We start from the raw sequence: 161,665 nt of genomic DNA on the forward strand, positions 1-161,665 counted from the left end.
AACTCGGAAGTGAAACGTAGCTGCGCCGATGGTAGTGTGGCCTAAGCCATGCGAGAGTAGGTCATCGCCAGGGTTTACATCCAAAAACCCCGCTGCTCACGCAGCGGGGTTTTTCTTTGCGCGCGAGAAACCGAAGGTAGTGCCGGCCGCTGGCCGGCAACCTCATGAACGTCACGCGGCTGCACGTGCCAGCCGGCCAGCGGCCGGCGCTACCGGGTCCCAGCACTCACACACAAAAAAGCGGCGCCCAAGGGCGCCGCTTTCTTTGGAACTCAACGGCTGGGGGACTTACTTCGCCGCAGCGGCCGGTGCCTTGGCCTTCATCATCGTGTCGCGGGCAGCCTTGAACGGATTGCCTTCGTACCAGTTGGGCCAACGATCGCCGCCGGCCAGTTCCTTGCCGACGCCATACATCAGCTGCAGGTCCTCGACCGTGCCATCCAGCTTCCAGGTGGCCGGGTCATACTCGTCCTTCGGGCCGTGGTAACGGTTGGAACCGTAGTCGGCGGCCGCCTTGCGGCCAGCCTCGACACCGCCGTCGCGCAGGTCCTCACCGCCGTCGGCGTACAGCGCCGGCACACCCGCCTTGGCGAAGTTGAAGTGATCCGAACGGAAGTAGAAGCCGCTCTGCACCGAGGTCTCGCCGTGCAGGGTGCGATCCTGGGCTGCAGCCAGCGGCTTGAGGATGTCTTCCAGCTCCGAACTGCCGAAGCCGGTCACCGTCACGTCCTTGGCACGACCGGCCACCGACATCGCATCGATGTTGATGACACCAGCGATCTTGTCCAGCGGGAAGGTCGGGTGGGCGACGTAGTACTTCGACCCCAGCAGGCCGGATTCTTCCAGGGTCACCGCCAGGAACACCACCGAACGTTCCGGCTTCGGTTCCTGATGGGCCATCGCTTCGGCCACCTCAAGGATGCCGGCCACGCCGGTCGCGTTGTCGACGGCACCGTTGTAGATGTTGTCGCCCTGTTCGCCCTCGTGCTTGCCGAGGTGATCCCAGTGCGCCATGTACAGCACGGCCTCGTCGGCACGCTTGCTGCCAGGCAGCACGCCCACCACGTTGCGCGACTGCTTCTGCGCGACCTTGCTTTTCAGGTCCACCGAAGCGGTTGCCTTCAGCGGTACCGGCTTGAAGCCGGGCTTGCTGGCGTCCTTGTAGGCCTGGTCCAGATCCAGCCCGGCGCCGGCGAACAGGGCCTTGGCCGCGTCGGCGCTCAACCAGCCCTGTACCGGCAGGCGCGGCTCCGCATCGTCCTTGGCCGGCAGGTCGTACTGCGGGCCGGCCCAGGAGTTCTTCACCACGTCCCAGCCGTACGAAGCGCCTGCGGTGTCATGGACGATCAGCGCGGCAGCAGCTCCCTTGCGCGCAGCTTCCTCGAACTTGTAGGTCCAGCGGCCGTAGTAGGTCATGCGCTTGCCGTCGAACAGCTTTTCGTCATCGACATGGAAGCCTGGGTCGTTGACGAACATGACCACCGTCTTGCCCTTCCAGTCCTGGCCGGCGTAATCGTTCCACTTCTGCTCCGGTGCATCCACGCCGTAGCCGACGAAGACGAGGTCGCTGGCATCGACCTTCACTTCTGTCTGGCCGGTACGGGTGCCCACCACCATGTCGGTGCCGAACTTCAGTTCGCGGGTCTTGCCGCCCTGGGTGAGGGTGAGCACGGTCGATTCATCGGCCGTGGTCTCGGTCATCGGCACGTCCTGGAACCAGCTGTCGCCGTTGCCGGGCTGCAGGCCGATGCGCTGCATCTGGTCGCGGATGTAGTTGACCGTCAGTTCTTCGCCCTTGCTGCCGGGCGAGCGGCCTTCGAACTCGTCAGAGGCCAGGGTCTTCACCATCTCGGCGAAGTCGGCGGCGTTGATCGCCGCTGAGAAGGTGTGCGTGGCCGGCTTGGCGGCGCTGTCGACGCTGGGCGCCGGAGCCGGCGTGTCTTCGCCTTTGCAGGCGCTGAGCGCGGCCGCGGCGGCCAGGCACAGGAGGAGTTTGCGGGGCATCATCGGTTCCTGGAAACACAAGGGACGGCCACGCAGCACGCGCGACCGGTAGCGGGGAGTATCGCCCAAGCCGCAGGCTCAGTCGGCCGGGGCGGTATCGGTATCGAAGGGGATCGGATCGGCGCCGGTGACCGGGCCGATGCGCGCACTGCGGTGGACGTACAGCACCACCTCGCGCTCGAACAGCAGGCTGCCGTTGACCACGGCATTCGGCCCGATGATGACCCGCGGCTTGCGACTGGCCGTCAGCGAGACGCTGAAGTTCGGCTTGCGCACATGCACGCCACCGCCGACCTGTGAGCCGATGCCGACGGTGATGTCGCCGTTGACGGTCTCCACGTCCTTGCGCACGCGGCTGCCGACCAGGCCGATGCCACCGTTGACGGTTTCCACGCCGCCTTCGATCTGGCTGCCCTGGTCGCTGAAGATGCTGCCGTTGACCGTGCTGACATCGCCGTGGGCCGTCACTTCGCGACCCAGGCGGATGCCGCCGTTGACGGTCTCGATGCTGCCCGTGCGCGCACGATCGGCGACCTTGACGCCGCCGTTGACGGTGTCGATGCTGCCGGTTTCCACGCCTTCGCCGACACGGATGCCACCATTGACGGTGTCCAGCTTGCCGTAGCGCTGGCCCGGATCGGCGCTGATGCTGCCGTTGACCTTGCTCACGTCTGCCTGGGCCCAGGCCGGGCCACTGGCCAGCGCAATGCCCAACAGCAGCGGAATGGAGAGAGCTTTCATGGGAACCTCGTTGTTGTGCGGCTGGCAGGCCGCGTGCGGAGATGTCACCATTCCCTGCACGTCTCCGCATCTGCCTGAAGTCACTGGAAAGCCCTTGCGCAACAACGTCTTCCCCTCACGCCGGCATCACATCGCCACCCTGCGCGGTGGACGTTGCCTGTTGCTGGGAATGGCGCTGGCCCTGGCGCTGCCATTGCCGGGTGCGGCGCAGACCTCTTCGGCCCGCGAGGCCGAACGCAAGCTGCAGAAGCTGCGCACCGAACTGAAGGGCGTGGCGCAGGAGCGCCGGCAGATCGAGGGCCAGCGCGGACAGGCGTCGCAGCAGCTGCGCGAGGCCGATGAAAAGGTTGCACGCAGTGGTCGTGCGCTGGCCCAGACCGAATCGGCGCTGCGCGAGCAGACCCAAGCGCTGGCCCAGGCCGAACAGCGGCGCAATGCACTGCAGTCCAACCTGGAAAAGCAGAATCGCGAACTGGCCGGACTGCTGCGCGCGGCCTACCAGCTTGGCAACCACGCGCCGTTGAAGCTGCTGCTTTCGCAGGACACGGTGGCCGATGCCAACCGTGCGCTGGCCTATCACCGCTACCTGCAGCGCGAGCGCGCGCAGCGCATCACCACGCTGACGGCCGACCTCAAGGAACTGGAGACGCTGCAGGCACAGATCGCCCAGCGCCAACAGCAGTTGCAGGGCACTCACCGCGACCAGAAGCAGCAGGTCGCCACGCTCGCATCGGACCGTCGCGAGCGTGCGCAGACCGTGGCTTCGCTGGAAGAGCGCTTCAAGGACAAGCGCGAGAAGGAACAGGCACTGGGCCAGGACGCCAAGGCGCTGGAAACCCTGCTGGCCAACCTGCGCGCTGCCGCGGCCCGTGCCGAGGCCGAGCGCCGTGCCGCCGCCCGCAAGGCCGCTGCGGAGAAGGCCGCTGCCGAAAAGGCCGCACGCCAGGCCAAGGCCGAAGGCCGTCCGGCACCGGCAACCAAGATCCCGCCGGCCGTGGCCTCGGCACCAGCGCCCAAGGTGGGTGGCCTGGGCTGGCCGCTGTCGGGCAATCTGCTGGCCCGCTATGGCGGCAAGCTGCCGGATGGCCGTACCAGCAGTGGCGTGTTGATCGGCGCACCCGCCGGAAGCACCGTCACCGCCGTGGCCGACGGTACCGTGGTGTTCTCCGATTGGATGACCGGCTACGGCATGATCCTGATCGTCGACCATGGCAATGGCTACATGAGCCTGTACGCGCACAACGACACCCTGCTGAAAGATGCCGGTGCGCGGGTCAGCCGTGGCGATGCAGTGGCCAAGGTCGGCAACTCCGGTGGCCAGGGCGTGACGGCGCTGTACTTCGAACTGCGCCGCGGCGGGCAACCGGTCAATCCGGACAGCTGGCTGCAGCGGCGCTGAATTCCGCCTGGCCGCAGCAGGGCGGATTCAACGGGAATTTAGCCACGCTTCGCGCATAATCGGTGCATGTGCCTTGGGCACGATGCCATCGTCGACAGGAGTGATTCATGCGCGCAGCCCGTACCGCCACCCTCTTGCTGGCTCTGTTGCCGGCCCTGTCCTGGGCACAGCAGACCGCCCCCGTCCCGTTGAAGGAAACTCCCGGGAAGGCGGCGAGCAGCGAGGAGGCGGTGACCTCGAAGGTGCCGCTGGACGACATCCGGCGCTTCGTGGCCGTCTACAACGCGGTGCGCGCGGCCTACGTCGATCCGGTCGATGACAACAAGCTGATGCAGTCGGCTGTGCGTGGCCTGCTGCTCGACCTCGATCCGCACAGCACCTACTTCAACAAGGAAGATGCCGAGGCGTTCGACGAACAGGCCAATGGCGCCTATGAAGGCATCGGCGTGGAGCTGCAGCAGCAGCCGGACAACGCCAGCATGAAGGTGATCTCGCCGATCGACGACACGCCTGCGGCCAAGGCCGGCATCCTCGCCGGCGACCTGATCATCGCCATTGATGGCAAGCCGATCAGCGCGATCGATGCCAGCGAACCGCTGCGTGGCCCGGCCGGCAGCAAGGTGGTGCTGACCATCGTCCGCGACGGCAAGCCCAAGCCCTTCGACGTCAGCCTGACCCGGCAGACGATCCGCGTGACCAGCGTGCGCAGCCGCCTGCTGGAACCGGGCTATGGCTACATCCGCCTGAGCACGTTCCAGGCCGACACCGGCTCTGATTTCCAGAAGCACCTGCAGCAGCTGCAGAAGCAGTCCGGTGGCAACCTCAAGGGGCTGGTGCTGGATCTGCGCAGCAATCCGGGTGGTCTGCTGACCGCTGCGGTGCAGGTGGCCGATGATCTGCTCGACAAGGGCAACATCGTCAGCACCCGCGGCCGCATCAGCATCAGCGATGCACGCTTCGACGCAACCCCGGGCGACCTGCTGAAGGGCGCGCCAGTGGTGGTATTGGTCGATGCCGGTTCGGCCAGTGCATCGGAAGTGCTGGCCGGCGCACTGCGCGACAACAAGCGCGCGCGCGTGATCGGCAGCCGCACCTTCGGCAAGGGGTCGGTGCAGACCGTGCTGCCGCTGGACAACGGCGATTCGGTGAAGCTGACCACGGCGCGCTACTACACACCCAGCGGTAAATCGATCCAGGCCACCGGTATCGTGCCGGAAGTGGAACTGAAGGCAGCACCGCGTCCGGAAGACGAGGCATTGCCGGCCAGCCTGAGTGACTACAGTGAGGCGACGCTGCCGGGCCACCTGCGCGGTGACGAGGAAGGTACCGAGGGCTACCACGCTGGCGCCGTGTTGCCGGGCGATGGCCCGATCAACGATGCACTGGCCGAACTGAAGAACCCGGGTTCGGTTGCGGCGCGCTTGAAGGCAGAAGCTGCGAAGGCCGAAGCGGACAAGGCGGCGAAGGTCGCCGCCAAGCCGGCGCCCAAGGCGGAGCCCAAGGCTGAAGCAAAGCCGGAAGCGAAGCCCGAAGCCAAGCCCGAAGCAAAACCGGAAGCGAAGCCTGCAGAGATCCCGGCCAAGCCTTGATTCTGTAGAGTCGAGCCATGCTCGACTGAGGTGCGGACACCGCCCGAGCATGGCTCGGGCGTTTCGCAGAACGCAGCACGCGGACGCTAGAACCCGTGCCGCTTGCGCAGTCGCCGTGCGATCGCCGCGCGCACGTACATGCCGTACACCACGCCGAACACGAAGCCCCCGATGTGCGCCCACCAGGCGACCATGCCGAAGGTCGGGCCGATGTAGGCGAACACCACCTGCAGCGCCGCCCACACACCGATCAGCAGATAGGCCGGGGCGCGCACGAACTCCAGGAACAGCCCCAGCGGGATCACCACGCCCAGGCGCGCGCCGGGGAACAGTGCCAGATAGGCACCGATCAGCGCCGACACCGCACCGCTGGCGCCGATGATGATCTGGTCCGGGCTGCCCATGGTGTAGATCGCGACCAGGTTGGAGATCGCCCCGCCCACCAGGAACAGCAGCAGCAACCGCCACGGGCCCAGCACCCGCTCGGCGGGCAGACCGAAGATCAGCAGGAACACCAGGTTGCCCAGCAGGTGCGACCAGTCAGCGTGCAGGAACAGGGCGGTGAACAGGCGCAGCACGCTGCCGTCCTGCAGCGTTGCCCACCAGTCCAGCGGGTGGGTCAGGCCGGTGGACAGGGCGCCCCAGTCCAGCCACAGGCTTCCACGGGCATCGTCCGGGCGCGAGATCGACCACAGGAATGCCAGCCACAGTGCCGCAAACAGCACGGGTGTAGCCCAGCGCAGGGTCGCCTTCTTGCGCGAGGGGAGGGAGACAAACATGGCACTAGCCTAGCGTGCGGGCGCTTTTGGCGGGGAAGGAGCCTGTTCAGCTTTTGCGACGAAGAATGCGCCAGCGCTGTTATTGTTTCATTAACGGCTCTGGGTAATACTCGCATACGGCGTCGTATGTCGGGAGGGGAATCCGGCGCGCTTCGAAAGGCCATCCGGCCTGTCGGGCGCAGGCGCACTTAGAGCACCATCACCGCTTACCGGAGAGAGAACTACGATGCAAACTGCTTCTACCATTGCCCGCCTGACCCTGCTGGCCGTCGGCGTTGCCGGTGCGCTGGCCGCCGCCGACGCCAATGCCGCCGCCTTCCAGCTGAAGGAAAACAGCGCCAAGGGCCTGGGCCGCGCCTTCGCTGGTTCCACCTCTGCCGAAGGCGATGCCTCGGTGGTCGCCACCAACCCGGCCTCGATGCGCCTGCTGGAAGGCACCCAGATCCAGGGTGACGTCAGCGCCATCAGCTTCGGCGCCAAGTTCCGCGGCGAAGGCCGCTATGCCAACGGCGCTCCGATTTCCGGCGGCAACGGCGGCGACGCCGGCATGATCGCTCCGGTTCCGGCCGCGTACTTCCACGTGCCGTTCGGCGAGAAGGACAACATGCACTTCGGCGTGTCGCTGACCGTGCCGTTCGGCTTCAAGACCGAATACGACCGTGACTGGGTCGGCCGCTACAACGGCGTCAAGACCGAACTGCAGGCCATCGACCTGGGTGCGGCCTTCTCCTACGACGTCAACCCGTACCTGTCGTTCGGTGCGTCGGTGTTCGCCGAGCGCCTGAATGTCGACCTGACCAGCGCCGTCGACGGCGGTACCGCCATCAACGCCAGCGCCCAGCAGCGCGCTGCCGCCGCTGCACTGGCCGCTGGCCGCACCCCGGCACAGGCCCAGGCCGCTGCCCAGGCCGCTGGCCGCCAGGCCGCACAGCTCGGCTTCTCGCCGGGTACCGCTGATGGTTACCTGCGCATCAAGGGCGACGAAGTGTCCGTCGGCTACACCCTGGGCATGACCGTCAGCCCGGTGGAAGGCACCAACATCGCCTTCAGCTACCGCTCGGAAGTCGAACACAAGATCACCGACGGCAAGGCCGACTTCACCATGACCCCGGCTGCTGCAGCGTTCCTGGCGCAGGCTGCTCCGGGCACCTTCGTCGACAGCAACGGCCGCGCGACCATCACCCTGCCGGCCAGCGCCACCGTCAGCTTCACGCACCGCGTGAACGACCAGTGGAAGATCATGGCCGACGTGTCGCGCACCGCATGGAGCAAGTTCGACGAAGTGCGCGTCGACTACGACTCCAACCAGCCCGACAGCGTGCTGCCGTTCCACTACCGCGACACCACCTTCGCTTCGATCGGTACCGAGTACCGTCTGAACGAGCAGCTGACCCTGCGTGGCGGTCTGGCCTATGACCAGACCCCGACCACCGACGCCCACCGTGACGTCCGCGTGCCGGATACCACCCGCAAGTGGCTGTCGCTGGGCCTGACCTGGGCGCCGTCGGAGAAGATGGAATACAGCGTGGGCTACACCCACCTGTTCACCAAGGATCCGAACATCAACTCGACCTCCGCTACCGCCAACAACGTTGTCGGCAAGTACAAGGTCACCGGCGACGTGCTGGCTGCGTCGATGCAGTACAAGTTCTGATTCGGGCAATCGCCTGAAGCAGTACGAAGGAGGCCCCGCGCAAGCGGGGCTTTCTTTTTTTCCGGGGGGCGGCATCCACGCATGGCGTGGATCTACGCGACAATGGCCTGATGGCCGATCGCCGATACCTGAAGAAGATGACCCGCTACTGGGCCGCCGAAGAGGCGAGGGCCACCGTGGCGCTGCAGGATGCGCTCGCATCGGAATGGTTCGACTACTGGCATACCCACTTGGACTGGAAGGGGCGTGGCAATCGCCATGGCAGTGATCGCACCGCCGTTGCCGCCGCGTTGCTGCGGCTGCTCGAGCGCGCGGTGGCCTGCAGGCGGCAGGACACCCAGTGCTGGGTGGTGTTGGCGCCGGATAGCGGCCAGAGCGCGCTGTTCCTGCATTCGCCGAATCCGCAGGGAACGCCTTGGCCGCATCCGTTCGATGGCGTGACCTGGGATATCGAAGCACCGGATTGGCTCGCGCCTGTGATGGCGCCGCACCATCAACTGGGCCGCTGGGGTAGCGCAGAGCCCCGGCTGCTGGTGCGCGTGCGCGCTTGATTTCCATCCACGCATGGCGTGGATCTACTGGCTCAATCCCGCGGGGCGCGGATCTACGCGACAATAGCGCGATGAACCTGTCCGACCCGAACTTTCAGCTGGAGCTGGCTGCCAACATCGCCGTTGCCGGCTCGATCCTGCTGGCCGGCCGCAACAACGTGCATACGTGGTGGCTGGGCATCGTCGGCTGCGCGTTGTTCGCCGCGGTGTTCGAGCGCTCCCACCTGTACGCGGACATGGTCCTGCAGTTCTTCTTCGTGGTCATCAGCGTGTTCGGCTGGTGGCAGTGGCTGCGTGGTGACCATGGCGCGCCGTTGCCCATCACCCGCTTGCCAGCACGCGCGTGGAGCTGGCTGCTGCCGTTGGCGGTGCTGGCGACCTTCGGTTACGGCTGGATGCTGACCCGGCTGACCAACGCGTATGCGCCCTACATCGACTCGGCGGTGCTGGTGCTGAGCGTGATCGCACAGATCCTGATGATGCGGCGCAAGCTGGAATCGTGGTGGGTGTGGCTGCTGGTCAACACCATCGCGGTGCCGCTGTACTACAGCCGTGGGCTGCACCTGACCTCGATCCTATATGTCGGTTTCTGGATCAACGCGCTGGTGGCGCTGCGTCTATGGCGGCACCTGATGCGCGCCGAGGCGGATACGGGCAGGGCGGCCGATGGCATTGCCTGAGCGGGTACCGCGCGGGTTGGTGGTCGGCAAGTTCTGCCCGCTCCACCTCGGCCACGAGCGCCTGATCGAATTTGCTTCTGCACGCTGCACCCAGCTGCTGGTGATCGGCTGGTCTCAGCCGGGCTTTGCCGGCTACAGCGCAGAGCGCCGCGAGCGTTGGCTGCGCGCGCGCTTTCCGCAGGCGACGGTGGCGGTGCTGGATGATGCGCGGCTGGCGGCGTTGTGCAGGCAACAGGGTGTTCCCGTACGTGCGCTGCCGCAGGACAAGGACAGTGAGCAGGTGCAACGCGCGTTCACCGCATGGCTGTGCCTGGCGCTGTTTGGCGGACCGGTGCAGGCTGTTTTCACCGGTGAAGACTACGGCGATGGTTTCGCTGCAGCCCTGGCGCAGCATTTCAATGCGCCGGTGCAGCACCATCGGCTGGAGCGTTCGACCGACATCGGTCAGGCCAGTGGTACCGAACTGCGCGCCGATCCGCATGCGCATCGACAGGGCCTGAGCCGGTCGGTCTATGCCGACCATGTGCAGCGGGTGGCCTTCATCGGCGGTGAGTCCACGGGCAAGAGCACGCTGGCGCGGGTGCTGGCCGAACGCCAGGGTACGGCATGGGTGCCGGAGTTCGGGCGTACGTTGTGGGAGCAGCAGGGCGGCGAGCTGCAGGCGCAGGATCTGCTGCGTATCGCTGCAACCCAGCTGCAGCACGAGCACCAGGCCGCGCAGCATGCGCATCGCTGGTTGTTCTGCGATACCACGCCGTTGGTGACGCTGGGCTACAGCGGCTGGATGTTCGGCACTGCGCCCGAACCACTGCAGCGGGCTGCGGCGCGTGCGTACGACCTGCTGTTCCTGTGCGCCCCGGATATCCCGTTCGAGCAGGATGGGACGCGTGTGGGGGAGGAGTTCCGCATGCAGCAACACGCGTGGTATCTGCAGCAGTTGCAGGCGCGTGGGATCGCGTATGTGCTGCTGGAAGGCGACCTGGAGATGCGTATCGCGCGGGTGCTGGAGGAATTGGTGAGGCGTGCGGACAACCGGTTCAGTGTTCTTGCGTGATCGGCCAGCTGTTGCGATCTGGCATGGCTGTCCTCAGCATCCAGACCGGGAGGGCTCAAGTAGTGGCAAGTGCGACCAGCCATGACGGGTCTGCCTCCTGACGATGCGAAGGGGAGGCTTTAGCCTGATTTCCCTATGAATATCCCCTCACTTTCGCCGAGATCCGTGCGGCTTCGCTGTTCCCTCCTGCTCCTGCTTGTACCGGCTGCCAGCATCCCGGCCATGGCGGCAGCTGACTTTGCAGAGTGCTTCGTGCTCAAGCCGGGGGTTTCTTGGTCCAACGGTCAGTACAGCTTTTCCACGGCGACGGCCTCCTTCGGAGGTAAACCCAGCATGGTCGCGATTACCCACGGAGATGGAGTCAGGACCGCAGAGTACTTCGACCCTTCCGGTCGCGTACTTCTGGCGGAAATCCAGTACGGAATCGCAGGATTCGGCGGAGATCCTGCCAAGGCAGCGATAACCGACGAGTACGATGCCATGCCCACCTTCCCGCAGCGTGCCAAGCCCGGAGAACAGTTCCATCGTTCTGGAAAGGGCGTACGTTTCCTGGCCTCAGAGCCTGGTGAAGCGCCAGAGGCAATCGAGTATCGGGGGATGACCAACTTCACCTTCGTCGGTTTCGTTGATCTGGAGGCGACGGTCAACGGTGTGCCGCGAACGTTTGCCAACACCTGCCACCTGAAGGCGCAGGACGCCCAGCACACGATGGAGTACTGGTATGCACCGGGCTATGGTCCGGTCCGAAAGCGAGCCTTCTCCAACGGGACACGCTTGTTCGATGACACGATCAGGCGCATCACGGAAGAATGAGCACAAAAAACCCCGCTTTCGCGGGGTTTTTCGTTCACTGCATGACGCCTGGAATCAGTCGCCCAGGGTCAGCAGCGAGGCGTTGCCGCCGGCGGCGGTGGTGTTCACCGTCACCGTCTTTTCGGTGGCGAAGCGCAGCAGGTAGTGCGGGCCGCCGGCCTTGGGGCCGGTGCCGGACAGGCCCTGGCCGCCGAACGGCTGCACGCCGACCACCGCACCGATCTGGTTGCGGTTGACGTAGACGTTGCCGACGTGGACGCCGTTGCTGATGCGGTCGACGGTTTCGTCGATGCGCGAATGCACGCCCAGGGTCAGGCCGTAGCCGGTGGCGTTGATCTGGTCGATCACCGCGTCGAGCTGGTCGCCCTTCCAGCGGATAACGTGCAGCACCGGCCCGAAGATTTCCTTCTGCAGCTGGCCCAGGTCCTTCAGTTCGTACGCACGCGGTGCGAAGAAGGTGCCGTTGGCCGCTTCGGCGGACAGTTCCGCCGCAGCGATCAGGCGCGCTTCGCGATCCATGCGCACGGCGTGGTCCTGCAGGATCTTCAGTGCATCGGCGTCGATCACCGGGCCGACGTCGGTGGACAGCAGGCCGGGGTTGCCGACCTTCAGTTCCTTCATCGCGCCGGCCAGCATGGTCATTACCTTGTCGGCGATGTCGTCCTGCACGAACAGCACGCGTGCGGCCGAGCAGCGCTGGCCCGCAGAGGTGAAGGCCGAACCGATGGCGTCCTTGACCAGCTGTTCCGGCAGCGCAGAGGAGTCGGCGATGAAAGCATTCTGGCCGCCGGTCTCGGCGATCAGCACGCCGATGGCGGCATCGCGTGCAGCCATCGCGCGGTTGATCGCACGGGCGGTGTCGGTGGAGCCGGTGAAGGCCACACCGGCCACGCGTGGGTCGGCGGTCAGCGCGGCACCGACGGTGGCGCCATCGCCCGGCAGGTACTGCACCACGTCAGCCGGCACGCCGGCATCGTGCAGCAGCTTCACTGCGTAGTAGCCGATCAGGTTGGTCTGCTCGGCCGGCTTGGCGATCACGCTGTTGCCGGCGGCCAGTGCGGCAGCCACCTGGCCCAGGAAGATCGCCAGCGGGAAGTTCCACGGGCTGATGCAGACGAACACGCCGCGGCCATGCAGCTGCAGTTCGTTGGATTCGCCGGTCGGGCTGGGCAGCTTCTCGGCGTGACTGAACTGCTCGCGTGCCTGCTTGGCGTAGTAGCGCAGGAAGTCCACGGCTTCGCGTACTTCGGCGATGCCGTCGGGCAGGCTCTTGCCGGCTTCCTTCACACACAGCGCCATGAATTCGGGCATGCGCGCTTCCAGCTGGTCGGCGGCGTGCTCGAGGATGGCGGCGCGGCTGGCGGCCGGGGTGCGGTTCCAGGCCGGCTGTGCGGCCACGGCATTGGCCAGCGCCTTCTGCACGGTGGCGGCATCGGCCGCCTGCCACTGGCCGACCACTTCACGGGTGTCGGCCGGGTTGGTCACCGGCAGCGAGGCACCGGTCGGGTTCGCGCCCGGCACCAGCGGTGCGGCCTGCCAGGGCTTCACTGCAGCGTTGAGCTGCTCGGCCAGGGCGCGCAGTTCGTTGTCGTTGGCGAGGTTGGCGCCCATGGAATTCTTCCTGTCGTGGTTCTGGCTGCGCAGCAGGTCAACCGGCAGCGGGATCTTGGGATGCGGAATCGATTCGAACGAGGACACCATCTCGACCGGGTCGCGGACCAGGTCGGCGATCGGCACGCGCTCGTCGGTGATGCGGTTGACGAAGCTGGAGTTGGCGCCGTTTTCCAGCAGGCGACGCACCAGGTACGGCAGCAGGTCTTCATGCGAGCCGACCGGCGCGTACACGCGGCAGGGCAGGCCAAGGCGATCGGCCGGCACTACTTCGGCGTACAGGTCATCACCCATGCCGTGCAGCTTCTGGTGCTCGTAGACGCCACCGTTGGCGATGCTGCGCACTGCGGCGATGGTGTGCGCGTTGTGCGTGGCGAACATCGGGTAGATCGCGTCGGCATGGGTAAACAGACGCTTGGCACATGCCAGGTAGGACACGTCGGTGTTCTGCTTGCGGGTGAACACCGGGTAGCCGGCATAGCCTTCGATCTGCGCGCGCTTGATCTCGGCGTCCCAGTAGGCACCCTTGACCAGGCGCACCTGCAGGCGACGACCGGCGCGACGCGCCATGTCGGCCAGGTGGTCGATCGTGTACGGCGTACGCTTCTGGTAAGCCTGCACGACCACGCCGAAGCCATCCCAGCCGGCCAGCGAGGCATCGCCGAACACCTGCTCGATGATGTCCAGCGACAGTTCCAGGCGATCGGACTCTTCGGCGTCGACGGTGCAGCCGATGCCGTAGCTCTTGGCCAGCTGCGCCAGTTCCAGCACGCCGGGCACCAGGTCCTTCAGCACGCGCGCGCGCTTGGCGTGCTCGTAGCGCGGGTACAGCGCCGACAGCTTGATCGAGATGCCCGGTGCGTTGTTGACGTCGCCATCGGCACGGCCACCGCGCGACTTGTGGTCACCACCGATGGCGTGGATCGCACGACGGTAGTCTTCCAGGTAACGCAGGGCGTCCTTCATGGTCAGCGCGCCTTCGCCGAGCATGTCGAACGAGTAGCGGTAGCTGGCGCTGTCGCCCTTGTGCGAGCGTGCCAGCGCTTCGCCGATGGTGCGGCCCATGACGAACTGGTGGCCCATGATCTTCATTGCCTGGCGCACGGCCAGGCGTACCACCGGCTCACCGACGCGGCCGACCAGGCGCTTGAACGCGCTGGGCGCATCGGCGCGGGTGGCGTCGTTCATCTGCACCAGCTTGCCGGTCAGCATCAGGCCCCAGGTGGAGGCGTTGACCAGCACCGAGTCGCTGCCGCCCAGGTGTTTTTCCCAGTCGGCATCGGCCAGCTTGTCGCGGATCAGCTTGTCGGCGGTCTCCTGGTCCGGAATGCGCAGCAGCGCTTCGGCCACGCACATCAGCAGCACGCCTTCCTCGCTGCCCAGGTCGTACTGGCGCATGAAGGCTTCGATCGCGCCCTGGTCCTTGGCGCGCACGCGCACGCGGGCGACCAGGTCGGCGGCCAGCGCCTGCACCCTGGCCTGCTCGTCGGCCGGCAGGCGTGCCTGCGCCAGCAGTTCGCGCACATGGCTGGCCTCGTCCTTCAGCCAACCATCGGTGATGGCCTGGCGGAACGGGTTGGGGGACGCCGGCAGTTCCGGCGACAGCAGCGCCGAGTGACGCGGAGCGTCGCTGGCGGCAATGGGAGAGGAGGGTGCGTTCATGCCGGTCCGGCCAGTGGAAAACTTGGCGATTTTAATCATTTTTTCGACTTCAGGAAGGCCCGCGCAGCCACCTTCATGAATGCTGATAGCCCCTAGCGGTGGTGGATTCAGCGTGTTCAGCAAAGTCGGTACGTTTTGTGCCGAATTCGTCATTCGTGCCGCTGGACCCATGCTGTATTGCAGCATCGGAAAAAGTGTGAATGCACCCTTGCTACCGGCGAGAGGGCAGGGCTACCATCGAGACGTTTCCCGCGGCAGGAACGCGGTTGCGACATGATCGAGGTGCTTACAGCTCCGGATGGGTCAGGTACGCAGCTGCGACTGCGTCCCCCACGGGCGCTCGATGCCCGGCAGTTCGTCCTGTTGTTTGCTGTGTTGTCGGGAGTGATGTGGCTGGTGTCCGCCTTCGGGTGGGTGGCCGGCAATGCATTCGCCCCCCTGTTCGCGCTGCTGTACAGCCTGTTGCTGGCAGCTGCGTTGCGCGCGTTGTGGCGCAGTGGTGAACGGCAGGAGGAAATCCGGGTAGTGCCGGCGTGCGTGGAGGTCATCCCCGTGCCCGGTGGATCGCCGGTGTTCCGGGCTCATCCGCACTGGGTGCGCCTGCTCACCGACGACCAGAGGGTCCGGCTGGCATCCAGCGGCCGGCAGGTGGAGGTGGGGAGTTTCCTCGCGCCGGCCGAACGTCAAACGCTTGTTGAAACGCTTGAAGATTTGCTCGCCGCCAGCGATGGCGGCAACCGACGACGCTAAGGGTCTAGGCAATGAAGCAAAGCAGAGGGTGGGGCACGAAGTGCGTTGCAATGGCCGCCGCGATGGGGGCCCTGCTGTCGATGCCGGGGACGGCGCTGGCCCAGGCGGCCGATCCAAAGCCGTGGCAGTTGAACATGGGCAAGGGGGTGACCCAGACCTCGCGCCTGGCCTGGGAATCGAACAACCTCTCGCTGATCGTCTGTACGGTGATCGGCGTGATCGTGTTCGGCGCGATGGCCTACGCGATGTTCAAGTTCCGCAAGTCCAAGGGTGCGGTCGCTGCCACCTTCAGCCACAACACCAAGGCCGAAGTCATCTGGACGGTGATCCCGGTGATCATCCTGGTGGTGATGGCGTGGCCGGCCACGGCCAACCTGATCAAGATGTACGACACCCGCGATGCCGAGATGACGGTCAAGGTGACCGGCTACCAGTGGATGTGGAAGTACGAGTACCTGGGCGAGAACGTGACCTTCACCAGCCGCCTGGACCGCGAGTCCGACCGCATGCGGCAGAGTGGCAAGGTGCCGACCCGCGAGAGCCATCCGCACTACCTGCTGGATGTCGACAACCGGCTGGTACTGCCGGTGGACACCAAGGTGCGCTTCGTCATCACCTCCGACGATGTGATCCACGCCTGGTGGGTGCCGGCGCTGGGCTGGAAGCAGGACGCCATTCCCGGCTTCATCAACGAAGCCTGGACCAGCATCGAGCAGCCCGGTGTCTACCGCGGCCAGTGCGCGGAGCTGTGCGGCAAGGACCATGGCTTCATGCCGATCGTGGTCGAGGCGGTGTCCAAGGAAGAATTCAAGCAGTGGCTGGCGCAGCGCAAACCCGCGCCTGCACCGGCAGCGCCTGCCGCGCCCGCCGAACCCACCGCACCTGCCAGTGAAACGCCGGCGCAGCCGGCGGCACCGGCAGCCGCCGAGGCCGGCAACGCGCCTGCGGCGGCGGCCAGCGGAGCCTGATGTAACTGCCCGCGGCCGTATCGCGGCTGCGGCGACAACCGATCCTGAGAGGTGTTTTGCAATGGCGCACTCGGCAGTTGGGCACGACGATCACCATCACCCGCAGAGCTTCTTCGAGCGTTGGTTCTTCTCGACCAACCACAAGGACATCGGCACGCTGTACCTGGGTTTCAGCTTCATCATGTTCGTCATCGGCGCGTTCATGAGCGTGCTGATCCGGCTGGAACTGGCCCAGCCCGGCATCCAGTACATCCGTCCGGAAATCTTCAACCAGCTGACCACCGTACACGCGCTGGTGATGATCTTCGGCGGGGTGATGCCGGCCTTCGTCGGCCTGGCCAACTGGATGATCCCACTGCAGATCGGCGCGCCGGACATGGCGCTGCCGCGCATGAACAACTGGTCGTTCTGGCTGCTGCCGGTGGCCTTCAGCCTGCTGCTGCTGACCTTCCTGCTGCCCGGTGGCGCGCCGGCCGGTGGCTGGACGCTGTACCCGCCGCTGTCGCTGCAGGGCGGCTACAACGTGGCGTTCACTGTGTTCGCCATCCACGTGGCCGGCATCAGTTCGATCATGGGCGCGATCAACATCATCGCCACGGTGCTGAACATGCGTGCGCCCGGCATCGACCTGCTGAAGATGCCGATCTTCTGCTGGGCCTGGCTGATCACCGCGTTCCTGCTGATCGCGGTGATGCCGGTGCTGGCCGGTGCGGTGACGATGCTGCTGACCGACAAGTTCTTCGGCACCAGCTTCTTCAATGCGGCCGGTGGTGGTGACCCGGTGATGTTCCAGCACATCTTCTGGTTCTTCGGCCATCCCGAGGTCTACATCATGATCCTGCCCGCCTTCGGCGTGGTCAGCGAGATCATCCCGACCTTCAGCCGCAAGCCGCTGTTCGGCTACCAGGCGATGGTCTACGCCACTGCGGCGATCGCGTTCCTGTCGTTCATCGTCTGGGCCCACCACATGTTCACCGTGGGCATGCCGCTGGGCGGTGAGATCTACTTCATGTTCGCCACCATGCTGATCTCGATCCCGACCGGGGTGAAGGTGTTCAACTGGGTCAGCACGATGTGGCGCGGCTCGCTCACGTTCGAAGCCCCCATGCTGTGGTCGGTGGCGTTCGTCATCCTGTTCACCATCGGCGGGTTCTCCGGCCTGATGCTGGCGATCGTGGCCGCCGACTTCCAGTATCACGACACCTACTTCGTGGTCGCCCACTTCCACTACGTGCTGGTGACCGGCGCGGTGTTCGCGCTGATCGCGGCGGTGTACTACTGGTGGCCGAAGTGGACCGGGCGCATGTACAGCGAGAAGTGGGCCAAGGTGCACTTCTGGTGGTCGATCGTGTTCGTCAACCTGCTGTTCTTCCCGCAGCATTTCCTGGGCCTGGCCGGCATGCCGCGCCGCATCCCCGATTACTCGGTGGCGTTCGCCGACTGGAACCTGATCAGCTCGATCGGTGCGTTCGGCATGTTCGCCACGCCGTTCATGATGGCTGCGATCCTGCTGTCCTCGCTGCGCAATGGCGAGAAGGCCGAGGCCCGCTCCTGGGAAGGCGCGCGCGGCCTGGAGTGGACGCTGCCGTCGCCGGCACCGGCGCACACCTTCACCACGCCGCCGACCATCCGCCCGGGTGACCTGGCCCACGACGATATCGGTCATTGAGGTGATGCATGCATAACGAGAGCCCGATCACCCCGGCCAGAGCCGAGCCACGCTTGGCCGCAAGCGCATCGGCAGGCCAGCGGCCAGGCACCGCGCCGCTTTATGCGGAGCAGCGCCAGCGCGCCAGGCGCACCGCGTTGTGGGTGGGCGCGATCGCCGTGCTGGTGTACGTCGGCTTCATCCTCAGCGGTGTGATCGGTCGATGAGCGAAACACCGGCCACCGCTCCGTCACGCAGCGCCGGCCTGCCGCGCCTGATCGGCGTTGCGGTGGTGGTGTTCCTGCTGACGTTCTCGCTGGTACCGCTGTATCGCATCGCCTGCGAGAAGGTATTCGGCGTGCGCCTGGAACGTGGCCCGGGCAGCGAAGCCAGTACCGGTGCTGCCACCGGCAAGCGCACCGTGCGGGTGGAATTCGATGGTGGCGTCAATTCGCGGCTGCCGTGGTCGTTCCATCCCGAGCAGCTGACCATGGATGTGGTGCCTGGCGAACTCAACGAGGCGCTGTACTTCGCCCGCAACGACAGCCAGCAGGCCGTGGTCGGCAGCGCGGTGCCGTCGGTGGCGCCGGCACGCGCGTCCGGGTTCTTCAGCAAGACCGAGTGCTTCTGCTTCACCGCGCAGACCCTGCAGGCCGGCGAGAAGCGTGACATGCCGGTGCGCTTCATCGTCGATCCGGACCTGCCACCGGAAATCCGCACGATCACCTTGTCCTACACCTTCTACCGCAACGATGCGTTGTCCGATCGGTTGGCGCCCGCCGCCACGTCGGAAGGCGCCCACGCTGCTCCCTGACCCGGATACCGACCATGGCCCAGACACCTACCGACGCCAACGTGTACTTCGTCCCGGCCCAGAGCAAGTGGCCGTTCGTCGGTTCCATCGCGATGATGGTGACCATGGTCGGCGTGGCCAGTTGGCTCAATGACGCCAGCTGGGGCCGCTGGACCTTCTACATCGGCGTGGCGATGCTGGTGCTGACCCTGTTCTGGTGGTTCAGCGATGTGGTGCGCGAGTCGCAGGCCGGCAACTACAACCGGCAGGTGGATGGTTCGTTCCGGATGGGGATGGTCTGGTTCATCTTCTCCGAAGTGATGTTCTTCGGTGCCTTCTTCGGTGCCCTGTTCTACACCCGCCACCTCGGCCTGTCGTGGCTGAGCGGCGAAGGGCGCGGGGTGATGACCAACGAGCTGCTGTGGCAGGGCTACTCGGCCGGCTGGCCGACCAATGGCCCGGCAGCGATCGGTGGCGCGTTCCAGACTATCCCGGCCTGGGGCCTGCCGCTGATCAATACGCTGATCCTGCTGACCTCGGGCGTGACCCTGACCATCGCCCATCATGCGCTGAAGGCGGGCAACCGCCGCCAGCTGTTGATCTGGCTGGGCCTGACCGTGCTGCTCGGCCTGGGCTTCCTGACCCTGCAGGCCGAGGAGTACATCCACGCCTACAAGGAACTGAACCTGACGCTAGGCTCGGGCATCTACGGTTCGACCTTCTTCATGCTGACCGGCTTCCACGGCGCACACGTGCTGCTGGGTACGATCATGCTGATCGTGATGTGGCTGCGGTCGGCGAAGGGACACTTCACCCGCGACAACCATTTCGGCTTTGAAGCGGCCGCGTGGTACTGGCACTTCGTCGACGTGGTGTGGCTGATGCTGTTCCTGTTCGTCTACGTGCTTTGACCGCGCAGGCGTCGGCAGCGTCAGCCGCCGGCGCTGCCTGGCCTGATGTGGCGTCAGCCGCCGATGCCGTGCGGTTTGATCCAGCCCATGTAGATGCACACGATCACCAGTACGATCAACGCCACCGACACTCCGATGCGGCGGGTCAGTGCATTGACCGTGCGCTTGGTCTGGCCGCGGTCCACCAGCAGGTAATACAGGCCGGCGCCCAGATTCCAGACGATGACGATCAGAAACGCGATTACCAGCAGGGTCTTCAGCGAATCACTCATGCGCGGCTCGAGGGCAGGATGGATGTGCCTATCTGACCGCGTTTGCACGGACTTGTCATGATGCGCCAGCACACGCGCCTGATCGGCTGGCTGATGGCGTTGCTGGCGATGGCCGGATTCACCGCGCTGGGGCTGTGGCAGCTGCAGCGGATGCAGGCCAAGCAGGCGTTGCTGGATGCGCAGGGGCCTGCCGTGGCGCAGGCGCTGCCGTTGGCGCAGGCGCTGGCGGCGCAGGGCGCGCTGCATGGCGTGGCCGATCACGGTCGCTTCCTGCCGGGCGTGGTGTTGCTGGACAACCAGACCCGCCACGGCCGCGCCGGAGTGAAGATCTATCGTCCGTTCCGCAGCGATGCGGGCAGCGTGTTGCTGGTGGACCTGGGCTGGCGCGCGTTGCCGCCGGACCGCAGGTTGCCGGTGGTGCCGGCACCGCCGTCGCCGGTGGCCGTGCGAGGCCTGTTGGCGCCGCCCCCTTCGTCCGGGCTGGCGCTGGGGCCGGCGTTCACTACCACCGATGTTGCAGGGCGCTGGCTGGCCAGTCGCCTTCCCGCCGATGGCCTGGCTGCGGCACTGGGCCTGCCATCGTTGCCCGAGCGCGTGCTGCGGCTGGACCCGGCGCTGCCGTTCGGCGATGAGCGCGATCTCGACCTGCTGCCGAACACGCTGCCGCCGCAGCGCCACCTGGGTTACGCCGTGCAGTGGTTCGGGCTGGCGCTGACCGTGCTGGTGGTGGCGCTGGTACTGGAATGGCGCAGAAGACGGCCCGTTGCCCGGTAGTGCTGGCCGTTGGCCGGCATCCCTTTCCCAACCATGAGAAAATGCCCTGCATGAACACTGCTACCTCCCCGCAGGCGCGCGGCAATGGCCGCCGGACCCTGGTGCTGCTGTTCGCCGTTTTCTTCGGGGCGATGGCGCTGGCCGCCCTCCTGCGCTTCTCCGGCTGGCAGCCGACCGCACATCGCAACAACGGGCAATTGCTGAAGCCGCCGGTGGATCTGCGCCAGCAACCGCCGACGCTGGCCAATGGCGCGGCCTACCCCTGGAACCCCGAGGCGCGCACATGGCGCCTGCTGGTGGCCCCGGCCGGATCCTGCGACGCGCAGTGCGTCACTTTGTCGCAGGGACTGGGCAAGGTGTGGCAGCTGTTCGGCCATAACGCCGATAATGTCGAGATCCTGTGGCTGGGAACGCCACCGGCGTCGATCGCCTCGCTGCCCGCGCTGCGGCCGCTGGCCCCGTCGCCAGCCCTGCGCGCGGCGCTGCCTGGCGTCGATGATCCGGCGGGTCTGCCGGTCTACGTGATCGATCCGAACGGCTTCGTGATCATGCGTCATGCCCCCGGGAGCGATCTCGGCGGCCTGCGCAAGGACATGGCCACGTTGCTGAAACTGAAGTGAGTCCCGTTTGATGAGCCTTTCCGCGCGTCCGGCGCTGCACCGCAATTTCCACCGCCTGGCGTGGTTCGCCATGATCATGACCGCGAGCACGATCATGTTCGGTGCCTTCGTGCGCCTGTCCGATGCCGGCCTGAGCTGCCCGGACTGGCCGACCTGCTATGGGCAGGCGACCTGGCCGCAGCACGTGGAAGAGACCATTGGCCACCCGGCAGCGGAGATCCGTCCGCTGGAAACACACAAGGCCTGGCGTGAGCAGGTGCACCGCTTCCTGGCCGGCGCGCTCGGCATCGAGATCCTGACCCTGGCCCTGCTGGCCACGCGCAAGCGGCGTTTCGGAAGCACGGCGGTGGTCACCGCCTGCGTGCTGGTGGCCGCGGGCATACCGCTGTACATGATGGGCTGGCATGGAACCGCCAGCGCACTGGCTCTGGTCGGCGAGGCCATCCTGCTGATCGCGGCGCTGCGCTGGAGCAACATCGACCTGGCGCGCGCTGCGCTGCTGACATTGGCGGTGGTGATCTTCCAGGCACTGCTGGGCATGTGGACGGTGACCCTGCTGCTCAAGCCGATCGTGGTGATGGGTCATCTGCTGGGCGGCATGCTGATGTTCGGCCTGCTGGTGTGGATGGCCTGGCGTGCCACGCACATGCCGATCACCCTGGCCGAGGCGCCAAAGCTGAAGTGGCTGCTGCGCATTGGCGTGGCGGTGCTGGTCACCCAGATCGCGCTCGGTGGCTGGGTCAGCGCCAACTACGCGGCGCTGGCGTGCGGCGGCGGCAGCGCCTCGCTGGACAACTTCCCGCGCTGTGCCAACCAGTGGTGGCCGCAGCACAACTTCGCCGAGGGCTTCACCCTGTGGCGCGGTATCGGTGTGGACTACGAAGGCGGCGTACTCGACGGTGCCTCGCGCATCGCCATCCAGATGGCCCATCGCTTGTTCGCGATTGTCGTTGCCGTCTACATGCTGTGGCTGGGCCTGCGCCTGTTCCGGCTGCCGAGCATGCGCGGCTGGGCTTCGGCCCTGGTCGCGCTGCTGGTGCTGCAGGTCACCCTCGGCATCCTCAATGTAAAGCTGGCCCTGCCGCTGGAAGTAGCGGTGCTGCACAACGGCGTTGCCGTTGCCCTGTTGTTCGTATTGGTCAGCCTGCTGGCCCGCATGCGTGCCCCGGACTGATCCCATGTTTTCCAACTATCGCCAGTACTGGGACCTGACCAAGCCCAAGGTCGTCGCCCTCATCGTCTTCACCGCACTGGTCGGCATGGTCCTTGCCATTCCCGGCGTGCCCAGCTGGGAGCAGGTGCGTGCCGGCCTGCTCGGCTTCCTCGGCATCTGGCTTGCGGCGTCGGCCGCTGCGGCCATCAACCAGCTGCTGGATGCGCATATCGACGCGCAGATGGCGCGCACCTCGTGGCGTCCGCTGGTGGTGGGCAAGGTCAAGCCGTGGCAGGTGCTGGTGTTCGCCGGCGTGCTGATCGTGCTGTCGATGGCGATTCTGGTGCTGTGGGTGAACTGGATCACCGCGGTGCTGACCTTCGCCTCGCTGATCGGTTATGCGGTGATCTACACCGTCTACCTGAAACGTGCGACCTCGCAGAACATCGTCATCGGTGGTCTGGCCGGTGCGATGCCGCCGATGCTGGGGTGGGCGGCGGTAACCGGCATGCAGGGGCAGTCGGACTGGGCGTACTCGTCGCTGCTGGTGCTGATCATCTTCATCTGGACGCCGCCGCACTTCTGGGCGCTGGCGATCTTCCGTCGCGAGGATTACGCCAAGGCGGAAATCCCGATGCTGCCGGTCACCCATGGCGTGGTGCACACGCGCAAGCAGATCATGGCGTACTCGGTGGTGCTGGCGCTGGTCTGCCTGCTGCCGTACCTGGTTGGCATGAGCGGAGCGTTCTACCTGGGCGGAGCGATCGTGCTAAACGCCGTGTTCCTCTGGTACGCCTGGCGCATGCTCAACCCGCCGGACGAGCTGTTCTCGATGAAGATGTTCAGTTACTCCATCGTCTACCTGATGGCGCTGTTCGCCTTCCTGCTGGTGGACCACTGGATCCTGCCCTGGTTGTAGCGGGTGGATCCGCCGGGCATGGCCCGGCGCTACCTGTGGAACATCCACGCATGGCGTGGATCTACTTTTGTGGGCCTGGCCTACAGTAGATCCACGCCATGCGTGGATGGCTGTTCCACAGGTCAGGGCGCGCGCTTGGCGTAGCGCTGGGCGATCACCCCGCAGACGATCAGTTGGATCTGGTGGTAGATCATCACCGGCAGCACGATCGCGCCGAGGCTGCCGCCAGCGAACAGCACCTTGGCGATCGGCACGCCGGTGGCCAGGCTCTTCTTCGAGCCGCAGAACACGATGGCGATCTCGTCTTCGCGGTTGAAGCGCAGGCGGCGGGCGATGAAGGTGATCAGTGGCATCGCGATGCCGAGCAGTACCGCCGCCACCACCGCCACTGCGAACAGCGACAGCAGGGGCGTCTTGCTCCACAACCCCTCGGTAACCGCTTCGCCGAATGCCGAGTACACCACCAGCAGGATGGTGGCCTGGTCGGTGTAGCGCAGCAGCGCGCGCTGCTTCTCCACCCAGCCGGCGATCCAAGGGCGCAACAGATGGCCGGCCACGAACGGCACCAGCAGCTGCAGCATGATGCCGCCGATGGCATGCAGCGGGTCGTGCACGCCGCCGGAGGTGCCGGCCAGCGCGGTCAGCAGCAGGGGCGTGAGGAACACGCCGAGGATGCTCGACAGCGAAGCACTGCACACGGCCGCTGGCACGTTGCCGCGCGCCATCGAGGTGAACGCGATGGAGGACTGCACGGTGGAGGGCAGGGTGCACAGGAACAGCACGCCCAGGTACAGCTCAGGTGTCAGCAGCCAGCCTGACAAGGGCTTGAACAACAGCCCCAGCAGCGGGAACAGGATGAAGGTGCAGGCGAGGATCGTCAGGTGCAGGCGCCAGTGCAGCATGCCGCCGATGATCGATTCGCGCGGCAGGCGCGCGCCGTGCAGGAAGAACAGCGCGGCGATGGCGACGGTGGTGACATCGTCGAGCACCAGGGCGGCGGCGCCTTTCATCGGCAGCAGCGAGGCCAGGCCGACGGTGCACAGCAGGGCGAGGGTGAAGTTGTCCGGTCGCAGGCGCGACCACCAGCGGGTCATGGTGGATGGGCTCCTTGGTGCGGGGGGATTACCCCGGGAATCAGGGGGTGGGAGAAGGGATCGCCAGACGCTCGCGGGTGGCCGCTTCCAACGACTTCAGGCCGGCTCGCTGGCCCAGTTGCAGCGCCTGTTCCGGGCTGGCGTGTTCGTAGCGTGCGTTGACCAGGCCGAGCACGGCACCGGCGCGGTTGCCGGAAGCGCAGTGCAGCAGCACCGGCCCCTGGCTCTGTTGCAGCGCCTGGTGCACGGCGCGCACATTGGCGGCATCCAGGCCCTCGGCGCCGGCCACAGGGATGCGCACATAGCGCAGGCCGAGCGCTTCGGCCTCGCGTGTTTCATCGAAGCCGCGATCTTCATCGGGTTGGCGCAGGTCGATCACCGTGCGCACGCCTTGGGCAGCCAGTTCGTGCAGTTGCGCGGCCGTGGGCTGGCCACCGGCGTAGAGGCCGGGGCGGACTTCAGCAAGAACAGGCTCCGCAGCCCAGGCCGGCAGGATCGGGCAGAGCGGCAACAACAGCAGGCAGGTCAGGCGCAGCAGCATGCTCTCTCCGGGAATGTGTTCTGCCGCTACAGGCGCAGATTGGCGCGTGCCTTCAGCAGCTCGCGCATCTCGTACTTGTCAGTATCGTCCAGACCCTGTTGTCGCTGCTTGGCGTTGAGGTCGTCGATCCGCTGGAACAGCAGCTGCTTCTCCAGCTGGCCGACTGCGTCATGCAGTTCCACCGTCCACATCGCTTCATCGCCCGCCAGCGTCTGCGCGGCCAATGTGTGCAGCGAGGCCTGTTCTTCGCGGCCGTCGAAATGCTCCAGCAGGGCGCCGGTACTGATGTCCGGGCGCTGTTCGACCAGCCCCAGCAATTCCAGCAGCAGCTCCACGCCGGGCAGGCGCAGGCCCTGGAAATGGTGCTTGCCGCCCAGGGTCAGGGCCAGCGATGGCTGCTGCAGCAGGACGGCGATCGCGCCACGCACCAGGCTGCGCTTGGCCGCCGGCTGGATCGTGCGCGGAGCGGCGCGTTGCGGCATCTGCGGCCGGCCCGCCTGAGCGTTGCCCCCCAAGCCCGTCAGCTGCGCCAACTGCTGCTTCATCAGGTCGCCGAAGGCACCATCGGGAATCTGCGCCAGCATCGGCTTGGCGCGCTCGGCCAGCCGTGCCTTGCCGTCCAGGGTGCCCAGGTTGATCTCGCGGGTCAGCTCGTCGAAGAAGAACTGCGACAGCGGCGTGGCCTGCTTCAAGCGTTCGTCGAAGGCCTCGGCACCTTCCTTGCGCACGATGCTGTCCGGGTCTTCGCCGTCGGGCAGGAACAGGAAGAAGGCCTGGCGGCCGTCCTTCATGCGTGGCAGCACCGATTCCAGCGCCTTCCAGCCGGCGCGGCGGCCGGCGGCGTCGCCATCGAAGCAGAAGAACACGTCCGGCGCGTTGCGGAACAGCAGCTCGGCATGGTCCGGCGTGGTTGCCGTGCCCAGCGTCGCCACCGCCTGGGTGACGCCGAACTGGAACAGCGAGACCACGTCCATGTAGCCCTCGACCACGATCAAGCGCTCGATCTTCTGGTTGGCCTGGCGCACCTGCCACAGGCCGTACAGCTCGCGGCCCTTGTGGAACAGCGCGGTCTCGGGCGAGTTGAGGTACTTGGGGCCGTCGTCCTTCTCGAACACGCGCCCGCCGAAGGCGATCACCCGGCCACGGCGGTCGAAGATCGGAAACATCACCCGGTCGCGGAACTTGTCGTAGACGTGGCCGCGGTCGTTCTTGGAGAACAGGCCGGCGCGGTCGAGCAGCTTCATCCGCCGCTCGTCCTTGCCCAGTGCGTCGCGCAGGCCGCTGTAGCCATCAGGTGCATAGCCGATCTGGAAGCGTGCGCGGTTCTCTTCATCCACGCCGCGGCCGTCGAGGTAGCTGCGCGCCTTTTCGCTGCCTTCCAGGTTCTTCTGGAAGAACTTCGTGGCGGCGTCCAGCGCCGAGTACAGCTCGCGACTGTCATCCTGCTGCTGGGCGCTGCGCGGGTTCTCGCTGCGCGGCACTTCCATGCCGGCACGCTTGGCCAGTTCATCCACCGCGTCGAGGAATTCGAGGCGGTCGTAGTTCATCAGGAAGCTGATGGCCGTGCCGTGCGCGCCGCAGCCGAAGCAGTGATAGAACTGCTTGGTCGGCGAGACGGTGAAGGAGGCCGAGCGTTCGTCATGGAACGGGCAGCGCGCGGCGTACTCCTTGCCCTGGCGCTTCAACGGCACGCGGCTGCCCACCACCTCGACGATGTCGGAGCGGGCCAGCAGGTCGTCGATGAAAGCGTCGGGGATACGGGCCATGGGCAACGAGGCAGGGCGCGGCGGCAGCCACGCGGAAGGGGGAAGTCAGTCCCCCTAGTTTACCCCTTGCCGGCCACGTTCCCGGGCGCGTTCGCTGCAGTGCCAGGGTCGATGCCGGCAGCCAGCAGATGATGGCGTGCGCGCAGGCGTTCATCGATCACCGCGGTCATCAGCGCGCCGACGAAGAAGACCACGGTGGCGTAGTAGATCCAGACCAGCGAGATCACCAGCGCACCCATCGAGCCGTAAGCGCTGCCCGGTGCGACGGTGGCGATGTACACGCCGATGCCATAGCGTCCAAGCGCGAACAGCGCCGAGGTGATGAGGCCGCCGATGAAGGCCTGGCGCCACGCCACGCGCCGGTCCGGCAGGTAGTGATACATGAAGGCGAAGCCGACCGCGTACAGCAGCAGGCTGGTCAGGTAGCCGATGGCCGGCAGGATCGAGGGCAACTGTGCAAAGGCCACCTGCAGCACGGTGGTGGCGGTCATCGACAGGATCAGCAGGAAGCCCAGCGCCAGCACCACGCCGAAGGAGAACACGCGCTTGCGCAGCCAGGCCTTGATGCCCTCCAGGCGTTCGCCGCTGGTGCGGAAGATCAGGTTCAGTGCGTTCTGCAACTGGGCAAACACCGCAGTGGCGCCAACGAACAGCAACAGCGTGCTCCACAGCCCGGCCAGCGATCCGACGTCGGGCTGGTTGTCGGCATTCTTAAGCACGGTTTCGGCCACGGTCGCGGCACTGCTGCCGGCCACCGAGCTGATCTGGTCGACCAGGGCCTGCTGTGCCGGCGGATACAGCGAGGCGGTCAGCCACAGCAGCAGCACCAGCAGTGGCGCCATCGACAGCAGGGCATAGAAGGAAACCGAGGCGGCCTGGGTCAGCACGTCGATTTCGACGAAGCGCTTGACGACGGCCATCGGGAAACTGTCCTGCAGGCGCTTGATGTACTTGTGCAGGGACGCGGGGCCGCCGTGCGGCGCGCGGTCTTCGGGGGCGTGGGACGTTGGATCAACCATGCCGGAGTTGTAGCAGCACCACGTCGAAGACGCGGTGAAGCAGGTGCGCAGGAGCGCGTCCCGCAGTCCCTTCGCAGTGCGGAAGGGACCCGGGTCAGGCGTCGCTTACGACAGCGCCTGCTTGACCAGCTTGGACACCAGGCCCATGTCGGCCTGGCCGGCCAGCTTGGGCTTCAGCGCGCCCATCAGCTTGCCCATGTCGGCCGCGCTGCTGGCGCCGGTTTCGGCGATGGCCGCCTGGATGGCCGCGACGATCTCGGCTTCGCCCATCTTGGCCGGCAGGTAGGCTTCGATCACCACGATTTCGGCGCGCTCGATTGCCGCCAGGTCTTCGCGGTTGGCCGCTTCAAACTGGCTGACCGAGTCCTTGCGCTGCTTGACCATCTTGTCGAGCACCGCGATCACGGCGGTGTCGTCGAGCTCGATGCGCTCGTCGACTTCCTTCTGCTTGATGGCGGCGTTGATCAGGCGGATGACGCCCAGCTTGTGCTTCTCGCCGCCCTTCATGGCGGCCTTCATGTCTTCGGTGAGCTGCTGCTTCATGCTCATGACGAACCTCGTGGTGGTAGTGGGGCAGGACGGATGCCCGGGCCCGGAAACGCAAAAAGCCGGCGACGCTCGCGCGTGCCGGCTTCGACTCCATCGCGGCAGGGAATGCCCACCGCAATGAAGATGCGTCCGATCAGTACAGGCGCTGACGCTTGGTAACGTCGCGCGACGAGCGGCGCAGCTGACGCTTCACAGCAGCGGCGGCCTTGCGCTTGCGCTCCTGGGTCGGCTTTTCGTAGAACTCGCGCTTGCGGGTTTCGGCCAGCACACCGGCCTTTTCGCAAGTGCGCTTGAAGCGGCGAAGAGCAAACTCAAAGGGTTCGTTCTCGCGGACTTTGACGCTGGGCATGGAATCTCCGGGACACAGTAGAACCGGGTCACGCCCGGCGAGCCGCACATTATAGTGGCGAATAAACAAACTGCAAGCCACAAATCCTGAATAGGGGCAAGTTGTTGGATTGCAGTGAGGCCTGCCAGTTCCCCGAGGGGTTGGCAGGGGCGTCATAATAGCAGGCATGCGAGTCCTTGGCATCGAATCTTCCTGTGACGAGACCGGCGTGGCGGTGTATGACACCGACCTGGCCGGCAGCGCTGCCCTGCGCGCCCATGCGGTCTACAGCCAGATCGCCCTGCACGCCGAGTACGGCGGTGTGGTGCCTGAACTGGCCAGCCGTGACCACGTGCGCAAGCTGCTGCCGTTGATCCGGCAGACGCTGGCCGAGGCCGGGCTTGGCGTGAACGACATCGACGGGGTGGCCTACACCGCCGGCCCCGGCCTGGTCGGGGCGCTGCTGGTGGGTGCCGGCGTGGCCCGGTCGCTGGCCTGGGCGCTGGAGGTTCCCGCCGTGGGTGTGCACCACATGGAAGGTCACCTGTTGGCGCCGCTGATGGAAGACGATCCGCCGCAGGCCCCGTTCGTGGCGCTGCTGGTGTCCGGTGGCCATACCCAGCTGGTGGCCGTCGATGCCATCGGCCAGTACCGGTTGCTGGGCGAAACCCTGGACGACGCCGCAGGCGAAGCCTTCGACAAGACCGCCAAGATGATGGGCCTGCCGTACCCGGGCGGGCCGCAGCTGGCCGCGCTGGCCGAGCAGGGCACGCCGGGCGTCTACCGCTTCACGCGGCCGATGACCGACCGCCCGGGCCTGGATTTCAGCTTCTCCGGCCTGAAGACCCAGGTCCTGATGGCCTGGCGCGACAGCGACCAGAGCGAGCAGACCCGCGCCGACATCGCCCGTGGCTTTGAAGACGCCGTGGTCGAGACCCTGTGCATCAAGTGCGAACGCGCGCTGGAAGCGGCCGCCACCAATGTGATCGTGGTGGCCGGCGGCGTGGGTGCGAACAAGCGCCTGCGCGCCCGCCTGCAGCAGATGGCCGAGCGCCTCGGCGGCCGCGCCTGCTTCCCGCGGCCGGCGTTGTGCACCGACAACGGCGCGATGATCGCCTTCGCCGGCGCGCTGCGCCTGCTGGCGGGCCAGCACAGCCCACCGAAGGTGGACGTCACCCCGCGTTGGGACATGGCGACGCTGCCGGCGGTATGAGCCGGGCCGTCTCCCGGTAGTGCCGGCCGCTGGCCGGCAACATCATCAACGCGTGCCAACCAGTGGCGAGGTCGCCAGCACCGTGGTGGCCCGTTCATGGCGCTGCAGCCATGCCAGCGTGTGCGGGCACCGGGCGTGGATCAGCCGCCCGATCGCGGCCAGGTCGGCGCCGATGTCGCGCTCGAGGATCGGTTCGTGGTGGGCGATGCGGTTGCGTAGGTGGCGGATGCGGTCGAGGTCGGCATGGATGGTGGTGCGGATGGTGTCGACAGTCTTCTGTGGAGCGTTGGGCAGTGCGATCTTCAGGCTTCGCGTCCAGAGGGGCCCCTCAAAGCGCCGTGTAAAGAGTTGCTGCCAGAATGCGAATCGAAGGCTGGCGATGATCTCCGGCGTGTTCATCTGCTGATTCGATCGCTTGTGCAGGTCCTGCAGCGCCGACAGCGCGCCATCGGCGGGCATGCGCTGCAACAGTGCTGGATGCCATGGCCAGCGGGGACCATAGGCATGCGCCAGTGCTGCGGCGACTGCGTTGCGGATGACGATTTCACAGATGTGAAGCGGCGATAGCAAAGCGCCACACATCTGCATGTTCCAGACATACAGTGTGGTCGCATCCAGGGAATGACGGTCTGCGATGCGTTTGTAGGTCGCCCAGCGTGGTCGGGATAGTGCTGCTTGCAGGCCCCTCTGCTCTTTCATTGGCGGCGGAATCACGTTGTGGATCACCAGCGTGCGCCGGAAGCCGTACGGGTGATATCGGGAAATGCCATCCGGTTGCCTGGCAGAACTCCCAACGGCATTCGGACTTCCCCGGAATGTCGCGAATGCCTCTGGACGACAGGGAAAATGATCTTCATCCTTCGCAGCGTGTGCTTCGGGACTCGCGGCTGGATTCCAGCTCCCCCCGAGGACGTTGAGAGGTACCAAAGGGCCCCGCTAGCAGGGCCCTTTGTCTTTTCCAGACCTTGCGAATGCCCGGCGACCCGCCTCCGTTCCGGGCAGGCTCACTGCCGTCCCGTTACCATGGCCGCCTGTTTTCCGGCTGGTAACCGCAATGGACAAGGTTTTCATCGAAGGGCTGACGATCGACGCCCTGATCGGCATCTACGATTGGGAGCGGCGGATCCGCCAGGACCTGGTGTTCGATCTGGAGATGGGGTTCGACAACCGTCGCCCGGCCGCCAGCGATGACATTGCCCATACCCTGAATTACAAGGCAGTCAGCAAGCGCCTGGAGCAGTTCGTGCGCGAATCGGAGTTCGGCCTGGTGGAGACCCTGGCCGAGCGCTGCGCGCAGATCGTGCTGGACGAGTTCGACGTGAAGTGGCTGCGCCTGAAGCTGAGCAAGCCCGGGGCGGTGCGCGGTGCACGTGCGGTCGGCGTGATCATCGAACGCTCGCGGGACTGACACGCCGATAGTGCCGGCCGTCGGCTGGCAACCCCCGGTAGTGCCGGCCGCTGGCCGGCAACCTCAACAGCAATGAAGAAGGAGACAACCGATGGTGGACGCAGTGGTGGCGGTACAGTGGCTGGAAAAGCTGCAGAACACACTGGAACCCTATCCTGGCGCCTACCTGGCGTTGATGATCTCGGCGCTGCTGGTTGCCGCCGGCCTGGCCAACTGGGTGACCAAGCGCATCCTGCTGCGCGGCCTGCGTCGCCTGCTCAACCGCCTGCCCGGCGCCGATACCGGCCGCGGCAGCCATCTGATGCGGGTCATTTCGCGGCTGTCCAACGTGGTGCCCAGCCAGGTGATCGCCTCGGGCATCCGTATCGTGCCGGACCTGCCGCCGGGCCTGGTCGGCTTCATCATCGGTGCCTGCCAGGCGTGGGCGATCCTGACCGTGGTGCTGGCGCTGTCGCATGCGCTGGATGCGGCCAACGACCTGTACGAACGTCGCCCCGAGGCGCGCAACAAGCCGATCAAGGGGTACCTGCAGGTCGCCAAGATCATCATCTTCGTGATCGCCGGGCTGTCGATCGTTGCCACCCTCGCCGGTGTCGACCTGCGCTACCTGGTCACCGGCCTGGGCGCGGCCACCGCAGTACTGATGCTGATCTTCCAGGACACCATCCTGTCGCTGGTGGCCAGCGTGCAGATCAGTGGTGATGGGCGTATCCGTATCGGCGACTGGATCGAGATGCCCAGCCAGAATGCCGACGGCGATGTCATCGATATCGCCCTGCATACGGTGACGGTGCAGAACTTCGACAAGACCATCACCACCATCCCGACCAAGAAGCTGGTGACCGAGTCGTTCAAGAACTGGCGCGGCATGCAGGAGGCCGGTGGCCGCCGGATCAAGCGCGCGCTGTTCCTGGACCAGCACAGCGTGCGTTTCATGGAGGAGGACGACCTGGCCTTCCTCGGCCAGTTCGCCCTGCTCGGCGACTACCTGCGCGGCAAGCAGCAGGAGCTGGGTCAGTGGAACGGGCGCCTGCGCGAGCAGGGCGTGGCCGAGGTCAACAGCCGCCGGGTGACCAACCTGGGCACCTTCCGCGCCTACGTGGAGCGTTATCTGGCCAGCCACCCGGGCATCCATACCGATATGACCCTGCTGGTGCGCCAGCTGCAGCCGACCACCGAAGGCCTGCCGCTGGAGCTGTACTGCTTCACCCGCAGCACCGCCTGGGGCGAATACGAGGCGGTGCAGTCGGACATCTTCGACCACCTGCTGGCGATCCTGCCGGCCTTTGGCCTGCGGGTGTTCCAGGCGTCCAGCGACGCGATGTTGATGGCCGGGCAGCGCCAGTTGGCCGGCTCGGAGTAAGCTGCGATGCCCCCGGCCGGACCGTACGGATCCGGCTGGTGGCTGAAACTGAATGACGAAACCTCTCGCCAAATCGTCCGGGATCGCTAGAATGCCGGGCTTGTAAACGTTTTCATCAAGGACTGCCGGTGGCCTCCGATCGCATCGAATCCCTCATTGCCCAGATGACCGTCGAGGAAAAAGTCGGCCAGCTGGGTGTCTTCGCGGACATGGTCCGCCCGTTCGCCCCGGACGTGAACCCGGAAGCCAACGTGCGCAATGCCGACCAGGTGCTGCAGCAGGTGCGCGAGGGCAAGGTCGGCTCGCTGTTCAACGGTGTCGGCGCCGAGCTCGGCCGCCGCATCCAGCAGGTCGCCACCGAGGAGAGCCGCCTGGGCATCCCGGTGATCCTGGCGGCCGACGTCATCCACGGCATGCGCACGGTGTTCCCGATTCCGCTGGGCGAGGCCGCCAGCTTCGAGCCGGACCTGGCCGAGCGCACCGCGCGCGCCACTGCGGTTGAAGCCACCGCTGCCGGCCTGCACTGGACCTACGCACCGGCAGTGGACATCGCCCGTGACCAGCGCTGGGGCCGCGGTGCCGAAGGTGCCGGTGAGGACGTGGTACTGGGCTGTGCCTTCGCCGCTGCCCGCGTGCGTGGTTTCCAGGGCACCGACCTGCGCGCCGCCGACTCGCTGCTGGCAACGCCCAAGCACTTCGCCGCCTACGGCGCGGTGATGGCCGGCATGGAATACAACATGGTGGACATCTCGCCGCAGACCCTGCGCGATGTGCACCTGCCGCCGTTCAAGGCGGCCTTCGACGCTGGCGCGATCACCGTGATGTCCTCGTTCAACGACATCAACGGCGTGCCGGCCAGCGCCAACGCCGAGCTGCTGACCGACATCCTGCGCGGTGAATGGAAGTTCCCGGGCGTGGTGATCTCCGACTACACCGCCGACATGGAACTGGTCGCGCACGGTTATGCCGCCGACGACCGCGATGCCACCGCCAAGGCGTTCACCGCCGGCCTCGACCTGAGCATGCAGAGCGGCTTCTACGCCGAGCACCTGCCGGGCCTGGTGGAGAGCGGCGAGGTGCCGATGAGCGTGCTGGATGAAGGCGTGCGCCGCATCCTGTGGCTGAAGGATGCCATCGGCCTGTTCGACGACCCGTACCGCTCGCTGGACCCGGCGCGCGAAGCCGATACCTCCCATATCGACGCCCATGACGAACTGTCGCGCGATGCCGCGCGCCGTTCGATCGTGCTGCTGAACAACCGCGACAACGTGCTGCCGCTGCAGAAGAACGGGCAGAAGATCGCGCTGATCGGCCCGTTCGTGCAGGACCGCGACAACATCGAAGGCTGCTGGACGCTGTTCGGCGACAAGCAGCGTTACGTGGATCTGGAAACCGGCGTGCGCGCGGCCATCGGCGATGACGCGCTGCTGGAAGTGGTGCCGGGATGCGAACTGGAAGCCGCCATTGCCGGTGGCACCGAGGCGGCCGTGGCCGCTGCGCTGCGCGCCGACGTGGTGGTGCTGGCGCTGGGCGAGCCGCAGCGTTACAGCGGCGAGGCGCAGTCGCGCGTGGAGATCACCCTGCCGCCGGCACAGCAGGCGCTGGCCGAAGCGGTGGCGATGACCGGCAAGCCGCTGGTGGTGCTGCTGCGCAATGGTCGCGCGCTGGCCCTGCAGGGCGCGGTGCGCAATGCGCATGCTGTTGCGATCACCTGGTACCTGGGCACGCAGACCGGCCATGCCGTGGCCGATGTGCTGTTCGGCGATTACAGCCCCTCCGGCCGCCTGCCGGTCAGCTTCCCGCAGGTGTCCGGCCAGCAGCCGTACTTCTACAACCACCCGCGCACCGGCCGCCCGGAACTGCCGACGATGTCGGAATTCAAGGCACGCTGGCGCGAGATTCCGAACGAGCCGTTGTACCCGTTCGGCCATGGCATCGGCTACACCACCTTCGCCTACGGCGTGCCGCAGCTGAGCAGTGCGCGCGTCGGCTGGGACGACACCCTGACTCTGACCACCACGCTGACCAATACCGGCAGCGTGGCCGGCGAGGAAGTGGTGCAGCTGTACATCCACGACCGCGTGGCCAGCCGCGTGCGGCCGGTGCGCGAGCTGAAGGACTTCCGCAAGGTGGCCCTGCAGCCGGGCGAGTCGACCGAGGTGGTGTTCACCCTGACCCGTGAACAGCTGGCATTCACCGGCCGCGACGGCGTGCTGCGTGCCGAGCCGGGCCTGTTCGACGCGTGGGTATGCGCCTCGTCGATGGCCGGTGACGCGGTGCAGTTCGAACTGCTGAAGGCCTGATCGGTAGAGCATCCACGCATGGCGTAGATCTACTGGCAATGAGTAGCGCCGGGCCATGCCCGGCGTCCTCACCCATGGCGAACACGCCGGGCACGGCCCGGCGCTACCATCGGAGCCTGATCCGATGGAGACCGCGCATGCGCACGATGGCCTACCTTGTTCCTGTCCTGTTGCTGGCAGCGTGCTCGCAGCCGGCACCGCCGCCCGAATCTGCCGCCGATGCGCCTCCGCCGATGACGGGCGCGACGCCGGCCGAAGCGGCCGCCAGCACCACGCCCGATGCGGTCGCCGCGCCACAGGCTGCGGCGGAGCACGCCAAGGATGCGGCTGCGACGCCGGCCGATGCTGCCAACCCCGCAGCACCTGCGGCAGACGACGCCCGCGCGCGCATCGAGACGCTGCTCGGCGATGCGGCGCAGTATGAAAAAGTATTCACTGCCTTCAAGACCGCAGTGGTCGGTGGCGATCGCGCGGCGGTGGTTGAAGAAGTGCGTTTCCCGTTGAACATCAGCGGTGGCAGGAAGATCACCGGTCCCGGTGAATTCCAGCGCAACTACGAAAAGATCATCACCCCGGCGGTGGTCAAGGCGGTGTCCGCGCAGGACTTCGGCACGGTGTTCGTCAACCAGCAGGGCGTGATGATCGGCGATGGCCAGGTGTGGCTGACCGGCGAGTGCCTGGACAAGGCCTGCACGCGCACCGAGGTGAAGGTCGGCACCATCCAGTAACGAAAACGGCCCCGTATGCAGGGCCGTTCCAGATCGGTAGTGCCGGCCGCTGGCCGGCAACCAGGGCTCCTGCAGGTGCCGGTTAGCAGCCGGCACCACCCGGCCGTCAGGCCTTCGGGGTGAGCTTCAGCAGCCGTGCCTTGCTGCCGTCTTCCAGCAGCCACAGCGCGCCATCCGGGCCCTGTTCCACTTCGCGGATGCGCTCGCCCATGTTGAAGCGTTCGGCCTCGCGCGCGCTGTCGCCGTCGAAGGCAACCCGCACCAGCGAGGTGGACGACAGCCCGCCGATGAAGGCGCTGCCCTTCCACTGCGGGAACAGGCTGCCGCTGTAGAACATCAGGCCGGCCGGGGAAATCACCGGGTTCCAGGTCACCTTCGGTGCGGCGAACTCCGGGCGGGTGTCATGGTCGGGAATCGGACGGCCGTCGTAGTGGTCGCCGTTGGACACGATCGGGTAGCCGTAATTGGCACCGCGCACGATCAGGTTCAGCTCATCGCCGCCGGCCGGGCCCATCTCCTGCGCCCACAGCTTGCCGTTGGCATCGAAAGCGATGCCCAGCACGTTGCGGTGGCCCAGCGACCACACCTGCGCGGCCACACCGCCCTGCGAGGCGAACGGATTGTCGGCCGGCAGGCTGCCGTCGTCGTTGAGGCGGATGATCTTGCCCAGGTTGCCACTCATGTCCTGCGCAGGATCGAACTTCTGCCGTTCGCTGGAACTGATCCACAGCTTGCCGTCCGGGCCGAAGGCCAGGCGGTGGCCGTAGTGGCCTTCGCCACTGACCTTCGGCGTCTGCCGCCAGATCACTTTCAGGTCTTTCAACTGGCCGCCGCCGCTGGCATCGAGGGCGAGGGTGGCACGGGCCACGGCCGCGCCGCGCGTGTCCAGCGTGCCTTCCTCGGCGTAGCTGACGTACACCACACGGTTGCGGGCGAAATCCGGATGCAGGATGACGTCACCGAATCCACCCTGGCCGCCGTAGGCGACCTTCGGCACACCGGTGATTTCATGTTTCTGGCCGCTGGCCAGGTCCAGATGCTGCAGCTTGCCGCGCTTTTCGGTGACCAGCAGGCTGCCATCGGGCAGGAAGGTCATCGCCCACGGCTGGTCGAACCGGCTGACCTCGGTGGCGGTGAAGGGGCGTTGGTCTGCGTTTGTCGCGGCGGTTGCTGGAGCCTTCTGCTCAGACGCATCAGGGCCGGCTGCGTTGCAGGCGGTGGTGGCGAGGATCGGCAGCAGGCCGAGGGCGAGCAGCAGGGGCGTGCGGGTCATGGGTATCTCCAGCGGAAGGGGATGCGGATGGCCAGGCTCTCCCTTGTATACCACCGGGGCGGTGACGGTCGTGGCCCGAAGGTCCTGCTCCCCCCTGTGCGGCATGGCGCGGATCGTCTAGGGTGTTGTCGCCCGGGCAAAGCATTGCCCGCCTGTCTGCCAAGGACCTGCAATGAACGCACCCCTCATCCATCGACCCTCGCCCGCCTTCATCGCCGCCTCGTGGGTGGCCCTGCTGCTGGGCGCGGTGGCCTACCTGGTCGGCCTGTTCAATGCCGAGATGCTGCTGAACGAGAAGGGCTATTACCTGACCCTGCTGCTGTTCGGCCTGTTTGCAGCGGTATCGCTGCAGAAGAGCGTGCGCGACCGCGTCGAGGCCATTCCGGTGAGCGGCCTGTACTACGCGCTGTGCTGGTTCGCACTGCTGTCAGCCCTGTTGCTGCTGCTGGTCGGCTTGTGGAACGCCACCCTGGTGCTGAGCGAAAAGGGCTTCTATGGCATGGCATTCGCGCTGTCGCTGTTTGGCGCGGTGGCGGTGCAGAAGAACACCCGCGACCTGATTGCCGCCAACGCGGCCGAGCCCAAGCGCGCTTCGTCGATTCCGCCGTTGCCGGAACAGGAATGATCGGCTGAGGTAGCGCCGAGCGCCTGCCCGGCCCAGGCCTGCAACGCAGAAGGCGCCGAGCACGGGCTCGGCGCTACTGTGGCTGCATCAGTCAACAGCTGGAGGGGTCAACCGTGGCGCGTCAGCCGCGGATCGGCTACATGGGCTTCATCCCAACCGCGGCGGACAGCGGCGCGGGCCTGATCCCATTCCAGGCGGCTCTTGCCCCGCTCCGTCGCCCAGCGGGACTGCAACTCCGCTTCGACCTGTTCGTAGGCGCGGATCACCTGATCGGCGCGGGTCTCTTTGTAACGTGCTGCGTGGCCGATCTGATAGGCCGGCTCGTAGTCATCGAACAGCAGGCTGGCGTCGTAATACGGTTCGGCGCTGTAGCGGTCGCGCCAGTAGTCGGAAATGGCCTCGCGCGGGGTGCTGTCTTCCGGCACGCGACCGGGAATCTGGTAATCGGGGCTCATGGACAGAAGGCTCCGTAGTGGACGAAGCCTGATCGTGCCCATCGGCCGGTTAACGCGCCGGACCGGCAGCGTGATCGGCAGGTCAATCAGCAGCGGCATCCTTGCGCGGCAGCTTGTAGATCACCGCGCCAACGGCGAAGGCGACCAGTGCCGCGGCGATGTTCTGCCAGCTGGCACTGGCAAACAGGGCCACGCACAGCAGCAGGGCCAGCACCGGAATCAACGGGCCGCCGGGCAGCTTCAGCGCGCCGGGACGGTCGGCATAGCGCTTGGCCAGTACCAGCACTGCGGCGGCCGTGCCGATGTAGGCGAACAGGCGTGTGGTCATCGACAGCAGTGCCAGCTGCACGAACGACCCGGACAGCGCCAGGCCGAGGGCGATCAGGCCCTGGCAGAAGATCGCCGCGGCCGGGGTACGGAAGCGCGGGTGCACCTGCGCCAGCACCTTCGGGCCATAGCCATCGCGGGCCAGGGCGAACAGGAAGCGCGGGCCCATCATCATCGTGTTGCTGTTGGTGCCGAGGATGGAGATGGTCGCGCCCACGGTGAGGATCAGCGCCAGCGCCTCGCCGCCGAAGCTGGAGGCCGCATCGGCCAGTGGCGTGGCCGATGCGGCCAAGCCGGGCAGCGTGCCCTGCGCCACGATCTGCACCGCCGCGTAGATCACGGTGACGGTGACGATCATGGTGATCAGTGCGAACGGGATGTCGCGGCGTGGGTTGCGGTACTCACCGGCTGCGGCCGGAATGTTCTCGAACCCGGCATAGGCATACAGCAACAGCAGCGCCGCCTCGCCCATGCGCTGCAGGTCGTGCGGGTCCGGGCGCTGGCCGGAGAAGGCCAGCTGTGGGTCGATGTAGAACGCGCCGATGGCCACGAACAACAGCAGTGGCAGCATCTTGCCGATCACCAGCACGATGCCGGTGCGGGCGGCCGAACGCACGCCGATGATGTTCACTCCGGTGAGGAAACCGAGCGAGACAACGATGATCGCGATTCGGCCCATGCCTGCGCCTGCCCACGGCCAGAACCGCGCCACAGCGTCGGCCAGCGCATTGCTGAGCGCTGCGGCCGAGCTGATGCGGGTCAGCCAGATCATCCAGCCGATCTCGAAACCGGCGAAGCGGCCGAAGGCTTCGCGCGCGTACAGGTAGCTGCCACCGGGTTCATCGAAATAGCTGGCCGCCTGCGCGTAGCACAGCACCAGCAGGGCGACGACGATGCCGGCGGCGACCACGCCCCACAGGCTGAAGGGGCCGAGCAGCGCGACCGTGGCGGCCGGCAGCAGGTAGATGCCGCTGCCGACCACATCGTTGATCGACAGGCCGACGATCTGCCAGCGGCTGACCGCGCGTTGCAGTTGGGGTTCGTCGGCGGCGCTCAACGTACGGCTCCTTCAAGCGCGGGCAGTTTCCACTGTGCTTGCAGGCGCCGGTATTCGGCCCTTGGCAACAGGACGAAGCGTGGCGTGTCCTGCGGGCGCAGCCAGTCCAGCAACGCCTGCATGCGCACCTCTGGCATCGCAGTGCAGCCAGCGGTGGCCTCGCCGGGCTGGCGCCACAGATGGGCGAAGATGCAGCTGCCCTTGCCGGGTTGGTTGTCCGGATTGTGCGCGATCACGAAGCCTTCCCGGTAACGCACGTCGCCCTTGTTGTGCAGGTCCAGCCGCATCGGTTCGGTGGAACCGGCTATGGCGGCGCCGCCCACCTTCTTCGCATCGACGATGCGGTTGTAGAACGGCGATGCTGGCACGTCCATGCAGTAGCTGCTCTCGAGCATCGGCTGATAGGTCATCGCCGTGCCGGGCCGGGTGATGGCATAGCCGAACGCGCTGCCCAGCGCGAACACACCGGCCGGACTGCGGCCATCGCCTTCCTGTTTCTGCGGACCGTCGTTCTGGGCAGGATGCAGGCCCAGGCCCCAGGCACTGCCGGTGCGACCCAGCGCTACCGGGAAGGCCTGACCATGCCTGCGCCAGTGCTTGCCGTCGCGCACGAAGGCCTGCAGCTGCCCCTGCGTGCTGTCCCAGTTCTCGCTGGTGACCACGATCAGTTGGCGAGCGTTGTCCAGCGGGGCAGCGTGGAGAGCAGCTGCGGCAACGAGCAGCAGCGCGGCAGATGCAAGGCGGGCCAGCAGCAGGTTCATCGGGCGCTCCGGTCAGGAATCCAGCAGGTGGTCGATCCGTTCCAGGTTCACCGCCAGCTGCTGCTGGCGATCCGGATTGGCGTGGCAGAGCAGCACGAACAGGAAATCGAGCAGGGCATGCATGGCGCTACGGTACAGCAGCTGCGCCACCTGCGGCGCGCGGTCGTGCGCGCACACCACCAGTGCCGCATCGGCATGCGCACGCAGCGGGTTGGCGGTGTGGCGGGTGATCGACACCACCTTGCCGCCCATGTCCTGGAACTGGCGCGACAGCTGCGAAAGCTGTGGCAACTTGCCGAACTCGGAGAACATCAGCAGCACATCGCCCGGGCGCGCGGCGGACAGGTTGGCCAGCATCAGGATCGGATCGGTATGCGGCACCACCAGCAGGCCGAGCAGCGACAGCCGCATGGCGAACTCGCGCGCGTACAGGCCGTCGTCACCGAGGCCGTACACAAACAGCTTGGGCGCGCCGTCGAGCAGCTGCACGATGCGCTCGATCTCCTCACGCGGGTTGGCCTGGCGGGTTTCTTCCTCGGCCTGGGCCTTGCTGCGGCGCAGGGCGTCGCCCAGGCGCAGGTAGTCATCGCTGATGTCCGGTTCGGCGGGCACCTGCTGTGGGTCGGCACCGGCACGGGCGACGTCCTCGCCGATGGAATATTTCAGGTCCGGGTAGCCCTTGAAGCCGAGCTTCTGGCTGAACTTGACCACGCTGGACTGGCTGATGCCCAGCGCACTGGCCAGCTGCTGCGAGGAGTAGTCGCGCAGCAGGTGCGCGTTGTCGAGGATGAAGTCGGCGATGCGGCGTTCGATGGCCGACATCTGCCCGCGCTCGGTGCGGATTTTCAGCAGGGGCGGCATGCGGGGCGTCCGATGGTCGTGCGCTGGAGCATAGAGGAACGCGTTGCGGTTGGCGGCGTAGAGCAGAGTATGTGGTGGCTCGGGCGGGTGGGGTTCGCAGGGGACGCCGTGAATCCGTCCATGGAGGCTTGGCCGCGCTTGCTCGTTTGCGCTGTCCTGCGCAAACGGCAAGACCGGGGTTGGGCGTCCTGCCCAACCCGCCCGAGGCATGCCTCGGGCCCATGGCGCGGACACCCCTGCAAACCCCACCCGCCCGAGCCCAGACAGATCGCGCGCGTGCCAGCCGCGAAGGATGTACGGAGTGGGGCAAAAGCAGGAGCAAGGACATCCACGCATGGCGTGGATCTATCCGGAGCTGCAGTTGAGTCCGCCTTCAAGCGAGCCGAGCACCGCAGGTCCGGCGAGGGCGAAGAGGCGCGGGTGTCTGAGCGCAGCGAGTTCCGCGCCGTCCCTCGGCGGACCGAGGAGCGCAGGGCACCGGCGTGCGCAGCACGTCGGCTCGCGGCCGGCGGAGCGTTTCTTTTGGTTACTTTTCTTTTCGCGAAAAGAAAAGTAACGCCCGACCAAGCATCAGCCGTAGACACTGCTGGCAGCGGTGCTCCGATCAACCCAGCATCTCCAACCCCCGCACTTCGGTGATGCCCAACCCCGGCACATCGCTGATGCTGATCTCCGACTCGTTGAAGCGCACCCCGCCGCTGACCGGATCGAACTGTCCCAGCGAGGGACCATCCAGGTCGACCTTGGTGATCACATCGCTCTTGGCTACCGCCAGGTGCACCGCTGCAGCCACGCTGATGCTGGATTCGATCATGCAGCCGATCATGCACGGCACGCCGTAGATGCCGGCGATGTCGGCAATGCGGATTGCGTTGGACAGGCCACCAGTTTTCATCAGCTTGATGTTGATGATGTCGGCGGCGCGCTGCTGGATCAGGTCCATCACCTGGCTCGGGCTGAACACGCTCTCGTCGGCCATCACCGGGGTGTTGACCCGATCGGTCACGTACTTCAGGCCGCTGATGTCGGCGGCCTTGACCGGCTGCTCCAGCAGTTCCAGCACCACACCTGCATCTTCCAGCGTGCGCATCGCATGCACCGCCTGCTTGGCGGTCCAGCCCTGGTTGGCATCCAGGCGCAGCAGCGCGCGGCCTTCGACGGCGGCATGGATCGCCTTGACCCGCTCGATGTCCACGCCGATGTCCTTGCCGACCTTGATCTTCAGCGACTCGAAGCCGCGTTCGATCGCCGACAGCGAATCGGCCACCATCTTGTCGATGTAGTCCACGCTGATGGTGATGTCGGTGGTGATCACCGGGTCGCCACCACCGAGCATCTGGTACAGCGGCGCGCCATGCAGCTGCGCCCACAGGTCGTACAGGGCGATCTCCACCGCCGCCTTGGCGCTGGTGTTGCGCTCCATCGCGGTCTGCACCAGCGTGCACAGGCGGTTGAGGTTGACCACCTCCTGGCCGATCAGGCGCGGGGCAATGAAGTGCCGGATCGCTTCGATGATCGAGCCGTGGGTATCACCGGTGATCACCGCGGTGGCAGGCGCCTCGCCGTAGCCGGTGTGGCCGCTGTCGGTGCGGATCAGCACCACCACGTCCTCCACGGTTTCCACCGTGCGCAGCGCGGTCTTGAAAGGGGTCTTCAGCGGCACGCGCAGCATGCCCAGTTCGATGGCGGTGATCTTCATTCAGGGGTTCTTGGCACGCAGGCGTTGGATGTTGGTGATGCGATCGATGTAGCGGACGCTGTCGCTGGCCATCATCGGCTCCAGCGGGGTGACCGATACGCCATTGAGGTGGGCCTGCACACGCTTGCCGTCGGCGCCGAACCAGCTGCCGCCTGCGGTATCGTGGATCACCCAGGTGCGGCCATCGACGTGGCCGATGGCCATCATCACGTGGCCGGGGATGTAGACCAGGTCACCCACCTGCAGATCGCTGACGGCGCGGTCGCGCACGGCCTTGCCGTCCTTGGCGGTGAACGGCAAGCGGTCCAGCGCGGGACTGACCGCCTGTGCGCTGGTATTGCGTGGCAGCAGCACGCCGAAGCTGCGGTAGATCTCCGATACGAATCCACTGCAGTCGCGGGTGTCGTAGTCGTGGCCCCAGCCGTAGCGCTCGCCGAGGAACTTGAACGCTTGCTGCAGCAGCAGGCGCGGGGTCAGCGGCAGGTAGTCGGCGGCGGTGTCCTGCGAGCGCGGCAGCAGCGCCGGCACCAGCTTCAGGCGGCCATCGGCCTCGCGCACCGGCAGCTGCACCACCCACGAGGCGTGCGCCTGTTGCCCGTTCACCGGCTCGGCGGCGGGCCAGTCGGCCAACACCGGCAGGCGCACGCCCATGTCCAGCTGCAGGCGCGAGACACGCGGTTCCTCGGGTGTGTAGGCGGTGTGCGCTGTGGCAGCGGTGACGACGCGGTACGGCCCCTTCGCGCCGTAGCCGAGCACCGTGGCCTTGTCACCGCTGGCCACCGCGTCGGCTTCGATCCATGCGCTGTAGCGCTCGCTGTGCACGAACAGCCAGCGGCCGTCGGTGCTGCGGTGGACGACGGCTACCTTGTCACCGGGAAACAGCGCCGACTCCTGGAAGCGGTCGATGTCGGTGTCGCCGACGGTGCTGAAGACACGCTGGCGGGTGGGGAAGGTGCGCAGCGCGGCGCGCTTCACCACCAGGGCGTAGTCCGGCGACACCTGCGACGAAATTGCATCGAGACCGAGGTTGGCTTTGATCGCGCTGCGCACGTCCGGTGCGATGGCGCGGCCCTTGTCGTCATACAGCGCCCGCGTGGGCCAGCTCGACAGCGTGGTGATGCTGTCACGCACCTGTGCCGCGCTGAGCTGCGCAGGCAGGGTGGCGATGTCCTGGATGTGCTTGTCCTGCGCGCGCATCCGTGCGTTCTGCGCCTCGATCTGCGCGCGGTCCAGGATAGGTGCGTCGGCATTGTCCAGCCGTGCCGCCCAGTAGTCCGCGGTGAGGTAGGCCTCGTGCAGGCCGATCACGTAAGGCAGCGGGGCGCCGGGGTCTGGTACAGGCGTGGCCGCCTGGGTGAATGCGGGTGCGCCCAGCAGGCCCAGGGCCAGTGCCAAGGTCAACCGGTGCGACCAGTGCCGACGCGGTTCGCGGGAAGCCAGGATCATGCGCTGCACACCCTCCTCGAATGCCTGTTGGAATATTTATTCCTTTCGGCCCCGAAAGCAAGAATAAATTATTGACCGGTCTTCCGGCCCGTGTTACACAGCCGTTACCACCCGCGCTTGGGAAGTGTCGCTGTGGATCCTGCCGTTCGCAAACCGTCTCTGCCTGCCGCTGCCGGCCTGTGTGCCGCGCTGCTGCTGTGGGCGTCGGCGGCACCGGCCGCGGATCCGCGCAGCGCCACTGAACGCGAACGGGAAACCCAACTGATCGATCTGGTTGACAGCGGTCGTTTCAGCGATGCCGATGCGTTGCTGGCGACCGCAGGCGATGCTGCCGAAAGCGCGTTCCAGCGCGAGCGCATGCGCCGCATCAAACTGGATTTCTCCCTTGACCACGCCGCTGCCAAAGCAGCGGTACGCCGTTGGATTCCCGACCTGACCGACGAGGAATTCGCGCGCTGGGACCAGCTTGGCCTGATCGAGCATCTCGACATCGATGGCACGCGCTGGTACTTCAAGCGCGCACCATCGAACCTGTTCCTGCTCAGCGATGAAGCGCGTGCACGCCGCCGCGCGGATGCGCCGATGCCGGCGCCGGGCCCCAACGAGGTGCTCAACGCGCATCACGCGCGCGTGGTTGCTGCCGCCGAACAGAGCGGCATGGCATCCGTGCTGCCGCAGCGCATCGAATTCACCCAATCGTTGACGGTCAAGGCGGATGCCGTACCGACCGGCGAAACCGTACGTGCCTGGATTCCGTACCCGCGCGAGATTCCCGGCCAGCAGGAGCGGGTGCAGTGGATCGGCAGTGCACCAGGCAAGGCTCGAGTCGCCCCGGCCAGCACCCAGCAGCGCACCGCCTACCTGGAAGCCAAGGCGGTGGCCGGGCAGCCGACGTACTTTGAAATCCGCTATGCGGTGACGATCTTCGCGCGCCACACGGCAATCGATGCGACGAAGGTGCAGGCCACGCCGAATGATCCAGCATTGAAGCCCTATCTGGCCGAGCAGCTGCCGCACGTGCGCTTCACCCCGGCGCTGAAGCTGTTCTCCGACCAGGTGCTGCAGGGCGAGACACGCCCGTATGAAGTGGTACGCAAGCTGTTCGCCGCGGTCGACCGCATTCCATGGGCCGGTGCGCGCGAGTACTCGACCCTCAGCAACATCAGCGACTACGCGTTGCGCGCCGGTCATGCCGATTGCGGGCAGCAGACACTGCTGTTGATCGCCCTGCTGCGCATGAACGGCATTCCCGCGCGCTGGCAGTCGGGCATGGTGTTCTCCGATGATGGCAGCGGCTACAACAACCTGCACGACTGGGGCCAGGTCTACCTGGCGCCCTATGGCTGGCTGCCGATGGATGTGACCACCGGCGCGCTGGCCAGCGACACGCCCGCGCTGCGTGACTTCTACCTCGGTGGCCTCGATGGCTACCGCATCGCCTTCAACGACGATTCCGGCCAGGCGTTCGTGCCGGCCAAACAGCACTACCGCTCGGAAACGGTCGACTCGCAGCGCGGCGAGGCCGAGTGGTCAGGCGGCAACCTGTACTTCGACCAATGGAGCTACGACTTCCAGTGGCGGGTACTGCCAGCCGGGCAACGCTAGCGCGACACACCACCCCACCACCATTCAATTCTTGCAGGAGAGAGCAGGGGATGAAGGCTTACAACATCAAGCGGGCGGCCTTGTGCGTCGCCCTCGGGACGTGTCTGGGCATCATGCTGCCCACCACGGCCATGGCTCAGAACGTGTCGGGTGCCGTTGCCGGCCGCGCGACCGCGGGCGACCAGATCACCGTCGTCAATGCCGGCACCGGCCTGACCCGGACGGTCACCGTCGGTGCCGATGGCAGCTACCGCCTCGGCCAGCTGCCGGTGGGTGACTACCGGCTGCAGCTCAGCCGCGATGGCCAGACACTGGGCGAACAGGTGGCGGTCAGCGTCGCTGTCGGCGGCACCACGACCGTCAACCTGGCCAGTGGCGGCGGTGTCACCAACCTCGATGCGCTGCAGGTGGTCGGTACCCGGGTGATCAACCGGGTGGATGTCTATTCCACCGAGACCTCATTCAACATCAACCGGCAGGAGATTTCCCGGCTGCCGGTGGCACAGGACCTGTCCGCAGTGGCGCTGATGGCACCGGGCGTGGTCGGCGGCAACTCTTCGTTCGGCGGCCTGTCCTTCGCCGGTTCCTCGGTGGCCGAGAACGCCGTCTTCATCAACGGCCTCAACGTCACCGACATGTACACGCGTCGCGGCTTCAGCACGGCCCCGTTCGCGTTCTTCAATGAATTCCAGGTCAAGACCGGCGGCTACTCGGTCGAGTTTGGCCGTTCCACCGGCGGCGTGATCAACGCGGTCACCCGCTCGGGCAGCAACGAGTTCAAGGGCGGCGTGGAAGTCACTGCCGAGCCCAGCGCAGGGCGCTCAAGCGGCGGTGATCATTTCCATCGCGACGGTACGCCGCATTCCTATGGCAGCCGCGACAACAACTCGTTCCTGAAGACCAACGTCTGGGGCTCTGGGCCGATCATCAAGGACAAGCTGTTCCTGTTCGCCATGTACGAGGACCGCAACGATCGCGGCCACAACACCTCGTCCGATGGCAGCACCTGGTTCAAGAACAAGTCCGGCAATGGGTTCTGGGGCACCAAGCTGGACTGGAACATCAATGACAACCACAGCTTGGCGCTGCTGGCGTTTTCTGATGAGGGCGATGTCACCAACGCGTCCTATGCCTACGACTGGGATGACAACCGCCTCGGCGACTGGGGCGGTGATTCGATCACCGAGACTGGCGGCAAGAACTGGTCAGCCACCTACACCGGTCACTTCGGACAGAACTTCACCGCGCGCGCGATGGTCGGCCAGAACAACCAGCGCGCCTTCACCAACTCGTCGCTGGACCAGGCCTGCAGCCCGGTGTTCACCGACAGCACCTATGGCACCCGTCTGTCCAAGCTGCAGGGCCTGCGCGCCGGCTGCCATCCGACCGGGACCGCCGTGGCCGAACGTGATGACACACGCGACGTGGCGCGCCTGGACTTCGAATGGCAGCTGGGGGACCACCTGCTGCGCTTCGGCGTTGACCGCGAGCTGATGACCACCGACCAGACCACCCGCTATCCCGGGCCGACCGCCTTGAGCTACACCGCCTACGTGGCGCGTCCCGGGGATGAAGTGTGGGACGGCGCCAATGCGTACGTGCCGGCCGGTGTCACCGAGATGCTGCGTGCGCGCAACCGGCAATCCGGCGGCAAGTTCGAGACCGAAGCCAATGCCTTCTACCTCGAAGACATCTGGAACATCACTCCGAACCTGATGCTGAACCTTGGCGTGCGTTGGGACCGCTTCGAAAACCGCACCGCCGCCGGCAAGGCGTTCATCAAGATGGACGATCTGATCGCGCCGCGGGTGGGCTTCTCGTGGGACATGAAGGGCGATGGCAGCACCAAGCTGTTCGGCAACGCGGGTCGTTACTACCTGCCGGTGACAAACAACATCAACGTCAACTTCGCCGGCGGTCTGACCGACGAGTACAGCTACTACGTGCTTGAGGGCTGGGAACGGAAGACCTCGCCCACCGGTTCGGCGTACATGGCGCCGGTCATCGGACAGCAGATCGGGCCGACCGATACCCGCATGAACACCGGTGGTGCCGACCTGCGGCAGAGCGTGGACAAGGACCTGAAAGCGGTCTACCAGGACGAGTACATCCTTGGTTTCCAGAACATGATCAACCCGGCTTGGTCGTGGGGCGTCAACGCCACCTACCGGCGCATGACCCGCGCACTGGATGACATCCGCATCAACTACACCCCGTGCGGACCGACGCCGAGCACGTTGTGGCCGATCGCGAACCCGGGCGAGAGCCTGACCATCTGGGGCGACAAGAGCATCGGCTGCGCCAACGAAGGCTGGATCACCATCGATACCGCCAACAGCGGCTATCGCAAGGGGGGCAGCGGCGAGGTGATCGGTTATTCCAAGCCGAAGCGTACCTACAAGGCGCTGGAATTCCAGATCGACCGCGCATGGGACGAGAAGTGGATGCTCAACGCGTCTTACCTGTGGTCCAAGAGCGAGGGCAATTTCGAAGGGCCGGTGAACTCCGATACCAACTACGGCGACACCGGCATGGTCCAGTTCTGGGATCACCCGGCTACCAATGAACGTTATGGCGTGCTGTTCAACGATTTCCGTCACCAGTTCAAGCTGCGCGCGGCGTATGCGCTGAACAAGCAGTGGTCGTTCGGCACCACGTTGCAGGTGCAGTCCGGCGGCCCGATCACCGCCTATGGCGTGATGTGGCCGAACGATTCGATCGCAGGTGGCAGCACCTCCAGTGAGGGCAGTGGTGGTGGCACCGGCTGGCTGTGCGTGGCCAACTGCTCCGGCCCCTATGACAAACGCCAGTTCGAATACAGCCCGCGTGGTGCTTTCGGTCGCCTGCCATGGACTTGGACCATGGGCGCGAACGTGACCTGGCGCCTGCCGGTGGAGGGCATCGACCTGAGTGCCCGGCTGTCGGTGTACAACATCTTCAACAACCAGAAGACCATCAACGTGCACCAGCGTTACGAGGCCCAGCCTGGCCAGTATCGCGAGAACACCTTCGCTACCGGTACCCGCTGGCAGGCGCCGCGCTACACCCAGCTGGTGGTGACCTGGAACTTCTGATCGACGAGGATGCGCAGGGCCGGGCGTCGCCCGGCCCTGCCAATGGAGACCGGCCGTGTATCGCCTGCTGACCTTGGCCGCGTTGCTTGTCGCCACCGCCCCAGCAGGGGCGGTGGACACCGCACGCCTGGACGCCGACATCGCCTTCGTGAGCCAGCACGAGCACCTGCCGGGGCTGGCGATGGCGGTGGTCGAGGATGGCCAGGTGGTCTATCGCCACAGCGAAGGGGTGCGCGGTGACGGCGGCCGCATCGACGAAGACACGCTATTCAAGATCGCCTCCAACAGCAAGGCGATGACCGCCGCGCTGCTGGCCACGCTGGTGGAGCAGGGCAAGCTGCGTTGGGACGAGCCGGTACGCCGCCACCTCCCGGCGTTCCGCATGCATGACCCGTGGGTGGGCGAACACCTGCAGGTGCGCGATCTGCTGATTCACAACAGCGGTCTCGGCCTGGGCGCCGGTGACCTGATGCTGTGGCCTGAGCCCAATACCTTCACCCGCAGCGATGTCATCGCCGGGCTGGCACACCTGAAGCCGGTCACCAGTTTCCGCAGCGGCTACGCCTACGACAACCTGATGTACGTCGTTGCCGGTGAGGTGGCTGCGGCCGCCGGTGGCAAGCCCTATGACCAGCTGATGCGCGAGCGGGTGTTTGAACCGCTGGGGATGACCCGTTGCCAGGTGGGCGCATGGTCGGTGAAGCAGGTCGGCAATGTCGCCCAACCGCATGTGCGTCGCGATGGCCGCAATGTGGTGGCCGGTGCCGATGGAACGCTCAGCCCCGATCTGACGTCGATGGCGGCCGGTGGCATCCGCTGTTCGCTGCGCGACATGACGCGCTGGATGCAGGTGCTGCTGGACCCGGCGCTGGCACCGGCGTGGTTGAGCGCCGAGCAACGCCGCATGCTGTGGACGCTGCACATGCCGATGCCGTTGGGCGAACGCCAACGCAAGTGGGACAACGCCCGCTTCTATGGCTATGGGTTGGGCTGGCGGGTGTCGGACATGGACGGGCACTGGAAGGTCGCGCACACCGGTACGCTGTCGGGCATGTATTCCTCGCTGGCGCTGCTGCCGGATCGCAAGGTCGGCGTGGTGATGCTGATCAACGGCGAGGCCGAAGAAGCCCGCACCGCGTTGATGCAGTCGACACTGAAACAGTTCACCGCGCCGGATGACGCGCAACCTGTGGGGTACTACCTGGCCGAGCTGAAGGCCGATCAGGCCGCGCGTGCCGCCACGGGAAGTCGTGCACCCTCTACCCGGGCTGCCCGACCGGCTGCAGCCACTGATCTGGTGCAATGGCAGGGGCGTTACCGCGATCCCTGGCTTGGCCCCGCCTCGCTATGCCCCACCAGCAATGGCCTGCGCTTCAGCGTCGACAAATCGCCCACGCTGCAGGCAACGGTGCAGCAGCTGCAGGGTCGCTGGCTGTTGCAGTGGGACACGCTGGAACCCTCGGCGCAGGCGTGGCTGAATCCCGGCGCAGACACGCCGACGCTGGAACTGCGCGCCATCGATCCGGAGATCGACTTCAGCTATGACTTCCAGGACCTGCATTTCACTCGTACTGGCGATTGCCCTGGCAGCGGCGGCCCACGCCGCTGAGCCGCCGCGCATCTCGCCCGCCACCGACGTCACTGCGGCGGGACTGGTGGAGATCCGCACGCTGTCGCCGCGCATCGAGATGGACATCCGCTACGCCGGTGCCAACAATTTCACTGCTGCGCGCGTGCCCGGCTATGAAGCGCCCGCGTGTTATCTGCTGGCGCCGGTGGCAAAGGCGTTGGCCGCTGTGGAAGCTGACCTGCGCGCGCAGGGTTTTGGCTTGCGTCTCTACGATTGCTATCGCCCGGTGCGCGCGGTGCAGGCGTTCATGGCCTGGGTAAGTGATCCGCAGGAACAGTCGCGCAAGGCGCTGCAGTATCCGGATCTGGACAAGCCGCAACTGCTGAGCGACGGCTACATCGCCGAGCGCTCCGGCCACAGCCGTGGTGCCACCGTGGATCTGGGCCTGCTGGATTGCCGCAGCGGGCGCTGTACGCCGATGGACATGGGCACCGATTTCGATTTCTTCGGCCCGCGCGCGCATACGCAGACGCCCGGCCTGACTGAGGCGCAGAAGGCCAACCGCCAGCAGTTGGTACAGGCGATGGCACGGCGTGGTTTCGCCAACTATGCGCAGGAGTGGTGGCACTACACGCTGCAGCCCGAGCCGGACCCCGGTACCGCCTACGACATGCCAGTGCGGTAAGGGGGTGTCGGCAGGGCTGCGCCCTGCACCCGCCGAATCGACGGCAACAGCAACAGCAGAAGCTGGCGTTCCGCGGGATGGCGGGGTGGGTCCGGTTACGGGGGACGCCGTGAATCCGTCCTTGGAGGCTTGGGCGCGCCATCCTTGGCGCTTACACCCCCGCAACCGGACCCACCCCGCCTTCGACAAGTTTCCGCGATCTGTCGGAATGGCATGGCGTGCTCCTGGTGGGTGTCGCCCTTGGTCGACACAGTAGATCCACCCCATGCGTGGATGTTCTTCGTTCAATTGTCGAAATATTCGATTCGATGGAAATCCGTCCACGCATGGCGTGGATCTACCGGAACAAATCCAACCGTCATCGGGAACCTGTCGAAGGCGGGGCGGTGTCGGATTGCGGGGTGTCCGCGGCATGGATGCCGCGGCCAAGCCCCCAGGGATGGGTTTACGGCGTCCCCGCAATCCGACACCGCCCCGCCATCCCACGGAATGCCCGCTGTTGCTTTGGCGGTCGCTGTTGCTGTTGCCCTGGCCTCTGCAGGTACAGGGCGCAGCCCTGCCGATACGCCTTACACTGGCCGCCTTCTCCTGCGTCCCCGCCCGATGAACCTTCCCCTGCATTTCGGCCTGCTCGGTACGCTCGAGGCGGGCCTCATCGCCCTGCTGGTCGGCCTGCTGGTGTATTTCCTGTGGCACCACCTGTGCCGGCTGCTGCACTGGACCGTGGGCCATGCGATCGGCTGGTCGTGCGTGATCGCGGTGATCATCTCCGCCGGCATCGATGCCTGGAAGCTGTTCTACATGGGCATCGTGCGGCTGGAGTCGCCGCTGTATGCGCGCCTGTTCCTGTCCACCATCCACGATCCGAACGAACTGGGCAGCCGCGTGGTGCTGGAGATCGCCGGTGCGCTCTCCGGTGTTGCATTGGGATGGGTGTTGTTCAGTTCGCGGTCATCGGAAAAAACCGTCGACTGACGCAGGTTTTTCGTTCGCTGCCGGTTAAATCGTACAGCGCTGAATGCTCGTCTTACTGTCTGCTCACTTCGCACTAACCACCGCGCTAACGCATGCGTCTGCGCCAGTGGTTAACCATGCGTGTTCGAGGGAATCGCGGCGCAAAATCGATTCAGAAATGCGGTGGCAGGGTAGGTGCCGTGCGGAGACAACGACCGCGCACTACCACCCTTCAGGAGACACCCCAGATGACTATTCGCAACCGCAAGCCCCTGATCGCCCTGATCGTCGCCGCCGGCAGCGTGTTGGCCATCCCGGCGATGGCGCAGTCGGCCAAGCAGCAGGCCGCGCATGCACAGAACGAAGCGGCGCAGGCCCAGCAGGCGGCGGCACAGGCAGGCCAGGCGGCTGACCAGGCCACCGACGCGGCCGCAGCAGCCTCGGCGCAGGCCAACGGCGGCGGCCAGACGTGGGCCAGCATCGATACCGATGGCAACGGCACCATCAGCAAGAGCGAGTCGCAGGTGAATGCGGGCCTTGCGCAGGTGTTCGACCAGGCTGATGCCAACAAGGACGGCCAGTTGAGCGCCGACGAGTACAAGGCCTACGTGGCCGCCCAGCAGGCGGGTGCCGGCGCGGGTGGCACGGCCGCAGGCCAGGGTCGCTGATCCACGGTTGAATTCGGGACAACCGGTGCATGGGCAACCCGGGTGGCTTCGGCCACCCGGGTTTTTTTCGTCATCGCCGCGCCTGTATCCTAGGGCGATGAACACCTCCACGCCTGCGCCCTCGCGCGCCATCGGCCTGGTCGGTTTTGACGGTGACGACACGCTGTGGAAGAGCGAGGACTACTACCGCAAGGCCGAGCAGGATTACCTGGACCTGCTGTCGCGCTACATCGACGTCCACGACACCCAGACCGCCCGCCACCTGCTGGAAGTGCAGCAGCGCCACCTCGGCGTGTTCGGTTACGGGGTGAAGAGCATGACGCTGTCGATGATCGAAGCGGCCATCGAGATCACCTCGCAGCGGATCGAAGCCAAGGACATCCAGCGCATCCTCGACATCGGCCATGACACCCTGCGCCATCCGGTCGAACTGATCGACGGCGTACGCGAGTCGGTGGCGGCCATCGCCGCGCAGTACCCGGTGGTGCTGATCACCAAGGGCGACCTGTTCCACCAGGAAGCCAAGATCAAGGTGGCGGCGCTGGCGGACCTGTTCCCGCGCATCGAGATCGTGTCCGAGAAGGACCCGGAAACCTATGCCCGCGTGCTGGCCGAATTCGACCTGCCGATGCAGCAGTTCGTGATGGTCGGCAATTCGCTGCGCTCGGACATCGAACCGGTGATCACCCTCGGCGGCTGGGGTATCCACACCCCCTACGCAGTGACCTGGGCGCACGAGACCCAGCACGGCGTGGCCGAAGACGAACCGCGCATGGTCAACGCCGATACCGCCTGGGACTGGCCGGCGGCGCTGGCGACGATCGAGGCCAAGGCCGCTGCTGCGGCCTGACACGGCGCGGCGGCTGCGGCAGAATCGATGCATGAAACTGCCACTGCGCGCCCTGCTGTTGTCCCTGCTGCTGGCGCCGGCCATCGTGCTGGCGCAGCAGACCGCCGAACGTTCGGCGACCTATGAGGTGGATACCGGCGATGCCTGGGTCGACACCCAGCTGGCCGACATCAACCACTACGCCGAGCGTTACCCCGATGCCTTCCTCGACGAGGTATCGCGCTATGCCGGTGTACCGCGGGGTTACATCGCCGCGCTGGCCACCACCCACCAGTGGCAGGCCGGCGACATCTATTTCGCCTGTTTCTGGGCCAAGGCCAGTGGCCAGACCTGCCGCGACAGCGTGCGTGCCTTCAGCCAGGACCCGGAGGGCGGCTGGGCCGAGGTGGTGAAGCGGATGCCGGCCAAGCCGCAGAACCTGCACTACCGCGCCGTACGCCACGCCATCGTGGCCAGCTACGAGCACTGGGATCGGCCGATCACCCTCGATGCCACGCTGAAGCGCCAGCTCAAACGGTAGTGCCGGCCGCTGGCCGGCAACTGCATGCCCCCGACGCAGAGGTTGCCGGCCAGCGGCCGGCACTACCCATCGCAGGTCATGTTGCTCTGCGTATCGCCGCCGCCGCGCGCTCCGGCGACAATACGGGTCCGAGCTGTTCCCCGTTCCCGTAATCGAGTGACTGATGAGCGCCTCTTTCGTTTCGCCCGATGTGATCCGCCGCCTGTTCGCCCAGGCCATGTCCCGCATGTACCGCACCGAAGTGCCGTTGTACGGCACGCTGGTGGAACTGGTGGAGCGGATCAACACGCAGGTCCTGGCGCAGGACCCGGCGCTGGCCGCGCAGCTGCTGCGCAACGACGAGCGTGCCCGCCTGGATGAAGAACGCCATGGCGCGATCCGCGTCGGTACCCCGCAGGAACTGGCAACCCTGCGCCGCCTGTTCGCGGTGATGGGCATGTACCCGGTGGGCTACTACGATCTGTCGGTGGCCGGCGTGCCGGTACATTCCACCGCCTTCCGCCCGCTGACCGCCGCTGCGCTGGCACTGAACCCGTTCCGCGTGTTCACCTCGCTGCTGCGCCTTGAGCTGATCGAAGACGAGGCGCTGCGTGCACAGTCCGCCGAAATCCTCGCCCGTCGCCGCATCTTCACCGACGAGGCACTGGCGCTGATCGACCAGGCCGAGCGTGAGGGGGGCCTGACTCAGGCCGATGCCGAGCGCTTCGTCGAGCAGGCGCTGGAGACCTTCCGCTGGCATGGCGACGCCACCGTCGACCTACCGACCTACCATGCCCTGCACAAGGCGCACCGGCTGGTGGCCGACGTGGTCAGCTTCCGTGGCCCGCACATCAACCACCTGACCCCGCGCACGCTGGACATCGACGCTGCGCAGGCGGCGATGATCGAGCACGGCATGGCCGCCAAGGCGGTGATCGAGGGCCCGCCGCGTCGCGCCTGCCCGATCCTGCTGCGGCAGACCAGCTTCAAGGCGCTGGAAGAGGCCGTGCACTTCCCGGGCAACGAAGGCGGCGACGCCGGTACCCATACCGCGCGCTTCGGCGAGATCGAGCAGCGCGGCCTGGCGCTGACCGCCAAGGGCCGCGCACTATACGACCAGCTGCTGACGCAGGCGCGCGATGCCGGCGGCGCGGGCAGCACCGGTGGCGACTATGGGCAGCGCCTGCAGGCGGTGTTCGCCAGCTTCCCGGATGACCACGACACGCTGCGCCAGGAAGGCCTGGGGTATTACCGCTACCAGCTGACCGACGCTGGCCGCGCCGCGCCGGAGCGCGTGGCCGATCTGCCGGCCGAAGTGCTGGTTGCCGCGGGCCTGGCCACGGCCGATCCGATCGTCTACGAGGACTTCCTGCCGGTCAGCGCCGCAGGCATCTTCCAGTCGAACCTGGGCGGCGGTGAGCAGCGCGCGTACGCTGCCCATGCCAATCGCGAGGCCTTCGAACAGGCGCTGGGCGCGGCGGTGAACGATGAGTTCGAGATCTACGAGCGCATCCAGGCCGAATCGCTGGCGAGCCTGCGCACCGCCTGAAGGTGTGCCGGTGGGCACAGGGAGCCGGCGAGCGATGTCCGATTGCTGGTAGTGCCGGCCGCTGGCCGGCAGCTTTTAGGCCAGGCGAGCATCCGGCGTGCGGACGTTGCTGAGGGGAGCCGGCCAGCGGCCGGCACTGCCGGATGTGGGCAAGAAAGGCCGGGCATCCGCCTGGCCTTTTCGCGTCAGGCCTTCATGGTGCCCGTATCCAGCCACCGCTGGTGCCACGACAGCGCCTCCGGCAGCAGGTGCGGGGTGTGCTTGCCGTAGCTCTCGCGGCTGGCGCGGTCGAAGTAGTCCTGCAGCTGCGCGCGGAAATCCGGGTGCGCGCAGTTGTCGATCAGCACCTGCGCGCGCTTGCGCGGGGTCAGGCCACGCAGATCGGCCAGGCCCTGTTCGGTCACGATCACCGACACGTCGTGCTCGGTATGGTCCACATGACTGGCCATCGGCACGATCGCCGAAATGGTGCCGTTCTTCGCCGTCGACGGGCTCAGGAACGCAGACAGGAATCCATTGCGCGCGAAGTCGCCCGAACCGCCGATGCCGTTCATGATCCGCGTGCCCATCACGTGCGTCGAATTGACGTTGCCGTAGATGTCCACCTCGATCATGCCGTTCATGCCGATGCAGCCCAGGCGGCGCACCAGTTCCGGATGGTTGGAGATTTCCTGCGTGCGCATGATGATGCGCTCGCGGTAGAAATCGATGTTCTCCTTGAACGTCTCGTTGGCCTGCGGGCTCAGTGCGAAGCCGGTGCACGAGGCATAGCTCAGCACGCCGTCGCGCAGCAGGTCGAGCATGCCGTCCTGGATCACTTCGGTGAACGCGGCCAAGTCGCGGAAACCACTCTTGGCCAGGCCGGCCAGCACCGCATTGGGGATGTTGCCCACGCCCGACTGCAGCGGCAGCAGGTTGGCCGGCAGGCGGCCGCGTTTCACTTCGTGCTGCAGGAACTCGATCAGGTGCGCGGCAATCTGTTCGCTGGTCGCATCGATCGGGCTGAACGGGCTGTTGCGGTCCGGGCCATTGGTGCGCACCACGGCCACGATCTTGTCCGGGTCGCAGCGCAGCGCGGTCTCGCCGATGCGGTCGTTGGCATTGACCAGCGGAATCGGCTTGCGGTGCGGCGGCAGCGCGGTGCCGTAGTAGATGTCATGCATGCCGTCCACGCCGGCCGGCTGCCACTCGTTGACCTCGATGATCACCTTCTTGGCCAGGTCCAGCCAGGTCTTGTTGTTGCCCAGCGAGGTGGACGGCACCAGCGAGCCATCCTCGCGGATCGCCGAGACCTCGACCACGGCGGTATCGATCTCACCGTAGAAGCCGAACCAGACGTGCTGGGCGACGTGGCTGAGGTGGATGTCGATGTAATCCAGCTTGCCCTCGTTGATGCGGTTGCGCGCATCCGGGTCGCTCTGGAACGGCATGCGCATGGCGATGCCATCGGCCTTGGCCAGCGCGCCATCGAGTTCCGGCGCGGTGGAGGCGCCGGTCATCAGGCTGATCTGGAAGGGCAGGCCCTGGGCATGCACCGATTCGATGCGGCGGGCCAGCTCAACGGGAACGGCCTTGGGGTAACCGGAGCCGGTAAAGCCGCTCATGGCCACGGTTTCACCGGGCTGGATCAGCGCGGCTGCGGCCTCGGCGGAGACCACGCGGTCACGAAGACGCGCGTTGGCGATGCGATCAACAGTCATGACGACAGCGTTTCTGGGGGGAATCCCGATTATCGGCCATCCCCTGCCGTACGGGGGGTTCTACCTTCGTGGAATGGTGTTTCCGGCAAGGCCTCTCCCATACCCGTCAGTTTTGTTTTGCAGTGCAGCGTGCAAAGTACTTTCGTACACCGCACGATGGCCCTGCATCCCGACGTGGGGGAGGGAGCAGAGCCCGCTGGCAGTTCGCTGCAAGCGGGCTTTTTTATTGCCTGTCGCCCAAGATGAATGCGCGGCCTCCACTATCGGTAGTGCCGGCCGCTGGCCGGCAACCCCAGCAACCTTCGGCGATATCGCAGCAAGCGGTCGCAGCCCTTCGCCGTTGGCAAAGAGATGCGACCCCGCGAGAATCAGTGCATGACCCTCGTCCCCGCCGAATTGCCCGCCACCCTGCAGCCCCTCGTCCACCGCGCGCTGGCGCGCCTGGCCCAGGCAGTGCCCGATCCCATACCGGCCGAACTGCAGCCGATGCTGGTGCAGCTGGCCATCAGCAGCGACTTCGCCCTGGACACCCTGGTGCGCCAGCCCGGCCTGATGGCGCAGCTGGCCGCGCCGGGCTGCCCGCCGCTGCCGGCGCCGGTGCTCGACCCGCTGCAGCCCAGCGACTGGCCGGCACAGCTGCGACGCTGGCGCACAGCGATGTCCACCCGCTTGATCTGGCGCGACCTGGCCGGGCTGGATGACGTGCCGCAGACCTTGGCGGGCGCCACCGCGTTGGCCGAGGACTGCCTGCGCTTGGCGCTGGACGCCCTGCAGCAGGAATTCGCCCAGCGCCACGGGGTGATCGCCGATGACCACGGCCAACCGCAGCAGCTGGTGGTGTTCGGGCTGGGCAAGCTGGGTGGTGGCGAGCTCAACTTCAGTTCCGATGTCGATCTGGTCTACGCCTACTTGCAGGGCGGTGAATCCGACGGTCCGCGCGCGCTGGCGGCCGAGGAGTACTTCGCCCGCCTCGGCCAGCGCCTGGCCAAGCTGCTGGATGAAACCACCGTCGATGGCTTCAGCCATCGCGTCGACCTGCGCCTGCGCCCGTTCGGCAGCGCAGGCCGTGTCGCGCTGTCATTCGCTGCGATGGATCAGTACTTCCAGCGCGAAGGCCGCGACTGGGAGCGCTATGCCTGGTTGAAGGCGCGTGCGGTGGCGGGCGATATCGCCGCTGGCGAGGCCTGGCTGCAGACCCTGCGTCCGTTCGTGTACCGCCGCTACCTCGATTTCACCGCGCTCGACGGCCTGCGCGAGATGAAGGCGGCGATCACTGCGGAAGTCGCCCGCCGCGAGATGCACGACGACATCAAGCGCGGTGCCGGTGGCATCCGCGAGATCGAATTCCTGTGCCAAGCGTTGCAGCTCATTCGCGGTGGGCGCGAGCCGGTGCTGCGTGAGCGGCGGTTGCTGGTCGCGCTGGACGCGCTGGTCGCTGCCGGGCAGATCGCCCGCGATGATGGCGCCGCACTGCGCGAGGCCTATCTGTTCCTGCGCCGGCTGGAAAACCGCCTGCAGATGCTGCGCGATGCGCAGACCCATGTGCTGCCCAGCGATGCGCTGGATCGCGAGCGGATTGCCGTCGGCCTGGGCTATGCCGATTGGGATGCGCTGCGCGCCGCACTGCGTGTGCAGCAGCAGCGCGTCAGTACCGAGTTCGGTGCGCTGCTGGCACCACGCAAGGGCCAGGCAGCGCCGGATGCGCTGGCCAACTACTGGCGCAGCCTTCCCGAAGGCAGCAACGCGCCGCTGCTGGCTGAGGCCGGTTTCCTCGATGCCAATGGCGCCGATCAGTCACTGCGCGATTTCGCCCAGGGCACGGGCGTGAAGTCGCTGTCCGATGCGGCGCGCGCGCGCCTGGACCGCGTACTGCCGGCACTGCTGCACGCGGCCACCCGTTCACCGCAGCCCGATGCCGCACTCAAGCGCGTGCTCGGCCTGCTGCAGGCAGTGCTGCGCCGTACCAGCTACCTGGCGTTGCTGGACGAACAGCCCAGCGCGCTTGCGCGACTGGTCGACGTGCTGGCACGCAGCGCGCTGCTGGCCGAACGCCTGGCCGCGTATCCGCTGCTGCTGGATGAACTGCTGGACGTACGCGTGTCCGGGCCGATGCCCGATGCCGCCGGCATGCTGGCCGAATGCCGACAGGTGCTGCCGGTGGAAGATCCCGAATCGCAGCTGCGCTGGCTCAATGAAACACGCCTGGCGCTGAGCTTCCGCATGGCCATGGCCACGCTGGATGGCCGCCAGGGTGCGGTCGACAGCACCCGGCAACTGGCCGAACTGGCGCAGGCGGTGGTCATCACCGTGTTGGCGATGGCCGAGGCCGATATGCACGCCGCGCACGGCGCTATCGCCGGCGGCCGCTTCGCGATCATCGGTTACGGCAGCCTGGGCGGCCTGGAGCTGGGTTTCGGCTCGGATCTGGACCTGGTGTTCCTGCACGATCACCCGCCGGGTGTGGAAGCCAGTGACGGCGCGCGCCCGCTGGAACCGGGCCGCTGGTATGCGCGCCTGGCCCAGAAGGTGATGGCGCTGCTGGCTGCGGTCACCGCCGCCGGCCGCCTGTACGACATCGACGTGCGCCTGCGTCCGGATGGTGGCAAGGGCTCGCTGGTGTCTTCGCTGGCCAGCTACACCGAGTACCAGCGTGATCGCGCATGGACATGGGAGCACCAGGCGCTGGTGCGCGCACGCGGCGTGGCCGGCTATGCCAGCCTGCTGCAGGATTTCGAACAGGTACGTGCGCAGACCCTGGGCCGCGAACGTGATCGCGCAACACTGTATGCCGATGTGGTGAAGATGCGCGGGCGCATGCGCACCGAACTGGACCGCAGCGATGCCGCGCGGCTCGACCTGAAGCAGGGTGCAGGCGGCGTGGTCGATCTGGAGTTCCTGCTGCAGACCGGCGTGCTGGCATGCAGTGCGCAAGTCCCTGCATTGCTGCAGCCGCGCGCCACGCCGGCGTTGATCGACGCGCTGGCGGCGGCGGGGTTTCTGCCCGAAGCCACCGCACAGGCGCTGCATGGCGCGCATGCCACGCTGCTGGAGGTAGGGCTGGCCTGCACGCTGGATCGCCGGCCGCGCTTGGCACCGACGACGCCGGCCATCGAAGAGGCGTGTGCGGCGATCCGCGCCGCGTGCATCGCCGCGGAGCTGCCGTTCGCCTGACCGCCTGCAATGGCGGTAGCAGCTTTGGGTGGGCGCCGATCGTTGGCACCCACCGGGTCAATGGCTCGGCGATGGCTTTTCATTGGTACGTGTCGACCATTGGTCGGCACAATCCCTCAGCTGCGATGAACCCTGAAGAAGCGTGCCGACCAACGGTCGGCACCCACCGGGTTCAAGGAGTGTGCCAACCAGGGTTGGCAGCTACCGGACCAATGGTCTGGCGATGGCTTTTCATTGGTAGGTGCCGACCGTTGGTCGGCACAATCTCTCAGCTGCGATGAACCCTGAAGGAGCGCGCCGACCAACGGTCGGCACCCACCGGGTTCAAGGAGCGCGCCAACCAAGGTTGGCAGCTATCGGATCAAGGGCCCGGCGATGGCTTTTCATTGGTAGGTGCCGACCGTTGGTCGGCACAATCTCTCAGCTGCGATGAACCCTGAAGGAGCGTGCCGACCAACGGTCGGCACCCACCGGTGAGGCGGTCAGCCCGCTGTACGCAGCGGCGCCATCTTCCACAGCAGCGCACGGAACGGGGCCAGCAGGCACACGCCGATCGCCAGCTTCACCGCCAGGTCGCCCGCCGCCCAGCTCACCCACGGCAGGGTGGAACCGGCGAAGGCGATCGACCAGAAGATGGTGGTGTCCACCGTGGCGCTGCAGGTGGTGGCCACCATCGGTGCGCGCCACCAGCTGCCGCGGCGCAGGCGATCGAATACGGTGATGTCCAGCAACTGGGCCACGATGAAGGCCGAGCACGAGGCGATCGCAATGCGCGGTGTGGCCACCCACACCGACAGCAGCACCGCTACCGCAAACCCGATCCACGCCACGCGGCGGGCCGGGCCCGGGCCGAAGCGGCGGTTGATCAGGTTGCTGACCAGAAAGGCCACCGGGTAGCTGAAAGCACCCCAGGTCAGCCAGTCATTGATCGGGTACTGCACCAGCACGTTGGACAGCAGCACCACCGCGCCCATGGCCAGCACCGCCAGCACCAGGGCGCGGGCGGTCAACGGGGCAAAAACAGGCGCAGGACGCACGGACATGGCGAGCCAGGGGACAAAGGGGATCGCCCATTATCCGCCCGGCCCGCCGCAAAGCCAAAAACGGCCGTTCAGTTTTACAGCTGCTCGCTCAGCGCGTCGCCGGCGGCATAGGCGGTCGGCACATAGGCCAGGGCCTTGCCGTCACTGTTCTTCACTGTCCAGCCGGCACCGGCATCGGTCGGGTCGAAGCGCACCTGCTGGCCGACCACGAAACCGGCCACCGGGTCTTCGCCCTCGATCGCCGGCCACTGCAGGGTGGCGGTCTGGTCGGCCTTGTCCGGCACCTGCAGCTGCACCTGGCGCTCGCCAGCGGCGGTGGTCGCCACCTGCTTCACTTCCATCGGCGGCAGCGGCACTGCCGGAGTGCGCTCGGCCACCCGGCCATTGCGCTCGCTGGCCTTGAACGGCGCCTTGGACAGTGCGGCCAGGCCCATCGAGGTGGCCAGTGGAACCGACACCACGATCAACGAAGTGACCAGCACGCTGGCCTGGCCGCTGTTGATGTGCGGGGCGGCACCAGCGTGCACGGTCGGCACCGTCAGGGCCGAGAGCAGCAGGGCGGCGGCGGGGGCGCGCAGGGAACGAAGCATGGTGACCTCCTGGTCAGGATGAAGGCAGCGGCTCAGCGCTGCGTATCGAAAATGTCGCGTGGGCCGGTGGCCTCGGGCAGGTACTCCAGCGGGCGGCCCTGGTTGTCGCTCACCTGCCAGCCGTTGCCCGATCCGGTGGGTTGGAAGTTCACGGTCTGGCCTACGTTGAACTGCACGGCCGGGTCACCGGGGCGCTTGGGCCATTGCATGGACGCGGTGTTCTGCGGGTTGCTGGCGTCCTGCAGCAGCACCTCGCGGCGGCCATCAACGGTGGTGGAGATGGCGCTGACCTGCATCTGCGGCAGCTTCACCGCGCCCCGGCCTGCAGGCACGCCGGTATCTTCGGCTTCCTTGGCCGCCGCTGCTTGCGCAGCCGCCACCATCGGCGCGGACATCTCCAGGCTCGGCCCCTCGGGCACGCTGTTCTGGATGATCACGATGCGGCGCTCGGCATGTGCCGGCGCTGCAGACAACAGGCTGCCGCACAGAAGCACGGCCAACGCGGAAAACTGCAGGTTGCGCATCATCTTCTCCTTGCCAGGTCAGGGCGCAGCGGCGGCAGTGTCGGCCGTCGCATGCGCAATGGTCAGTTCCTGCTGCAGCTGGCTGCGCTGGTGCAGGAAGTCGAATACCGATTCCACCGTCACCACCGAGTAATTGCCGGAAATGCGTTCGCTGGCCGGATGGTCGGTGGTGGTGGCGTTGGCCACGAACAAGCCCGCACCCACGCGCTTGCCCAGGCCGATATGCAGCACGCTGGGCTGGTACTTCTGCGCGCGCAGCCATTGCTGTGCCTGTTCGCGCTTGACGATGACCGGGCCACCTTCGGCCTGCGCCATCGCTGCGGCCAGCACTTCCAGGATCCACTGGTTGGAATTCTGGAAGTCGGTGGCGAACGGATAGGCCACCACGTTGTAGTTCGATTCGTGCAGCGCCTTGGGCTGGATCGCCGGCGCAGCCAGCATCCGCTTCAGTGCAGCCTGCAACGCAGGGGGCGGCACGCCGATGCGCAGATCGGTATGGGTGCCGCTTTCACCGACGAAATTGCCCAGGCCCTCGCGGTACAGCTGCGAGCTGTCGGTCTTGCAGCGGTTGAGCAGGTGCATCGCGCGCCAGCGGCCGTCGTCCTCGCGCAGCAGGAAGGCCAGGTGGCTGTGGCGTAGGCCGTAGCGGCTCAGGTCCTGGCCGCCACGCGCGGCGATCACCACGTCCACGTCGGGCAGCGCATCCAGGCGCTCAGCCGTGGTCCACGCCACATCGAACATCGCCGCCTGCGCGGCCACGCTGGGGTAGCGCTCGTGGCAGGTACCGCTGTCGGCCCATGCCGGCACGGTGGCCAGCAGGCCCATCGACAGCAGCAGGGCGCAGCGCAGGCGATGCAGACGTTCCATGTATACCGCTCCAGACGCGGGCAGGCCCGCGCGCCGATCATACCCGCATCGCTGGAATCAGCGCTCCACAGGGGGTGAGGTAGTGCCGGCCGCTGGCCGGCATCCGCATATACGTCGCCGAAGATCATGAGTTGCCGGCCAGCGGCCGGCACTACCGTGATGCCAGGCGCGCTTTGACCTCGGCGGCAATCCGCGTGGTTTCGCGCAGCGGTTCGATGCGGTCGTACTGCCAGTCCAGCCAACGCGGCTGCAGGCGCCCGCGCTCGCGCAGCTGCTGCTGGAAGCGCGCCAACCGTCCCTGTGCGGTATCGGCCAGGGCCACCATCACCGGCATGCGGGTGGCGCTGGCCTCGGACAGCAGGTTCACCGAATCGGGTGACACCACCACCCGGTTGGCCCAGCCGAGCAGGCCGGCGTACGGGTTCACGCCATCGCCGCCATCGCCCCAGATCACATGCGGCAGATCGGCGAACTTCGCGCGCAGGATCTCGGCCAGTGCCGGCGGCGTGCGCCGCGACGTCGTCGCCAGCAGGCTGCCGCCCTCGCTGCGGATCTGCTCGGCCAGCGCCTGGAATACATGCACCATCGCGGTTTCGTCCCACGGCGCCAGCGGCGTCGGGCCGCCCACCAGCAGCGCGGTGCGCGGGCCGGGCAGGGTGCTGAAGCTGGCGAACGCAGCGCGGCCCCAGGCCAGCCAGTCATCGTCCACCGGGTTCAGGCTGCCGATCAGGGTCAGCACGTTGCTGCCGCGCAGGGCGTCATGTTCGGGCACCACCACCACATCCCAGTGACGCGAGCCGATGCGCGGGTCGAGGATCTGCACTACCTGGCTGCCGCGCGCGCGCAGCACGCGAAGCGCACCGGCGGCCTGGCGGCCACAGCCGATCGCCAACGCGGGCGCCTCTGCAGCGAGTGACGCGAACGCCTCGCCGTAGCCTTTCACATCACCGGGCAAGCGCCGCGGTGCCAGCCAGCGCCATGGCGCCCGGGGTTGCAGGATCAGGGGGCGGTGGGTGCCTTGGCGCAGCGCCGAGGCCAGCGCGACCGCCTGCCGGACATTGCCGGCACGGCCGTCGGTGACCGTCCAAGGCGCGCTCGATCGTTTCACCATTGGCATTAATTCGTTTCAGCCCTGCTGGGTGTTGCAACAGTCGCGACACTCTACACTGCGGATCGACGTTTCGCCCCGCGCCGCCCGCGGGCACAGACCTTAGCCGCCCTGGAGATCCACCGATGTCCCACGCGCTCGACGCTGCTGCACTGGACCAGTTGTTCCGCACTGCCCGTACCCAGAACGCCTTCCTCGACAAGCCGGTCGAAGACGCCCAGCTGCACGCCCTGTACGACCTGCTGAAGTGGGGCCCGACCGCCGCCAACGGCAGCCCGGCGCGCTTCGTGTTCGTGAAGTCGGCCGAAGCCAAGGCCAAGCTGGCCCCGGCCCTGTCCGAAGGCAACCACAACAAGACCTTGGCTGCCCCGGTCACCGTCATCGTGGCCTTCGACCAGGACTTCCACGAGAAGCTGCCGTACCTGTTCCCGCACACCGACGCCAAGGCCTGGTTCGACGGCCCGCGCGAAGGCCGCCATGAAGGCGCGTTCCGCAACGGCAGCCTGCAGGGCGCTTACCTGATCCTGGCCGCACGCGCGCTGGGCCTGGATGCCGGCCCGATGTCCGGCTTCGACAACGCCAAGGTCGACGAAGCCTTCTTCGCCGGCACCAGCATCAAGTCGAATTTCCTGGTCAACCTGGGGTACGGTGACGATTCGGGCCTGTTCCCCCGTCTGCCGCGCCTGTCCTTCGACGAAGCGGCGCGCATCGCGTAAGTCGCTGTATCGGTTTCGGGCCCGCCCGCCGTGGCGGGCCATTGCTGCACTGTGTTCCCACCCTACGATCCGGAGAGTTCCTGAGATGAGCGCCACCCGTAAACTGCTGCTGCCGCTGGCCCTGACCCTGGCCATCGCCGCCTGCTCCAAGCCGGCCGACACCGCCGCCCCGGCAGCCGATGCTGCTGCCCCGGCCGCCACCGAACAGGCTGCCACCACCCCGGCCGCCGATGCCGCTGCTGCCGCCCCGGCCGCTGCCGCCATCACCATCGCCTCGGGCACCTACAAGCTCGACCCGACCCACACCGACGTGCTGGCGCAGTGGAGCCACTTCGGCTTCTCCAACCCGAGCGCGCACTTCGGCAACGCCGAAGGCACCCTGGTGTACGACGCCACCGACGTCACCAAGTCCACCGTGGAAGTGAAGCTGCCGCTGAGCGGCCTGAACAGCTTCACCGCCAAGTTCGACGAGCACCTGAAGAGCGCCGATTTCTTCGACGCTGCCAAGTTCCCGGCTGCCAGCTTCAAGAGCACCAAGGTTGAATCGGCCGGCACCAACAAGCTGACCGTCACCGGCGACCTGACCATCAAGGACATCACCAAGCCGGTCACCCTGGACGTCACCGTCAACGGCGGCGGCGAGCACCCGATGGCCAAGGTTCCGGCCGCCGGCTTCGATGCCACCACCACGATCAAGCGCAGCGATTTCGGCGTCGGCGCCTACGCCCCGAACGTCAGCGATGAAGTGAAGATCCGCATCACCACCGAAGCCACCGGCGAGAAGCCGGCGGCTTGATCCCTCCCGCTCACTCGTCGTGAGAAGGCAGAAGGCCCGCTGAAAAGCGGGCCTTCTTTTTTGGCAGCGTTCTGGACGGGGCGCTCGATTGTCTGATTGGCCGATTGCCGAATCACCCGGTGGCCGAATCACTCAATCGCCCAATCGCCGAATTGCCGAATTGCCCGATCGCTGAATCGCCGAATCACTCGGTGGTCCGATCGTCTGGTAGTGCCGGCCGCTGGCCGGCAACTGCATGCATCCAACTACACCGAGGTTGCCGGCCAGCGGCCGGCACTACCCGGTAGGTGCCACCTCGGTCGGCGCACGAGCACTCCGCAGGCCAACCAAGGGTGGCCACTACCGGGTACGGGCGCTCAGCGCAGCGTACCCAGCCACGCCGCCGACGCTTCGCTCGGGCTCTGCTTGGCCTTCACCACCAACCCGCTCGCACGCACGAACGTCTGCGCGGCCTGCGCCACTACCTGACGGGCGATCAGCGCGGCCTGCTTCGTCGTTGCCTGCTGCTTGCGCAACTGCACGATATGCACCGACGGGCGACCTACCGGCGCGTACTTCTGGTCGCGGCGCAGGATGTCGGCCACCTGTGCCACTTCGTGTTCGGCCTGCAGGTAGCGGTGCTGTGCCTCGACCAGCTCACGCAGCGGTACGCGCGCCGCAGCCGGGTCGGCAAAGGCGGACAGCGCTGCATCGCAGGCGGCATCATCAGTGAAGCGGGTACGCAGCGTGTCCACGCTGGCCAGGGTCAGTTTGGCCATGTGGGCCTCGTTGCTGCAGGAAAGGAGTGCGATTGTCGCATTGCTTGCCGGGTCGTGCCGGCCGCTGGCGGGCGACTGCGTGGGAGCGTGCGGACCAACGGTCCGCACCCACCGGCTGTCCGAGGGTCCGCACCCACCGGCTGTCCGAGGGGCCGCACCCACCTGCTGGCCGACGGTCCGCACCCACCGGCTGTCCGACGGTCTAACACCCACCGGCTGGTCGACTGTGTGCACCCGCCAGCGGAAGAGAGCAGCCGAGCATCGGGTCGCGGTTACCATGGCGGCCGCACTGAACCACGGAAGGCAACACCATGCAGGAAGCGCAGTACTGGCTTGGCGAATTCTGGACCGGCCTGAGCGTGCTCGATCTGATCGGCGGCAGCGTGCTGGGCACGCTGTTGGGGCTGGTGCTGGGCATCTTCGCCTGGCGCGGGCTGCATCGACGCGGTTGGCTGCGGCGGCAGCGGCGTTGGCACCACGGGCTGCTGGCCTCGTATGTGGTGCTGCTGCCGTTGCTGGTCGCGTTCTTCGGCCTGCAATTGGGCTTCACCGCCGGCGCGCACCGCGCGCTGTTCAAGCAGCTGGACCACTTCCAGCCGCACCTGCAGACGATGGTGGAAGGGTGGAGCAGTGGCTTCACCGCCTCGTTGGAAGACGAGCGCATGCGTGCCGCCCTGCAGAGCCAGGGCACCGTGGGTGACGTTGCCGATTCGCTTGCCGCGATCTACCTGCGCGAGGATCCGCTGCCCGGCGTGGATCGTCTGGGTAACGGCCCGATGGCGCGCGGCGTGGGCTGGGTGATCGGCAAGGTGCGCGCCGGGTTGCTGCGCGCGATGGTGGAAGACACGCTGATCGACAAGGCCGGCGCTGTGGGCCTGGAGCCGAAGATGGTGCGTGAGGCGCTGACCATGCGCATGGATGAGCTGTTGCATACGCGTGGCGTGCTGCGCCTGGTGAAGGCGCAGATCAACGGCATGATGCCGGGTGTGTACCTGGGGTTGCTGCTGCCGCTGGCGATCATCGCGCTGCTGCTGGCGCTGGAGATATGGGCCGCGCATCGGTTCGGGTGGAAGGGTGGGGCTGCGCCCCGGTTGGTAGTGCCGGCCGCTGGCCGGCAGTTGCAGGATGCAGCCGAAGGGTCATGAGGTTGCCGGCCAGCGGCCGGCACTACCCGTAGAAGAGCGTGCGGACCAACGGTCCGCACCTACCGTTTTGCGGTCAATCGCCGTCCTGTTCGTCCGGGTGCGCCTTCCAGTAACCGGTCGAGCGGATCCAGTCGCGCGGCACGCCCAGGTGGCCTTCGATGAACTTGCGCATCATCCGCGCGCGGCGCGATTCGGTGGCGATCCAGTAGAACGTATCGCCCTCGGGCACCTCGAAGTCGGTCAGCATGTCTTCCAGCAGCGTGCTGCTGGCGGCCGGGAAGCCGTTGCGCTCCAGCCAGTGGATGCGCACGTTCTCGTACTGCGGCAGGTCCTGGCGCTCGTCCTCGTCGGCAACCTCGATGTAGGCCTGCACCTGCGCGCCTTCAGGCAGCACGTCCAGCCAGCGGGCGATGGCCGGCAGCGCGGTCTCATCGCCAATCAGCACGTAGGCGTCATAGCTGTCGGCCACCACGAACGAGCCGCGTGGGCCGCCGATCACCAGCATGTCGCCGGCCTGTGCGCGCTCGGCCCACGGCCCGGCAACGCCCTGGTCGTGCAGCACGAAGTCGATGGCCAGCTCACCGGTTTCGTGGTCCCACCAGCGCGGGGTGTAGTCGCGTGCCGGCGAAGGCTGCTTGCCCTCGGGGTAGCTGCGGCCCTCGGCGGTCAGCACCGGCAGCACCATCTCGCCGCTGGCGTTGGGGAAGAACAGCTTGATGTGGTCGTCGGCGCCGGGCGAATCGAAGCCGGCCAGGTCGTCGCCGCCCAGCACGATGCGGCGCATGTGCGGGGTGACAGTCTCGGTGCGCAGCACCGTCAGTTCACGGAAGCGCACATCCAGGCGCAGGCGCGAGTTGTGATGTTCGGTCATGGGGGTACCTGTTGGAAGGTCGCGCGGGGGCGCGCGGCATGGGGGAGACCTGGCTGGAATCAGTCTGGCTGGGTCATTGAAAAGTGAGCAGGCGCGTTGTCGCCCTGGCCGTTGATCAGCGCCGAGGCACGCGACAGCAGCGCCGCCACCTGCTCGGCTTCGCCGTCGGCCCAGCGCCCGTGGTGGTGCACCAGCGCCCGCTTGAACTCGCGCAGCGCGGCGGCCAGCGGCGCCGGCAGCGAGGCCTTGGTGATCTCGCGGGCGCGGTCGAACGCGCGCCGTTGCGCCAATCGCACCTGGCTGCGCTGCACCTTCAGTTCGAACTCGCCGGCGGTGGTGATGCGGAACACACGGCGGCCGTCCACCTCTTCCGACGCCACCCAGCCGGCCTGCTCGAAGCTGGCCAGCAGCGGGTACATGGTGCCGGCGCTGGGGGTATAGGCCTGCATGAACATGGTGCTGATGTGCTGCATCAGCTCGTAGCCGTGGCGCGGCTGCTCGCCGATCAGCGCCAGCACCAGCAGGCGCAGGTCGCCACGGCTGAGCACGCGCGGCTGGCCGTTGCGGCGGGGTACCGCGGCATCGTCGGTGCGGCTGCGAGAGGAGGGGGGGCGGCCCATTTCGATATATCGGTAACGTGTGCTGCAAACGATATATCGATAGGCCGGGCCCGGCAAGCAGGATTCCGGCCACAACGCTTGCCGGATCGGGCCACGCAGCCAGGTGGCGCAAGGGATGCAGGGGAAAAGATGCGCGCGGCGCAAGCCACCGTTGCGCGGCCTGACATCCGTATCGGGCCACGCAACGGCACTGCGGGTTTCCGCCCCGGGCAGGGGCGCAGCAGACGAGCGGCGAACCGCGGGAAGGGGCCTGCTCGCGGCCAACCGTGCGCAGCTGCCTCGTCCGCGTCGAGAGGCGCGCGCGACACGTTGTCGCGGGTTCAGCGGCACCCCGTCAGACAACGCCGACATGGCGCCCGCCTTGCCCCACAACGGTCATCCATGGCGGTAACACTGCGTCCTGCGCATGGGCGCAGCAGGCCGCAAGCGACAGCTGGCGCAGCCCTTGCAGGCAGCCACAGCGGCCTGCCGCAGCGCGTTGTCAGCGCTTTGTCCCGAGGGTGGACGTCCCGGGACAGGCCTTGCAGACATGGGTGGCCTGCATCCATACGCCAGCGTAGCCAAGTGACGAAAGCCCTTGGTGCGCTACACTTTGCGGTCTAGAAATCTATCAACAGTCGCGCGCGTGCGTGCGGTAATGGGAGCGCTAATGAACTGGTTGAACGAGGTGCTGAACAACGACCCGAATCCTGTGGAAACCCAGGAGTGGATCGAGTCGTTGAAGGCCGTTATTGATGTCGAGGGCCCCGAGCGCGCGCATCAGCTGCTGGAAGGCATGGTGGAACTGACCCGTCGTTCGGGTGCCTATCTGCCGTTCTCTCCCACTACCGAATACGTCAACACCATCGAGCCGCAGCTGGAGGCCAAGAGCCCGGGCAACGCCGAACTGGAATGGCGCATCCGTTCGATCATCCGCTGGAACGCGATGGCCACCGTGGTGCGCGCCAACCGCAAGCCGGGTGACCTGGGCGGCCACATCGCCTCGTTCGCCTCCGGCGCAACGCTGTACGACGTGGGCTTCAACCACTTCTGGCGCGCCCCGAGCGAAAGCCACCCGGGCGACCTGCTGTTCATCCAGGGCCACAGCGCCCCGGGCATCTACGCGCGTTCCTTCCTGGAAGGCCGCATCAGCGAAGAGCAGCTGGACAAGTTCCGCATGGAAGTGGACGGCGGCGGCCTGTCGTCGTACCCGCACCCGTGGCTGATGCCGGAGTACTGGCAGACCCCGACCGTGTCGATGGGCCTGGGCCCGCTGGCCGCCATCTACCAGGCGCAGTTCATGCGCTACCTGGAAAACCGTGGCCTGATCGAGAAGTCCGACCGCAAGGTGTGGTGCTTCATCGGCGACGGCGAGAGCGACGAGCCGGAAACCCTGGGCGCCATCGCGCTGGCCGGCCGTGAAGGCCTGGACAACCTGATCTTCGTGGTGAACTGCAACCTGCAGCGCCTGGACGGCCCGGTGCGCGGCAACGGCAAGATCATCCAGGAACTGGAAGGCGTGTTCCGTGGCGGCGGCTGGAATGTCATCAAGCTGCTGTGGGGCGGTTACTGGGATGCCCTGCTGGCCAAGGACACCAATGGCGTCCTGAAGAAGCTGATGATGGAAACCGTCGACGGCGAATACCAGAACTGCAAGGCCTTCGGCGGCGCGTACACCCGCGAGCATTTCTTCGGCAAGTACCCGGAAACCGCTGCGATGGTGGCCGGTCTTTCCGACGACGACATCTGGCGCCTGAACCGTGGTGGCCACGACCCGCACAAGGTGTACGCCGCCTACCACCAGGCCGTGAACACCAAGGGCATGCCGACCGTCATCCTGGCCAAGACCGTGAAGGGTTACGGCATGGGCAGCGCCGGTGAGGCACTGAACCCGACCCACCAGACCAAGAAGCTGGACGACGAAGCGGTGCGCCACTTCCGCGACCGCTTCAACATTCCGGTGACCGACGCGCAGCTGGCCGACGGCCAGGTGCCGTTCTACCACCCGGGCCCGGATTCGCCGGAAGTGCAGTACCTGCAGGAACGCCGTGCCGCGCTGGGTGGTTACCTGCCGCAGCGCCGCCGCAAGGCCGAAAAGAGCTTCAATGCACCGAAGCTGGAAAGCTACGAGCGCCTGCTCAAGAGCAGTGGCGAGCGCAGCTACTCCACCACCATGGCCTTCGTGCAGAGCCTGAACATCACCCTGCGCGACAAGGAACTGGGCCCGCACATCGTGCCGATCGTGGCCGACGAAGCCCGTACCTTCGGCATGGAAGGCCTGTTCCGCCAGATCGGCATCTACGCGCCGTTCGGCCAGAAGTACAAGCCGGTCGACGCCGACCAGCTGATGTTCTACCGCGAAGACCAGAGCGGCCAGGTGCTGCAGCAGGGCATCAGCGAGCCGGGTGCGATCAGCTCGTGGATGGCTGCCGGTACCAGCTACTCGGTCAGCAACGTGCCGATGCTGCCGTTCTACATCTACTACTCGATGTTCGGCTTCCAGCGCGTGGGCGACATCGCCTGGCAGGCAGCGGACATGCGTACCCGCGGCTTCCTGCTGGGTGGCACCGCCGGCCGCACCACGCTGAACGGTGAAGGCCTGCAGCACGAAGATGGCTTCAGCCATCTGGTGGCCGGTGGCATTCCGAATGTGCGCAGCTACGACCCGACCTTCGGCTTCGAAGTGACGGTGATCCTGCAGCACGGCACCAAGCGCATGATGGAAGACCAGGTGGACGAGTACTACTACGTCACCCTGATGAACGAGAACTACACCCACCCGGAAATGCCGGAAGGTGCGGCCGAAGGCATCGTCAAGGGCATGTACCTGCTGACCGACGCCGGCAAGCCGAAGAAGGGCGAGCTGCGCGTGCAGCTGCTGGGTTCGGGCACCATCCTGCGCGAAGCCATTGCCGCAGCCGAGCTGCTGGACAAGGACTTCGGCGTGACCGCCGACATCTGGAGCTGCCCGAGCTTCAACGAACTGCGTCGCGATGGTTTCGACGTGGAACGTGCCAACCGCCTGCATCCGGAAGGTGAGCAGCGCAAGGCCTACGTGACCGAGCTGCTGGAAGGCCGCCAGGGCCCGGCGATTGCCGCCACCGACTACGTGCGTGCGTATGCGGACCAGATCCGCGCGTTCGTGCCGATGAGCTATACGGTGCTGGGTACCGATGGTTTCGGCCGTTCGGATACGCGTGCGAACCTGCGTCGGTTCTTTGAAGTGGACCGGTACTACATCGCGCATGCCGCGATTGCGGCGCTGGCGAAGGACGGGAAGATGACGGCCAAGGATGTGGCCCGGGCGATCAAGCAGTACAAGATTGATCCGGAGAAGGCTAATCCTGTTGGGGTTTGACGGAAGCGTGTTGTAGAAAAGGGGGCGGCCGACCGCCCCTTTTTTTTGGTCCACGCGATCATCCGCCGTATTGCGGAGGCTCAGTGCAATGGTCGATATAGTCGATGCCAGTGTTCGCTCTAAGCTAATGTCAGGAATTAAGGGTAAGAACACAAAGCCCGAATGGGTGGTTCGAAGATACTTGCACAGACGAGGATTTCGATACGCGCTTCACAAACGCGATCTACCCGGACGGCCCGACCTGACATTGCCCAAGTACCGGGCGGTCATCTTCGTTCACGGCTGCTTTTGGCACATGCATCACGGATGCCGATACGCGACTCTGCCAGCCACTCGTCCTGAGTTTTGGCTGAGCAAGCTGGAAGGGAATCGTGAGAGGGACGAGCGACAAGTCCAAGAGCTCACGAGGGCTGGCTGGCGAATCGCCGTAGTGTGGGAGTGTAGCCTCAGGCTGCGGCCAGAGCAGACTCTGGCCGAGCTATCGAAATTCCTGAAGTCCGGCGCGACGCGTGCAGAGTTCTCTGCAGATCAATGCCCCAAGATCGAGTAGACCACGTCCGCGATCTGGTTGGCCATCCATGGTGGAACAGCGTTCCCTACCTGTCGAAACTGTGCTCCTCGCGCTCCCTCAAAGAAGTAATTGTCCGGGAAGGTTTGCAATCTCGCTGCCTCTCGGACAGAGATGCTTCTGAGTTGGGTTGGATCGGGATGAATGAAGTAATGCCCGTCCTTCTGGAGATGGCTGGTCACTGTAGAGCTGGGTGCATCCCACCTTTGAACCTTAAAGCGGTCTACAAATTTCCCCGTCGTCCAATTTGCGTGATCCGGATGAATGGACTCTGGGAACTCCGAAGCACCTCGCGGAGAACGCTTGTGGGCTAGGGTAAATGCTGATGCATAACCGTAGCGAACAAGATCCATCCACATGTGCTGCCGAACCTCGTGATTAAGCAAATGACCGAGCCTCGGATCAATAAGCCAAGCCTCTAAATGACTGGGAACCTGATTGCATCCAGCAGTTCTCGGCATCGATCTCCCGCCAGAGCCGAAGTCAGTCTGAGGAACACGTAGGGCTTGCTGACGAAGCTCATCTGACACGCGGTGGTCATCTGTAAGGCTGGAAGCGTGTAATAGGATTTCCCTGGCTTCAGATGACCAATCGTCAACATCGACGTTAGTTACACCGCTCCTTAATCTTGGTAGGCCTTTGATGACCGAATCAAGATGCACCTCGTCGCTGAATGAGCTCATCCATCTGGCGCGAGTAAGCTTGATGTCTTCAGCTACACCAAGAAGCACTACCCTGTGACGAGCCTGAGGTACCCCCAGCTCTTCCGCTCTCAAAATGTACTTACGCCCATCCTCATCATCGAAAAGGTCGGTCTCCCCGTCTCTCACTAGCGGAATGACGTTGTAGCGAGCTCCGCCTCTCCCGCCGGGTGCGCGGAGATCGTCGAGGATTTTCGGGAACATTAGCTCACCCCCTACCTTCGACGAAAGGATCCCCTTGACGTTCTCCATTACGAACGCCGCGGGTCGATGATCTCTGAGAATCTTGAGATAATGTTTGTAGAGGAAGTGTCGGTGGTCGTCCTCGGCCTTGTAGCCGGCAACCCCGCGATTGCGCGCCCGTCCCACCAGAGAATACGCTTGGCAAGGGGGGCCGCCAATTAGAATCCAGGGATCGGAACTGCTGGCGACCTTGCGGATGCGGTCATGCAGCACGAGATCATGTTCAGCAAGTCCGAGCTGAAGCTGCCTGGCCTCTGCGCCAGAAGCAAGCCATTCTTGCTCAGTCTTCTCGGTCCATGGTTGGGCTGCTCGGCCGGCGACATAGTCGTAGTAGCTGATGGGCGCCTTGCCCAGAGGAAATTGTCGATAGAAAGCTCGCAGGCGAAGAGTTCTCGCTGCGTTGGCCTCCATCTCAGCTGAGATCGCAATTTTGAACGGCTGGTGCTTGGGTCTGCCCTTGGCTACGTAGGCGGAAAAACCTTCGCCCAAGCCGCCGGGGCCTGCAAACACATCTACAACAGGGATCTGCATGCTGATTCACAATGTAATTGGCGGCGCATCTTGCGTCGCATCATTACTGCCAGGATCGCATGCGGTAGGGAGTTTTTCAAGCTCAGCCTCGCTCGGACTGGCGAACTGATCCCTAGCCGTCAACTAGACAAAGCCTCGCATTAGATGGAGCTGGCTAGAGTCAAATTCCCGGCACGGTGCTCGGCCTAGGAATGATGGGATTTGGTAACGAAGACTGCGGAAAGCGTCACGGTATCGGGTATAGTCGGATCGAAGTGGATGGCTGTGGCGGCGGGGCTTGGCTCTGGGTGTATGCAGGCAAGATTGCTAAGGATGGGTAATGAGAGATTTGCTTCCGGGGCACATCTGGGTCGAACCCAGTGCGGCTAGATTGTTGGAATCGATGCGGGATATCGGTTACTCCTTTGAGAGTGCCCTTGCGGATATTGTGGACAACAGCATTTCCGCTGGTGCAAAACTGATCGAAATATTTAATGATACTCATTCGGACGGCTCACCATTCTTGGCCATACTCGATGATGGTCGTGGAATGCGGTCCTCTGAGCTGACAGATGCCATGCAGCATGGCAGTAAAAGCCCTCGTGATTTCAGAGTCGAAACAGATTTGGGGCGCTTTGGCCTTGGGCTGAAAACCGCTTCCTTCAGTCAATGCAGACGTCTTACCGTTGCTTCACGCGTAGACGGCGAAATGTCTGCCCGCTGTTGGGATCTAGACTTGGTGCTTGAGAAGGATCAGTGGCTTCTTAAGGTGTTGGATTCTTCGGAGATCGACGAAATCCCAATGATCCACTTGCTCCCATCGACAGGGACATTGGTGGTGTGGCAGGGATTGGACCGCCTCGATCCATACGAAAACAGCCCTGATGATGCCCTCGTTGCGTTAAACGATCTTTTTGCAAATGCTAGATCGCACTTGGCACTTACGTTCCACAGGTTCCTCGCTCAGGAAAAGGGGGCGTCATTATTTGGCGGGGTAACACTGCGTCTCAATGGCTCTCCAGTGATGGCGGCCGACCCCTTCGCGCGGCATATGTCTCCATCTTCTGACCCGCATGAAATTGAGACAATAAGAATGGCCAGTTCTGCTGTGACCGTTCAAGCGTTCACACTCCCCCATCATCAGCGTCTCAGTCCTGAGCAGATGAGCGCGATTGAGTTGGGGTCGAGTCTGGCTGAGACCCAAGGCCTTTACGTTTACCGCGCTGGACGTCTAATTGCCGGCGGTACGTGGTTGGGTCTTGTTAGGAAGTCCGAGCTAACTAAGCTACTCCGGGTGCAAGTCGACGTGCCTACATCGCTTGATTCGGAATGGAGCATAGACGTTCGAAAATCACGAATGCGGCTACCTTCAGCGGTTCGGAGACGCTTAAGGCCGTTGATAGAGGGCATGACTGAGACTGCTCGCAGGCCCTACACGTATAGGGGGCGTCGCCAAGCCACAGGCGCAGGCATGCCGCTGTGGCAAAGGGTGGAAGAACGAGGTGCGATTCGATACGAGGTTCGTCGCGACCACCCCATTATCGAGGCGCTTCGGAAGGCCGCGGGTTCACGGGCAGATGTTGACACCGCACTGCTTGCGATTGAAGCAACGCTTCCACTGGAGTCGGTATTCTCAGACATCGCATCTTCACCCAAGACCGTAGCTCAGCAGTCGCTAGATGGTGCTGAGATCACGCAGATCTTAGCCACTTATGTAGAGGCGATCGCTCCAGGAAAGAACACCCTTCCGCGCTCAATCGCGGAAGTCATACTGGCGACACCGGTTTTCGCAGGTCAGTCGGGCGCTAGGCGTGCGCTAGAGCAGCTACGAGTTATCGAAGACTAAGGACAGGACATGAGTTACGACCAGGTTTTGACACTCTCCCGAGCGGCGATGGCGCAGCGTGCGGCCCACAGCCCACCGGAAATATTGGAGGTTGTGGGAGGGATTGCCGCGCTGCCGTTCATATTTCCAAGAATCTCCGACGCAGAGGTCGCTCAGATAGCCAAACAGATCGAGCGAGAGTTCGAAGTTGTGCTCGGGCCATCGCACACGGTTCAGGCCCCTGGCCACAAGCCTTGGTTGCTCGGCCGCGCGCATCAGATAGATTTCCGGTATTGGAAGCGCTATCGGGACTACCTCATTTCTGGGGGCATGTCTGAGACTGTCGTAAACGCAATATCAGGCGTAACTGATTCGATTGTTGACTTGGCTGGTGACCCGAAGATCGAAGGAACGTGGTCTCGTCGAGGCTTGGTGGTCGGTCATGTGCAAAGCGGTAAGACAGCCAACTATCTTGGCGTTATCAACAAGGCTGCTGATGCAGGGTACAAGGTGGTTGTTCTGATTGCCGGTGTGCACAACAACCTTAGGTCCCAGACGCAAGAGCGCGTGGACTTGGGCTTCGTGGGTCGCGACAGTGATCAGATCTTAAGTCGGCAGGTTAATGCCAAGCAGGTCGGCGTTGGAAACTTTAATCCGGCATTTACCGCGACTGCTTTTACCAGTCGCGCGCACGATTTTAATCGGGCGAGAGCAGATGGGTGGGGGAATCCGCTGCAGAATAGCAGTGAACCTGTAATTCTTGTGATCAAGAAGCATCCCTCAATTCTGAACAACCTCATCGACTGGATCCGTGGCACAAGTGCTTCTAAAGGTGGGCTCACACTTCCGATGCTTGTCATCGATGACGAAGCGGACAACGCATCTGTAGATACGTCGAAGGATCCTAATGCACCAAAAAAGATCAACAGTCTTATTCGTGATCTATTGGGGTTGTCCACTAGAAATGCATACATTGGGTACACCGCAACTCCGTTTGCGAACATTTTTATAGATCCTGATGCTGAGATCGCTTTACAAGGTAAGGATCTGTTTCCTAGAGAATTTGTCGTAGGGCTGGAGGCACCTACGAACTATGTTGGCCCCGACTCATTCTTTGGAGGGGATTCTGCTGGGCTGACTGTCGATCTGGAGGGGACCGATGACTGGTTGCCTCCATCCCATAAGATTAGCTGGCGAGTAGAGGGGCTACACCCTAGTCTAGTAGAGGCCATCGATTGCTTTGTTTTGTCAAAGGCGGTTCGTGTTCTTAGGGGGCAAGGTAGTAAGCATCACTCGATGCTAGTGAATGTATCTCGCTTCACCGGTGTCCAGAGTGAGGTGGCAAGAAATATTGCAAGTCATCTCATCGAAGTGCAGTCCGCTATTCAGAACCGATTTGCATTGCCAGAGGCGTCTGCACTTAAAGATCCATTCATGCGCTCGCTTCACGCCACTTGGAACAAGTTCTACGTCGGAGCTGATGAGGATTGGTCCAGCATTCAAGCTCAACTCCATAGGGCCGCTGCCGGGATGGTTGTGGTCGAGGTCAATGCCTCCAAGTCATCCGGAAAGCTCGACTACCGAGCGCATGCGGAAAGCGGACTCAATGTAATCGCTGTGGGTGGAAATTCGCTCTCTCGCGGATTTACGTTGGAGGGTCTAACCATCAGTTATTTCCTTCGAAATACTCAGATGTACGACACACTCCTTCAAATGGGGCGATGGTTCGGATATCGCGATGGGTACATGGATCTTTGTCGCTTGTTCCTTACGCCTGAGGCTTCCGATTGGTACGGTTTCATCGCAGGCGCGACTGAGGAGCTTAGGGACGAGATTAGGAGAATGGAGCTCAATGGTCTGACCCCCATGGACTTTGGTCTTGCTGTTCGTAGCCACCCTGGGACGCTCTTGGTCACCGCGCGAAACAAGATGCAAAACACCGAACAGATTGTTCGTGAGATATCACTTTCCGGGAAAATGGTTGAGACCTCGGCGATCATTGCCACAGGGCTTGCTAGAAAGGCGAATGTCGAGGCGGTCGAGGTTCTCGTTGGCAAACTTCTGGCTGATGGTCGCGTTCCATTGCCCTATGGAAGCGGGACGCGTCCTAGTCATCTCTTCAGTAAAGTAGCGTCTGAGCGCGTACTGGACTTCATTTCTAGCTTCGGTGTTCATCCGGGTCAGTTGGACATGCAGCGTGCTCCATTGATTGAGTACGTGCGGGAGCGAGGTTTCTCTGAGTGGGATGTGATTCTGGTCTCCAGCTCTAAGCCCGAGGCACTCAAGGAGGACGTTCACGGTCTGGCGCTGGGACTGCAAAGTCGTAGCGTTACTGTAGGGAATGCCCAACGATTCGAGAGAGCGTTACTTATCTCCGGCACGAAGCGGCGAGTTGCTTCGAGAGGTATTGAACGCGCGGGACTGAGTGACTCACAAGTGGCAGCTGCATTGGCCGCTCATAAAGGGAAGACCAGCAACATCCCAGACCACATCTATAGGGCCCAGCGATCACGGCCGCTTCTTATGCTCCATCTCTTCCAAGCGGTGGAGGATGGCGGGCAGAAGCACGCCGCGTACGGGCTTAGCTTCCCCAGACTCGCCGCGGGCGAAAAGGAGAAGTTGGTGCTCTACACCGCGAACTTGATTGCGTACAGGGAGCTGTTCGGGTCGCGGGAAGATGAGTATGAGGACGAAGAGGTCTTGGTCGATGAATGAGGATCCTTGGTCATCACTTGGCGGGATGCCTGACAAGATCGTTGGGAAGCGCATTGCCCAAGATCATCCCCTTGATTATTACTGGGCTCGCGCACAAGGAGGAGCTGTTGGCTTGGTTCTGCGAGACGTTGCGCCCGGATGGATTCCAAAGAGCCTTCCTGAGCTACGTGGCGTAGATCTTTCCACGCCATCTGATGACAGTGTCCCCGAAATTCGCATGTTTCTCAGGCAGCCGGGTGACCAAGGTGTCTTTCTGACCCTGTGCAGAGACGTCATTGCCTACTCGTCCTTCAGTGACTCTCGAGAGGGGGCCGCACGTCAATTCTTTCGCCGCTTAGAGCACTGGCATGTGCTCATGAGCCGGACCCGGACCGATGCGATGGAGCCTCATGAGGTCAGGGGAGTGATAGGAGAGTTGGTGATACTTGAGCGATTGATGCGAACCGTCGGTGCAGAGTCGGCAGTTGCTTCTTGGGTAGCGCCTGAAGACCATCCCCAAGATTTTGCGCGCGAAGGGATGCTTCTTGAGATCAAAACGAGACTTTCCGGAACGCGTCAGCGCGTGACGATATCATCGCTAGAGCAGCTCGAGGCCAGCCACTTGGCTCTGTACTTGGTCGCGGTCGAGCTCGTCGAGGTGGAAGGTGATCGTGGCCGTTGCCTGAATGAGTTGTGCGCTGACGTTCTGGCCACGGCCAGGGCGCACAGTTTGGCTCTGGAAGACCGTTTGGAAGTCGCACTACTCAAGCGAGGATACGTGCGACGTGATCAGTACGACGTCGCCAAGTACCAAGTTGCTGGAGTATCCAGTTATTTTGTTGGGGATGGGTTCCCCCGCATTCTGAGATCGGAAACTGATGCGCGAATAGTTGGAGCTAGTTACGTTCTGGACTTGTCGTCCTTGGCTTCATTCGCTCTATCTGTTGAGGAAATTGTCAGTTAGAGGCGATGAAGGAAATGGCCATGGATGAAGATGTGACCTCATTTCGCGCGGCCCTTCTCGGCGAGATCGGTGCTGAGCAGGCCGCTGGCATGGGATATTCCGCCACGAGATTCGTAGATCGCGCTTGCGCGATTTTAGAAGTCGGAGAGGAATTTACTGAGTACAACGTCTGCAGGGTCTCGGGAAAAATGTCCCGTGGTTCTGCCGTTCAATTGGATGCTTATAGTTTTTCCCCAGTTGACGGCGTTCTGAATCTCGTAGTGGCAATATTCTCCGGCGAAGATGTGCCGGAGCCAATTCTCACTGATGAGGCACGACGAGCGGTCACAGCTGCGTTTAAGTTTTTGGAGGGAAGCGCGCACGAAGCTCTCGCAAATTCTTGGGATGAAAGTCATGCAGCTCATGCCGTATGCAATGAGATTTTCTCTTTTACGACAAATGGAGAAATGACGAAAGCTTGCATCTACTTGATATCTGATAGGCCATTGGGTGCATCGATTGGGCGGATGCCTGATTTATCCTTGGGGCCCCAGAAGGTCGAGTTGCATCTCTGGGATGTCGCAAGGCTTGCTCGTATGGACGCCTCGACGAGTGGGCGAGAGGAAATCGTGATCGACTTCCCCTCTGAGTACGGCCAAGGCATTCCAGCTCTAAAGGCGGGTATGGACGACGAGGCACGGTACGAGTCGTACATGTGTATTCTGCCTGGCTCCATCCTTGCTAGCCTTTATGATCGCTTTGGTGGCAGGATCCTGGAGCAGAACGTTCGAGCCTTCCTTGGAGACACTCGAAAGGTCAATAAGGGCATTCGTGAGACCTTGAAGGTTGAGCCAGGAATGTTCTTCGCTTACAACAATGGTCTGACTGTAACGGTGTCGGCTTTGTCGAGTCGTTTGGTCGATGGGGCCTTAGAGGTCTCTTCTGTTCAAGGCCTTCAGATCGTTAACGGGGGCCAGACGACTGCGTCTCTGTACTGGGCAAGCAAGGCTGGAGTGGACCTTTCGAGAGTAAGAGTCCAGATGAAACTTTCTCAGCTTCCTGAGGATGGATTTGAGGATTCTGTTCATAATATTGCACGCTTTGCAAATGCTCAGAACGCAGTTTCAGCGTCTGATCTATTTGCTGGCCACGCGTACTTCAAGCGAATTGAGTCCATTTCTCGCCAGACTCTCGCGCCGCCGGGTGCTCCGAATGAGGGGAATACATACTGGTACTTCGAGCGCACCGCAGGCAGCTATAAGGTTGAGTTGAAGAGAAAGAAACCCCTTGAGGCGAAGTTCTGGCAAATTTTGAATCCAAAGAAGCAGGTCCTTACAAAGACGGACGTTGCTCGATTTGACTCTACCTTCGAGGGTAGCCCGCATTATGTAAGTCAAGGTGCCCAAAAGAACATCGGGCATTTTGGAAAATCCGTTATGCAGGCATGGGCTAAGGATCCGGCACTGTTTGATGAAAGATACTTTCAGCGCTTGGTCGGTCGCGCGATTCTAACGCGTGCAATCGACGCAGCCATTCCTGGGCAGGACTGGTATCCAGGGTCTATCGTAAGACCGTTGACCTCCTACACACTCGCATTGATCAGTGCAAGAATGTGTGATGTCGGCTTGCAGCCAAATTATAATGAGGTCTGGAAGAGTCAGCGAGCTCCAAAGACCTTCGTTGAAGAGGCGATGCGCGTTGCGCGCAAGTTGCTCCCGTTACTAATGGAAATCCCGGAAGAACAGGTGCGCAACCGGCTTGTAACCGAGTGGGTGAAGCGGGAGGCGTGCTGGGTTCGTGTAAAGGAGAGTACTATCAATCTCTCTCCGGCACTGCTTGCGTGGGCCGTTCCCGCGGCCATTGATCGGCGTGCACGGCGCCCTTGGAAGGATCAGGCGAGAGAGCTTTGGAAGGACGGAACTTGGAAGCGTCTCCAAGTTTGGAATGAAGTTGAGGGTGCGCTCAGTGAAGGCGAGGCCAGTATTGTTGAGTGGGCGGCAATAGCGTCTGATTTTGCGCCTCGTGGATTTCGACTTGAGAAACTTCAAGAAGCATTCAGGTGCGCCGTTTCGAGGGGATTCGCTTAATGCGGGCCTCGTGTTGTTGATGGCTGAAAACCGACGTGCGCTACGCACACTCTCGCTCCGCCAAAATCCGCCCACTCCAATGCAACATCAGCGGCACAGCGCACGGAACGTCAATCCACCTATCCGCAAACAGCACAATCACAAGCCGCTCCATCGAGTTGTCCACCGGCATTACAGGCTTCGCATGGCAACTGATCTCGAAGTGCCTATCCCCCGAGTACCGCGCGCCCCGCACCACGCCCCCGCGTACCAGCCGCACGGCATCCTCGCGCATGACGGCGAACTCGGCATCAGACACCTTTCGCAGCGTCCACAGGTTCAGCCCAGCCTGGGCACAAACCAGTTGGCGATCACCGCACGCAGTATCGTCAGCAGGACAACGCCATAGATCACAAGCCTCATTGGAAGCTCTGCAAATAGGTGATGGACAGCAAGGCGAGCGGGCCGCGACTACGCATCAGCAGCCCGGAGCCTGGCGGCAGATGGCCGAGCCCATCCGGGTTACTCCCGCACCCGCAACCGCTCAATCACCTGCGCAGTCAGCCCCACGCACGCCATCATCAGCCCCTCCATCACCCGGTCCCCCAGGTACTCCTCGGGCGCACCGTTCTGCCGCGTGCGCTCCGCCGCCAGCATCACCTCCTGCACCACACGCAGCCCGGCCAACGCGCAATCCGCGTCCGCCAGTTCAAGACACCGTCCAGGCAGCTGATGCCGCTCCGGCCAAGGCTGGCCGTCCGCCGCCGCACCGGTACCGATGCGATGCAGCGTGGCGACAAAAGCGTTGGGATCGACGGACGATTCGCGCTCGGCGTCGGTGTTGTCCGGATCGTACTGCGCGTGCAGGGAACGGAAATCCGATGTGTTCATGGCAATGCTCCGTACAGGACAGACAGCAGCGCCACCGATAGAGGTGGCGGACGATGCGTGGCTCGAAAACCGGTCTGTAGCGAAGCCGGTGGGTCCGAAGACCCCCACGCACCGCCCGCCATGGAACGCGAACGGATTGCCAGCCGGCGCCACGCAAAGGTGACGCCGGCTGGCAAGCGTAAACACATCGCTACAGAACGGGTTTTCGACACCCGCGCCACCCTTTTCCGGTGGCACGCCAAGGTGTACCCGCGCGGATGCCAAATGCCAAGAAGTCGCAGGCCGCTGAGGCCGCAAGTGCTGACGCTTACGGCATTGTCGCATGGTCACCACGCGGCGAATCGATTGCGGGGCGGCGGTTTCGGCGGAAGTTAAGGTGTCGCGTGCATTCGCGTCACAACGCACGGTTCGGTGCGTGACACCGTTCCAATCGCGACAAATCGTTCAGAGATGCGGGGCAGGGAGTGGGGCGAAAGCGTCACCACTCAGATGTGCCGCTCGTAAGCTTGTCGCGGCCACAACGCATCATCGCGCTCCAGATCGTAGTCATTGCCGAACGCCAGCGCCGCCTCGCGCGGCGGCAGGTCGGCGTAGCAGCCCAGCAGGTACGCATCCATGCCGGCATCGCGGTGGTCTATGGCAAACAGGTAGCGCAGTTCCCTGTCGAAGGCTTCCAGCCATTCGGGGTCGATACTTGTCATGGTCATCCTCTCAAGATCAGGAGAGGATGAGCCTAGGGCATCTCATGCGTTGGGAATCAACGCGAACGCACCTCAAATATTACGTGGACCCGCGCACGCACTGCGACAGCCAGTCCGTCGTGCTCGACAGGCTCGAAGCGCCACTGTCGAAGCGCATCCAGCGCCACACGATCAAGCTCGCGCGTATGCGATGACCGCGCAACCATCACGTTGCGCACTTCCCCTTGGGTGCCGATGTCCACCACCAAGATCGTCTCTGCCGGCTCCCGTACAGGCGCTGCATCTGGTGGAACGTGCGGGGCCGGGGAGTTGAGCGCCTTTGGCAGAGTGAGCGCCGGAAGATCGGGGTTGTCGCCAGGCTCGATGTAGAGCGTGGTAGATGCAGTCGGTCGTCCTGACGACGAGGGGGCTGGAGCGGGCTCGCGCGGCGTCGAAGCGCAACCGGCCAAGGCAAGGACGGCGGCTGCCATGACGACGCGAGCGGCCATGATCTTGAAAGTGTGAGAGCTGGGCATCTGCCTAGCATAGTGCCTCCACCGCCCGTGCCTTATGCCTTCAGGACTCGCCCGCGTATGGCTACGCCACAGGACATTCCCACTCCACCGCTGGGTTGTGTGAAGCCAGTTCATGTCCCGCCGCCCGGGGCGGTGTATAAACTTGCGACGAGTAAGTGCCCGAATGTGAGGAACGGATGCGACACCTGCTGAGGCCATGGATGGTACTGCTGCCCCTGCTTATGGGTGGCTGTGGCACCCACGCACCCCAGATGTATGGCGATGGTTTCCCCGTCGCCAAGCCGATGGACCTGGTCCACGCAGGTGCAACGGTAGAGGCGCGCTTTGAATTGCCGCCGCCCTGGGAGAAAGACCCCGAACCTCGCACGTTCCTGATCGGCTTCCGTACCGGTGGGCCAGCCAATCGCCCGGACATGAAACCGGGAGATGTCGACTTCCTTGAGGATGCCCGGATTCCCCTGAAGGTGCAGCTGTGGAAGCTGGATGGGGACACCGAGACCCCCCTAGTGCTGCATGTATTGAATCACGATCTGCCTGCCGTTGGGTCAGGCAGCCGATATCAACCGGCCAAGGACGATGTATTCGAATACAGGAATACCGTCGGCGCGGATTCGAATAGCTTGGTCAACGCAGGAAAGTACGATATGTCACTGGCCTACCGGGAATACGAGGTGGCCCGTGCCGATTCGGGGGATCTGACGCCTGGGAAGTACCGGTTGGAAGTGACCAATCTTCAGGGCAACCCGGAAGTTGAACATCTCAACATCGAGCTTCTCGTCGCCAACTACAACGTGAAATAGGACTATGGACAGTCAATCAAATAGTGCAGCCGCATCTCAGGACAGCAAGAAGGGGCCTTACACCGTTACGGTCTACCTCGCGGCACCGGGAACACCTGTCGCAGGCAAGGATGGCACGACCCACTCATCTTCAGCAGGCCATGCCTACTTCATGGTTGCCGATGGAGACAAGAAAGACGGGTATGGGTTCTCACCGATAAAGACGGGGATTACCGGGCCGGGGCATGTGGTCAAAGGCGAGTTCGAGACCTACGAGAACCCTCGATTTTCATACACGCTCGAGATCACCAAGGACCAGTACGAGAAGTTGAAGGCGTATGGCGAGGCTGGCGTCAACCGCAATCAGGACAACTTCAAACTCAACTACAACGGCTTCTCGAACAGCTGCGTTGACTACGTATGGACCGGGCTGGGTCAAGCCGGTTTGCGTCCCAAGCTCGAAAAGCCCGATCCCGGCTTCGAAGGGACGATGAAGGTGCTTCCGAACATCGACGCGCTGAAGAGCATTCCCAAGCCATTCCCCGACAGCAAGCTCAACTCGACCCATGAGAACCCGCTTCCAAAGAAGCAGAGCACGTTGCAGAAGCTGTTGACCGAGGTGGAGGGAGAACAACCGCCGCGCGAGCGATTGGCTGCACTGTCGCCGGAATCGCAGCAACTGTTTGACCGCATGCGATCTGACTTGCCTGAGAAGGTGAGCGATGCGCAGGTGATGTCAGCGATGGTTGCTGCGCGGGAGAACGGCATTCACCAGCCGCAACAACTGCGCGATGTGGTGCTGCAGGAAGAGAAAATCTTCGTGATGGGCACGACGCCTGGCTTCAGGGCCATGGTGGATCTGAACCAGTCTCAACAAAGCCTTGAGGAGGGGCTGGCCCGTAGTCAGCAGATCGACACGCGAGTGTCCGAGCAGGCCCGGCAAGAAACGCTGCAGCGTGAGGCGGCGGCGCAGACCGCTGGCGGCATGCAGATGGGCTAGTGCTGGAGCTGGTCGGGAACCTTAGTGATCGTCTGGCCGTAGCACGATGATTGAGGGATCATCATGATGGAAACCCTGCTTAACCGATCTGCATTGCTTCTGCAGGCGATGCTCTCCGTTGTAGATCACCCTGTGGCCGATGGCTCGGTAAAGGTCTCGGTATCACGCGATGCCGCTTTGCTGAGCCTTGAACACGCAGCGGCAATGCGGTTGCTGATGGAAGCTGGCTTGGCGCCTTCTGCCGCTGCCATGCTTCGTTGCCAGTACGAGGCGTTCACGCGAAGCGTCTGGATCCTCCATTGTGCTTCCGACGAGCAGCTGGCTTTGCTGTCCCAGCCGCCAGTAGCTGGTGCTTCAGAGCGACACCTGCCGATGCTCTCCAAAATGATCGAGGCACTGGCTTCCGTGCCCGCAGTGAGCAACCTGATTCCGCATCTGCTTCAAATGAAGGAGTATGGTTGGGGAGCATTGAACTCATTCGTTCATGCAGGAACGCATGCGCTGGACCGAAGTCGTGAAGGGTTTCCGGAGATTCTGGCGCTGAACGTCATCCGGATCAGCAATAATCTGGCGATGGAGTGTGGACAACAACTTGCCATTCTGACCGGCCAGCCGCCGGTGCGTAAGGCCGTGCTGAAACTGGTTGGTCCATACGCAGACTGCCTTCTCCTCGACCACGAGAAGCTCCGAACCGCGGAAACGGAAGCCTCGACAGGGTAGAGCGACTTCGGCGCAGGCGCGAACTACATGGAAAGCGGCGAGACCCGCTGCTCCTGCGCACGCTGCATCTCTGTCGCCTGCTCATGCGCCTGGCGCTGACCAATCGCCTCAACCTGGTTCAAGCTCTCCTGCACGGGCCGCTGCGCGGCTTCCGCCGTCGCTATATGCGTGCGCAGTGCCGCCGGATCGGACATCTCACCCTGCACGACAAAGATGTTCTGCGCTGCCGGCGAGTTCGCCGTCTGTCTGCTCAACACCACATGATCGGCCCGGGTGATGCCTGCACCCTTGGCGCTTGCCAGCAGACTGGCGGACATGCGCTCGCTGGTCTCGTCAAAGGCGCGGCCGTTTGCTTTGTCCAGGGCCTCTACCTTGCCGCGGATCTGTTCCAGCAGAGCTTGGTCGGCAGAATTGAGCGTGTGGGCCGGCGACGACTGCGTACCTGCAACGCCCTGCGTCGGTGGGGGCGTGGTAAGTGCACTACCCGTGTTCTTCAGTTCAACCCAGCCCAGCCCGTCCTTTCCAAAGTCGCCAATCGGAAGGACTTTGGCGCTGCCAAGGTTGAGGCCATTGCGCTCAAGCTGTTGGGGTTTCAAGCCCAACTCGTGAAGATCGATGCGGATGGAGGGTGGTTGGCGGCCCTCTGCAAGGAAGGCGTGACTCGCCCCGATCACAGATAACGGGTAGGTGCCGTAGTAGTTCCGATAGTCCGAATCGCCATGCCTTCCCAGCGTGCCGCTGCCATCGTAGAAGCACTGCTCGACGGCCTTCGTCAGTTGCACACCATCCTTGTTGGGGCGATGGGCGAGTGCTTCATACGAGATCCCTTCTGCAAGTCTCCCGTCGTCGGCGGCGCAGCGTGACCCAGAGCGATCCGCAAGCAGTGCCTCAAGCGCAGCCTCATCCAACGTCGGGTTCAAGTTTCTCAGACGACTGTCCAGCGCGCGCAGGCCGGAAACCTCTGCCAGCGCCTCGTCCTGGCGGCCCTTGTCGAGATACTTCTTCACTGGATCGGTCAGGTTGACGGTGCCTGATCGAGAGGCGTGGGCAGCATCAAGCTCTGTAGCATAGGAGCCCTTGAATTCCTCGAGGGCTGCTCCGCGTTCCTTTGCGAGGATGCCATGCATGGCCTCGTGCCCGAGTACTTCGGTCAGACGTTCTTCAAGTTCGACACCTAACGAATTCTTGAAATTCGACGCGCTGATGAAGATGGTCGGAGGACTTCCCGGGGTTGCGTCTTGGAAGTGACCTCCGTTGTGGTGGCCATAGGACACGGAGATCCGGCCGACCTGACCATCCTTGGCCGCGTTTGCCAAAAGATGGTTGAGATAGGGCGAATCGGCGATGGTGCGGCGAATTGCTTCCTCTGCGCCTTCTGGCAGCCGCTTGTCAGCTTTCAAATCGCTCAGCAGCGGTTCGATACTTGCTTCGATTCCTTTCACATGTCACCTCCTGAAAACCTGATCTCATACACACACGTTCGGAGTCCGGCACTGTCATTGATGCGGTATGTCAGAAGGCTGGTACTCATGCCTTTCTTGCCCGCGCCGATAGGACGCCAAAAATGCCTGATTCCGCCTCTCTTGAACGGCGATTCCCCTCGGCCCTTGTAGCCCAATCGTTCCAAGGCCTGCCCCGCGCTATCCGCATCCCAATAGCAAACGTCGCCAGGAGCTTCAGTTACTGAAGGTTTCCCAAGCTGGTAGAAGACGACGGAATGCCGGGGGTAATCACGCGGAGATTCAACAGAGAAGTATGAGGCTGCGTAATTGAAGCCTTCTGTTATCACCAGGTCTTTGGCGACGCTCCTGATGCTGACCTTCTCGTCCGGCACCAGGGATACACCGATTGCTGCGCCGAACTTCTCAGGGCTGATGTCAGCTCGCGACTTGAGCGAATCGGCGTAGGCGAGGAGTCTCCTCTGAAGCTCCGACATTGAGATATCGGCGGGGCGGCTCGCCGAAGCAGAGGGGCGGGTCTCGCCAGCAGGCGTGTCTGATACGGGCGCGCATGCCGAGGATAGAGTGATCAACGCCAATGGCCCGACGGCTACCCCGGCTCGGGCCAGATACGACATTAAACGCAGTCGGAGCGACCGATCCAGTGAGATAGGGGCCGGGCGCAATCGAGCCGAAGCGCCAGAGGTTGGGGTACCCATCAGCAAGTCCATTGCAGCGTTCCAGCCACTATACGGCGGCATCCCAAGCCACTCCACCCGCGAGCTTCCGGGGCGCTGGTACTGCACGCTGGTTCACACATTCAGCAAGCCACCGCCACTCCGGCCCAAGCTCTCCACCTGCCCGCGAACCCACCTATGCGATCATCCGGCCAGGACCGCAGTACCCAACAAGGCTGAGCAGGCATGGAGCAAGCAACACGCTACACGGTGACCCTCTTTCTGGCCGCACCGGGCACCCCGCTGAACAGTGGTGGCAGCTCGCCGCGCGGCCACATGTATTTCCAGACCGTCACAGGTGAGGAGGCGCACAGCTACGGCTTCGCGCCGCCGCGCCTGACGCCCGGTGAGAACCCCGCTGGTGCGCAGTACGCCGAAGTCGTGCACGACGATGCCGACGAGCACCGCGACCCGTACTACAGCCGCACCCTGGAAATCAGCGAGGAACACTACGGCTGCCTGCGCGATTTCGCCGAGGAGCCGGCCGAGTTCGGCTTCGATGTCGATCGCCCGGCCACCATCAACCGCTGCAGCGATTTTGTCTGGGCCGCGCTGCACTATGCCGGCCTGCATTCGCAGCCGGCACCGCTGGACGGCGGCAGCAACCTGGGCGAGTTCGCGGTGCTGTTCAACCTGCCGGAAGTCCAGTGCATTGCGGCGCCGTTCCCGGCCAGTGAACTGAATGGCGAACAGCACCACCCGATGCCCGAACGCGAGGCCGAGCTGCACCGCGAAGGCGGCCGCCCAAGCCACGAGCCGCCGCCCAGCCCGATGGAAGTGGCCGGCACGCTGCTGGACCCCTCGCACCCGGACCACCGGCTGTTCGCGCAGCTGATCCAGAAGGTGGCCGAGCTGGACGCTGCACACGGGCGCACCTTCGACGACACCAGCCAGCGCATCAGCGCCAGCCTGCTGGTGCTGGCCAAGCAGAACAACCTCTCGCGCGTGGACCACGTGCTGCTCAGCCGGCCTACCAAGAGCAGCCACGAGGCGGAGAGCATCTTCATCGTGCAGGGCGACCGCGATGACCCGGGGCATCGCCGCGCGAGCATCGCTACGGAGGTGGCGGCACAGACCGATGTGGCGGATTCGCTGCGGTTGAAGGAGCAGTGATGCGCGCCAACGGTTGCGTGGTCGGCTGTACTCGCTGTCTCATCAACGCCCGATCAACAGGCGAATCGCAGTGGGGACTCGATTGGCTTGCTCGTAGTCGCGGCCCAACTGTTGATGCAGCTCGAACACTGCCCACTCCGCATTCTGCAAGCGGACGATATCCTCGAATGGCGGTGCGCTTGATTGTGTCGTCAGAAGAAGATGTTCGTTCACGCCGGCATCCAGCAAGGTCTTCGTCATATGGATGTCGGTATACAGCGAGCCTTTGGCTTCGCCAATATGAATGCTGAAGATTCGCATGGTTCCCTCCATCGTCTTCACCGCCCTATCGCGATTGGTCAAGACTTGCAGTAGCGCGGAGTTCAGTTCCTGAAGGCGCATTCCTGCATCATTCGGGTCTGAAGATCCGAATCCGCCTAGATGCTGGACGTAGTTCTCGATGTCATCGAGGATGTGCTTCCAGACGTAGGTGTGCTCATGGTCGAAGTATCTCTGCCTCGCCCGTGCTGCGTCGGCCGCCAGATGATTGATGCCTGAAATGTGATCAATCGTAAGCTGCTGTTCGCCAATGAAGGGCAGATTGTGCTCAGCGCGTGTCTTTTGCATTCGCTCTGCCAGCTCATTGCTGTAGTCACGCATCTCCTTCAGCGACGCTTGGCCCACTTCACTGGTGACCAAAGGCGTGTACATCGTTAACGATGACCATGCGACGTAGCTGATTGCAGCAGCCAGCAGTAGCCCAGTGTAGATTTTTGCGCGTGTCCTGATTTCCAATTGAGCTCCGAAGCGTGGATTGCCCACTGTGGCAATCGGCGACTTAGCCAAGTTCTTTAGCCTGTATATTTGCGGGGGAGCGGAGATGCCAACGAGCAGTCTCTCGTCCTCATACTGTGGCCGAGACCGATTGGCGCATCGACAATTGAGAACTGCTACCATTCCCGCGCTACCCAGCCAGCCCACCCCGCACAGACAGATGCAGGGCCGGGCCGTCGAAGAACGGCCCCGCGAGCCAGGACACCCTCCGTGCCCATTGAAGGACGCTCGCATGATCCGCAATTCCCTTTTCCGTTCGGCCGCACTGGCCGTCGCCGTGTCGCTGAGCCTCGGTGCTCCGACCGCCTTCGCCGCTGAAGCCGCCGCCGCCGCCAGCCCCGCCACCGCCGTGCAGCGCCAGGCCATCGCACAGGGCCTGTACGAGCTGGCTTACAGCCCCAAGCAGAACGCCGTGTTCGTTGCCTCGTCCGGTGGCTTCGGTGACAACGCCGGCCCGGCCCAGGTGCTGCGCCTGAACCCGACCACGTTGGCCGTGGAAACCCGCATCCCGCTGGAGCGCAAGGCGTTCGGCGTGGTGCTGGATGACGCCCACGACCGCCTGTACGTGGGCAACACCGTGGACCTGTCGGTAACCGTGGTCGACACCGCACAGAACAAGGCCATCGGCACCGTGCAGCTGATGGAGAAGAAGACCGGCAAGGACGGCAAGGCCGCCTACACCCACGACCTGCGCGAGCTGGTGGTCGACAGTGCCGCCAACCGCCTGTACGTGACCGGCCACAGCAGCCAGCCGGATGTGAGCAGCGTGCTGTTCGTGATCGATACCAACACCCTGAAGGTGATCAACACCATTCCGGGCCTGGGCAACGCCAAGGCGCCGGGCCTGGCGCTGGATGCCGCCAACAAGCGCGTGTACACCAGCAATCTGCTGGCCGATCTGGTGGTGGTCGGCACCGACTCCAACAAGGTGGAAGCCCAGCACAAGATCGCCGCCGAGCAGCCGATGAACATCGCGCTGGACCCGGCAGGCAAGCGCCTGTTCGTGACCGACCAGGGCTCGGAAATGCTGCGTGGCTACCAGGCCAAGAGCAGCGGGCTGGTCAGCAAGCACCCGGGCCAGCGCGTGCTGGTGCTCGACCGCAGCAATGGCAAGGAACTGGCCAGCATCCCGACCGACGCCGGCCCGCTGGGCATCCTGCTGGATGCACCGCGCAAGCGCCTGTACGTGACCAACCGCGAAGCCGGTACGGTGACCGCGTACAACAGCGACAGCTACCAGAAGGTGGCCACCTACGCCGTGCCGACGCACCCGAACAGCCTGGCGCTGGATGCCAAGAACAACGTGCTGTACGTGAGCATCAAGAACGGCGAGAAGGATGCCAAGGGCTCGGAAGAGAGCGTGGCGCGGATTCAGCTGTAAGGAACCAATGATGTAGCGCCCAAGGGGCAGGGCAACGTGCTCTGCCCCTTGCTGTTTGTGGCGACGGACGAGAAAGCCGCACTTGCGGTCGTCGTTCAGATTTGTCCTACAGGTGCTTTCACAGGTACATGCGAAGATGCGCCCATCAGCCTGCCCCCGCCGTGGGACAGGCTGCTATGGAATGCCGACCTGACCATGGATGCCGCAATGCCGAATGCCTCTTTGCCACGCGCCCGTGTGCCTTGCGTAGCCATGCTGCTGCTCGCGCTGCTGGGTTGCACAGCCACGCCCTCCGAGCCCGCACCCAAGCTGCTGACCGCGGAGGAAGCGGCCGCGCGCACGGTGGTGCCGTTGACGCGCCCAATTGCATTGGACAAGGCGGGCAAGGTGGTAGACATGGAGTTCGATCTGCCACTGGCTGGGCCGGGCACCGTTCCCGATCTGATGCTGGGTCTGCGCGTGTGGGGGATAGACGCGAAGGCCATGCTTGCCCAGCAGAGCCGGATCGATGTTCGACCCTTCGCGACCCTTGTGCATCTACAACGGCTTGATGGCGATTCGACGGTTGAAACCCCTCTCAACTACACCTCGCGCGACCGCCGTACGGAGCTGTCAGTTGGTCCCGATGGCGCGGTTCCTTTCACTACGGTAAGCAGCGTGGCGCAAGGTGCAGTACGGAGTGCAGGCCTTGTCGATGAGCGAAGGGTCTACGGTGTGGTCCGGATCGCGGAGGCATCGCGGGTGGAATCAGGTCGCTATCGTTTACTCATCGAGCTGCCCTCGGATCGACCTGATCTTCAGGGATTGAATGTTGAACTGTTGCTTGGATATGGACCGAGGTCGAAGTGATGAACAAGGACGATCGATACACGTTGACTGTTTACCTGGCTGCTCCGGGTACACCGCTGAAGGACGGCGGAAGCTCGATGACTGGGCACATGTACGTGCAGCTCGAGCACGGTACAACGGCCATCAGCTATGGCTTGCAGCCGGATTCGAGTGGCCCGCCCATCAGCGAGTGGGCTAAGCAGTTGGGGGCCGTTCGAGGTGGCGTGAGCAACCATGACAGCGAGCAGTATCTGGATCCCTACTACTCCCGCACGATCGAGATCACCAAAGAGCAGTACGAGAAGGTGCAGGAGTTTGCCGCCGCTCCCGCCGCCCATGGCTTCGACATGAAGTACAACGGCATCACCCACAGCTGCACCGATTTTGCATGGGCAGCGATGAACCATGCCAGCATTCATCGCCAGACGTGGATGGGCGCCGACAAGGACTACGAAGGCGAGATGAAGGTGCTGTTCAATCTGCCCGAGGTGCAGAGCATAAAGCCGCCGTTCCCGGACAGCGAGCTGAACACCGAGCACTACAACCCGATGCCGGAGCGCGACTGGAAGCAGAAGATGCTGTCAGAGAACGCGCCCAACCACAGCGACGATCCGCTGCTGTCGCAGATCAACGAGGGGGTGGCGAAGCTGGACGCCGAAAGGGGGCGATCGTTCGATGTCACCAGTGCGAACATCGGTGCCAGCCTCTACGCCTTGGCCAAATCCAATGGCATGACCCAGGTCGACCACGTGCTGCTGAGCGAGCGCACGCAGGAGGCTGATGCCGCGCAGAAGATCTTCATCGTGCAGGGCGAGCGCAGCGACCCGGCCCACGTGCGCGCCAGCATGGACACGGCGCTTGCCGCGCAGACACCCGCGGAAGCATCGTTTGAACGTGCAGAGCAACTGGCGCAGTCCGCGCAGGTCCGCACGCAGGACGAGATCCAACAACGGCAGGTACAGGAACAGGCCGGGCCGCGCATGGTGTAACGCGCGGCCGCCAATCCGGCCACCGCCCCATCACCCCATGCGATGCGCAGGGTTCTGCTGCTGATCCTGCGCCTGTGCATCCAGCGTCTGTTGCTCGGCCTGCACCGGCTGCTGCCCGCCCAGCCCCAGCTTCTGCAGTGACTGCTCGGCCGGCGTCTGCGCGGCCACGGCGGTCGGCAGCATCGCCCGCAGGTGCGCCGGGTTGGCCGGGTCGCCCTGCACCACGAAGATGTTGTGCCCGGCCGGGAGGTTGGCCGTGGCGTTGCTCACCACCACGTGGTCGGCGCGTTCCAGACCCTGTTCGCGGGCTTTGACGGCCAGGCTGGCGGCCACGTTCTCGCTGGTAGCGTCGAACGCACGGCCATGCTTCTCGTCCAGTGCGGCTACGTTCTGGCGGATCTGCTGGTGCAGGGAATCATCAGGGGTCATTGGGGGCTCCATGTGGCCGCTACCGTGTGGCCGGATGTGGCCAGTGTAAAACGGTCGCGGGCTGCGCCGGTAACCGCTTTGTTGCTAGCCTGTGGCCCCGGGCGCAGGGGATGGCGCCCGGCTGCAATGGGATGGAGGGAGAAGGTGGTGCGCGGGGAGACAAACCGGATACGGGGGCAGGCGGCTGCGCGGTTATTGCTGGGCGTGGGGCTGTGGGCCTGCGCAGGTATTGCGGTGGCTGACACGCCCGTGGCGGCGGACGATCCCGCTTGCCCTTCGCAGGACTTCACCCATTTCCTGCAACGCTTCGCCGACCCGGCCGATGACCGGGTGCGCCTGCGCTACACCTCCGACCCACTGGAGTACGAGGTGCCGATGCACACAGTGCGTGACGACCACGAGGGGCTGGCGCCCACGCACATCGTGCTGGAGCAGGGTGCCGCGCGGTTGAAACGTTTCAGCTACCGCTACCTGGCCGCGTTCAATCTGTTCGTGCCTTCACCGGTCAGCCGCGATCCGGCCGCGCTGGAGCACATGCGCGCCGGCACCTACAACGCGCCCACACGCATCGAAGCGATCGATGACAACGGGCAGCGCGTGACCTTCGGCAGCGACGCCGAGCGCGACTCCTATACCTTCGCGCGCCGCTACGGCTGCTGGATGCTGACGCGCGCCAGCAACCTGCGCGACTGAGTGGGCGCTGCGGCGGTGATGTTTATTTGTCTGCCGGGCGGTGGTCGTAACTGATCACCCGCTCGGCCTGCCATCGGCCATCCACGCGGCGCCAGACCTGGATGAAACGGGCCTGGCCGGTCCAGCGTTCAACGCCATCGGCGCCGCGCTCATGGAAGCGGTGATCGCCCATTTCCAGGGCGCGATCGTCCTGCAGCGGAAAGACCTGCAGTGAGCTCTCCACCAGTTCGCGCCGCAGGTGCCAGCCCCCCTTGCGCGCGTTGTCGCACAGGGTGGCCACGCTGCGGCGGAAGTCCTCGCGGCTGTTGGCGGACTTGCCGTCCTTGTCATGGAAGAACTCCATGTCTTCGGTGGTCATCGCGGCGGCCCTGTCGGCATCGCAGGCATCGAAGGCCACGGGGAACAGCTGCGTGTCGGCCGCGCGGATCTGCTCGCGTAGGGTGTCGCTGGCGGGGGAGGTGCCGGCGACGGCGGCGGCGAGCAGGGGCAGGGCGAGCAGCATGGCGTGGCTCCATTGAGGACCGGCGCAGACTGGCATGGGCGATGGCGCACGGTAAGCGGGGCGTGACGAAACCGGCGCAGGACCCGACCAATGCCGTCCATGCGGGTGCGAACCGATGTGCCGGCTGGCCGGTGCCGTGTACGCGATGTCATGGCCTGATCCGGATCCATCACGGGCGCCTCCGGTGCGATTGCCTAGGCTGGGCTCCTCTTTCACCCGGGAGTTCCCATGGCTACCTCCTCCGTCCGACTGCACATTGAAGACACCGGCGGCACCGGCCGCCCGGTCGTCCTGATCCATGGCTGGCCGCTGTCTGCCGAATCCTGGAAGGCGCAGGTACCGCTGCTGCGCGATGCCGGTTATCGCGTGATCAGTTACGACCGTCGGGGCTTCGGCCGCTCGGACAAGCCCGCCGATGGCTACGAGTACGACACCCTGGCCGCTGACCTGGCCGGTCTGATCGACGAACGCGATCTGCGCGATGTCACCCTGGTCGGCTTCTCGATGGGCGGTGGCGAAGTGGCGCGCTACATCGCCAACCATGGTGAAGACCGCCTGCACAGCGTGGTGTTCGCTGCGGCCGTGCCGCCGTACCTGTTGAAGGGCGCGGACAATCCCGAAGGGCCGCTGACCCAGGAAAAGGCGGATGAGATGCGCCTGGGGCTGGAGAAGGACCGGGAGTCGTTCTTCGACGGCTTTACCCGCGATTTCTTCAGTGCCGACGGCAAGCTGATGGTCACCGAGGACGAGCGCCAGGCCGCCATCGCGCTTGCCCATCAATCTGACCAGACCGCTGCGCTGGGGTGCATGAAGGCGTTCGCCACCACCGATTTCCGTGCGGACCTGAAGAAGGTGACCGTACCGACGCTGGTGCTGCACGGTGACAGCGATGCGACGGTGCCGTTCGAAGGTTCAGGCAAGCGCACGCACGCGGCCATCGCCGGCAGTGAGGTGGTGGTGCTGAAGAATGCACCGCATGGCTGCAATACCAGCCACGCCGATGACTTCAATCTGGCGTTGCTGGAATTCCTGAAGAAGTAAACACCGACTACGGCATCATCCGCACATGCCCACTGCCCGCACGCCGCCCTGGAAGAAGCCCAACCCGAAGGGCCAGAAGACGCAGCCGCTGACGGAGGTGCAGAAGGCGGCGGCGCGGCAGCGGGCAGAGGAGAACGGGCGCCGTTACCCGAACCTGGTGGACAACATGTGGGCGGCGAAACTGCCACGCGGTTGAAGCCTTACTGGCTGCTGCGCCCCGGCCACGGCTGCCAACCCCATTCCCGCCATGGCGCGACGATGCGCGGCTGTATCGTCAGCGCAACGTTGGACAATGCGCTGCACTTGTACAGGGCATCGCGCAGCAGGGCCGCATCCACCGGCTGCGCCGTGGCCACCTGCAGCAGCGTGCCGCGGTGCCGCACCTGCACCGGCAGCACTCCGTGCACCTCGACCGGATTGCCGGTACGGGCTCTGCGGTAGCGCATGGTGATGGGGCGGGCAGTGCGATGCAGCACAGGTGCGCAGGCGTCCAGCAGGTGCAGCTGCTGCTGCAGGGGCGCGCGGACCTCGATAACGGTGGAGGGATATCCCAAGGTGCTCTCGACCAGCACCTGGAAGCGGGGGCCATCGGGCATCAGGTAGACGGTCAGGCCCACCGTGCCGATGAACGCCATTGCTGCGAGCAGGACCCAGCTGCGCGGCACCTTGGGCGGCTGGGTGAAGCGCTGCAGGCCCGGTCTGCGCCGACGCATGCGGCGATAGCGTCGCTGTGCAGCGGGGCTGGGCAGCAGGCTCTCATCCGGCAGCGCAATCACGCGCGGCGGAAGGCGGGCCAGCCGCGCATTGATCACGCGTGCGCCGAGCATCGCAACCAGCCCGCCAAGCAGAACCGGCAGCAGGGTACGCACGAGTAGATACAGCCCTACCATCGCCAACTCTCCTGAAGGAGTGGACATGATCGCGCATCCTCCAAGGTCGTGTCGTATCTGCCAGCCGACAGCGGCGGTTGGCTTGGCTAGCATGCGCGTCACTCGCTGGGGATACATCGATGACCGCCTTCACTGCCCGCCTCGGGCGCTTCTTCGGCGCCGGCCTGATGCTGTTCCTGCTGCATGTGGTGGCGTTGCTGTCGGTTGGGCTGGCCGCAGGCTACTTCCACCACCGCATGGACCTGCTGCTGGAGCCACTGACGCTGGCCTGCGGTGGACCCGATCCAACCGCCCGGATGCAGGTCGCCGAGCACCTGCTGGCGCGTGCCGGTGCGTTGGATGGCTGGCAGCCGCTGTGTTGGTTGCCAATGGCCACGCTGTTGCTTGCCCTGCTGGGCACGCTGACGGTCAGCGTGCACTTGCTGCGTCATGTTGATGCACGGTTACGCCGCAGTGCGTGGGGATTGCTGGCCCTGCACGCGGCGGCGCTGTTGCTGGCCAGCGCGATGCTGCGACTGTATGACCAAGCCTGGAAGGGCATCACCACTGCGCTGCCTGCAGCATGCATGACAGACCTGACACCAGACGGACATTCGCTCCCGTCCTCGATGCGGCGATGGCTGTTGCAGATCTTCGCCAAGGCCGACCTGACGCCGCCGCACGCACCTGATGCGCTGGCCATCATCCTGTGCGGACTGCTGATGGCTGCGATGGTGGTTGGCCTGTGGCTGTGGCGCACCACCTCGCAGCTGACCCGGTTCTGACGCCAGCGCGGGCCGCTGACTGGCATCCACCGGCGCTTCTGCGGCACGCTATACGGATGAAAACGGAAAATTCATTCACGCGCGTCAGCAAATTCCTCAGCCTGGTACTGCGCCATGAGCCCGACAAGATCGGGCTGGTCCTGGACGCACAGGGTTGGGCCGATGTCGACGAACTGCTGCAGAAGCTGCATGCACACGGGCAGGTGCTTGATCGTGGCGGACTGCAGGACATCGTGGCGACCTGCAGCAAGCAGCGCTTTGCACTGAGCGATGATGGCCAGCGTATCCGTGCGAACCAGGGGCATTCGATCACGGTCGATCTCGGACTGGTGCCGGTCGAGCCGCCGCCGTGGCTGTACCACGGCACTGTGTCGCGCTTCGTCGGGGCAATCCGCGAGCAGGGTCTGCGTCCAGGCGAGCGCCAGCACGTGCATCTGTCGCTGGACCGCGAGACGGCCCACCAGGTGGGTGCCCGCCGCGGTGCGCCGGTGATCCTCAGCGTGCACGCCGGGCGCATGCATGCCGACGGGCATGTATTCCACCGCTCGGCCAATGGTGTCTGGTTGACCGACCACGTGCCGCCGCAGTACATCGCCGACTGACCCGCTCTGGCGCTGCGACCGGGTCCACACTCGGCGGCAAGGCCCAATCGCGTTACAGTCGCTGCATCCTCATCCCATGGATGTACCGATGCGTCTGTTCCTGCGTGCGTTGCCGTTGCTGTTGTTGTCACTCACCGTCCATGCTGCCGAGGTCGATCGCCGCATCGCGGTGACCATCGACGATCTGCCGTGGGCGCGCCTGGATGAGATCGTCCCGGTCGATCTGCAGGCGCGGCATGCCGCACTGATGGCCCAGCTGCACCAAGCCGATGTGCCGGTGGTGGGCTTCGTCAACGAAAACAAGCTGGAAGTGGATGGCCGGGTGCAGCCGGCGCGCGTGCAGATGCTGCGCGACTGGTTGGATGCCGGCTACGAACTCGGCAACCACACCTGGTCGCACATGGACCTCAACGCCAAAGGCGTAGCGGCATTCCAGCAGGACTTCCTGCGCGGCGAGCAGGTGCTGCGACCGCTGCTGGCCGAGCGTGGGCAGACGCCGCAATGGATGCGCCACCCTTACCTGCGTGCGGGCCGTACGCCGGAAGACCGTGTGGCCATGGACGTGTTCTTCAAGCAGCATGGCTACCGCGTGGCACCGGTGACGGTCGACAACGGTGAGTGGGTGTGGGCCTTCGCCTATGCCAACGTGATGAACGAGCAGCCCGATTCACCCCAGCGCGAGGCGACGCTGGCGAGCCTGCGCAAGGGCTATGTGCCGTACATGCTGAACAAGGTGGATTACTACGAGAAGCAGTCCCAGGCGCTGCTGGGATATGCGCTGCCGCAGGTGTGGCTGATGCATGCCAACGAACTCAATGCAGCGACCTTCGCCGAGCTGGTGGCGGCCACCAAGCGTCGTGGCTATCGCTTCGTGTCACTGCAGGAGGCGGTGCGCGACCCCGCCTATGCACGCGGCGCCGAGGGCTACAGCGGTCGCTATGGACCGAGCTGGCTGCACCGCTGGGCGATGGCCGAAAACAAGCCCAAGGCGTTCTACGCCGGCGAGCCGGAAGTGCCGAAGTGGGTGATGAAGCTGGCCAAGGTGGACGGCGAGTGAGCCTCAGCGCTTGACGGCCAGCACGCCATCGAGCGCCAGCTCGGCCTTGAAGCCGGCCTTTTCCAGGCGCTTGGCGACCTCGCGTGGCACGTCGCGGCCACTGGTCAGCTTGTTCGGCGCGCCGGTGTAGTGGAACAGGCGGCCACCCTTGCGGATGACGCGGGCGAGATGATCGTAGAACACCTGCGAGTACAGTTCGCCGGCAATGCCGAAGCGCGGCGGGTCGTGCAGGATCGCATCGACGCTGTTGCTGGCGACCTGTTCGATCTGCTGCGAGACGTCGCCGTGGCTGAAGTGCAGGCGGCCGCCCGCGGCGCCTGAGTCAGGATCGGGCGACCACGGATTGAGCGTGCGCAGCCACATCACGTCGGCGTTCTTTTCGAACGAGCGGATCTGGCCAACGCCGGCCTCCAGTGCACAGGCGGCGAAGTAGCCAAGCCCACCGCAGGTATCGAGGAGGCTTTTGCCCGCCGGGGCGACCAGCTCGACCTTGCGGCGCGCGTCCTCCAACGGCGACAGCTTGGAGGTCGGCAGCATCTTGATGCCGTCGATCTCGAAGGTCGGTGCGCCCCACTCGGTCGGCACCAGCTTGATCAGCGAGCCGCTGAAGCGGGAGATGGAGCAGAACTCCTCGCCATCCCAGTAGTACAGCGTGCGGTCCTTCAGCTTGCCCGGCCACGGGTAGTGCTGGCCGCGGAAGGTGAAACCCTCGGCATCCAGCTGTACCGCCTCTTCGCCGCGGCCCAGATCGAGCGAGCCCTGCCATTCGGTGGCGCCCTTGTCGTGGGCACGGCGCAGGGTGTCAGCGCTGTCGCGGGTCAGCAGGGGGCCGGAGTAGTGGGGCACGGCGGGTAGGGTAGGTGGCTCGGGGGAGGGCATGGTACCGCAGCTGTTGCGGAGCTGAAGGCGGTGGCAGGAACCACTGCCACACCGCCTGCGACGGCCCGAAGCGCACCCATCCAGATGCCCGCCATGGGAAGGCCTGCACGCTATCCGCACTTCACCGCGTACACCGGCCCGGCGCCGATCAGCAGCAGCGCCATGTAGTCGCTGTCGCGTGCCCGGGCCTTCAGCGTGGCGCCGTCCTTGACGCGGAAGATGCCGAAGCCGCCGGCCATCCGGATCAGCGCGCTGTCGATCTGGTCGGCGTCATCGCGGAAGTACTGCTGGATGTCGCTGCGGCTGGCTTTGTACAGCGCATTGGGTTCGCGCTGCCAGTGGCCATCGCGTTCGAACGAGACGAAGTACTGGCTTGCTTCCTTTTCGATGCGGAACTCGGCGGACTTGCGCGGGCTGGTGGCGAAGCAGCCGAGCATGGGGTCGGAGGAGAACGGCAGCTGGGTGTCGCCGGAACAGGCCACCAGCAGCAGGAGGGCACCGGGCAGCAGCAGGCGGAGCGTGCGCATGGGATGTCCCGACGGGGCAGGTGCGGCCAGTGTAGGCAGCACGCGGCGCTGGCCGGTACAGATTTTCGGCAAGAACCGCCGCCCTGCTGGCGTCACGCGCTGCGGTGGATCTCCACGGTGACATGCACCAGTTCCTCGTGGATCGCCAGCGCCTGGCGCACGGTGTCCGGATCCAGCGTGGCATCACTGGTGACCACGCTGGCGGCGACGGCGTACTTGCCGCGCCCCACCTGCCACACGTGCAGGTCGGCCAGGCGTGCCGGCCACGGACCCTGCTCGATCACTTCGCGTACCTCGGCCACCACCGGCGCATCCATCTGCGCGTCAAGCAGGATGCGGCCGCTGTCGCGCAGCAGGCCGATTGCCCATACGGTGACCAGCACCGCGCCGACCAGGCCCATCACCGGATCGAGCCAGGTCAGGCCGAGCAGCTTGCCGCCCAGCAGGGCGACGACGGCCAGCACCGAGGTGGCGGCGTCGGCCAGCACGTGCACGTAGGCCGAACGCAGGTTGAGGTCGTGGCCGTGGGAATGGTCGTGATCGTGGTGATGACCATGATGATCGCCATGGTCGTGCCCGTGTCCATGGTGGTGATGGGCGTGGCCCGGACTGTCGTGCAGCCACCACGCGCACAGCAGGTTCACACCCAGGCCGACCGCGGCGATGGCGATGGCTTCGTTGTAGTGGATGGGCGCGGGCACCCACAGGCGTTCCAGCGATTGCACGGCCATCAGCGCGGCGACGCCGAGCAGCGCAATGGCGCTGGTATAGCCTGCCAGGATCTCGATCTTCCAGGTGCCGAAGGCGAAGCGCGGATCGTGCGCGTAGCGCCGTGCGCAGCGGTAGGCGAACACCGACAGGCCCAGTGCCAGCGCGTGCGAGCTCATGTGCCAGCCGTCGGCCAGCACGGCCATGGAGTTGAACCACCAGCCACCGACGATCTCCACCAGCATCATGCTGACGGTGAGCCACATCGCGCGGCGGGTGTTGCGTTCGGCCAGCGGATTGCCGTCGTCGAAGCGGTGCTCGTGGCGGCGGGCGGCGGCAAGGGCGTCCAGGTGCATGGCGGCGATCAGGCTTGGGTGGATACCCCCATAGGGTATATGATCCCGCCATGGCCCATGTACACAGAAATCGAAAGCAGCTGCTGACCCGGGTGCGTCGCATCGGCGGGCAGGTGGCGGCGCTGGAACAGGCATTGAACACGCCGGAGGGCGAGGCAGGCGACTGCGCCGACGTGCTGGTGCAGGTGGCGGCCGTGCGTGGCGCTGCCCACAGCCTGCTCATGGAACTGCTGCACGAGCATCTGCAGGAACACGTGGTGGGCGCGGAAGACCCGGCGCAGCGGGCGGCCGAAGCCGAGGTACTGGTGGAACTACTGCGGCGTTACGGCAAATAGCTGGGTAGTGCCGGTGCTGCGTGTTCCACAGGTGCGTGGCGGCCAGCAGCAGGCTGCCGGTGACCGTCAGCGGGGTCTCCCAGGCGTGCGAGGGCAGTGCCAGCGCCCCGGCCGTCAACAGTGCCAGGCCCATGCCCGCGCTCAGCCATGCCAGCGCAGGCAGCGGCTGGCGGCGTTCGGCGCGCCACAGGGCAAAGCCGGTCATCGGCAGCGCGATGGCGACGAAGACCAGATGCACCCACTCAGCTTCGGCCCAGACGCCGAACAGCGGCAGCGCGGCCGCCAGCAGGGGCAGTGCCAGGCAATGCAGCAGGCACAGGCTGGACAGGGCGACGGCACCGGCATCAAGCAGGGCGGCGGAGGGCGACTTCATGCGGGTAGGTTCCTTGCGCGGCAATTGTTATACAGTAACATTTCCATTCCGCAGCCAGCCCGCTCCGACATGAACACTGTTTCCCGCGCCGACCGCCGCCTTCCGGTCACCGTGCTTTCCGGCTTCCTTGGGGCCGGCAAGACCACCCTGCTCAACCAGATCCTGCGCAACCGCGATGGCCTGCGGGTGGCGGTGATCGTCAACGACATGAGCGAGGTCAACATCGATGCGCAGCTGGTGCGCGATGGCGGCGCAGAATTGCGTCGCACCGAAGAGACGCTGGTGGAGTTCAGCAATGGCTGCATCTGCTGCACGCTGCGCGATGATCTGCTGCAGGAGGTCAGGCGTTTGGCCGACAGCGGCCGCTACGACTACCTGCTTATCGAATCGACCGGGATCGGCGAGCCGATGCCGGTGGCTGCCACCTTCGCGGTGCGCGATGAGCACGGCTTCAGCCTGAGCGATATCGCACGGCTGGACACGATGGTGACGGTGGTGGATGGCAGCGCCTTCCTGGCCGATTTCGGTTCCACACTGCGCCTGGCCGAGCGTGGCCAGCAGGCGGGGCCGGATGATGATCGTGGCGTGGTCGACCTGCTGTGCGAGCAGGTGGAATTCGCCGATGTGATCGTGGTCAGCAAGGTGGACCAGGTGGACGACGAAGTGCTGCAGGACACGCTGGCCGTGCTGCGCGGCTTGAATCGCGACGCGAAGCTGCTGCTGTCCAGTTTCGGCGACGTGCCGCTTGCCGAGCTGCTGGATACCGGTCGCTTCGATTTCGAGCGCGCGCAGCAGGCCCCCGGTTGGGTGAAGGAACTGCGTGGCGAGCACACGCCGGAAACCGAGGAGTACGGCATCGGCAGCTTCGTCTATCGCTCACGGCGGCCGTTCCATCCCGCCCGTTTCGCGCGCACATTGCAGCACGGCATGCCCGGGGTGATCCGCAGCAAGGGCTGGTTCTGGCTGGCCAACCGCATGGACTGGGTGGGTGAGTTGAACAGTGTGGGCGCGGCCACACGCACCCAGGCGGCGGGCTTCTGGTACGCGGCGCGCGAGCGCGTGCGCGCCGGCCAGGAGGACACCACGCCGCTGCTGCCGCCAACACCGCTGCCTTACAGCGATCTGGGCTGGGCCCGGCAGCAGGCCGACTGCTGGAGCGCGCCGCTGCCGGATGCAGGGGAATTTCCGGACGCGGCCGCGCACTCGGCGATGGCACGCCTGTGGCATCCGCTGTGGGGTGACCGCCGGCAGGAACTGGTGGTGATCGGCGTGCACATGGACGAGCGTGTGGTGCGGTCGGCCCTGGATGCGTGCCTGCTCAACGACACCGAGCTGCAGGCCGGGCCCTTGCTGTGGCAGCAGATGCCGCAGGCGTTCCCGGTGTGGAAGCGTTGATGCGTCTGCGCCACGCGTGGATGAGAGGCTGGCAGTAGATCCACGCCATGCGTGGATGAATGCCTGCAGGAGCCGAGCACGTGCTCGGCTCTACATCGCATCGCGCCACTGCCAACCTGCGTCACCGACCTGCAGCACCTGCGTTGGCCGCAGGGCCTGCAGCAGGTGGGTGTCATGGCTGACCATCAGCAACGCCCCCGGCCACGCCGCCAGCAGCTCTTCCAGCGCCTGCAGCGCAGCAAGGTCCAGCGCGTTGCCCGGCTCGTCCAGCAACAGCAGCTGCGGGGCAGGATCGGCGTACAGCACGCTGGCCAGCGCACCCTTCACCCGCTCGCCATCGCTGAGGCTGCTGGCCGGGCGTTGGACGCGCTGCGCATCCAGGCCCAGCAGGGCAAGACGCGTACGCAGTTCACCCGCATCGGCCGCGGGATTCGCAGCGCGCACGGCATCGAGGATGCTCTGTTCACCTGCAAGCCCCAGCAGTTGCTGGTCGAGCAGGGCCAGCGGCGCATGCCGCTGCACCTGACCGCTGCGCGCCGCCAGCTGTCCGGCCAGCACGCGCAGCAGCGTCGACTTGCCGCTGCCGTTGTCGCCCACGACGGCGATGCGCTGGCCGCGCCGGATCTCCAGCTGCAGCGCCGCGTTGCAGCCATGCGGCAGCACCAGATCGTGCGCCTGCAGCAGGCGGGCCTGGCCACGCTCGCCTTCGCCACTGAACAACGCCAGTTCTGGTGCCACGTGTACTGCCGCAGCGGCGGCGCGCACCTGCGCTGCGCTGGCCTGCAGGCGATCACTCTGGATCTGCTGCGCACGGCCGTGGCTGGCTTCGGCGCGCTGCTTCTGCCGACCGAGCAGGATCGGTGCCTGGTTGGCCTCGCGCGCTTCGCGGTTGCCACGTGCCTGCCGCTGCTGCTGGCGCTCGTTCTGTTCGCGCGCGCTGCGTTGCTGCTGCCGGTGCTGGGCACGGGCATGCTCCAGATGGGCGGCGGCGGCCTCGCGTTCGGCGGCGCGTGTGTCGGCATAGTGCTGCCACGGTCCGCCGTAACGATGCAGGCCGTGCGCGTCCAGTTCGACGATCTGCGCCATCTGCGCGAGCAGGCCACGGTCGTGGCTGATGGCCAGCAGGCCGCCCTGCCACTGCTGCAGCTGTGCGTACAGCTGGTGGCGATGCCGGGCGTCGAGATGATTGCTTGGCTCGTCGAGGATCAGCCAGTCCGCGCCGCTGGCCCACGCGCCGGACAGCGCCACCTGCATCGCCTGGCCGCCACTGAGCCGGGAGGCGGGCTGCGCCGGATCAAGGTCGGCCGGCAGCTGCATCGCCTGCCACTGCTGCTGCAGGCGTTCGCGCAGGTCCCAGTGGTCGCCCACGCAGGCGAAATCGGCTTCATCGATGCTGCCTGCTTCGATGCGCGCCAGTGCCGCCAGTTCGGCGCCGACGCCGGCCAGTTCACCCACCGTGCCACGTGGCGGATAGCCCGGCGTAGGCAACAGGAACACCTGGCCACTGCGGTGCACGCGGCCATCGTCGGGCGACAGCTGGCCGCCGAGCAGGCGCGCGAGCACGCTCTTGCCGGCGCCATTGGCGCCGACCAGCCCGGTGGCCACCGGTTCGAAGGAAAAGGACAGATCGGAAAACAACGGTCGGCCATCGGCCAACCGATACGACACGCGATCAAGCGTGAGGGAATGCGAAGTCATGCGACCTCCATGGATGCCTGGTTCTCCCCTGCGCGCAGGGGCGGGAAGAGTCGGGCCGTCTAGTGCGAAGACGGCGGCATCACTGGCGCATTGGTCGCGAGCCTCGGTGGGGAATGAGCGGGCAGTATAGCGCCGCGAGCTGAATGGTCGCGGCCGTGGCGCTGGGTTACGGCACCGTATCCAGCCGTGCGCCGACAAATTCGATGAATACCCGCAGCTTCGGCAGCACGTGGCGGCCGGAGGGCCACAGCAGGTGGAAGATGCCGCAGGAATGCACGTGCTCTTCAAGCACGGTGACCAGCCGGCCATCGGCCAGTGCATCGCGCACCGAATGCACCGGCACGAACGCCAGGCCTCCGTCGCGCAGCGCCAGTGCCACCCGCGCTTCGATGGTGTTGGCGACCAGGTGCACCGGCAGATCCTGTGCCGTTTCGCCTTCGGGCCAGAGGATGGGCCATGGCTCGAGCTTGCCGGTGCTGGGGAAGCGGTAGTGCAGCAGGCGGTGCTGCAGCAGGTCGGCCGGCGTGCGTGGAACGCCGTGCCGTTGCAGGTACGCCGGCGATGCAACCACGCGGCGTGGGAACACACCGAGGCGGCGTGCGGTGAGGCGTGAATCGCTGGGCTCGCCAACGCGCAGCACGGCGTCGAAGCCTTCCTCGATGACATCGACCAGGCGATCGCAGAAATCCAGCTCCAGCCGGATGTCCGGGTAGGCCGCCATGAACTCGGCCATCAGCGGCAGGGTCAGGTCGCCCACCAGCGGCAGGCTGATGCGCAAGGTGCCGCTGGGGGTTGCATGTTGCTGGGCCAGTTCGGTGCGTGCGGCATCGCGTTCGTCGAGGATGCGGCGGCAGCGTGCCAGGAACAGCTGGCCCTCGGCCGTGAGGGTGATGCTGCGCGTGCTGCGGTGGAACAGGCGCACGCCGAGTGCGTGTTCAAGCCGGGCCACGCACTTGCCGGCGGCCGAGGCGGAGATGCCCTGCACGCGGCCGGTGTCGACGAAGCTGCGGGTGTCCGCGGCGTGGACGAAGGTCTGCAGGTTGGCCAGGTTGTCGAGGACGGACATGGGAAGGTCGCTGCGAAAGTGGGCAGGGTAGGGCGCGGCAGTCCGGCCCGCTGACGTAGCCCGCGCAACACTGCGGTGCGCGGGCCTGGCGGGTCGGTGCGGCCCAATGGTTCCGGCCATCATGCCGATTGCGGACTTTCCGGTCCATGATGCACGGAGCCCCGCCCCGCTTTTTGCCGGCGCAGGAGCTGCCTACCGTGGCGGGCCTCTCCCCACGGATCACCCCGATGACACTCGCCCTTCCTGTTGATACCGCACCGGCACTGCCCGCGGTGAGCGCGCTGCTGCGGGCCGTGCATCCGCAGCGCCTGGTCGGTGCGGTGGTACTGGTGCGCGAGCACGGCGTGCTGCGCCACGCCAGCGCCAGTGGCCTGGCCGACCGTGAATCGAACACGCCGATGCGCCGCGACCACCTGTTCCGGCTGGCCTCGGTGAGCAAACCGCTGCTGACCACGGTGATCCTGCGCCTGGTAGCCGAGGGGGTGCTGGACCTGGACGCGCCGGTGCAGCGCTGGTTGCCGGCGTTCCGCCCGGCACTGGCCGATGGCAGCCGCCCGCCGATCAGCCTGCGCCAGCTGCTCAGCCACAGCAGTGGGCTGGGCTACCGCTTCCTGGAAGCCGATGCCCAGGGGCCTTATGCGCAGGCGGGTGTGAGCGATGGCATGGACGCGAACCCGGTGACGCTGCAGCAGAACGTGCAGCGCATCGCGCAGGCGCCGCTGTTGTTCACGCCGGGCAGCCAGTGGCTGTACTCGCTGGGCGTGGATGTGGCGGGCGCCGTGGCTGAAGCGGCCACCGGCGAAAGGTTGCAGGTGTTGTTCGACCGGTTGTTGGCGCAGCCGCTGGCCCTGCGCGACACCGCGTTCGCCACCGACGAGGGTAGTCGTCTGGCCACGCCGTATGTCAGTGACCGGCCGCAGCCGCATCGGTTGCGGGAGGGCGAGGTGGTGCCTGCGTTCGAGGGCTCGGTGGGCATCGAATACAGCGTGGCGCGGGCGACCGATCCACACCGCTATCCGTCGGCAGGCGCGGGGCTGGTGGGCAGTGCCGACGAGGTGATGGCCGTGCTGGAAGCGTTGCGCGATGTGCGCGCCTCGCAGCTGCTGCCGGAACGGCTGGCGGCGCAGATGGGAACACCACAGGTTGGCGAGCTGGGACCGGTTGATCCGCCGGGTTGGGGCTTCGGCCTCGGCTTTGCGGTGCTGCGTGATGCAGCGGCCAGCGGCACACCGCAGACCTCAGGGACATGGCGTTGGGGCGGTGCTTACGGCCACAGCTGGTTCGTGGACCCGGCCCATGGCCTGAGCGTGGTCGCGCTGACCAATACGCTGTACGAAGGCATGCATGGCGGGTTTGTCGATGAACTGCGCGATGCGGTGTACGCCGACCTGGAGACGGTGCGATGAGCGGGCATGCGATCGATGCAGCGGCACCGGCGGGTGAAGCAACGCGCCTTCCGTGGCGCGGGCTGCTGGCACTGGCCGGTGGTGGCTTCATCACCCTGCTGACTGAAACGCTGCCAGCGGGCGTGCTGCGGCCGATGGGCGAGAGCCTCGGCGTCAGCGATGCGGCCGCAGGTCAGCTGGTGAGCGTGTATGCACTGGGCTCGGTGCTGGCTGCATTGCCGATGACCGCGTTGACCCAGCGCCTGCCGCGCCGTCCGCTGCTGCTGGCGGCGATTGCCGGCTTCATGGTGGTCAACACCGTGACCGCGCTGAGCCACGACTACGTGCTGACCCTGGTGGCGCGCTTCCTGGCGGGTGTGGGCGCAGGCCTGCTGTGGTCGCTGGTGGCCGGCTATGCCGCGCGCATGGTGGTGCCGGAACTGCAGGGAAGGGCAATCGCGGTGGCGATGATCGGCTCGCCGCTGGCGCTGTCGTTGGGAGTGCCGGCCGGCACCTTGCTGGGCCAGCAGATCGGGTGGCGCTGGGCGTTCGCGTTGATGAGCGTGCTGGCGGTGCTGCTGCTCGGCTACGCCCGATGGGCGCTGCCCGCGTTGCCGGCCGCCGGTGCAGGCCGGCGCCTGTCGCTGGGCTCGGTCTGGCGCATGCCCGGCATCCGCAGCACGCTGCTGGTGATGGTGCTGTACGTGCTGGCGCACAACGTGCTGTACACCTACATCGAGCCGTTGGCAGTGCAGGCCGGCGCCGGGGCGTGGCTGGACCGGCTGCTGCTGGCATTCGGCATCGCCGCGATCGTGGGCATCGCCATCGCCGGCTGGGGCGTGGACCGCCACCTGCGCGCGCTGGTGTGGGCCAGCGTGATCGGCTTCGTGATGGCGGTGGCTTCGCTGCTGCTGTGGCCAGGTGTGCCGGGCGTGCTGCTGTTGGTGACGATCCTGTGGGGCGTCGCGTTCGGTGCGGTACCCACCCTGTTCCAGACCGCACTGGCCCGCCGCGCCGGTGCCGCCGCCGACCTGGCGCAGTCGATGCTGGTGACCGGCTGGAACCTGGCCATCGCCGCCGGCGGCGTCGGCGGCGGCCTGATGCTGCAGGCCAGCGGCGCCCAGCACCTGGCTTGGCTGCCGTTGCTGCTGCTGGTGGTGTGTGGCCTGTGGGTCTGGGCGCGGCCCAAGGCCTGGGCGTAGGCGTCGATCAAGGATGACGGGGTTGCCGGCCAGCGGCCGGCACTACCCCAGCCGAAGCTCAACAGCGTGCGCGAGCGCAGCGATCCGCTGTTGCTTTTCTCTTCTCTATTTCGCTCTTAGCGACCCACCACGAGGGGCTGCGCCGTTCGCCGACTACTACTCCCCCGCCTGCTCGCGCTCGAACGGCACGCTGCGCGGATTCTGCATGTGCTCCCGCGCCGCGCCGTACTGCTGCTGGCGCTTGCGGTGGAAGGCAATGAACTCATCGCGCGGCAACGGCCGCGAGAACAGCCAGCCTTGGCCGAACTGCACGTGCTGGCTGTGCAGGTAGGCCAGCTGCGCTTCGGTTTCCACACCTTCGGCCACCAGCCACAGGCCCAGCTCCCGGGCCATGCCGATGATGTGCGGCGTGACCGGGCTGGTCGCGCTCTCGGTGCCGATCGCATCGACGAAGGACTTGTCGATCTTCAGTGCATCCAACGGCAGCTGCTGCAGGTACTGCAGGCTGGAATAGCCGACGCCGAAATCGTCAATGGCCACGCTGTGGCCCGCGCGTCGCGCCGCCGCCAGCATGGTGCGGGCACGGTCGATGTCGAGGAAGCCATGTTCGGTGGCCTCCAGCCAGATCTGCTGCGGCAGGATGCCGCTGCCGGCCATGCGCTGCGAGATCACCTTCAGCGCCCGTCCGCTGCTGATGTCCTCGGCCGCCAGGTTGATCGCGATGTGTGCACTGCGATCCTCGGCCAGCAGCTCACGCATGTCGGCAACCACGTTCTCGATCACCAGATCGGTGATGGCGGCGATCATCCCGGCTTCTTCGGCCAAGGGAATGAACAGATCCGGACGTACCTGCGTACCATCGGGTCGCTGCCAGCGCACCAGCGCCTCGGCGCCGACGCAGATGCCGGTATCCAGTTCGATGATCGGTTGGTAGTGCAGGTAGAGTTCGCGGCGGCGGATGGCGATGCCCAGTTCGCCGCGCATCGACAGCCGTCGCCGCGACAGCCAGATCACCAGGCCGGCACCGGCGGCGGCCATCAGCAGGCCCAAGGGCACGAACAGCCACGCCTGCTGCCGGAACGTGGCCGCCAGCGCGGTGCGCGGGGCCGTGGCGATCGCCAGCCATTCGCCGCTGCGCGCGCTGGCATACAGGGTGTCGTGGTCCAGGCCCTCGCCGGGCTCACGCAGCAGTTGCTGCAACAGGGCCGGGTCCATGCCGTCCTGCTGGGTCAGCAGCCGTCCATCCGGACTTGCCAGGGCCAGCCGCACGTCCGGATCGACGATGACGTCGACGAAGCGTCGAGGGTCGACCAGCACGTCGTAGGACCCATACATCATGGACAGCATCGGCCGCCGGCCGGACGCCTCGGGGCGCACGTCCACGGTGATGCCGACGCCATCGCTGGTGACGTGGTCCGGCGTGGGCTGGTCCACATCCCGCTGGAACACCCCCCACGACGTGCAGCGCAGCTTGCCGCCCTCGAAGTAGCCCATCTGGTCGGACGACGGCGTGGTCATCACCAGGGTCTGCATGCGCTGGATGTGTTCGGCCCCGCAGGCCGGCAGCACCGTGGCCTCGGCGGACTTCAATGCCGCCAGCGCTTCCTGGTAGGACACTTCGGTACGGCGCAGGCTGCGCTCGGCGATGGCATGCAGTCGCTGTTGCTCTACGCTTACGGCACGGTCCCAGGTGGCATAGACCATGACCGCGATCGGCACTGCAGCGGCCAGCACGGCCAGGATGGTGCCGCCGATGATGACCCGCAGTCGGCTCATGACCGGGGCTCCAGAGAGGTGTGCAGGGTTGGGCACATGGGCGGGGCCGGTCCTTGGACGATGGCGGTATATGAACACGGCGCAGGGCTGGGCGGAATGGGACAAAGGCGGTAACGGGTCACATTGTGGTGAAAGTGACACTTGCTGACGGCCCTGGGCCGTCCGGCGCTGGCGTTGTGGCAGCGGGAGGACTACCGTCGAACGCTTCACCCGCCCCTTCCCGCGCCCATGACCGAGCCCGCCACGCCCCCCGAGCACCTGCGCCGCAGCCTGTCCAACCGCCACCTGCAACTGATCGCCATCGGCGGTGCCATCGGCACCGGCCTGTTCATGGGTTCGGGCAAGACCATCAGCCTGGCCGGCCCATCCATCGTGTTCGTCTACCTGATCATCGGCGCGATGCTGTTCTTCGTGATGCGGGCGATGGGCGAGCTGCTGCTGTCCAATCTGCAGTACAAATCCTTCATCGATTTCTCCACCGATCTGCTCGGGCCGTGGGCCGGCTTCTTCTGCGGATGGACGTACTGGTTCTGCTGGATCGTCACCGCCATCGCCGATGTGATCGCCATCGCTGCCTATGCGCAGTTCTGGTTCCCGGGACTGGAAGCGTGGAAACCAGCGCTGGCCTGCGTGATGCTGCTGCTGTCGTTGAACCTGGTGACGGTGAAGCTGTTCGGCGAAATGGAATTCTGGTTCGCGCTGATCAAGATCGTGGCGATCTGCGCGCTGATCATCACCGGCGCCGGACTGGTGGCCTGGGGCTTCACCTCGCCCAGCGGGCATACCGCAGCGCTGTCGAACCTGTGGAATGACGGCGGCATGTTCCCGATGGGCCTGGTCGGTTTCTTCGCCGGTTTCCAGATCGCGGTGTTCGCCTTCGTCGGCATCGAACTGGTGGGTACCACCGCCGCGGAAACGGCCGACCCGGAGCGCAACCTGCCCAAGGCGATCAACTCGATTCCGGTGCGCATCATCATCTTCTACGTGCTGGCGCTGATCGCGATCATGGCGGTCACCCCATGGCGGCAGGTGGTGCCGGACAAGAGCCCGTTCGTGCAGCTGTTCGTGCTGGCCGGCATTCCCGCCGCCGCCAGCCTGATCAACTTCGTGGTGCTGACCTCGGCCACGTCGTCGGCCAACAGCGGCATCTTCTCCACCAGCCGCATGCTGTATGGCCTGGCCGAGGAAGGCCACGCGCCACGTGGCCTGTCCAAGCTCTCGCGCGCTGCAGTGCCGGCAAGGGGCCTGCTGTTTTCCTGCCTGTGCCTGCTGGGCGGCACCCTGCTGATCTACCTGATCCCCAACCTGGTGACCGCCTTCACCCTGGTGACGACCCTGGCGACGGTGTTGTTCATCTTCGTCTGGTCGCTGATCCTGGTGGCCTACATGGTCTACCGCCGCCGCTACCCTGAGCGCCACGCGGCCTCGATCTTCAAGATGCCCGGTGGCGTGGCGATGTGCTGGGCCTGCCTGCTGTTCTTCGCCGCCGTGCTGGTACTGCTGAGCCTGCAGGCCGACACCCGCCAGGCCCTGATCGCCAGCCCTGCGTGGTTCGTGCTGCTGGGCGCCGGTTATTGGCTGCGGCGGAAGATGGCACGGTAGTCAGCAAGACCCTCGCCAACAGATCTCACGGCCTCGGTGAGTCCCCTCCACGCATGGCGTGGATCTACACGTGTCGACCAAGGTCGACACCCACCAACAGCAGCACAGAACACCGTTCCCAGATCGCGGAAATCTGTCGAAGGCGGGGTGGGTCCGGTTGCGGGGGTGTCCGCGGCATGGATGCCGCGGCCAAGCCCCCAGGGACGGGTTTACGGCGTCCCCCGCAACCGGACCCACCCCGCCATCCCACGGATAGCCCGCTGTTGCTGTTGCAGTTGCCATTGCCGTTGCTGCGGCCGTTGCTTCTGCGGGTGCCGGGCGCCGCCCGGCCGCCCCCCCCATTCACTCAGTGTTAGCGGCCGCAGCCGGATCATCCCGCCGCCATGTCCCTCCGTCCCGCCCTTGTCGCGCTGTTGCTGCTGTCTGGCCTGTGGCCAGGGCTGGCCGCTGCGCGCACGGTCTACCGCTGCGTCCAGGGCAACACCGTCAGCCTGGCCACCGCACCGGAGCCCGGCTCGCGCTGCACGCCGAAGGAGATCGAGGACAGCGCCGTGCAGACCCCCAACCTGTGGGGCAACATGGGCGTGTTCAGTGGCGTGCTGTACGAGCGCGAGCAGGACGGCAAACTTGTCTACTCCACCCGCAACCTGCCCGGTTCGCGGGTGTTCCTGAAGTTCACCGTGGCCACACCGCCGGGCGAGCCGGCGCATGAAGGCCTGGGCAAGGTCGGCAAGCCCCAGCTGGCCCAGCACGCAAAGCAGTTCAAGGCGGCGGCCAAGGCCACCGGCGTGGACGATGCCTGGCTGCGGGCGATCGCCCATGCCGAAAGCAATTTCGACGCGCTGGCGGTGTCCAGCAAGGGCGCGCAGGGCGTGATGCAGCTGATGCCGGACACCGCGCTGGAATACGGCGTGCGCGACCCGTTCTCGCCGCAGCAGTCCATCGATGGCGGCGCGCGCTACATGCGTGCCCTGCTGCGTCGCTACAACGGCGACCGCCCGCTGGCAGCGGCGGCCTACAACGCCGGCATCGGTGCGGTGGCGCGCTACAAGGGCGTGCCACCGTATGCCGAAACCCTGGCCTACGTGGACAAGGTGATGGCCCTGTACACCCGCTATCGCGAGGCGATGGGCATCCGTATCGAAGTGCCGGCGAAGTAGCAGGTGTTCAGCGCGATGTGGCGCTGCCCACCAGGTCGTAGCGCTCGATGCGACCGACGCGCGAGACTTCGGCCTGCACGTCGGCACGCTGCTTGAGCTCGCGCCACGCGGCATCGATGCGTACATCGCCCGGCAACGAGGGATACACGCGCATATCCTGCAGGCTGGCCAGCGCATCGCTGCGCTCCAGCGGCGAGCGCAACTGCTCGATCAGCACGGCTGCGGCCCCATCCAGATCACCTTCTTCCAGCAGCATCTCGCGATGGAACAGGCGCGCGTCCTGGCGCTGGTCGACGATGACCGCACGTGCTGCGGCGGCAGCGGCGGCATCACCGCGCTGGCGGGCAGCGGCGAATTGGATCACTGCCTGTGCGGCCTGGCCATAGCCGCTCAGATCGCTCAACGTGGCCATCGCGGCGCCTGCTTCCTGCGCCTTGCCCAGTGAGCTGAGCACGAAGGCGACGTTCATCTGGTGCTCCAGACCATCCGGCCCAAGCGTGCCGATGCGCGCGGCGAGCTTGGCCGTCTCCAGCACTTCATCGGTGCGCCCCAGGCGGCGCAGCGCCGCGACGCGGCTGTTGAGCAGCCACGCCAGCCACTCCGCTTTGGCGGCGGACGGCGCCTGTCCTTGCGCAACGGCCTCGGCCAGATCATCGGTCAGCGCCAGGACTTCCTCGTTGCGGTCCAGCATCAGCAGCGTGCTGCTGAAATCCACCAGGCGTGCATCGAGGTCACCATCGAGCAGGCCCGATACACGCAGGGTGTCCAGATGGGCCTGCGCGGCCTTGACCGGATCGAAGCGAGCATCGTGGCGATCCACGTAGCGGTCGAAGCGCTTGTCGCTGCGCAAGCGGATCAGTTCGGCCGGGGTGTCGATGCGTGCCAGCGTGGCCGGGATGGCATCGCCGCGACCGTTGTCAGCCTGCAGCGTGGCCAGATCCAGCCACAGCCCGGTGGGTTCGGTGCCGGCGATCTTCCAGCCGTTGTCGAACAACGCCTGCAGCAGCGCCATGCGTTGCGCGGGCTGCTCGCGCAGGTGGTACTGCAGGTAGCTGACGGTATGGTGGTCGATTGCCAGTGGGCTGTCGGCACGCGCCAGCGCCTGTGTCAGATGCTCGAGTGCCGCTGCGGGTTGGTCATCGTTGAGGTCCAGCGAGACCAGCGTGGTCAGGATGCTTGCATCACCCGGCAACGCCAGCAGCGCCTGCTGCAGATAGCGCCGTGCCAGCACGGGTTGCTTCTGCATGGCCGCCGTCCAGCCGGCAAACTGCGCGGCGCGGCCGCGGCGCTCGGCATCGAAATCGGCCAGCAGCGGGCTGTCCATCAGCCGTTCCATGGCGATCAGCGCGGCCAGCGTATTGCCGCTGCGGGACTGCTCGATGGCTGTATCCCACTGCTGCGCGTACGCAGCATGCAAAGCATCCATCGCTGCATCGGACGGAGGCTGCGAAGGAGACGTGGGCGTCCGCGGCACGTTCGCCGAGGCGGTCGTGCTGGTCAGCGCGGCAAACAGCAGCGCGAAGAGTGGGGTACAGCGGGGCATGGTGGGCCTCCGTCCATGGAGCGGACATTGAACCTGCTGTGGCAGCGCAGAACAAGCGCTATGAAAGGGCCCTGGCCATCGCCCTGACCATCGGCCATGGCGCTGCGCGGACGCAGCCATTATCGTGCGTGGCTCTTCATGCAAGCACAGGCAAACGGAACGATGGCGCGGTGGCAAGGGATGGCGGTGGGTGCGGTGGTGGTGGCAACAGCGGTGGCCCTGGCGGCCACCTGGTGGGAATTCCCTGCCTCCGGCCCGCAGGTGCCGGCTGGCCCTATACCGACGCCGCTGGCGTGGACCGCACAGATCGAGCTGCTGGCCGGCGACGGTCATCCGGGTGATCGCGATGGCGCCTCGGCGCAGGCACGCTTCGCCGACCCCTACGCGCTGCTGGGCAGTGCCGATGGCAGCGTTTACTTCACCGATGCCGGTGACAACAACCGCATTCGCCGCCGCCTGCCCGATGGCCGCATCGAAACGGTAGCGGGGCAGGGCGAGGGTCGTGTTGATGGGCCTGCCCTGCAGGCAAGTTTCAACACGCCTTCGGGCATTGCCGCCGATGCGCAGGGCAACCTGTATGTGGCCGACACCGGCAATCATGCGATCCGGCGCATCAGCACCGATGGCCAGGTGACCACGCTGGCAGGCGGCACCCAGGGCTTCGCCGATGGTCCCGCCGCACAGGCGCGCTTCGATGGGCCGATGGGCATCGCCGTGGATGCGCAGGGACAGGTCTATGTGGCCGATACCTGGAACGACCGCATCCGGGTGATCGGTACCGATGGCAACGTGCGTACGTTGGCCGGCGGCGACCGCCCGGGTTTCGTCGATGCGCTTGGCGCTGACGCTCGTTTCGATACACCGGTGGCGCTGGCCTTCGATGCGCACGGCGCACTGCTGGTGGCCGATCTGTTCAACAACGCGGTGCGTCGCGTCGGTGCCGATGGCATGGTCAGCACCGCGGTCGGCAAGGGTGAGGTCATCAATGGACCGTTGTCACTGGCCACCACGCATGACGGCGTGCTGTACGTGGGTGACCTGGATGGACGCATCGTGCAGGTGACCCCGCAGGGCCATCAGCTGGCACTGCTGGGCAATGACCGCCTGCCGCGCCTGGCGCGTCCCAGTGGTCTGGCGGTGGAGGCCGACGGCGCCCTGCTGGTGGCCGACTCCGCGGCTTATCGGCTGCATCGCCTGCGCCCGTTGCCGGTGGGTGAACCGCCCGCACCGGCGCTGGTGGGCCCGGCCTCCGATGCGGCGCTGCCGGACAGTGGCGGGCGCTGGCCACTGGCGCCGCAGGATGGTTGGCACGAAGTGGTCGGCACGCTCGGCGAGGTGCGCGGCACCTTCCAGGGCGAGAGCCGCCACCACCTGCACGGCGGCTTCGATGTGCGCGGCGATGTCGGCCAGACCGTACTGGCGATCGCCGAGGGCAAGATCAGCAGCCCGATTGCCGCCTGGAGCCTCGGTGGGCAGGCTGAGGGCCTGGCCGTGGACCGGTTGAAATACATCCACATGCGTGTCGGTCGCACGCCACGCGGCGAACCGTTCGACGCGCGCTGGCAGCCGCTGTACGCCGAAGACGGCACGCTGGAGCGCATCCGCGTGCGCCGTGGTACACGCATCCACGTCGGCGACCGCCTGGGCAGCATCAACAACCAGGCGCACGTGCACCTGGCCGTGGGCAATGGCGGTTTCGAGACCAATGCGGTGGCGTTGGGGTTCAAGAACTATGCTGACCACTTCGCGCCGCGCATCACCGATGTGGCGCTGCTGGATGACAACGACCAGCCGCTGGCCGCCGGCAGCGATGGCGTGGTGATGCTGGCCCGGCAGGGACGCGGCGTGCAGATCGTGGTGGAAGCCTGGGACCAGGTGGACAACAACCTGCCGCGTCGTCGGCTGGGGCCGTACCAGGTGGGCTACCAGATCCTCGATGCCGCCGGGCAGCCGCTGCAGGGCTACGAGCAGCCGCGCTGGAACATCGTCTTCAACCGCATGCCGCCGCAGAAGCAGGCGGTGAAAGTGGCTTACGCACCCGACAGCGGCATCACCGTGCATGGCAGCGCGGTCACCCGCTTCCGTTATCTGGTGACCAACACCGTGCGCGATGGGCTGATGGAAACCGGCCGCTGGCAACCGGCGGCGTTGCCGCCGGGGGAGTACATCGTGCGTGCCAGTGCGCGCGACTACAGCGGCAACGAAGGCGTGGGCCCGCGCGACCTCAGGGTACGGCTGCTGCCATAGCCGCGGCCGGGGCGCCGCAGCGTTCGCGCTCGGCGTCCATGTCTTCCAGCGGCCGCACCTCGATGCTGCCGAAGCGGGCCCACGGGAAGCCCTGGGCGATACGCATGGCCTCATCGCGGTCACGGGCCACGATCAGGTTGAAGCCGGCCAGCAGTTCGCGGGTTTCGGCGAAGGGGCCATCGAGCACCCGGCTGTGTCCATCGCGCACGCGCAGGGTCTGCGCCGATTCGATCGGCTGCAGTTTCTGCGCGGCCAGCAACGTGCCTTCGGCCTGCAGTTTATCGGCATGGGCGAGGCAGTCGCGCATCAACGTATTGAAGTCGTCGATGGGCAGTGTGCGCAGCAGTGATGGGTCGATGTAGATCAGAAGCAGGTACTGCTGCATGGCGGAGTCCTGGCGGGGGCGGGGGACCATGATCGCGCAGGTTTGCGCGGGGGCATGCTGCACTGCGAAAGGCAGAGCGGGAAGCGCGCCTTCGGCGGGGATCGGCGAACGGCGGGGCCCCTCCGTGGTGGAAGCACAAGCACAAGCATGAGCCATGGGATTGGCCGGGTGGGTAGGCGGGTCGGGGGACGCCGTGAACCCATCCCTGGGGGCTTGGCCGCGGCATCCATGCCGCGGACACCCCCGCCCCGCCTACCCACCCGGCCCTGGACAGTTTCCTGCGGCGTCCACCACGGAAAATCACAAACAAAGGCAAAAGCGGGTCGCTTCGCTCGCAAAGCCGAGGCCGCCAGCCAACCGCCTTTGCTGTTGCTTTTGCTTTTTTTCTGATCTTCCCGTGGTGGATCGGAGGCAGGAATCTGTCCGTGGCTGGGCGGGTGGGTTGCGCAGGGGCGTAAGCGCCATGGATGGCGCGCCCGAGCCTACAGGGACGTATTCACGGCGTCCCCTGCGCAGCCCACCCGCCCGGCCAACCCGCAGAGATGCAGCTCTTCACGACCAACCAACCCCACCACGGAGGGGCCCCGCCGTTCGCCGATCCCCGCCGAAGGCGCGCTCTCCGCAGGAAAAATAATTTGCACGACGGTGTCGATCCTCGCGCCCCTGGTTCGTTGTAAGAGGGAAGGGCACGCACCCGCAGCCCAGCGGAGACCGCAATGAAAGTGATGGTGATCGTCAAAGCCAACGCCGATTCCGAAGCCGGGCGCATGCCCAGCGAAAAGGAACTGGCCACCATGGGCGCCTACAACGAACAACTGGTGGCCGCCGGCATCATGCTTGCCGGGGAAGGCCTGCATGCCACCCAGCGCGGCCGCCGCATTCATTTCGGCAGCGGCGCGCCGCAGGTCGAGACCGGCCCGTTCGGCCCGGCCGGCGAGCAGATCGCCGGGTTCTGGCTGTGGGAGGTGCGCTCGCTGGACGAGGCCACCGAATGGGCCAGCCGTGCGCCCTTCGGCGCGGGCGGTGCGCTGGAGCTGCGCCCGTTGATTTCCGCCGAAGACTTCGGCGAAGCCTTCACCCCTGAATTACAGCAGCAGGAACAGCGTCTGCGTGAGCAGCTCGACCGTGCCTGAGCACGGCCGCGCATTCATCCCATCCTACGGAGCATTCCCATGAAACTGATTCCCTTCCTCGGCTTCAGCGGCCAGGCCCACGACGCAATGGCGTTCTATGCCAAGGCACTTGGCGGCCAGGTCACGTCGGAGATGAAGTACCGCGACATGCCGCCGTCCGACGGCTCGCCGGGCTGCAATGAAATGCCGGCCGACACCCTCGACCATGTGGCCCACAGCCAGCTGGAGATCGGCGCGGCGATCCTGATGGCAGCCGATGGTCCCGGCGGCGGCGAGGGTGGCTCGACCACCATCAACGTCGACGTGGACAGCATCGAAGAAGCCGAGCGCGTTTTCGCGGCGCTGGCCGAGGGTGGCCAGGTGCAGATGCCGATCGCCGAAACCTTCTGGGCCCACCGCTGGGGCATGTTGACCGACCGCTACGGCAAGCCGTGGATGGTCAACTGCATGAAGCAGCCCTGATTTTCCTTTTCTCCATCCATCGCAGGGAACCGCACCGATGAGTACACCGCAACCGCAGATGATCTTCGTCAACCTGCCCGTGCAGGATCTGGAAAAAGCCAAGGCGTTCTTCGCCGCGTTGGGCTACAGCTTCAACCCGGCCTTCACCGACGAGAACGCCGCCTGCATGGTGGTCAGCGAGAGCATCTTCGTGATGCTGCTGGTCAAGCCGTTCTTCCAGCAGTTCACCACCAAGGGCATCGCCGATGCGCATGCGCAGACCGAGGTGATCACCTGCCTGTCGGCTGACAGCCGCAAGGCGGTGGACGCCATGGTGGACAAGGCGCTGGCCGCCGGTGCCAGCGAACCGCAGCCGGCGCGCGACTACGGCTTCATGTACCAGCGCGGCTTCCAGGACCTGGATGGGCATCTCTGGGAAATCGCACACATGGACGGCGAGCCGGGCTGAGCGGCCGCCGCAGGGAGAATCCCCATGGCTTACGTGGATGCTTACGTATTGCCGTGCCCGCAGGACAAGGTGGCGGCCTATCGCCGCCTTGCCCGCCAGGCCGGCGCAGTGTGGAAGGACCATGGCGCGCTGCAGTACATGGAATGCGTGGCCGATGACGTGCAACCCGGCAAATCGACCTCGTTTCCGCAGGCGGTGAAGCTCAAGCCGGGCGAAACGGTGATCGTGGCCTTCGTGGTGTTCCGTACGCGTGCCGCGCGCGACCGCATCAACAAGAAGGTGATGGCCGACCCGCGGCTGGCGCATATCGGCCCGAAGGACATGCCGTTCGATACCAAGCGCATGTTCTGGGGCGGCTTCAAGCCGATCGTGGAAGCGTGAACGCCGGCGCTTGTGCGGGCCGGGCCCGCATGCTGTGATCGGCGCATGCACGAGCCCGCCCTGAGCCAGCGCCTGGACACCCTCTGGCGGATGGAATCGCCAGTGTTGATCGCGCGCCTGGCGCGCCTGCTCGGCGGCGATGTCGGTCGTGCCGAAGAGCTGGCCCAGGACACCTGGCTGGCCGCGCTGGAGCGTTGGCCGGTGCAGGGCATCCCGGACAATCCTGGAGCCTGGCTGATGACCACCGCGCGCAACCGTGCCATCGATGTGCTGCGCCAGCACCGTCGGGTGGCGCAGCAGCATGCGCAATGGGGAGAGGAACTGCATCCGGCCGCATTGCCCGCGCCGGACGACAGCCAGGCGCTGGAAGACGACATCGGCGATGACCTGCTGCGGCTGATGTTCGTGGCCTGCCATCCAGTCCTGCCTGCCGACGCGCGGGTGGCGCTGAGCCTGCGCCTGCTGGGCGGGCTGACCACGACCGAGATCGCCCGCGCGTTCCTGCAGCCGGAGCCGACCATCGCCCAGCGCATCGTGCGTGCCAAGCGCACGTTGGCGCAGAAGCAGATCCCCTACGAAGTGCCGCGTGCCGATGCATTGCCGGAGCGACTGGCCTCGGTGCTGGAGGCGATCTACCTGGTGTTCAACGAAGGCTATGCAGCCAGTGCGGGCGACGACTGGATGCGACCGGCGCTGTGCACCGAGGCGCTGCGGCTGGCGCGCATCCTCGCCCATCGCATGCCGGTGCCGCCGGTACTGGGTCTGTTGGCGCTGATGGAGCTGCAGGCCTCGCGCGCGGCGGCACGGGTGGATGCGCAGGGTGCGCCGATCCTGCTGGACCAGCAGAACCGGGTGCGCTGGGACTGGCTGCAGATCGAACGCGGCCAGCAGGCACTGGCGCGTGCGGTGTCGGCGGGTGGCGGCGATGACCCCTATGTGCTGCAGGCGCGGATCGCTTTCTGCCATGCCAGTGCGCGGCGTGCCGAAGACACCGACTGGGCGCGCATCGCTGCACTGTATGCGCAGCTGCTGCAGGTAATGCCATCGCCGGTGGTGGCATTGAACCGGGTGGTGGCGGTGTCGCGCAGCGAAGGCGCGTTCGCGGCATGGGCACTGTTGCAGCCGCTGCTGGATGAGCCCCGCCTGCAGGGCTACGCACCGCTGATGGTGGTGCGCGGCGAACTGCTGCAGCAGCTGGGACGTGAGCAGGACGCGCGTGACGCATTCGCCTCGGCAGCGGCGTTGAGCCAGAACCAGGCAGAGCGGACCCTGCTGCGGCAACGGGCCGGCCTGCCGCAGGAAAATTGAAGCCGACAAGGTCAGCACTTGTCGGTTTGCCCCGGAGCGGCTATGTTTCGCGCCCAGCGGGCGTGTTCGCGCCTGTCATTCGTGTGTCGTGACCGAGGAGCGGTTGGATGTTTTCAAGGACGAAGAGCGCACCGCGCGCTTTTGCGCGCCTGCTTGCCTATGCCCTGTGCCTGGCCGTATGGCCGTTGGCCAGCCAGGCCGCAGACAAATCGCAGCAGGCCTACTGGGCCGGCTTTGCCTATACCGCTGACGCCGCCGCCGTACAGGCGACCACCCCGCATGCGCATGCCGTGCTGGAAAAGCGTGGCCTGATTCCGCTCAACCAGACCCTGGCACAGGCGCTCAAGCGCCGCGCACCGGCCAACCTGGAACTGATCGACCAGCCGGTGGCGATGCTCGATGGCACCACCAGTGCCGTGGTCCTGGCCGCTGCGCTGGACCGCGAGCTGGTATCGGTCGAACCGATCGGCGACCAGTACAAGGTGCTGGTGGAAGTGGCACTGCAGGCGCTGTTCTTCGATTTCCGCGAGCGCCAGGTGATCGCCTCCTATCCGCTTACCCTGCAGCGCATCGACGTGCAGGAGTACCGCCCGGACAGCGACGATATCGATGCGATCGTCGCCGATCTGCTGTACGGCGGTGCCGATACCAGCCTGTCGCAGGTGCTGGCCACCACCCTGGCCCAGGCCAAGCTGCCGGAAGCGGCCACGCGTCGCCTGCAGGTGGGTGCGGTGACCTTGTCCGACGCCACGCTGGCCAAGCTGCCCGATCCGAAGTGGGCCGGTCCGCTGCGCGCCACGCTGGCCCATGAGCTGTCCAAGACGCTGTCGTCCAATACCGGTGTCGGCCTGCTGCCGCCGGCCTCGGGCCAGGCGATCGGCGGTGCCATGGCCGCGCGCTTTGCCGACGGCAAGGTCTACCAGCTGAAGATTCCCGAGGCCGACTACGTCATCAGCCTGCAGGTGGATGCGCTGAAGAACGGCGTCATCAGTGAAACGCCGGCGATGAAGACGATGCTGTTCGGCGCGTTCTTCACCGCCAAGGTCACCGAGCCGTTCTCCGGCAAGGTGTACTTCGAACAGCCGCTGCGCAAGGGCGCCACCAAGGTGGTGCCGGTCACGCAGTGGCAGGTCGACCAGTGGTCGGCCAGCTACGAAACCCTGCTGGCCGGCTTCGATGCCTTCGCCGGCGCCGCCGCCAAGCGTGCCGATTCGCGCGCCTGGCTGGACGAGCAGAAGCCCGGCGGACGCCCGCTGCAGCAACAGACCCAAGCCCTCCAGGAGTTGATCAAATCATGTCGCTGATGCGTACCATCCTGCTCATCCTCATCGCCCTGGCGGTGGCCTCGCCGGTCGCCGCGCAGACCGCCAGCTCGCGCGGTACCGGTTCGGCCAGCTACAGCCTGCGCCTGAGTGCCGATACCCGTGCGCAGGCCCTGAACAAGGCCAAGGCCAATGCACTGGAGGCGTACATCGCCGAATCCGGTGCGGCCAAGCTGCGCCTGTTCGAATCGCGTCGCGCCGAGTTCCTCGGTGAAATCGACCGCTACGTGCTCAGCGCCGTGCAGCTGTCGGACAACGAAGACAAGAAGGCCAAGACCTACAGCGTCACCGTCCGCGCCGAAATCAACACCACCCTGCTGCAGACCAAGCTGGATGCCGGTTCGGCCGTGGCCGGTGCCACCGCTGCACAGCGCTCGCTGCTGACCTTCCTGTTCATGGCGCGCTCGCAGGACACCGTGCAGTCGTTCCAGGACAAGGAATACCGCCGCGTCGACGCCAGCAGCAGCTACAGCGAGAACACCCGTGAGGGCGACAGCTTCCGCGGCAACTCGGTCAGCACCAACGGCAGCATCAACCAGAACGGCTCGGTGTCGGTCACCAGCGGCGGCAGCACCACCGCCCGCAGCGACAACATCAGCTGGAAGGTGGCCAACGCCGCCGAGGTCAACACGGCCATGACCGGTGCCTTCAGCGCCGCCGGCTACGAAGTGGTTGAAGCCGAATACGTGGAAGGCGAGTCGCGCGGCCTGCTCAGCATCGAGCGCATCCGCAAGGACTTCAGCACTGGCAACGATCTGTCCGCGGCCACCCTGCGCGATACCGCCAACGGCATCCGTGCGGCGAACATCCCGTACATCGCCGTCGGCACCCTCGACGTCGGCATGCGCGACCGTGACCCGGCCAGCGGCAACACCCGCGTGTTCGTCACTGTCACCGGCAAGGTGCTGGACGTGACCGGTCGCTTCCCGCGCACCGTGTCGTCGGTGGGCCCGGTGCAGTTCTCCGGTACCGGCCCGAACGAAACCGTCGCCCGTACCAATGCACTGCAGCTGGCTGCGGAAAAGGCTGCCCAGCAGATGATCAACGAGCTGAACGTCAAGGCGGTCCGCTGACGTTGGTGGGTGCCGGGTTAGCCCGGCACCGCTCTGCTTCCCGTTTATTGCGTGCCGCATCGCGGCCGTCTCTCCCAAAGGACTCTTCCATGATCCGTAATACCGCTCTCGTCGTGGCCATCGCGGCCGCCACCCTGTCGATGCCGGCCCACGCCCAGTTCGGCAAGCTGAAGGACCTGGCCGGCGGCGCCACCGGCACCTCCAGCAGCAGCGCCAGCGCTGCCGCTCCGGACGAAGCCGCGCAGGAAGCGCTGGTCCGTCGTTTCGTCAGCTCGCAGTCGCACTCGCTGCAGGCACAGACCTCCTTCGCCCGTGCCTTCGGCCTGGCCGAGCAGGTGCAGCTGCTGGAAGCCGAGCGCCAGGCGCTGTCGTCCGGTTCGGTGAACGTCGATGCGATGAAGAAGTCGGTGTCGGTCAGCGAAGCCGCCCAGGCCGCCATCGACGAGCGCCAGGCCGCACAGCCGGAACTGAATGCTGAATCCAAGCAGCACTACGCCGAAGGCCTGGTCTCGCTGCTGGCCTCGGCTGCCGAAGCACAGAAGCTGAGCGGCGAAGCCAGTGGCTTTGCAGCCGGCATGAAGAACCTGGGCGCCACCCAGATGGCCACCGTTGGCCGCAAGCTGGCCGCCGGTGCCTGGGTTGCCAAGGAATCGCCGGGCTTCATCAAGGGCCTGTACGGCTCGACCAAGTCGGCTGTGACCTTCGCCAAGAAGAGCAAGGTGAAGGTGCCGTCCAACGCCGATTCGATGCTGGATTCGCTCTGATACGAGGCAACTCCGCATGCGTACGACGACTCGATTGATCGGCCTGGGCCTGGCCGCGGCCCTGCTGGCAGCCTGTGGCAAGCAGGATGCACCGGCAGAAACCGCTCCGGCCAAGGACAAGGCTGCCAGTGCACTGGCCAGCAATGCGCCGGTGCAGGAAGCGCCCCTGCGTGGCACGCCGGATTTCGGCGGCACCACCCAGGTCGCGCGCGAAGCCGACGGTATCGGCAGCACCCCGGAACTGGCGGTGCTGGCGGCATTGCAGTCGGCCGTGGCCCAGGTCAACGGCGTACGCGTGGCCAGCCAGATGCAGAGCCTGCGCGCAGGCCTGCATGTGGACGTGGACGGTGAACACGTCGGCGATATCCGCGCCGACGCGTTCTCCCAGCAGATGATTGCCGGCTCGCAGGGCGCGGTGCTGGGCTATGAAATCCTCTCGCAGGATGAAGTGAGCCAGCTCGACGAAGAAACCATCGCCCGCGTGCGCGCCAGCGACGAAGGCTGGAGCTTCAAGGGGTCGGCCTCGGCCAGCGCTTCCGGCGAAGCCTCCGCCAAGGGCGGCTCGGCGTCGGCCAGCGTCAAGGAGAACTACGAAGAGCAGGTCAAGGTAGACGCCAAGCGCGGTGCCAGCTCCTTCGATTCGGATGTCACCCGGCGCAGCATGCGCAGCTACTGGAAGGTGCGTGTACGCGCGCAGATTGCCCAGTACCGCGCACCGGACGAAGAAGGCAAGCCGAAGATCGTGGTGGCCCTGCCGCGCACCAAGTCGGGCAGCTATGCCGTTGGCGATGGCCGGGTGAACGCCGACGAGGTCGCCCAGGCGATCCGCGCGCGGCTGTCCGACACGCTTACCCAGACCCAGCGCTTCATTGTGCTGGACCGCGAGTTCGGCGACGAACTGCAGGCCGAGATCGACCACATCAACAGTGGCAACGTGCGCCTGCAGGACACCGCACGCGTTGGCCAGCAGCTGGCGACCGACCTGATCCTGATTCCGACCATCGAACGGTTCGAGTACCCGCGCAGCGTGCGCAACCTGCGCATGTCCGATCGCCAGGTGACCTCGTATTCCGGTGGCGGCCGCATCACCCTGCGCCTGGTCAATGCCACCACCGGCCAGGTGGTGATGTCCGACAGCTTCGATCACCAGCTGGCCTCGACCGGCCCGAGCACGCTGCCGCGCGTGGTCAACGGCCGCAGCATGGCCGCCTCGATGATGGACTCGCTGTCCGGGCAGATCGGCAGCACGATCGTCACCACGCTGTTCCCGGTGTCGGTGGTGTCCGTTGATGGCGACCAGGTGGTGCTGAGCCAGGGCGGTGACACCGTGCAGGTCGGCCAGCGCTGGCAGGCCGTGCGCCTGGGCGAAGAGCTGAAGGACCCGCAGACCGGCCGTTCGCTCGGCCGCAGCGAGCATCCGTGCTGCACCATCCGCATCGACCGCGTTGCCGCGCAGACCTCCTACGGCACCCTGGAAGAGGGCGTCGACGCGATGCGCGGTGGTTTCCGCCCCGGCCAGATCGAACTGCGCCAGAAGCTGGGCAGCAAGCCCAAGGCCGCCGCCGGCGCAACCGCATCGGCCGCCCCGGCCGCCGCAGCGCGCCCGGCCAGCAAGCCGAAGCCCAAGCCCGCCGCCGCCCCGGCCGAAGACCCGAACTGGTAAGACACCCAAGCAATGCACAGATGGGGTCAGAGCCCTTTCCTACCGGGAAAGGGATCTGACCCCTTCTTGCTTCTGGTCATCCACGCATGGCGTGGATCTACCGTGTCGACCAAGGTCGACACCCACCAAGAGCAGGCCATACCCTCCCGACAGATTGCGGAGATCTCTCGAAGGCGGGGTGGGTCCGGTTGCGGGAGTGTCCGCGGCATGGATGCCGCGGCCAAGCCCCCAAGGATGGGTTTACGGCGTCTCCCGCAACCGGACCCACCCCGCCATCCCACGGAATACCGTTGTTGCTCCGGCCGTTGCCGTTGTTTCGGCGGGTGCAGGGCGCAGCCCTGCCGAACCTCTTACCCCTTACACTCCAGAACGATTTCCCTGCTGGAGAGAGCAATGAAGCGAGTAGTACTGGGCGTACTGGCCCTGTCGGTGTCGAGCGCACTGATGGCGGCCACCCCGAAATTCGATGGCGCGCGGATCTCCGCCGACGTCAAGGAGCTGGCCTCCGACGCCTACGAAGGCCGCTCCCCGGCCACCGCCGGCGAACAGAAGACCATCGCCTTCCTCAGCAAGCAGTTCGCCGACGCCGGCCTGCAGCCCGGCGGCGACCTGAAGGACGGCAAGCGCCTGTGGACCCAGGCCGTGCCGCTGCGCAAGGGCGACATCGTCGGCACCCCGCAGCTGTCGCTGCAGCAGGGCGGCAAGACCATCGCGCTGGAGCAGGGCAAGCAGATCGCCGTGCGTGCAGCCATGAACGGCGCCACCAACGTAGATATCAGCAAGGCACCGCTGGTGTTCCTCGGCTATGGCGTAAAGGCGCCGGAGCGCAACTGGGACGACTTCAAGGGCGTGGACCTGAAGGGCAAGATCGCCGTCGTGCTGATCAACGACCCGGACTTCGAAACCGGCAAGGGCGACTTCGACGGCAAGGGCATGACCTGGTATGGCCGTTGGCCGTACAAGTACGAAGAAGGCGCACGCCAGGGCGCACTCGGCGTGCTGATCGTGCATGAGACCGCCCCGGCGTCGTATGGCTGGGCCACGGTGGCCGGCTCCAACACCAACACCATGTTCGACGTGGTGCGCGACAATCCGGCTGACAGTCATCCGCTGCTGGAAGGCTGGATCCAGCGCGATCTGGCGGTCGAACTGTTCCGCTCGGCCGGGCAGGATTTCGAGGCGCTGAAGAAGAAGGCGCAGCAGCGCGACTTCACCCCGGTGCCGCTGACCGGCGCCAGCCTGGATGCGAAGTACGCGGTGAAGACCGAAGTGATTACCTCGCACAACGTGGCCGCGCGCCTGGAAGGCAGCACGCATCCGGACGAGACCGTCATCTACAGCGCGCATTGGGACCACATCGGCGTGGGCGAGCCCGACGCACGCGGCGACCGCATCTTCAACGGCGCGCTGGACAACGCCAGCGGCACCGCCTCGCTGATCGAACTGGCACGCGGCTTCGCCAAGGCGCCGCGTCCGCAGCGTTCGGTCGTGTTCCTGGCGGTAACCGCCGAGGAGAAGGGCCTGCTGGGTTCGGAGTACTACGCAACGCACCCGCTGTACCCGCTGGAAAAGACCGTGGCGATGATCAACATGGACGGCATGGCGCCGTTCGGTCCGTCGCGCGATTTCGGCATCTACGGCGCGGCGCGCTTCGAGCTGCTGGACCAGTTGAAGGACGTAGCCAAGGGATGGGACATCCGCTACACGCCGGACCCGAAGCCGGAAGCCGGCCTGTTCTTCCGCTCCGACCACTTCCCGTTCGCCAAGCGTGGCGTGCCCGCGCTGTCCTGGTCGGCCGGGCAGGACTGGGTGGACGGTGGCGTCGCGGCGGGCAAGAAGGCGTCCGAGGACTACACCGCCAAGCGTTACCACCAGCAGGGCGACGAGTGGCAGCCGGACTGGGTGTTTGCAGGCGCTGCGCGCGACCTGGAAGTGCTGTACACCCTGGGCAATCAGCTGGCCAATTCGCGCAGCTGGCCGAACTGGAGCAAGGACGAGGCGTTCCGCGCCGTGCGTGACGCCAGCGCCGACCAGCGCAGATAACGGAAGGCGCCGGGCTCACCCGGCGCCTCCCCGGTTGCCGGCCGCTGGCCGGCAACCCGGTAGTGCCTGGTAGTGCCGGCCGCTGGCCGGCAACCCGGCACTACCAGAACCGGTTCCATCCACCCTTTCCCGGTCTTCGTCGCACATCGCTTGTTTGCCCGAAGGGCCGCTCTATGCTCGGCTCACCCCTTCCACCAAGGCGCCGCCGTGATCGCCAGCTTCTCCCTCATCATCCGTCATCTGCTGGCCTGGGCCGCGGCGCTGTTCGTTGCCGGCATGGTCTGGAGTGGCATCTTCAGCGGCATGAACGACGGCCCAGGCTGGGTGTTCGGGCTGCTGGTGATGTTCCTGATGATCTCCGCGCTGGGCAGCGCGATCACCCATGTGCGCCGGGTCTGGCTGGTGGCCGGTCGCCTCGATGGCGCCACCTTGTCCGGCCGCCAGCGCCGGCAGATCGAACTGCCGATGGATGCCGGCCAGGCCTTCGCAGTGGTCGAGGCTGCCGTCGGCGAACTGCCGCGGGTGGAAGAGGTGGAGAGTTCTGCCGGCAGTCTGCAGGTACGTGCCTATGTGCGCCGCGTCGACCTGTGGAACGGCCGGCAACCGTCGCGCTGGAACCTGCCGGCGCGGCTGGCGATCAAACGCAACAGCGTGCTGGCCACGGTAACGCCGGGGCAGGGCACCAGCACGGTGACCCTGCTGTTCGAACCGGACGCCGGCTGGTGGGCCGATCTGTTGGCACTGGATGAAGGCAGCAACTATGAGAACGCCGAAGCGGTAACCCGAGCGATCAGCCGCCGCGTGGCCGACCAGCGCCGCGACGAGCAGGCCGCTGCCGAACAGACCCAGGTGGAAAAGGAACTGTCGGTCGCGCGCTTGAACCTGCTGCACGCGCAGGTCGAGCCGCACTTCCTGTACAACTCGCTGGCCAATGCACAGGTGCTGACCCGCACCGACCCGGCGCGCGCCGAGCAGATGCTCGGTCACCTGATCCAGTACCTGCGCAGTTCGCTGCCGCAGGTGGATGAATCGGTTTCCACGCTGGGCGTGGAGCTGGAACGTACCCGCGCCTATCTGGAAATCCTGCGCATCCGCATGGGCGCACGGCTGGCGGTGGAAGTGCAGGTGCCTACCGAGCTGCACGAAGTGAAGATGCCGGCGATGGCGCTGCAGACCCTGGTCGAGAATGCGATCAAGCACGGCCTGGAGCCCAAGCCCGGCGGCGGCACGATCTGGATCCTCGCGCGTGGTTTCGATGACCATGTCACCGTGACGGTCGCCGACGATGGGCTCGGTTTCGGACAGGGCACCAGCGGCACCGGCATCGGCCTGAAGAACCTGCGCGAGCGCCTGCGGTTGACCTGCGGCGAGCAGGCCGGAGTAGCGATCGTGGCCAATTTCCCCAGTGGTGTAGCCGCTACCATGACCCTGCCGCAGTCGGCCAAGGAGCCCAGCCATGCCGCTTGAAGCGCTGATTGCCGAAGACGAGGAGCTGCTGCGGCACTCGCTGGTCGAGCAGCTCGGGCGGCTGTGGCCGGAGCTGAAGCTGGTGGCCGAATGCGAGGACGGTGCCAGTGCGCTGGAACAGCTGGCCGAGAAGCAGCCGGACATCGCCTTCCTCGACATCCGCATGCCCGGCATCAGCGGCATCGAAGTGGCGCGGTCATTGGCCGAACTGAGCCCGCGCACGCAGGTGGTGTTCGTCACCGCCTACGACCAGTACGCCATCGATGCCTTCGAGCAGGGCGCGATGGATTACCTGCTCAAGCCTGTCAGTGACGAACGGCTGCTGGCCACGCGCGATCGCATTCTTTCGCGGCTGCCATCCACGCGCCAGGACGATGCGGTGCTGGAGCGCCTGCTGCAGCGCCTGGGTGCAGGCCCGGCCGCCAACGACCGGCCGCCCCTGGCCTGGATCACCGCCAGCAATGGCCGCGATACGCAGCTGATCATGCTCGACGATGTGATCTATTTCCGTGCTGACAACAAGTACACCACCGTGGTCACTGCCGCCGGCGAAAGCCTGCTGCGCACACCGCTGCGCGAGCTGCTGGAAGTGCTCGATCCGCTGCACTTCCGCCAGGTACATCGCTCCACCATCGTCAACATGAAGGCGGTGGCAGCCGTCAGCCGCGACGATACCGGCCGTGGCGTGCTGCGCCTGCGCCAGCGTGCCGAAACCCTGGTGGTCAGCCAGCCGTTCATGAGCCTGTTCCGCGGCATGTAGCCGCTGTTCCTACGTCGCGTCCTGGAGCATCCCATGCGTTCTCTACTGCTTGCATGCATTGCCGCACTCAGTCTCGCCGGCTGTGAAAAATCCACCGAGACCTCGATCACCCGCACCACGGCAAATGGCGTGGATACGCTCTACAGCAAGCGCACCGTTGTCGATGGTGTGGCGCGCTTCGAGTGCATTGCCAGCCGTAGTGGCCAGTGCCACTACCTGCTACTGGACCCGTCCTGCAACCCCGATGCCGCGTGTGCGAAGCCACCCTTGCGGTCGTTCGCGGTAGCGGTGGGCGCAACGCAGCAGTTCAAGGATCTGCCAACCGGCTTCCGCCAGTGCGTCAGCGACGTGCAGAAAGAACAATGCCACCGTGACTGAGCACGGTGGCATTGTGGCTCCCCCCGGATTGCGTTCGGCTCAGTAAGCCGGCTGCAGCGTCATGTCGTGATGGTGTTCGGTTTCACCGACATGATTCAGGCGACCCACCAGTTCGGAGTGCTGCTTCATGCGCCCGATCTCGGTCATGATGCGGATGTCCTCGTGGCGCAGCTCGCGCTTGGCGGTGACCGCCTGCTTGTAGTCCAGCACTTCCGGATAGTGTTCAGCCAGGTCCAGCGCTTCGGCCACGTGCTCGACGCTGTCGGCCTTGGAGGTGATGCGCGCGCGGCTGTTGAAGGCCTTCATCCAGCGTTCGAAGCCCGCTGTGCGGTCGAACATGTTGGCCATGAACCAGATCACGAACAGGATCGAGATCCACGAGCCGAACACCACGACCACGCGGGTGAAGGTGATGTGGTAATCGTCGCGCCACAGGTAATTGGTGATCAGGCCGAGGATCAGCAGCGAAGCTGCCTGCCATCCGACGATCGAAGTGATCAGCCATTGGCACTTGGCCTGGGCCAGCACCGCCACTTCATCTCGGATCTGCTGTTCGCTGAGGCTGCGCCAGTGCGCGACCTGTTTTTCGAACGGGCTGCTGTAGAGCTCGTTGTCGCGAAGCAGTAATCCCAAACCCTTGAACAAAGCAATCATGGCTGGCTCCTTGTGGAACGTGCGGCGATCTGCAGTGGACGGTGTGGCGGGTTCAGTTCTAGCACTTCCAGCGAGCGGTGCAATGGCCTCAAGGCCACGCGGCACAAGGGCTCAGCCTGAACAGGTGAATATTGGTGCGACGCAGCATTGCCCGCGTGGCCTGCGACAAGATGTCGCAGGGTGAAATGTGCTGCGCGCGCACATGAAACCGACGCTGAGCGGATGGGCTCGCTGTGCCGGTCGTGATCGACCAGAATCGGGGTGGACCGCGCAGGACGCGGTCCGTCCCTCCGCCGATCTGGACCCGTGATGCCGCCGTTGCTGCACCGTCTTTCCCGCCCCGTCACCGCGCCGATCCGGCGCTGGGTCCTGGATGCGTTTCCGCGTGGCCAGAGCGGCATCGACTACGACCATCCACTGGGCGATCCCGGCTGGTTCGGGCCGGACAGCGTGACCTGGCGGATGCACGCTGAGCTGCCCTCGATGCTGGCCGGCGGTCTGTGTGCCCTGATGCTGCAGACGCTGCATCCGCGCGCGCTGGCCGGTGTCTACGATCATTCCAATTTCCGCCAGGACCTGGTCGGCCGCCTGCGCCGCACCACTGCCTTCGTGGCCGGCACCAGCTACGCGCCGGCGCGCGAGGTGGAAGCGCTGGTGGCCAAGGTGCGGCGCATCCACGCACAGATCCGCGGGCATACCGCGCAGGGCGAGCCGTATGCCGCCGATGATCCGCACCTGCTGACGTGGGTGCACGTGACCGAGGCCTACGGCTTCCTGCAGGGCTATCGTCGCTACGGGCGCGAGGTGCCTGCCGCGATCGCCGACCGCTATTACGACGAGTACCGCTGCGTGGCCGAAGCGCTGGGCGCGGTGGATGTGCCGCGCAGTGCGGCGGAAGTGGATGCGTACTTCTGCGCGCGGCAGCCGGAGCTGGTGGTGGACGAACGCTCGCACGAAGTGCTGCAGGTGCTGTCCGGTGTGCGCCTGCCGGTGCCGGTGCCCGGCCTGTCGCGCGAGATCTTCCTCGGTGCCGGTGCCGCGCTGCTGCCGGAGTGGGCCGAGGGCATGCTAGAGCGCAGCACGCGCCAGCGTGCGCAGGCCGCAGCTTCGGCGAAGCTGATGCAGGGCATGGCGCCGCTGTTCCGCCGCGCGCTGCCTGACGGCCTGGCGAGCCGCGCCTGCGCCCGCGTGGGTGTGCCGGTGGAATCGTTGCGCGAGTGGCCGGCATTGCCCCGGTAAACGCCGACCTTGGTCGGCGCGCCTTGCCGCGGTGCCCATTCATGCCACGTGTGGATGGCGAAAAACTGCCAACCAAGGTTGGCACCTACCGATGGAAATAAAACGGGCGCCTTTCGGCGCCCGTTCGCGTTACATCACCACACCTTGACCCGCTTGTCCGGGGCCAGGTAAAGCTTCTGGCCTTCCTTCACTTCAAACGCCGGGTACCAGGCGTCGATGTTGCGCACCGTCAGCGCGCGGAACTGGCCCGGTGCATGCACGTCGGTCAGCAGCGAATTGCGCAGCGCCTGCTCGCGGCTCTTGCTGCGCCAGGCCTGGGCGAAGCCGAGGAAGAAGCGCTGGTCCGGGCTGAAGCCTTCCAGGGTCTGGCCCGGCTTGCCCTGCAGCGACAGCTGGTAGGCGTCGTAGGCGGTACCCAGGCCGGCGACGTCGGCGATGTTCTCGCCCAGCGTCAGCTTGCCGTTCACATGTACACCCGGGAACGGTTCGTAGCTGCTGAACTGCGCGGCCAGTGCATCGCCTGCCGCGTTGAACTGCTTGAGGTCTTCGGCCGTCCACCAGTTGTGCAGCTTGCCGGTGTCGTCGAACAACGCACCCGCGTTGTCGAAGCCATGGCTGATTTCGTGGCCGATCACCGCGCCGATCGCACCGTAGTTCACTGCGTCGTCGGCAGCACCGTCGAAGAACGGCGGCTGCAGGATCGCCGCCGGGAACACCAGGCGGTTTTCCAGCGGCACGTTCATCGCGTTGATGGTCTGCGGCAGCATCGCCCACTCGCTGTGGTCGACTGGCTTGCCCAGCTTGGCGATGTTGCGCTGGTACTCGAACAGCTCGGCGCGCTGCGCATTGCCCAGCGGATCATCACGACGGATGTCCAGACCGGTGTAGTCGCGCCACTTGTCCGGATAGCCCATGCCCACGGTGAGGCCGGCCACCTTGGCCTTGGCGCTGGCCTTGGTCTGCGGTGACATCCAGGCCAGTGCATCGATGCGCTTGGCGAAGGCGGCGATGATGTTCTTCGCCATCTCGTCGGCACGTTCCTTGGTCTTGGCATCGAAGTGCTTTTCGACGTAACGCTTGCCGATGGCCTCGCCGACGGCATGGTTGGCGTCATCCACGGCACGCTTCCAGCGGTCGCTCTGCTGCGGCGTACCGCTCAGCGCGGTGCCGTGGAAGGCGAAGCGCGCATCGGCGAACTTCTTCGGCAGGTAGGCAGCGGCGCGGTCCAGCGCGTGGAAGGTCATGTAGTCCTTCCAGGCATCCAGCGGCTCGGTGGCCACCAGCTTGGACAGGCCGGCCACGGCCTTGGGCTGCCACACGATGAAGTCCTGCTGCTGGCCAAGCTTGGCAGCGTCCAGGAACGCGGCCCAGTCCATGCCCGGGGCCTTGGCGTTGAAGTCGGCCTGGGTCCAGGGGTTGGCGCCCTTGGTCACGTCATTGGTTTCTTCCTGCGTGGCATGCGCCTGGGCGATCTTCGTTTCCAGGGCGAGGATGCGCTGCGCCTTGCCGGCCGGGTCGGCCACGCCGGCCAGCTGCAGCACCTGCGCGATGTAGGCCTGGTACTGCTTGCGCAGGTCGGCCATGCGGCCACCGCCCAGGTAGAAATCGCGGTCCGGCATGCCCAGGCCGCCCTGCACCAGGTACGGCGCGGTACGGTCCGGCTGCAGCAGGTCCACCGACACCCACAGGCCGAACAGGCGGTCGGTGTAGAAGTTGGTGGCATTGAGCAGGTCGACGTCGGCGCGCACGTCGCCGCCGAGGGCGCGGGCCAGGCCGGCCTTGTCGGCGATCGCATCGATGTTCTTCAGCTGCGGCTGCACCGGTGCCAGGCCGCGCTGCTCGATGCCGGCCTCGTCCATGTAGGCGGCGTAGTAGTCGCCGATCAGCTTGTCCTCGCCGCTGGCCTGGGCGTTGCCGGCAGCGCCTTCCAGGATCGCGCGGGTGTCGGCCTGGGTCTTCTCGGCAATCACGTTGAAGCTGCCGAAGCGCGAGCGGTCGGCCGGAATCTCGGTGTTCTTCACCCAGCTGCCGTTGGCGAAACCGAAGAAGTCGTCACCGGCGGCGATGCCGCGGTCCATGCCACTGGCATCGAAACCAAAGCTGCCCAGCATCGGCTTGGCGGCAGCGGGGGTCGCCTCGGCCGGTGCGGCGGTGCCGGCGGCCGGATCGGCCGGGCGGTCGCAGGCGGCCAGGGACAGGCTGGCAACGATGGCCAGTGCCAGGGTGGGGCGGCGCAGCTTGGACATGGACTTCTCTTGCGGCGGAAAACTCCAAGTCTAATCCGCTGCGGGCCGGCTGGACGTGCTCGACAGGGCCAGCACTGTGCGTGATCTGGCTGAACACGCCGCAGCGATCTTCACGCGGTCACCGGCGTGGTGCATGCTGCGGGCTGGATGTCTGCAGCACCCGGGGGAGGGCGCATGCAGGACGGGTCGAGGCGTCAAGAATGGCGTCCGCCGGCCGTTGAGGTCGGGGATGTGGAGGAATCGTTCGCGCATGAAGCCAGCCGACTGCACAGGGAAGACCGACCGATGCCGGCGCTGAGACACGCGCTGGCCCGGCCGTTGCGTGCCATTACCTGGGGCGGCGTGGTGCTGGGCGTGCTGCTGGCGGCAGGCCTGGCCGCGATGCTGGCCAACGATTACCAGCGCCGGCTGGAAGCCGCGCAGCGGCAGAGCCGGGCGCTGGCGATAGGCAGCGAGCGCCTGCTGGCACTGGAGCTGCGCAACCTGGAACGGGCGATGGCCGGCATCGCCGCCGATGCGGCCGAGCTGTTCCGCACGGTGCCTGCGCAGGCGCCCGCGCTGCTGGACGCCGCCATTGCCGGCGTGCTGCGCCGGCATGCCGAGCTGCACAGCATCGTCGTGCTCGATACCTACGGCCGCGCCCTGACCGCCGGCAAGGGCGACCTGCAATTGCCGCTGTGGACCGATCCGCAGCGACGGGGGCAGGGAAGTGCGCTGTACATCGGGCCGCCGCAGCGTGCCAGCGATGGTGGCTGGGTGGTGCCGCTGGCGCTGCCGATGGCCGGCGATCGCTGGTTGCTGGCACGGCTGCGCTGCGGCGAACTGCAGCGGATCGTGGGCGGTCTGGATGTGGGGCCCAGTGGCCTGGCCTCGATCAGCGACGCCGATGGCTACATGCTGGCCCGTGTCCCCGATCCGCACGGCACCGTCGGCCGCCGTTACACGCTGCCGGCACGCACGCTGCTGGGCCGGCAGGCAGTGGTCGAGCTGGGCAGCATCCCCGGCGCGGTGGACCAGATACCGCGCATCTCCACCATCAGCACCCTTGAGCGCAGTCCACTGGCGGTGCAGGTCGGCCTGGCAAACGAAGATGTGCTGAAGCCGTGGTGGCCGTATCTGCAGGCGGCGATTGCCATCATGCTGGCCTACGTGGCGCTGCTGCTGGTGCTGCTGTACGCGGTGCGCCGCAGTACGCACCGGCAGCAGTCGATGGCCGAAGAGCTGCGGACCGGCCACGCCGAGCTGCGCCTGGCCCATCAGGTGGGCCGCGTATGCACCTGGTATGTCGACGAAGACGCTGCGCTGCTGCGCTGGTCACCGCTGGCGCGCGAGATCTTCGGTGTGCAGACCGATGCGCTGCCGGTGGCCGAATTCTTCGCCCGCGTGCACCACGATGACAGCGCACGCATGCAGCAGGCCTTCGATCAGGCCTTCGCCGGCAACGCTGTACTCGACGAAGAATTCCGCCTGGTGCTGCCCGGCGGTGCCGTGCGCTGGGTCGCCGCGCGTGGCCAGCGGGTAGCGGTGGTCGATCGGCAGCGGCGCATGATCGGCGCACTGACCGACCTCAGCGAGCGCTACCAGGCACGCGAGCAGATGCGCCAGGTGGAACGCCGCTTCCGCCTGCTGTTCGATCGCAACCCCGCGCCGTTCTGGGTGTTCGATCCGGACACCTTGCGCTTCATCGAGGTCAACGAGGCGACCGTGCAGCAGTACGGCTACAGCCGCGACGAATTCCTGGCGATGAGTATCCTCGACATCCGCCCACGCGAGGGCTGGGACGAGGTCAAGGGCGCGATCGCGCAGGTGCGCAGTGGTGAACTGCAGGACGCTGCGGTGCGCCTGCACCAGCGCAAGGATGGCAGTGTGTTCGAAGTGCGCGTGCACCTGTCGCAGCTGGATTTCGATGGCCAGCCCGCGTGCCTGGTGCTGGCCGAGGATGTCAGCGAGCGCCTGGCCTACGAACGTGACCTGGCCTATCACGCACGGCACAACCCGGCCACCGGCCTGCTCAACGTGCGCGCACTGAGCGAACAGCTGGACGAGCAGGCCGGCGCCTACACCATCGCCTATGTGCAGCTGCGCGGTCTGCAGCTGGTGGCCGATACGCTGGGTCGTGAGATCGGCGACGCGGTCCTGCAGTCGATGGCCTCGCGCCTGGGTGGGCTGGGCGCGCGCTTCGGCCTGCTGGCGTTCCAGCCGGCGGAGGACTTCGTGCTGGCGATCGCGCCGGAACACAACACCCAGCGCGTGCTGGAAGATCTGCTGCAGATCGTCTCGGCACCGATGCGCGGCCAGGATTCGCTGCACCAGTTCGAACCCCGCATTGGTGTGGCCGTACATGACGCCGATGCAGGCCACAGTGCCGAACAGGCGATCGGCATGGCCGCGCAGGCGGCGCACGCGGCCCGCGCCGAAGGCAACGTGGTGGCCTGGTTCGATGCGGCGGTGACCATCCGGCTGGCCGACCGCCTGCGCCTGGCCGGGCGCATCCACGCGGCCATCGACAACGAATTCCAGCTGTACTTCCAGCCGATCCGGCACGCCAGCGATGGCAGCCCGGCGTCGCTGGAGGCGCTGCTGCGCTGGCCGCAGGCCGATGGCAGCTTCATTCCGCCCAGCGAGTTCATCCAGTTGTGCGAGGACACCGGCCTGATCCTGGCGCTGGGACGCTGGGTGATCCGCGCAGCGGCACAGGCGCAGCGGCGTCTGGTCGAAGCGGGGTGGGGCGAGCTGTCGATCGCGGTCAACGTGTCGGCGGTGCAGTTCTTCAACAGCGATCTGGTGGCCGAGTTCGCCCGCGCGCAGCAGGATTTCGGCCTGGCCCGTGGCGCACTGCACGTGGAGCTGACCGAGAGCAGCCTGATGCGCAAGCCGGCACAGGCGATGCAGACCATGCAGCGCCTGCACGAGCAGGGCATCCGCGTGTCGCTGGACGATTTCGGTACCGGCTACTCGAGCATGTCCTATCTGCAGCACCTGCCGCTGGACGTCCTGAAGATCGATCGCAGTTTCGTCGCCGACGTGGAGACCAATCCGCGCAACGCGTCGATCTGCCGGGCACTGCTGTCGCTGGGTCACAGCATGGGGCTGACGATCATCGCCGAGGGCGTGGAGACGCCGGGGCAGCTGGACTGGCTGGCCGCGCATGGTTGCGACCAGGTGCAGGGCTACCTGCTGGGGCGGCCGGCACCGCTGGAAAAGATCATCGCGCAGCTGGATGAGGTTGTCGCCTAGGCCGCGCTTCGCGCTCGCCGGGCATGGCCCGGCGCTACCGTGTCACGGGCGCGCCCCTGGTAGCGCCGGGCCATGCCCGGCGGACGCACGCTTACACCCCGGTTTCCACCAGGTAGTCGATGAAGCTGCGCACCTTCGGTGCGAGATGGCTGCGGCTGGTGTAGACGGCGAAGATGCCGATCGGCTCAGCTTCCCATCCGGGCAGGATGCGCACCAGGCGGCCATCGGCCAGCGCCTCGTGCAACAGGAAGTCCGGCTGCAGGATCACGCCCATGCCGGCAATCGCGGCTTCGCGCAGGACGTCGCCATTGTTGGCGCGCAGCAGGGTGGTCACTGCAACCTTCACTTCGCCACCCGGTCCCTGCAGTGGCCAGTGGTCGCCGGCGGCCCAGTAGCTGTAGCCGAGGCAGGCGTGGGTCTGCAGATCCTCTGGTGCCTGCGGTGTTCCGTGTGCGGCCAGGTAGGCCGGTGCGGCACACAGGCTGATCCGCGATTGGCCCAGGCGCCGCGCGATCAGGCTCGGGCCCGGTTCGCGGGTGATGCGGATGGCCACGTCGTAGCCTTCTTCGACCATGTCCACCAGGCGGTCGGACAGCGCCAGGTCCAGCTCGACCTGCGGGAAGCGCTCGCGGTAGCCGGCCAGCAAAGGGCCGAGGCGGGCGATGCCCCAGCTGACCGGTGCGTTGATGCGCAGCGTGCCGGACGGCTCCAGCGCCTGTGCGCCGATGCTGGCCTCAAGCGCATCGAACTCGGCCAGCAGGCGCACGCACTGCGCGTAGTAGGCGGCGCCGGCGCTGGTCGGGCTGACCCGGCGGGTGGTGCGGTGGAGCAGGCGGGTGGACAGGCGCTTTTCCAGTGCGGCGACCTGGCGGGTGACACCGGCCGTGGACATGTCCAGCGCCTGTGCGGCGGCGCTGAAGCCGTTGCGCTCGACCACCGCGACGAACACGCGCATGGCATCCAGGGTGTCCATTGTTGCGCCTTCTGAAATAAATACGGTCGATCCATCGTATTTATCGGCAATCGAGGGCGCAATAACCTGTGCCCTGTCCCTGCCGAGGTACCCCATGAACGCTACCGCCGCCCCCCTGTCCCCGCTCGCCCCGTATGCCGCGACCCTGCTGCGGCTGGCCCTGGGCGTGTTGTTCCTGGTCCATGCGCTGACCAAACTGCTGGTGTTCACTCCGGCAGGTACCGCGGCCTTCTTCGAGTCGCTGGGCCTGCCCGGCGTGTTGGGCTACCTCACCATCGCCGTTGAACTGGCGATTTCCGCAGCGCTGCTGCTCGGCATCTACGCGCGCTGGATCGGCCTGCTCGGTGTGCCGCTGCTGCTGGGCACCATCGTGACGGTGCACGGCGCCAACGGTTTCAGCTTCGCCAATGCTGGCGGTGGCTGGGAATACCCGGCGTTCTGGGCGCTGGCCCTGGTCGTGCTGTTCCTGCTGGGCGATGGCCGCTGGACCCTGCGTTCGCGCTGAACGTTCCCCGGCCCGCTGCCTGTTCCTGTGATTGGAGAAGATCATGTCCCGCCTGCCTTCGCTGTACATCTCCCACGGCTCGCCGATGACCGCCCTGCATCCGGGCCAGGTCGGCGTGCGGCTGGCCGAGCTGGCCCGCGACCTGCCAACGCCGCGTGCGATCGTCATCGCCTCGGCGCATTGGCTGGCCCGGCAGCCGCTGGTAGGCAACCATCCGCAGCCGCCCACCCTCCACGATTTCGGCGGCTTCCCACGCGAACTGTTCGCGCTGCAGTACCCGGCGCCCGGTGATCCGGCGTTGGCTGAAGAGGTGGCGGGCCGCATCGCCGCCGCCGGCCTGCCGGTGGCACTCGATCCGCAACGTGGCCTCGACCACGGCGCGTGGGTGCCGCTGCGCCTGCTGCACCCGCAGGCCGACATCCCGGTGGTGCCGGTGTCGATCCAGCCGATGCTGGGCCCGCAGCATCAGTTCGCGCTGGGCCGTGCGCTGGCGCCGCTGCGCGAACAGGGCGTGCTGCTGATCGGTTCGGGCAGCATCACCCACAACCTGCACGACTGGGGCCACTACCAGGACGGCAAGCAAGCGCCCTACGTGCGCCCCTTCATCGACTGGGTGGAGCAGCGGCTGGCCGCCAATGAGCGCGATGCCCTGTTCGACTACCGCCGACAGGCACCGTTCGCCGAGCGTGCGCATCCCACCGATGAGCATCTGCTGCCGCTGTACTTTGCGATGGGTGCGGCGGGGGAGGGGGGCTTCGGTGCCAAGCGCATCGATGCGGGTGTCGATGCCGGCTTCCTGGCGATGGACCTCTACCGCTTCGATGGTGCCGACCGCGCTCAGGACGCGGCATGACCCCACCGCTGCTGCCAGGGCTGGAACGCCCTGCATCAGGACACGTGCAGGGCCGGTTGGCAGTGCTGCATGACGACGTGGCCAGCACGCCGGCCTGGATCGGGCGGCGCTTGCTGTCGCGGTCCTGACGCGCATTCAGATCGCTGGGCGCAGTGGCGGCATGCTGTGTTAAGTTTTTTCCCGTCCCCCGGCGCACTCCGGTTTTTCCGGCCCCACGCGCCGCTCCTGTGGAAGAAGCATGCACACCATCGAAGTCGTCCTGGCGATGCTGGTGGCCGTTGTCGCCAGCGGTTACCTGGTTCGCGTCCTGCCATTCTCGTTGCCGCTGCCGCTGGTGCAGATCGGCCTCGGCGCGGTGATCGCCGGGGTATTCAACCGCGGCCATGCACTGGAACCGGAAGTGTTCTTCCTGCTGTTCCTGCCGCCGCTGCTGTTCCTCGATGGCTGGCGCATTCCCAAGCAGGGCCTGTTCCGCGACAAGGGCGCGATCCTCGAACTGGCGTTCGGGCTGGTGGTGTTCACCGTGATCGGCGCGGGCCTGCTGATCCACTGGATGATTCCGGTGATGCCACTGGCGGTGTGTTTCGCGCTGGCCGCGATCGTGTCGCCGACCGACCCGGTGGCGGTCGGCGCGATCGCTGCCAAGGCACCGATTCCCAAGCGCCTGATGCACATCCTGGAAGGCGAGTCACTGCTCAACGATGCCTCCGGCCTGGTCTGCTTCCGCTTCGCGGTGGCGGCGGTGATGACCGGTACCTTCTCGTTGGCGACCGCCTCGCTGACCTTCGTGTGGGTGGCGGTGGCCGGCCTGGCCGTCGGCGTGGCGGTCACCCTGGGCGTGTCCACGTTCCAGCGCTGGCTGTGGCGCCGTTTCGGCGAAGAGCCGGGCGCGGCGATGCTGGTCAACCTGCTGATCCCGTTCGCGGCGTACCTGCTGGCCGAAGAAATCAATGCTTCGGGCATCCTCGCTGCGGTCGCAGCGGGTATTTCGATGAGCTACGTGGAAATGACCGGCCGTGTCTCCGGCAGCATGCGCGTGCAGCGCGCCGGCGTCTGGAACATGCTGCAGTTCAGCTTCAACGGCATCATGTTCGTGTTGCTGGGCGAGCAGCTGCCGGGCATCGTCGAACGCGCCACCACCACCATGAACGAGAGCGGCCACCAGAGCGCGTGGTGGCTGCTGGTGTACGTGCTGGTGATCAACGCGACGTTGATCGCGCTGCGCCTGCTGTGGGTGTGGCTGTCGCTGCGCTGGAACCTGCTGCGTGCGCGTCGCCGCGGCCTGGAGCGTGGCGAGGCACCGAACTGGCGCATCGTGGTGGCCACCTCGGTGGCGGGTGTGCGTGGTGCGATCACCTTGGCCGGCGTGCTGACGCTGCCATTGTTCCTGCCCGATGGCAGCCCGTTCCCGGCACGCGACCTGGTGATCTTCCTGGCTGCTGCGGTGATCCTGTGCTCGCTGGTCGGCGCCAGCGTGGCGCTGCCGCAGCTGTTGAAGGGCCTGCAGCTGCCGGCCGATTCGGGTGAGCGCAAGGAAGAGGATCTCGCCCGCAAGCTGTCCTCGAAGGCCGCGTTGGCGGGCGTGGAGCGCATGCGCCAGCAGCTGGTGCTGAACCAGAACACCGAGAACGTGCAGCTGTACAACGACGCCGCATCGCGGGTGAGCCTGCTGTATCAGCGGCATCTGGACCGCGACAACCCCGACGTGGACCCGGAGAAGGTGAACCGGATGGAGATGGGCTACCGCCAGCTGCGCAGCGCCGGCCTCAATGCCGAACGCGAGGAACTGTTCCGGCTGACCCGCCGCGGCGTGGTGTCGGACGAGATCGCACGGCGGCTGATCCGCAACCTCGACCTGCTGGAATCGCGCAAGCGCGAGTGACCGGTATGCCGATCGGGGTCAGATCCCTTTCCGCAGGAAAGGGATCTGACCCCGCCCCGGGACGGCCGGTTACTCCGGCTTCTGTTCCAGGAAATACGCCTCGACCTTGCCCTTGACCTTGATGGTCATCGGGTTGCCGCGACGGTCACGAGCCTTGCCGGCCTGCACGCGGATCCAGCCTTCGCTGACCGAGTATTCCTCGACGTTGTCGCGCTCGACATCGTTGAAGCGCACGCCGACGCCGCGTTCCAGGGCCTGCGCATCGTGGAAGGGGCTGGCCGGGTTGATCGCCAGGTGGTCGGGAGGGGTATCGCTCATCGCTTCATTCACAGTGACGGCCACCACGGCCGGCTTCAGCAGTACAGGATAAACCGTAGAATGCCCCCCTGCTCCCGAGGACGTTCCGCCATGCCTGACAACAGCGACTATTTCGACTTCGAGGAAGACGCCCACGATTTCGACGAGGACGACTTCGAGGCGCGGGTCTGGAACCTGCTCGTGCTGATCAACCCGGGCGACGAAGAGCTGGCCCTGCAGCAGTTCAACCGCTGGCGCGAGCATCTGTCCGAGGACGGCCAGCCGCTGGAAGCCGACAGCGACTGGCTGCCGGCGCTGTTCACGGCCATCGCCTGGCAGTCGGGCTTCGAGGTCGAGCGTGATGATTTCGATTCGCTGCAGTCGGCGGTGAACGAGCTGTCGGCGCGCTTCAACCTGCAGCTGGACTGGGGTGGCGACCTGGACGACGAGGATTTCGCGGCGGACCTGGACGGCGTGCAGCTGATGAGCACCGCCTTCGACCGCCTGCGCGAGCACAACTACACGCTGTGGAGCGTGGATGCCGGCAACGACGGCTTCAGTGGCTGGATGGCGCTGACCCGCGATGACGACGCCCTGCTGGCGCTGTGCTCGCTGCTGAACGTGGAAGTGCGGCTGGGCAGCGACCCGTTCTGAGAGTCACCGTGCGGACCAAGGTCCGCACCCACTACGGGCATGGCCCAGCGCTACCCGTGCCCGCCTACGGCCGGTATTGCGCCCTGGCGTTGGCGATCACCGCTTTCACCTGTGCGCGATCCGCGTGCCGGGAAATGGCTACCGCGCCCAGCGCGAGTGCCTGCGCACGCAGCTCGGCGGTGACATCGTAATGCGCCCCGCTGGCCTTGTTCTGGAAGGCTCGTGGGGGAATGCCGAGCTGCGCCGCCATCGCGTGCAGCTCGGCCAGGGTATCGGCCATCAGGTGCGCCCAGCGCTGACCGCGCCAGGGATGCACCGCGTCATCGACGTAGACCGACACCGCCGCCGCCGGATCAGGCCTGCGGCTTGCCGTCGGCGTCGGCGGCTGGAGTGGCCTCGGCGTCGGCAGCGCCTTCGGCGCCGGCAGTGTCCGTAGCCGCTTCATCGGACGCTTCGCCTTCAGCGGCTGCGTCTTCAGCCTGCTCGCTGGCGAACTCGGCCACCAGCTTGTCCAGGTACTCCTCGCCGGTCTGGCCTGCTTCTTCGGCCAGGGTGTCGAGCAGCTTCTGCATCAGCTCGGAATATTCCAGGGTGACCTTGCGGCCTTCGGCTTCCTGCACGTTGGACAGGTGCTTCAGCATGGCCAGCATCGGAACCGGGTTGTCGGCGTTGCCCATGGTCTGGCCACCGATGGCCAGCAGCCACTCGCGGCCCTGCAGGCCGATGGCGGCCACGGCCTGGCCGTCCTCGTTGACCAGCACGGCATGGTTCTGCACCTGCTGCTGGGCGTTCAGACGGAGGAAGGGACGCTTGGTCTGCTGCTTCTTGCGCTTGTCGCGCTTGGCCTTGGACAACTTGGACATGGGGGTGTGATCACCTGGAGTCGGAAAGACCGCCATTGTAGCGGCCGCGCGTAGGTGGGGTCAGATCCCTTTCCATGGGAAAGGGATCTGACCCCGGTTCAGCGCTGTGCGGACCAGGGTCCGCACCCACGGATTACTTTCCTGCCCCCTGCGCGGCATGCACGTCCGGATCCACGGTGGTCGCCGACAGGCCCACCTGCGGCCCAGCGCCGGCCAGCGCAGCTTCCTCGGCGGCCTTGGTCATCACCACGATGCTGATGCGGCGGTTGATCGGGTTCTGCGGATCGGCCTTGTCAAACAGCACCGACGAAGACAGGCCGACCACGCGGGTGATCTTGCTGTCTTCCAGGCCGCCATCGATCAGCGCGCGGCGCGCGGCATTGGCACGGTCGGCGCTCAGTTCCCAGTTGCCGTAACCGCGTGCGGCCGAATAGGCGGTGATGTCGGTGTGGCCGGTCAGGCTGATCCGGTTCGGCACGTGGTTCAGGTACTCGGCCAGTTCGTGCAGGATCTGCTGGGTGTACGGCTTCAGGGTGGCGCTGCCGAGGTCGAACATCGGCCGGTTCTGCTTGTCCACGATCTGGATGCGCAGGCCTTCCGGGGTCAGGTCCAGCAGCAGCTGGTCCTTGAACGGTTCCAGCGCCTGGCTGCGGCTGATCGCTTCCTGCAGTTCCTTCATCAGCGCTTCCAACTGCTGCTTGTCGCGCTGCTGCTCGTCCACCGGCTGCGGTATCGACTTCTGCTGGTTCTGGAAGGGATCGTTGCTGTTGCCGCGCGAAACATCGGTGGCGCCGCCGAGCTTGATCATCGAGGTGCTGGCGCCACCCGGCCCGGCCATGCCCGGCGCCGGCGTCGCGCTGGAGCCGACCAGCGGGCTGGGGTTGCGGAAGTACTCGGAAATGGCTGCGCGCTCGGGCTTGCTGGTGCTGGCCATCAGCCACAGCACCAGGAAGAAAGCCATCATCGCGGTCACGAAGTCGGCATAGGCGACCTTCCACGAACCGCCATGGTGGGCAGCGTGGCCGGCCTTCTTGACCCGGCGGACGATGACGGTGGGCTTGGTCTCGGCCATGGCTTACTTGACCGTCTTCAGGTGCTGCTCGAAGTCGGAGAACGCCGGGCGCACGTTCGACGGCAGCGTCTTGCGGGCGAACTCCAGCGCGATCTTCGGGTTGTAGCCGCGCAGGCAGGCCAGCAGGGCGGTCTTCACCGACTCGTAGATGCGGCTGTCCTGCTCGGCACGGGCTTCCATCGCCGAGGCCATCGGGCCGACGAAGCCATAGCCCAGCAGGATGCCGAGGAAGGTGCCGACCAGCGCGCCGGCCACATGGCCACCCACTTCGACGATGTCGCCACCGATCGAGCCCATGGTGATGACGATGCCCAGCACTGCCGCCACGATGCCGAAACCGGGCAGGCCGTCGGCAACCTTGGTCAGCACCTGCGACGGCGCCATCGCTTCGGCGTGGTGCTTTTCCAGCTCCAGCTCCAGCAGCGGCTCCAGCTCATGCGGCTCGATGTTGCTGCCGATCATCAGGCGCAGGCAGTCGGTGATGAAGTCGATCAGGTGGTGGTCGGCCTGCACCTTCGGGTAGTTCCCGAACAGCGCGCTTTCGGCCGGGCGCTCGACGTGGTCTTCCAGCGCCATGAAGCCTTCACGGCGGGCCTTGTTGAGCAGTTCGTAGACCAGGCTGAGGACATCGATGTAGTCCTGCTGCTTGTAGCGCGGGCCCTTGAACACGCCGACCATGGCCTGCAGCGTCTGCTTGACCGTCTTGGCCGGGGTGCCGACCAGGAACGCACCCAGCGCGGCACCGCCGATGATGACCAGTTCGTAGGGCTGCCACAGCGCCCCAAGGCGGCCGTGTGCGCCGAGGTAGCCGCCCAGCACGCTGATGATGACGACCAGGAATCCAACGATGATGAGCATGGCGCGACGCAAGGAGGGGGGATATCTCCTTGTCGGCCTGACACCGGTGTTTCTGAAGAGGGAATTCTGTGAAGTCGGTCAGCGGGGCATTGCGGCGGTGTCAGCCCGCCACGCCGGCCTCCGCGCCGCCACGCTGCAGCGGATCGGGCCACGGCTCGCCGTTGCCGGTGAATGAAAGTGAGACCGAGTTCAGGCAGTGGCGCTCGTAGGTGGGCGGCGGACCGTCCGGGAACACGTGGCCCAGATGGCTGCCACAGCGGGCGCAGGTGATCTCGGTGCGGACCATGCCATGGCTGGTGTCGCGGATCTCGCGCACGTGCGACGGGTCGAACGGGGCGAAGAAACTGGGCCAGCCGGTGCCCGAATCGAACTTGGTGCTGGAGCGGAACAAGGGCAGGGCGCACAGGCGGCAGCAGTAGACGCCCTCGCGCTTGTTGTCGAGGAATACCCCGCAGAACGGCGCCTCGGTGCCGTGCTGCAGCAGCACGCGGCGCTCCTCGGCGCTGAGCCCGGCGACCAGGGCGTCGGTCTGCGTGGCGGTGGGGGGCGTCAGATCGAAAGCGCTCATGCCGGCTCTCCGTGGGGTTGTGGCCTGGGATGCCAGCAGACGTGGGGGTGTCGGCACACGCTTGCAAGTGTGATGGCCGTTCATGGCCGGCACACAGGGGCAGGCGCAGGGTAAGGGTGGCCCACCCTGGAGCGCGCGATGAAACCCCGCCTAGTCCTGTTGCTGTCGGCCCTGTTGCCTCTGCTTGCCCAGGCGCAGGTTCCCACCGGCAGTCCGACCGCCACCCGCAGCAGCTCGACGGTGGCACCGCCGCCTGTCGCCCCGCCACCGCAGGCGTCGCGCCCGCAGCCGCAGGTGCTGCCCTCGCCGCAGCCGGCCCAGCCGATCCGATCGACCGGCCCGGCCCAGGTGACCCCCACGCCCGCACCGGCGCTGCCGGACAAGGTCTACGACCGCAACGGCCGCATCGTTCCCGGCGTCAAACCGGTCGGCCCCAACCGCGTGTTCGACTCGCGCACCGGCCGCTACTACGACAGCGTACCGACCGGCGACGGCCAGCAGATCAAGCGCTGACCCCAGCGCCGCAACCAATCGCGCAACCCAAAGAGAGCGCAGCGACCCGCTGTCGCTCTTTTTCTTTTTCTTTTTCCGTGGCTGGCGCCCGCATGAACCTGTCCAAGGCCGGGCGGGTGGGCTGTGCAGGGGCGTAAGCGCCATGGATGGCGCGCCCGAGCCTACAGGGACGTATTCACGGCGTCCCCTGCACAGCTCACCCGCCCGGCCTCACCCGCAATGCTGGAAGCATGCGCAGCCACGAGGGGCTCAGCCGTTGGCAGGAAACCCGCCACCCACATGAACGCCGGAAAACAGCCCCCGCCCTGCACACCCCGCATCACCCGTTTTTCGCCTGCGATTAACCGTGCCAGGACCACGGTGGACCTGCGCCGGCATCCCTGTCGTCGCGCTTCCCTCGTCCCCTTGGAATACGATCATGGCCAACCAGCAGAACCGTCATCCCGGCAAGGAACAGCAGGGCAAAACACCGCAGGAACAGCAGCGCCAGCAGCAACAGCAACAGCAGCCGAACGAGCAGCAGAAGAAGAATCCGCAACAGGGTTCCATGAAGAACCCGCAGCAGCGCTGATGCAGCCAGGGGCCAGAGCCCGCGTTGCGGGGTCTGGTCCCGCTGCCGCCGGTCGGTTCAATCCGGAATCGGCAGCGCCCAGGTCTCCTTGACCTCTTCCATCACGATGTAGCTCTTCGACTCACGCACATGCGGCAGGGTCAGCAGGGTGCTGCCGAGCAGCTTGCGATAGGACGCCATCTCGCTGATCCGTGCCTTCAGCAGGTAATCGAAATCGCCCGACACCAGATGGCATTCCAGCACGTTGGGCAGCTTCAGCGCCGAACGCCGGAACTCCTCGAAGATGTCGCCGGACTTGTAGGCTAGGCTGATCTCCACGAACACCAGCAGGCTCGCTTTCAGCGCGCTGGGGTCCAGGTGCGCGTGGTAGCCGGTGATCACCGCTTCGCGCTCCAGCCGGCGCACCCGCTCGGTGCACGGGGTGGTCGACAGGCCGACCCGTTCGCCCAGCTCGGTGAAGGAAATGCGGCCTTCGGCCTGCAGGATGCGCAGGATCTTGCGGTCGATCTTGTCCAGCTCGCGGGGACGGGTGGCCATGGACGTCAAGCTCGGGGAATGAATCACAGGGAAATATCCTGATTGAATTGCTGAAATCAGGCAAATCATCTGGATACGGAAGAATATACTTCCCTGATTATGGCCCCTGCGCACGCAAATGCAGGGAATGATCGGGTTGGAGAATTTCCATGCGAGTCCTAGTCCTCGGCAGCGGCGTGATCGGCACCACCAGTGCCTGGTACCTGCGACAGGCCGGGTTTGAAGTCACGGTCGTCGACCGCCAGCCCGGTCCCGCGCTGGAAACCAGCTTCGCCAATGCCGGCCAGCTGTCCTTCGGCTACACCTCGCCGTGGGCTGCCCCGGGCGTGCCGAAGAAGGCCATCGGCTGGCTGTTCGAAAAGCACGCACCGCTGGCAATCAAGCCGGGCATGGACCTGGCCCAGTACCGCTGGCTGTGGCAGATGCTGCGCAACTGCACCCACGAGCGCTACGCGATCAACAAGGCGCGCATGGTGCGCATGTCCGAGTACAGCCGCGACTGCCTGAACGAACTGCGTGCACAGATCGGCATCGATTTCGAAGGGCGCGACCTGGGCACCACCCAGCTGTTCCGCACCCAGCAGCAGCTGGATGCATCGGCGCAGGACATCGAGATCCTGGCCCAGTACGGTGTGCCGTACGAAGTGCTGGATCGCGCCGGCATCATCAAGGCCGAGCCTGCGCTGGCCCACGTCGATGGCCTGGTGGGTGCGCTGCGCCTGCCGCGCGACCAGACCGGCGATTGCCAGCTGTTCACCCGCCGCCTGGCGCAGATGGCGGCCGAAGCGGGGGTCGAGTTCCGTTACGACCAGGACATCACCGGCGTGGAATTCGACGGCGACCGCATCACCGGCGTGCGCATCGGCGGCAAGCTGGAAACCGCGGACCGCTTCGTGGTCGCACTGGGCAGCTATTCGCCGGGACTGGTCGCGCCACTGGGCATGCGCCTGCCGGTGTATCCACTGAAGGGCTATTCGCTGACCCTGCCGATCACCGACCCGGCGATGGCGCCCACCTCGACCATCCTCGATGAGAGCTACAAGGTGGCGGTGACCCGCTTCGACAACCGCATCCGCGTCGGTGGCATGGCCGAGGTGGCCGGTTTCGACCTGTCGCTGTCGCCGCGCCGCCGCGAGACGCTGGAGCTGGTGGTGCGTGACCTGTACCCGAAGGGCGGTGACCTGGCCAAGGCCGAGTTCTGGACCGGCCTGCGCCCGGCCACGCCGGACGGCACGCCGGTGATCGGCGCCACGCCGTTCCGCAACCTGTTCCTCAACACCGGCCACGGCACGCTGGGTTGGACCATGGCCTGCGGCTCGGGCCGCTACCTGGCCGACCTGATGAGCGCGCGCCAGCCGCAGATCAGCACCGAAGGCCTGGATATCTTCCGCTACGGCCAGTACCGCCACGCCCCGCAACATGAGAACCGCACATGCGTCCTGCCCGCGCGCTGATCGACCTGGGCGCACTGCGCAGCAACTATCGCCTGGCCCGCGAACTGGGCGGTGGCAAGGCGCTGGCGATCCTCAAGGCCGATGCCTATGGCCACGGCGCGGTGCGCTGCGCGCAGGCTCTGGAGGGCGAGGCCGACGGCTTTGGCGTGGCCACCATCGAAGAAGCGCTGGAACTGCGCCAGGCCGGCATCCGTGCGCCGATCCTGCTGCTGGAAGGCATCTTCGAGCCCAGCGAAATGGCGCTGGTGGCCGAGCATGATCTGTGGTTCTCGGTTGGTTCGCCGTGGCAGCTGGAAGCGCTGGCCGCGTTCGACAGCCCGCGCCCGCTGACGGTGTGGCTGAAGCTGGACAGCGGCATGCACCGGCTGGGCCTGGACGTTCCCGGTTTCCGCGCCGCGCACGCACGTTTGTCTGCACTGCCGCAGGTGGCGCGCATCGTGATGATGACCCACCTGGCACGCGCCGATGAACTGGACAGCGAGCGTACCCATGAGCAGGCCGCGACCTTCGTCGAGGCCATCGATGGTCTTGAAGGCGAGACCAGCATCTGCAATTCGCCGGCGCTGCTGGGCTGGCCGGACGTGCGCAGTGACTGGGTGCGCCCGGGCCTGATGCTGTACGGCGCCAATCCGCTGCCGGACAACAGTGAACTCACCGCGCGCCTGCGCCCGGTGATGACGATGCAGTCCAAGGTGTTCGCCGAGCGCTGGATCGAAGCTGGCGAGCCGGTCGGCTACGGTGCGCGCTTCGTGGCCAAGGCGCGCACACGCGTGGGCGTGGTCGCACTGGGCTATGCCGATGGTTATCCGCAGTTCGCCCCCAATGGCACCCCGGTGCTGATCGATGGCCAACCCGGTGGGCTGATCGGCCGCGTGTCGATGGACATGCTGACCGTGGACCTGACCGCGCATGCGCAGGCCGGCGTCGGCAGCGTGGTGGAACTGTGGGGTACGGCGCCGACCTTGTCCGAGCTGGCGCCGCGCTGCGGTGTCAGTGCCTACCAGCTGCCGTGCGGCGTCAAGCGCGTGGCACGCGTCTACCAGGATTGACCGGCTCTGGTAGCTGCCGACCTTTGTCGGCGCTGTGAATGTGTGTCGACCAAGGTCGACACCTACCGGATCGGATCAAACCCTGGTCGGCGCTGTGGCTGCGTGTCGACCAAGGTCGACACCTACCGGGCAGCGGTAACGCGTGAAGTCAGCTGGCGCTTCACCCAGTCATCGATCAGGCGCTTTTCATAGCGCAGCGGATCGGTATCGCTCTTCAGGCCGATGTTGTGCAGGTAGCCGCTGTCGCTCAGGCGGGCGTCGCCTTCATCGATGATGCGCCCGCTGGCGTCCTTCAGCGTGTACTGCAGGGTGATCCGCGGCGGGTAGATGTCGCGCATGATCCGGATGTCGCGGCCACGCGGGCCGTGCCAGGGCTCGTAGTCGCCTGCGCGCTTGACGTCCACCAGGGTCACCTCCAGCGTCTGCCCGGCCTGCAGGGGCTTGGCGGCGCTGGTCTGCACGTAGCGTGCCAGCTGCTGCACCCAGTCCCCGCGTTCGGCCTCGAAGCGGTTGGTGCTCTGGCGGATCTCGGTGAACTTGGCCGGATCATTCCATTGCACGCTGACCGGGCCATCGGCCTGTAGTGCGCGCGGCGCATCGGGCGCGGTTACCGTCCGCGGCGCGGCAGCCACGCTGCCCACGGCAAGCATGCCGGCCAGCAGCAGGGCGGTTGAAAGCGAACCTTTCATGGCAGTCTCCTGCGTCCCCGAAGCGGGGAGGATGATGATCTCGGATCGAGTGTGATCCCGCCGCGGGGCCGCAGCAATGGCCAGTAGCGTCAAATGCGTCAACAGTTGCCGCCAATTCATGGTCGTCAACCGTGACTGACGGCGCTTGACGCTGTGAATACGCACTCTGGAAGATGCTGTACCTCCATCCGGTCTTTTCCTCCCACGCCCTTGTCCACACTGCCGCCCCTCGTGGAGCGCTCACCCTTGATGGTGCCGACGCCCGAAACCGACCTGCACCATGGCGTGCTTGAGCGCATCCACGCAGGTTTCTGTGTGATCCAGGTGCTGTTCGATGGCGACGAGGCGATCGACTACCGCTTCCTCGAGGTCAACGATGCCTTCGAGCGCCACACCGGCCTGAAGGATGCCTGTGGCAAGCGCATGAGCACGCTGGAGCCACACCACGAAGGTGACTGGTTCCGGATCTACGGCGAAGTGGCGCGGACCGGGCGACCGGCCCAGTTTGAGATGGATGCCCGTGCCCTCGGGCGCACGTTCGCGGTGGATGCCGTTCGGGTTGGCCAGCCAGGCGAGGACAAGGTCGGCATCCTGTTCTTCGACGTGACCGCGCGCAAGCAGATGGAAGTGGAACTGGGCGAGAGCGAGGCCCGTTTCAGTGCGTTGGCCGATGGCCTGCCGATGCCGGTGTGGGTGCTGGACGAGCGCGGTCACGCCCGCTTCGTCAACAGCGCCTTCAGCGAGTTCTTCGGCGGCGACGAGAACCGGGTGCCGGAAGATGTCTGGCGCGGCCTGGTGCATCCCGACGATGCGTCGGTATTTGAGTACGAACTGCAGGAAGCACTGAAGGCGCAGCGTTCGATGCATGCGTTGGTGCGTGCCCGTCGTGCCGATGGGCAGTGGCGCTGGCTGGAAATGAACGCACGTCCGCGCTTCTCGCGGATGGGCCGCTTCATCGGCCTGGCCGGCAGCAGCCCGGACGTCACCGAGCGCCGCGAGATCGAACTGGCGCGCGAGGAACTGCTGCAGTCCGAGCGTGCCGCGCGCAGTGCGGCCGAAAACATGGCGCGGCTTAAGGATGAGTTCCTGGCCACGCTGTCGCACGAGCTGCGCACGCCGCTGACCACGATCCTGGGCTGGAGTGAACTGCTGCTGCAGCGCGTCGATTCCACCAGCCCGCTGTACAAGGGCCTGGGCGTGATCGCCAACAGCGCGACCGCGCAGAAGCGGTTGATCTCGGACATGCTCGACCTCAGCAGCATGCTGCTGGGCAAGGTGCAGCTGGAAGTGGAAGTGCTGGACCTGCGCGACCAGTTGAACGAAGCGATGGGCGCACAGGAGCTGGTTGCCGAGGGCAAGGCGCTGGACGTCACCCTGCAGCTGCCGGCGCAGCCCTGCCAGGTGCTGGGCGATGCCACCCGGCTGCAGCAGGTGTTCTGGAACCTGTTGTCCAACGCGATCAAGTTCACCCCGGCCGAAGGCCGCATCGACGTGCAGCTGCAGGCCGATGGCAACTATTGGACGATCACCGTGCGCGATACCGGCGACGGCATCGCGCCGGAGTTCCTGAACCATCTGTTCAGCCGCTTCCGCCAGGCCGACGGCACCACCACCCGCCGCCATGGCGGTCTGGGCTTGGGCCTGGCCATCGTGCAGCAGCTGGTCGAGCTGCACGGCGGTTCGGTCAGCGCGGCCAGCGATGGCCACGGTCACGGCTCCACCTTCACCGTGCGCCTGCCGCAGCATCTGCCCGATGCCGAACGGCGTCCGCTGCGTGAGGTCGTCAGCGGTCCTATCCTGGAACCGATGGTGGTCGAGCCGTACCCGCTGCGCGGCCTGCATGTGCTGGCGGTGGAAGACCAGCCAGAAGTGCTGGAGTACCTGCGGCGCATGCTGGAAGAGCAGGGCGCCAGCGTGTCCGCCGCCAGTTCGGCGGGCGAGGCGCTGGCGCTGCTGGCCGACAATGGCCACCTGCAGTACCAGGTGCTGCTGACCGACATCGGCATGCCGGGCATGGATGGCTATGGCCTGGTAAGCACGTTGCGGCAGGACCTGGGCGTGGATGCGGCAGCGCTGCCTGCGGTAGCGGTGACTGCGCTGGCGCGTGCCGATGACCGTCGCCGTGCGTTGGCCTCGGGCTTCCAGGAGCACGTGGCCAAGCCGTATTCGGTGGCCCAGCTGGTGGGTGTGGTGCGGCGCGTGCAGGCCACGCGCGGGGACAGCCTGCTGCACTGAGCATTCACGGACGATCGGCGACCCTGCAGTTCAGGAGGTCGCCGATGTCCCGTATTGCTCCCCGTATCCATACTGATTCCGCGCAGATCGCGCGCCTGGAAGCCCTGTTACCGCAGTTGCAGGGGGAAACCGAGGTGCAGCTGACCCTGCACGATGGCCGACGCCTGCTGGGCACGGTTGCGGTGCAGCCGACGCTGCAGCAGTACCGCAACGACGCCGGCGACGAAGGCAGCAATGGCCAGCTGCGGCTGGACGATCTTGATGCGCCGGTGCAGCAGCATCACGTGTGGCTGGATGAGATCGCCAGCATCCGCAGGTTGCCGCCGAGGCTCTGACGGCAACTGCGGATGGCTGCATCCACGCATGGCGTGGATCTACTGTAGATCCACGCCACGCGTGGCCGCGATGATCATTCGAACAGTAGAGCCACGCCATGCGTGGCTGCGATGGTCAATGTTCGAACAGCGTTGCCGTCGCTTCGAACCTGCGCGCATACGCGCGCTCCTCGGCTACCCGGGTCACTTCATCGTCTGCCAGATCCGGCGCGCCATAGACGGCGTAGGCCACGCTGCCATCGGCGCCGTGGCCAACCTGGTGCAGGCGGTAGCGGGAATGGCCGCCGCCGGTGTCCTCCGGGTAATGCACGGGGGGATGGCTGCCTTCCAGGTCCATTTCACTGTTGTCGACGACACCTCCGACGAACAAGGCACGCATGCAGGATCTCCAGGGGTTGCGGGGGAGCTTCTACCCTGAACGCTGGCATGTTGCTGCGGCATCAAGGCAACGTTGAAGTTTCGCAAAGCGGTGGCCGGGGCCGGGCCGGACAAGCCGGTACAATGGACGGCCCTCACGCTTCCAGTACCCGCGCCGATGGCATCCAGCGACGACGCCCCCCTGCAGACCCTGTTCCTGCCGTTCTCCAGCGGCGCCCTGCGCTGGCCGGAGGGCCCGGTGGCCTTCCTGCGCGCCCGTGACGGCTGGCCACTGCGCGAGCAGGCCGGCGGCCGCGAAGTCGACTGCGAGCAGAGCTTCGCCCCGTTCGCGCAGCCGCTGCAGCAGGCCGCTGGCTGGACCGTCAGCGGGCAGCTGGATGATGTTGCCGGCCGCGGCCGTTACCCGCTGGTGCTGGTGCTGCCGCCGCGCCAGCGCGAGGAAGCCCGCGCGCTGTTCGCCCGCGCCCTGGCGCTGGTCGCCGAGGGTGGCCGCATCGTGGCCTGCCAGCACAACAACGAAGGTGCCCGCTCCGGCGAAGGCGACCTCAAGCAGCTGGCCGGCCTCGGCGGCAGCCTGACCAAGAACCACTGCCGCGTGTTCTGGACCGCTCCGCTGCAGGGCCAGCACGATGTGGACGTAGCCAAGCGCTGGGGCGCGCTGGACGCGGTGCGGCCGATCGTCGGCGGCCGTTTCCTCAGCCGTCCGGGCGTGTTCGCCTGGGACCGCATCGACCCGGCGTCGGCCCTGCTGGCCGAGCATCTGCCGGCCGACCTGGCCGGGCGTGCAGCTGACCTCGGTGCCGGTTACGGCTACCTGTCGCGTGAACTGCTGGAGCGCTGCCCGAAGATCACCGCGCTGGACCTGTACGAGGCCGAGAAGCGCGCGCTGGACCTGGCCGAACTCAATCTGGCACCGCCACCGCGCCCCGTGCCGCTGCGCTTCCTGTGGCGCGACGTCACCGCCGGTATCGAGCCGGACTACGACGTCATCATCAGCAACCCGCCGTTCCACACGCCCTCGCGTGCGGATCGCCCGGACATCGGCCAGCGCTTCATCGCCGTGGCCGCGCAGGCGCTGCGCCCGGGTGGGCGCCTGTACGTGGTGGCCAACCGCCACCTGCCCTACGAGTACACGCTCAACGAGAGCTTCGGCGCGGTGCGCGTGGTTGCCGAGCGCGATGGCTTCAAGCTGGTCGAAGCGGTGAAGGGCAAGGGGAAGGGCCGGTGAAGCTGGTCAAGCACATCGCCAACCTCGGCTACGGCAGCCGCAAGCAGGTGCAGTGGATGTTCCGCGAAGGCCGCGTTACCGACGCCGACGGCGAGGTGCTCTACGCAGACGACCAGGTGCCGCATGAAGCGGTGCGGGTGGACGGCGAGCCACTGGACCCGCCGGTGGGCCTGTCGCTGGCGATGTACAAGCCGGCCGGCTACACCTGTTCGACCAAGGACAAGGGCCGCCTGATCTACGACCTGCTGCCGCCGCGCTTCCGCGACCGCGACCCGGTGCTGTCCACCGTCGGCCGCCTCGACCGTGAGACCAGCGGCCTGTTGCTGCTGACCGACGACGGCAACCTGCTGCACCGGATCATCTCGCCGAAGTCGAAGCTGCCCAAGGTCTACGAAGTGGAGCTGGCCGAAGACCTGCGTGGTGACGAGGTGGCGCTGTTTGCCAGCGGCACGCTGATGCTGGAAGCGGAGAAGACGCCCCTGTTGCCGGCTGAACTGCAGGTGCTCGGGCCGCGCAAGGCGCGCCTGGTACTGCACGAAGGCCGCTACCATCAGGTACGCCGCATGTTCGCTGCCGCAGGCAACCATGTGCAGGCACTGCATCGCAGCCGTGTTGGTGGCCTGGACCTGCAGGGACTGGCCGAAGGGCAATGGCGGCTGCTGACCTCCACCGATCTGGATACGTTGTTCGCTCCATGACCTCCATCGCTGCGCTGCCGTTCCTGCCCGACGCCGTCATCTTCGACATGGACGGCCTGATGATCGACAGCGAGCGTGTGTCGCTTGCATGCTGGAGCGAGGCGGCGGAGGAATTTGGCCTGCCCCTGGATGCCAGCTTCTTCGTGCGCATGGTCGGCCTTGGCGACCGCGACAGCCAGGCGCTGCTGCGCCAGCAGGGCATCGAAGACAGCATGATCGAGGCCATGGCCGCGCGTTGCCATGATCTGTACGAGGAGCGCACCCAGACCGGGCTGCCGCTGCGGCCGGGCATCCTGGAACTGCTTGAGTTGTTGAAGTCGCACGCGGTGCCGCGTGCGGTAGCGACCACCACGCGGCAGCCGCGGGCCAACCGCAAGCTGGCTGCAGCCGGACTGCTGCCATACTTCGATGCGGTGATCACCAGTGGCGATGTAGCGCGGCCGAAGCCGGCGCCGGACATCTACCTGCTGGCCGCGCAGCGGCTGGGCAAGGCACCGGAACGTTGCCTGGCGCTGGAGGATTCGCCGGCGGGAACCCGTGCCGCGCTGGCCGCCGGCATGACCGTGATCCAGGTACCGGACCTGGTGCATCCCGATGAAGAACTGCGCGCGCTCGGCCACCGCATCGTCGGCTCGCTGGTGGACGCGCACGCCTTGCTGCTGCCGCTGCTGCCGAGGTAGGTGCCAACCCTGGTTGGCATGCCTTGAACCGGGTGGGTGCCGACCGTTGGTCGGCACGCCTCACCGCTCTCGCCGGGCATGGTCCGGCGCTACCGCCCTGGCAGGTGCCAACCTTGGTTGGCACGCTTTCAGATCACACCCTGCCGAACACCAGCGCCGCGTTGGTGCCACCGAAGCCGAAGCTGTTGGACATCACCGTATCCAGCTTCTGCTCGCGGCTTTCGCGCAGGATCGGGAAGCCTTCCACCCTCGGGTCCAGCTCGCCGATGTTGGCCGAGCCGGCCACGAAGCCATCGCGCATCATCAGCAGGCAGTAGATCGCTTCGTGCACGCTGGCAGCGCCCAGCGAATGGCCAGACAGCGCCTTGGTCGAGGACAGCGGCGGAATCGCATCGCCGAACACCTCGCGGATCGCACCCAGCTCGGTCACATCGCCCAGCGGGGTCGAGGTGCCGTGGGTGTTGAGGTAATCCAGCGGACGGTCGACGTTCTGCAGCGCCATCTTCATGCAGCGCACGGCGCCTTCACCGGACGGCGCGACCATGTCGGCGCCATCGGAGGTTACGCCATAGCCGATCAGCTCGGCATGGATGTGCGCGCCACGCGCCACCGCGTGGTCGTAGTCCTCCAGCACCAGCATGCCGCCACCACCGGCGATGACGAAGCCATCGCGGTCCTTGTCATACGGGCGCGAGGCGCTGGCGGGGGTGTCGTTGAAGCTGGTGGACAGTGCGCCCATCGCATCGAACATCACGCTCATCGACCAGTGCAGGTCTTCACCGCCGCCGGCGAACATGATGTCCTGCGCGCCGTGGCGGATGAGGTCGGCAGCTGCACCGATGCAGTGCGCCGAGGTCGCGCAGGCGGCCGACAGCGAGTAGCTGACGCCCTTGATCTGGAATGCGGTGGCCAGGCAGGCCGACACGGTCGAGCACATCGTGCGCGGCACCATGTACGGACCCACTTTGCGCACGCCACGGCTGCGCAGCAGATCCACCGCACCCACCTGCCATTCGCTGGAGCCACCGCCGGAACCGGCGATCAGGCCGGTGCGCAGGCCACTGACCTGTTCCGGGGTCAGGCCCGCATCGGTGATGGCATCGGCCATCGCCAGGTAGGCGAAGGCAGCGGCATCGCTCATGAAGCGCTTCTGCTTGCGGTCGATCAGCGCATCCAGATCGAGGTCGACGCGACCGCCGACCTGGCTGCGCAGGCCGGCTTCGGCGTGGTCGGCCAGCGCGGTGATGCCAGCGCGGCTTTCACGCAGGGCGGCCGAAACGGTATCCAGATCATTGCCGAGGCAGGACGTGATGCCCATGCCGGTGATGACGACGCGACGCATCAGAAGCTCCCGGTTTCAGTGAACAGGCCCACGCGCAGGTCGCGGGCGTTGTAGATCTCGCGGTCGTCCACGTACATGCGCGCGTCAGACTGGGCCATCACCAGCTTGCGGTTGATGACGCGGCTGATGTCGATCTCGTAGCGCACCAGCTTGGCATCGGGCAGCACCTGGCCGGTGAACTTCACTTCGCCGCAGCCCAGGGCGCGGCCCTTGCCGGGGGCACCCAGCCAGGTCAGGAAGAAGCCGGTCAGCTGCCACATGGCATCCAGGCCCAGGCAGCCGGGCATCACCGGGTCGCCGATGAAGTGGCAGCCGAAGAACCACAGATCCGGACGGATATCCAGTTCGGCGCGTACCATGCCCTTGCCATGCGGTCCGCCGTCCTCGCGGATTTCGGTGATGCGGTCGAACATCAGCATCGGGTCGTTGGGCAACCGGCCGGCGGCAGCGCCGAACAGTTCACCGCGTGCGCTGGCCAGCAGCTGGTCGCGGTTGAACGCGTGGAGACGAGTCATGGAAAGCGCAATCCTGGAAGCGAAAACAAGGCAACGAGTTCCCGAGGATGCACGACGGATCAGGCGGATATCAAACCGCGTCTCCGTACGCGTGCGTAGTGTTTTCAGCTGAAACCACGCATCCCGTTGATGCACAACGACCATACTTCGGCGTCTGGACGGGTACGGTGCGGGTATCATGTGGGCCAACCATGAACGCACTGCGCAAGATCATCCACGTCGACATGGACGCCTTCTACGCGTCGGTGGAGCAGCGCGACGATCCGTCACTGCGCGGCAAGCCGGTGGTGGTGGCATGGCGCGGTGCGCGTTCAGTGGTGTGTGCCGCCTCGTACGAGGCGCGCGTGTTCGGCGTGCGTTCGGCGATGCCGGCACTGCGTGCCGAGCGCCTGTGCCCGGACGCGGTCTTCGTGCCGCCGGACTTCGCGCGTTACAAGGCGGTGTCGCGCCACGTGCGCGAGATCTTCCTGCGCCATACCGACCTGGTCGAGCCGCTGTCCTTGGACGAGGCCTACCTGGACGTGACCGATCCGAAGAGTGGCATCGAACTGGCCACCGACATCGCCCGCACCATCCGCGCGCAGATCCGCGAGGAAACCAACCTGACGGCTTCAGCCGGGATCGCACCGAACAAGTTCCTGGCCAAGATCGCCTCGGACTGGCGCAAGCCCGACGGCCAGTTCGTGATTCCGCCGCAGCGGGTGGACGCATTCCTGCTGCCGCTGCCGGTGAATCGCGTGCCCGGCGTGGGCAAGGTGATGGAAGGCAAGCTGGCGGCGCGTGGCATCGTCACCTGCGGCGACCTGCGGCAGTGGACGCTGCCGGACCTGGAAGACGCCTTCGGCAGCTTCGGCCGCAGCCTGTACAACCGCGCCCGCGGTGTCGACGAGCGACCGGTGGAGCCTGACCAGCAGGTGCAGTCGATCTCTTCGGAGGACACCTTCGCCGAGGACCTGCTGCTGGAAGACCTGAGCGAGGCGATCGTGCAGCTGGCCGGGAAGACCTGGCAGGCCACGCGCAAGACCGAACGCATCGGCCACACCGTGGTGCTGAAACTGAAGACCGCGCAGTTTCGCATCCTCACCCGCAGCTTCACCCCGGAACGCCCGCCGGAGTCGATGGAAGAACTGCGCGACATCGCACTGGCCCTGCGCGCCCGCGTCGACCTGCCCGCCGACACCCGCTATCGGCTGGTCGGCGTCGGCCTCGGCGGTTTCCGTGAAAAGGAAGCCGTGGTGCAGGGTGAATTGTTCGAGCACGCAACGAACGATTCCCCACGGACCTGATACATGTGTCGACCAAGGTCGACACCTACCAACAGCCGCGTGCCGACCAACGGTCAGCACCCACCAACAGCAGCGGGAACCTGTCGAAGGCGGGGTGGGTCCGGTTGCGGGGGCGTGAGC

At 65.8% G+C, this 161,665-nt stretch carries 152 protein-coding genes and 1 pseudogene; 92 read left to right on the top strand and 61 right to left on the bottom strand.

Annotated features, from left to right (window positions below; all coding sequences use genetic code 11):
- Nucleotides 1-288: 288 nt before the first annotated feature.
- On the bottom strand, nucleotides 289-2,004 hold the full coding sequence (locus tag AC07UW_RS15395) for a M28 family metallopeptidase (RefSeq protein WP_033830160.1): 1,716 nt from the start codon (nucleotides 2,002-2,004) through the stop codon (nucleotides 289-291).
- A gap of 78 nt (nucleotides 2,005-2,082) precedes the next feature.
- A complete protein-coding gene (locus AC07UW_RS15400) occupies nucleotides 2,083-2,745 on the bottom strand; it encodes a DUF4097 family beta strand repeat-containing protein (protein ID WP_032975637.1) in 663 nt (220 codons plus the stop codon).
- 169 nt (nucleotides 2,746-2,914) lie between these two features.
- On the opposite strand from AC07UW_RS15400, the gene AC07UW_RS15405 reads away from it, so the two are divergent.
- Both AC07UW_RS15405 and AC07UW_RS15410 read left to right on the top strand, forming a co-directional pair.
- A complete protein-coding gene (locus tag AC07UW_RS15405) occupies nucleotides 2,915-4,144 on the top strand; it encodes a murein hydrolase activator EnvC family protein (protein WP_223483365.1) in 1,230 nt (409 codons plus the stop codon).
- 107 nt (nucleotides 4,145-4,251) lie between these two features.
- Nucleotides 4,252-5,733: a S41 family peptidase gene (locus tag AC07UW_RS15410; protein ID WP_223494047.1), complete on the top strand. Its 1,482-nt coding sequence runs from the start codon at nucleotides 4,252-4,254 to the stop codon at nucleotides 5,731-5,733.
- Between the two features lie 86 nt (nucleotides 5,734-5,819).
- On the opposite strand, the gene AC07UW_RS15415 is transcribed toward AC07UW_RS15410, so the two are convergent.
- The gene (locus AC07UW_RS15415) at nucleotides 5,820-6,512 is read right to left on the bottom strand and encodes a rhomboid family intramembrane serine protease (RefSeq protein WP_025878304.1); all 693 of its coding nucleotides are present in this window, start codon (nucleotides 6,510-6,512) and stop codon (nucleotides 5,820-5,822) included.
- A 226-nt stretch (nucleotides 6,513-6,738) separates the two neighbouring features.
- Here AC07UW_RS15415 and AC07UW_RS15420 point away from each other — a divergent pair, with 226 nt between their 5' ends.
- The 5 genes from AC07UW_RS15420 to AC07UW_RS15440 all read left to right on the top strand — a co-directional run bounded on the left by AC07UW_RS15420 (nucleotide 6,739) and on the right by AC07UW_RS15440 (nucleotide 11,264).
- Complete coding sequence (locus tag AC07UW_RS15420; protein ID WP_025878303.1) at nucleotides 6,739-8,166, top strand: outer membrane protein transport protein; 1,428 nt, start codon at nucleotides 6,739-6,741, stop codon at nucleotides 8,164-8,166.
- Between the two features lie 110 nt (nucleotides 8,167-8,276).
- Entirely contained in the window at nucleotides 8,277-8,717 is a 441-nt protein-coding gene (locus AC07UW_RS15425) for a hypothetical protein (RefSeq protein WP_051501537.1), read from the top strand.
- 71 nt (nucleotides 8,718-8,788) lie between these two features.
- Nucleotides 8,789-9,397, top strand: coding sequence for a nicotinamide riboside transporter PnuC (gene pnuC / locus AC07UW_RS15430; protein WP_495212360.1), 609 nt, complete (start codon nucleotides 8,789-8,791; stop codon nucleotides 9,395-9,397).
- A complete protein-coding gene (locus AC07UW_RS15435) occupies nucleotides 9,384-10,451 on the top strand; it encodes an AAA family ATPase (RefSeq protein WP_495212361.1) in 1,068 nt (355 codons plus the stop codon). Before pnuC ends, AC07UW_RS15435 begins: the two co-directional genes overlap by 14 nt.
- 222 nt (nucleotides 10,452-10,673) lie before the next feature.
- On the top strand, nucleotides 10,674-11,264 hold the full coding sequence (locus AC07UW_RS15440) for a hypothetical protein (protein ID WP_495212362.1): 591 nt from the start codon (nucleotides 10,674-10,676) through the stop codon (nucleotides 11,262-11,264).
- Nucleotides 11,265-11,318: 54 nt separating this feature from the next.
- On the opposite strand, the gene putA is transcribed toward AC07UW_RS15440, so the two are convergent.
- On the bottom strand, nucleotides 11,319-14,537 hold the full coding sequence (gene putA, locus AC07UW_RS15445; protein WP_080150750.1) for a bifunctional proline dehydrogenase/L-glutamate gamma-semialdehyde dehydrogenase PutA: 3,219 nt from the start codon (nucleotides 14,535-14,537) through the stop codon (nucleotides 11,319-11,321).
- A 273-nt stretch (nucleotides 14,538-14,810) separates the two neighbouring features.
- Between putA and AC07UW_RS15450 the strand changes: the two genes are divergently transcribed.
- From AC07UW_RS15450 to AC07UW_RS15475, 6 genes are all read left to right on the top strand, one after another.
- Entirely contained in the window at nucleotides 14,811-15,287 is a 477-nt protein-coding gene (locus AC07UW_RS15450; protein WP_025878297.1) for a DUF2244 domain-containing protein, read from the top strand.
- 11 nt (nucleotides 15,288-15,298) lie between these two features.
- Nucleotides 15,299-16,255 carry a cytochrome c oxidase subunit II gene (coxB, locus tag AC07UW_RS15455; protein ID WP_263930194.1) on the top strand — a complete coding sequence of 319 codons (957 nt, stop codon included), beginning with the start codon at nucleotides 15,299-15,301 and terminating at the stop codon, nucleotides 16,253-16,255.
- Nucleotides 16,256-16,316: 61 nt separating this feature from the next.
- Complete coding sequence (ctaD, locus tag AC07UW_RS15460) at nucleotides 16,317-17,924, top strand: cytochrome c oxidase subunit I (RefSeq protein WP_025878294.1); 1,608 nt, start codon at nucleotides 16,317-16,319, stop codon at nucleotides 17,922-17,924.
- A gap of 8 nt (nucleotides 17,925-17,932) precedes the next feature.
- Nucleotides 17,933-18,130, top strand: coding sequence for a hypothetical protein (locus AC07UW_RS15465; RefSeq protein WP_136639629.1), 198 nt, complete (start codon nucleotides 17,933-17,935; stop codon nucleotides 18,128-18,130).
- Nucleotides 18,127-18,717 carry a cytochrome c oxidase assembly protein gene (locus tag AC07UW_RS15470; protein WP_025878292.1) on the top strand — a complete coding sequence of 197 codons (591 nt, stop codon included), beginning with the start codon at nucleotides 18,127-18,129 and terminating at the stop codon, nucleotides 18,715-18,717. The genes AC07UW_RS15465 and AC07UW_RS15470 overlap by 4 nt, the downstream gene beginning before the upstream one ends.
- Before the next feature lie 14 nt (nucleotides 18,718-18,731).
- The gene (locus AC07UW_RS15475; RefSeq protein ID WP_025878291.1) at nucleotides 18,732-19,607 is read left to right on the top strand and encodes a cytochrome c oxidase subunit 3; all 876 of its coding nucleotides are present in this window, start codon (nucleotides 18,732-18,734) and stop codon (nucleotides 19,605-19,607) included.
- Between the two features lie 53 nt (nucleotides 19,608-19,660).
- On the opposite strand, the gene AC07UW_RS15480 is transcribed toward AC07UW_RS15475, so the two are convergent.
- Complete coding sequence (locus tag AC07UW_RS15480; protein WP_049468560.1) at nucleotides 19,661-19,879, bottom strand: twin transmembrane helix small protein; 219 nt, start codon at nucleotides 19,877-19,879, stop codon at nucleotides 19,661-19,663.
- A 57-nt stretch (nucleotides 19,880-19,936) separates the two neighbouring features.
- Between AC07UW_RS15480 and AC07UW_RS15485 the strand changes: the two genes are divergently transcribed.
- Genes AC07UW_RS15485 through cyoE form a run of 4 tightly spaced genes read left to right on the top strand, consistent with a single transcriptional unit; the run spans nucleotide 19,937 to nucleotide 23,345 of the window.
- Nucleotides 19,937-20,653: an SURF1 family protein gene (locus tag AC07UW_RS15485; RefSeq protein WP_025878288.1), complete on the top strand. Its 717-nt coding sequence runs from the start codon at nucleotides 19,937-19,939 to the stop codon at nucleotides 20,651-20,653.
- A gap of 50 nt (nucleotides 20,654-20,703) precedes the next feature.
- Nucleotides 20,704-21,273: a redox-active disulfide-containing membrane protein gene (locus AC07UW_RS15490; protein ID WP_363731313.1), complete on the top strand. Its 570-nt coding sequence runs from the start codon at nucleotides 20,704-20,706 to the stop codon at nucleotides 21,271-21,273.
- Nucleotides 21,274-21,283: 10 nt separating this feature from the next.
- Nucleotides 21,284-22,447, top strand: a complete 1,164-nt coding sequence (locus AC07UW_RS15495; RefSeq protein WP_428703795.1) for a COX15/CtaA family protein — start codon at nucleotides 21,284-21,286, stop codon at nucleotides 22,445-22,447.
- A gap of 4 nt (nucleotides 22,448-22,451) precedes the next feature.
- On the top strand, nucleotides 22,452-23,345 hold the full coding sequence (gene cyoE / locus AC07UW_RS15500; protein ID WP_033830169.1) for a heme o synthase: 894 nt from the start codon (nucleotides 22,452-22,454) through the stop codon (nucleotides 23,343-23,345).
- Between the two features lie 122 nt (nucleotides 23,346-23,467).
- On the opposite strand, the gene AC07UW_RS15505 is transcribed toward cyoE, so the two are convergent.
- The 6 genes from AC07UW_RS15505 to rpsU all read right to left on the bottom strand — a co-directional run bounded on the left by AC07UW_RS15505 (nucleotide 23,468) and on the right by rpsU (nucleotide 28,663).
- Nucleotides 23,468-24,439 (bottom strand): bile acid:sodium symporter family protein, encoded by a 972-nt coding sequence (locus AC07UW_RS15505; protein ID WP_099782541.1) that lies wholly within the window; start codon nucleotides 24,437-24,439, stop codon nucleotides 23,468-23,470.
- A 40-nt stretch (nucleotides 24,440-24,479) separates the two neighbouring features.
- Nucleotides 24,480-24,980, bottom strand: a complete 501-nt coding sequence (locus AC07UW_RS15510) for a protein tyrosine phosphatase family protein (protein ID WP_495212363.1) — start codon at nucleotides 24,978-24,980, stop codon at nucleotides 24,480-24,482.
- 26 nt (nucleotides 24,981-25,006) lie between these two features.
- Nucleotides 25,007-26,746 carry a DNA primase gene (gene dnaG / locus AC07UW_RS15515; protein WP_025878279.1) on the bottom strand — a complete coding sequence of 580 codons (1,740 nt, stop codon included), beginning with the start codon at nucleotides 26,744-26,746 and terminating at the stop codon, nucleotides 25,007-25,009.
- A 59-nt stretch (nucleotides 26,747-26,805) separates the two neighbouring features.
- On the bottom strand, nucleotides 26,806-27,765 hold the full coding sequence (locus AC07UW_RS15520; protein WP_051501539.1) for a YihY/virulence factor BrkB family protein: 960 nt from the start codon (nucleotides 27,763-27,765) through the stop codon (nucleotides 26,806-26,808).
- A gap of 105 nt (nucleotides 27,766-27,870) precedes the next feature.
- A complete protein-coding gene (locus tag AC07UW_RS15525; protein WP_032975623.1) occupies nucleotides 27,871-28,314 on the bottom strand; it encodes a GatB/YqeY domain-containing protein in 444 nt (147 codons plus the stop codon).
- Nucleotides 28,315-28,447: 133 nt separating this feature from the next.
- Nucleotides 28,448-28,663, bottom strand: coding sequence for a 30S ribosomal protein S21 (gene rpsU, locus AC07UW_RS15530; protein ID WP_002808376.1), 216 nt, complete (start codon nucleotides 28,661-28,663; stop codon nucleotides 28,448-28,450).
- A gap of 166 nt (nucleotides 28,664-28,829) precedes the next feature.
- Between rpsU and tsaD the strand changes: the two genes are divergently transcribed.
- Nucleotides 28,830-29,855, top strand: coding sequence for a tRNA (adenosine(37)-N6)-threonylcarbamoyltransferase complex transferase subunit TsaD (gene tsaD, locus AC07UW_RS15535; protein WP_495212364.1), 1,026 nt, complete (start codon nucleotides 28,830-28,832; stop codon nucleotides 29,853-29,855).
- A 45-nt stretch (nucleotides 29,856-29,900) separates the two neighbouring features.
- Here the strand turns inward: tsaD and AC07UW_RS15540 are convergent, their stop codons facing one another.
- Complete coding sequence (locus AC07UW_RS15540) at nucleotides 29,901-30,581, bottom strand: hypothetical protein (protein WP_495212365.1); 681 nt, start codon at nucleotides 30,579-30,581, stop codon at nucleotides 29,901-29,903.
- 328 nt (nucleotides 30,582-30,909) lie between these two features.
- Here AC07UW_RS15540 and folB point away from each other — a divergent pair, with 328 nt between their 5' ends.
- From folB to AC07UW_RS15560, 4 genes are all read left to right on the top strand, one after another.
- Nucleotides 30,910-31,263: a dihydroneopterin aldolase gene (gene folB, locus AC07UW_RS15545; protein WP_025878255.1), complete on the top strand. Its 354-nt coding sequence runs from the start codon at nucleotides 30,910-30,912 to the stop codon at nucleotides 31,261-31,263.
- Between the two features lie 91 nt (nucleotides 31,264-31,354).
- Nucleotides 31,355-32,626, top strand: coding sequence for a mechanosensitive ion channel family protein (locus AC07UW_RS15550; RefSeq protein ID WP_033830173.1), 1,272 nt, complete (start codon nucleotides 31,355-31,357; stop codon nucleotides 32,624-32,626).
- A 128-nt stretch (nucleotides 32,627-32,754) separates the two neighbouring features.
- Nucleotides 32,755-34,929: a glycoside hydrolase family 3 N-terminal domain-containing protein gene (locus AC07UW_RS15555; RefSeq protein ID WP_495212366.1), complete on the top strand. Its 2,175-nt coding sequence runs from the start codon at nucleotides 32,755-32,757 to the stop codon at nucleotides 34,927-34,929.
- 137 nt (nucleotides 34,930-35,066) lie between these two features.
- Nucleotides 35,067-35,657, top strand: a complete 591-nt coding sequence (locus tag AC07UW_RS15560; RefSeq protein WP_495212367.1) for a hypothetical protein — start codon at nucleotides 35,067-35,069, stop codon at nucleotides 35,655-35,657.
- A 106-nt stretch (nucleotides 35,658-35,763) separates the two neighbouring features.
- On the opposite strand, the gene AC07UW_RS15565 is transcribed toward AC07UW_RS15560, so the two are convergent.
- Complete coding sequence (locus tag AC07UW_RS15565; RefSeq protein WP_495212368.1) at nucleotides 35,764-36,930, bottom strand: PQQ-dependent sugar dehydrogenase; 1,167 nt, start codon at nucleotides 36,928-36,930, stop codon at nucleotides 35,764-35,766.
- Between the two features lie 172 nt (nucleotides 36,931-37,102).
- On the opposite strand from AC07UW_RS15565, the gene yiaA reads away from it, so the two are divergent.
- Complete coding sequence (yiaA, locus tag AC07UW_RS15570; protein WP_495212369.1) at nucleotides 37,103-37,555, top strand: inner membrane protein YiaA; 453 nt, start codon at nucleotides 37,103-37,105, stop codon at nucleotides 37,553-37,555.
- Nucleotides 37,556-37,662: 107 nt separating this feature from the next.
- Here the strand turns inward: yiaA and AC07UW_RS15575 are convergent, their stop codons facing one another.
- The 6 genes from AC07UW_RS15575 to AC07UW_RS15600 form a co-directional block, all read right to left on the bottom strand.
- A complete protein-coding gene (locus AC07UW_RS15575; protein WP_495212370.1) occupies nucleotides 37,663-38,010 on the bottom strand; it encodes a hypothetical protein in 348 nt (115 codons plus the stop codon).
- Between the two features lie 82 nt (nucleotides 38,011-38,092).
- Nucleotides 38,093-39,394, bottom strand: coding sequence for an APC family permease (locus AC07UW_RS15580; RefSeq protein ID WP_049464179.1), 1,302 nt, complete (start codon nucleotides 39,392-39,394; stop codon nucleotides 38,093-38,095).
- Entirely contained in the window at nucleotides 39,391-40,155 is a 765-nt protein-coding gene (locus AC07UW_RS15585) for a L,D-transpeptidase family protein (protein ID WP_495212371.1), read from the bottom strand. The genes AC07UW_RS15580 and AC07UW_RS15585 overlap by 4 nt, the downstream gene beginning before the upstream one ends.
- Before the next feature lie 12 nt (nucleotides 40,156-40,167).
- Complete coding sequence (locus tag AC07UW_RS15590) at nucleotides 40,168-41,016, bottom strand: MurR/RpiR family transcriptional regulator (RefSeq protein ID WP_180831641.1); 849 nt, start codon at nucleotides 41,014-41,016, stop codon at nucleotides 40,168-40,170.
- 604 nt (nucleotides 41,017-41,620) lie between these two features.
- Complete coding sequence (locus tag AC07UW_RS15595; protein ID WP_025878242.1) at nucleotides 41,621-42,715, bottom strand: dipeptide epimerase; 1,095 nt, start codon at nucleotides 42,713-42,715, stop codon at nucleotides 41,621-41,623.
- Complete coding sequence (locus AC07UW_RS15600; protein WP_495212372.1) at nucleotides 42,716-44,161, bottom strand: SH3 domain-containing protein; 1,446 nt, start codon at nucleotides 44,159-44,161, stop codon at nucleotides 42,716-42,718.
- A 132-nt stretch (nucleotides 44,162-44,293) separates the two neighbouring features.
- On the opposite strand from AC07UW_RS15600, the gene AC07UW_RS15605 reads away from it, so the two are divergent.
- The 9 genes from AC07UW_RS15605 to hglS all read left to right on the top strand — a co-directional run bounded on the left by AC07UW_RS15605 (nucleotide 44,294) and on the right by hglS (nucleotide 55,615).
- Entirely contained in the window at nucleotides 44,294-45,766 is a 1,473-nt protein-coding gene (locus tag AC07UW_RS15605) for a transglutaminase-like domain-containing protein (RefSeq protein ID WP_495212373.1), read from the top strand.
- A 50-nt stretch (nucleotides 45,767-45,816) separates the two neighbouring features.
- On the top strand, nucleotides 45,817-48,840 hold the full coding sequence (locus AC07UW_RS15610; protein WP_336024206.1) for a TonB-dependent receptor: 3,024 nt from the start codon (nucleotides 45,817-45,819) through the stop codon (nucleotides 48,838-48,840).
- 55 nt (nucleotides 48,841-48,895) lie between these two features.
- Nucleotides 48,896-50,449: a serine hydrolase domain-containing protein gene (locus AC07UW_RS15615; RefSeq protein ID WP_336024208.1), complete on the top strand. Its 1,554-nt coding sequence runs from the start codon at nucleotides 48,896-48,898 to the stop codon at nucleotides 50,447-50,449.
- Nucleotides 50,382-51,095 (top strand): M15 family metallopeptidase, encoded by a 714-nt coding sequence (locus tag AC07UW_RS15620; protein ID WP_495212374.1) that lies wholly within the window; start codon nucleotides 50,382-50,384, stop codon nucleotides 51,093-51,095. The genes AC07UW_RS15615 and AC07UW_RS15620 overlap by 68 nt, the downstream gene beginning before the upstream one ends.
- Before the next feature lie 603 nt (nucleotides 51,096-51,698).
- Nucleotides 51,699-52,070: a hypothetical protein gene (locus tag AC07UW_RS15625; RefSeq protein ID WP_025878234.1), complete on the top strand. Its 372-nt coding sequence runs from the start codon at nucleotides 51,699-51,701 to the stop codon at nucleotides 52,068-52,070.
- 227 nt (nucleotides 52,071-52,297) lie between these two features.
- Nucleotides 52,298-52,717, top strand: a complete 420-nt coding sequence (locus tag AC07UW_RS15630) for an EF-hand domain-containing protein (RefSeq protein WP_025878233.1) — start codon at nucleotides 52,298-52,300, stop codon at nucleotides 52,715-52,717.
- A gap of 97 nt (nucleotides 52,718-52,814) precedes the next feature.
- The gene (locus AC07UW_RS15635; RefSeq protein WP_080150725.1) at nucleotides 52,815-53,567 is read left to right on the top strand and encodes an HAD family hydrolase; all 753 of its coding nucleotides are present in this window, start codon (nucleotides 52,815-52,817) and stop codon (nucleotides 53,565-53,567) included.
- Nucleotides 53,568-53,598: 31 nt separating this feature from the next.
- Nucleotides 53,599-54,087, top strand: coding sequence for a hypothetical protein (locus AC07UW_RS15640; RefSeq protein ID WP_312111953.1), 489 nt, complete (start codon nucleotides 53,599-53,601; stop codon nucleotides 54,085-54,087).
- Between the two features lie 163 nt (nucleotides 54,088-54,250).
- Entirely contained in the window at nucleotides 54,251-55,615 is a 1,365-nt protein-coding gene (gene hglS / locus AC07UW_RS15645) for a 2-oxoadipate dioxygenase/decarboxylase HglS (RefSeq protein WP_495212375.1), read from the top strand.
- A gap of 185 nt (nucleotides 55,616-55,800) precedes the next feature.
- Here hglS and scpC read toward each other — a convergent pair whose 3' ends face one another.
- Entirely contained in the window at nucleotides 55,801-57,315 is a 1,515-nt protein-coding gene (gene scpC, locus AC07UW_RS15650; protein WP_080150722.1) for a succinyl-CoA:acetate CoA-transferase ScpC, read from the bottom strand.
- Between the two features lie 375 nt (nucleotides 57,316-57,690).
- Here scpC and glnE point away from each other — a divergent pair, with 375 nt between their 5' ends.
- Nucleotides 57,691-60,486 (top strand): bifunctional [glutamate--ammonia ligase]-adenylyl-L-tyrosine phosphorylase/[glutamate--ammonia-ligase] adenylyltransferase, encoded by a 2,796-nt coding sequence (gene glnE / locus AC07UW_RS15655; protein ID WP_495212376.1) that lies wholly within the window; start codon nucleotides 57,691-57,693, stop codon nucleotides 60,484-60,486.
- Nucleotides 60,487-60,968: 482 nt separating this feature from the next.
- Here the strand turns inward: glnE and AC07UW_RS15660 are convergent, their stop codons facing one another.
- The 5 genes from AC07UW_RS15660 to AC07UW_RS15680 all read right to left on the bottom strand — a co-directional run bounded on the left by AC07UW_RS15660 (nucleotide 60,969) and on the right by AC07UW_RS15680 (nucleotide 64,621).
- Nucleotides 60,969-61,529: a queuosine precursor transporter gene (locus tag AC07UW_RS15660; protein WP_025878224.1), complete on the bottom strand. Its 561-nt coding sequence runs from the start codon at nucleotides 61,527-61,529 to the stop codon at nucleotides 60,969-60,971.
- Between the two features lie 74 nt (nucleotides 61,530-61,603).
- Nucleotides 61,604-62,119 (bottom strand): hypothetical protein, encoded by a 516-nt coding sequence (locus tag AC07UW_RS15665; RefSeq protein ID WP_025878222.1) that lies wholly within the window; start codon nucleotides 62,117-62,119, stop codon nucleotides 61,604-61,606.
- A gap of 32 nt (nucleotides 62,120-62,151) precedes the next feature.
- On the bottom strand, nucleotides 62,152-62,643 hold the full coding sequence (locus tag AC07UW_RS15670) for a hypothetical protein (RefSeq protein WP_223494076.1): 492 nt from the start codon (nucleotides 62,641-62,643) through the stop codon (nucleotides 62,152-62,154).
- Between the two features lie 18 nt (nucleotides 62,644-62,661).
- Nucleotides 62,662-63,510 (bottom strand): DUF2145 domain-containing protein, encoded by an 849-nt coding sequence (locus AC07UW_RS15675; protein WP_495212377.1) that lies wholly within the window; start codon nucleotides 63,508-63,510, stop codon nucleotides 62,662-62,664.
- A 151-nt stretch (nucleotides 63,511-63,661) separates the two neighbouring features.
- Nucleotides 63,662-64,621, bottom strand: a complete 960-nt coding sequence (locus tag AC07UW_RS15680) for a mitochondrial fission ELM1 family protein (RefSeq protein WP_223494078.1) — start codon at nucleotides 64,619-64,621, stop codon at nucleotides 63,662-63,664.
- Between the two features lie 122 nt (nucleotides 64,622-64,743).
- Here AC07UW_RS15680 and AC07UW_RS15685 point away from each other — a divergent pair, with 122 nt between their 5' ends.
- Together AC07UW_RS15685 and AC07UW_RS15690 are read left to right on the top strand one after the other, a co-directional pair.
- Nucleotides 64,744-65,334, top strand: a complete 591-nt coding sequence (locus AC07UW_RS15685) for a malonic semialdehyde reductase (protein ID WP_025878215.1) — start codon at nucleotides 64,744-64,746, stop codon at nucleotides 65,332-65,334.
- 85 nt (nucleotides 65,335-65,419) lie between these two features.
- Nucleotides 65,420-66,130, top strand: a complete 711-nt coding sequence (locus AC07UW_RS15690) for a YceI family protein (protein WP_025878214.1) — start codon at nucleotides 65,420-65,422, stop codon at nucleotides 66,128-66,130.
- 356 nt (nucleotides 66,131-66,486) lie between these two features.
- Here the strand turns inward: AC07UW_RS15690 and AC07UW_RS15695 are convergent, their stop codons facing one another.
- Nucleotides 66,487-66,888 (bottom strand): hypothetical protein, encoded by a 402-nt coding sequence (locus AC07UW_RS15695; RefSeq protein ID WP_223494079.1) that lies wholly within the window; start codon nucleotides 66,886-66,888, stop codon nucleotides 66,487-66,489.
- A gap of 311 nt (nucleotides 66,889-67,199) precedes the next feature.
- Here AC07UW_RS15695 and AC07UW_RS15700 point away from each other — a divergent pair, with 311 nt between their 5' ends.
- The gene (locus AC07UW_RS15700) at nucleotides 67,200-68,033 is read left to right on the top strand and encodes a hypothetical protein (protein WP_495212378.1); all 834 of its coding nucleotides are present in this window, start codon (nucleotides 67,200-67,202) and stop codon (nucleotides 68,031-68,033) included.
- Nucleotides 68,034-68,106: 73 nt separating this feature from the next.
- Here AC07UW_RS15700 and AC07UW_RS15705 read toward each other — a convergent pair whose 3' ends face one another.
- Both AC07UW_RS15705 and AC07UW_RS15710 read right to left on the bottom strand, forming a co-directional pair.
- Nucleotides 68,107-68,904 (bottom strand): siderophore-interacting protein, encoded by a 798-nt coding sequence (locus AC07UW_RS15705; RefSeq protein WP_164280921.1) that lies wholly within the window; start codon nucleotides 68,902-68,904, stop codon nucleotides 68,107-68,109.
- Between the two features lie 59 nt (nucleotides 68,905-68,963).
- Nucleotides 68,964-69,524, bottom strand: a complete 561-nt coding sequence (locus AC07UW_RS15710; protein WP_495212379.1) for a PadR family transcriptional regulator — start codon at nucleotides 69,522-69,524, stop codon at nucleotides 68,964-68,966.
- 649 nt (nucleotides 69,525-70,173) lie between these two features.
- Here AC07UW_RS15710 and aceE point away from each other — a divergent pair.
- Both aceE and AC07UW_RS15720 read left to right on the top strand, forming a co-directional pair.
- Complete coding sequence (aceE, locus tag AC07UW_RS15715; protein ID WP_495212380.1) at nucleotides 70,174-72,861, top strand: pyruvate dehydrogenase (acetyl-transferring), homodimeric type; 2,688 nt, start codon at nucleotides 70,174-70,176, stop codon at nucleotides 72,859-72,861.
- Between the two features lie 88 nt (nucleotides 72,862-72,949).
- Nucleotides 72,950-73,411 (top strand): very short patch repair endonuclease, encoded by a 462-nt coding sequence (locus AC07UW_RS15720; protein WP_495212381.1) that lies wholly within the window; start codon nucleotides 72,950-72,952, stop codon nucleotides 73,409-73,411.
- Here the strand turns inward: AC07UW_RS15720 and AC07UW_RS15725 are convergent.
- Nucleotides 73,390-74,904, bottom strand: coding sequence for a DNA cytosine methyltransferase (locus tag AC07UW_RS15725; RefSeq protein WP_495212382.1), 1,515 nt, complete (start codon nucleotides 74,902-74,904; stop codon nucleotides 73,390-73,392). The two genes, AC07UW_RS15720 and AC07UW_RS15725, sit on opposite strands and share 22 nt — an antisense overlap.
- A gap of 319 nt (nucleotides 74,905-75,223) precedes the next feature.
- Here AC07UW_RS15725 and AC07UW_RS15730 point away from each other — a divergent pair, with 319 nt between their 5' ends.
- Genes AC07UW_RS15730 through AC07UW_RS15745 form a run of 4 tightly spaced genes read left to right on the top strand, consistent with a single transcriptional unit; the run spans nucleotide 75,224 to nucleotide 82,432 of the window.
- A complete protein-coding gene (locus AC07UW_RS15730; protein WP_495212383.1) occupies nucleotides 75,224-76,729 on the top strand; it encodes an ATP-binding protein in 1,506 nt (501 codons plus the stop codon).
- A gap of 9 nt (nucleotides 76,730-76,738) precedes the next feature.
- Nucleotides 76,739-79,423 (top strand): Z1 domain-containing protein, encoded by a 2,685-nt coding sequence (locus tag AC07UW_RS15735; protein WP_495212384.1) that lies wholly within the window; start codon nucleotides 76,739-76,741, stop codon nucleotides 79,421-79,423.
- Nucleotides 79,416-80,366, top strand: coding sequence for a PD-(D/E)XK motif protein (locus AC07UW_RS15740; RefSeq protein ID WP_495212385.1), 951 nt, complete (start codon nucleotides 79,416-79,418; stop codon nucleotides 80,364-80,366). The genes AC07UW_RS15735 and AC07UW_RS15740 overlap by 8 nt, the downstream gene beginning before the upstream one ends.
- A 20-nt stretch (nucleotides 80,367-80,386) precedes the next feature.
- Nucleotides 80,387-82,432, top strand: a complete 2,046-nt coding sequence (locus tag AC07UW_RS15745; RefSeq protein ID WP_495212386.1) for an AIPR family protein — start codon at nucleotides 80,387-80,389, stop codon at nucleotides 82,430-82,432.
- Between the two features lie 501 nt (nucleotides 82,433-82,933).
- On the opposite strand, the gene AC07UW_RS15750 is transcribed toward AC07UW_RS15745, so the two are convergent.
- The 3 genes from AC07UW_RS15750 to AC07UW_RS15760 form a co-directional block, all read right to left on the bottom strand.
- Nucleotides 82,934-83,302: a hypothetical protein gene (locus AC07UW_RS15750; RefSeq protein WP_495212387.1), complete on the bottom strand. Its 369-nt coding sequence runs from the start codon at nucleotides 83,300-83,302 to the stop codon at nucleotides 82,934-82,936.
- 485 nt (nucleotides 83,303-83,787) lie between these two features.
- The gene (locus AC07UW_RS15755) at nucleotides 83,788-84,003 is read right to left on the bottom strand and encodes a hypothetical protein (protein ID WP_495212388.1); all 216 of its coding nucleotides are present in this window, start codon (nucleotides 84,001-84,003) and stop codon (nucleotides 83,788-83,790) included.
- Nucleotides 84,004-84,059: 56 nt separating this feature from the next.
- On the bottom strand, nucleotides 84,060-84,716 hold the full coding sequence (locus AC07UW_RS15760; RefSeq protein WP_495212389.1) for an energy transducer TonB: 657 nt from the start codon (nucleotides 84,714-84,716) through the stop codon (nucleotides 84,060-84,062).
- 2 nt (nucleotides 84,717-84,718) lie between these two features.
- Between AC07UW_RS15760 and AC07UW_RS15765 the strand changes: the two genes are divergently transcribed.
- The 3 genes from AC07UW_RS15765 to AC07UW_RS15775 all read left to right on the top strand — a co-directional run bounded on the left by AC07UW_RS15765 (nucleotide 84,719) and on the right by AC07UW_RS15775 (nucleotide 87,017).
- Entirely contained in the window at nucleotides 84,719-85,318 is a 600-nt protein-coding gene (locus AC07UW_RS15765; RefSeq protein ID WP_495212390.1) for a hypothetical protein, read from the top strand.
- A gap of 4 nt (nucleotides 85,319-85,322) precedes the next feature.
- On the top strand, nucleotides 85,323-86,297 hold the full coding sequence (locus AC07UW_RS15770; protein ID WP_495212391.1) for a lytic enzyme: 975 nt from the start codon (nucleotides 85,323-85,325) through the stop codon (nucleotides 86,295-86,297).
- A gap of 66 nt (nucleotides 86,298-86,363) precedes the next feature.
- Nucleotides 86,364-87,017 (top strand): DUF6988 family protein, encoded by a 654-nt coding sequence (locus AC07UW_RS15775; RefSeq protein WP_495212392.1) that lies wholly within the window; start codon nucleotides 86,364-86,366, stop codon nucleotides 87,015-87,017.
- A gap of 23 nt (nucleotides 87,018-87,040) precedes the next feature.
- Here the strand turns inward: AC07UW_RS15775 and AC07UW_RS15780 are convergent, their stop codons facing one another.
- Complete coding sequence (locus AC07UW_RS15780) at nucleotides 87,041-88,459, bottom strand: XVIPCD domain-containing protein (RefSeq protein WP_495212393.1); 1,419 nt, start codon at nucleotides 88,457-88,459, stop codon at nucleotides 87,041-87,043.
- The gene (locus AC07UW_RS15785; RefSeq protein WP_495212394.1) at nucleotides 88,456-88,953 is read right to left on the bottom strand and encodes a hypothetical protein; all 498 of its coding nucleotides are present in this window, start codon (nucleotides 88,951-88,953) and stop codon (nucleotides 88,456-88,458) included. The genes AC07UW_RS15780 and AC07UW_RS15785 overlap by 4 nt, the downstream gene beginning before the upstream one ends.
- 426 nt (nucleotides 88,954-89,379) lie before the next feature.
- Between AC07UW_RS15785 and AC07UW_RS15790 the strand changes: the two genes are divergently transcribed.
- Nucleotides 89,380-90,306, top strand: a complete 927-nt coding sequence (locus AC07UW_RS15790) for an XVIPCD domain-containing protein (RefSeq protein ID WP_495212395.1) — start codon at nucleotides 89,380-89,382, stop codon at nucleotides 90,304-90,306.
- A 42-nt stretch (nucleotides 90,307-90,348) separates the two neighbouring features.
- Here AC07UW_RS15790 and AC07UW_RS15795 read toward each other — a convergent pair whose 3' ends face one another.
- Nucleotides 90,349-91,131: a hypothetical protein gene (locus tag AC07UW_RS15795; protein ID WP_495212396.1), complete on the bottom strand. Its 783-nt coding sequence runs from the start codon at nucleotides 91,129-91,131 to the stop codon at nucleotides 90,349-90,351.
- A gap of 220 nt (nucleotides 91,132-91,351) precedes the next feature.
- Between AC07UW_RS15795 and AC07UW_RS15800 the strand changes: the two genes are divergently transcribed.
- From AC07UW_RS15800 to AC07UW_RS15810, 3 genes are all read left to right on the top strand, one after another.
- The gene (locus tag AC07UW_RS15800; protein WP_495212397.1) at nucleotides 91,352-92,500 is read left to right on the top strand and encodes a YncE family protein; all 1,149 of its coding nucleotides are present in this window, start codon (nucleotides 91,352-91,354) and stop codon (nucleotides 92,498-92,500) included.
- A 48-nt stretch (nucleotides 92,501-92,548) separates the two neighbouring features.
- Nucleotides 92,549-93,349: a hypothetical protein gene (locus tag AC07UW_RS15805; protein ID WP_495212398.1), complete on the top strand. Its 801-nt coding sequence runs from the start codon at nucleotides 92,549-92,551 to the stop codon at nucleotides 93,347-93,349.
- A 203-nt stretch (nucleotides 93,350-93,552) separates the two neighbouring features.
- Nucleotides 93,553-94,317, top strand: coding sequence for an XVIPCD domain-containing protein (locus AC07UW_RS15810; protein ID WP_495212399.1), 765 nt, complete (start codon nucleotides 93,553-93,555; stop codon nucleotides 94,315-94,317).
- 30 nt (nucleotides 94,318-94,347) lie between these two features.
- On the opposite strand, the gene AC07UW_RS15815 is transcribed toward AC07UW_RS15810, so the two are convergent.
- The gene (locus AC07UW_RS15815; RefSeq protein ID WP_223483326.1) at nucleotides 94,348-94,746 is read right to left on the bottom strand and encodes an XVIPCD domain-containing protein; all 399 of its coding nucleotides are present in this window, start codon (nucleotides 94,744-94,746) and stop codon (nucleotides 94,348-94,350) included.
- Between the two features lie 234 nt (nucleotides 94,747-94,980).
- On the opposite strand from AC07UW_RS15815, the gene AC07UW_RS15820 reads away from it, so the two are divergent.
- Nucleotides 94,981-95,439: a hypothetical protein gene (locus tag AC07UW_RS15820; protein ID WP_495212400.1), complete on the top strand. Its 459-nt coding sequence runs from the start codon at nucleotides 94,981-94,983 to the stop codon at nucleotides 95,437-95,439.
- Between the two features lie 22 nt (nucleotides 95,440-95,461).
- Here the strand turns inward: AC07UW_RS15820 and AC07UW_RS15825 are convergent, their stop codons facing one another.
- Nucleotides 95,462-95,941, bottom strand: coding sequence for a DUF4440 domain-containing protein (locus AC07UW_RS15825; RefSeq protein WP_495212401.1), 480 nt, complete (start codon nucleotides 95,939-95,941; stop codon nucleotides 95,462-95,464).
- A 228-nt stretch (nucleotides 95,942-96,169) separates the two neighbouring features.
- Between AC07UW_RS15825 and AC07UW_RS15830 the strand changes: the two genes are divergently transcribed.
- Together AC07UW_RS15830 and AC07UW_RS15835 are read left to right on the top strand one after the other, a co-directional pair.
- On the top strand, nucleotides 96,170-96,982 hold the full coding sequence (locus AC07UW_RS15830; RefSeq protein WP_495212402.1) for an alpha/beta fold hydrolase: 813 nt from the start codon (nucleotides 96,170-96,172) through the stop codon (nucleotides 96,980-96,982).
- A 25-nt stretch (nucleotides 96,983-97,007) separates the two neighbouring features.
- Entirely contained in the window at nucleotides 97,008-97,178 is a 171-nt protein-coding gene (locus AC07UW_RS15835; protein WP_495212403.1) for a hypothetical protein, read from the top strand.
- Between the two features lie 4 nt (nucleotides 97,179-97,182).
- On the opposite strand, the gene AC07UW_RS15840 is transcribed toward AC07UW_RS15835, so the two are convergent.
- Nucleotides 97,183-97,899 carry a hypothetical protein gene (locus AC07UW_RS15840; protein WP_495212404.1) on the bottom strand — a complete coding sequence of 239 codons (717 nt, stop codon included), beginning with the start codon at nucleotides 97,897-97,899 and terminating at the stop codon, nucleotides 97,183-97,185.
- A 92-nt stretch (nucleotides 97,900-97,991) separates the two neighbouring features.
- On the opposite strand from AC07UW_RS15840, the gene AC07UW_RS15845 reads away from it, so the two are divergent.
- The 3 genes from AC07UW_RS15845 (at nucleotide 97,992) to AC07UW_RS15855 (ending at nucleotide 100,295) form a co-directional block, all read left to right on the top strand.
- Nucleotides 97,992-98,636, top strand: coding sequence for a hypothetical protein (locus tag AC07UW_RS15845; protein WP_336024292.1), 645 nt, complete (start codon nucleotides 97,992-97,994; stop codon nucleotides 98,634-98,636).
- Nucleotides 98,637-98,692: 56 nt separating this feature from the next.
- Nucleotides 98,693-99,238, top strand: coding sequence for an RNA 2'-phosphotransferase (locus AC07UW_RS15850; RefSeq protein WP_336024294.1), 546 nt, complete (start codon nucleotides 98,693-98,695; stop codon nucleotides 99,236-99,238).
- A gap of 88 nt (nucleotides 99,239-99,326) precedes the next feature.
- A complete protein-coding gene (locus AC07UW_RS15855) occupies nucleotides 99,327-100,295 on the top strand; it encodes a polysaccharide deacetylase family protein (RefSeq protein ID WP_336024296.1) in 969 nt (322 codons plus the stop codon).
- 3 nt (nucleotides 100,296-100,298) lie between these two features.
- On the opposite strand, the gene AC07UW_RS15860 is transcribed toward AC07UW_RS15855, so the two are convergent.
- The 3 genes from AC07UW_RS15860 to dmeF all read right to left on the bottom strand — a co-directional run bounded on the left by AC07UW_RS15860 (nucleotide 100,299) and on the right by dmeF (nucleotide 102,765).
- A complete protein-coding gene (locus AC07UW_RS15860) occupies nucleotides 100,299-101,141 on the bottom strand; it encodes a class I SAM-dependent methyltransferase (protein ID WP_495212405.1) in 843 nt (280 codons plus the stop codon).
- A 143-nt stretch (nucleotides 101,142-101,284) separates the two neighbouring features.
- Nucleotides 101,285-101,701, bottom strand: coding sequence for a hypothetical protein (locus AC07UW_RS15865; protein WP_032975562.1), 417 nt, complete (start codon nucleotides 101,699-101,701; stop codon nucleotides 101,285-101,287).
- A 92-nt stretch (nucleotides 101,702-101,793) separates the two neighbouring features.
- Nucleotides 101,794-102,765: a CDF family Co(II)/Ni(II) efflux transporter DmeF gene (dmeF, locus tag AC07UW_RS15870; protein ID WP_495212406.1), complete on the bottom strand. Its 972-nt coding sequence runs from the start codon at nucleotides 102,763-102,765 to the stop codon at nucleotides 101,794-101,796.
- 50 nt (nucleotides 102,766-102,815) lie between these two features.
- Between dmeF and AC07UW_RS15875 the strand changes: the two genes are divergently transcribed.
- Nucleotides 102,816-103,100 carry a metal/formaldehyde-sensitive transcriptional repressor gene (locus AC07UW_RS15875; protein WP_033830224.1) on the top strand — a complete coding sequence of 95 codons (285 nt, stop codon included), beginning with the start codon at nucleotides 102,816-102,818 and terminating at the stop codon, nucleotides 103,098-103,100.
- Nucleotides 103,101-103,107: 7 nt separating this feature from the next.
- Here the strand turns inward: AC07UW_RS15875 and AC07UW_RS15880 are convergent.
- A pseudogene (locus AC07UW_RS15880) lies at nucleotides 103,108-103,473 on the bottom strand (MerC domain-containing protein); the annotation flags it as partial.
- A gap of 69 nt (nucleotides 103,474-103,542) precedes the next feature.
- Between AC07UW_RS15880 and AC07UW_RS15885 the strand changes: the two are divergent.
- On the top strand, nucleotides 103,543-104,868 hold the full coding sequence (locus tag AC07UW_RS15885) for a GTP-binding protein (RefSeq protein WP_049464782.1): 1,326 nt from the start codon (nucleotides 103,543-103,545) through the stop codon (nucleotides 104,866-104,868).
- Nucleotides 104,869-104,958: 90 nt separating this feature from the next.
- On the opposite strand, the gene AC07UW_RS15890 is transcribed toward AC07UW_RS15885, so the two are convergent.
- The gene (locus tag AC07UW_RS15890) at nucleotides 104,959-106,566 is read right to left on the bottom strand and encodes an ATP-binding cassette domain-containing protein (protein WP_336024314.1); all 1,608 of its coding nucleotides are present in this window, start codon (nucleotides 106,564-106,566) and stop codon (nucleotides 104,959-104,961) included.
- Between the two features lie 166 nt (nucleotides 106,567-106,732).
- Nucleotides 106,733-107,632 carry a LysR family transcriptional regulator gene (locus AC07UW_RS15895; RefSeq protein WP_033830227.1) on the bottom strand — a complete coding sequence of 300 codons (900 nt, stop codon included), beginning with the start codon at nucleotides 107,630-107,632 and terminating at the stop codon, nucleotides 106,733-106,735.
- Between the two features lie 227 nt (nucleotides 107,633-107,859).
- Between AC07UW_RS15895 and AC07UW_RS15900 the strand changes: the two genes are divergently transcribed.
- Nucleotides 107,860-109,038, top strand: coding sequence for a serine hydrolase domain-containing protein (locus AC07UW_RS15900; RefSeq protein WP_495212407.1), 1,179 nt, complete (start codon nucleotides 107,860-107,862; stop codon nucleotides 109,036-109,038).
- Nucleotides 109,035-110,219 carry an MFS transporter gene (locus AC07UW_RS15905; RefSeq protein WP_495212408.1) on the top strand — a complete coding sequence of 395 codons (1,185 nt, stop codon included), beginning with the start codon at nucleotides 109,035-109,037 and terminating at the stop codon, nucleotides 110,217-110,219. Before AC07UW_RS15900 ends, AC07UW_RS15905 begins: the two co-directional genes overlap by 4 nt.
- A gap of 156 nt (nucleotides 110,220-110,375) precedes the next feature.
- Here AC07UW_RS15905 and AC07UW_RS15910 read toward each other — a convergent pair whose 3' ends face one another.
- On the bottom strand, nucleotides 110,376-111,995 hold the full coding sequence (locus AC07UW_RS15910; RefSeq protein WP_495212409.1) for an EAL domain-containing protein: 1,620 nt from the start codon (nucleotides 111,993-111,995) through the stop codon (nucleotides 110,376-110,378).
- A gap of 228 nt (nucleotides 111,996-112,223) precedes the next feature.
- On the opposite strand from AC07UW_RS15910, the gene cycA reads away from it, so the two are divergent.
- Entirely contained in the window at nucleotides 112,224-113,597 is a 1,374-nt protein-coding gene (gene cycA / locus AC07UW_RS15915; protein WP_495212410.1) for a D-serine/D-alanine/glycine transporter, read from the top strand.
- Nucleotides 113,598-113,980: 383 nt separating this feature from the next.
- Nucleotides 113,981-114,757, top strand: coding sequence for a lytic transglycosylase domain-containing protein (locus AC07UW_RS15920; RefSeq protein ID WP_033830232.1), 777 nt, complete (start codon nucleotides 113,981-113,983; stop codon nucleotides 114,755-114,757).
- 7 nt (nucleotides 114,758-114,764) lie between these two features.
- Here AC07UW_RS15920 and AC07UW_RS15925 read toward each other — a convergent pair whose 3' ends face one another.
- Nucleotides 114,765-116,300, bottom strand: a complete 1,536-nt coding sequence (locus AC07UW_RS15925) for a hypothetical protein (RefSeq protein ID WP_495212411.1) — start codon at nucleotides 116,298-116,300, stop codon at nucleotides 114,765-114,767.
- A 162-nt stretch (nucleotides 116,301-116,462) separates the two neighbouring features.
- Here AC07UW_RS15925 and AC07UW_RS15930 point away from each other — a divergent pair, with 162 nt between their 5' ends.
- Nucleotides 116,463-118,547: a gluconolaconase gene (locus AC07UW_RS15930; RefSeq protein ID WP_495212412.1), complete on the top strand. Its 2,085-nt coding sequence runs from the start codon at nucleotides 116,463-116,465 to the stop codon at nucleotides 118,545-118,547.
- Here the strand turns inward: AC07UW_RS15930 and AC07UW_RS15935 are convergent.
- A complete protein-coding gene (locus tag AC07UW_RS15935; protein ID WP_049464203.1) occupies nucleotides 118,525-118,932 on the bottom strand; it encodes a YciI family protein in 408 nt (135 codons plus the stop codon). The two genes, AC07UW_RS15930 and AC07UW_RS15935, sit on opposite strands and share 23 nt — an antisense overlap.
- A gap of 716 nt (nucleotides 118,933-119,648) precedes the next feature.
- On the opposite strand from AC07UW_RS15935, the gene AC07UW_RS15940 reads away from it, so the two are divergent.
- The 13 genes from AC07UW_RS15940 to AC07UW_RS16000 all read left to right on the top strand — a co-directional run bounded on the left by AC07UW_RS15940 (nucleotide 119,649) and on the right by AC07UW_RS16000 (nucleotide 132,134).
- On the top strand, nucleotides 119,649-120,065 hold the full coding sequence (locus AC07UW_RS15940) for a YciI family protein (RefSeq protein WP_495212413.1): 417 nt from the start codon (nucleotides 119,649-119,651) through the stop codon (nucleotides 120,063-120,065).
- Between the two features lie 39 nt (nucleotides 120,066-120,104).
- Nucleotides 120,105-120,527 carry a VOC family protein gene (locus AC07UW_RS15945; protein WP_025878381.1) on the top strand — a complete coding sequence of 141 codons (423 nt, stop codon included), beginning with the start codon at nucleotides 120,105-120,107 and terminating at the stop codon, nucleotides 120,525-120,527.
- Nucleotides 120,528-120,564: 37 nt separating this feature from the next.
- The gene (locus AC07UW_RS15950; protein WP_025878382.1) at nucleotides 120,565-120,975 is read left to right on the top strand and encodes a VOC family protein; all 411 of its coding nucleotides are present in this window, start codon (nucleotides 120,565-120,567) and stop codon (nucleotides 120,973-120,975) included.
- 24 nt (nucleotides 120,976-120,999) lie between these two features.
- The gene (locus AC07UW_RS15955) at nucleotides 121,000-121,356 is read left to right on the top strand and encodes a DUF1428 domain-containing protein (protein ID WP_025878383.1); all 357 of its coding nucleotides are present in this window, start codon (nucleotides 121,000-121,002) and stop codon (nucleotides 121,354-121,356) included.
- Nucleotides 121,357-121,401: 45 nt separating this feature from the next.
- Nucleotides 121,402-122,664: an RNA polymerase sigma factor gene (locus AC07UW_RS15960; RefSeq protein ID WP_495212414.1), complete on the top strand. Its 1,263-nt coding sequence runs from the start codon at nucleotides 121,402-121,404 to the stop codon at nucleotides 122,662-122,664.
- A gap of 107 nt (nucleotides 122,665-122,771) precedes the next feature.
- A complete protein-coding gene (locus tag AC07UW_RS15965; RefSeq protein WP_025878385.1) occupies nucleotides 122,772-123,968 on the top strand; it encodes a hypothetical protein in 1,197 nt (398 codons plus the stop codon).
- Nucleotides 123,959-125,059 (top strand): hypothetical protein, encoded by a 1,101-nt coding sequence (locus AC07UW_RS15970; RefSeq protein ID WP_025878386.1) that lies wholly within the window; start codon nucleotides 123,959-123,961, stop codon nucleotides 125,057-125,059. Before AC07UW_RS15965 ends, AC07UW_RS15970 begins: the two co-directional genes overlap by 10 nt.
- 89 nt (nucleotides 125,060-125,148) lie before the next feature.
- Entirely contained in the window at nucleotides 125,149-125,823 is a 675-nt protein-coding gene (locus AC07UW_RS15975; protein WP_032977073.1) for a hypothetical protein, read from the top strand.
- A gap of 16 nt (nucleotides 125,824-125,839) precedes the next feature.
- Complete coding sequence (locus tag AC07UW_RS15980; RefSeq protein WP_025878388.1) at nucleotides 125,840-127,486, top strand: CsgG/HfaB family protein; 1,647 nt, start codon at nucleotides 125,840-125,842, stop codon at nucleotides 127,484-127,486.
- 393 nt (nucleotides 127,487-127,879) lie between these two features.
- Nucleotides 127,880-129,529 (top strand): M28 family metallopeptidase, encoded by a 1,650-nt coding sequence (locus AC07UW_RS15985; RefSeq protein WP_025878389.1) that lies wholly within the window; start codon nucleotides 127,880-127,882, stop codon nucleotides 129,527-129,529.
- 207 nt (nucleotides 129,530-129,736) lie between these two features.
- Nucleotides 129,737-130,996, top strand: coding sequence for a sensor histidine kinase (locus AC07UW_RS15990; protein ID WP_032977067.1), 1,260 nt, complete (start codon nucleotides 129,737-129,739; stop codon nucleotides 130,994-130,996).
- On the top strand, nucleotides 130,986-131,756 hold the full coding sequence (locus AC07UW_RS15995) for a LytR/AlgR family response regulator transcription factor (protein ID WP_033830239.1): 771 nt from the start codon (nucleotides 130,986-130,988) through the stop codon (nucleotides 131,754-131,756). The genes AC07UW_RS15990 and AC07UW_RS15995 overlap by 11 nt, the downstream gene beginning before the upstream one ends.
- A 33-nt stretch (nucleotides 131,757-131,789) precedes the next feature.
- Nucleotides 131,790-132,134, top strand: a complete 345-nt coding sequence (locus tag AC07UW_RS16000; RefSeq protein WP_223494117.1) for a hypothetical protein — start codon at nucleotides 131,790-131,792, stop codon at nucleotides 132,132-132,134.
- Between the two features lie 39 nt (nucleotides 132,135-132,173).
- On the opposite strand, the gene AC07UW_RS16005 is transcribed toward AC07UW_RS16000, so the two are convergent.
- On the bottom strand, nucleotides 132,174-132,788 hold the full coding sequence (locus tag AC07UW_RS16005) for a hypothetical protein (RefSeq protein WP_025878393.1): 615 nt from the start codon (nucleotides 132,786-132,788) through the stop codon (nucleotides 132,174-132,176).
- A gap of 309 nt (nucleotides 132,789-133,097) precedes the next feature.
- Here AC07UW_RS16005 and AC07UW_RS16010 point away from each other — a divergent pair, with 309 nt between their 5' ends.
- Nucleotides 133,098-134,027, top strand: coding sequence for an oxygenase MpaB family protein (locus tag AC07UW_RS16010; RefSeq protein WP_223494118.1), 930 nt, complete (start codon nucleotides 133,098-133,100; stop codon nucleotides 134,025-134,027).
- Nucleotides 134,028-134,161: 134 nt separating this feature from the next.
- Here the strand turns inward: AC07UW_RS16010 and AC07UW_RS16015 are convergent, their stop codons facing one another.
- Nucleotides 134,162-136,273 carry a M13 family metallopeptidase gene (locus AC07UW_RS16015; protein ID WP_223494119.1) on the bottom strand — a complete coding sequence of 704 codons (2,112 nt, stop codon included), beginning with the start codon at nucleotides 136,271-136,273 and terminating at the stop codon, nucleotides 134,162-134,164.
- A 174-nt stretch (nucleotides 136,274-136,447) separates the two neighbouring features.
- On the opposite strand from AC07UW_RS16015, the gene AC07UW_RS16020 reads away from it, so the two are divergent.
- Nucleotides 136,448-139,510: a bifunctional diguanylate cyclase/phosphodiesterase gene (locus tag AC07UW_RS16020; protein WP_223494120.1), complete on the top strand. Its 3,063-nt coding sequence runs from the start codon at nucleotides 136,448-136,450 to the stop codon at nucleotides 139,508-139,510.
- 91 nt (nucleotides 139,511-139,601) lie between these two features.
- Here the strand turns inward: AC07UW_RS16020 and AC07UW_RS16025 are convergent, their stop codons facing one another.
- Complete coding sequence (locus tag AC07UW_RS16025) at nucleotides 139,602-140,483, bottom strand: LysR family transcriptional regulator (RefSeq protein WP_025878397.1); 882 nt, start codon at nucleotides 140,481-140,483, stop codon at nucleotides 139,602-139,604.
- Nucleotides 140,484-140,577: 94 nt separating this feature from the next.
- Between AC07UW_RS16025 and AC07UW_RS16030 the strand changes: the two genes are divergently transcribed.
- The 4 genes from AC07UW_RS16030 to AC07UW_RS16045 all read left to right on the top strand — a co-directional run bounded on the left by AC07UW_RS16030 (nucleotide 140,578) and on the right by AC07UW_RS16045 (nucleotide 143,723).
- Nucleotides 140,578-140,988 carry a DoxX family protein gene (locus AC07UW_RS16030; RefSeq protein WP_025878398.1) on the top strand — a complete coding sequence of 137 codons (411 nt, stop codon included), beginning with the start codon at nucleotides 140,578-140,580 and terminating at the stop codon, nucleotides 140,986-140,988.
- A 43-nt stretch (nucleotides 140,989-141,031) separates the two neighbouring features.
- Nucleotides 141,032-141,841, top strand: a complete 810-nt coding sequence (locus AC07UW_RS16035) for a dioxygenase family protein (protein WP_223494122.1) — start codon at nucleotides 141,032-141,034, stop codon at nucleotides 141,839-141,841.
- Nucleotides 141,838-141,969, top strand: coding sequence for a hypothetical protein (locus AC07UW_RS16040; RefSeq protein WP_263291910.1), 132 nt, complete (start codon nucleotides 141,838-141,840; stop codon nucleotides 141,967-141,969). The genes AC07UW_RS16035 and AC07UW_RS16040 overlap by 4 nt, the downstream gene beginning before the upstream one ends.
- A 110-nt stretch (nucleotides 141,970-142,079) precedes the next feature.
- A complete protein-coding gene (locus tag AC07UW_RS16045; RefSeq protein WP_025878400.1) occupies nucleotides 142,080-143,723 on the top strand; it encodes a Na+/H+ antiporter in 1,644 nt (547 codons plus the stop codon).
- Nucleotides 143,724-143,792: 69 nt separating this feature from the next.
- On the opposite strand, the gene AC07UW_RS16050 is transcribed toward AC07UW_RS16045, so the two are convergent.
- The gene (locus AC07UW_RS16050; protein WP_025878401.1) at nucleotides 143,793-144,041 is read right to left on the bottom strand and encodes a DUF3297 family protein; all 249 of its coding nucleotides are present in this window, start codon (nucleotides 144,039-144,041) and stop codon (nucleotides 143,793-143,795) included.
- Nucleotides 144,042-144,131: 90 nt separating this feature from the next.
- Between AC07UW_RS16050 and AC07UW_RS16055 the strand changes: the two genes are divergently transcribed.
- Nucleotides 144,132-144,674, top strand: coding sequence for a DUF6630 family protein (locus AC07UW_RS16055; RefSeq protein ID WP_025878402.1), 543 nt, complete (start codon nucleotides 144,132-144,134; stop codon nucleotides 144,672-144,674).
- A 64-nt stretch (nucleotides 144,675-144,738) separates the two neighbouring features.
- Here AC07UW_RS16055 and AC07UW_RS16060 read toward each other — a convergent pair whose 3' ends face one another.
- The 5 genes from AC07UW_RS16060 to msrB form a co-directional block, all read right to left on the bottom strand.
- Nucleotides 144,739-145,014, bottom strand: coding sequence for a DUF4031 domain-containing protein (locus tag AC07UW_RS16060; RefSeq protein ID WP_223494123.1), 276 nt, complete (start codon nucleotides 145,012-145,014; stop codon nucleotides 144,739-144,741).
- A 13-nt stretch (nucleotides 145,015-145,027) separates the two neighbouring features.
- Nucleotides 145,028-145,537 carry a hypothetical protein gene (locus tag AC07UW_RS16065; protein WP_223494124.1) on the bottom strand — a complete coding sequence of 170 codons (510 nt, stop codon included), beginning with the start codon at nucleotides 145,535-145,537 and terminating at the stop codon, nucleotides 145,028-145,030.
- 133 nt (nucleotides 145,538-145,670) lie between these two features.
- A complete protein-coding gene (gene motB / locus AC07UW_RS16070) occupies nucleotides 145,671-146,609 on the bottom strand; it encodes a flagellar motor protein MotB (RefSeq protein WP_223494125.1) in 939 nt (312 codons plus the stop codon).
- Between the two features lie 3 nt (nucleotides 146,610-146,612).
- Entirely contained in the window at nucleotides 146,613-147,467 is an 855-nt protein-coding gene (gene motA / locus AC07UW_RS16075; RefSeq protein WP_012509934.1) for a flagellar motor stator protein MotA, read from the bottom strand.
- Nucleotides 147,468-147,567: 100 nt separating this feature from the next.
- Entirely contained in the window at nucleotides 147,568-148,035 is a 468-nt protein-coding gene (msrB, locus tag AC07UW_RS16080) for a peptide-methionine (R)-S-oxide reductase MsrB (RefSeq protein ID WP_025878406.1), read from the bottom strand.
- A 138-nt stretch (nucleotides 148,036-148,173) separates the two neighbouring features.
- Here msrB and AC07UW_RS16085 point away from each other — a divergent pair, with 138 nt between their 5' ends.
- Together AC07UW_RS16085 and AC07UW_RS16090 are read left to right on the top strand one after the other, a co-directional pair.
- The gene (locus AC07UW_RS16085; RefSeq protein WP_033830254.1) at nucleotides 148,174-148,548 is read left to right on the top strand and encodes a hypothetical protein; all 375 of its coding nucleotides are present in this window, start codon (nucleotides 148,174-148,176) and stop codon (nucleotides 148,546-148,548) included.
- Nucleotides 148,549-148,966: 418 nt separating this feature from the next.
- On the top strand, nucleotides 148,967-149,119 hold the full coding sequence (locus AC07UW_RS16090; RefSeq protein WP_025878408.1) for a hypothetical protein: 153 nt from the start codon (nucleotides 148,967-148,969) through the stop codon (nucleotides 149,117-149,119).
- A 57-nt stretch (nucleotides 149,120-149,176) separates the two neighbouring features.
- Here AC07UW_RS16090 and AC07UW_RS16095 read toward each other — a convergent pair whose 3' ends face one another.
- Nucleotides 149,177-149,656 (bottom strand): Lrp/AsnC ligand binding domain-containing protein, encoded by a 480-nt coding sequence (locus AC07UW_RS16095; RefSeq protein ID WP_025878409.1) that lies wholly within the window; start codon nucleotides 149,654-149,656, stop codon nucleotides 149,177-149,179.
- A 149-nt stretch (nucleotides 149,657-149,805) separates the two neighbouring features.
- On the opposite strand from AC07UW_RS16095, the gene AC07UW_RS16100 reads away from it, so the two are divergent.
- Both AC07UW_RS16100 and alr read left to right on the top strand, forming a co-directional pair.
- The gene (locus AC07UW_RS16100; protein ID WP_025878410.1) at nucleotides 149,806-151,110 is read left to right on the top strand and encodes a D-amino acid dehydrogenase; all 1,305 of its coding nucleotides are present in this window, start codon (nucleotides 149,806-149,808) and stop codon (nucleotides 151,108-151,110) included.
- Complete coding sequence (gene alr, locus AC07UW_RS16105) at nucleotides 151,089-152,159, top strand: alanine racemase (protein ID WP_223494127.1); 1,071 nt, start codon at nucleotides 151,089-151,091, stop codon at nucleotides 152,157-152,159. Before AC07UW_RS16100 ends, alr begins: the two co-directional genes overlap by 22 nt.
- A gap of 122 nt (nucleotides 152,160-152,281) precedes the next feature.
- On the opposite strand, the gene AC07UW_RS16110 is transcribed toward alr, so the two are convergent.
- The gene (locus AC07UW_RS16110; protein WP_025878412.1) at nucleotides 152,282-152,848 is read right to left on the bottom strand and encodes a DUF3016 domain-containing protein; all 567 of its coding nucleotides are present in this window, start codon (nucleotides 152,846-152,848) and stop codon (nucleotides 152,282-152,284) included.
- 249 nt (nucleotides 152,849-153,097) lie between these two features.
- Between AC07UW_RS16110 and AC07UW_RS16115 the strand changes: the two genes are divergently transcribed.
- Together AC07UW_RS16115 and AC07UW_RS16120 are read left to right on the top strand one after the other, a co-directional pair.
- Entirely contained in the window at nucleotides 153,098-155,083 is a 1,986-nt protein-coding gene (locus tag AC07UW_RS16115) for a hybrid sensor histidine kinase/response regulator (protein WP_223483302.1), read from the top strand.
- Between the two features lie 44 nt (nucleotides 155,084-155,127).
- Entirely contained in the window at nucleotides 155,128-155,418 is a 291-nt protein-coding gene (locus AC07UW_RS16120; protein WP_025878414.1) for a DUF3247 family protein, read from the top strand.
- Between the two features lie 115 nt (nucleotides 155,419-155,533).
- Here AC07UW_RS16120 and AC07UW_RS16125 read toward each other — a convergent pair whose 3' ends face one another.
- Entirely contained in the window at nucleotides 155,534-155,797 is a 264-nt protein-coding gene (locus AC07UW_RS16125) for a hypothetical protein (RefSeq protein ID WP_025878415.1), read from the bottom strand.
- 156 nt (nucleotides 155,798-155,953) lie between these two features.
- Here AC07UW_RS16125 and AC07UW_RS16130 point away from each other — a divergent pair, with 156 nt between their 5' ends.
- From AC07UW_RS16130 to AC07UW_RS16140, 3 genes are read left to right on the top strand one after another with little or no spacing between them, the layout of a single operon-like run.
- Nucleotides 155,954-157,024 (top strand): class I SAM-dependent methyltransferase, encoded by a 1,071-nt coding sequence (locus tag AC07UW_RS16130; RefSeq protein ID WP_025878416.1) that lies wholly within the window; start codon nucleotides 155,954-155,956, stop codon nucleotides 157,022-157,024.
- The gene (locus AC07UW_RS16135) at nucleotides 157,021-157,722 is read left to right on the top strand and encodes a pseudouridine synthase (protein WP_032976402.1); all 702 of its coding nucleotides are present in this window, start codon (nucleotides 157,021-157,023) and stop codon (nucleotides 157,720-157,722) included. Before AC07UW_RS16130 ends, AC07UW_RS16135 begins: the two co-directional genes overlap by 4 nt.
- On the top strand, nucleotides 157,719-158,402 hold the full coding sequence (locus tag AC07UW_RS16140) for an HAD family hydrolase (protein ID WP_223494128.1): 684 nt from the start codon (nucleotides 157,719-157,721) through the stop codon (nucleotides 158,400-158,402). Before AC07UW_RS16135 ends, AC07UW_RS16140 begins: the two co-directional genes overlap by 4 nt.
- 133 nt (nucleotides 158,403-158,535) lie before the next feature.
- On the opposite strand, the gene fabB is transcribed toward AC07UW_RS16140, so the two are convergent.
- Together fabB and fabA are read right to left on the bottom strand one after the other, a co-directional pair.
- Nucleotides 158,536-159,744, bottom strand: coding sequence for a beta-ketoacyl-ACP synthase I (gene fabB / locus AC07UW_RS16145; RefSeq protein ID WP_025878419.1), 1,209 nt, complete (start codon nucleotides 159,742-159,744; stop codon nucleotides 158,536-158,538).
- Entirely contained in the window at nucleotides 159,744-160,259 is a 516-nt protein-coding gene (gene fabA, locus AC07UW_RS16150; RefSeq protein WP_025878420.1) for a 3-hydroxyacyl-[acyl-carrier-protein] dehydratase FabA, read from the bottom strand. Before fabA ends, fabB begins: the two co-directional genes overlap by 1 nt.
- Nucleotides 160,260-160,450: 191 nt before the next feature.
- Here fabA and dinB point away from each other — a divergent pair, with 191 nt between their 5' ends.
- Entirely contained in the window at nucleotides 160,451-161,545 is a 1,095-nt protein-coding gene (gene dinB, locus AC07UW_RS16155; RefSeq protein WP_495212415.1) for a DNA polymerase IV, read from the top strand.
- The last annotated feature ends 120 nt before the right edge of the window (nucleotides 161,546-161,665 follow it).

The organism is Stenotrophomonas sp. GW821-FHT02D01, assembly GCF_059421765.1.

Coding starts and splice junctions, on each gene's coding strand:
- AC07UW_RS16055 (WP_025878402.1), top strand. CDS start 144,132: ATGCCTGACAACAGCGACTATTTCGACTTCGAGGAAGACGCCCACGAT.
- AC07UW_RS15995 (WP_033830239.1), top strand. CDS start 130,986: ATGCCGCTTGAAGCGCTGATTGCCGAAGACGAGGAGCTGCTGCGGCAC.
- AC07UW_RS15720 (WP_495212381.1), top strand. CDS start 72,950: ATGGTCGATATAGTCGATGCCAGTGTTCGCTCTAAGCTAATGTCAGGA.
- AC07UW_RS15790 (WP_495212395.1), top strand. CDS start 89,380: ATGGAGCAAGCAACACGCTACACGGTGACCCTCTTTCTGGCCGCACCG.
- AC07UW_RS15480 (WP_049468560.1), bottom strand. CDS start 19,879: ATGAGTGATTCGCTGAAGACCCTGCTGGTAATCGCGTTTCTGATCGTC.
- scpC (WP_080150722.1), bottom strand. CDS start 57,315: ATGACTGTTGATCGCATCGCCAACGCGCGTCTTCGTGACCGCGTGGTC.
- AC07UW_RS15840 (WP_495212404.1), bottom strand. CDS start 97,899: ATGTCCACTCCTTCAGGAGAGTTGGCGATGGTAGGGCTGTATCTACTC.
- dinB (WP_495212415.1), top strand. CDS start 160,451: ATGAACGCACTGCGCAAGATCATCCACGTCGACATGGACGCCTTCTAC.
- AC07UW_RS15665 (WP_025878222.1), bottom strand. CDS start 62,119: ATGCTTCGTTCCCTGCGCGCCCCCGCCGCCGCCCTGCTGCTCTCGGCC.
- AC07UW_RS15965 (WP_025878385.1), top strand. CDS start 122,772: ATGTTTTCAAGGACGAAGAGCGCACCGCGCGCTTTTGCGCGCCTGCTT.
- AC07UW_RS15405 (WP_223483365.1), top strand. CDS start 2,915: ATGGCGCTGGCCCTGGCGCTGCCATTGCCGGGTGCGGCGCAGACCTCT.
- AC07UW_RS15710 (WP_495212379.1), bottom strand. CDS start 69,524: ATGGGCCGCCCCCCCTCCTCTCGCAGCCGCACCGACGATGCCGCGGTA.
- fabB (WP_025878419.1), bottom strand. CDS start 159,744: ATGCGTCGCGTCGTCATCACCGGCATGGGCATCACGTCCTGCCTCGGC.
- AC07UW_RS15560 (WP_495212367.1), top strand. CDS start 35,067: ATGCGCACGATGGCCTACCTTGTTCCTGTCCTGTTGCTGGCAGCGTGC.
- AC07UW_RS16085 (WP_033830254.1), top strand. CDS start 148,174: ATGAAACCCCGCCTAGTCCTGTTGCTGTCGGCCCTGTTGCCTCTGCTT.
- ctaD (WP_025878294.1), top strand. CDS start 16,317: ATGGCGCACTCGGCAGTTGGGCACGACGATCACCATCACCCGCAGAGC.
- AC07UW_RS15770 (WP_495212391.1), top strand. CDS start 85,323: ATGGACAGTCAATCAAATAGTGCAGCCGCATCTCAGGACAGCAAGAAG.
- AC07UW_RS15735 (WP_495212384.1), top strand. CDS start 76,739: ATGAGTTACGACCAGGTTTTGACACTCTCCCGAGCGGCGATGGCGCAG.
- AC07UW_RS15465 (WP_136639629.1), top strand. CDS start 17,933: ATGCATAACGAGAGCCCGATCACCCCGGCCAGAGCCGAGCCACGCTTG.
- AC07UW_RS15475 (WP_025878291.1), top strand. CDS start 18,732: ATGGCCCAGACACCTACCGACGCCAACGTGTACTTCGTCCCGGCCCAG.
- rpsU (WP_002808376.1), bottom strand. CDS start 28,663: ATGCCCAGCGTCAAAGTCCGCGAGAACGAACCCTTTGAGTTTGCTCTT.
- AC07UW_RS15745 (WP_495212386.1), top strand. CDS start 80,387: ATGGATGAAGATGTGACCTCATTTCGCGCGGCCCTTCTCGGCGAGATC.
- AC07UW_RS15825 (WP_495212401.1), bottom strand. CDS start 95,941: ATGCTGCTCGCCCTGCCCCTGCTCGCCGCCGCCGTCGCCGGCACCTCC.
- dnaG (WP_025878279.1), bottom strand. CDS start 26,746: ATGGCCCGTATCCCCGACGCTTTCATCGACGACCTGCTGGCCCGCTCC.
- dmeF (WP_495212406.1), bottom strand. CDS start 102,765: ATGCACCTGGACGCCCTTGCCGCCGCCCGCCGCCACGAGCACCGCTTC.
- AC07UW_RS15630 (WP_025878233.1), top strand. CDS start 52,298: ATGACTATTCGCAACCGCAAGCCCCTGATCGCCCTGATCGTCGCCGCC.
- AC07UW_RS16115 (WP_223483302.1), top strand. CDS start 153,098: ATGGTGCCGACGCCCGAAACCGACCTGCACCATGGCGTGCTTGAGCGC.
- folB (WP_025878255.1), top strand. CDS start 30,910: ATGGACAAGGTTTTCATCGAAGGGCTGACGATCGACGCCCTGATCGGC.
- motA (WP_012509934.1), bottom strand. CDS start 147,467: ATGCTCATCATCGTTGGATTCCTGGTCGTCATCATCAGCGTGCTGGGC.
- AC07UW_RS15845 (WP_336024292.1), top strand. CDS start 97,992: ATGACCGCCTTCACTGCCCGCCTCGGGCGCTTCTTCGGCGCCGGCCTG.
- AC07UW_RS15700 (WP_495212378.1), top strand. CDS start 67,200: ATGCAGGAAGCGCAGTACTGGCTTGGCGAATTCTGGACCGGCCTGAGC.
- AC07UW_RS15435 (WP_495212361.1), top strand. CDS start 9,384: ATGGCATTGCCTGAGCGGGTACCGCGCGGGTTGGTGGTCGGCAAGTTC.
- AC07UW_RS15595 (WP_025878242.1), bottom strand. CDS start 42,715: ATGAAGATCACCGCCATCGAACTGGGCATGCTGCGCGTGCCGCTGAAG.
- AC07UW_RS16095 (WP_025878409.1), bottom strand. CDS start 149,656: ATGGCCACCCGTCCCCGCGAGCTGGACAAGATCGACCGCAAGATCCTG.
- AC07UW_RS15900 (WP_495212407.1), top strand. CDS start 107,860: ATGACACTCGCCCTTCCTGTTGATACCGCACCGGCACTGCCCGCGGTG.
- AC07UW_RS15955 (WP_025878383.1), top strand. CDS start 121,000: ATGGCTTACGTGGATGCTTACGTATTGCCGTGCCCGCAGGACAAGGTG.
- AC07UW_RS16110 (WP_025878412.1), bottom strand. CDS start 152,848: ATGAAAGGTTCGCTTTCAACCGCCCTGCTGCTGGCCGGCATGCTTGCC.
- AC07UW_RS15490 (WP_363731313.1), top strand. CDS start 20,704: ATGAACACTGCTACCTCCCCGCAGGCGCGCGGCAATGGCCGCCGGACC.
- AC07UW_RS15855 (WP_336024296.1), top strand. CDS start 99,327: ATGCGTCTGTTCCTGCGTGCGTTGCCGTTGCTGTTGTTGTCACTCACC.
- AC07UW_RS15765 (WP_495212390.1), top strand. CDS start 84,719: ATGGTACTGCTGCCCCTGCTTATGGGTGGCTGTGGCACCCACGCACCC.
- AC07UW_RS15415 (WP_025878304.1), bottom strand. CDS start 6,512: ATGTTTGTCTCCCTCCCCTCGCGCAAGAAGGCGACCCTGCGCTGGGCT.
- pnuC (WP_495212360.1), top strand. CDS start 8,789: ATGAACCTGTCCGACCCGAACTTTCAGCTGGAGCTGGCTGCCAACATC.
- AC07UW_RS15850 (WP_336024294.1), top strand. CDS start 98,693: ATGAAAACGGAAAATTCATTCACGCGCGTCAGCAAATTCCTCAGCCTG.
- AC07UW_RS15620 (WP_495212374.1), top strand. CDS start 50,382: ATGACTTCCAGGACCTGCATTTCACTCGTACTGGCGATTGCCCTGGCA.
- AC07UW_RS15695 (WP_223494079.1), bottom strand. CDS start 66,888: ATGGCCAAACTGACCCTGGCCAGCGTGGACACGCTGCGTACCCGCTTC.
- AC07UW_RS15725 (WP_495212382.1), bottom strand. CDS start 74,904: ATGCAGATCCCTGTTGTAGATGTGTTTGCAGGCCCCGGCGGCTTGGGC.
- AC07UW_RS15395 (WP_033830160.1), bottom strand. CDS start 2,004: ATGCCCCGCAAACTCCTCCTGTGCCTGGCCGCCGCGGCCGCGCTCAGC.
- AC07UW_RS15925 (WP_495212411.1), bottom strand. CDS start 116,300: ATGCCCCGCTGTACCCCACTCTTCGCGCTGCTGTTTGCCGCGCTGACC.
- AC07UW_RS15960 (WP_495212414.1), top strand. CDS start 121,402: ATGCACGAGCCCGCCCTGAGCCAGCGCCTGGACACCCTCTGGCGGATG.
- aceE (WP_495212380.1), top strand. CDS start 70,174: ATGAACTGGTTGAACGAGGTGCTGAACAACGACCCGAATCCTGTGGAA.
- AC07UW_RS16130 (WP_025878416.1), top strand. CDS start 155,954: ATGGCATCCAGCGACGACGCCCCCCTGCAGACCCTGTTCCTGCCGTTC.
- AC07UW_RS15525 (WP_032975623.1), bottom strand. CDS start 28,314: ATGAGCATGAAGCAGCAGCTCACCGAAGACATGAAGGCCGCCATGAAG.
- msrB (WP_025878406.1), bottom strand. CDS start 148,035: ATGAGCGCTTTCGATCTGACGCCCCCCACCGCCACGCAGACCGACGCC.
- AC07UW_RS15800 (WP_495212397.1), top strand. CDS start 91,352: ATGATCCGCAATTCCCTTTTCCGTTCGGCCGCACTGGCCGTCGCCGTG.
- AC07UW_RS15575 (WP_495212370.1), bottom strand. CDS start 38,010: ATGAGCCCCGATTACCAGATTCCCGGTCGCGTGCCGGAAGACAGCACC.
- AC07UW_RS15590 (WP_180831641.1), bottom strand. CDS start 41,016: ATGCCGCCCCTGCTGAAAATCCGCACCGAGCGCGGGCAGATGTCGGCC.
- AC07UW_RS15895 (WP_033830227.1), bottom strand. CDS start 107,632: ATGTCCGTCCTCGACAACCTGGCCAACCTGCAGACCTTCGTCCACGCC.
- AC07UW_RS16140 (WP_223494128.1), top strand. CDS start 157,719: ATGACCTCCATCGCTGCGCTGCCGTTCCTGCCCGACGCCGTCATCTTC.
- cycA (WP_495212410.1), top strand. CDS start 112,224: ATGACCGAGCCCGCCACGCCCCCCGAGCACCTGCGCCGCAGCCTGTCC.
- tsaD (WP_495212364.1), top strand. CDS start 28,830: ATGCGAGTCCTTGGCATCGAATCTTCCTGTGACGAGACCGGCGTGGCG.
- hglS (WP_495212375.1), top strand. CDS start 54,251: ATGAGCGCCTCTTTCGTTTCGCCCGATGTGATCCGCCGCCTGTTCGCC.
- AC07UW_RS16120 (WP_025878414.1), top strand. CDS start 155,128: ATGTCCCGTATTGCTCCCCGTATCCATACTGATTCCGCGCAGATCGCG.
- AC07UW_RS15975 (WP_032977073.1), top strand. CDS start 125,149: ATGATCCGTAATACCGCTCTCGTCGTGGCCATCGCGGCCGCCACCCTG.
- AC07UW_RS16015 (WP_223494119.1), bottom strand. CDS start 136,273: ATGTCCAAGCTGCGCCGCCCCACCCTGGCACTGGCCATCGTTGCCAGC.
- yiaA (WP_495212369.1), top strand. CDS start 37,103: ATGAACGCACCCCTCATCCATCGACCCTCGCCCGCCTTCATCGCCGCC.
- AC07UW_RS15835 (WP_495212403.1), top strand. CDS start 97,008: ATGCCCACTGCCCGCACGCCGCCCTGGAAGAAGCCCAACCCGAAGGGC.
- AC07UW_RS15640 (WP_312111953.1), top strand. CDS start 53,599: ATGAAACTGCCACTGCGCGCCCTGCTGTTGTCCCTGCTGCTGGCGCCG.
- AC07UW_RS15920 (WP_033830232.1), top strand. CDS start 113,981: ATGTCCCTCCGTCCCGCCCTTGTCGCGCTGTTGCTGCTGTCTGGCCTG.
- AC07UW_RS16030 (WP_025878398.1), top strand. CDS start 140,578: ATGAACGCTACCGCCGCCCCCCTGTCCCCGCTCGCCCCGTATGCCGCG.
- AC07UW_RS15485 (WP_025878288.1), top strand. CDS start 19,937: ATGATGCGCCAGCACACGCGCCTGATCGGCTGGCTGATGGCGTTGCTG.
- AC07UW_RS16050 (WP_025878401.1), bottom strand. CDS start 144,041: ATGAGCGATACCCCTCCCGACCACCTGGCGATCAACCCGGCCAGCCCC.
- AC07UW_RS15565 (WP_495212368.1), bottom strand. CDS start 36,930: ATGACCCGCACGCCCCTGCTGCTCGCCCTCGGCCTGCTGCCGATCCTC.
- AC07UW_RS15905 (WP_495212408.1), top strand. CDS start 109,035: ATGAGCGGGCATGCGATCGATGCAGCGGCACCGGCGGGTGAAGCAACG.
- AC07UW_RS15730 (WP_495212383.1), top strand. CDS start 75,224: ATGAGAGATTTGCTTCCGGGGCACATCTGGGTCGAACCCAGTGCGGCT.
- AC07UW_RS15450 (WP_025878297.1), top strand. CDS start 14,811: ATGATCGAGGTGCTTACAGCTCCGGATGGGTCAGGTACGCAGCTGCGA.
- alr (WP_223494127.1), top strand. CDS start 151,089: ATGCGTCCTGCCCGCGCGCTGATCGACCTGGGCGCACTGCGCAGCAAC.
- AC07UW_RS15420 (WP_025878303.1), top strand. CDS start 6,739: ATGCAAACTGCTTCTACCATTGCCCGCCTGACCCTGCTGGCCGTCGGC.
- cyoE (WP_033830169.1), top strand. CDS start 22,452: ATGTTTTCCAACTATCGCCAGTACTGGGACCTGACCAAGCCCAAGGTC.
- AC07UW_RS16025 (WP_025878397.1), bottom strand. CDS start 140,483: ATGGACACCCTGGATGCCATGCGCGTGTTCGTCGCGGTGGTCGAGCGC.
- AC07UW_RS15685 (WP_025878215.1), top strand. CDS start 64,744: ATGTCCCACGCGCTCGACGCTGCTGCACTGGACCAGTTGTTCCGCACT.
- AC07UW_RS15815 (WP_223483326.1), bottom strand. CDS start 94,746: ATGACCCCTGATGATTCCCTGCACCAGCAGATCCGCCAGAACGTAGCC.
- AC07UW_RS15705 (WP_164280921.1), bottom strand. CDS start 68,904: ATGACCGAACATCACAACTCGCGCCTGCGCCTGGATGTGCGCTTCCGT.
- AC07UW_RS15440 (WP_495212362.1), top strand. CDS start 10,674: ATGGCGGCAGCTGACTTTGCAGAGTGCTTCGTGCTCAAGCCGGGGGTT.
- AC07UW_RS15670 (WP_223494076.1), bottom strand. CDS start 62,643: ATGCGCAACCTGCAGTTTTCCGCGTTGGCCGTGCTTCTGTGCGGCAGC.
- AC07UW_RS16020 (WP_223494120.1), top strand. CDS start 136,448: ATGCAGGACGGGTCGAGGCGTCAAGAATGGCGTCCGCCGGCCGTTGAG.
- AC07UW_RS15400 (WP_032975637.1), bottom strand. CDS start 2,745: ATGAAAGCTCTCTCCATTCCGCTGCTGTTGGGCATTGCGCTGGCCAGT.
- AC07UW_RS15940 (WP_495212413.1), top strand. CDS start 119,649: ATGAAAGTGATGGTGATCGTCAAAGCCAACGCCGATTCCGAAGCCGGG.
- AC07UW_RS15410 (WP_223494047.1), top strand. CDS start 4,252: ATGCGCGCAGCCCGTACCGCCACCCTCTTGCTGGCTCTGTTGCCGGCC.
- motB (WP_223494125.1), bottom strand. CDS start 146,609: ATGGCCGAGACCAAGCCCACCGTCATCGTCCGCCGGGTCAAGAAGGCC.
- AC07UW_RS15510 (WP_495212363.1), bottom strand. CDS start 24,980: ATGCTGCTGCGCCTGACCTGCCTGCTGTTGTTGCCGCTCTGCCCGATC.
- AC07UW_RS15890 (WP_336024314.1), bottom strand. CDS start 106,566: ATGACTTCGCATTCCCTCACGCTTGATCGCGTGTCGTATCGGTTGGCC.
- AC07UW_RS16090 (WP_025878408.1), top strand. CDS start 148,967: ATGGCCAACCAGCAGAACCGTCATCCCGGCAAGGAACAGCAGGGCAAA.
- AC07UW_RS15760 (WP_495212389.1), bottom strand. CDS start 84,716: ATGGCCTCAGCAGGTGTCGCATCCGTTCCTCACATTCGGGCACTTACT.
- coxB (WP_263930194.1), top strand. CDS start 15,299: ATGAAGCAAAGCAGAGGGTGGGGCACGAAGTGCGTTGCAATGGCCGCC.
- AC07UW_RS15830 (WP_495212402.1), top strand. CDS start 96,170: ATGGCTACCTCCTCCGTCCGACTGCACATTGAAGACACCGGCGGCACC.
- AC07UW_RS15985 (WP_025878389.1), top strand. CDS start 127,880: ATGAAGCGAGTAGTACTGGGCGTACTGGCCCTGTCGGTGTCGAGCGCA.
- AC07UW_RS15935 (WP_049464203.1), bottom strand. CDS start 118,932: ATGCAGCAGTACCTGCTTCTGATCTACATCGACCCATCACTGCTGCGC.
- AC07UW_RS16065 (WP_223494124.1), bottom strand. CDS start 145,537: ATGTCCAAGTTGTCCAAGGCCAAGCGCGACAAGCGCAAGAAGCAGCAG.
- AC07UW_RS15680 (WP_223494078.1), bottom strand. CDS start 64,621: ATGGTGAAACGATCGAGCGCGCCTTGGACGGTCACCGACGGCCGTGCC.
- AC07UW_RS16005 (WP_025878393.1), bottom strand. CDS start 132,788: ATGATTGCTTTGTTCAAGGGTTTGGGATTACTGCTTCGCGACAACGAG.
- AC07UW_RS15690 (WP_025878214.1), top strand. CDS start 65,420: ATGAGCGCCACCCGTAAACTGCTGCTGCCGCTGGCCCTGACCCTGGCC.
- AC07UW_RS15505 (WP_099782541.1), bottom strand. CDS start 24,439: ATGACCCGCTGGTGGTCGCGCCTGCGACCGGACAACTTCACCCTCGCC.
- AC07UW_RS15875 (WP_033830224.1), top strand. CDS start 102,816: ATGGCCCATGTACACAGAAATCGAAAGCAGCTGCTGACCCGGGTGCGT.
- AC07UW_RS15425 (WP_051501537.1), top strand. CDS start 8,277: ATGGCCGATCGCCGATACCTGAAGAAGATGACCCGCTACTGGGCCGCC.
- AC07UW_RS16035 (WP_223494122.1), top strand. CDS start 141,032: ATGTCCCGCCTGCCTTCGCTGTACATCTCCCACGGCTCGCCGATGACC.
- AC07UW_RS15885 (WP_049464782.1), top strand. CDS start 103,543: ATGAACACTGTTTCCCGCGCCGACCGCCGCCTTCCGGTCACCGTGCTT.
- AC07UW_RS15660 (WP_025878224.1), bottom strand. CDS start 61,529: ATGTCCGTGCGTCCTGCGCCTGTTTTTGCCCCGTTGACCGCCCGCGCC.
- AC07UW_RS15865 (WP_032975562.1), bottom strand. CDS start 101,701: ATGCGCACGCTCCGCCTGCTGCTGCCCGGTGCCCTCCTGCTGCTGGTG.
- AC07UW_RS16125 (WP_025878415.1), bottom strand. CDS start 155,797: ATGCGTGCCTTGTTCGTCGGAGGTGTCGTCGACAACAGTGAAATGGAC.
- AC07UW_RS15610 (WP_336024206.1), top strand. CDS start 45,817: ATGAAGGCTTACAACATCAAGCGGGCGGCCTTGTGCGTCGCCCTCGGG.
- AC07UW_RS15980 (WP_025878388.1), top strand. CDS start 125,840: ATGCGTACGACGACTCGATTGATCGGCCTGGGCCTGGCCGCGGCCCTG.
- AC07UW_RS15550 (WP_033830173.1), top strand. CDS start 31,355: ATGGTGGACGCAGTGGTGGCGGTACAGTGGCTGGAAAAGCTGCAGAAC.
- AC07UW_RS15950 (WP_025878382.1), top strand. CDS start 120,565: ATGAGTACACCGCAACCGCAGATGATCTTCGTCAACCTGCCCGTGCAG.
- AC07UW_RS15775 (WP_495212392.1), top strand. CDS start 86,364: ATGGAAACCCTGCTTAACCGATCTGCATTGCTTCTGCAGGCGATGCTC.
- AC07UW_RS15945 (WP_025878381.1), top strand. CDS start 120,105: ATGAAACTGATTCCCTTCCTCGGCTTCAGCGGCCAGGCCCACGACGCA.
- AC07UW_RS16000 (WP_223494117.1), top strand. CDS start 131,790: ATGCGTTCTCTACTGCTTGCATGCATTGCCGCACTCAGTCTCGCCGGC.
- AC07UW_RS15785 (WP_495212394.1), bottom strand. CDS start 88,953: ATGTCGGAGCTTCAGAGGAGACTCCTCGCCTACGCCGATTCGCTCAAG.
- AC07UW_RS15600 (WP_495212372.1), bottom strand. CDS start 44,161: ATGATCCTGGCTTCCCGCGAACCGCGTCGGCACTGGTCGCACCGGTTG.
- AC07UW_RS15930 (WP_495212412.1), top strand. CDS start 116,463: ATGGCGCGGTGGCAAGGGATGGCGGTGGGTGCGGTGGTGGTGGCAACA.
- AC07UW_RS15910 (WP_495212409.1), bottom strand. CDS start 111,995: ATGAGCCGACTGCGGGTCATCATCGGCGGCACCATCCTGGCCGTGCTG.
- fabA (WP_025878420.1), bottom strand. CDS start 160,259: ATGACTCGTCTCCACGCGTTCAACCGCGACCAGCTGCTGGCCAGCGCA.
- AC07UW_RS16100 (WP_025878410.1), top strand. CDS start 149,806: ATGCGAGTCCTAGTCCTCGGCAGCGGCGTGATCGGCACCACCAGTGCC.
- AC07UW_RS15470 (WP_025878292.1), top strand. CDS start 18,127: ATGAGCGAAACACCGGCCACCGCTCCGTCACGCAGCGCCGGCCTGCCG.
- AC07UW_RS15750 (WP_495212387.1), bottom strand. CDS start 83,302: ATGAACACATCGGATTTCCGTTCCCTGCACGCGCAGTACGATCCGGAC.
- putA (WP_080150750.1), bottom strand. CDS start 14,537: ATGAACGCACCCTCCTCTCCCATTGCCGCCAGCGACGCTCCGCGTCAC.
- AC07UW_RS15585 (WP_495212371.1), bottom strand. CDS start 40,155: ATGAACCTGCTGCTGGCCCGCCTTGCATCTGCCGCGCTGCTGCTCGTT.
- AC07UW_RS16045 (WP_025878400.1), top strand. CDS start 142,080: ATGCACACCATCGAAGTCGTCCTGGCGATGCTGGTGGCCGTTGTCGCC.
- AC07UW_RS16040 (WP_263291910.1), top strand. CDS start 141,838: ATGACCCCACCGCTGCTGCCAGGGCTGGAACGCCCTGCATCAGGACAC.
- AC07UW_RS15740 (WP_495212385.1), top strand. CDS start 79,416: ATGAATGAGGATCCTTGGTCATCACTTGGCGGGATGCCTGACAAGATC.
- AC07UW_RS15635 (WP_080150725.1), top strand. CDS start 52,815: ATGAACACCTCCACGCCTGCGCCCTCGCGCGCCATCGGCCTGGTCGGT.
- AC07UW_RS15755 (WP_495212388.1), bottom strand. CDS start 84,003: ATGACAAGTATCGACCCCGAATGGCTGGAAGCCTTCGACAGGGAACTG.
- AC07UW_RS15625 (WP_025878234.1), top strand. CDS start 51,699: ATGAACCTTCCCCTGCATTTCGGCCTGCTCGGTACGCTCGAGGCGGGC.
- AC07UW_RS15495 (WP_428703795.1), top strand. CDS start 21,284: ATGAGCCTTTCCGCGCGTCCGGCGCTGCACCGCAATTTCCACCGCCTG.
- AC07UW_RS15970 (WP_025878386.1), top strand. CDS start 123,959: ATGTCGCTGATGCGTACCATCCTGCTCATCCTCATCGCCCTGGCGGTG.
- AC07UW_RS16010 (WP_223494118.1), top strand. CDS start 133,098: ATGCCGCCGTTGCTGCACCGTCTTTCCCGCCCCGTCACCGCGCCGATC.
- AC07UW_RS15675 (WP_495212377.1), bottom strand. CDS start 63,510: ATGGAACGTCTGCATCGCCTGCGCTGCGCCCTGCTGCTGTCGATGGGC.
- AC07UW_RS15520 (WP_051501539.1), bottom strand. CDS start 27,765: ATGGTTGATCCAACGTCCCACGCCCCCGAAGACCGCGCGCCGCACGGC.
- glnE (WP_495212376.1), top strand. CDS start 57,691: ATGACCCTCGTCCCCGCCGAATTGCCCGCCACCCTGCAGCCCCTCGTC.